The 230,686-nt window shown below is 72.2% G+C and carries 175 protein-coding genes, 1 pseudogene and 2 riboswitches (1 of these 178 cut by a window edge); of the genes and pseudogenes, 103 read left to right on the top strand and 73 right to left on the bottom strand.

Going from position 1 to position 230,686, the window contains the following annotated elements; translation table 11 throughout:
* From ACWD38_RS02525 to ACWD38_RS02500, 6 genes are all read left to right on the top strand, one after another.
* Window positions 1–14,939: the 3' portion of an SDR family NAD(P)-dependent oxidoreductase gene (locus ACWD38_RS02525; protein ID WP_450123183.1), read on the top strand. The gene continues 9,076 nt to the left of window position 1, outside the view; only the last 14,939 of its 24,015 coding nucleotides appear in the window; the start codon falls outside the window, past its left edge; the stop codon is at window positions 14,937–14,939.
* Window positions 14,936–20,797, top strand: coding sequence for an SDR family NAD(P)-dependent oxidoreductase (locus ACWD38_RS02520; RefSeq protein ID WP_450123182.1), 5,862 nt, complete (start codon window positions 14,936–14,938; stop codon window positions 20,795–20,797). Before ACWD38_RS02525 ends, ACWD38_RS02520 begins: the two co-directional genes overlap by 4 nt.
* Before the next feature lies 1 nt (window position 20,798).
* The gene (gene fabD, locus ACWD38_RS02515) at window positions 20,799–23,225 is read left to right on the top strand and encodes an ACP S-malonyltransferase (RefSeq protein WP_184478800.1); all 2,427 of its coding nucleotides are present in this window, start codon (window positions 20,799–20,801) and stop codon (window positions 23,223–23,225) included.
* A 36-nt stretch (window positions 23,226–23,261) separates the two neighbouring features.
* Window positions 23,262–24,278 (top strand): NADP-dependent oxidoreductase, encoded by a 1,017-nt coding sequence (locus ACWD38_RS02510; protein WP_184478801.1) that lies wholly within the window; start codon window positions 23,262–23,264, stop codon window positions 24,276–24,278.
* A 272-nt stretch (window positions 24,279–24,550) separates the two neighbouring features.
* Window positions 24,551–25,372 (top strand): methyltransferase domain-containing protein, encoded by an 822-nt coding sequence (locus ACWD38_RS02505; protein ID WP_184478802.1) that lies wholly within the window; start codon window positions 24,551–24,553, stop codon window positions 25,370–25,372.
* Between the two features lie 341 nt (window positions 25,373–25,713).
* Window positions 25,714–26,925, top strand: coding sequence for a cytochrome P450 (locus tag ACWD38_RS02500; protein ID WP_184478803.1), 1,212 nt, complete (start codon window positions 25,714–25,716; stop codon window positions 26,923–26,925).
* Window positions 26,926–27,049: 124 nt separating this feature from the next.
* Here ACWD38_RS02500 and ACWD38_RS02495 read toward each other — a convergent pair whose 3' ends face one another.
* The 4 genes from ACWD38_RS02495 to ACWD38_RS02480 all read right to left on the bottom strand — a co-directional run bounded on the left by ACWD38_RS02495 (window position 27,050) and on the right by ACWD38_RS02480 (window position 32,311).
* Window positions 27,050–27,916 (bottom strand): hypothetical protein, encoded by an 867-nt coding sequence (locus tag ACWD38_RS02495; RefSeq protein ID WP_450123181.1) that lies wholly within the window; start codon window positions 27,914–27,916, stop codon window positions 27,050–27,052.
* Between the two features lie 220 nt (window positions 27,917–28,136).
* Window positions 28,137–29,201, bottom strand: coding sequence for a hypothetical protein (locus tag ACWD38_RS02490; protein ID WP_184478805.1), 1,065 nt, complete (start codon window positions 29,199–29,201; stop codon window positions 28,137–28,139).
* A 170-nt stretch (window positions 29,202–29,371) separates the two neighbouring features.
* On the bottom strand, window positions 29,372–31,576 hold the full coding sequence (locus tag ACWD38_RS02485; RefSeq protein WP_184478806.1) for a DEAD/DEAH box helicase: 2,205 nt from the start codon (window positions 31,574–31,576) through the stop codon (window positions 29,372–29,374).
* 213 nt (window positions 31,577–31,789) lie between these two features.
* Complete coding sequence (locus ACWD38_RS02480; protein WP_450123180.1) at window positions 31,790–32,311, bottom strand: MarR family winged helix-turn-helix transcriptional regulator; 522 nt, start codon at window positions 32,309–32,311, stop codon at window positions 31,790–31,792.
* Window positions 32,312–32,456: 145 nt separating this feature from the next.
* Here ACWD38_RS02480 and ACWD38_RS02475 point away from each other — a divergent pair, with 145 nt between their 5' ends.
* From ACWD38_RS02475 to ACWD38_RS02435, 9 genes are all read left to right on the top strand, one after another.
* A complete protein-coding gene (locus tag ACWD38_RS02475; protein WP_450123179.1) occupies window positions 32,457–33,386 on the top strand; it encodes an NAD(P)/FAD-dependent oxidoreductase in 930 nt (309 codons plus the stop codon).
* 218 nt (window positions 33,387–33,604) lie between these two features.
* The gene (locus ACWD38_RS02470; RefSeq protein WP_450123178.1) at window positions 33,605–34,546 is read left to right on the top strand and encodes a hypothetical protein; all 942 of its coding nucleotides are present in this window, start codon (window positions 33,605–33,607) and stop codon (window positions 34,544–34,546) included.
* Window positions 34,547–34,688: 142 nt separating this feature from the next.
* The gene (locus ACWD38_RS02465; RefSeq protein ID WP_450123177.1) at window positions 34,689–35,879 is read left to right on the top strand and encodes a cytochrome P450; all 1,191 of its coding nucleotides are present in this window, start codon (window positions 34,689–34,691) and stop codon (window positions 35,877–35,879) included.
* Window positions 35,880–36,154: 275 nt separating this feature from the next.
* Window positions 36,155–36,285: riboswitch (cobalamin riboswitch) on the top strand.
* 83 nt (window positions 36,286–36,368) lie between these two features.
* The gene (locus tag ACWD38_RS02460) at window positions 36,369–37,385 is read left to right on the top strand and encodes an ABC transporter substrate-binding protein (RefSeq protein ID WP_450123176.1); all 1,017 of its coding nucleotides are present in this window, start codon (window positions 36,369–36,371) and stop codon (window positions 37,383–37,385) included.
* Entirely contained in the window at window positions 37,382–38,416 is a 1,035-nt protein-coding gene (locus ACWD38_RS02455) for a FecCD family ABC transporter permease (RefSeq protein ID WP_450123175.1), read from the top strand. Before ACWD38_RS02460 ends, ACWD38_RS02455 begins: the two co-directional genes overlap by 4 nt.
* Window positions 38,413–39,171, top strand: a complete 759-nt coding sequence (locus ACWD38_RS02450) for an ABC transporter ATP-binding protein (RefSeq protein WP_450123174.1) — start codon at window positions 38,413–38,415, stop codon at window positions 39,169–39,171. Before ACWD38_RS02455 ends, ACWD38_RS02450 begins: the two co-directional genes overlap by 4 nt.
* Before the next feature lie 236 nt (window positions 39,172–39,407).
* Window positions 39,408–39,803 (top strand): effector-associated constant component EACC1, encoded by a 396-nt coding sequence (locus ACWD38_RS02445; RefSeq protein ID WP_184478813.1) that lies wholly within the window; start codon window positions 39,408–39,410, stop codon window positions 39,801–39,803.
* Window positions 39,804–39,810: 7 nt separating this feature from the next.
* Window positions 39,811–41,769, top strand: coding sequence for a caspase, EACC1-associated type (locus ACWD38_RS02440; protein WP_184478814.1), 1,959 nt, complete (start codon window positions 39,811–39,813; stop codon window positions 41,767–41,769).
* Between the two features lie 461 nt (window positions 41,770–42,230).
* A complete protein-coding gene (locus ACWD38_RS02435) occupies window positions 42,231–44,261 on the top strand; it encodes a caspase, EACC1-associated type (protein WP_450123173.1) in 2,031 nt (676 codons plus the stop codon).
* Between the two features lie 149 nt (window positions 44,262–44,410).
* Here ACWD38_RS02435 and ACWD38_RS02430 read toward each other — a convergent pair whose 3' ends face one another.
* A complete protein-coding gene (locus ACWD38_RS02430) occupies window positions 44,411–45,307 on the bottom strand; it encodes an SDR family oxidoreductase (protein WP_450123172.1) in 897 nt (298 codons plus the stop codon).
* Window positions 45,308–45,392: 85 nt separating this feature from the next.
* Here ACWD38_RS02430 and ACWD38_RS02425 point away from each other — a divergent pair, with 85 nt between their 5' ends.
* Window positions 45,393–45,947, top strand: coding sequence for a TetR family transcriptional regulator (locus tag ACWD38_RS02425; RefSeq protein WP_450123171.1), 555 nt, complete (start codon window positions 45,393–45,395; stop codon window positions 45,945–45,947).
* Between the two features lie 59 nt (window positions 45,948–46,006).
* Complete coding sequence (locus ACWD38_RS02420) at window positions 46,007–46,807, top strand: SDR family oxidoreductase (RefSeq protein ID WP_450123170.1); 801 nt, start codon at window positions 46,007–46,009, stop codon at window positions 46,805–46,807.
* Between the two features lie 178 nt (window positions 46,808–46,985).
* On the opposite strand, the gene ACWD38_RS02415 is transcribed toward ACWD38_RS02420, so the two are convergent.
* The 4 genes and pseudogenes from ACWD38_RS02415 to ACWD38_RS02400 all read right to left on the bottom strand — a co-directional run bounded on the left by ACWD38_RS02415 (window position 46,986) and on the right by ACWD38_RS02400 (window position 49,722).
* A complete protein-coding gene (locus ACWD38_RS02415) occupies window positions 46,986–47,423 on the bottom strand; it encodes a nitroreductase/quinone reductase family protein (protein ID WP_184478819.1) in 438 nt (145 codons plus the stop codon).
* A 70-nt stretch (window positions 47,424–47,493) separates the two neighbouring features.
* The gene (locus ACWD38_RS02410) at window positions 47,494–48,531 is read right to left on the bottom strand and encodes an MFS transporter (RefSeq protein ID WP_450123169.1); all 1,038 of its coding nucleotides are present in this window, start codon (window positions 48,529–48,531) and stop codon (window positions 47,494–47,496) included.
* Window positions 48,512–48,781, bottom strand: a pseudogene (locus ACWD38_RS02405) (MFS transporter); the annotation flags it as partial. The pseudogene ACWD38_RS02405 and the gene ACWD38_RS02410, both read right to left, overlap by 20 nt.
* A gap of 68 nt (window positions 48,782–48,849) precedes the next feature.
* On the bottom strand, window positions 48,850–49,722 hold the full coding sequence (locus tag ACWD38_RS02400) for an alpha/beta hydrolase (protein ID WP_184478820.1): 873 nt from the start codon (window positions 49,720–49,722) through the stop codon (window positions 48,850–48,852).
* 142 nt (window positions 49,723–49,864) lie between these two features.
* On the opposite strand from ACWD38_RS02400, the gene ACWD38_RS02395 reads away from it, so the two are divergent.
* From ACWD38_RS02395 to ACWD38_RS02380, 4 genes are all read left to right on the top strand, one after another.
* Window positions 49,865–50,773: a LysR substrate-binding domain-containing protein gene (locus ACWD38_RS02395; protein WP_184478821.1), complete on the top strand. Its 909-nt coding sequence runs from the start codon at window positions 49,865–49,867 to the stop codon at window positions 50,771–50,773.
* A gap of 182 nt (window positions 50,774–50,955) precedes the next feature.
* Window positions 50,956–51,105, top strand: a complete 150-nt coding sequence (locus ACWD38_RS02390) for a hypothetical protein (protein WP_184486149.1) — start codon at window positions 50,956–50,958, stop codon at window positions 51,103–51,105.
* 105 nt (window positions 51,106–51,210) lie between these two features.
* Window positions 51,211–52,998: a gamma-glutamyltransferase family protein gene (locus ACWD38_RS02385; protein ID WP_184478822.1), complete on the top strand. Its 1,788-nt coding sequence runs from the start codon at window positions 51,211–51,213 to the stop codon at window positions 52,996–52,998.
* A gap of 129 nt (window positions 52,999–53,127) precedes the next feature.
* On the top strand, window positions 53,128–53,802 hold the full coding sequence (locus tag ACWD38_RS02380; protein WP_450123168.1) for a VOC family protein: 675 nt from the start codon (window positions 53,128–53,130) through the stop codon (window positions 53,800–53,802).
* Window positions 53,803–53,874: 72 nt separating this feature from the next.
* Here ACWD38_RS02380 and ACWD38_RS02375 read toward each other — a convergent pair whose 3' ends face one another.
* Together ACWD38_RS02375 and ACWD38_RS02370 are read right to left on the bottom strand one after the other, a co-directional pair.
* On the bottom strand, window positions 53,875–54,864 hold the full coding sequence (locus ACWD38_RS02375) for a tyrosine-type recombinase/integrase (RefSeq protein WP_425503543.1): 990 nt from the start codon (window positions 54,862–54,864) through the stop codon (window positions 53,875–53,877).
* 234 nt (window positions 54,865–55,098) lie between these two features.
* A complete protein-coding gene (locus tag ACWD38_RS02370; protein ID WP_450123167.1) occupies window positions 55,099–55,452 on the bottom strand; it encodes a beta/gamma crystallin domain-containing protein in 354 nt (117 codons plus the stop codon).
* Window positions 55,453–55,966: 514 nt separating this feature from the next.
* Between ACWD38_RS02370 and ACWD38_RS02365 the strand changes: the two genes are divergently transcribed.
* From ACWD38_RS02365 to ACWD38_RS02330, 8 genes are all read left to right on the top strand, one after another.
* A complete protein-coding gene (locus ACWD38_RS02365; RefSeq protein WP_450123166.1) occupies window positions 55,967–57,091 on the top strand; it encodes an AI-2E family transporter in 1,125 nt (374 codons plus the stop codon).
* A gap of 98 nt (window positions 57,092–57,189) precedes the next feature.
* Complete coding sequence (locus ACWD38_RS02360) at window positions 57,190–58,173, top strand: DUF4185 domain-containing protein (protein WP_343071336.1); 984 nt, start codon at window positions 57,190–57,192, stop codon at window positions 58,171–58,173.
* Between the two features lie 140 nt (window positions 58,174–58,313).
* The gene (locus ACWD38_RS02355) at window positions 58,314–59,183 is read left to right on the top strand and encodes an LLM class F420-dependent oxidoreductase (RefSeq protein ID WP_450123165.1); all 870 of its coding nucleotides are present in this window, start codon (window positions 58,314–58,316) and stop codon (window positions 59,181–59,183) included.
* A 74-nt stretch (window positions 59,184–59,257) separates the two neighbouring features.
* On the top strand, window positions 59,258–59,629 hold the full coding sequence (locus ACWD38_RS02350) for a nucleotide pyrophosphohydrolase (RefSeq protein WP_184478827.1): 372 nt from the start codon (window positions 59,258–59,260) through the stop codon (window positions 59,627–59,629).
* Between the two features lie 67 nt (window positions 59,630–59,696).
* Window positions 59,697–60,359: a trimeric intracellular cation channel family protein gene (locus ACWD38_RS02345; protein ID WP_450123164.1), complete on the top strand. Its 663-nt coding sequence runs from the start codon at window positions 59,697–59,699 to the stop codon at window positions 60,357–60,359.
* An 81-nt stretch (window positions 60,360–60,440) separates the two neighbouring features.
* Complete coding sequence (locus ACWD38_RS02340) at window positions 60,441–61,751, top strand: amidohydrolase (protein ID WP_450123163.1); 1,311 nt, start codon at window positions 60,441–60,443, stop codon at window positions 61,749–61,751.
* Window positions 61,748–62,932: a TerC family protein gene (locus tag ACWD38_RS02335; RefSeq protein ID WP_450123162.1), complete on the top strand. Its 1,185-nt coding sequence runs from the start codon at window positions 61,748–61,750 to the stop codon at window positions 62,930–62,932. The genes ACWD38_RS02340 and ACWD38_RS02335 overlap by 4 nt, the downstream gene beginning before the upstream one ends.
* 485 nt (window positions 62,933–63,417) lie before the next feature.
* Window positions 63,418–64,275 (top strand): 3-hydroxyacyl-CoA dehydrogenase family protein, encoded by an 858-nt coding sequence (locus ACWD38_RS02330; protein WP_184478831.1) that lies wholly within the window; start codon window positions 63,418–63,420, stop codon window positions 64,273–64,275.
* Between the two features lie 57 nt (window positions 64,276–64,332).
* On the opposite strand, the gene ACWD38_RS02325 is transcribed toward ACWD38_RS02330, so the two are convergent.
* The 3 genes from ACWD38_RS02325 to ACWD38_RS02315 are packed head-to-tail and all read right to left on the bottom strand — an operon-like array spanning window position 64,333 to window position 67,364.
* Window positions 64,333–65,235 carry a sensor histidine kinase gene (locus ACWD38_RS02325; RefSeq protein ID WP_450123161.1) on the bottom strand — a complete coding sequence of 301 codons (903 nt, stop codon included), beginning with the start codon at window positions 65,233–65,235 and terminating at the stop codon, window positions 64,333–64,335.
* Window positions 65,235–65,981 (bottom strand): response regulator transcription factor, encoded by a 747-nt coding sequence (locus ACWD38_RS02320; RefSeq protein ID WP_343071337.1) that lies wholly within the window; start codon window positions 65,979–65,981, stop codon window positions 65,235–65,237. The genes ACWD38_RS02325 and ACWD38_RS02320 overlap by 1 nt, the downstream gene beginning before the upstream one ends.
* A gap of 36 nt (window positions 65,982–66,017) precedes the next feature.
* On the bottom strand, window positions 66,018–67,364 hold the full coding sequence (locus tag ACWD38_RS02315; protein WP_450123160.1) for a helix-turn-helix transcriptional regulator: 1,347 nt from the start codon (window positions 67,362–67,364) through the stop codon (window positions 66,018–66,020).
* 216 nt (window positions 67,365–67,580) lie between these two features.
* Between ACWD38_RS02315 and ACWD38_RS02310 the strand changes: the two genes are divergently transcribed.
* Window positions 67,581–70,211, top strand: a complete 2,631-nt coding sequence (locus ACWD38_RS02310; protein ID WP_184478834.1) for an AAA family ATPase — start codon at window positions 67,581–67,583, stop codon at window positions 70,209–70,211.
* Window positions 70,212–70,284: 73 nt separating this feature from the next.
* On the opposite strand, the gene ACWD38_RS02305 is transcribed toward ACWD38_RS02310, so the two are convergent.
* Complete coding sequence (locus ACWD38_RS02305; RefSeq protein WP_246456740.1) at window positions 70,285–70,968, bottom strand: helix-turn-helix transcriptional regulator; 684 nt, start codon at window positions 70,966–70,968, stop codon at window positions 70,285–70,287.
* A 470-nt stretch (window positions 70,969–71,438) separates the two neighbouring features.
* Here ACWD38_RS02305 and ACWD38_RS02300 point away from each other — a divergent pair, with 470 nt between their 5' ends.
* The 4 genes from ACWD38_RS02300 to ACWD38_RS02285 all read left to right on the top strand — a co-directional run bounded on the left by ACWD38_RS02300 (window position 71,439) and on the right by ACWD38_RS02285 (window position 77,139).
* The gene (locus ACWD38_RS02300; RefSeq protein WP_184478835.1) at window positions 71,439–72,377 is read left to right on the top strand and encodes a metallophosphoesterase; all 939 of its coding nucleotides are present in this window, start codon (window positions 71,439–71,441) and stop codon (window positions 72,375–72,377) included.
* Between the two features lie 806 nt (window positions 72,378–73,183).
* Window positions 73,184–73,666, top strand: coding sequence for a (2Fe-2S)-binding protein (locus ACWD38_RS02295; RefSeq protein ID WP_184478836.1), 483 nt, complete (start codon window positions 73,184–73,186; stop codon window positions 73,664–73,666).
* Window positions 73,659–74,639 carry an FAD binding domain-containing protein gene (locus tag ACWD38_RS02290; protein WP_184478837.1) on the top strand — a complete coding sequence of 327 codons (981 nt, stop codon included), beginning with the start codon at window positions 73,659–73,661 and terminating at the stop codon, window positions 74,637–74,639. Before ACWD38_RS02295 ends, ACWD38_RS02290 begins: the two co-directional genes overlap by 8 nt.
* 217 nt (window positions 74,640–74,856) lie before the next feature.
* On the top strand, window positions 74,857–77,139 hold the full coding sequence (locus ACWD38_RS02285; protein WP_450123159.1) for a xanthine dehydrogenase family protein molybdopterin-binding subunit: 2,283 nt from the start codon (window positions 74,857–74,859) through the stop codon (window positions 77,137–77,139).
* Between the two features lie 97 nt (window positions 77,140–77,236).
* Here ACWD38_RS02285 and ACWD38_RS02280 read toward each other — a convergent pair whose 3' ends face one another.
* Window positions 77,237–78,358 (bottom strand): oxidoreductase, encoded by a 1,122-nt coding sequence (locus ACWD38_RS02280; RefSeq protein ID WP_184478839.1) that lies wholly within the window; start codon window positions 78,356–78,358, stop codon window positions 77,237–77,239.
* Between the two features lie 108 nt (window positions 78,359–78,466).
* Here ACWD38_RS02280 and ACWD38_RS02275 point away from each other — a divergent pair, with 108 nt between their 5' ends.
* The 3 genes from ACWD38_RS02275 to ACWD38_RS02265 all read left to right on the top strand — a co-directional run bounded on the left by ACWD38_RS02275 (window position 78,467) and on the right by ACWD38_RS02265 (window position 80,530).
* Window positions 78,467–78,832, top strand: a complete 366-nt coding sequence (locus ACWD38_RS02275) for a MerR family transcriptional regulator (protein ID WP_184478840.1) — start codon at window positions 78,467–78,469, stop codon at window positions 78,830–78,832.
* A 52-nt stretch (window positions 78,833–78,884) separates the two neighbouring features.
* Window positions 78,885–79,724, top strand: coding sequence for an SDR family NAD(P)-dependent oxidoreductase (locus ACWD38_RS02270; RefSeq protein WP_221315776.1), 840 nt, complete (start codon window positions 78,885–78,887; stop codon window positions 79,722–79,724).
* A gap of 299 nt (window positions 79,725–80,023) precedes the next feature.
* On the top strand, window positions 80,024–80,530 hold the full coding sequence (locus tag ACWD38_RS02265) for a hemerythrin domain-containing protein (RefSeq protein WP_450123158.1): 507 nt from the start codon (window positions 80,024–80,026) through the stop codon (window positions 80,528–80,530).
* Window positions 80,531–80,685: 155 nt separating this feature from the next.
* On the opposite strand, the gene ACWD38_RS02260 is transcribed toward ACWD38_RS02265, so the two are convergent.
* The 5 genes from ACWD38_RS02260 to ACWD38_RS02240 form a co-directional block, all read right to left on the bottom strand.
* A complete protein-coding gene (locus tag ACWD38_RS02260; RefSeq protein ID WP_450123157.1) occupies window positions 80,686–82,050 on the bottom strand; it encodes an NtaA/DmoA family FMN-dependent monooxygenase in 1,365 nt (454 codons plus the stop codon).
* Complete coding sequence (locus ACWD38_RS02255; RefSeq protein WP_450123156.1) at window positions 82,047–83,270, bottom strand: LLM class flavin-dependent oxidoreductase; 1,224 nt, start codon at window positions 83,268–83,270, stop codon at window positions 82,047–82,049. The genes ACWD38_RS02260 and ACWD38_RS02255 overlap by 4 nt, the downstream gene beginning before the upstream one ends.
* Window positions 83,271–83,363: 93 nt before the next feature.
* Window positions 83,364–83,456 carry a putative leader peptide gene (locus ACWD38_RS02250; RefSeq protein ID WP_343071338.1) on the bottom strand — a complete coding sequence of 31 codons (93 nt, stop codon included), beginning with the start codon at window positions 83,454–83,456 and terminating at the stop codon, window positions 83,364–83,366.
* Between the two features lie 542 nt (window positions 83,457–83,998).
* The gene (locus ACWD38_RS02245; protein WP_184478844.1) at window positions 83,999–85,618 is read right to left on the bottom strand and encodes an APC family permease; all 1,620 of its coding nucleotides are present in this window, start codon (window positions 85,616–85,618) and stop codon (window positions 83,999–84,001) included.
* Between the two features lie 350 nt (window positions 85,619–85,968).
* Window positions 85,969–86,736 (bottom strand): class II glutamine amidotransferase, encoded by a 768-nt coding sequence (locus ACWD38_RS02240; RefSeq protein ID WP_450123155.1) that lies wholly within the window; start codon window positions 86,734–86,736, stop codon window positions 85,969–85,971.
* 267 nt (window positions 86,737–87,003) lie between these two features.
* On the opposite strand from ACWD38_RS02240, the gene ACWD38_RS02235 reads away from it, so the two are divergent.
* Both ACWD38_RS02235 and ACWD38_RS02230 read left to right on the top strand, forming a co-directional pair.
* Window positions 87,004–87,600, top strand: coding sequence for a DUF3887 domain-containing protein (locus ACWD38_RS02235; RefSeq protein WP_184478846.1), 597 nt, complete (start codon window positions 87,004–87,006; stop codon window positions 87,598–87,600).
* Window positions 87,597–88,562 carry a CPBP family glutamic-type intramembrane protease gene (locus ACWD38_RS02230; RefSeq protein WP_221315777.1) on the top strand — a complete coding sequence of 322 codons (966 nt, stop codon included), beginning with the start codon at window positions 87,597–87,599 and terminating at the stop codon, window positions 88,560–88,562. The genes ACWD38_RS02235 and ACWD38_RS02230 overlap by 4 nt, the downstream gene beginning before the upstream one ends.
* 50 nt (window positions 88,563–88,612) lie before the next feature.
* Here the strand turns inward: ACWD38_RS02230 and ACWD38_RS02225 are convergent, their stop codons facing one another.
* Together ACWD38_RS02225 and ACWD38_RS02220 are read right to left on the bottom strand one after the other, a co-directional pair.
* Window positions 88,613–90,838 (bottom strand): terpene synthase family protein, encoded by a 2,226-nt coding sequence (locus ACWD38_RS02225; protein WP_450123154.1) that lies wholly within the window; start codon window positions 90,836–90,838, stop codon window positions 88,613–88,615.
* A gap of 280 nt (window positions 90,839–91,118) precedes the next feature.
* A complete protein-coding gene (locus ACWD38_RS02220; RefSeq protein WP_221315779.1) occupies window positions 91,119–91,415 on the bottom strand; it encodes a hypothetical protein in 297 nt (98 codons plus the stop codon).
* Window positions 91,416–92,200: 785 nt separating this feature from the next.
* On the opposite strand from ACWD38_RS02220, the gene ACWD38_RS02215 reads away from it, so the two are divergent.
* The 8 genes from ACWD38_RS02215 to ACWD38_RS02180 all read left to right on the top strand — a co-directional run bounded on the left by ACWD38_RS02215 (window position 92,201) and on the right by ACWD38_RS02180 (window position 101,656).
* Window positions 92,201–93,607: a class I SAM-dependent methyltransferase gene (locus ACWD38_RS02215; RefSeq protein WP_450123153.1), complete on the top strand. Its 1,407-nt coding sequence runs from the start codon at window positions 92,201–92,203 to the stop codon at window positions 93,605–93,607.
* A 306-nt stretch (window positions 93,608–93,913) separates the two neighbouring features.
* Window positions 93,914–94,082: riboswitch (cobalamin riboswitch) on the top strand.
* A 150-nt stretch (window positions 94,083–94,232) separates the two neighbouring features.
* On the top strand, window positions 94,233–95,075 hold the full coding sequence (locus ACWD38_RS02210; protein WP_450123152.1) for a Rossmann-like domain-containing protein: 843 nt from the start codon (window positions 94,233–94,235) through the stop codon (window positions 95,073–95,075).
* Window positions 95,072–96,175, top strand: coding sequence for a PLP-dependent cysteine synthase family protein (locus ACWD38_RS02205; RefSeq protein ID WP_450123151.1), 1,104 nt, complete (start codon window positions 95,072–95,074; stop codon window positions 96,173–96,175). Before ACWD38_RS02210 ends, ACWD38_RS02205 begins: the two co-directional genes overlap by 4 nt.
* The gene (locus ACWD38_RS02200; protein ID WP_184478850.1) at window positions 96,172–97,437 is read left to right on the top strand and encodes an MFS transporter; all 1,266 of its coding nucleotides are present in this window, start codon (window positions 96,172–96,174) and stop codon (window positions 97,435–97,437) included. Before ACWD38_RS02205 ends, ACWD38_RS02200 begins: the two co-directional genes overlap by 4 nt.
* Before the next feature lie 66 nt (window positions 97,438–97,503).
* Window positions 97,504–98,898, top strand: a complete 1,395-nt coding sequence (locus ACWD38_RS02195) for a selenium-binding protein SBP56-related protein (RefSeq protein WP_450123150.1) — start codon at window positions 97,504–97,506, stop codon at window positions 98,896–98,898.
* Between the two features lie 175 nt (window positions 98,899–99,073).
* Window positions 99,074–99,718: a GOLPH3/VPS74 family protein gene (locus ACWD38_RS02190; RefSeq protein ID WP_184478852.1), complete on the top strand. Its 645-nt coding sequence runs from the start codon at window positions 99,074–99,076 to the stop codon at window positions 99,716–99,718.
* A 97-nt stretch (window positions 99,719–99,815) separates the two neighbouring features.
* Window positions 99,816–100,745, top strand: a complete 930-nt coding sequence (locus ACWD38_RS02185; protein WP_450123149.1) for a hypothetical protein — start codon at window positions 99,816–99,818, stop codon at window positions 100,743–100,745.
* Window positions 100,742–101,656, top strand: a complete 915-nt coding sequence (locus ACWD38_RS02180) for a hypothetical protein (RefSeq protein WP_450123148.1) — start codon at window positions 100,742–100,744, stop codon at window positions 101,654–101,656. Before ACWD38_RS02185 ends, ACWD38_RS02180 begins: the two co-directional genes overlap by 4 nt.
* 334 nt (window positions 101,657–101,990) lie before the next feature.
* On the opposite strand, the gene ACWD38_RS02175 is transcribed toward ACWD38_RS02180, so the two are convergent.
* From ACWD38_RS02175 to ACWD38_RS02160, 4 genes are all read right to left on the bottom strand, one after another.
* The gene (locus ACWD38_RS02175; RefSeq protein WP_450123147.1) at window positions 101,991–102,758 is read right to left on the bottom strand and encodes a WXG100 family type VII secretion target; all 768 of its coding nucleotides are present in this window, start codon (window positions 102,756–102,758) and stop codon (window positions 101,991–101,993) included.
* 4 nt (window positions 102,759–102,762) lie between these two features.
* Window positions 102,763–103,095, bottom strand: coding sequence for a hypothetical protein (locus ACWD38_RS02170; protein ID WP_450123146.1), 333 nt, complete (start codon window positions 103,093–103,095; stop codon window positions 102,763–102,765).
* Window positions 103,092–103,403, bottom strand: coding sequence for a YbaB/EbfC family nucleoid-associated protein (locus ACWD38_RS02165; RefSeq protein WP_450123145.1), 312 nt, complete (start codon window positions 103,401–103,403; stop codon window positions 103,092–103,094). The genes ACWD38_RS02170 and ACWD38_RS02165 overlap by 4 nt, the downstream gene beginning before the upstream one ends.
* 95 nt (window positions 103,404–103,498) lie before the next feature.
* Window positions 103,499–103,861, bottom strand: coding sequence for a hypothetical protein (locus ACWD38_RS02160; RefSeq protein ID WP_450123144.1), 363 nt, complete (start codon window positions 103,859–103,861; stop codon window positions 103,499–103,501).
* 325 nt (window positions 103,862–104,186) lie between these two features.
* On the opposite strand from ACWD38_RS02160, the gene ACWD38_RS02155 reads away from it, so the two are divergent.
* Window positions 104,187–105,026, top strand: a complete 840-nt coding sequence (locus ACWD38_RS02155) for a patatin-like phospholipase family protein (RefSeq protein WP_184478853.1) — start codon at window positions 104,187–104,189, stop codon at window positions 105,024–105,026.
* Window positions 105,027–105,256: 230 nt separating this feature from the next.
* A complete protein-coding gene (gene asnB, locus ACWD38_RS02150) occupies window positions 105,257–107,086 on the top strand; it encodes an asparagine synthase (glutamine-hydrolyzing) (RefSeq protein WP_450123143.1) in 1,830 nt (609 codons plus the stop codon).
* A gap of 56 nt (window positions 107,087–107,142) precedes the next feature.
* Here the strand turns inward: asnB and ACWD38_RS02145 are convergent, their stop codons facing one another.
* The 9 genes from ACWD38_RS02145 to ACWD38_RS02105 form a co-directional block, all read right to left on the bottom strand.
* Window positions 107,143–107,772, bottom strand: a complete 630-nt coding sequence (locus ACWD38_RS02145) for a hypothetical protein (protein ID WP_450123142.1) — start codon at window positions 107,770–107,772, stop codon at window positions 107,143–107,145.
* Window positions 107,751–108,860: a polymorphic toxin type 44 domain-containing protein gene (locus ACWD38_RS02140; protein ID WP_450123141.1), complete on the bottom strand. Its 1,110-nt coding sequence runs from the start codon at window positions 108,858–108,860 to the stop codon at window positions 107,751–107,753. The genes ACWD38_RS02145 and ACWD38_RS02140 overlap by 22 nt, the downstream gene beginning before the upstream one ends.
* Before the next feature lie 10 nt (window positions 108,861–108,870).
* Complete coding sequence (locus tag ACWD38_RS02135; RefSeq protein ID WP_450123140.1) at window positions 108,871–109,242, bottom strand: hypothetical protein; 372 nt, start codon at window positions 109,240–109,242, stop codon at window positions 108,871–108,873.
* 192 nt (window positions 109,243–109,434) lie between these two features.
* Window positions 109,435–110,886 carry a flavin-containing monooxygenase gene (locus ACWD38_RS02130; protein ID WP_450123139.1) on the bottom strand — a complete coding sequence of 484 codons (1,452 nt, stop codon included), beginning with the start codon at window positions 110,884–110,886 and terminating at the stop codon, window positions 109,435–109,437.
* A 152-nt stretch (window positions 110,887–111,038) separates the two neighbouring features.
* Complete coding sequence (locus ACWD38_RS02125; RefSeq protein WP_450123138.1) at window positions 111,039–112,520, bottom strand: CoA transferase; 1,482 nt, start codon at window positions 112,518–112,520, stop codon at window positions 111,039–111,041.
* Complete coding sequence (locus tag ACWD38_RS02120) at window positions 112,507–114,303, bottom strand: acyclic terpene utilization AtuA family protein (protein ID WP_450123137.1); 1,797 nt, start codon at window positions 114,301–114,303, stop codon at window positions 112,507–112,509. The genes ACWD38_RS02125 and ACWD38_RS02120 overlap by 14 nt, the downstream gene beginning before the upstream one ends.
* Before the next feature lie 94 nt (window positions 114,304–114,397).
* Complete coding sequence (locus ACWD38_RS02115; protein ID WP_184478861.1) at window positions 114,398–115,318, bottom strand: SMP-30/gluconolactonase/LRE family protein; 921 nt, start codon at window positions 115,316–115,318, stop codon at window positions 114,398–114,400.
* A 41-nt stretch (window positions 115,319–115,359) separates the two neighbouring features.
* Window positions 115,360–116,700, bottom strand: a complete 1,341-nt coding sequence (locus ACWD38_RS02110; RefSeq protein WP_450123136.1) for a phosphotransferase family protein — start codon at window positions 116,698–116,700, stop codon at window positions 115,360–115,362.
* Between the two features lie 39 nt (window positions 116,701–116,739).
* Window positions 116,740–117,993: an acyl-CoA dehydrogenase family protein gene (locus tag ACWD38_RS02105; RefSeq protein WP_450123135.1), complete on the bottom strand. Its 1,254-nt coding sequence runs from the start codon at window positions 117,991–117,993 to the stop codon at window positions 116,740–116,742.
* A gap of 270 nt (window positions 117,994–118,263) precedes the next feature.
* Between ACWD38_RS02105 and ACWD38_RS02100 the strand changes: the two genes are divergently transcribed.
* The 4 genes from ACWD38_RS02100 (at window position 118,264) to ACWD38_RS02085 (ending at window position 122,577) form a co-directional block, all read left to right on the top strand.
* Window positions 118,264–119,094, top strand: coding sequence for a crotonase/enoyl-CoA hydratase family protein (locus ACWD38_RS02100; protein WP_184478864.1), 831 nt, complete (start codon window positions 118,264–118,266; stop codon window positions 119,092–119,094).
* Window positions 119,087–119,860, top strand: a complete 774-nt coding sequence (locus tag ACWD38_RS02095) for an SDR family NAD(P)-dependent oxidoreductase (RefSeq protein ID WP_450123134.1) — start codon at window positions 119,087–119,089, stop codon at window positions 119,858–119,860. Before ACWD38_RS02100 ends, ACWD38_RS02095 begins: the two co-directional genes overlap by 8 nt.
* 205 nt (window positions 119,861–120,065) lie before the next feature.
* The gene (locus ACWD38_RS02090; protein WP_450123133.1) at window positions 120,066–121,277 is read left to right on the top strand and encodes an AGE family epimerase/isomerase; all 1,212 of its coding nucleotides are present in this window, start codon (window positions 120,066–120,068) and stop codon (window positions 121,275–121,277) included.
* A 274-nt stretch (window positions 121,278–121,551) separates the two neighbouring features.
* Window positions 121,552–122,577: an NAD-dependent formate dehydrogenase gene (locus ACWD38_RS02085; protein WP_221315780.1), complete on the top strand. Its 1,026-nt coding sequence runs from the start codon at window positions 121,552–121,554 to the stop codon at window positions 122,575–122,577.
* 552 nt (window positions 122,578–123,129) lie between these two features.
* Here the strand turns inward: ACWD38_RS02085 and ACWD38_RS02080 are convergent.
* The 3 genes from ACWD38_RS02080 to ACWD38_RS02070 all read right to left on the bottom strand — a co-directional run bounded on the left by ACWD38_RS02080 (window position 123,130) and on the right by ACWD38_RS02070 (window position 127,262).
* Entirely contained in the window at window positions 123,130–124,626 is a 1,497-nt protein-coding gene (locus ACWD38_RS02080) for an aldehyde dehydrogenase family protein (RefSeq protein ID WP_450123132.1), read from the bottom strand.
* Between the two features lie 15 nt (window positions 124,627–124,641).
* Window positions 124,642–125,784 carry an acyl-CoA dehydrogenase family protein gene (locus tag ACWD38_RS02075; RefSeq protein ID WP_450123131.1) on the bottom strand — a complete coding sequence of 381 codons (1,143 nt, stop codon included), beginning with the start codon at window positions 125,782–125,784 and terminating at the stop codon, window positions 124,642–124,644.
* A 260-nt stretch (window positions 125,785–126,044) separates the two neighbouring features.
* The gene (locus ACWD38_RS02070; protein WP_450123130.1) at window positions 126,045–127,262 is read right to left on the bottom strand and encodes a TetR/AcrR family transcriptional regulator; all 1,218 of its coding nucleotides are present in this window, start codon (window positions 127,260–127,262) and stop codon (window positions 126,045–126,047) included.
* Between the two features lie 221 nt (window positions 127,263–127,483).
* Here ACWD38_RS02070 and ACWD38_RS02065 point away from each other — a divergent pair, with 221 nt between their 5' ends.
* Window positions 127,484–128,437 (top strand): oxygenase MpaB family protein, encoded by a 954-nt coding sequence (locus tag ACWD38_RS02065; protein WP_450123129.1) that lies wholly within the window; start codon window positions 127,484–127,486, stop codon window positions 128,435–128,437.
* On the top strand, window positions 128,434–129,030 hold the full coding sequence (locus ACWD38_RS02060) for a sigma-70 family RNA polymerase sigma factor (RefSeq protein WP_184478872.1): 597 nt from the start codon (window positions 128,434–128,436) through the stop codon (window positions 129,028–129,030). The genes ACWD38_RS02065 and ACWD38_RS02060 overlap by 4 nt, the downstream gene beginning before the upstream one ends.
* 72 nt (window positions 129,031–129,102) lie before the next feature.
* On the opposite strand, the gene ACWD38_RS02055 is transcribed toward ACWD38_RS02060, so the two are convergent.
* On the bottom strand, window positions 129,103–130,143 hold the full coding sequence (locus tag ACWD38_RS02055; RefSeq protein ID WP_184478873.1) for an aldo/keto reductase: 1,041 nt from the start codon (window positions 130,141–130,143) through the stop codon (window positions 129,103–129,105).
* 530 nt (window positions 130,144–130,673) lie between these two features.
* Here ACWD38_RS02055 and hpnC point away from each other — a divergent pair.
* The 8 genes from hpnC (at window position 130,674) to ACWD38_RS02015 (ending at window position 139,110) form a co-directional block, all read left to right on the top strand.
* Entirely contained in the window at window positions 130,674–131,486 is an 813-nt protein-coding gene (gene hpnC, locus ACWD38_RS02050) for a squalene synthase HpnC (protein WP_343071339.1), read from the top strand.
* On the top strand, window positions 131,480–132,346 hold the full coding sequence (locus ACWD38_RS02045; RefSeq protein WP_221316388.1) for a phytoene/squalene synthase family protein: 867 nt from the start codon (window positions 131,480–131,482) through the stop codon (window positions 132,344–132,346). Before hpnC ends, ACWD38_RS02045 begins: the two co-directional genes overlap by 7 nt.
* A complete protein-coding gene (gene hpnE / locus ACWD38_RS02040) occupies window positions 132,343–133,707 on the top strand; it encodes a hydroxysqualene dehydroxylase HpnE (protein ID WP_450123128.1) in 1,365 nt (454 codons plus the stop codon). Before ACWD38_RS02045 ends, hpnE begins: the two co-directional genes overlap by 4 nt.
* Window positions 133,704–134,717: a polyprenyl synthetase family protein gene (locus ACWD38_RS02035; protein ID WP_450123127.1), complete on the top strand. Its 1,014-nt coding sequence runs from the start codon at window positions 133,704–133,706 to the stop codon at window positions 134,715–134,717. The genes hpnE and ACWD38_RS02035 overlap by 4 nt, the downstream gene beginning before the upstream one ends.
* Before the next feature lie 53 nt (window positions 134,718–134,770).
* The gene (shc, locus tag ACWD38_RS02030) at window positions 134,771–136,645 is read left to right on the top strand and encodes a squalene--hopene cyclase (RefSeq protein WP_450123195.1); all 1,875 of its coding nucleotides are present in this window, start codon (window positions 134,771–134,773) and stop codon (window positions 136,643–136,645) included.
* Between the two features lie 4 nt (window positions 136,646–136,649).
* On the top strand, window positions 136,650–137,309 hold the full coding sequence (locus tag ACWD38_RS02025) for a hypothetical protein (RefSeq protein WP_450123126.1): 660 nt from the start codon (window positions 136,650–136,652) through the stop codon (window positions 137,307–137,309).
* Window positions 137,310–137,369: 60 nt separating this feature from the next.
* Window positions 137,370–138,371, top strand: a complete 1,002-nt coding sequence (gene hpnH / locus ACWD38_RS02020) for an adenosyl-hopene transferase HpnH (protein WP_450123125.1) — start codon at window positions 137,370–137,372, stop codon at window positions 138,369–138,371.
* 82 nt (window positions 138,372–138,453) lie between these two features.
* Window positions 138,454–139,110, top strand: a complete 657-nt coding sequence (locus ACWD38_RS02015; RefSeq protein WP_221315781.1) for a VC0807 family protein — start codon at window positions 138,454–138,456, stop codon at window positions 139,108–139,110.
* A 6-nt stretch (window positions 139,111–139,116) separates the two neighbouring features.
* On the opposite strand, the gene ACWD38_RS02010 is transcribed toward ACWD38_RS02015, so the two are convergent.
* The 3 genes from ACWD38_RS02010 to ACWD38_RS02000 are packed head-to-tail and all read right to left on the bottom strand — an operon-like array spanning window position 139,117 to window position 143,127.
* Window positions 139,117–139,830: an SDR family NAD(P)-dependent oxidoreductase gene (locus ACWD38_RS02010; protein WP_184478879.1), complete on the bottom strand. Its 714-nt coding sequence runs from the start codon at window positions 139,828–139,830 to the stop codon at window positions 139,117–139,119.
* Between the two features lie 10 nt (window positions 139,831–139,840).
* Window positions 139,841–140,740 carry a DMT family transporter gene (locus tag ACWD38_RS02005; RefSeq protein WP_184478880.1) on the bottom strand — a complete coding sequence of 300 codons (900 nt, stop codon included), beginning with the start codon at window positions 140,738–140,740 and terminating at the stop codon, window positions 139,841–139,843.
* Window positions 140,737–143,127, bottom strand: coding sequence for an MGDG synthase family glycosyltransferase (locus ACWD38_RS02000; protein WP_450123124.1), 2,391 nt, complete (start codon window positions 143,125–143,127; stop codon window positions 140,737–140,739). The genes ACWD38_RS02005 and ACWD38_RS02000 overlap by 4 nt, the downstream gene beginning before the upstream one ends.
* A 201-nt stretch (window positions 143,128–143,328) precedes the next feature.
* Between ACWD38_RS02000 and cynS the strand changes: the two genes are divergently transcribed.
* On the top strand, window positions 143,329–143,772 hold the full coding sequence (gene cynS / locus ACWD38_RS01995) for a cyanase (protein ID WP_184478882.1): 444 nt from the start codon (window positions 143,329–143,331) through the stop codon (window positions 143,770–143,772).
* A 1-nt stretch (window position 143,773) separates the two neighbouring features.
* Here cynS and ACWD38_RS01990 read toward each other — a convergent pair whose 3' ends face one another.
* The 4 genes from ACWD38_RS01990 to aroQ form a co-directional block, all read right to left on the bottom strand.
* Window positions 143,774–144,649: a LysR substrate-binding domain-containing protein gene (locus tag ACWD38_RS01990; RefSeq protein WP_184478883.1), complete on the bottom strand. Its 876-nt coding sequence runs from the start codon at window positions 144,647–144,649 to the stop codon at window positions 143,774–143,776.
* Between the two features lies 1 nt (window position 144,650).
* Window positions 144,651–145,838, bottom strand: a complete 1,188-nt coding sequence (locus ACWD38_RS01985) for a low temperature requirement protein A (protein ID WP_343071341.1) — start codon at window positions 145,836–145,838, stop codon at window positions 144,651–144,653.
* A 106-nt stretch (window positions 145,839–145,944) separates the two neighbouring features.
* The gene (locus tag ACWD38_RS01980; RefSeq protein WP_184478884.1) at window positions 145,945–146,700 is read right to left on the bottom strand and encodes an SDR family oxidoreductase; all 756 of its coding nucleotides are present in this window, start codon (window positions 146,698–146,700) and stop codon (window positions 145,945–145,947) included.
* Between the two features lie 160 nt (window positions 146,701–146,860).
* On the bottom strand, window positions 146,861–147,448 hold the full coding sequence (aroQ, locus tag ACWD38_RS01975; RefSeq protein WP_450123123.1) for a gamma subclass chorismate mutase AroQ: 588 nt from the start codon (window positions 147,446–147,448) through the stop codon (window positions 146,861–146,863).
* 480 nt (window positions 147,449–147,928) lie between these two features.
* Here aroQ and ACWD38_RS01970 point away from each other — a divergent pair, with 480 nt between their 5' ends.
* The 5 genes from ACWD38_RS01970 to ACWD38_RS01950 all read left to right on the top strand — a co-directional run bounded on the left by ACWD38_RS01970 (window position 147,929) and on the right by ACWD38_RS01950 (window position 154,414).
* Entirely contained in the window at window positions 147,929–149,512 is a 1,584-nt protein-coding gene (locus ACWD38_RS01970) for an AMP-binding protein (RefSeq protein WP_450123122.1), read from the top strand.
* A 118-nt stretch (window positions 149,513–149,630) separates the two neighbouring features.
* Window positions 149,631–151,103 carry a flavin-containing monooxygenase gene (locus ACWD38_RS01965; RefSeq protein ID WP_184478887.1) on the top strand — a complete coding sequence of 491 codons (1,473 nt, stop codon included), beginning with the start codon at window positions 149,631–149,633 and terminating at the stop codon, window positions 151,101–151,103.
* Window positions 151,104–151,248: 145 nt separating this feature from the next.
* Window positions 151,249–152,937 carry a GMC family oxidoreductase N-terminal domain-containing protein gene (locus ACWD38_RS01960; RefSeq protein ID WP_184478888.1) on the top strand — a complete coding sequence of 563 codons (1,689 nt, stop codon included), beginning with the start codon at window positions 151,249–151,251 and terminating at the stop codon, window positions 152,935–152,937.
* Between the two features lie 51 nt (window positions 152,938–152,988).
* The gene (locus ACWD38_RS01955; RefSeq protein WP_184478889.1) at window positions 152,989–153,615 is read left to right on the top strand and encodes an acetoacetate decarboxylase family protein; all 627 of its coding nucleotides are present in this window, start codon (window positions 152,989–152,991) and stop codon (window positions 153,613–153,615) included.
* A 139-nt stretch (window positions 153,616–153,754) separates the two neighbouring features.
* The gene (locus ACWD38_RS01950; protein ID WP_184478890.1) at window positions 153,755–154,414 is read left to right on the top strand and encodes a thiaminase II/PqqC family protein; all 660 of its coding nucleotides are present in this window, start codon (window positions 153,755–153,757) and stop codon (window positions 154,412–154,414) included.
* A gap of 264 nt (window positions 154,415–154,678) precedes the next feature.
* Here the strand turns inward: ACWD38_RS01950 and ACWD38_RS01945 are convergent, their stop codons facing one another.
* The 8 genes from ACWD38_RS01945 to ACWD38_RS01910 form a co-directional block, all read right to left on the bottom strand.
* Window positions 154,679–156,763 carry a diguanylate cyclase gene (locus ACWD38_RS01945; RefSeq protein WP_450123121.1) on the bottom strand — a complete coding sequence of 695 codons (2,085 nt, stop codon included), beginning with the start codon at window positions 156,761–156,763 and terminating at the stop codon, window positions 154,679–154,681.
* Between the two features lie 478 nt (window positions 156,764–157,241).
* Complete coding sequence (locus ACWD38_RS01940) at window positions 157,242–157,856, bottom strand: TetR/AcrR family transcriptional regulator (RefSeq protein WP_184478892.1); 615 nt, start codon at window positions 157,854–157,856, stop codon at window positions 157,242–157,244.
* Window positions 157,857–157,948: 92 nt separating this feature from the next.
* On the bottom strand, window positions 157,949–159,184 hold the full coding sequence (gene mycP, locus ACWD38_RS01935) for a type VII secretion-associated serine protease mycosin (RefSeq protein ID WP_450123120.1): 1,236 nt from the start codon (window positions 159,182–159,184) through the stop codon (window positions 157,949–157,951).
* Window positions 159,185–159,211: 27 nt separating this feature from the next.
* Window positions 159,212–161,920 carry a hypothetical protein gene (locus ACWD38_RS01930; RefSeq protein ID WP_450123119.1) on the bottom strand — a complete coding sequence of 903 codons (2,709 nt, stop codon included), beginning with the start codon at window positions 161,918–161,920 and terminating at the stop codon, window positions 159,212–159,214.
* Between the two features lie 341 nt (window positions 161,921–162,261).
* Window positions 162,262–162,654: a DUF2237 family protein gene (locus ACWD38_RS01925; protein WP_184478895.1), complete on the bottom strand. Its 393-nt coding sequence runs from the start codon at window positions 162,652–162,654 to the stop codon at window positions 162,262–162,264.
* Between the two features lie 189 nt (window positions 162,655–162,843).
* Window positions 162,844–163,587 (bottom strand): SDR family NAD(P)-dependent oxidoreductase, encoded by a 744-nt coding sequence (locus ACWD38_RS01920; RefSeq protein ID WP_450123118.1) that lies wholly within the window; start codon window positions 163,585–163,587, stop codon window positions 162,844–162,846.
* 25 nt (window positions 163,588–163,612) lie between these two features.
* Window positions 163,613–165,337, bottom strand: coding sequence for an alpha/beta hydrolase family protein (locus ACWD38_RS01915; RefSeq protein WP_450123117.1), 1,725 nt, complete (start codon window positions 165,335–165,337; stop codon window positions 163,613–163,615).
* 110 nt (window positions 165,338–165,447) lie between these two features.
* Window positions 165,448–168,588: a tetratricopeptide repeat protein gene (locus ACWD38_RS01910; RefSeq protein WP_184478898.1), complete on the bottom strand. Its 3,141-nt coding sequence runs from the start codon at window positions 168,586–168,588 to the stop codon at window positions 165,448–165,450.
* A 484-nt stretch (window positions 168,589–169,072) separates the two neighbouring features.
* Between ACWD38_RS01910 and ACWD38_RS01905 the strand changes: the two genes are divergently transcribed.
* Together ACWD38_RS01905 and ACWD38_RS01900 are read left to right on the top strand one after the other, a co-directional pair.
* Complete coding sequence (locus ACWD38_RS01905) at window positions 169,073–173,047, top strand: Pls/PosA family non-ribosomal peptide synthetase (RefSeq protein WP_450123194.1); 3,975 nt, start codon at window positions 169,073–169,075, stop codon at window positions 173,045–173,047.
* On the top strand, window positions 173,044–174,366 hold the full coding sequence (locus ACWD38_RS01900; RefSeq protein ID WP_184478899.1) for a M1 family metallopeptidase: 1,323 nt from the start codon (window positions 173,044–173,046) through the stop codon (window positions 174,364–174,366). Before ACWD38_RS01905 ends, ACWD38_RS01900 begins: the two co-directional genes overlap by 4 nt.
* On the opposite strand, the gene ACWD38_RS01895 is transcribed toward ACWD38_RS01900, so the two are convergent.
* Window positions 174,355–174,819: a MarR family transcriptional regulator gene (locus ACWD38_RS01895; RefSeq protein ID WP_184478900.1), complete on the bottom strand. Its 465-nt coding sequence runs from the start codon at window positions 174,817–174,819 to the stop codon at window positions 174,355–174,357. The genes ACWD38_RS01900 and ACWD38_RS01895 overlap by 12 nt on opposite strands.
* 161 nt (window positions 174,820–174,980) lie before the next feature.
* On the opposite strand from ACWD38_RS01895, the gene ACWD38_RS01890 reads away from it, so the two are divergent.
* The gene (locus ACWD38_RS01890; protein ID WP_450123116.1) at window positions 174,981–176,165 is read left to right on the top strand and encodes a 4-hydroxybenzoate 3-monooxygenase; all 1,185 of its coding nucleotides are present in this window, start codon (window positions 174,981–174,983) and stop codon (window positions 176,163–176,165) included.
* Between the two features lie 10 nt (window positions 176,166–176,175).
* Here ACWD38_RS01890 and ACWD38_RS01885 read toward each other — a convergent pair whose 3' ends face one another.
* From ACWD38_RS01885 to ACWD38_RS01865, 5 genes are all read right to left on the bottom strand, one after another.
* Window positions 176,176–177,834, bottom strand: a complete 1,659-nt coding sequence (locus tag ACWD38_RS01885) for an AMP-binding protein (RefSeq protein WP_450123115.1) — start codon at window positions 177,832–177,834, stop codon at window positions 176,176–176,178.
* A gap of 32 nt (window positions 177,835–177,866) precedes the next feature.
* Window positions 177,867–178,994: a homoserine O-acetyltransferase MetX gene (metX, locus tag ACWD38_RS01880; protein WP_184478903.1), complete on the bottom strand. Its 1,128-nt coding sequence runs from the start codon at window positions 178,992–178,994 to the stop codon at window positions 177,867–177,869.
* 4 nt (window positions 178,995–178,998) lie between these two features.
* Window positions 178,999–180,336 (bottom strand): bifunctional o-acetylhomoserine/o-acetylserine sulfhydrylase, encoded by a 1,338-nt coding sequence (locus ACWD38_RS01875; RefSeq protein WP_450123114.1) that lies wholly within the window; start codon window positions 180,334–180,336, stop codon window positions 178,999–179,001.
* A 256-nt stretch (window positions 180,337–180,592) separates the two neighbouring features.
* The gene (locus tag ACWD38_RS01870) at window positions 180,593–181,567 is read right to left on the bottom strand and encodes a formylglycine-generating enzyme family protein (RefSeq protein ID WP_450123113.1); all 975 of its coding nucleotides are present in this window, start codon (window positions 181,565–181,567) and stop codon (window positions 180,593–180,595) included.
* Window positions 181,568–181,697: 130 nt separating this feature from the next.
* On the bottom strand, window positions 181,698–181,835 hold the full coding sequence (locus tag ACWD38_RS01865) for a hypothetical protein (RefSeq protein ID WP_184478905.1): 138 nt from the start codon (window positions 181,833–181,835) through the stop codon (window positions 181,698–181,700).
* Between the two features lie 126 nt (window positions 181,836–181,961).
* Here ACWD38_RS01865 and ACWD38_RS01860 point away from each other — a divergent pair, with 126 nt between their 5' ends.
* The 8 genes from ACWD38_RS01860 (at window position 181,962) to ACWD38_RS01825 (ending at window position 191,524) form a co-directional block, all read left to right on the top strand.
* Window positions 181,962–182,375: a DUF5313 family protein gene (locus tag ACWD38_RS01860; protein ID WP_184478906.1), complete on the top strand. Its 414-nt coding sequence runs from the start codon at window positions 181,962–181,964 to the stop codon at window positions 182,373–182,375.
* A complete protein-coding gene (locus ACWD38_RS01855) occupies window positions 182,363–183,772 on the top strand; it encodes an NAD(P)/FAD-dependent oxidoreductase (RefSeq protein ID WP_450123112.1) in 1,410 nt (469 codons plus the stop codon). The genes ACWD38_RS01860 and ACWD38_RS01855 overlap by 13 nt, the downstream gene beginning before the upstream one ends.
* 229 nt (window positions 183,773–184,001) lie before the next feature.
* Window positions 184,002–184,844 carry a nitrilase-related carbon-nitrogen hydrolase gene (locus ACWD38_RS01850; RefSeq protein ID WP_184478907.1) on the top strand — a complete coding sequence of 281 codons (843 nt, stop codon included), beginning with the start codon at window positions 184,002–184,004 and terminating at the stop codon, window positions 184,842–184,844.
* Between the two features lie 254 nt (window positions 184,845–185,098).
* Entirely contained in the window at window positions 185,099–186,409 is a 1,311-nt protein-coding gene (locus tag ACWD38_RS01845; protein WP_184478908.1) for an aspartate aminotransferase family protein, read from the top strand.
* On the top strand, window positions 186,406–187,806 hold the full coding sequence (gene hydA / locus ACWD38_RS01840; RefSeq protein ID WP_184478909.1) for a dihydropyrimidinase: 1,401 nt from the start codon (window positions 186,406–186,408) through the stop codon (window positions 187,804–187,806). Before ACWD38_RS01845 ends, hydA begins: the two co-directional genes overlap by 4 nt.
* Before the next feature lie 18 nt (window positions 187,807–187,824).
* Window positions 187,825–188,823, top strand: a complete 999-nt coding sequence (locus ACWD38_RS01835; RefSeq protein WP_184478910.1) for a TIGR03842 family LLM class F420-dependent oxidoreductase — start codon at window positions 187,825–187,827, stop codon at window positions 188,821–188,823.
* An 83-nt stretch (window positions 188,824–188,906) separates the two neighbouring features.
* Window positions 188,907–190,049 carry an alkaline phosphatase PhoX gene (locus ACWD38_RS01830; protein ID WP_184478911.1) on the top strand — a complete coding sequence of 381 codons (1,143 nt, stop codon included), beginning with the start codon at window positions 188,907–188,909 and terminating at the stop codon, window positions 190,047–190,049.
* 143 nt (window positions 190,050–190,192) lie between these two features.
* Complete coding sequence (locus ACWD38_RS01825) at window positions 190,193–191,524, top strand: uracil-xanthine permease family protein (RefSeq protein ID WP_184478912.1); 1,332 nt, start codon at window positions 190,193–190,195, stop codon at window positions 191,522–191,524.
* 7 nt (window positions 191,525–191,531) lie between these two features.
* Here ACWD38_RS01825 and ACWD38_RS01820 read toward each other — a convergent pair whose 3' ends face one another.
* Window positions 191,532–192,608 carry an NAD(P)-binding domain-containing protein gene (locus ACWD38_RS01820; protein ID WP_184478913.1) on the bottom strand — a complete coding sequence of 359 codons (1,077 nt, stop codon included), beginning with the start codon at window positions 192,606–192,608 and terminating at the stop codon, window positions 191,532–191,534.
* 272 nt (window positions 192,609–192,880) lie between these two features.
* Between ACWD38_RS01820 and ACWD38_RS01815 the strand changes: the two genes are divergently transcribed.
* From ACWD38_RS01815 to ACWD38_RS01805, 3 genes are all read left to right on the top strand, one after another.
* Window positions 192,881–193,033 carry a hypothetical protein gene (locus tag ACWD38_RS01815; protein ID WP_450123196.1) on the top strand — a complete coding sequence of 51 codons (153 nt, stop codon included), beginning with the start codon at window positions 192,881–192,883 and terminating at the stop codon, window positions 193,031–193,033.
* 285 nt (window positions 193,034–193,318) lie between these two features.
* The gene (locus ACWD38_RS01810; protein ID WP_450123111.1) at window positions 193,319–193,975 is read left to right on the top strand and encodes a class I SAM-dependent methyltransferase; all 657 of its coding nucleotides are present in this window, start codon (window positions 193,319–193,321) and stop codon (window positions 193,973–193,975) included.
* A gap of 91 nt (window positions 193,976–194,066) precedes the next feature.
* The gene (locus ACWD38_RS01805) at window positions 194,067–194,597 is read left to right on the top strand and encodes a GNAT family N-acetyltransferase (RefSeq protein ID WP_343071346.1); all 531 of its coding nucleotides are present in this window, start codon (window positions 194,067–194,069) and stop codon (window positions 194,595–194,597) included.
* Here the strand turns inward: ACWD38_RS01805 and ACWD38_RS01800 are convergent, their stop codons facing one another.
* Genes ACWD38_RS01800 through ACWD38_RS01785 form a run of 4 tightly spaced genes read right to left on the bottom strand, consistent with a single transcriptional unit; the run spans window position 194,598 to window position 198,099 of the window.
* Window positions 194,598–195,941, bottom strand: a complete 1,344-nt coding sequence (locus ACWD38_RS01800; protein WP_184478914.1) for an acetyl-CoA carboxylase biotin carboxylase subunit — start codon at window positions 195,939–195,941, stop codon at window positions 194,598–194,600.
* Window positions 195,938–196,177 carry an acetyl-CoA carboxylase gene (locus ACWD38_RS01795; protein WP_184478915.1) on the bottom strand — a complete coding sequence of 80 codons (240 nt, stop codon included), beginning with the start codon at window positions 196,175–196,177 and terminating at the stop codon, window positions 195,938–195,940. The genes ACWD38_RS01800 and ACWD38_RS01795 overlap by 4 nt, the downstream gene beginning before the upstream one ends.
* A gap of 48 nt (window positions 196,178–196,225) precedes the next feature.
* A complete protein-coding gene (locus ACWD38_RS01790; RefSeq protein ID WP_184478916.1) occupies window positions 196,226–197,203 on the bottom strand; it encodes a 5-oxoprolinase subunit C family protein in 978 nt (325 codons plus the stop codon).
* Entirely contained in the window at window positions 197,203–198,099 is an 897-nt protein-coding gene (locus tag ACWD38_RS01785; protein WP_184478917.1) for a 5-oxoprolinase subunit B family protein, read from the bottom strand. The genes ACWD38_RS01790 and ACWD38_RS01785 overlap by 1 nt, the downstream gene beginning before the upstream one ends.
* Window positions 198,100–198,452: 353 nt before the next feature.
* Here ACWD38_RS01785 and ACWD38_RS01780 point away from each other — a divergent pair, with 353 nt between their 5' ends.
* A complete protein-coding gene (locus tag ACWD38_RS01780) occupies window positions 198,453–199,268 on the top strand; it encodes a 5-oxoprolinase subunit PxpA (protein WP_184478918.1) in 816 nt (271 codons plus the stop codon).
* Between the two features lie 45 nt (window positions 199,269–199,313).
* On the opposite strand, the gene ACWD38_RS01775 is transcribed toward ACWD38_RS01780, so the two are convergent.
* A complete protein-coding gene (locus ACWD38_RS01775; RefSeq protein ID WP_450123110.1) occupies window positions 199,314–200,282 on the bottom strand; it encodes a nitrilase-related carbon-nitrogen hydrolase in 969 nt (322 codons plus the stop codon).
* Window positions 200,279–201,589: a glutamate decarboxylase gene (locus ACWD38_RS01770; protein WP_184478919.1), complete on the bottom strand. Its 1,311-nt coding sequence runs from the start codon at window positions 201,587–201,589 to the stop codon at window positions 200,279–200,281. Before ACWD38_RS01770 ends, ACWD38_RS01775 begins: the two co-directional genes overlap by 4 nt.
* Before the next feature lie 487 nt (window positions 201,590–202,076).
* Between ACWD38_RS01770 and ACWD38_RS01765 the strand changes: the two genes are divergently transcribed.
* Together ACWD38_RS01765 and ACWD38_RS01760 are read left to right on the top strand one after the other, a co-directional pair.
* Window positions 202,077–202,577, top strand: coding sequence for a helix-turn-helix transcriptional regulator (locus ACWD38_RS01765; RefSeq protein WP_184478920.1), 501 nt, complete (start codon window positions 202,077–202,079; stop codon window positions 202,575–202,577).
* A gap of 66 nt (window positions 202,578–202,643) precedes the next feature.
* Window positions 202,644–204,206, top strand: coding sequence for a PrsW family intramembrane metalloprotease (locus ACWD38_RS01760; protein ID WP_184478921.1), 1,563 nt, complete (start codon window positions 202,644–202,646; stop codon window positions 204,204–204,206).
* A gap of 9 nt (window positions 204,207–204,215) precedes the next feature.
* On the opposite strand, the gene ACWD38_RS01755 is transcribed toward ACWD38_RS01760, so the two are convergent.
* From ACWD38_RS01755 to ACWD38_RS01745, 3 genes are all read right to left on the bottom strand, one after another.
* Window positions 204,216–205,745 carry a glycosyltransferase family 39 protein gene (locus ACWD38_RS01755; RefSeq protein ID WP_343071347.1) on the bottom strand — a complete coding sequence of 510 codons (1,530 nt, stop codon included), beginning with the start codon at window positions 205,743–205,745 and terminating at the stop codon, window positions 204,216–204,218.
* Between the two features lie 268 nt (window positions 205,746–206,013).
* Window positions 206,014–206,601 carry a flavoprotein gene (locus ACWD38_RS01750; protein WP_184478922.1) on the bottom strand — a complete coding sequence of 196 codons (588 nt, stop codon included), beginning with the start codon at window positions 206,599–206,601 and terminating at the stop codon, window positions 206,014–206,016.
* A 22-nt stretch (window positions 206,602–206,623) separates the two neighbouring features.
* The gene (locus tag ACWD38_RS01745; RefSeq protein WP_184478923.1) at window positions 206,624–207,877 is read right to left on the bottom strand and encodes a helix-turn-helix domain-containing protein; all 1,254 of its coding nucleotides are present in this window, start codon (window positions 207,875–207,877) and stop codon (window positions 206,624–206,626) included.
* 219 nt (window positions 207,878–208,096) lie between these two features.
* Between ACWD38_RS01745 and ACWD38_RS01740 the strand changes: the two genes are divergently transcribed.
* The 3 genes from ACWD38_RS01740 to ACWD38_RS01730 all read left to right on the top strand — a co-directional run bounded on the left by ACWD38_RS01740 (window position 208,097) and on the right by ACWD38_RS01730 (window position 212,452).
* Window positions 208,097–208,372, top strand: a complete 276-nt coding sequence (locus ACWD38_RS01740) for a hypothetical protein (protein ID WP_184478924.1) — start codon at window positions 208,097–208,099, stop codon at window positions 208,370–208,372.
* Window positions 208,373–209,564: 1,192 nt separating this feature from the next.
* Window positions 209,565–211,391: a 2-oxoacid:acceptor oxidoreductase subunit alpha gene (locus ACWD38_RS01735; RefSeq protein WP_450123193.1), complete on the top strand. Its 1,827-nt coding sequence runs from the start codon at window positions 209,565–209,567 to the stop codon at window positions 211,389–211,391.
* Window positions 211,388–212,452, top strand: coding sequence for a 2-oxoacid:ferredoxin oxidoreductase subunit beta (locus ACWD38_RS01730; RefSeq protein ID WP_450123109.1), 1,065 nt, complete (start codon window positions 211,388–211,390; stop codon window positions 212,450–212,452). Before ACWD38_RS01735 ends, ACWD38_RS01730 begins: the two co-directional genes overlap by 4 nt.
* Before the next feature lie 33 nt (window positions 212,453–212,485).
* Here the strand turns inward: ACWD38_RS01730 and ACWD38_RS01725 are convergent, their stop codons facing one another.
* The gene (locus ACWD38_RS01725) at window positions 212,486–213,346 is read right to left on the bottom strand and encodes a phosphatase PAP2 family protein (protein ID WP_184478927.1); all 861 of its coding nucleotides are present in this window, start codon (window positions 213,344–213,346) and stop codon (window positions 212,486–212,488) included.
* Window positions 213,347–213,545: 199 nt separating this feature from the next.
* Between ACWD38_RS01725 and ACWD38_RS01720 the strand changes: the two genes are divergently transcribed.
* The 13 genes from ACWD38_RS01720 to ACWD38_RS01660 all read left to right on the top strand — a co-directional run bounded on the left by ACWD38_RS01720 (window position 213,546) and on the right by ACWD38_RS01660 (window position 228,079).
* Complete coding sequence (locus ACWD38_RS01720) at window positions 213,546–214,325, top strand: polysaccharide deacetylase family protein (RefSeq protein ID WP_450123108.1); 780 nt, start codon at window positions 213,546–213,548, stop codon at window positions 214,323–214,325.
* A gap of 193 nt (window positions 214,326–214,518) precedes the next feature.
* Window positions 214,519–215,913 carry a nucleotide sugar dehydrogenase gene (locus ACWD38_RS01715; RefSeq protein WP_450123107.1) on the top strand — a complete coding sequence of 465 codons (1,395 nt, stop codon included), beginning with the start codon at window positions 214,519–214,521 and terminating at the stop codon, window positions 215,911–215,913.
* A gap of 7 nt (window positions 215,914–215,920) precedes the next feature.
* Window positions 215,921–217,255 carry a carboxylate--amine ligase gene (locus ACWD38_RS01710; protein WP_184478929.1) on the top strand — a complete coding sequence of 445 codons (1,335 nt, stop codon included), beginning with the start codon at window positions 215,921–215,923 and terminating at the stop codon, window positions 217,253–217,255.
* Window positions 217,255–218,484, top strand: a complete 1,230-nt coding sequence (locus ACWD38_RS01705; protein ID WP_450123106.1) for an NAD(P)-binding domain-containing protein — start codon at window positions 217,255–217,257, stop codon at window positions 218,482–218,484. The genes ACWD38_RS01710 and ACWD38_RS01705 overlap by 1 nt, the downstream gene beginning before the upstream one ends.
* Window positions 218,481–219,845 carry a sugar transferase gene (locus ACWD38_RS01700; protein WP_450123105.1) on the top strand — a complete coding sequence of 455 codons (1,365 nt, stop codon included), beginning with the start codon at window positions 218,481–218,483 and terminating at the stop codon, window positions 219,843–219,845. Before ACWD38_RS01705 ends, ACWD38_RS01700 begins: the two co-directional genes overlap by 4 nt.
* On the top strand, window positions 219,842–220,984 hold the full coding sequence (locus ACWD38_RS01695) for a glycosyltransferase (RefSeq protein WP_450123104.1): 1,143 nt from the start codon (window positions 219,842–219,844) through the stop codon (window positions 220,982–220,984). Before ACWD38_RS01700 ends, ACWD38_RS01695 begins: the two co-directional genes overlap by 4 nt.
* Window positions 220,981–221,955, top strand: coding sequence for an NAD-dependent epimerase/dehydratase family protein (locus tag ACWD38_RS01690; protein WP_450123103.1), 975 nt, complete (start codon window positions 220,981–220,983; stop codon window positions 221,953–221,955). Before ACWD38_RS01695 ends, ACWD38_RS01690 begins: the two co-directional genes overlap by 4 nt.
* 10 nt (window positions 221,956–221,965) lie before the next feature.
* Window positions 221,966–223,243 carry a glycosyl hydrolase family 18 protein gene (locus ACWD38_RS01685; protein ID WP_450123102.1) on the top strand — a complete coding sequence of 426 codons (1,278 nt, stop codon included), beginning with the start codon at window positions 221,966–221,968 and terminating at the stop codon, window positions 223,241–223,243.
* 13 nt (window positions 223,244–223,256) lie between these two features.
* Window positions 223,257–224,633, top strand: coding sequence for a glycosyltransferase (locus ACWD38_RS01680; protein WP_184478934.1), 1,377 nt, complete (start codon window positions 223,257–223,259; stop codon window positions 224,631–224,633).
* Between the two features lie 53 nt (window positions 224,634–224,686).
* Window positions 224,687–225,433: a LuxR C-terminal-related transcriptional regulator gene (locus ACWD38_RS01675; protein ID WP_450123101.1), complete on the top strand. Its 747-nt coding sequence runs from the start codon at window positions 224,687–224,689 to the stop codon at window positions 225,431–225,433.
* Window positions 225,430–226,617, top strand: a complete 1,188-nt coding sequence (locus tag ACWD38_RS01670) for a glycosyltransferase (RefSeq protein WP_450123100.1) — start codon at window positions 225,430–225,432, stop codon at window positions 226,615–226,617. The genes ACWD38_RS01675 and ACWD38_RS01670 overlap by 4 nt, the downstream gene beginning before the upstream one ends.
* A 115-nt stretch (window positions 226,618–226,732) precedes the next feature.
* A complete protein-coding gene (locus tag ACWD38_RS01665; RefSeq protein ID WP_450123099.1) occupies window positions 226,733–227,368 on the top strand; it encodes a sensor histidine kinase in 636 nt (211 codons plus the stop codon).
* A gap of 42 nt (window positions 227,369–227,410) precedes the next feature.
* Window positions 227,411–228,079, top strand: a complete 669-nt coding sequence (locus ACWD38_RS01660; RefSeq protein WP_184478937.1) for a LuxR C-terminal-related transcriptional regulator — start codon at window positions 227,411–227,413, stop codon at window positions 228,077–228,079.
* Between the two features lie 101 nt (window positions 228,080–228,180).
* On the opposite strand, the gene ACWD38_RS01655 is transcribed toward ACWD38_RS01660, so the two are convergent.
* Window positions 228,181–229,725, bottom strand: coding sequence for an acetolactate synthase large subunit (locus ACWD38_RS01655; protein ID WP_450123192.1), 1,545 nt, complete (start codon window positions 229,723–229,725; stop codon window positions 228,181–228,183).
* A gap of 117 nt (window positions 229,726–229,842) precedes the next feature.
* Here ACWD38_RS01655 and ACWD38_RS01650 point away from each other — a divergent pair.
* Window positions 229,843–230,686: alpha/beta hydrolase-fold protein (locus tag ACWD38_RS01650; protein ID WP_450123098.1), on the top strand; the 844-nt coding region annotated here is incomplete at its 3' end.

The raw sequence follows: 230,686 nt of genomic DNA, 5'->3' as shown, positions 1-230,686 counted from the left end.
ACACGCTGCAACTGCCGGTGTCCGACATCCGCGGCGACGTGTCCTTCGACCGCTACGGCATCGACTCCATCCTGGTCGTGCAGCTGACCGACGCGGTCCGCAAGGTGCTCGACAACGTCGGCAGCACCCTGTTCTTCGAGGTGCGCACCATCGACGGCCTGGTCGGCCACTTCCTGCGCACCCAGCCCGACGCGCTCGCCGAACTCGTCGGCCTCACCGACGAACCGGCCGCACCGGCTCCGGCGGCGCCCGCTCCTGTCGTGCCCGCCGCGACGCGGCCGGTCGAGGTGTCCGCCCCGGCTCCCGAGCCGAAGTCCGCCGAGGGCACCGCCATCGCCGTCGTCGGCATGGCCGGGCGCTACCCCGGCGCCCGCGACCTCGACGAGTTCTGGTCCAACCTGCTCGCGGGCCGCGACAGCATCACCGAGGTCCCAGTGCAGCGCTGGGACCACGACCGCTACTTCGACGCGCGCCGCGGCGTGCCCGGCAAGACCTACACCAAGTGGGGCGGGTTCCTCGACGGCGTCGACGAGTTCGACCCGCTGTTCTTCGGGATCTCGCCGAAGGCGGCGTCCACGATGGACCCGCAGGAGCGGCTGTTCCTGCAGACCGCCTACTCGACGCTGGAGGACGCCGGCTACACCCGCGACGCGCTGCGCGCCGCCGCCCGCGCCCGCGTGGGGGCCGACGCCGGGGACGTGGGCGTGTTCGTCGGCGCCATGTACTCCGAGTACCAGCTCTACGGCGCGGAGCGCAGCGCCCTCGGCGACCCGGTAGTGGTGCCCGGCAGCCTCGCCTCCATCGCGAACCACGTGTCGTACTTCTTCGACGCGGGCGGCCCCAGCGTCGCCGTCGACACCATGTGCGCCTCGGCGCTGACCGCGATCCACCTGGCCATCGCCGCCATCGAGCGCGGCGAGTGCGGCGCGGCGCTGGCCGGGGGCGTGAACCTGTCGCTGCACCCGAGCAAGTACCTCATGATCGGGGAGAGCCAGTTCGCCGCGAGCGACGGCCGCTGCCGCAGCTTCGGCGAGGGCGGTGACGGCTACGTGCCCGGTGAGGGCGTCGGCGCGGTGCTGCTGCGCCCGCTGGCCGACGCGCTCGCCGACGGGGACCGGGTGCTCGGCGTGATCCGGGGCAGCGCCGTCAACCACGGCGGCCACACCCACGGCTTCACCGTGCCCAACCCGAACGCGCAGGCCGCCGTCATCCGCAACGCCTGGCGCCGGTCCGCCGTGGACCCGCGCGACATCGGCTACATCGAGGCCCACGGCACCGGCACCTCGCTGGGCGACCCCATCGAGGTCGCCGGTCTGTCGGCCGCGTTCGGCGAGTTCACCGCCGACCGCGAGTTCTGCGCCCTCGGCTCGGCGAAGTCCAACGTGGGGCACCTGGAGTCGGCGGCGGGCATCGCGGGCCTGAGCAAGCTGCTGCTGCAGCTGCGCCACGGCACCCTCGTCCCGTCGCTGCACGCGGAGCGCACCAACCCGAACATCGACTTCGCGCAGAGCCCGTTCGTGCTCCAGCGCGAAGCCGCGCCGTGGCGGCGCGACGGGGACAAGCCGCGCCTGGCAGGGCTGTCCTCGTTCGGCGCGGGCGGTGCGAACGCGCACCTGCTCGTCGAGGAGCACCGCGCGCCCGAGCCGTCGCCGCGCGCGGCGGAACCGGTCGTGGTGGTGCTCTCGGCCGCCGACGCCGACCGGTTGCGCGCGTCGGCCGGCCGGTTGCGCGACGCGCTGCGCGCGGGCGACTGGTCGGACGCGGACCTCACCGACATCGCCTACACGCTGCAGGTGGGCCGGGAGGCGATGAGCGCCCGGTTCGCCGTGGTGGTGCGCGACCTGGCGGGGCTGATCGACGCGCTGGACACCTGCGCGGGCGGCGGCACGCCCGACGGCGGCCACGTCGAGACCGGCAGTCGCGGCGCGGCAAAGGGGTTCATCGCCGACGACGACTTCCAGGAGACCGTGGTGCGCTGGGCGCGGCGCGGCAAGCTCGCCCCGCTCGCGGAGGCCTGGGCCAGCGGACTGCACGTGGACTGGGCGCGGGTGCACGCCGACGGACCCCGGCCGCGCAAGGTCGGGCTGCCGGGCTACCCGTTCGCCCGGGAGAAGTACTGGTACACCGACGGCCTCGCGGAACTCCCGCAGCGCCCGGAAACCCCGGTGGCGCACCAGGTTTCGAGCACGCCGGTCACTGCTGAGCGAGCCGGCGCGCAGGTCACCGGTGCCACCGCTCCGATCGCCGCCCAGCGCGTCGGCTCCCAGGTCACCGCACCTGCCGGACCGGTCGCGGGGGCGCACGAGATCCCCGCGGGCGACCTCACGCTGCACCCGGTGTGGGAGCCGACGCGGCTGCTGCGCGGCAAGCCCTTCCCGAGCGACCGCTCCCGGCTGATCGCCATCGGCCTGGACGCCGAGCAGCTGGCCGCGCTGCGCGACCGGTACTCGCAGGTCGTGGAGCTCGGCGCCGACGACGCGGCGGCCCTGGCCACCGCGGGTCCCGTCGACCACGTGATCATGCGGTTCCCCACCCGCGTCCTGACCGGCGCCGACGCGCAGATCGCCGAGCAGCGCGCCGCCACCCGCCGCATGTTCCGGGTGCTGCGCGCGATCACCGCGCTCGGCCTTGCGGACGAGCCGCTCGGGCTGACGCTGATCACGCACGGCGCGTTCGACCCGAGCGGCACCGAGACGGCCGACCCGGCGCAGGCCGGGCTGCACGGCCTGCTCGGCGGGCTCGCGAAGGAGCAGCCGCACTGGCGGCTGCGCGCGGTCGACCTCGCCGACGGCGAACCGTTCGTCCCGGCCGAGGTCTTCGCGCTGCCCGCGGACCGGCGCGCGCACCCGTTCGCGCGCCGTGGCGGCCAGTACCTGCGCAGGCAGCTGCTGCCCGTGGAACCCACCCCGGAACCGGCGAACCCGGTGGTGCGCCGCGGCGGCGTGTACGTGCTCGTCGGCGGCGCCGGTGACCTCGGCGTCATGCTCACCGAGTACCTGCTGCGCGCCCACGACGCCCGCGTGGTGTGGGTGGGCCGCCGCGCCGAGGACGACGGCATCCGGGAGAAGGCGGCGCGGGTCGCCGCCGGCGGCCGCGCTCCCGAGTACCTGCCCGCCGATGCCGCCGACCCGGCGGCGCTGGCCGCGCTGCGCGACGAGGTGCTGCGCCGCCACGGCCGCATCGACGGCCTGGTGCACCTGGCCATGGTGTTCAGCCACACCCCGCTCGCCGAGATGAGCGAGGCCGAGCTGGACGCCACGCTGGGCGCGAAGGTCGATCCGTGCGTGCACTTCGCGGACGTGTTCGCGGGGCACCGGCTGGACTTCATCCTGCTGATCTCGTCGCTGGTGAGCTTCATCCGCAACGCCAACCAGGCGCACTACTCGGCGGCTTGCGCGTTCGAGGACGCGCGGGCCGCGGAGCTGCGCAAGAGCCTCGGTTTCCCGGTGAAGGTCGTGAACTGGGGCTACTGGGGCAACGTCCCCGACGAGCTGCTGCGCGACGTGACCGCGATGGGCCTGGCTCCGATCGACGTGGCCACCGCGATGGGCGCGATCGAACGGCTGCTGGCCGGGCCGCTGGACCAGATCGGGTTCATGCGCCTCGGCAGGCCGCTGCCGGTCGAGGGCGCGCTGACCGGCGAAACCCTGAGCCTGCACCCGCACGGCCCGGCCGCGCCGGTCGAGCCGGCGCCGGTGGTGCTGCCCGCCGGGCTCGCCGAGTACCACGCGGGTCCGGTGCCCGCGGAGATCGACGCGGCGCTGCACCGCTGCCTGGCGGCGGAACTGCGCGGCACGGGGCTGGATCCGGCGGGCGACGTCGAGCAGTGGAAGGCGCGCAACGGCGTCGCCGCCCGCTTCGACGGCTGGCTGACCGCGACGCTGCGCACCCTCACCGAGCACGGCCTGATCGACGCCGCGGGCCGCTGGAGCCCCGGCACCGAGGACGCCGCGGCGTGCCGCGCGGAGTGGCTGCGCGGCGCCGAGCGCTGGGCGGAGCTGAACTCCGACCTGCGCGCCCCGCTGCGGCTGCTGGAGCGCACCCTGCCCGCGCTGGCCGACATCCTGCGCGGCACCACCACCGCGACCGACGTGCTGTTCCCGCAGGGCTCGTTCGACCTGGTGTCCGGGGTGTACCGGGACAACCGGGTCGCCGAGCACTTCAACGCGGTGCTCGCCGAACAGGTCGTCGCCTTCCTGCGCGCCCGCCGCGCGGCCGACCCGGCCGCGACGCTGCGGGTGCTGGAGGTCGGCGCCGGTACCGGCGGCACCACCGGGCCGGTGCTGGAAGCCTTGGCGCGCAACGGGATCGACGTGGCGGAGTACTGCTACACCGACCTGTCGCAGGCGTTCCTGCACAACGCGCAGGACACCTTCGGGCCCGGCCGGGACTTCCTGACCTACCGCCTGTTCGACGCGGCGCAGCCGCCGCACGGCCAGGGTCTCGCCACCGGCGCGTTCGACGTGGTGATCGCCGCGAACGTGCTGCACGCGACCGAGAACATCCGGCCCGCGCTGCGGCACTCGAAGGCGCTGCTGCGCGGCGGCGGGATGCTGGCGCTCAACGAGATCAGCGGCTTCTACCTGGTCAACCACCTGACGTTCGGGCTGCTCGACGGCTGGTGGCTCTACGACGACGCCGAACTGCGCGCTCCCGGCAGTCCCGCGCTCTCGCCGCACAGCTGGCGCCGGGTGCTGCACCAGGAGGGCTTCGCCGAGATCGGGCACCCGGCGGCGGACTCGCTGTCGCTGGGGCAGCAGATCGTCGTCGCCCGCAGCGACGGCAAGGCCCGCGGCCCGCGCGGCGGAAACCCCGACGCGGCGGCGGAATCCGCCCCGCAGGCTCCGGCACCCGTCGTCGAGCAGGCGCCGGTCGCCGACGTGTCGGTGGCGGACGTGGTGCTGGCGGCGCTCGCCGAAGCACTGCGGATGCCCGCCGAGCGGATCGGGCTGGAGCAGGCCTTCGCCGACTACGGGCTGGACTCCATCGTCGGCGCGAAGTTCGTGCAGCGGCTCAACGAGGAACTCGGCGTCGACCTGCTGACCACGGTCATCTTCGATTACCGCAGCGTCACGCAGCTCGCCGAGCACATCGCCGAGAGCCACGACCCGCGACTGCCCGCCCCGGTGGCACCGGCCGCCCCGGTGGCTCCCGCCGCACCGGTCGCGCCGCCGCAGGTCGCGCCGCCCGCCCCCGCGCCGCAGACCGTGACCTCCGCCCCGGCACCCGCCGGTGGCGGGCAGCGGGAGCCGATCGCCATCGTCGGCATCAGCGGCCGGTTCGCCGGATCTCCGGACCTGGACGCCCTGTGGGCGCACCTGGCCGCGGGCGACGACCTCGTCGGCCCCATCGAGCGCTGGGACCTGTCCGATGTGGACGACCTGACCTGCCGAGCGGGCAGCTTCCTCGACGGCATCGACGAGTTCGACGCGAACTTCTTCAACCTCACCGGCATCGAGGCCACCTACACCGACCCGCAGCAGCGCCTGTTCCTGGAGCAGGCCTGGACGGCGCTGGAGAACTCCGGGCACGCGAGCGCCGAGCTCAGCGGGCGCCGCTGCGGGGTGTACGCCGGGTGCACCGGCGGCGACTACGCCGAGTGGTTCGAGCAGGCGCCGCCCGCGCAGGCCGCGTGGGGCAACGCCCCGTCGGTGGTGCCGGGCCGCGTCGCCTACCACCTGAACCTGCACGGACCCGCCATCGCGGTGGACACGGCGTGCTCCAGCTCGCTGGTCGCCGTGCACCTCGCCTGCCAGGGCCTGTGGGCGGGGGAGACCGAACTCGCCATCGCGGGCGGGGTCAGCGTCACCACCACCCCGGACACCCAGCTGGCCGCGGGCCGCGGCGGCATGCTCTCGCCGACCGGGCGCTGCCACACCTTTGACGCCGCCGCCGACGGCTTCGTGCCCGGTGAGGGCGTGGGAGTCGTGGTGCTGCGCCGGTTGTCCGACGCGCTCGCCGACGGCGACCACGTGCACGCCGTGATCCGCGGTTCGGCGGTGAACCAGGACGGCGCCACCAACGGCATCACCGCGCCCAGCGCGCTGTCCCAGGAGCGGCTGATCCGCCAGGTGCACGCCGACTTCGGCATCGACCCGGCGGAGATCGGCGTCATCGAGGCGCACGGCACCGGCACCCAGCTCGGCGACCCGCTCGAATGCCAGGCGTTGAGCGCGGCGTTCTCCGGTGCGCCGGGGCCGATCGCGCTCGGGTCCATCAAGACGAACCTCGGGCACACCACCTCGGCGGCGGGCGTCGCCGGGCTGCTCAAGCTGGTGCTCGCGCTGCGGCACGGCCAGATCCCGGCCTCGCTGCACTACCGGGAGCAGAACCCGGCGATCCGGCTCGACGGCGGTCCGCTGCACGTGAACACCGCGTTGCGACCGTGGGAACCGAACGCGCGCGGTGGACGTGCGGCGGGGCTCAGCGGCTTCGGGTTCAGCGGCACCAACGGGCACCTCGTCGTCGGCGACGCCCCGGTTCCCGCGCGCGGCGACACCGGTGGCACCCACCTGTTCGTGCTCTCCGCGCCGAAGCAGGACGTGCTGCGGCAGCGCGCCGAGGACCTGCTGGCGCACCTGCGCCGCACCCCGGACGCGGTGCTCGGCGACGTCGCCCGCACCCTCGCGCTCGGGCGGGACCACTACGCGCAGCGGGCCGCGTTCGTCGCGGCGGGACGGGATTCGCTGCTGCGGCAGCTGGAGACCTGGCTCGCGGGCGGCGCCGTCGAGGGCGACCGCGGCGACGCGCACGAACTCGCCCGCACCAGGTACCTGGAGGGCACGCCCGCGGACCTGGCGGGCCTGTTCACCGGACTCGACGTGCGGCGGACCCCGCTGCCGACGTACCCCTTCCAGCGCAAGAGCTACTGGGTCACCTCGGAGCTGCCCGCGCGCGGTTCCGCGCAACCCCGCGCGGAGGTCCCGGTGGCGCCGGAGGACCCGGTCCCGGCGGCGCTGGACGACACGGCGGTGCGCTACCTCGTCGGCGAGCGCGTGCTGGGCGAGCTGTCCCGCGTGCTCATGATGGAACCCGACGAGATCGACCCGCAGGCGTCGTTCTCCGATTTCGGCGTCGACTCCATCCTCAGCGTGAAGCTGGTGCGGGCGGTGAACGAGGCGCTCGGCGTGGACCTGGCGAGCACGGCGCTGTTCGAGCACAGCTCGCTGGAGCGGCTCGTCGAGCACCTGCTGGCGCGCTACGGCGCCGAACTCCGCACGTCCGGCACGCTCGGCGGCGCGGCGGAGCAGGCCCTGGCGGAAGCGCCGCTGGAGGCGCTGCCCGCGACGGGCTTCGACGTCACCGGCGCGCAGAAGTCCAGCGGTGCCAACGGAGCCGCCGCGAACGGGTCGCTCGCGAACGGGAACGGATCGCAGGTCGCGAACGGTGCGAACGGCCACGGCTCGGCGAACGGCCACGGATCGGCGAATGGCCACGGATCGGCGAATGGCCACGCCTCGGCGAACGGACACGGCGCCCCCGGCGAATCGCCGCACGGCGCCTCCTCCGGCGGAGCCCACCTGCCCGACGAGGGCATCGCCGTGGTGGGCCTGGCCGCGCGGTTCGCGCAGTCCCCGGACGCCGAGGCGCTGTGGAGCCACCTCGCCGCCGGTGACGACCTCGTCGGCGACGTCACGCGCTGGGACCTGCGCGCCGAGCTCGGCGCGGACGTGCCGCGCCAGCAGGGCAGCTTCGTCGAGGACATCGACCGCTTCGACGCCTGGTTCTTCCGGATGTCCGGCAAGGAGGCCACCTACACCGACCCGCAGCAGCGCATCTTCCTGGAGGAGTGCTGGCACGCCCTGGAGGACGCCGGCTACGCCGGGGAACGCCTCGACGGCAGCGGGTGCGGCGTCTACGTCGGCGGGCCGCCCAGCGACTACCAGCAGCTCATCGGCGAGGACGCGCCCCCGCAGACCTTGTGGGGCAACATCTCCTCGGTCATCGCCTCGCGGATCTCGTACTTCCTGGACCTGCAGGGCCCGGCGATCTCGGTGGACACGGCGTGCTCCAGCTCGCTGGTCGCCATCCACCAGGCCTGCCAGGACCTCCGCCAGGGCGCCACGTCGATGGCGCTGGCCGGTGGCGTGTTCATCCAGTCCACGCCGATCTTCTACCGGTCCGCGGTGCGGGCGAACATGCTCTCCACCCGGGGCCGCTGCCACACCTTCGACTCCCGCGCCGACGGCTTCGTGCCCGGTGAGGGAGCCGGGGTGATCGTGCTCAAGCGGCTGTCCGACGCGCTCGCCGACGGCGACCACGTGTACGGCGTGATCCGCGGTTCCGGGGTGAACCAGGACGGCACCACCAACGGGCTCACCGCGCCCAGCGCCGGATCGCAGGAGCGGCTGCTGCGCGGCGTGTACGAGCGCACCGGGGTGGACCCGGCGAGCGTGCAGCTCGTCGAGGCGCACGGCACCGGCACCCCGCTGGGCGATCCGATCGAGTTCTCCGCGCTGCGCGGCGCTTTCGGTGACGCGCCGGCCGGGGGCACCGCGCTCGGCTCGATCAAGACGAACGTGGGCCACACCCAGTTCGCGGCGGGCGTGGCCGGGGTGCTCAAGGTGCTGCTGGCGCTGGAGCACGAGCAGCTGCCGCCGACGCTGCACTTCCAGGAGCTCAACCCGGAGATCTCCCTCGACGGCAGCCCGTTCCACGTGAACACCGAGCTGCGCCCGTGGCCCGCTCCGGCGAGCGGCCCGCGCCGCGCGGCGGTGAGCTCGTTCGGCGCGGCGGGCACCAACGTGCACGCCGTCATCGAGCAGGCCCCGGCCGCCTCCGGCGGGCACGCCGACCGCGCCGGGTGGCTCGTGGTGCTGTCCGGGCAGGACGAGGACGTGCGCCGGGAGCAGGTGCGGCGGCTGCTCGCGCACGCCGAGGCGCACGAGGACCTCGACGTGGGCCAGGTGTCCTACACGGCGGCGACCGGGCGCAGGCACTGCGCCCACCGCTGGGCGGCCGTCGTCGCCGACCGGGGCGAGCTGATCACCGCGCTGCGGACCTGGCTGCGCGACGGCCGCGCCGAGCGGGTCGTCACCGGCACCGCCGCCGACGGCCACCGCCGTCAGGACCCGGCCGAGCTGAGCCGGATCCAGCGGTTGCTGACTGCTGGCGACGACCCGGCGGCGCTGCGGGAACTGGCCGGTGCCTTCGCGCGGGGCGCGGACATCCGCTTCGCGCCGCTGTTCGCCGACGGCGGGTTCCGGATCACCTCGCTGCCGCCCTACCCGTTCGCGGGGGAGCGGTACTGGGTCGGTTCCCGCGAGCAGGCTCCGGCGGGGTCCCCGCTGGCGGGGCGCGAGGTCGACGGCGGCTACGCGGTGGAGCTGACCGGGCGCGAGTTCTTCCTCGAAGACCACCGGGTGCGGACGGTGCCGGTGCTGCCCGGCGTGGCGTACCTGGAACTGGCCTGCGCGGCAGCGCGAGCGGAAGGCGTCGAACCGGTGGAGACCCGGCTGCGCAACGTCGTCTGGTCCCGGCCGTTGGAGGTCACCGGACCGGTCACCGCCGAGATCGCCCTGCACGAGCAGGGAGACGGCTTCGGCTTCGAGATCACCACGCCCGCCGGAGCGCACGGCCAAGGACGCGTCGAACGGTGCGCGGCCGAGTCGGCCGCACCGCTGGACGTCGAGGCCCTGCGCGAGCGCTGCGCTCGCCGGGTGTCGCACGAGGAGTTCTACGCGCACTTCGACCGGATGGGCATCGGCTACGGCCCCGCCTTCCGCGGGGTGCGGGAGCTGCACGTGGGCGACGGGCTGGCCGTGGCCCGGCTGCGGCTGCCGGAGGCGGCCGGCACGGCGGGCTGGACGCTGAACCCGGCGATGCTCGACGCCGCCGTGCAGGCCACCCTCGGGCTGTCGTTGTCCGGCTCCGCCGAGGTCGCGGCGGCGCTGCCGTTCGTGCTCGAAGAGGTGCGGGTGCTCGCGCCGAGCCCCGCCGCCGGGTGGGCCGTGGTGCGGCCCGCCGCGCACGACCGCGGCGGTGCGGTGCGGCGGATGGACGTCGATCTCTGCGATGAGCAGGGCGCGGTGTGCGTGCGGCTGCTCGGCTTCACCGCCCGGCTGCTCGCCGCCGAACCGGAAGCATCCGGACAGGACGGTTCCGAGCTGGTGCTGATGACCACCGGCTGGCGCGCCGCCGCACCCGCGGACGTCGCGGAAGCGCCCGCGCGGCACGAGGTTCTGCTGGCCGTGCCCGGCGCCGACCCGCGCGCGATCCAGGACGAGCTCCAGGTCCCGTGCACGGAGCTGCCGCAGCACGCCGACCTCGCGGAAGGTTTCGCCCGGCAGGTCGAGGCGGTGCTGGCGCGACTGCGCCCCGCGATCCGCGCGACCCGCGAAGGCCGGGTGCTGCTGCAGGTGGCGGTGCCCGCGCACGGGATCTCGGCCGCGCTGGCGGGCCTGCTGCGCACCGCTCGCCTGGAGCACCCGAAGCTCGCGGCCCAGCTCGTCGAGGTGGACGCGACGATCAGCGCCACCGAGCTGGCCGCGCACCTGCGGGCCGAGGCCCGCACGGACGCGGTGGTGGTCCGCCGTACCGGCGGGAACCGCGCAGTGCCGCAGTGGACCGAACTCTCGGGTGCGCCGGAAACCCCGCCGTGGCGGGCGGGCGGCACCTACCTGCTCACCGGTGGTGCGGGCGGTCTCGGCGCGGTGTTCGCCCGCGAGATCGCGGCCCGAGCTCCCGGCGCGCACCTGGTGCTGGCCGGCCGCTCGCCGGAAGGCCCCGCGCAGCGCGCCCTGCTGGACGAGCTCGTCGGCGCGGGTGCTCGGGCGAGCTACCGCGCGCTCGACGTCACCGACCGCGCGGCGGTCGAGCGCCACGTGCGCGAGGTCGTCGCCGAGCACGGCGGACTGCACGGCGTGCTGCACCTCGCCGGGGTGCTGCGGGACGGCTACCTGGCGCAGAAGGACGACGCCGAGGTCCGCGAGGTGCTGGCCGCGAAGGCGGCCGGGTTCGCGCACCTCGACGAGGCGACCGCGGACCTGGACCTGGACTGCTTCATCGGGTTCTCCTCGCTGTCCGCGTTCGGCAACACCGGGCAGGGCGACTACGCGGCGGCCAACGCCTTCCTGGACGCCTACGCCGCGCACCGCCACGACCTGGTCGCCCGCGGGCAGCGGCGCGGCCGGACCCTCGTGGTCGGCTGGCCGCTGTGGGACGGCGGCGGCATGCACGTCGACGCCGCCACCGCCGACCGGATGCGCGGCGAGACCGGCATGGTCGCGATGCGGCCGGAGCACGGCGTCGAAGCGCTGCACCGCGCCTGCGGCAGCGGCGAGCCGCACGTGCTCGCCGTCTACGGCGACCGCGCCCGCATCGGCGCCACGCTGCTCGCCGCCCCGGCCGAAGCCCCGGCCTCGGCGGAATCCCGCGCCACCGGCGAATCCCCTGTGACGGAGTCGATTTCCGGAACCGCACCCGACCGGGCGGCGGTCCGCGCGGTCGTGCTCGACCGGCTCACCGCCCACACCGCCGACGTGCTGGGCGTGCGGGCCGAGGAGATCGACCCGGCCGTGGAACTCGGCGACTACGGCTTCGACCGGGTGTCGCTGACCGCGCTCGCCGGGAAGGTCGAAGCCGAGCACGGCATCGCCATCGCCCCGAAGTCGCTCATCGAACATCCAACCCTGGGAGAGGTCGTGGATCACCTCCTCGATGACCACCCCGCCGAATTCGGGCTGCCGACCACGGAACCCGCCGCGCGTCCCGCGGAGCCGGAGGACCGGCGCAAGGCGCTGATCAAGAAGCTGATCCAGCGGGTGGCGGTGCTGCTGGACGTGCCCGCGAAGCGGATCACCGCGACCGCCGAGCTCACCCGCTTCGGCTTCGACTCGCTGTCGCTGACCGGGTTCGCCAACGAGCTCAACGCCGAGTACGGGCTCTCGCTCGCGCCGACGCTGTTCTTCGAGTACCCGACGCTGGGCGAGGTCGCCGACCACCTGCTGACCGAGCACGCCGACGCGGTCGCCGCCGCCCCGGAATCGGCTCCAGCCGAACAGGAAACGGCTCCCACCGCACCGGCACCGCCCCCCGCCGCACCGGCCCGGCCCGCCGAACCCGAGCGCCCCGTGAACGAGCCGATCGCCGTGATCGGCATGAGCGGGCGCTTCCCGATGGCCGACGACATCGCCCAGTACTGGGAGAACCTGCGCGCCGGCCGCGACTGCACCCAGGAGGTCCCCGCGGACCGCTGGGACTGGCGGGAGCACTACGGCGACCCGATCAAGGACCCGAACAGCACCAACGTCACCGCAGGCGGCTTCATGAACGGCGTCGGCGACTTCGACCCGTTCTTCTTCGACCTCTCGCCGAAGGAGGCCGAGCTGATGGACCCGCAGCAGCGGCTCCTGATGCTGCACGTGTGGAAGGCGCTGGAGGACGCGGGCTACTCGGCGCAGGACGTCGCGGGCACCAACACCGCGCTGATCGCGGGGACCACCAGCACCGGCTACAGCACGCTGGTCACCCGCTACCAGCCGATGATCGAGGGCTACGACATCACCGGCGCCGCCCCGTCGATGGGGCCGAACCGGATGAGCTACTTCCTCGACCTCAACGGGCCGAGCGAACCGGTCGACACCGCCTGCTCCAGCGCGCTGGTCGCGATGCACCGGGCGATCCAGGCCCTGCACGGCGGCCAATCGGACCTGGCGATCGCCGGGGGCGTGAACACGATGGTCAGCGTCGACGGGCACATCAGCATCTCCAAGGCGGGGATGCTCAGCCCGGAGGGCAAGTGCAAGACCTTCGGCGCCGACGCCGACGGCTACGCCCGCGGTGAGGGCGTCGGATTCCTGGTGCTCAAGCGGCTTTCCGCCGCCGAGCGCGACGGCGACCACATCTACGGCCTGATCCGCGCCACCGCCGAGAACCACGGCGGGCGCGGCAACTCGCTGACCGCGCCGAACCCGAAGGCGCAGGCCGCGCTGCTGCGCGAGGCCTACACCAAGGCGGGCGTCGACCCGCGCACCGTCGGCTACGTGGAGGCCCACGGCACCGGCACCAAGCTCGGCGACCCGGTGGAGATCAACGGGCTCAAGGCCGCGTTCCGCGAGCTGTACGCGGACGCGGGCGCCGAGGTGACCGAGGCGCACTGCGGAGTCGGCTCGGTGAAGACCAACATCGGGCACCTCGAACTCGCCGCCGGCGCCGCCGGGGTGATCAAGGTGCTGCTGCAGCTGCGGAACCGGACCTTGGTGCAGGGCGTGCGGTTCGACGCGATCAACCCCTACGTCGACCTGGAGGGCAGCCCGTTCTACCTGGTCCGGGAGAGCCAGGACTGGGTCGCCCAGCGCGACGCGGACGGCCGGGAGCTGCCGCGCCGCGCCGGGGTGAGCTCGTTCGGGTTCGGCGGCGTCAACACGCACGTGGTCCTGGAGGAGTACGTGCCGGAGCCCGTGCGGGAGCGCCCGGTGACCGCGCCGGTGCCGGTGGTGCTCTCCGCGAGCCACCCGGAGGTGCTGCGCGAGCTCGCCGCCGACTGGCTGGCGGCGTTGCACGGCGGCGAGTTCACCGACGCGGACCTGGCCGCGATCGCCCGCACCTCGCAGACCGGCCGCACCCCGATGCGGGAGCGCGTCGCCGTGTCGGCGCGGACCTTGCGGGAACTGCGCGACGGACTGGAATCGTGGCTGCGCGGCGAAAACCACGTCAGCGTCCACAGTGGACGAGTGGAGCGCGGTGCCGAGCCTCCGGAGGTCCCGGCGGACCTGGCCGCGCGTACCGGCTTCGATCAGCTCACCGGTACCGACCTGGCGCGGCTGGTGGAACTGTGGGTGCGGGGCGCCGAGGTCGACTGGGAGCGGCTGCACACCGGGCACCGCCCGCGGCGGCTCCCGCTGCCGACCTACCCGTTCCGGCTGCGGCGCTACTGGGTCGACACCACCCGTCCCGCCAACGGCGGGGCACCGGCCCGGCTGCACCCGCTGGTGCACGCCAACACCTCGGAGCTCGCCGAGCACCGCTACACCTCGCACTTCACCGGCCGCGAGTTCTTCCTCGACGACCACCGCGTGCGCGACCAGGTGATGTCGGTGGTCTCCGGCTGGCGGCCCGGCACCGACACCGCCGGTGGCGGGGATGCCGCGACTCCGGTGCTGCCCGCCGTGGCGCACCTGGAGATGGCCCGAGCCGCCGTCGTCCGGGCCGCCGGTGGTGACGAGCGGACCTGGTCGGTGCGGCTGGCGTCCTGGCTGCGACCGCTGACCGTCCGGGACGGCACCGACGTGCACGTGGCGCTGGCGGCCCGCGCCGACGACGGCGCGGACTACGAGGTGTACGCCGCGAACGAGGCGGGGGAGCGCACCGTGTTCGCCCGCGGTCAGCTCCGCCGCCGCGAGGTGGCCCCGGCGCATCGGCTCGACCTGGTCGCCGAACGCGCGGCCTGCGACGGGGCGGTGCTCGACGCCGCCGCCTGCTACGAGCGCTACGCCGGGTTCGGCATGGACTACGGGCCCGCGCTGCGCGCCATCACGACCCTGCACGCCGGATCGCGGCAGGCGGTGGCGCGGTTGGAGCTGCCCGCCGCCGCCCGCGACGAGGCGTTCGTGCTCAACCCGAGCATGCTCGACTGCGCGCTGCAGGCCACGGCCGGACTGTTCCTGGACCAGGGCGACGCCGCCGGTGCCGCGCTGCCCTACGCGCTGCGGGAGCTGGAGGTGCTGCGGGCCACGCCGGACACCGGCTGGGTCGTGGCCCGGTTCGCCGAGGACGACCACGGCGGTGAGGTCCGCCGCATCGACCTCGACGTGTGCGACGACGACGGCGAGATCTGCGTGCGGCTGCGGGGATTCAGCGTGCGCAGGGTCGGCGGCGCCGCCCAGCAGGAGCCGGCGGACGCGGCGGACTCCGACGACGACGCCCACCTGCTGGACCTGATCGAAGCCATCGGCAGGCGTTCCCTGAGCGCCGACGAGTTCAAGAGGAGCCTCGCATGAGCACCCCGATCGAATCCCTGGACGACCTGCACCGGCTGATCAGCGAAGGCCGGGTCGGGCAGGACGAGGCGCTCCGCTTGCTCCGCGCCTGGAAGCGGGGCGAGCGGCCCCAGCCCGCCGATGTTCAGCCCACCTCGGCTCAGCCCACCTCGGCTCAGCCCGCCTCGGCTTCGGGCGGACCGGACGCCGACGACCTCGCGGAGCGGGTGTGCGAGGTCGTGGTGGAGAAGGTCTGCGGGCTGCTGAAGGTGGACCCCACGGACCTCGACGTCGACGTGGAGCTGTCCGAGTACGGCCTCGACTCGCTGATCATCAGCCAGCTGGTGAACATGGTGAACGAGTCCCTCGGCCTGGACTTGGTGCCGACGGTGCTGTTCGAGCACCCGACGCTGCGCGCGTTCAGCGCCTTCGTCGCCGCCGAGCACGCACCGGAGCTCGCGACCGCGTTCGGCGTGGCGCCCGCCGCTGCGGCGGAGCCGGTGAATCCCGTTGCGGCGCAACCGGTTCCGCGCGCTGAGCCCGTGGCCGCCCAGCCCGCCGCTCCCACCCCGGTTCCGGCCGCACCCGCACCCGCTCCGAACGACGACCCGATCGCCATCGTCGGCATCAGCGGCAAGTTCCCGATGGCCGACGACCTCGACGAGTACTGGGCCAACCTCCGCGACGGCCGCGACTGCATCGGCGAGGTCCCCGCCGACCGCTGGGACTGGCGCGAGTACTACGGCGACCCGCTCGCCGAACCGGGCCGCACCAACGTCAAGCACGGCGGCTTCATGGACGGCGTCGCCGACTTCGACCCGCTGTTCTTCGGCATCGCCCCGAAGGACGCGGTGCACATGGACCCGCAGCAGCGGCTGCTGATGCTGTACGTGTGGAAGGCCCTCGAAGACGCCGGGTACTCCGCCGACGACCTCGCCGGGTCGGACCTCGGGCTGTTCGTCGGCACCAACGACACCGGCTACGGCCTGCTCTCCGACCGCAGCGCCGCCCGCGGCCGGAGCGTCACCCCCACGGGCAGCGTCCCCTCCGTCGGCCCGAACCGGATGAGCTACTTCCTCGACGTGCACGGCCCGAGCGAGCCGGTGGAGACGGCGTGCTCCAGCTCGCTGGTGGCGATCCACCGGGGCGTGGCGGCGATCGAGCGCGGCGAGGCCGACATGGCCGTCGTCGGCGGCATCAACACCATCGTCGTGCCGGATGGGCACGTCAGCTTCAGCCGCTCCGGGATGCTCAGCGCGGACGGGCGCTGCAAGACGTTCGCCGCCGACGCCGACGGCTACAGCCGCGGCGAGGGCGTCGGGATGCTGGTGCTCAAGCCCCTGTCGGCCGCCGAACGCGACGGCGACCACGTGCACGGGCTGGTGCGCTCCACCGCGGAGAACCACGGCGGCCGGGCCAACTCGCTGACCGCGCCGAACCCGAAGGCGCAGGCCGCGGTGATCCGCCGCGCCTACGCCAAGGCCGGCATCGACCCGCGCACCGTCGGCTACATCGAGGCGCACGGCACCGGCACCAAGCTCGGCGACCCCATCGAGATCAACGGGCTCAAGGACGCGTTCGCGGAGCTCTACGCCGGTGCGCCGGTCACCGACGCCCACGTCGGCATCGGCTCGGTGAAGACGAACATCGGCCACCTGGAGCTCGCCGCGGGCGTGGCGGGCGTGCTCAAGGTGCTGCTGCAGCTGCGGCACCGGACGTTGGCGCGCAGCCTGCACTCCGAGCAGGTCAACCCGTTCATCGACCTCGAAGGCAGCCCGTTCCGCCTGGTGCGGGAGAGCCAGGAGTGGGTGGCACCGCGCGACGCCGACGGTCGCGAGTTGCCGCGCCGCGCCGGGGTGAGCTCGTTCGGCTTCGGCGGTGTCAACGCGCACGTCGTGCTGGAGGAGTACGTGCCGCGCGCCGAAACCCCGGCGCCCGCCGCCGGGCCGGTCGCGGTGGTGCTCTCCGCCGCCGGACCGGAGACCTTGCAGGCCCGCGCCCGCCAGCTCGTGGAGCGCATCGACTCCGGCGCGCTCGCCGAGACCGACCTGCCGAACCTCGCCTACACCCTCCAGGTGGGCCGGGCGGCGCTGCCGGAACGCCTCGCGTTCCTCGCGCACTCGCTGGCCGAGGTGCGCCAGCGGCTCACCGCCCACCTCGACGGCACCAAGACCCACGGCCTGCACCAGGCCCGCGCCGAACGGCAAGGCCCGTGGGGCGAGCTGGTCGGCGACGACGACATCGCCGTGGCCATCGACAACTGGATCGCCAAGGGCAAGCTCGGCCGGTTGCTGAAGCTGTGGGTCACCGGCTTCGACTTCGACTGGCGGCGCCTGTACGCGGACCGGCCGATGCGGCGGCTGCCGCTGCCGACCTACCCGTTCCGGTTGCAGCGCTACTGGATCGCCGACGGCACGGCCGCGCAGGTGCGGCCCCGCGCGCCGCACGTGCGCGAGCTCAGCGGGCAGGACTTCTTCCTGCGCGACCACCGCGTGCAGGACGCGCCCACCCTGCCCGGCGCCGCCTACCTCGAATTCGTCCGCGAAGCCCTCGCCACCACCACGGGCGTGCGGCTGCGCGACGTGACGTGGCTGCGCCCGCTGGCGATCGCCGACACCGCAGCGCTGCACGTCGAGGTGGACGCCGCGCACGCGTTCCGGGCCTACGTCGAGGAATCCGGCACCCGCGTCGTGCACGCCAGCGGCACCGCGCACGTCGATCCCGACCTGACCGCCGACACCGAAGTGCACGACATCGAGGCGCTGCGGGCGATCTGCTCGGCCCGCCACGACGGCGCCGAGATCTACGAGCTGTTCGCCCGCATCGGCATGGGCTACGGGCCCGCGTTCCAGGCGATCGAGGAACTGCACCACGGCGACGACATCGCGGTGTCCCGGCTGCGGCTGCCCGCGTCGGCCGCCGGTTCCTTCGCGCTGAACCCGAGCATGCTCGACGCGGCGCTGCAGACCACGCTCGGCCTGGTCCTCGGCGAGCAGGGCGGCGACCTCTCCGAGGCGGCGCTGCCGTTCGCGGTCCGCGAGGTGCAGGTGCTGGCGCCGACCCCGAGCCAGGGCTTCGCGCTGGTCCGCCGCGCCGCCGACGACCGCCGCGACTCCGGGGTGCGGCGGCTCGACGTCGACCTGTGCGACGACACCGGCGCGGTGTGCGTGCGCATCCTGGGCTTCAGCACCCGCGCCCGGAAGCGGCGCGCCACGACCCCGGAGGTCACCGCGCCGGAGGCGCCCGCGCTGCTGATCGAACCGGCCTGGAGCCGCGCCGCGGCGCCCGAAGCGGCCGCCGAGCAGGTCAACCACCACGTGGTGCTCTGCGAACTGCCCGCGATCGACGCCGGGGAACTCGGCGGACTGCTCGGCGGCGGCGGTGAGCACTGGCAGGGCACCGGCGAGGTCGAGGACCGCTACGCCGGTTACGCCGAACGCCTCCTGGAGCTGGTGCGCGATCAAGCGCGCCAGCCCGCGCCGCGCCTCGTCCAGGTCGTCACGCCCGCGGGCTCGCCGTGGCTGGGCGGGCTCAGCGGCATGCTGCGCACCGCGCGGCTGGAACACCCGAAGCTGCTGACCCAGTGGATCGAGATCGACGACGCGCCCTCGGCCGTGGCGCTCGCCGACCGGCTGCGCCGCGACGCCGCCGACTCCGAACAGGAAGTGGTGCGCCACGCCGGCGGCGCGCGGCAGGTCTCGCGCTGGCGCGAGATCCCCGCGCCCGCGCCGGAACTGCCGTGGCGCGACGGCGGTGTCTACCTGCTCACCGGCGGTGCCGGTGGCCTCGGCGCGCTGGTCGCCGAGGAGATCGCCCGGCGCGTCCAGTCGCCCGCGCTGGTGCTGTGCGGGCGCAGCCCCGCCGGACCGGAGCAGGAAGAGCTGCTGCTGCGGCTGCGCGCGGCCGGGGCCAAGGCCGACTACCGCGTGCTCGACGTCGCCGACCGGGACGCGGTGTTCCAGGCGGTGCGCGAGGTCGAGGCCCGGCACGGCGCGCTGCACGGCATCGTGCACGCCGCCGGCGTGCTGCGCGACGGCTTCCTCGCCCGCAAGAGCGCGGCCGACGTCCGCGACGTGTTCGCCGCGAAGGTCACCGGGCTGCGCCACCTCGACGAGGCCAGCGCGCACTCGGCGCTGGAGTGCTTCATCGGGTTCTCCTCGATGGCCGCGTTCGGCAACGTCGGCCAAGCCGACTACGCCGCCGGGAACGCCTTCATGGACGGCTACGCCGCGCACCGCGAAGCCCTGGTGGCACGCGGGGAACGGTCCGGCCGGACGCTGGTGGTGAACTGGCCGCTGTGGGACAAGGGCGGCATGGGCGGCGCCGCCTCCACGGTGGACCTGCTCGAATCCGTGGGCATGCGCCCGATGCGCGCGGACGTCGGCATCGACGCGCTGCACCGGGCGTGGGCGGCCCGGCTGCCGCAGGTCATCGCGCTCGACGGGGACCACGCGCGGATGCGCGAGCAGTTCGTGCCCGCCCCGGTCGCCGAGCCGGAACCGGTGCTGCCCGCGGTCTCCGCGCCCGCACCGGTCGCTCAGGCACCAGCCGCTCCGGCACCGGTCGCTCCCGCACCGGCGGCTCCCGCACCGGTCGCCGCCGCACCGGCGGCGAGCGACGTGCTGCCGGTCGTCGCGGACCTGATGGCCTCGCTGCTGGAGATCGACCCGGCGGAGCTGCCGCACGACGCGCCGCTGATCGACTACGGCTTCGACTCGATCTTCATGATGCAGTTCCTCACCCAGGCGCAGACGCATGTCGACGCGAACCTCACGCTCGACGTGATCGCCGACTGCGACACCCTCCAGGAGATCGCCGCCGCGATCGCCGGTGCCTCCGCGCCGGAATCCGCGCCCGCGCCCCGCGAACCCGTCGCGGCCGTCCCGGAACCGGTGGTGATCCCGGAACCGCGCCGCGAACCGGTCTCGGCGAACGAGTTCCCCGAACTGGTCCGGATGAACGGCGTCACCGAGGGCCGCCCGGTGTTCTGGGTGCACCACGGCAACGGCGGCGTCGAGTCCTACGCGCCCGTCGCGGCACGCACCGCGCGGCCGTTCTACGGCATCCAGCCCAAGGGGTGGATCGACGACACCGAGATCCTCACCGGGCAGGTCGCGATGGCCGAGTTCTACGCGTCGCTGATCCTCGCCGTGCAACCCGAAGGCCCCTACGACATCGGCGGGTTCTCCCTCGGCGGCCTGTTCGCCTACGAGGTCGTGCGGCAGCTGCAGCTGCGCGGCGCGGAGGTGAACACGCTGGTCATGCTCGACACGCTCGACGCGGCGGCGACGAACAAGGCCAACGACATCATCGTCGGCGGTGACTTCAGCCCCGAGGTGGTCTCGAAGGTCAGCGACTACCGCGCGGTGAACCTGATCCTCGGCAACAACAGCTTCGAATCGCACGGCGGCAACACGCCGATCCTGACCCGCGAGGAGGTCGACACCACCCTCGACGGCCCGGCGTTCCTGGACTCGCTGATCGAGGCGGCCCTGGAGCGGGGCATCAAGAAGACCGAGTCGCAGCTGCGTTCGCGGGTGCGGCAGCTGTCGCGCTACCTGGAGGCCACCCAGCTGGAGCGCTACGAGCTGCGCCCGCTGCCGAAGCCGGACGGGTTGCGCTGCTACTACCTGCGCAACGCCAGCGGCGAGTTCTTCGGCGCGTTCCGCGAGTTCATGGTGCTGTTCCCGAACCCGGAGCTGCCCGAGGTCGACGGCAGCGGTTACTGGCAGGGCTGGCCGGAGCACATCGACGACTTCTTCACCATCGACGTCGACACCGCGATGCACTCCGAGGTGATGACGGCCCCGGCGTCGCTGGAGAAGCTGATGCGCCTGGTCGACCGGCTCTACGCGCCCGAGACCGAAGGTGGTCGCTGACATGCGCGCGGTGATCTTCCCCGGCCAGGGCGCCCAGCGGCGCGGCATGGGACGGGAGCTGTTCGACACCTACCCGCAGGCGGAGCGGGAAGCCTCCGAGGTGCTCGGCTACTCGATCCGGCAGCTGTGCCTGGAGGATCCGGACAAGCGGCTCGGCGACACCCGCTACACCCAGCCCGCGCTGTACGTCGTCGGGACCCTCGCCTACCGCAAGTGGCGCGAGGACGGCGCCGCCGAACCGGACCGGTTCGCCGGGCACAGCCTCGGCGAGTACTGCGCGCTGCACGCGGCGGGCGCCTTCGACTTCGCCACCGGGTTGCGCCTGGTCCAGCGGCGCGGCGAGCTGATGTCGCAGGCCCGCGGCGGTGGCATGGTCGCGGTGCTCGGGCTCGATCCGGCGCGGCTGCGCGGATTGCTGGACGAGGGCGGGTTCGGATCGCTGGCCGTGGCCAACGACAACGCGCCCGCCCAGCAGGTCGTCTCCGGCGAGGTCGACACCATCGCGGAACTGGTGCCGCACCTGGAATCCCGCGAGATCCGGTGCGCCCGGCTCAACGTCTCGGGCGCCTTCCACTCGCCGCTGATGCTGGAGGCCAAGGATGAATTCGCCTGCTACCTCGGCGAATTCCGGCTCGGCGACCCGCGCGTCCCGGTGATCGCGAACGCCACCGCCGCGCCGTACCGGGCGGGGGAGACGGCGCGGGTGCTCGCCGAGCAGATCGTGCGGCCGGTGCGCTGGACGGAGAGCGTGCACCACCTGCTCGACGCGGGCGTGGCGGAGTTCGTCGAGCTCGGCGGGAAGGTGGTGGGCAAGCTCGTCGAGCAGATCCGCTCGGCACCGCGCCCGGCACCGGCGGCGGTCGAGGGGACGCCGGATCGTGTCGCCGCACCGAATCCGGTCGTCGCGCCGCGCGCGTCCGTCGTGCCACCCGCGCCGGTGGTGTCGCCGCCCGCGCTCCCGACCGTTCCGGCCGCACCCGCTCCGGCGGTGTCGGGCGCACCGCCGGGCCCGGTCGCCGCGACTCCGGCGAACTCCTTGGGAAGCCAGGTGTTCCGCGACCGGCTCGGCCTGCGCTACGCCTACGCGGGCGGTGGCCTGTACCGCGGCATCGCCTCCCCCGAGATGGTCGTGCGGTTCGGCCGTGCCGGGATGCTCGGCGTCCTCGGCACCGGCGGGCTCCCGCACGCCGAGGTCGAACGCGGCGTGCGGGAGATCCAGCGCGGCCTGCCCGACGGGCAGGCCTACGGCGTGAACCTGCTGGCCGACCACGACGATCCGGCGGCCGAACGCGACGTGGTGGAGCTGCTGCTGCGGCTCGGCGTGCGCATCGTCGAGGCGTCGGCGTTCATCCGGATGACCCCGGCGCTGGTGCTGTTCCGCGCCAGCGGACTGCGGCGCGGACCGGACGGGAATCCGGTGTGCGACCACCGCATCGTCGCGAAGGTGTCCCGGCCGGAGATCGCCGAGGAGTTCCTGGCTCCGCCACCGCCGCGGATTCTGGCGAAGCTGCGCGCGGAAGGCGCCCTCACCGACGAGCAGGTCCGGCTGGCCGCGCAGGTGCCGATGAGCCACGACCTCACCGTGGAGGCCGACTCCGGCGGGCACACCGACGGCGGCATCGCCTCGGTCCTGATGCCCGCCATGCTCGAACTCCGGCAGCGCGCCGCGCGGCGCCACGGCTACGCCGAACCGATCTGCGTGGGCCTCGCCGGTGGCATCGGCACCCCGTCGGCGGTGGCCGCGGCGTTCGTGCTCGGCGCCGACTACGTGGTCACCGGCTCGGTGAACCAGTGCACCGCGGAGTCGGCGATGAGCGGCACCGTCAAGGACGACCTGCAGGGCATCGGCGTCGACGACACCGGCTACGCCCCGGCGGGCGACATGTTCGAAATGGGCTCCCAGGTGCAGGTGCTGCGCAAGGGCGTCTTCTTCCCCACCCGCGCGAACAAGCTGTTCGCGCTGTACTCGCACTACGACGGCTGGGAGGAGATCCCGGCGAAGACCCGCGCGCTGCTGGAACGCACCTACTTCCACCGCAGCGCCGAGCAGGTGTGGGACGAGGTGTGCGCCTACCTGCGCTCGCGCGGCCGCGCGGAGCAGATCGTCCGTCTCGAAGCGGAACCGAAGCTGAAGCTGGCGCAGCTGTTCCGCTGGTACTTCCACTACAGCACGCGCCTGGCCATGACCGGCGACGAGCAGGACAAGGTCAACCGCCAGGTGCACACCGGCCCCGCGCTGGGCGCGTTCAACGAGTGGGTGCGCGGCACCGAGCTGGAGTCGTGGCGCAACCGCCACGTCGACGAGATCGGGCTGCTGCTGCTCGACGGCGCCGTCGAGGCCATCGGCGCCGCGGTCCGGACCTGGCAGCGCACGCTCGGCCTCGAACCGCTCGCCGCCCCCGCCCGCGAACCCGCCGCCGCCGGTTGAAAGCCGCGCCGCACCAACGCTTCCGAGGAGATCGTGATGACCGTCCCGACCACGGGCACCGAAGTCCGGCTGGCCGCCCGGCCCGACGGGTGGCCGACGCCGGAGAACTTCGCCGTCGTGCGAGCCGAAGTGCCCGCCGTCGGACCCGGCCAGGTGCTGGTGCGCAACCTGGTGATGAGCGTCGACCCGTACATGCGCGGTCGGATGAACAACGTGCGCACCTACGTGCCGCCGTTCCAGATCGGCAAACCCCTCGAAGGCGGCGCGGTCGGCGAGGTCGTCGAGTCGCGCTCGCCGCAGCTCGCCGCCGGTGACGTGGTGCTGCACGGCCTCGGCTGGCGCGAGTTCTCCGTCGTCGGCGCCGCCGGCGCCACCAAGATCGACACCGGGGTGGCGCCGCCGGCCGCCTACCTCGGCGCGCTGGGCATGCCCGGTCACGCCGCCTACGCCGGACTGCTGGAAGCAGCGGAGTTCCGGCCGGGCGACGTCGTGTTCGTCTCCGGCGCGGCGGGCACCGTCGGCTCGCTGGTCGGCCAGATCGCCCGGTTGCGCGGCGCGTCGAAGGTGATCGGTTCGGCGGGCAGTCCGGAGAAGGTCCGCTACCTGACCGAGGAGCTCGGTTTCGACCGCGCGTTCAACTACCGCGACGGCCCGATCTGGCAGCAACTGGTGAAGGCGTCGCCGGAAGGCTTCGACGTCTACTTCGACAACGTGGGCGGCGACCACCTGGACGCGGCTTTGCTGCTGGCGAAGATGGGCGCCCGCTTCGCGCTGTGCGGAGCGATTTCCCAGTACAACGAAAAGGGCGAGGTGATAGGCCCGCGGAACCTGATGCAGGCCATCGGCAAAGGAATCACGATGCGCGGATTCCTGGTGGGCCACTACGAGAACGTGAAGGACCGGTTCCTCACCGAGATGGGCGGCTGGCTCGCCCGCGGCGAAGTGTCCTGCCGGGAGACCGTGGTCAAGGGCGTCGAGCAGGCCCCGCGGGCCTTCCTGGACATGCTGAGCGGCGCGAACACCGGGAAAACCCTCATCAAGATCGCCGACTGAGCCGACGCGGAAAAGCAAAGACCAATGATTTCCCCAGTGCCTGTTTCCGCATTCGCGGAAGTGTTCACCGCCGGACCGCGAACGTGTACTTTGCGGGCAGGGGACACGCGCACCCGACTCCCGTATTCGCCCTTTCGGTGAGAATCCACCGCGATTCCGCCGAAAGCGGCCAGCTGATCGCGCAGAAAACCGGCGCCGCGCGATCCCGCGATACCGGCCAGGCCGGTGCTCGCCGACATCCCCGTCAAGCAGCGAACAGAAGGAAGGCCCCCATGTCCGCCCAGAACGCCACCCTGTCCGTTCCCGAAGAGGTCGGTCTGCTCTACGACCGCCTCACCGCCCTCGACACCGAAGGCACCGGCGGCAGCCTGCACCTCGGATTCTGGGACCTCGACAACACCGAGGTGCCGCTCGTGGAGGCCGCCGACCGCCTCACCGACATGATGACCGACCGGTTGCGCCTGGAGGCCGGGCACAAGGTGCTCGACGTGGGCTGCGGCCTCGGCCAGCCCGCCGGCCGCATCGCCCGACGCACCGGCGCGCACGTCACCGGCATCGCCATCAGCCGCGACCAGATCACCCGCGCCACCGAGCTCGCCGAAGCCGAGGGCCTGGCGGGCCAGGTGGAGTTCCAGCACGGCGACGCGATGAACCTGCCGTTCCCCGACGCGTCCTTCGACGCCGTCATCGCCATCGAGTCGATCTTCCACATGCCCGACCGCGAGCAGGTCCTCAGCGAGATCCAGCGGGTGCTCAAGCCCGGTGGGCGCCTCACGCTGACCGACTTCTTCGCCCGCGGCCCGATTCCCGCCGACAAGCAGGAGCACGTCGACCGCTGCCTGCGGGACTTCATCATGACGCTGGCCGACGGCGACGACTACCTGCCGATGCTGCGCCGCGCCGGCCTGCGCATCGCCGAGTTCTTCGACATCACCGAGCAGAGCGTGCGCCCCACGTTCCAGCAGATGAGCCAGGCCAACGACCAGCTCGACCCGGTCTTCGAGGAAGAATCCGACAAGAAGTTCAGCCCCGCCGACATGGTGGACGTCGACGAGTTCGGCTCCGTCCTGCTGACGGCGGAAAAGCCTCGGTGAGGTCGCTGTGATGGTCGGGTAGCGGAACCTCAGCGGATTCCTCGCCGCGGGATCTTTACCCCGAGTGGCTCAGCCACGAGGGGAAAATGCCGTCCTCGCGGGGAATCCGCTGAGCACCCGCCGGTTGTCGGCCCGGTGACGTGGGCTGTGCGCTTCGCGCATCCAGGCACGGCCGCAGGGCGGGTTTCGCTTCGCTCGCCCCGACCGCCTGCACGACCGACAGATCTCGCGCACGCGCTGCGGCGGTCTTCTCACGGCGGGATCGACTTCGCCGGTTTCCTTCCGCACACCCGATCCCGCCCCGGCGCTGCCGCGCCTCGTACTGAACAGGAACGATTTTCGTGGCCGAACTCGTCGAAGAAGACACCGCACTGTCCTTCCCGCCGCCGCGCAAGTGCCCGTACCGGTTGCCCGAGCAATACCCGGACCTGCGGGAGAACGCGCCGGTGCGGCGGGTGCTGCTGCCCACCGGGCGGCACGCGTGGATCGTCACCCGCTACGAGGACGTCCGCAAAGCGCTCATCGACCCCCGGCTGAGCTCCGACCGCGGTGACCCGGACTTCCCGCACATGGTCGAGCTAGCCAAGAGCGACAACGACTCCACGCTGTCGCTGGCGGGCATGGACCCGCCGGTGCACACCCGTGCCCGCCGCGCCGTCGTCGGCGAGTTCACGGTGCGCAAGACCGAGGCGCTGCGCCCCCGCATCCAGCAGATCGTCGACGAGGCCGTCGACGCGATGCTGGCGGGCCCGAAACCGGCCGACCTGGTCAAGGCGCTGTCGTTCCCGGTGCCGTCGCTGGTGATCTGCGAACTGCTCGGGGTCTCCTACGACGACCACGAGTTCTTCGAGGACCGCACCTCGACGATGCTCAACACCACCGAACCGCCGCTGGCCCGCCAACAGGCGTTCTTCGACCTGCAGTCCTACTTGGACGAACTGGTGACGAGCAAGGAGAAGGAACCCGGCGACGACCTGCTCAGCCGTCAGGCCGCCAAATCCCCCGAGGAACGCTCCTACGACCACGCCGAACTGGTCGACCTGGCGTTCCTGCTGCTCACCGCCGGGCACGACACCACCGGCAACATGATCTCGCTGGGATCGCTGGCGCTGATGCAGAATTCGCAGCTGCGCGACCGGATCGTCGGCGACACGAGCAGCACCCTCGACGTGGTCGACGAACTGCTGCGCTACTTCAGCATCACCGACCTGATCACCGTGCGGATCGCCAAGGAGGACTTGGAGATCGGCGGCCAGCCGATCAAGGCGGGGGAGGGCGTGTTCGCCCTCGGCGGCGCCGCCAACCGCGACCCGGCGGCGTTCGACAACCCCGAGGAGATCGACGTCGAACGCGGCGCCCGCCAGCACGTCGCCTTCGGCTACGGCCCGCACCAGTGCCTCGGCCAGAACCTCGCCCGGATGGAACTGGAGATCGTCTACGAGACCCTGTTCCGCAAGGTCCCCGACCTGCGCCCGGCGTCGTCCCTCGACGAGATCCCGCTGAAGAACGACGCCGCCATCTTCGGCCTCCACGCCCTGCCCGTGACCTGGTAGGCCGGTGCCCCCGGCCCATCGTCATAGGCGACGGTGGGCCGGGGAGCGCGGTGGCACCAGTGCAGCGCTTCTCCGTTGTCGGTTCTGCGGGTGTCCTGTTCGTGCCTCTGTTGTGTGCATGCCATCAGGTGTCCCAGCTCAATGCGGTGATGTCCAAGTGCACTCCGAACGGCCGGTTCTCGGACTCCCGGGTGATCTCCTCTGCGTCATCGGCGAGACCCGTTGTGAAACTCGGGACCACGTGGAAGGCGTTCTCACTGGGAGCCAACGTGACGAGCTGCCCGTAGTCGCCCGCTTCTGCGGCGGCTTGCATCATCTCCAGCACGTAGCCGTACGAGAAGAGCTCGTGCTTCGATGTGAAGTATTTCTGCGGAACTCTGATCAGCTGTGGCCAGTCTCGGTATCCGCACCGTTCCAGCACCGTCCAGAACTTCCGCCACGGTACGGGATTCGGTTTCGGGGTCGCCGCGACATGCCACCGTGGCGTGGGGTCGTTCGGCGCGAAGCTGACGAGCGTGCGGGTTGCGTCGCGGCGGGTTCGAGCGTAATCACGAAGCTCCGGCCGGAACACGTTGGCCACCTGGGCGGCGGTGAGTACCACCATCCACTCGGCGAACCACCACCGGCGACCGCTGCGGGAGAATCCCAGCTCGGTGACCTTGCGATGTGCGGCGGAGGCTGCCTTGTGCAGTTCACCTTCCCAGAAGGGGCAAGGGAAAACGTAGAAGGGCTGATGCCCTTGTGGAAGCTGCTGATACTTCCAGAGTTGGCGAATATCGATCTTCACGGCGTGCGAGCCCGATGGGCTGAGCGTCGTCGTCTTCAGTTCCAGCCGTACGCTTTTTCCCGGTTTCGGGGGTAACCATCCCAGTTCGAGATCTTCGCCGGTGGTGGGCCACCACAGTGCTGCTTTGGACGCGTACCGGTAGGTGACGTACTGGCTCGCCCAATGTTCAAGCGTCTTTTCGGGAACTGATACCGACGATGACATGGGTTCATCATAAGGTCAACGCGGTGATCCGTGTGAAAGTTGGATCTCTTGTTCTTCAGCCTAATTCGAACAGAATCCTTTGTGGACGAATTCGCGCAAGAGGGCGCGAGAACCGGCGATCGCTCCACTGCGGTGTGCGGGAAGTACGCGGGGAGGTCGGTTCGAGACGCACCACCGGTCCAGCGTTCCGGGCGGAACGCTGGACCGGAACGGGCGGGTGTCACTCGTGGTAGGTCGCGGTGTACGGATTCAGCGCGTCGCCGGAGCCGGTGTAGCCGACGCCGAGCACGGCACCGTCGTCCTGCACGGCCGCGCCTTCGACGCGGACCATCGGCGGTGCGAGCCGGCCCAGCCACTCGCCGTCGGTCCACGCGTACCAGATCGGTTCGAGGTTCGGGCCGATCGCGAAGAGCTGTACCTCGTCGCCGACCTGGATCAGGTCGGTGACGTGGCCCGATTCGGGGAGCTCGAACACCTCCCAGCCGGTGCCGTCCCAGTGCGCGGTGTACGGGATCTGGTGCTGCGACTCGCCGGTGTGGCCGCCGACCCACACGTCGTCCGCCGCGAGGGCGAGCACGTTGGTGAGCGCCTCCGGAACCTCGGGGTTCGGATCGAAGTCCGGGGCGGGCACCTCGGTCCACGCCGCGCCGTCCCAGTGCAAGGCGACGCCGCGCGAGGTCGACGGGACGCTGCCGACCGACCACAGGTCGTTCGTCGCCGCGCCGTCCACGTCCACCAGGGAGTAGCCGCCGCTCTCCAGCACCGGGACCGGGACGTCGGTCCACTTCGCGCCGTCCCAGTGCTGCGCCAAGCCGCGCGTGGAATAGGCGTGGCCGACCGTCCACACGTCGTCCGGGGCGAACGCCTTCAGCGCCAGCGGCCGCACGTACTTGCCGGGCAGGGGATCGAGCTCGATCGGAGTCCACTCCTGGCCGTTCCAGTGCGCCGAGCTGCCGGACCCGGTGCCGGGCGACGTTCCGATCGTCCAGGCATCGCCCGGTGCGAGGACCGCGCCGTCCGTCAGCGGCCCGATGTCGTCGAGCGGCACCGCCTGCCAGCCCTGCTCGTCCTTCCGGTACACCGCGCTGGTCTGGAACTTGGGGTTCGCGCCGTCGTAGCCGAAGGCCCAGGATTCGCCCTGGGCGCTGCCCGCGGCGGTCAACGTGGCGCTCTCGGCCGTCGTCGGCACCGGTTCCTCCGTCCAGCTGCCGACCGCCGCGGCCTGCCCGACCGAACCCGCGAGGAGGCCGGTGGTCGCGATCAAGATCGCTGCTGTTCGTCTCATCTGCTGTGGCTCCCAGCTCGTTCAACGGGTCAGCCGGTCGACGTGATCAGTGCGCTCGCGGTTGTCCGGCAGGCGCCGAGCCGGGACGGGAGGGCACGAAGCGGTGCGCCAAGGACTCCTGTTCGGCCGAACGGGTAACGCGGCCTTCCGGGCCCGCGAGCCGTTCGGGCTCAGCCGAGGCCGAGGCGGTGGCGTTCGGCCGCGACGATGCGCCGTTCGGCGGCCGTGCCGTCGTGCTGCGCTTCGGCGAGCGGTGCGGTGTTCAGCGCCTCAGGATCGGCGAGCTTCGCGGTGCTCTCGCGGGCGTAGGCGTCGAAGATCTCGGACTTCGCCACCAAGGTCTCGGTGAGGCGTTCGTCCACGCTGTCCTTGGCGAGGATGCGGTGCACGTGGACCTTCCGCGTCTGGCCCATGCGGTGGCACCTGGCGATGGCCTGGTCCTCCGTGCTGGGTTTGAGCTGCGGCTCGGCGAGGATCACGACGTTCGCCGCCTGGATGTTGAGCCCCGTGCCACCGGCGAGGATCTGGGCGAGCAGCACGGCGTGACCTTCGCGTTCGGTGAACTCGTCGATCAGGTCCTGCTTGCCGCGGGCGGACAGCGCACCGGTCAACGCCAGCGGCATCACGGCCGGTCCGAGGGCGGCGCGCACGGTGTCGATGACGTCGAGGAAGTTCGTGAACACCACGACCTTCCACTGCTCGGCGGCGGCGTCCTCGACGATCTCGCGCAACCGCTCCAGCTTCGCGGAACGCGAGGACGCGTAGGCGGCGCGGCGCATCGCCATCATGTTCCCGTCGCGCACCCCGGCCAGGTAGGCGCGGGATTCGGCGGTGCCGCCGAGCTCCACCCAGTCCTCCAGCTCGATCAGCTCGGGTAGTTCGGTGAGCACGTCCTGCTGGTTGCGCCGCAGGTACGCCGGTGCCACCGCTCTGCGGAAACGGTTGGGGGACAACGCATCCCGCGCGTCCAGCTGCCGCGCCACCTCCGGTTGCAGGTAGCCGACCAGGGTGCGGAACTCCTCCACCCGGTTCTCCATCGGCGTGCCGGTGAGCAGCAGCGCGCGGCCGGCTCCGGCCACGACCGAGACGACCGCCTGGGACCGCTTCGCCTGCGGGTTCTTGATGTAGTGCGCTTCGTCCACGACGACCATCGCCAGCGGCGCCGAGTCCAGCCGCAGCCGCTGCAGGGTGTCGAACGTGGTCACCGCGACACCGCCGTCGCGCAGCCACTCGCGCGCGTCCGCGTCCCGGGTGGGGCCGTGCAGCGGGTGCGGGACGAGCGCGCTGTGCCGGGCCGTCTCCTCCACCCAGTTGATCAGCACGCTGGCCGGGCACACCACGAGGAAGTGCCGCGCGCCGCCGGCCGCGAGGTGGGCCATCGCGGCGAGCGCCTCCACGGTCTTGCCCAGCCCCATCTCGTCGCCGAGGATGCAGCGCCGCCGGGCGAGCGCGAACTTCGCCCCGAACGCCTGGTAGCCGCGCAGCGCGACCCGCATCAGCCGGGTGTCCAGCGAGGTCGAGGTGACCTGCCGTTCCTGCTCCGGCGGCAGGTGACCGGTCGCCGACCGCGCGTCGGTGCTCGCGTGGCCGGTCAGCTCGCTGAGCAGCGTGTTGTACGTGGCGGCACGCCGCTGGTAGTCCCGCCACAGCTCGTCGGGAACCTGCCGCGCCTCGGCGCCGACGGCTTCGTCCGCGGCCGCGCGCACCCGGTCGGCGCTCGGGTCGGCGAGCAGGTCTTCCAGGCGCCCCAACGCTTCCCGCGCGGTCGCCTTGCCGCGACGGCCGGTCAGCAGCATCCGGAACCTGCTGCCGGTGCGGTGCGCGACCGGTTCCAGCTCGTCCAGCTCGCCGACCCCGCGGCGCGCCGCGTCCCGCTGGGCCGACGCCTGCTCCCCGGCGACCTCCCACGCCCGCAGCGTCGCGAGCAGCCCGGTGTGCGCCGAGTCGCGCCGATCCGGGTCGAGGCGCACCACGGTGTCCTGCGCCGTCACCTGCGAGATCCGTTCGGCGGCGGCCACGGCGTCGCGCGCGGTGGCGGGGCCGACGCCCGGCACGGCCCGCAGCCGGTCCGGCCCGGCATCGGCCACGTCCGCGACGGTCCGGAACCCGGACCGCTCCAGTTCGCCGAGCCGCAACCGGCCGGTAGCGGCCTCGCGGAGCCTGCTCACCGGCATTTCCCGCAGCCGCCCGCGGACCTCGTGGCGCCGCGCGGCCTCGTACTGCTCCCGCGCCGAGTCGCGCAGCCGGTCCGGCTCCGCCAGCAGCGCCGTCGCCGCCGCGCGCCACGACCGCGCGGCCCGCAGCACCGCTGCCGCCGCCCGCGCCGTCCTCGGCTCGATCGGCACGGCACGCTCGTCGGAGCCCGTCGGTCCCATGCGTCGCCTCCCCAGAACGTCGGCGCCCGTCACCGATACCGGCCTCGGCACCCGCGAACATCCGCCGGACGGGTGGTCATCTCGGGGTGCTGCTCGCGCGATCGTCCAGGACAGCTTGCCGGACGATCGACGATCACCGGTACGGGGCTCGGCGCTGCGTGTCGGACGGCGGAAGGTCGTAAGGCTCGCCGATCCGCACGGGCGCATCGCTGATCAGGTCGACGTCGCTCGTCGGGGTGCGTCGGAGGCGTGGGATTCCATCGTGTCGGCGAGGCGGTGCAGGGCGGTGAGCACCGCGTCGCGTTCCTGGCCGAGGTCGGCGAGCAACCGCGCGTGGGCGTCGAGCTCGCGGGGGAAGACGTCGTCGATGGTGCGCTCGGCTTCCGGCGTGATGCTGATGTGGGTGGCACGGCGGTCGGCCGGTTTCGCGGTGCGCGTGATGAATCCGCGCCTGTCCAGCTTGGCCAGGGTTTTGCTCACGCCCGCGCGCGACATGCCGAGTTGCGCCGCCAGGTACGCCGCGGTGACGGGTTCTTCGAGGTGGCGCAGCGGTACGAGCAGTTTGACCTCGGCCGGGGTGAGCGCGGCGCTGTCGTAGAGCTGTTCCGTGGCCTGTTCCAGCACGGCGGCGATGCGGTTGATCAGCGCGACGACCGCCATGGGGGAGGTGTCGAGGTCCGGGTTCCCGGCGCTCCACGACTCCTGCGCGCGCTCTTGGAGGAAGGACAAGGCCATCCCATTTCGTTAACCGGTGAACTACTTGTTACGTTTCGAGTGTAACCGCCTCCGGACGGTGAACATCAGGGCGGCCCGCTCCGGAGCGGGCCGCTGACCGCGTGTTCGCCCGGGGCGACGGCGATGGAGATCCGGGAGGGCGAACATGCTGGACGAGGACGTTGTGATCATCGGCGGCGGGGCCGCGGGCCTGGCCGCCGCGATGATGCTGGGCCGATCCCGGCGGCAGGTCGTGCTGCTCGACGCGGGGGAGCCGCGCAACGCGCCTTCCCGCCACCTGCACGGTTTTCCGTCCAGGGACGGTGCGGACCCGGCCGAGCTGGTCGCGGCCGGGCGGGAGGAGGTCCGCCACTACGGCGGCGAGATCCGCGACGCGCGGGTCTCCGGTCTCGAACGCGCCGACGGCGGATTCGCGATCCGCCTCGACGGCGACGACGTGCTCACCGCCCGCGCGGTGCTGGTGGCCACCGGGTTGCGCGACGAACTGCCGGAGATCGCCGGACTGCGCGAGCGCTGGGGCCGCGACGTGCTGCACTGCCCGTACTGCCACGGTTTCGAGGTGCGCGACACCCCGCTGGCCGTGGTCGGCGGCGACAACCGGCCGTTCTCGCTGCACCAGGCGCAGCTGATCCGGCAGTGGTCCGACGACGTCGTGTTCTTCCCGAACCGGATCGCGCTGACCGACGACGAACGCCACCGCCTGCTGGCCCGCGGAGTGCGGATCGTCGACGGGGAGGTGGTGCGCGTCGTGACCGAGGCGGACGCGGTGTCCGCCGTGGAACTCGCCGACGGCCGGATCGTCGCTCGCAGCACCGTTTTCGTCGGCCCGAGGTTCGTACCGCGCGACGAGCTGCTGACGTCGCTGGGCTGCGAGGCCGGCGACGACGACTGGGTCCGCGTCGACCCCTCCGGCCAGACCAGCGTCGCGGGAGTGTGGGCGGCGGGCAACGTCTCGGACAGCCCCGCCCAGCTCGTCAACGCGGCAGCCGCCGGTTCGAAGGCCGCCATCGCCCTCAACCACCACCTCCTCGCCGACGACATCGACCGAGCGATCGCCGCCCACGACGCGAGATGAGGGGTCGCGCTCCGCCTGCGCACGCTCGTGCGGTGGGCAGGTGCGCGCACTGCGAGCGGCATCGGCGGTCCTGGATCTCCGCCGCCGGAATCAGAGAACCCCTACGTGATCGGTGCAAGCCGGGAGAGTGCGTCTGAGAGATCCGGTCTCGAGCAAGCGGCCGCATCAGGGGCTTTTCCGAATCGGCTCTGCTTTCGGCGTGGGCCGAGCCGCGGAACGTGATCGCGGGGAAGGTCGACATCGCCGGTACGTACATCATGACCTCGACCACGGCCACCTCGGTGTCGCACGCGCCCGCGGGGCAGCGGCACACGGCGTTCACCGGCGCGATGCTGGAGGCGCTGGGCACGTCCGGCCCCGTGAGCCTCGACGAACTGTTCCGCCACGTCGACCGCCGACTCTCCTCGCACGGACTGCCGCGCCCGCAGCGTCGCGCGGTGAACGCGGCAGGAGATCTGGCGCTGTGCAGGAGTTCGCCGTCGGACGCGCGTGCCGAACTCGCCGGGCGCTCGGAGCCGGAATCTCCAGCAGTGGCGACGGTCAAGCCATCGACGCGGCGGAGCGCCGCGGTGGACGTCGCCCGCCATGAGCACGCTGCCCGGGATGGTGCGGCCACGATCGGTTCGAGGACGCACGATGGGCACAAGAGCTACAAGATCCCCAAGACGTACCGCATCGCGAGGCCGCAGCGCAAAGCGGTTCGAACACCCTGGCAGCGGGTAGGGATCTTCGTGATCCTGGTGCTCGTCCTGATCTTGGCTGCCATCGGTCTGAGGTGGGGCGACATCCCCGCGGAGTGGGATCCCGTCGGGCGAGCGATCCGCTCCGATCCCGATTCCATCGAAACGGGTGTCCAAGGATTCATCCTCCTCCCGTCGGTGTCCGCCGCCATGATGGCTTCGATCGCCTACTTCTTCGTGGGACGAGATGTACTGCTGTCGCGTGCTGGTGCGACTGTTTCCGCGCTGGGGGGAGTCGTCGGGCTCCTAGTTGGTCCGGGTGCTGTCCTGTTCGCGCTCTCCGGAGGAGTGGTCGTGCTAGGTCAGTGGATGTCGCCGCTCATCGCGTTGTGGACTTCCGCGCTGGTGAACTTCGTCTTCATGCTGCTCGTGTTCGGGTGGGATCATGAAAGCGGTCATCACTTCACGTTTCGGCGGTGACCGTCCGGTCCGGATCGAGTGCGGCGTCCGCTGCCGGCGCCGAGGGCCGACCCGCTCCCGCGGTGTGGTCTTTTCCCCAGCGAATGGGGCCTAACGTCGGCGGCACGCCCATGATCGCTGCCCCGCCGCGGAGGACACATCCATGACCGTCGACGAGCTGCCGCTGCTGAAGTCCGAAGGGTCCGTGGTCGGCAGGCTGAGCCCGCTGATGCGGCAGCTGCGCGAACGCGGCCCCGTCGTCAAGGTGCGCACCCGCGCCGGTGATGAGGCGTGGCTGGTGACCCGGCTCGCCGAGCTCAAGCAACTGCTCAAGGACCGCCGCATCGGCCGCTCCCACCCCGACCCGGAGAACCGGCCCCGCTACCTCGACAGCCCGCTGCTGGACACCCTGGTGCGCAGCGACGATCCGGAGGTGGCGCGCGAGATCCACGTGAAGACCCGCGCCGCGCTCACCCCCCACTTCTCCGCGAAGCGGATGGTCGCGCTGCGGGAGCGGGTCGCCGCGCGCGTCGCCGCGCACCTGGACCGGATCACGGCGTCCGCGCCGCCGGTGGACCTGCACGCGGAGCTGTCGCTGCCGCTGTCGTTCGAAGTGCTCTGCGACCTGCTCGGCGTGGCTGAGCACGACCGGTTCATGGCGATGCTGGCCGGGGCCGGACGGCTCGACGAGTCGGAGAAGGTGGCCGTCGGAGCCCAAGAGCTGTTCGCCTACCTGCAGGAACTGGTCGCGGAGAAGCGCCGCGAACCGGACGAGCACCTCATCTCCGCGCTGTGCGAGGCGGAGATCGACGACGGCACGGTGTGCGAACTGATCTCCACGATCAGCTTCTCGTACCTGGTGACGCCGACGAACCTCAGCGCGGGCATCGCCCTGTTCGCCTCGCACCCCGAGCAGCGCGAACGCGTCGTGCGCGACCCCGGCCTGCTGGAGACCGCCGTCGAGGAGGTGCTGCGGCTGAGCAAGGTCGACGAGTCCTTCCAGCCCCGCTACGCCGGCGAGGACATCGAGATCGGCGGTGTCGTCATCAAGGCCGGTGACCTGGTGCTGTGCGACCACTACTCGCCGTCGTTCGACGACCGCGTCTTCGACGACCCGGAGACCTTCGACGTCGGCCGCAGCCCCAACCCGCACTTGGCGTTCAGCCACGGCCTGTCGCACTGCATCGGTGCCCCCCTCGCGCGCATCGAACTCCAAGAGGTCTACGGAGCGCTCCTGCGCCGCCTGCCCGAGCTCACCCTCGCCGTCCCGATCGAAAAGGTCGGCATGCCCACCGATTCCGAAGACGACGAACAAATGGGCAACGGAATCGCAAGACTCCCCGTCACCTGGTGACGTCTGCGTCTTGTCAGCGACGAAGTCGCTGAGCAGCGACCACGCACGCAGCTCGACCACCCGCGGGTTCTCAGTGGGTTTCTCGCGAGGACAGCTTTTTCCCTCGTGGCGGAGCCACTCGGGAAAAAGATCCCGCAGCGAGGAAGCGACTGAGGTTCCGCCACCCGACCACCTATGCAGGCCGCTCACCCCTACTCACGGCGAGGAACATCACCTTGATGGGGTAGTGGGATGTCCGGTTAGGGTGCTCGGGAGCCTGTCGCGCCCGTGAGGGCAGGGAATCCGGTCGGAAGCCGGAGCTGACGCGCAGCGGTAGGGGCGATGGGCGAGGACGGCCACGGCCGGAACCACTGGACCTCCCGGTCCGGGAAGGGATCTCGCCCGCTGAGCCCGAGCCCGAAGACCTGGCCGGCTCCCCGGACCGCAGGCGGTTCCGGGTCGCAGCCTGCCGGACTCCGCGCCTGGGTCCGGGGTGAGGAACCTCGTGCCATGCCGTTCTCGCACGCCCGCTCGTTACGCCTCGGGCTGGTGGCGCTGGCCGCCGCCGTGCTGGTCTCGTGCGCCGCGCCCGCCGACGACACCATCCGCGGCGAGGCCGCGACGACGGTGCGCAACTGCGACACCGACGTCACCGTCGAAGCGCCGCCGCGGCGCGCGGTGTCGCTGAACCAGTCCACGACCGAGATCATGCTGGCCTTGGGGCTGGCGGATCGGATGGTGGGCACCGCGACCTGGACCGACCCGGTCGATCCGGCGCTGGCGGAGGCGAACTCGCGGGTGCCGCGGCTGGCCGACAACAACCCGTCGTTCGAGTCGGTGCTGGGCACCGAACCGGACTTCGTGCTCGGCGCCTACAAGGCCGTGTTCACCGATGAGGGGGTCGCCGACCGCGAGCGGTTCGGTGAGCTGGGCGTGCCGACGTACCTGTCGCCGAGCAACTGCTTCCCGGAGGAGGCGCCGCTGCCGAAACCGGTGGAGCTCGACGACATCTACCGCGAGGTGCAGGAGATCGCCGACCTGTTCGGCGTCCCCGAACGTGGTCACGCGCTCACCGAGCAGCTGCGCGGCCGGGTCGCGGCGGCGCAGCGGAAGGTCGCCGGGCTCGACTCCCGCGCCGAGACCTCGGTGCTGTTCTGGTTCGCCCGCACCGAATCGCCGTACATGGCGGGTTCCACCGGATCACCCGCGGTCATGACCCGCGCGCTGGGCGTGCGCAACGCCTACGCGGACATCAGCTCGATGTGGCCGCAGGTGTCCTGGGAGGACGTCCTCGCGCGCGACCCGGACCTGCTGGTGCTCGGCGACCTCACCCGCGACGGCGAAGGCGACGGGCTGGCGGCGAAGACCCGGTTCCTGCACGAGGATCCGGCGGTGTCCCGGCTCGCGGCGGTGCGCGACGGGCACCTGATGGGCATGACGGGTACCGAGCTCAACGTCAGCATGCGCACCGTGCGGGGCATCGAACGGCTCGCGGACCGGCTCGTCGAGATGGACCGCCAGCGGTGACGGCAGTGCCGTCCGCGGGGAGACTGCCGCCGGTCGCGATCGTGCTCGCCGGGATTCCGGCGCTGCTGCTGTCGATCGCGGTCGCGGTCACGCTCGGGCCGGCGCACCTCACCGTCGGCGACGTCGGCAGCGTGGTCGCCGATCGGCTGGGCCTGCTCGACACCGACGTCTCCCGCATCGGTCAGGGCATCGTGTGGCAGCTGCGGCTGCCGCGGGCGCTGCTGGCCGCGATCTGCGGAGCCGGGCTCGGCGTGTGCGGGGCGGTGCTGCAATCGCTGCTGCGCAACCCGCTCGCCGATCCGTTCCTGCTCGGCGTGTCCGCCGGAGCGTCCACCGGCGCGGTGTCGGTCGTGGTGCTCGGGCTCGGCGCGGGTGCGATCGGGCTCACCGCGGGCGCGTTCGCCGGGGCGCTGGTGGCGTTCGCACTGGTGATGCTGCTCGCCTCGGTCGCGGGCGGAGCGGCCGGGCACACGGTGCTCGCCGGGGTCGCGGGAACCCAGCTGTTCTCCGCGCTCACCTCCTACATCGTGATCACCTCGGCGGACGCGGAGCAGACCCGCGGGGTGCTGTTCTGGTTGCTGGGGTCGTTGTCCGGCGCGCGGTGGAACGACGTCGCGATCTCCGCGGCGGTGTGCGCGGTGTGCCTGGTGCTGTGCCTGTCGCGGGCGGGGGCGCTGGACGCGTTCGCGTTCGGGCAGGACGCCGCGGCCTCCCTCGGCGTCCGGGTGGCACGGTTGCGGGCGGTGCTGCTGGTGGCGACCGCGCTGCTGGCCGCGACGCTGGTGGCCGCCGCCGGTGCGATCGGTTTCGTCGGGCTGGTGCTGCCGCAGGCCGCGCGGCTGCTCGTGGGTCCGCGCCACCGCGCGCTGCTGCCGGTGACCGCCGTGCTCGGCGCGGTGCTGCTGGTGTGGGTGGACGTGCTGGCCACGACCATCGCCGCCCCGCAGGAAGTGCCCGTCGGCGTCGTCACCGCGCTCGTCGGCGTGCCCGCGTTCGCCGTGCTGCTGGCCAAGCGGGGGAGGGTGTCGTGAGCTTGTCCGCGCACGACGTGTCCTGGTCCGCCGGAGGCGCGCTGATCCTCGACGGGGTGGGCCTGCGCGTCGACGAGGGCCGCACGGTGGGCCTGCTCGGGCCGAACGGGTCCGGGAAGTCCTCGCTGCTGCGGCTGCTGGCCGGACTGCGGCGACCGAGCTCCGGGGCCGTCGAGATCGGCGGGCGCGCGGTGCCGCAGTGGCCCCGGCGCGACCTGGCTCGCCGGGTGGCGGTGGTGGAGCAGCAGGTGGGCACCGACGTCGATCTCACCGTGACCGAGGTGGTCGCCCTCGGCCGCACCCCGCACCGCAACGGCTGGGGCGGCGCGAACCCGGCCGACGCGGAGATCATCCGGCGGGTGCTGGCGCAGACCGGGCTCGACGGGCTGGCGGACCGGCGCTGGCACAGCCTCTCCGGTGGGGAACGGCAACGCGCGCAGATCGCGCGGGCCTTGGCGCAGGAACCGGCGGAACTGATCCTCGATGAGCCGACGAACCACCTCGACATCGCCCACCAGCTGGAACTGCTCGCGCTGGTGCGGCGACTGCCGGTGACCAGCGTGATCGCCCTGCACGACCTGAACTTGGCGGGGATGTTCTGCGACGAACTCGCGGTGCTCTCCGGCGGTCGGGTGGTGGCCACCGGAACCCCGGCGGAGGTGCTGACCGAGCAGCTCGTGGCCGACGTGTACGGCGTGCGGTGCTCGGTGTCCATTGTGGATGGAAATCCGCACGTGCGATTCCGTGCCGGGTGAAAATCGGCGTCCTGTCGGGTTCGAGCTCGAATTGATCACCGTGCGTGTCGTCGAGCTCGATTCCGTTGGTTCGATCGGACGACCCGAACGTGCGCCCGTGCGGGTTTTTCGTGAATGTGCGGCGAAAAGGACCCACCGCCTTCGCGCGCGTCGTGACTCGCGCTAACGTGGCTCCGCGGAATTCGCTGACTTCCGGACGCGTTTCGCCGTTTCGAACTCGACAACAGGGGGTCGACGTGGACCTGGAGATCTCGCTGACCGGGGACGATGCGGCGGACGACTTGCGCGCACTGCGGACGTGGCTGGCCGAGGAGCCGGAGCTGCGAGGGCGCGTGCAGCTCGTCGAACGTCCTCCCGAACCAGGTCATCTCGGCACCGTTCCGACGTTGATCCTGGTGGCGCTGGGAACCGGGGCGACGACGTCCGGAGTCGTCACCGCCGTGAGCACGTGGTTGCAGCACCGGGCCGCCGAGGTCGCCTGCACCGTCACCAGGACCGCCGACGGCACCGGTGGCACGTTGTCCGCCGGGCAGCTGCGAGCAGCGGACCTGACCGCTCGCGGGCGGCTCGCGAACGAACTGTCCACGGCGCTCGCCGCGACCACGTCCGATGCGTCGCGCCTGGAGGGATGATCCGGCGATGGCCGAGTTGCGCTCGCCGGGTAGCAGGGTGGTCCTGGTCGGCACGCAGAGCTGCGCGAACGACGTCGCGGCGCCGCCGGTTCCCGCTGTCGAGTCCACTATGGACGATCTGGCGGGCGTGCTGGCGAAGCGGTGCGGGGTGCGTTCGGAGCAGATCATTCGGATCTTGGATTCGGCCGATCCGATGCGGATGGGGCTCGCGGTGGCGGAAGCGGCGGATCAGGCGACGGATGTGCTGCTCGTGCACTACGTGGGGCACGGGTTCGTCAGCGCCGACGGTGAGCTGTACTTGGCGACGAAGGCGACGGACCCCGAGTCGTACCGGCTGGAGCACAGTTCCGTCGCGTACTCCTCGATCCGGCGGAGCCTGCTCAACAGCCGGGCCCGCGCGATCGTCGTGGTGCTGGACTGCTGCTTCTCCGGCCGCGCGATCGGCACGCTCAGCTCGCAGGACCCGATCGATCTCGCAGATGTGCACGGTGGGTACGTGCTGACTTCGGCGGCGCGTGATCAGGTCGCGCTGGCGCCTCCCGGGGCCCGGCACACCGCGTTCACCGGTGAGCTGATCCGGCTGCTCGACCGCGGCGATCCCACCGGTCCGGCGCTGCTGAGCATGCGCGACGTCTTCCGGAGTTTGGACCGGGAGCTGCACCGGCGCGGACTGCCCCGGCCCCGCCAGCGCGGCAGCGAACGCATCGACGACCTGGTGCTGGCCGCGAATGCCGCGCACTCCGCGACCACCGTCCCGCCGCGAACGGCTCCACTGCCTCCTGCGCCGCCGAAGCGGAGTGCTTCCAGGAAGCGGGGTGCTCTCGGGAAGCGGGGTGCTCTCAGGTGGCCTGCCGTGCCTGGAAGACGATTGCTCGTTGCTCTCCTGGCGACTGGAGCGGCGCTTGCGGTGGCGGTGCAGTTCGGGTCCTCCGATCCGGTCTCGCCCACGCCACCGCCGAGCGGATGCGCGAGCCGGTCCGCTCCGGCCGACTGCGACGCCCCCGCGCCGTCGACCGCTCTTGACAGCCAGGGCAGGTTCGTGACGCTGCACCAGGATGCGGCGGGCGTCGTCCGGTACCAGCAGCGGCCTGACGGTTCGCTGGCTCAACCGGAGGAGCTCGGGGACGCGGTCGCCCACGGTGCCGTCATCCTGCCGGATTCCAACGAAAAACTGATCGCGTTCGGGGTCGACGAGAGCGGCAAGCTGGAGTACAACCTGGCGATCGGCGGTGATGTCCGTGCCGCGAAGGGCAACTGGCGGCAGTTGGCGCACGTCGGCGATGCGCGCGGAAGACCTGCGGCGGCCAAGGACGGCACGGGGAAGATCACGGTGTTCTTCCGGGACGCCGGCGACGAGCTCTGGAGCATCAGTCAACTCGAAGCCGGGGAGGACAAGTGGGGCGGCGCCGTCCTGATGGGCGACAAGAACTCGGCCGCGCCGATCTTCGGGGACCCCGAGGTGCACATCGACCGCAACGGCACGCTGCGGGTCTTCGCGTTGGACAAGGAGACCAGGACTCTTCGCGCCTGGGCGCAGAAGCCCGGCCAGAGCTTCAAGGAGAATCCGCAGAACCCGTTCCGCGACAGGCCGCTCAAGGCGGCGCCGACGGTGGCTCTGCAAGGGGACGGGCGGATGCACTTGTTCGCCCTGGACGAATCCGGAGCGCTGTGGCAGACCATAGAGGGCGCCCCCAACAGCTGGCCGGCGAGCTCGAACCCCGTTCCAGGGCTCGAAGGCGTCCACACGGGCTCGCCGGTGGCGGCGACGAACGCCGACGGCGGCGTGACGGTGTTCGCCCAGCTCGCGGAGAAGCCCGGCCGCGTGGTCTACGCCTCCGGCGGCGGCCCGGTGCCGGGAACGCTGGAACGACCCATGGACGTCCTGTGGTCCGTCACGCCGGACGAGTCGGGCCGGTTGACGGTGCACGGGGAGAAGGACGGCGCCATGGTCGCGGACGTGCTGTGATCACGTGAACGCGCGTCCGCGGCGGCTGCGGTGCACCGCCCGTGGCCGGACCCGTGTCCACTGTGGATGAACATCGGAGCGTGCGGCTCCGAGCCTGGCAGTCGGGGTCGGTCGACCGTTGATTTCGAAATGCGCGGAGATACCGTATCTCCGGTGTTGAGGTATCTCAACCGGATTCGCAATGCTCGATCGTCCGAATCAATCCGCATTCTTGCGGAGTGCTCGCGAAATGATGGCAGAATGAGCCACGTCGCCCTCGTGGGGATCGCGTCGCGCGCTAACGTGTCGCCGTAGCTTTCGAAATGCGCCACGAGTCTCGTCGCATCGAACTCGAAAATAGGGGGTTCCTGTGAATTTGGAAATTTCCATCACCGGTGTCGATGCGTCGGGGAAATTACGTGCACTGCGGACGTTTGCCGGCACGGTGAATCCCGGTACTCCACGGCTGGAGGGGCGCGTCGATGACTGAGTTGAAATCACCGGGTAGCAGGGTGGTCCTGGTCGGCACGCAGGCCTGCGCGAACGACGCCGCCGCGCCGCCGGTTCCCGCCGTCGAATCCACCATGGAAGATCTGGCTCACGTCCTGCGGAACCGGTGCGGGGTGCGTTCGGAGCAGATCATTCGGATCTTGGATTCGGCCGATCCGATGCGGATGGGGCTCGCGGTGGCGGAAGCGGCGGATCAGGCGACGGATGTGCTGCTCGTGCACTACGTGGGGCACGGGTTCGTCAGCGCCGACGGTGAGCTGTACTTGGCGACCAGGGCGACCGACCCGAACGCCAACCGGCTGGAGCACAGCTCCGTGCCCTTCACGACGATCCGGCGGAGCCTGCTCAAGAGCCGGGCCCGCGCGATCGTCGTGGTGCTGGACTGCTGCTTCTCCGGCCGCGCGATCGGCACGCTCAGCTCGCAGGACCCGATCGACCTGGCCGACGTGCACGGCGGGTACATCCTGACCTCCGCCGCTCGTGATCAGGTCGCCCTCGCGCCTCCTGGAGCGCCGCACACCGCGTTCACCGGTGAGCTGATCCGGCTGCTCGACCGCGGCGATCCCACCGGCCCGGCGCAGCTGAGCATGCGCGACGTCTACCGCGGTCTGGACCGCGAGCTGCACCGGCGCGGACTGCCCCGGCCCCGCCAGCGCGGCAGCGAACGCATCGACGACCTGGTGCTCGCCCCCAACGCCGCGCACACCTCGGCTCCCGCGCTGCTGCCCGCGAGTCCGGCGGAGCGGGCCGTGATCCGTCAGCGGAAGCGGATGTTCGCCGTCCTGGCGGCGACCGCAGCCGTGCTGGTGGCGGCCGTCGCGACTCCGGCGCTGTGGTCCGGGAACGGGCCTGAATCGCAAGGTCGACCGGATCCGCCGTCTGCTTCGGGCCTTTCCTTGCCCGTGCCCACGAACCCGACGGGCACGGAGGCGTCCGCCTCGCCCGAACCTCCGTCGTCGAGCCCGATGCCTTGCGTGGAGCGCGCCGACGAAGCCGGATGTGATTTTCCAGCCGGCTCCACGGCCCGGGGCGCCGACGGAAGCCTGGTCACAGTGCAGCGAGCCGGGACCGACGTCCACCGATACCGGCAGCAGGCGAACGGCTCGTGGGCCGGGCCGGAGAACATCGGCGGCGGGGTCAGCGAGGTCCCCGTCATCGTGCCGGATGCCAACGGAAGGATGGTGGCGTTCGCGGTCAACAAGGATGGCAAGTTGCGGTACAACCTGTCGGCCGGTGGTGCCGTGCGAGCCGCGAAGAGCGCCTGGAGAACAATGGGGAAGGTCGACAACGTGCAAGGGCGGCCGGCGGCGATCCAGAACTCGGACGGAAAGCTCGAAGTGTTCTTCCGCGGCAAAGCGAACACGCTGTGGCACATCACCCAGCGGAATCCCGGCGAGGACCGGTGGGTCGGTCCGGAACCGATGCACGGCGCGGGGGATGAGATTCCGTCGATCTTCGGAGACCCGAAGGTCCACATCGACCAATACGGATACCTGCGGGTCTTCGCGTTGGACCTGGAGACGAAGCGACTTCGCACCTGGGCGCAGCACGGAAGCGAAAAGGACCAGTGGGGCGAGCATTCGGATCAGCCGTTCGGCGACAAGCCGCTGGCGGCTCCGCCTACGGTGACGCTGGGAGGTGACGGGCTGCTGCATCTGTTCGCATTGGACGAACTCGGCGTGTTGTGGCAGGTCAGCGAGAAGTCCGAGGCTCCCAATACCTGGCCTGGGCGCTGGCTCCCCGTCCCCGGTTTCAGCGGTGTCTACACTGGACAGCCGATGTCGGCGACGAACGAAGCCGGTGAGGTCTTCGTGTTCGTCCGGCCGAAGGAGCCGGCGGACCGGGTGGCCTACGCGTCCCTCGATCGCGCAGAGCCGGACGGGCGGAATCCCCTCATGCTGAATCGGCACATGAACGTGCTGTGGTCGGTCACGCCCGACCGGAACGACCGTCTGGTGGTGCAAGGAGAGCTCAACGGCGAGCCGGTCGCCGACTCGCCGTGATGGTTCGGGAAGCGAATCCCGTGCTGTTCCGAGTTGCGGGTCCTTCCGGAATGACCTGTGTAGCTGGTCGCTCAGCGGCTCCGCCACTGACAAGGCAACGATCAAAAGATCATTCCGAAAGGACCCCTCGGAACGGAGCAACGGGGGTGTCACTCCGGTAGTGCGTAGGCCCCGGCGGCGATGTCCTCCAGGAGGGTCGGGCCCGTGGGCGTCCAGTCCAGGAGCTCCCGGGTGCGTTCGTTCGTCGCGTCGGCGTCCATGCCGAAGAAGCCGCCGATCCAGCCGAAGTGGGCCTCGGCGTCCTCAGGAGCGACCGAGATCGCGGGCACGCCGAGCTGTTCGCCGATCGCGCCCGCGATGTCGCGGGAGGGGATTCCGCCTTCGGCGACCGCGTGCAGCCGCGAGCCCGCCGGGGCCTTCTCCAGGCCGAGCCGGACCATGCGCGCGGCGTCGGCGCGGTGCACCGCGGGCCAGCGGGTCGAGCCGTCGCCGATGTAGCCGGCCGCGCCGCGCTCCTTCGCGATCTTCGTCAGCACGGAGGTGAAGCCGGGGTCGCCCATGCCGTGCACGGTCGCGGAGAACCGCAGCGCGACGGCGCGGACACCGCGGCCGGCGTAGGACAGCGCGAGGTTCTCGCTGCCACCGCGAGCCGCGTCGGCGCCGTGCTGCGGCAGGACGTCGTCCTCGGTCAACGGCCGGTCCAGGTCGCCTTTCATGAGGCCGGAGGCGAGCAGGAACGGCCGGTCCCCGCCCATCGCCTCCAGCATCCGCTGGACGGCGGTGCGCTCGCTGCGGCCAGCCCCGGCGTAGTCGGAGAAGTCGTGCTTGAAGGCGAGGTGGATGACGCCGTCGGCCTTCGCGGCGGCCGCGGCCAAGCCGTCCGGGTCGTCGAGATCGCCGCGGTGGGTGGCGGCGCCCTTGGCTTCCAGGGCCGCGGCCGAGGCGTCGGAGCGGGCCAGGCCGGTGACCTCGTAGCCGTGGGCGAGCAGCTCGTCGGTGACGGCCGAGCCGATCCAGCCGGAGGCGCCGGTGATGAAGACGCGCAACGCGATCTCCCTTGTTCGTTATGTCAGTTGCTGACATCAACGGTAGCAGCTGATGGCAGTGGCTGTCATCGCTACTCTTCTGGGCATGGCTCGATGGGAACCGGACGCGCAAGGGCGGATGATCCGCGCCGCCTTGGAGCTCTTCGCCGAGCGCGGCTTCGAGCAGACCACCGCTGGCGATATCGCCGCCCGCGCCGGCGTCACCGAGCGGACCTTCTTCCGGCACTTCGCCGACAAGCGCGAAGTCCTCTTCGACGGCTCCGGGACCATGCAGCGGACCGCCCACGACGCGATCCTCGCCGCGCCGGAGGAGCTGTCCCCGCTGGACGCGGCGTTGGCCGGCGTGGTCGCGGGCGGCGAGCTGCTGCGGGACCGCCGGGACCGCACCGTGCGGCGCTCCGCGATCATCGCGGCGAACCCGAGCCTGCAGGAACGCGAACTGCTCAAGCTCGCCTCGATGACGGACGCGACGATCCGGGCGCTGCACGAGCGCGGGGTCGACGAACCCACCGCGAGCCTCGCCGCGCACAGCGCGGTGACGGTCTTCCAGGTCGCGTTCGCGCGCTGGATCTCCGACGACCGGCCCGGTTTCGCCGACTGCGTCGCCGACGCGGCGGCGGCGCTGCGCGCTCTGGAGTGACCGCGCCGCCACGGCTCGCGTAGGTTCGACGATGATCGACCAGCGCTAGGAGGACGACCGTGGAGACGTTGCGGGACAAGGTCGCGGTGATCACCGGAGCGGCGAGCGGGATCGGCCGGGCCACCGCGTGGTCCCTGGTCGACCGGGGCGCGCGGGTCGTGATCGCCGACATCGACGCGGCGGGCGCGGAACGGGTGGCCGGTGAGATCGCGGCGACCGGCGGGTCCGCGCTCGCGGTGCCTTGTGACGTGGCGGCGGAGGGCGCGTTCGAGGCGCTGCGGGACTCCACTGCGGACGCGTTCGGCCGGGTCGACGTGGTGATGAACAACGCCGGAGTGCTGACCAGGGGGCTTCCCGAGCACATCCCGGTCGCGGAGTGGCAGCGGGTGCTCGACGTCAACCTGATGTCGGTGGTGCGCAGCAATTCCGCGTTCCTGCCGCTGCTGGTGGAGCAGGGCTCGGGGCACCTGGTGAACACCGCGTCGTTCGCCGGGCTGTTCACCTACTCCTACGACCGGTTGCCCTACGCGGCCTCGAAGGCGGCGCTGATCCAGCTCTCCGAAGGGCTCGCGCTGTACCTGCGACCGCAGGGCATCGGCGTCACCGTGCTGTGCCCCGGACCGGTGGTGACCGGTATCGCCGGGTCGATCCGCTCGTTCGGTCCGGAGACCACGACGCGCGGGCCCGGCCCGGAATTCGAGGCGCTGCAACCGGAACAGGTCGGCGAGCAGGTGGCGGAGGCGATCCTCGCGAACCGCTTCATGCTGCAGACCGACGACAACGTCCGCCCCCACCTGCGCAACCGAGCCGACAACTGGGACGCCTACCTCAACGACCGCATCACCGCCCTGGACGGATGAGGATCGTTGGTCTTGGCCTGCGCAGGAGTCGGGTGGCGGAACCTCAGCGGTTTCCTCGCTGCGGGATCATTTTTCCCAATGGCTCCGCCACGAGGGAAAAGCCGTCCTCGCGAGGAAACCGCTGAGGTTCCGCACCCGGACTCCTGCGCAGGCCGTTCCGAACGGGGCCTGCGTCAGGTCACTTGGGGTCGAGCACGAAGACCGGGATGTGGCGGTCGGTCTTCTCCTGGTACTCGGCGTAGGACGGGAAGGCGGCTACCGCGCGCTCCCACCACTCGGCGCGCTCGGCACCCTCGACCTCGCGGGCGACGTAGTCCTTGGTCGTGGCGCCGTCCTGGAGCGGGAACTCGGGGTGGGCCTTGATGTTGTAGTACCAGGTGGGGTGCTCCGGCGCACCGCCCTTGGAGGCGACGACCGCGTAGCTGCCGTTGTGCTCGACCCGCATCACGGGGGTGTGGCGCAGCTTCCCGGTCCGGGCGCCGCGCAACGTGAGCAGCACGATCGGTGAGCCCTTGATGTCCAAGCCCTCGGTGGTCCCGGTCTCGCGGATCTTCTTCGTCTGGTCCTGAACCCAGTCGGTCGGGCTCAATTCCACTGCTTCGTCGCTGTTGCCCACTCGCTGCTCCTTGTGCGGTCGGTTCGAGAACCTCGATCGCGATGCCGGCGCACGACCGAGGCTGAAACGTTCAACGTCGCACGCGCAGTGCTATTCCCGCGGTGCACAGGAACACTGCCGCCTCGTAGGCCATGGCGTGCCCGAAGGACTGCCCGGCCGTGAAGTACGTCGCACCGGCCAGCGCCACGCCGAGCGAACCGCCGAGCTGCTGGGCTGTCGGCAGCAATCCTGCGGCCGAGCCCGCCGCCGCGGGCTCCACTCCGGACAGCACCAGGGTGAATGCCGAGGCGGTGAACACCCCGAACGCGGCCCCGGCAGGCACCAGCAGCGCGAGGGTCGCCCAGGTCGAGGAGATTCCGAGGATGAGCGCTGAGGCCGCCGCGGCGAACAACGCCGCCGCCACGGCGAGCAACCGGGGACCGAAGCGGGCGGCGAGCCGGGGAGCGACCCGGCTGCCCGCGATCGCCGCGATCGGATAGGGCGCGTTGAGCAGCCCGGCCGCCAGTGCGCTGTGGCCAGCGGAGATTTGCAAGTGCATCAGCAGCAGGTAGTTGAACGAGGGGAGGCCTGCGTTGAACATCAGCACCAGCAGGATCCCGGTGCGGGTAGTGGGGTCGCGCAGCACGCTCGGGTGCAGCAGGGGATCGCGGGCGCGGCGCTGAGTCAGGGCGAACGCGCCGAGGACCGTCCCGGAAACCGCGAAGCAGGCCCACGTCGACCAGGGCGCGAGATCCCGGCCGAGCGCGACCGGCAGGATCAGCGACCCGAGTCCCGTCGTGGCCAGTACGGCGCCCAGCCAGTCGACGGTGACTCCTGCGGCGGTCCGGCCACGAGGCAGCAGGCGGCTTCCGGCCAGCGCTAGCAGGCCGACCGGGACGTTCACCAGGAAGACGAGCCGCCACCCGAACTCGTGCGGGGCGGCGGCGAGCAGCACGCCGCCCAGCGCCGGACCGATGAGCGAGGCGATGCCCATCGTCGCGGTGAGCAGGCCCAGCGCGTGCGGACGGCGCGCGACGGGCACCTCGGATTGGAGGATCGACAGGACTTGCGGCCCCATCAGCCCGCTGCCCCACGCCTTGCACGAGCCGCGCGAGCACCAGCAGCTCACCGGTGGGGGCGGCCGCGCAGGTCGCCGACGCGAGGACGAACAGCACTACACCGGTGGTGAACAGGCGCCGATATCCGTATCGGTCGCCCAGCCGCCCCGCCGGGACCAGCGTGCAAGCGTAGGTGAGCGTGTACCCGGCCAGCACCAGTTGCGCGGCTCCCGGCCCGATTCGCAGGTCGCGTTGGATGGCGGGGAGTCCGACCTGAGCGATCGTGACGTCGAGCAGCTGCATGAACGTCGCGGTGAGCACGATCGGCAGCACCAGCCGGTTCGCGAGCCCTGGCCGGGCCGCGGTGGCTTCGCCGCTACCTGTGGAGATCACTCGGCGGCCCGCGGGCGGCGCAGCACCGACATCAGCGCGGCGGCCAGGTCGTCCGGACGGGCGGCGAACGGGGTGTGCCCGCCCGGCAGCGTGCTGACCGCGAAGGGGTGCTCGGGCATGGCCGCGTCGGCTTCGGCGATCATCAGGTCCTGCGTGGCGGGAGCGAGGGCCCGGTCCGATGCGCAGCGCACGAAGGCGCGCGGCACGGCTCCCCAGCGGTCGGCGGTCACGGTGACCGCGGTGGTCGGAATCGCGATCGGCAGGTCCGGGCTCAACGCGTGCCGCCAGCGGGTGAACGCGGCCGCCGGGGTGTCGCTGTAGTGGGTGCGGCGCAGTTCCTCGACGTAGTCGGGGTCGGTGGACAGCGGGTTGATCCGCATCGCGCCGAGGGCCTCGGAATCGCCGATGTACAGGCTCGCGCCGAGCGCGTCGGCGTTCTCCGGTGCGGTGATGTAGTCGGCGAACCGGGGCCGACCGGCCGGGACGAACGCCGACAAGTAGACCTGCAGGTCCACCAGTTCCGGCGCGAGTTCCGCCGCGAGCGAGGCCGGGCCGCCACCCGCGCTGTGCGAGACGAGCACCACCTGCGAATGCCGGCGCGCACCGCGCAGCACCGCGACGATCGCGGCCGCGGCCTCGTCCATCGTCATGCCGGCCAGCGCGGACTTCTCGGTGTCCAGTCCGGGCTGGCCGGGTTCGGCGTAACCGCTCGGCAGCGGCGCGTCGAAGCCGTGTCCGGGCAGGTCGACGGCGACGCTCGCGGCGCCGCGAGCGGTGAGGGCGCGCTGCGCGGCCGCCCATTGCGCGGACGAGTGCCAAGCTCCGTGCACGAGCACGAACACGGCGTCCACTGTGGATGAATCAGTCATGGTGCTGCTCTTCCTGCTGGGCGTGCGCCCGTGATCCCGAGCGCACGCCCAGTCCAGCCGCCGATCACGCGCCGATCCACCGGGATATCTCGCAAGCGCGTTCGTGATATCTCACCGGAATGAAGGGGCGTAGGCTCGCCAGGTGGAAGCCCGGCACCTGCGCTATGCGCTCGCCCTCGCCGAACACCAGCACTTCGGCCGCGCGGCCACCGCCATCGGCATCGCGCAACCCCCGCTGTCCAAGCAGATCGCCGCCCTGGAACGGGAAGTCGGCGCCCCGCTGTTCGACCGCACGCCGCACGGCGTGTTCCCGACCGCGGCGGGGGAGGCGTTCCTGGACCGGGCGCGGCGGGCGCTGGCGGAGATGACGGCCGCAGCAGGAGACGCCGGACGGGCCGCGCGCGGCGAAACGGGTCGGCTGCGGCTGGGGTTCATCGGCTCGGCGCTGCTGGAACTGCTGCCGCGGCTGCTGGGCCGCTTCGGTCGCGAGCACCCCGACGTGCGGATGCAGGTGCAGGAACTGTCGACCGCGCACAGCGCCGCCGCGCTGCTGGCCGGGGACCTCGACCTCGCCATCGGGCGCGGCGCCCCTCGCGGCGCGGGAGCCGAGAACCTCACCTCGGTCACCGTCGGCACCGACCGGCTCGTCGCCGTCGTCGGCTCCGCCCACCCCTACGCGGGGCAGGCCGCGGTGCGCGCGGAACAACTGCGCGAGCAGGCCCTGATCATCACCCCGGCCGACGAGGAGCCCTACGTCCGCGCCGGCCTGCGCCAGCTGCTCGGCGAGGACGCGCCCGCGCTCCGCCGCGCCACCGAGGCCCGCGACGTGCACACCATCGTCGGGCTCGCCGCGTGCGGCCTCGGCGTGGGCCTCGTCCCGGCCTGCGTGCGCGCCGCCCCCCGCCCGGACACCTGGATCAGCGAAGTGCGCCCGCGCATCGACCTGCCGGAACTGGTGATGTCGTTCCGGACGCGGGACCGCTCCCCGGTGCTCGCCGCGTTCCTGGACACGACCCGCGAACAGTGCCCCGAAGTCGGCGGGAGGATCTGATCTCGTCCGGCGCAGCGGGTCGGGTGGCGGAACCGCAGCGAGAAGAACGCTGAGAACCCGCGGCGGTGCTGGTGGGCATGGTGGTCACTGCTCAGCGGCTTCGCCGCTGACAGGACAAGGATCAACGACGCCGTCCACCTGGAAGGACAGGATCAAAGGTAGGAGGTCAGCGGATTCAGGTCATGGCGGCACTCCGTGAGGAGGCGGTTGCGGAGCACCGAAGTGGACCGAGCCGGTGGCTGACCGCGGCGCTCGTGCTCAGCAGTGCAGCGATCACGGTGCTCGGCGTCTACACCGTGCTGGAGGTCTTCGGCATCTCGCCGGGAGGTTGACCGGCGCGGAGGTCGTGACGGGCGGGGATGCCGGTGCATCCGTGCTTGGATCTCCGACCGGTCGTGGTGTTGACTGTCCCGGACCCGACCGGCGGAAGGACCAGGTTGTTCACCACCCGACCGACCCTGCAGGGCACGCACGGCATGGTGTCCTCGACGCACTGGCTGGCGTCCTCGGCCGCGATGGCGGTGCTGGAGGACGACGGCAACGCCTTCGACGCGGCGGTGGCGGCCGGGTTCGTCCTGCACGTCGTGGAACCGCACCTGAACGGTCCGGCCGGTGAGGTCCCGATCATCTTCGCCCCCGCCGGGGGTGCGCCGACCGTGCTGTGCGGGCAGGGCCCGGCGCCCGCCGGGGCGACCATCGAGCACTACCGCGACCTGGGGCTGGAACTGGTTCCCGGCACCGGGCCGCTGGCCGCGGCCGTGCCCGGCGCGTTCGACGCGTGGCTGCTGCTGTTGCGCGACCACGGCACGAAAACCCTCGCCGACGTGCTCAAGTACGCCATCGGCTACGCCGAGAACGGGCACCCGGCGGTGGAGCGCATCGGGCAGACCGTGCGCACGGTGCGCGAGCTGTTCACCTCGGAGTGGGCCGCCTCCGCCGAGCTCTACCTGCCCGGCGGTGAGCCGCCCGCGCCCGGTGCGCTGCTGCGCAACCCGGCGCTGGCGCGGACGTGGCGCCGCGTGCTCGCCGAGGCCGAGGCCGCCGGGGCGTCCCGCGAGGCGCAGCTCGACGCGGCCCGGCGGGTGTGGCGCGAGGGGTTCATCGCCGAAGCTCTCGCCGACGCCGCCGCTCAGTCCACGATGGACAGTTCAGGGGGGCGGCACGCCGGCACCCTCACCGGTGATGACCTCGCCGGATTCACCGCCACCTACGAGGAACCCGCCACCTACGACTGGAACGGCTGGACCGTCTGCAAGGCCGGGCTGTGGAGCCAAGGTCCGGTGCTGCTGCAGCAGCTCGCGCTGCTGCCCGACGCGCTCGACCTCGACACCCCGGAATACCTGCACACCCTCATCGAAGGCACCAAGCTCGCGATGGCCGACCGGGAGGCCTGGTACGGCGACAGCACCGACGTCACCGTCGACGACCTGCTCGACCCCGCCTACAACGACCAGCGCCGCGCCCTCATCGGCGAGCGGGCCTCGACCGAGCTCCGCCCCGGCAGCCCCGGCGGACGCGTCCCCAAGCTCAGCGCGCACGCCCAGCGGGTGCAGCACGGGCCGCTGGACCTGATCGCGCCAGCGGGCGCGGGCGAACCCACGGTGGCGCGCAGCGGTGAGACCCGCGGCGACACCTGCCACCTGGACATCGTGGACCGGTGGGGCAACATGATCGCCGCGACGCCCAGCGGCGGCTGGCTGCACTCCAACCCGGTGATCGGCGAACTCGGCTTCCCGCTGGGCACCCGCTTGCAGATGGCGTGGCTCGACCCGGACCTGCCGAACTCGCTGGCCCCCGGCAAGCGGCCGCGCACCACCCTGACCCCGTCGCTGGCGTTGCGCGGCGACGAACCCGTGCTCGCGTTCGGCACTCCCGGCGGCGACCAGCAGGACCAGTGGAGCACGCACTTCTTCCTCTCCGTCGCCCTGCGCGAGCAGGTGCGCGGCGGCTACGACCTGCAAGGCGCCATCGACGCGCCGAACTGGCACTCCGAGAGCTTCCCCGGCTCGTTCTACCCGCGCGCCATGCGTCCCGGCGCCGTCACCGTGGAGTCCCGCATCGGCTACTCGGCGATCGCCGAGCTGCGGCGCCGCGGGCACGACGTGGCCGTGGGGGAGCCGTGGTCGGAGGGCAGGCTCAGCGCGGTCGCGCGCGACCCGGAGACCGGCATCCTCTCCGCGGCGGCGAATCCGCGCGGCATGCAGGGGTACGCGGTAGGCCGTTGACGCCGGAGTGTGATCGAAAAGTCCGATCACGCCGAACCATAGGGCCGAATGGAGCATTGTCCGTTCCACGTTCGGAGGACAGGATGGAGCCTCAACGGCTCTTGCCCGACCTCGAAGGACGACCCCGCTGTGCCCCAGCCCACCGCCGTGCGCGGTCTGCGTCGCGTTGAACTGATCACCACCGACCTGGATGGTGCGGCGCTGTTCCACCAGAACCTGCTGGGCTGGCGGGTGTGGGACTCGGCGGCGGGCGGTTTCGAGTGCTGGGTCGGCGAGCGGCACTGCGCCTCGATGCGTCCCGCCACGCACGGTGTGCGCCCCGGCTGGTACGTGGTGTTCGCCGGCGCGCGCCACGACGGTGATCTCGTCGGACCCGACGAGGTCACCGCGCGGATGGTGACCGGCCGCGCCCAGCACGGCCCGTGGGCGCCGGGGCCGCGCCGCGGCGAGCCCTGCTGGTTGGACCTGTGCACGGGTGCCCCGGAACGGGCGGACGCGTTCTGGGCGCCGACGCTGGGCTGGGCGGTGCAGGACGGGCGCTACCTCACCGGTGGCCGCCTGCTCTCCGCGCGTTCCGGGCGGTGCGTCGACGGCCGCTGGGACTGGCTGTGCCACTTCGCCACCGAGGACGTGGACTTCGCGGCGAACCGCGCGGTCCAAGGCGGCGGCCGGGTCGTGGACGGCCTGCACCACCCCGTGCTCGGCGAGGTCGTCGTCATCGCCGACCCGCAGGGCGCGGTCTACGGCCTCGCCACCGACACCGGCCGCTGGGGCGGCTCCCCGGCCGAAGGCTCCGGCCGTTGAGGGCGCTCGCGGACTGATCGTTCGATCCGCTTCGCGCCCGCGGAGGAACCACGGGCACCTGTTCGGGCCGCCTCACCCCTCGCGGGGTGCGAGTTCGCCCAGGACTCGGTGGGTGCGGTTGGCGCGGACCGAGAGGCGTTGCTCCCGGGCCGTGACGTCGATGTAGGTCTGGCTGGAGTTGATCGACGCGTGGCCCAGCAGCTTCGCGATCTCCGCCGCGTTCGCGCCGTCCTCGGCCAGCCGGGTCGCGAAGGTGTGCCGCAGCGCGTGCACCATCGCGCCCCGCTGCACCCGGTCGGAGATTCCGGCGGCGCGCAACGACTGGCGCACCAGGTACTGGAGCCCGCCGCGGCGCAGCGGTTCGCCCCGGTGGTCGACGAACAGCGGCTCGGCACCGGGCAGCCGCTCGCCGAACCGCACGCGCCGCGAACTCAGGTAGGCGCCGACGACCTCGTCGAGCGCGCCTTCGATGGGGATGGAGCGGTTCTTGCCGCCCTTGCCGTGCACGTGCAGCCGCCGGTCGCCGGGCCGCCCGGCCAGGGACGCGACGGTGAGGTCGAGCAGCTCCGCCGAGCGGACTCCCGTGCACAGCAGCACGGCCAGCACCGCCAGGTCCCGTTCCGGCCACGGGTTCCGGGCGCGGCGCCCGCCTTCGGCGACGAGCCGCAGCAATCGCTCTGGGGTGTCCTCGCCCTGCAGCGGTTTCGGCGTCGACGGCGCGCTGCGGGGTTTCGGCACCACCTGCATCGGATTGCCCCCGACGGCGCCTTCGACGACGAGGAAGCCGAAGAACCCGTTCCACGTCGACCAGGCCCGCGTCACCGACGACGCCGAGCGGGCGGCGGCGTGCCGCGCGAACGCGGACCGCAGCTGCGACGCCGTCACCGCCGCCATCGCCAGCTCGCCGACGCGCGCGCCGGTGACCTCCGCGAGCGCCCCGCCCACCGAGTCGAGATCGAGCCGGTAGGCCCGCAACGAGTTCGCGGCGAGCTTCCTGGCCTGCAGGTGTTCCAGGTACACCTCCATCCAGCGCGCCACCGAACCCCCGGTCGCCTCCCGCACGTCCGCACCTCCACCCGAGCAGAATGATCATCCGCCCCCGATGGAACCAGACACCACCGACAACCACGCCCCGGCAGGGTCCCCGAGCGGAGCGCGGCATCGACGATGCCGGCCACGTCCCGGAAGACGTGGCCGGCGAACGCGGGCGGTGCGGGAATCCGGTTCCCCCGCGAACCGGAGCGGCCGCGATCGGTCAGCCGCAGCGACCGTGCCGCCCGCCGACCCGCCGATCCGTCACCGGATCTCGATCGCGTTGACCTTCGGCTCGTTGTTGAACTTGACGTTGTTCCACTTGTCGATCTTCAGGACGTCGCCGTTGTCGTCGTAGTAGACGAAGGTGTTGTTCCCCGTGGAGACCTTGCTGATCCACCGGCCGCCGAAGTCCATCTTCCCGCCGTTCGCGTAGCAGGTGACCTTCTCGGGACCGTTGCTCGCGTGCGACCAGATCTTCAGGAAGTTCTCGCCCGGAGCGCAGGCGACCTGGTTGATGGCGAACGCGGTTCCGACCGGCCCGACCATGGTGAAGGCGGCGGCCGCGATGATTGCGGCGGCCGCGCCGCGGGCGGTCTTCTTCGTCTTGGTGATCACGATTTCCCCTTGGGTCGAATGATGGATCCGCTCCGCTGACCCCTCGTTGCGGCGCGTTCCGGAATCATCGCGATCGGCGCTGTTGTTCGGCAATTGTTCTGGTGCTCGCGAGTACGTTGGGGCACACAACAATGCCCGCTCCGAGCTCGGGCGATTTGACGCGATTACATCGGTCACCTGCTGCGTCACCTGCGCGTTCTTCGCGGAGTATGCGGCTGAGGGGAGTTCTGATCGATTTCGTCGAGAGGTTTTCACGGGTCCTGAACGGTCGCGGGAAGTCCGCATTCCCCGCCTGCTGGGGCATTCGGTGCGATGAGGACGTCTCGATGAGGAATATTCAACTTGGGCGGTGGTGATCGTAATTCACGGAGAAGGAATATGACGAGCGCTGTTGGAATTGGGAAACTGCTCCGTCGTGCTTCGTTCGCGCGGGTGGAGCGTTCGCGCGGCACTCGTCACCCCGATCGAGCGGCCGGATGTTTAAACGCGGCACCGTTCGGCCGATCACGTGCTGGTGGAAGAAGTGGGGAAGGAACGGGACGGACCGGCCGTGCCGCGAGGGCTGCGCGTCGCCGGGGCCGTGAGCTGGCGGCTGCTGGCGGTGGCGGCGGTGCTCGTGGTGCTCGGCCGGATCGCGCTGGTGCTGTCCGAGCTGGTGATCTCGCTCGGCATCGCGATGCTGCTCGCGGCGTTGCTCGCGCCCCTGGTGGACCGGATGGACCACGTCGGGGTACCGCGGACCCTCGCGACGGTGCTGGCGCTGCTGCTGGGGCTCGTCGTGGTGGGCGGGGTGCTGACGCTCGTCGTGCTCACCGTGATCAACGGACTGCCCGGGTTGCAGGAGCAGGCCGCGCACACCGTGGAGAGCGTCCACCAGTGGCTCCGGACCGGGCCGCTGCGGCTCAGCCAGGGACAGCTCGACCAAGGGGTGCAGCGCGTCACCGACTACCTGCGCGGCAGCCAGAACAGCCTCACCGCGGGGGCGTTGAACACCGCGAGCACCGTGCTCAGCGTCGGCAGCGGGTTGCTGATCGCCCTGTTCACGCTGATCTTCTTCCTGCGCGACGGCCGGTCGATCTGGCGGTTCGTCCTCGATCTCACCGTGCCCGCGCACGTCCGGGACCGCGTCGACGTGGCCGGGCGGCACGCGTTCGAGTCGCTGGTCGCTTACGTCCGGGCGAGCGCGGCGGTCGCGTTGATGGACGCGGTGGGCGTCGGCGTCGGCTGCGCCATCGTCGGCGTGCCGCTGGCCGCGGCGCTGGCGGCGCTGGTGTTCATCGGCGCGTTCGTGCCCTACGTCGGAGCGATGATCGCGGGCTCGATCGCGGTGCTGATGGCGCTGGTCACCACCGGCCCGCTGCCCGCGCTCATCGTGCTCGCCATCGTCGTCGGCGTGATGCAGCTGGAGGGGCACGTGCTGCAGCCGCTGATCCTCGGGCACGCCGTGCGGCTGCACCCGCTGGCCGTCGTCCTCGGCATCACCGCCGGTTTCCTCGGTGCCGGGGTGGCGGGCGCGGTGTTCGCGGTGCCCGCGATCGCCCTGCTCAACGCCGGAATCCGGGCGCTCATCGACCCCCCGGCGGAGCTCGGCGAAACCGAGGACGCGGGCGAGGAGACCGTCGCCGACGAGCACGCGTGAGCCCGGCTCCCGGCGTGCGATCACTGGGGCGGGCGCACTTACAGTCGGACCCGTGGCGCCGGAACGGCCGGTGCGAACGCGAGAGGACCGTGACGCTGGTGCGCAAGGTGAAGGACCTGACCGGCCCCGGAGTGACCGACCGGTTCGGCATCGGAGGTACCGACCTCGGCGTGATGGCCACCGCGCCGGACGGGCGGATCGTGTCGGTGTTCGGCGACACGTTCGAACGGGCCGGCGTCGGCGGGCCGGGCTGGCGGTCACCCGTCGTGCTGTTCGCGGACCCGTCCACCGCCACCGCGGGCCTCGGGTGGACCGGGTCGATCGGCCCTGATTCCTACGCGGGCCAGGCGCTGCCGTACGAGCACGACACCGTGATCCACGGGCGCCACGTCAGCACCGTCATCCCGACGGACCTGATCACCGTCGGGGACACGATGTACCTGCACGTCATGGTGTGCCAGGGCATCGGCAACGTGCACTGGACCGAGGTGCACAGCTCCACCGACAACGGCGAGAGCTGGCAGCACACCGGCACCACCTGGCCCGGAGACCTGCACGGCGGCCTGTTCCAGATGCTGACCTGGGGACTCGGCGACGACGGTTACGTGTACGCGTTCACCACGGGTTTCCGCCGCGACCAGGGGCTGCTGCTGCACCGGGTGCCCGCGGACCGGCTCACCGATCCCCGTGCGTGGGAGGGCTGGGGGTTCCGCGACGGCGCGTGGGCGTGGGGCAATCCGCCGACGATCGCGCTCACCGGTGCCTACGGGGAGCTGTGCCTGCGCCCGGTCGGCGGCCGGTGGCTGTTATCTCTGTTCAACGCCGGGGACTACCGGATCGACGTGCTGAACATGGACGTGCCCACCGCGAACCTGTACGAGACGCCGCGGGCGACCGCGGTGCAGGGCTCCGCCTGGAACGGCGAGGACCACGCCCGCGGTCACGTGGCGCAGCTCTACGGCGGCTACATCGTGCCCGGCTCCACGCTCGACGACCTGCACCTGGTGGTCAGCCAGTGGAACACCGAGCACAACTGGCCGTACAAGGCGATGCAGTTCGCCGGAGCAGCACCCGGCGCGTGACGGGTCGGTGGACCGCTGATCCTCGGATCGGCGGGGCCACTTCGAACGGCGACGCTCCCGCCCGGGTGGTGTTCTGAACTCGGTGGCCGTCCGCGGACGGCCACCGAGCCGCTCACCCGAGATCCGTGAGGAGTTCCGCCGTGCAGCTCGGCATCCACTTCGCGAACTTCACCCTCCCCGGCGAGCCCGACTCGCTCGCGGAGGCGCTGTCCGCCACCGCGGTCGCCGCCGAAGGAGCCGGGTGCACCCGGTTCAGCCTGATGGACCACTGGTTCCAGATGGAGCACTTCGCGACGTCCCAGGACCCGATGCTGGAGGGCTACACCTCGCTCGGGTTCCTCGCGGGCAGGACCAGCCGGATGGACCTGGGCCTGCTGGTGACGGGCGTGACCTACCGGCATCCCGGGCTGCTGGCGAAGATCGTCACCACGCTGGACGTGCTGTCCGGGGGTCGCGCGCTGCTCGGCATCGGCGCGGCCTGGTACGAGCGCGAGCACCGCGGGCTCGGCGTCCCGTTCCCGCCGCTGGCGGAACGGTTCGAGCGGCTGGAGGAGACGCTGCAGATCTGCCGCCGGATGTGGAGCGACGAAGAAGGTCCCTACACCGGCAGGCACTACGAGCTGGCGGAGACGATCTGCCGCCCGCGCCCCGTCCAGCATCCCGGCCCGCGGGTGCTCGTCGGCGGCGGCGGTGAGCGCAAGACGCTGCGCCTGGTGGCGCGCTACGCCGACGCCTGCAACCTGTTCGCCACCGGCCCGGACGAGGTCCGGCACAAGCTGGAGGTCCTCGCCCGGCACTGCGAGTCGGAGGGCCGCGACCCGGTGGAGATCCAGAAGACCATCATCGCCGCGGGCGATCTCGGCACCCCGGACGAATTCCTGGCCCGGATGGACGACTACGCCCGCCTCGGCGTCGAACTCGTCGAGATCGTGCCCACCGGCCCGGACCCGGCGGCGATGGTCGGCGAGTTCGCGGGCGCGGTCGTCCCCCGCCTCGCCGAGCTCGGCTGAGCGGTGGACCGGCCGTCCGGCTCCGGCCGCCCAGGGGGAAGGCGTCCGCGCCTCCGCCGCTACCGTGACCGGCCATGGACAGCATCGCCGAGCTCCGGTCCCGGTTGCGCGCCTTCGCGCAGGAGCGCGACTGGGGGCGGTTCCACAGCCCGAAGAACCTCGCGATGGCGCTCAGCGGTGAAGCGGGCGAACTGATCGCGGAGTTGCAGTGGCTCGACGACGCCTCCGTCGCCGACGGCCTGGAACAGGGCGCGCTGAAGGAGCGGCTGGCCGACGAGGCCGCCGACGTCCTGCTCTACCTGGTCCAGTTCACCGAAGCCGCGGGCATCGACCTGGTCGACGCCGCCCACGCCAAGATCGACCGCAACGAATCCCGCTACCCGGTCCACCTCGCCCACGGCACCGCCACCAAGCAGACCGAGCTGCACCGACCGCACCAGGACTGACGCCCGCGCAGGGAGGTGCCGCCCAGGTTCGGCCGCTGCGCAGACCATTCGGAAGGACACCGCTGGCATGCCGGAGCCGTCGTCGTTGTTCCTCGTGCTGGACCTGGTCGGGACGTTCGCGTTCGGGCTCAACGGCGCGCTGACCGCGGTGCGGGCCGTGCGGGTCGACCTGGTCGGGGTGCTGATGCTGGGCATGACGACGGCGCTCGGTGGCGGCATCATCCGCGACGTGCTGATCGGCTCGCTGCCGCCCGCGACGTTCAGCGACCTCAAATACCTGGGGGCCGCCGCCGCGGGAGCGCTGGTGGCGTTCTTCCTGAGCATGCCGCTGGAGCGGTTCACCACGATCATCGTCGTGTTCGACGCGGTGGGGCTGAGCGTGTTCTGCGTGACCGGCGCGACGAAGGCGCTGGAGTTCGGGCTCGGCGGGGTGCAGGCGGTGCTGCTGGGCGCCGTCACCGCCGTGGGCGGCGGCACCTTGCGCGACGTGCTCATCCGGCGGGTGCCCGCGGTGCTGGTCAGCGACCTGTACGCGGTGCCGGCGCTGGTGGGCGCCGCGATCGTCGTGGTCGCCTCCTACGCCGGGCTCGGCTCGCTGCTGGGCGTGCTGCTGGCGTCGGTGACGTGCTTCGCGATCCGGATGCTGGGCGTGGTGTTCGAACTCCAGGTGCCCTCCGCGCTGGGCCGGCGGGGCACCGAGGACGACGGTCCGGAGCCGGGCGGGCGGTGACGGGGCGGCTCCTCGACCGAGCGAGCGGGCGCCGGACTCAGCACAATTCCGGTACCGACCGCCGACCCGAGAGGAGCGCACGTGGCGACTGAGTCACCTGCCCAAGCGGTGCTGGACGGCGGAGGCACCGGCTGGCTGGAGGAGTTCTACCAGGACCTGCACCGCCACCCGGAGCTGTCCCACCAGGAGCACCGCACCGCCTCGAAGGTCGCCGAACGCCTCGGCGAATGGGGTTTCGAGAAGCACACCGGCGTCGGCGGCACCGGGGTGATCGGCGTGCTGCGCAACGGTTCGGGGCCCACGGTGCTGCTGCGCGCCGACATGGACGCGCTGCCGGTGCGGGAGGCGACCGGCCTGCCGTACGCCAGCACCGCCACCACCGACGGGGACCCGCCGACGCCGGTGATGCACGCCTGCGGGCACGACGTGCACGTGACCTGCCTGCTCGGCGCGGCGCAGCTGCTCGCGGCGGGCGCCGGGCACTGGAGCGGCACGGTGATCGCGCTGTTCCAGCCCGCCGAGGAGACCGCGGACGGCGCGCGCGGCATGGTCGAGGACGGGCTGAGCTCGCTGATCCCCGCGCCGGACGTGGCGCTGGCGCAGCACGTGCTGCCGCTGCCCGCCGGGCGGCTCGCCACCGGCAGCGGTCCGGTGCTCGCCGCCGCCGACAGCATGCGGATCACCGTGCACGGCTCCGGTGGGCACGGGTCGATGCCGCACACCACGATCGACCCCGTCGTGGTCGCCGCGATGATCGTCGTCCGGTTGCAGACGGTGGTGGCCCGCGAAGTCCCGCCCGGTGAGCAGGTGGTGCTGACGGTGGGGAGCGTGCAGGCGGGGACGAAGAGCAACGTCATCCCGGACAGCGCCGTCATCGAGCTCAACATCCGCACCTACGGCGAGCAGATCCGCACCCAGGTGCTGGACGCGATCGACCGGATCGTCCGCGCGGAGTGCGCGGCCTCGCGCTGCCCGCAGGAACCCGAGTTCGAGATGTTCGCGCGCTTCCCGCTGACCGAGAACGACCACGACGTGACCGAGCGGGTCACCGCCGCGCTGCGGGAGCAGTTCGGGGCGGACCAGGTGGGCGAGATGGGCCGGTGGTCGGCGAGCGAGGACTTCGGCGATCTGCCCGCCGCGTTCGACGCCCCCCAGCACGTTCTGGGCGCTCGGCGGGATCGACCAGGAACTGTTCGAGCGCGCGGCCCGCGAGGGGCGGGTCGCGCAGGACGTTCCCGGCAACCACTCGTCGAAGTTCGCGCCGGTGCCGCAACCCACGCTCGACGCGGGCACCCGGGCCATGGTGGTGGCCGCGCTGGCCTGCCTGAGCGCGGGGGCGGACCGCTGAGGAGCCTTTCGGAACTCGTCGTCGGCCGGGCGGAGCGATCATGAACGTACCGGGGTTCGTGTGGGTCCTGACGATCATCGCGGTCGTCGGGTTGCTGCTGTTCGACTACGTGTTCCACGTGCGCAAGGCGCACACGCCGAGCATCAGGGAAGCCGCGGTCTGGTCGGCCGGGTACGTCGGCGTCGCCGTCCTGTTCGGACTCGGAGTGTGGTTGTTCGGCGGCACCACGATGGGCACGGAGTACTTCGCCGGGTACGTGACGGAGAAGGCCCTGTCGGTGGACAACCTGTTCGTCTTCCTGATCATCATTTCGAGCTTCAAGGTGCCGCACGCCGATCAGCAGAAGGTGCTGCTGTTCGGCATCGTCTTCTCGCTCATCGCCCGGACCGGGTTCATCTTCCTCGGCGCCGCGCTGATCAACTCGCTGGCGTGGGTGTTCTACATCTTCGGGTTCATCCTGCTGGTGACCGCGGGGAACCTGCTGCGGCCCGCCGGTTCCGAGGACCGCACCGCCGACAACGTCATCATCCGGATCGCCGAACGCCTCTTCCACACCACCGACGAGTACGACGGGGACAAGCTCACCACCTGGGTCGACGGCAAGCGGGTGCTGACCCCGATGCTGCTGGTGATGGTGGCCATCGGCGGGACCGACGTGCTGTTCGCGCTGGACTCGATCCCGGCCATCTTCGGGTTGACGCAGAACGTGTACCTGGTGATCACCGCGACCGCGTTCTCGTTGCTGGGCCTGCGGCAGCTGTACTTCCTCATCGACGGGCTGCTGGACCGGTTGATCTTCCTGTCCTACGGGCTCGCGGTCATCCTCGGGTTCATCGGCGTGAAGCTGGTGCTGCACGCGCTGCACGAGAACAACGTGCCGTTCATCAACGACGGCAAGCCGCTGCACATCGTCGAGATCAGCACCGGGCTCTCGCTCAGCGTGATCATCGGCGTGCTGGTGATCACGGTGATCGCGTCGCTGCTGAGCCCGAAGGGGCGGGCGCAGAACGCGGTCTCCGGTGCGCGCAGGCACGCCACGGCCTACCTGGACGAGGGCTACGAGACCGATCCGGCGGTCCGGGAGCAGACCTACCGGAAACTGCTCTCGGAGGAGGAGCAGATCAAGAAACTCCCGAGCCGGTATCGCGCCGCGATCCGCGACGAGTGGCAACTGATGGACCTGTTGCGCCGCGCCCACGACAAGCACCGCGAGTCCTCCGGCTGAACCGCGGATCGGCGTGTGGAATCCGCCCTCCGAAGTCGGCCGTTCCGCTTCGAATCGGAACGCGTCGGTGGTGCGCGCGGAGACGGCGGCGGAATCGGCGTGTGGCAAGACGAACCGGGCGTTTCACCGATCGGTTCGGGGGCGGAGCTCAATGGGGGATCTCCGGCGGTTCCTTCGGGTGAGCCGGTCTCGGGAGTTCTGCGCAACGGGGTTGGGCCGTCCAGTCGTCGCAGATCACCGCTTCGCGATGCGTCCATTGCTCTTTTCGGGTCATGTGCGCGAGGTGCATTCAGGGGTACCTGCTTGATCGCCGACCGAATGGACGGTTAAAAATGGGTGCCTGCCGACGCGAGTGGGCGAGCCGGGCAAGAGGGCCTCCGGATCGCGAGTGCGATCCGGAGAACCGCGACGCCCTCGGTCCGCGGCGGCTGTTCGACGATGCCGATGCCGGGAGCGGACTCCCGGTTCTGGAAGCGGAGGAAGTCATGACCACGTCAGCAATCCCGGCGAAGGTCGCCGTGATCGGTGGTGGCCGAATGGGCTCGGGAATCGCGCAGACCTTCGCCATCGGCGGCGCAGAAGTGTCCATTGTGGAAAGCAGCGAGAGCGCTGCGGGCGCCGCGAGGGAGAAGATCTCGGCCGCCGTCGCCAGGGCCGCCCAGCGGGGCAAGCTGGCCGACCCGGACGAACTGCTCGGCCGCGTGGCGGTGCTGACCGGAATCGCGGCGCTGCCCGGTGATGCGGAGCTGGTCGTGGAGGCGGTGCCCGAGCTGGCCGAGACCAAGGTCGAAGTGCTCTCCGGCGCCGAGCGGGTCGTCGGCCCCGACGCCGTGCTGGCCAGCAACACGAGTTCGCTGTCCATCGCCGGTCTCTCCGCGGCGCTGCAGCGCCCCGAGCGGTTCCTCGGGATGCACTACTTCAACCCGGTTCCCGCTTCGAAGCTGGTGGAACTGGTCGCCGGGCCGGACACCACCGACGCCGTGCTCGGCCGGGCCCGCGACTGGGTGCGGGGGCTCGGCAAGGCGGAGGTGATGGTGCGGGACTCGCCCGGTTTCGCCACCAGCCGCCTCGGCGTGCTGCTGGGGCTGGAGGCGATCCGGATGCTGGAGGAGGGCGTCGCCGACGCGGCGTCCGTGGACAGCGCGATGGAGCTCGGGTACCGGCACCCGATGGGCCCGCTGCGCTCCACCGACCTGGTCGGCCTCGACGTCCGCTTGGCGATCGCCGAACACCTGCACGCGACGCTGGGCGAGCGCTTCGCCCCTCCCCAGCTGCTGCGCGACAAGGTCGCGCGCGGCGAACTGGGCCGCAAGACCGGCCGCGGCTTCCACGACTGGGAATGAGCGGCGGAACTCCGAATTCCACGCGGTGGCGGCGTTTCCGGCTCCACGCCGGTGCCGTCAGGTCCGGGGGAGGCGGATGTGGGAGTGGTGGCCGCGCGGGAGCCGGCGGGTGGTGAGCGCACCGCCGTGGGCGCGCACGATCTCCTCGGCGAGGGCGAACCGGATGCCGTCGCGCCTGCCGGGCGGCTCGGTGTCGTCGGCGGCGGGGCGTTCGGCGTCCACGGACGCGGTCGCCCAGGCCGCGTCGCCGCCGAGGGTGATCGTGACGGAGCCGCCGGGACCGCAGTGGTGCACGGCGTCGGTGACGAGCGTGGTGAGGACTTCCGCCAGCAGCGGCCGGTCGGCGCGCACCACGACGGGCTCGGCGTCGACCCGCACCGTCGCGGTGCAGGATCCGAACCCGGCGGCGACGTCGCGGGCGAGGCCGGCCAGCTCCACCTGGTCGGGGCGCGGGTGCAGCCCGCCGGACTGGAACCTGGACAGCCGCAGCAGCTCGTCGAGCCGGTCGCCGAGCCGGTCCAGGTCGGCGCTGATCCGACCGAGGTGGTCCCGCTGATCGAGGGGTGCGTCGGCCTGGGCGGACTCGACGGTCGCGCGCAGCCTCGCCAGCGGCGCCCGCAGGTCGTGCGAGGCGTGGGCCACGATGTCGCGCCGCGGGAGGTCGTGGCCGGGCCCGCCGCCGGTGACGCGCGGCCCGTCGGCGCCGTGGATCCCGACGTTGAGCGAGACCAGCGCCGCCACGCAGGCCGCGGACAGCTCTACGGCGGCCTGCGCGGGGGAGAACCCGAACAGCACGACCACCACGCCGGTGCTGGTGATCATCGCGACGAGCGTGATCAGCACGACCCCGAGCAGCGGCTGGGCCAGCGGGAAGCGCCGCAGCAGCACCGAACCGAGCAGTCCGATGCCGGTCGCTTCGCACATCGCGACCAGGATGATCAGCAGCGGGTTCGCGTCCATCACCGCGCGGCGCCCGGCGGGTCGAAGCGGTAGCCGACGCCCCACACCGTCATCAGCATCGCCGGATCCGAAGGATCGTCCTCGATCTTCTCCCGCAACCGGCGCATGTGCACCGTGACGGTGGAGGCGCCGCCGAAGTCGTAGTCCCACACCTCACGCATCAGCTCGTCCCTCCGGAGCACCCGGCCCGGGTTCCGCAGCAGGAACACGAGCAGGTCGAACTCCCGGTTGGTCAAGGTGAGCGGCCGTCCGCCCTTGGTCACGACCCGCGAGGACTCGTTGACGACCAGGTCGCCCGCGGTGAGCTCCGGCGCCGCCGGCGCGGGTGCCGAGGCCGCCTCGGTGCGCCGCAGCACGGCCCGGATGCGCAGCACCAGTTCGCGCCCGCTGAACGGTTTGGTCAGGTAGTCGTCGGCGCCCGCGATGAGGCCGCGCAGCCGGTCCTCCTCCTCGGCCCGGCCGGTCAGCATGATCACCGGGGTGCTGGTCTCCGCGCGGACCCGCTCGCAGAACCGGATCCCGTCCAGGCCGGGCAATCCGACGTCCAGCACGATCAGGTCCGGCCGGGCCCGGTGGAACAGCTCCATGCCCGTCGGCCCGTCGGAGGCGACGATCGAGGTGTAGTCCGCGCGGTGCAGGTACCCCGTGATCACCTCGACGACGTCGGGATCGTCGTCCACCAGCAGGATGCACCGGCGCGCCGCCGTCGGGTCGTCGTGGACGGATGGCAGGTCCGGCGGTGTCACCGGGCCAGCCTATCGACGACCCGATCGCGGCTGCGGTCATGAGGCGCGTCCCAGCCTTTCCTCCGGTGCGGCCCCGCGCAGCCGCGTCGTCACCAGCTCGACGCGGGATCGGCAGCCCGATTTGGTGAACAGCCGGGTCAGGTGCTTCTCCACGGTCTTCTCGCTCACCCCGAGTGCGGTGGCGATCTGGCGGTTGGTGCGCCCGCCGCCGATGAGGTCGACGATGCGGTGCTCGGTGCGGGTCCACGGCCGCGCCCCGGACTTCGGGGGCGCCGCCGCGACCGGGCGCAGCGGCGCGACGGGCGCGGCGGTGCCGAGCGCGCGGATCCCGCGCACCGCGTCCGGGTGGGCCGCCGCCGCGGAGTCGGCGAGCGCCGCGCACAGGCACGACAGCCGCCCGTCGACGTCGGCCACGAGCAGTTCGGCGTCGACGAGCCGGTCCAAGGTCCGGCCGCAGGTGGCGAGCTCGGTGCCGAGGACGTCGGCCACGGCGGACAGGTCGTCCATGTCGAGCGCGACCACCGCGGCGACGGCCGCCAGCAGCCGCGGCGCCACGTCTCCCAGTTCGCGGGCGCGGTTCACCAGGTCGTGGTCCTCGGGCAGCGGCACGGGAGAACCGGGGTCGCGCAGCCGCGTCCGGCCGGGGCTCGTGGTGAGCCGCCGGTCCCGGTGCAACCGTTCCAAGGTGCCGAGCACCGTGCCCGGGTTCCCGTACAGCGGCCCCAGCGCGGTGCGCAACGAGCGCAGCAGGTCCGGGTGCACCCCGTCGCCGGCGGTGGCGGCGACGGCGTGCTCGTCGAGCGGGCCGAGGTCGATCACCTCGTCGGCCAGCGCCGCCAGCTCCGCGCCCGCCGGGGTGGCGGGGTCGCGCACGGCGGCGACCACCAGGCAACCGGGGCGGCGCGCGGTGATCAGCAGCAGCGCCGGGTCGACGATGCGGTCGACGTCGTCGAACAGCAGCGCCGTCGGCCCGAGCCTGCCGAGCCGGTCGAACACCTCGGTCAGCTCGGCCACCACGGCCGGTCCTTCCGCGGGGTCCTCGGCCGCGCGGGCGCGCAGCCGCGACAGCTTGCTGATCCGATCGATCAGTCCGGGGTCGGCGAAGCGGTCGAAGTGCGCGCGCAGCGTGTGCAGCACCGCGTCGAACCCGTCGATGAGGGTGCCGCTGACCGGCCGCACCGGCGCCGCCCGCACGCCTTCGGCGATCCAGCGCCGCGCCGTGGTGCGCAGCAGGGTGCTGCGCCCGCTGCCGGCTGCTCCTCGCACGACGACCAGCCGCCCGCGCGGCGCGGACTCCCGCAACGCGCCGCGCAGGACGGCCAGCGCGCCCTCCCTGCCTTCGAAGCCCTCCCCGGCTTCGAAGGCCATGTCCTCCCGAATCACGTCCGCTCCCTCGCGTCGCATCCCCCGATGACCAGCTGTTGATCTTCTGTTTAGCACCGATCGCGGGCCTCGTGAGGGCCGGGAAGAATGCCGAACGGATGATTTAAGGAATGCGTAATCAATCGCATAATCCCTGGTGATGGCCTTCACGGATCAATGGGTGATCTCCCCGTGAAATCCGGGAGTGCGACGGGGGCCACCCGCGATAATGGGGGCATGAGCAGTCCTCGATCGCTGTCCGCGTGCTGTCCGGAGCCGCCCCTGCCCACGGGGGCGGACGGCAGGATTCACGGCCGGGCCGAGGTCGTCGCCCGGATCGTCGAGTCCTGCGCGGGGCCCGGCGCGGTGCCGCTGGTCCTGGTCACCGGACCCGCCGGGATCGGGCGCAGCGCCGTGCTCGCCCAGGCGCGCGCCCGCGCCGACGACCTCGGGATGTCCACCGCGGACGTTCCGGTGGTGTTCGCGGGACTGGACGTGCGGGAGGTCGCGGGAGGCATCCCCGGCGCGCTCGGCGCCGAACCGGAATCCGGCGAATCGCCGTGGGCGACCTTGCAGCGCGTGCTGTCGGGCCGGCGGACCCGCGCGGTCGTCTTCCTCGACGACGCGCAGCGGCTCGACGCCCGCTCGACGAGCAGGCTGCTGGGCGCGGTGCGGGGACTGGCCAACGTTCCGATCACCTTCGTCTGCGCGGTGCGCACCCCGGCGGACACCACCGGTCCGCTGGCCGAGCTCGTGGCGGCCGGGCTGGCGCGGGTGGAGCGGCTGCGCCCGCTGCCGGTCGCGGCGGTGCGGGGGATTCTCGTGGACCGGTTGGGCGCGAAACCCGCCGGGGGACTGGCCGAGTCGCTGCGCGACCGGTGCCGCGGCACGCCCGCGCTGGTGCACGCCGCCGTGGACGGCTACCTGCGCGGCGGCGTGCTGCGCGTGGTCGACCAGCACGCGCACCTGGTGGGCGACCGGTTCCCGGCGCGGCCGAGCGGTGAACCCGCGCCCGCGCTGCCGGGCGGCGGTGCCGACGCGGACGGGTCCGCACCGGAAGTGCTGCGCGCGCTGGCGGTGCTGCACCCGCTGCGGGAGGCGGCACCGGGGCTGATCGCGCGCAGCCTCGGGCGCGGCGAGGGGCGGATTCGGCGGCTGCTGCGCGAGTGGTGCGCGCGCGGAGTGCTGCTGCCCGATCGGCGCGGCGGATTCCGGTTCCGCGTTCCGATGCTGGCGGCGGTGCTGGCCGGGCGGCTCGGGCTGTTCGAACGCCGGCGCATCGCGCAGCTCGCGGTCGCCGCGCTGATCGAGGGGACAGCCACCGCGCCGGACGAGCACTACCTCGCCGACCGGATGGCGGAAGCGGGCAACCTCGTCGACCGGGACCGCGCCGTCGCCGAACTGCACCGCCGGGTCGACGAGGTCGCCGCCGTCGACGGCGACCGCGCCGAGCGGTGGTCGCGGGCCGCCGCGAAGTTGTGCGCGGACCCGGCGGCGGGTGCGGTGTTGCTGCACCGCCGAGCGGTGATCTGCGCGCGCCATCGGCGTTTCCGCCGCGCCGTGGAACTCGCCGACGCCGCACTGGGCGCTGAATCGCTGCCCGCCGCGTCGGCGCAGGAGCTGCGGATCATCCGGGGGCTGGGTTGGGCGGGCGCGGGGGAGCTGGCCGCGCTGCGCGAGCTCGCCGACGACGGCGCGGCCGGGGTCGTCGTGCGCGCCGCCGCGCGGTGCCTGCTCGGGCGCTGGAGCGACGCGCACGACCTGCTCGTCGGCAACGCCCCGGAGTGGGAGCGCGATTCCGCGACCATCCATTTAGGACGCTTGTTGCGCGGGACGTCCGGCGCGCTGCTCGGCCGCGCCGACGAGGAACCGCCCCGGCCCGAAGACGAGGTCGCCGAGCTGCTGGTGGACGCGCTCACCTTGCACACCGGAGCGCACCGGACGCCGGCCACGAGCGCGCCCCGGCGGGCGATCAGCTCCGCGCGGGCCGGGAACTGGGACGAGGCGCTCGACCGGTGCCGCGCCACGCTCGCCGCGGAACCGGTGCACGGCGCGGTGCCCGGCCTGACGGTGCTGTTCCGGGACATGGCCACGATGCTCAGCGCCCGCGGCCGGTTGAGCCGCGCCGACGCGGTGCTCGCCGAAGCACGTGCCAGGAACGCGCCGATGCCGCACCTGCTGCTGCTCGCGGAGGCCGAACTCGCCGGGCTGTTCGGCGAGCGCGACCGGGCCCGCGCCTTGCTGGAGGAGGCGTTGCGCAGCGCCGCCGACCTCGGCGTCCTCGGCGCCACCGCGCCGGTGTGGCGCCGGTTGGCCTGCTGGGAAGCGCGCCACGGCAGCCCGGCCACCGCGTCGCGCTGCGCCGACCGGGCCGCGGACGGCGATCCGGTGCCGGTGTCGGCGCGCGGGGAGCGGGAGCTGGCGCGGGCCGTCGCCGACGAGGATCGGGACGCGGCCACCGCGGCGATCACGATCGCCGCGGACCTCGGCGACCCGTTCGGCTACGCCGGCACGGTGCTCGCCGTCGCGGAACACGGCCTGGCGGACCGGGAATCGGCGAGCGCGGCGTACCGGATCTTCGGTGAGCTCGACGCGTTGGTCCCGCGAGCCCGGATGCGCGCGCTGCTGCCCGCGAAGGAGCTCGGAGAGCAGGGGCAGGCGGCGACGGTCGAGGAGAACGAACGGCTGCTGGCCCGGCTGGTCGCGGAGGGGCTGAGCAACCAGCAGCTGGCGGCGGTGCTGGCCACCACCGAGAAGAGCGTGGAGGGACGGCTGTCCCGGTGCTTCAAGCGCGCCGGGTACCGGTCGCGAGCCGAGTTCGCCACCGCCACCGTCAACGCCGAGTTCTTCGGCGCCGGCGCGATGTGAGGCGCCGCTCGGCTCCCGGCGCCGGGCCGATCCCGCACGGCACCTGATCCCGCCGGGCGCCGGCGCCTGCCCGTCAGATGACCCCGGAACGGACCGCGTAGGCGACGAGGTGCGGGCGGTTCCGCATCCGCAGCCGGTTCGTCATGGTGTAGATGATGTTCTTGACGGTGCGCTCCGAGTAGCACAGCCGGTTGCCGATCTCCTCGGTGTCGCAGCCGTCCGCGATCAGCCGCACCACGTCGATCTCGCGCGGGGTGAGCCCGGAGGAGTTCAGGCCGCGCGGGGTCAGCACGTCCTGCTGCAGGGTCTGCACCTGCCGCAGCAGCTCCCCGAGCAGCTTCGACGGGAGCGCGGCGCCCCCGTCGGCGGCGGAGAGGATGGTCTCCTGCAGCCGAGCCGCGGTGGCGACGTTGCGGTGCAGGATCGCCACGACCTGGCACTCCGTCACGCTCAGCAGCTGGGAGCTGTCGAACTCCCCGGTGACGAGCACGATGGGCACGCCGAACTCGCCGGCGGCGCGGCGGAGTCCGGCCGCGGTCGTGGCGGTCACCGCGTCGGCGGCGTAGACGAGCACGTCCACGTCCGCGGCCTGCGACGTCGAGTCCACCTGGAGCTGCGGCCGTCCCATCAGCGTGCAGGTCAACCCGGTGAGGGTGATGGGGTCGGCCGCGCGGACCGCGATCCGCACCGGTTTCCGGGAGGGCCGGCTCGCCTGGTCGTCGACCGGCGGTGCTTCCCGTTCCATCTGTGTGGTCATCGCGCATCCTCCGAACCTGAACTGCGAGTGGTGGACGGGATCCGCGCGGCTGGACGCGGCACCGGATCCGTACGTGCACCACCGAGTCTCCGATGAGGTCGGCGTGGAAGTGGCTCGCGGCGGGGAGGCGGCGGGGTTTCCCTCACAGCTGTTCGGGCAGAGGGGTCAGGCGACAGTGCACCGGTCGCGCGGTGCCCCCGGCAAGGAACCCGCGCCGGTGCGGCCCTTCTGGTCCGGTGGTGTGCCCGTTCGGTCATCCGTCCGAGCCGATGGCGGTTGATCGCGAGGCTCGGCCGCCTGGACGATCCGATCGAGGCCCGGAGCCCGTCCGCATTCCCGGTGGGGCCGCGGAAATCCGGCAATTCACCCGAGTTCAACGGCAGTTCACCGGCCGGACGGTGGGGTGTCGGGTCGACTCCACGCCGCGCGGAAACGATGTCGCCGGTCGAACGTCGAATCGAGGAGCCGTAGTGAAGCCTGACCGTCGCCTGCTGTTCGCACTGGCCGCCACCAGCCTGACCGCCGCGACCGCGATCGCGGCGCCGAGCGCGCTCGCCGGACCGTCGGCCCGTGCGAACGAGCTGCCCGACCCCGCCACCTACGATGCCGCGATCGCTTGGCTGCCGGACACCCAGTACTACTCCGAGAGCCACCCGGAGCACTTCGACGCCCAGACGCGGTGGCTGGTCGACAACGCCGCCGAGCGCAAGATCGGGTACGCGACGCACACCGGTGACATCGTCGACGACTCCGACGACGAGGACCAGTGGAACAACGCCGACGCCAGCATGAAGACGCTGGACGACGCGAAGTTCCCGTACGGCGTCGTCGAGGGAAACCACGACGTCGAGGGCCTCTACGGCGACTACTTCGGCGACGAGCGGTTCGCCGGCTCCCCGGTGCGCGGCGAGTCCTACGAGAACAACCGCCAGCACTACGACCTCGTCGACGTCGCCGGCAAGCAGGTCATGATGCTGTCGCTGACCTGGGACATGCAGGAGGAGGACTTCGCCTGGGCGGAGAAGGTCCTCGCCGAGCACCCGGACACCCCGGTGATCATCAGCGTGCACGCGTACCTGAACACCGACGGCTCCTACAGCGAGCAGGGCCAGGACATCTTCGACCGCGTCGTGGAGCCGCACCGCAACGTGAAGGCCGTGCTGTGCGGGCACAACCACGGCGCCACGCACAACGTGCAGGAGACCGCCGACGGCCGGAAGGTGCCGGAGATCCTCGCCGACTACCAGAGCGCGCCGGAAGGCGGGCTCGGTTACCTGCGGCTGCTGCAGTTCGACATCGACGCGGGCAAGATGATCGTCGACACCTACTCGCCGTCGAAGGACGACTCGGACTACTTCGACGGCGAGGACGACTTCACCGTCGACGTCGACCTGAACACCACGAAATGACCCGCTGATCCGGCAACCCGGATTCCGCCGTCCCCAGGGGCGTCCGCCGTTCGGCGGGCGCCCCTGGCCGTGTTCCGGACACATATCGTGCGCAGGTCCAACGGCCGTGTTCCGCGCGTTCGCCGAGCTCCTAATGTGGAAAGCAATCGCACTGGGCGTGGCCCGACGGCGACCACCCGGCGCGTACGGGGCCGGACATCACGACTCCCTCGAACTCCGCAGAAACGATCGTCGAATCGACCGGTGGACGGAGCGATTTCGCCTGCCGGGTTCATGGGAAGAAGGTGCAGATCATGCGCATCAAGAGCATTTTCGTCTACTCCGGCGGCGGCTGGGGCTGGGGCCACGGCTGGGGCCACGGCTGGGGCTCCGGTTGGGGCTGGGGCAATGGCTGGGGCTGGGGTTGGGGCCACTGGGGCGGTTGGGGCTGGGGCAGGTAACCGGCACCCGTCCGCCACGGCTCCTCCCGGGCACGCGCCACGGCGTGCCGGGAGAACTCCGGCCATGACGGCCCGAAGGTGAACGCATTGTCGAGGTGGCTCCCACCTGTTCGGCGTTTTTTCGTCGCAACGGTGGGAGCCACTGGTGCGCGCACCGGGAAAGGGACTACGGAAACAAGAACGGGAAAATTGACCCGCGAACGGGCTCTGGTGCCGTCGAAGATCACCGATGTATAACGGGGGCGTCGCGACATTTCGGCCCCGGGGCCGCGAACCGGGGTTTCGTTCGCGCTGGAACGCGGGTCGCGGTGGCCCGGCCCGTCGTGCGGGAGCCGCCGGTGATCGCACCGACGAGGATGGAGCCACATGGCAACCACGGCCGACGACCGGGTTTCGGTCTCGCTCACCGTCAACGGCACCGACCACGAACTGGATCTCGATTCACGGGTCACGCTGCTCGACGCGCTGCGCGACGAACTCGGCCTCACCGGCACCAAGAAGGGCTGCGACCAGGGCGCGTGCGGAGCATGCACGGTGGCGCTGGACGGGACGCGCAGGCTGTCCTGCCTGACGCTGGCCGCGCAGTGCGACGACCGCGAGGTCACGACCGTCGAAGGTCTCGGCACCGACGGCGAGCCGCACCCGGTGCAGGAGGCCTTCGTGCGCCACGACGCCTTCCAGTGCGGCTACTGCACGCCAGGTCAGATCATGTCCGCGGTGTGCCTGCTCGACGAGGGGCGCACCGGTTCGGACGAAGAGATCCGGGAGCAGATGAGCGGGAACCTGTGCCGCTGCGGCGCGTACTCGAACATCGTGGCCGCCATCCGGGAGGTCGCGGAGAATGCGTGAGTTCCGGTACCTGCGCCCCGGTGACGTCGCCGAAGCGGTCGCCGCGGTCGGGGCCGACCCGGAGGCGTCCTACCTCGCGGGCGGCACCACCCAGCTGGACCTGATGAAGGACGGGGTGCTCGCCCCGCGGACCCTCGTCGACGTGACCCGGCTGCCGCTGCGCGGGATCAGCCGGGACGGCGAGGTGCTGCGCGTCGGCGCGATGACCACCATGGCCGAGCTCGCCGCCGACCCGCTGGTCGTCGAACGGGCTCCGGTGGTGTCAGAGGCGCTGCTGGCCAGCGCCTCCCCGCAGCTGCGGACCATGGCGACCATCGGCGGGAACCTGTTGCAGCGCACCAGGTGCCGCTACTTCCGGGACCCGTCGGTGGCGGCCTGCAACAAGCGGGCGCCCGGCAGCGGCTGTGCCGCGGTGACCGGTGGTGCGCGGATGCACGCGATCCTCGGCGCGAGCGCGGACTGCATCGCGGTGCACGGCTCGGACCTGGCGGTGGCGCTGACCGCGCTGGACGCCGTGGTGCGGGTGCAGGGCGCGGCGGGGCCGCGTTCGGTGCCGCTCGCCGAGTTCTACCGGGTCCCGGGGGCGACTCCGGACGTGGAGAACGTGCTCGGCCACGACGAGCTGATCACCGGTGTGGACGTGCCGCTGCCCGCTCCCGGCGTGCGCTCCGGCTACCTGAAGGTGCGCGACCGCGCTTCCTACGAGTTCGCGCTGAGCTCCGCCGCGGTGGCCGTGCGGGTGGCGGACGGCGTCGTGCGGGAGGCGCGCATCGCGCTCGGCGGCGTCGGTACCGTGCCCTGGCGCGCGAGCGAGGCGGAACGGGCGCTGCTCGACCAGCCGTCCACAGTGGAGTCCTTCGCGGCGGCGGCGGAACTCGCCGTCCAGGACCCGTTCACCGTGGAGGGCACCGAGTTCAAGGTGGAACTCGCCCGCCGCACCCTGATCCGCGCGCTGCGCGACGCGACGAGCTAGGAGCCTTCGCCATGGTCTGCCCGGCGCAATCCCGGCGGCCGTCGTCGAACCCGGCCGGCGCGGCGGAACAACCGTGGCCCGCTCGCCGCGGGTTCGATGCCTCCCGCCCGTCTTCCCCCTCGGCGTCGCGCAGCGGTGCCGGTCGCTCGAACCGGCCGCCGCTGGGCGGCTGCCCGGTCCACGATCGTTCCGCACGGATTCGTTAGAGAGGCGCTCGATGGAGATCTCCCGCCGTTCCGCGCTGCGCGCGGGCGTGCTCGTCGCCGGAGCCGGACTGCTGCCCGCGACCGCACCCGCTCGCACCGCCACCGCCGCCCCGGCTCCCGCCGCACCCGCGCTGGCCGGCGCCGGGATGAACCGGGTCGACGGGTGGCGCAAGGTCAGCGGTACCGCCGACTACCCGAACGACGTGGCCGAACCCGGCATGGCGCACGCCGCGCTCGCGTGCAGCACCATCGCCTCCGGGCGCATCACCGGCATCGACACGAGCGGGGCCGAGTCGGCGCCCGGCGTGCTCGCGGTGCTCACCCACCTCAACGCGCCGAAGGTGCAACGGCCGCCCGGTGAACCGCCCGCGCCGCTGCAGGGCGACGTCGTCGACCACCACGGGCACTACCTCGCCGTGGTCGTCGCGCGGACCCCGCAGCAGGCGGCGGAGGCGGCCTCGTTGATCGAGGTCGACTACGAGGTGCGCTCGCCGGTGGTGGCGATCGACGATCCGCGGGCGCCGCGCGCTCCGGCGGGCACCGGCACCACCCGCGGCGACGTGCCCGGCGCGCTGGCGGACTCCGCGGTGCGCTACGACGCCACCTTCACCACCCCGGCGAACACGCACAACCCGATGGGCCTGTTCAGCGCGGTCGCCGGCTGGGACGGGCCGCGGCTCACCGTGCACAGCAACAGCCAAGGCCCCAGCGCGATGCAGGAGTCCCTCGCGGCGGCGTTCGAGCTGCCCGCGGCCGACGTCACGGTGGTCGCGCCCTTCGTCGGCGGCGGCTTCGGCTCGGCGCTGCGGACCTGGCCGCACGTGCAGCTGGCCGCGCTCGCGGCGCGCGAGGTGGGGCTGCCGGTGCGGCTGGTGCTGACCCGCCCGCAGATGTTCACCGGGGTCGGGCACCGCACCGGCACGGTGCAGCGGCTGCGCATCGGCATGGACCGGGACGGGACGCTGCGCGCGATCGAGCACCGCTCGACGCAGACCGCGGCCGTGGACGACGACAACGTCGACCCCGTCACCAGCGGCACGGCCGTCCGCTACGCGTGCGCCAACGTCGCCACCCACGACGAACAGGTGCGGCTGACCATCCCCGGCCCGTGCTCGATGCGCGCGCCGGGGGAGGCGCAGGGCAACTTCGCGCTGGAATCGGCCATCGACGAGCTGTCGTACCAGGTCGGCATCGACCCGATCGAGCTGCGGCTGCGGAACTTCGCCGCGACGGACCAGGAATCCGGGCTGCCGTGGTCGAGCAACGCGCTGCGCGAGTGCTACCGGCGCGGCGCGGAGCTGTTCGGCTGGAGCCGCCGACCCGCGCAGCCGCGTTCGCTGCGGGAGGGCGACGAACTCGTCGGCTACGGCGTCGCCACCGCGTCCTTCCCGTTCTTCGGGTTGCCGTGCGAGGCGTCGGTGGCGGTGCTCGCCGACGGCACCGCCGTGGTGCGCAGCTCCACCGCCGAGATCGGCACGGGTTCCCGCACGGTCATCACCCAGCTCGCCGCGCAGCGCCTCGGCCTGGAGGTCGGATCGGTCGGGTTCGAGATCGGCGACTCGCGGCTCCCGACGGCGCCGCTGGCCGGTGGCTCCGGGCTCACCGGGTCGCTCGGAGCGGCCGTGGACGCGGCGGTTCTCCGGCTGTGGCAGGGATTCCTGGACCTCGTCGCCGACGACCCGGCCGCGCCGCTGCGGGGCGCGCGGGTGGATCAGCTCGCCGCCACCGGCGGCAGGCTGCACCTCGTCGACGATCCGGCCACGGGGGAGACCTACGCGGCGATGCTGGCCCGGCACGGGCGCGGCGACCTCGCCGCCGACGGTGCCTTCGACCCGTCGTCGCACGACGTGAACGGCCTCTCCCGCGCGGGGGCGTTCGGGGCGCAGTTCGTGGAAGTCCGGGTCGACGCCGACCTCGGCGCGGTCCGGGTGGCGCGGATCGTCTCGGCCATCGACGGCGGACGGATCCTCAACGAGAAGACCGCGCGCAGCCAGATCATCGGCGGCGCCGTCGGCGGCATCGGCATGGCGCTGTTCGAGGACACCGCCACCGACCCCGGCACCGGTCGCATCACGAACGCCACGTTCGCCGACTACCTGATCCCCGTCAACGGCGACGTCCCCGACCACCAGGTCGCCTTCGTCGGCACCCCGGACCGCTTCAACCCGGTCGGGGTGAAGGGCGTCGGCGAAGTGGGCCTCACCGGGCTGCCACCGGCCATCGCCAACGCGATCCACCACGCCACGGGCAAGCGGCTCCGGTCGCTGCCGATGACGCTGGACCAGCTGCTGTAACCGCACGCGGGCCGTGCGGCGGCCCACCGCGCGGACCCGGGCGAACGCCCCCTCCCGGTCCGCGGTGCGGGATGGAGGAGGCGTCCGGCGGGAGTCCTCAGCGCAGGGTGGTGAGCTGCTCGGAGGTGAACGGGACCAGTTCGTCGTGGCGGCCGTGGAGGACCTTCTCGGCCCATTCCGGGTCGGCCAGCAGCGCGCGGCCCACGGCGACCACGTCGAACTCGTCGCGCTCCAGCCGGTCCAGCAGGTCGTCGATGCCGGTCACCGCGGAGGTCTGGCCGCTGAAGGACTTGAGGAACTCCTGGTCGAGCCCCACCGAGCCGACCGTGATGGTGGGCTTGCCGGTGATCTTCTTCGTCCACCCGGCGAGGTTGAGGTCGGAACCGTCGAACTCGGGCTGCCAGTAGCGCCGGGTGGAGGAGTGGAAGGCGTCGACGCCGGCCTCCACGAGCGGGCTCAGGACCGCTTCGAGCTCCTGCGGGGTGGCGGCGAGCTTCGCCTTGTAGTGGTTCATCTTCCACTGCGAGGTGCGGAACACGACGGGGAAGTCCGCGGCGACCTTCCGGCGCACCGCGGCGACGATCTCGGCGGCGAACCGCACGCGGGACACCGCGTCGCCGCCGTAGCCGTCGGTGCGGTGGTTGGTGCCCTCCCAGAGGAACTGGTCGATCAGGTAGCCGTGCGCGCCGTGCAGTTCCACGCCGTCGAACCCGAGGCGTTCGGCGTCGGCGGCGGCCTCGGCGAACGCCTCGACGACCGCGTCGAGGTCGGCCTGGGTCATGGCGTGCCCGGTCGCGTCGCCCTCCAGGGCGAGCCCGGAGGGGCCCATCGGCGGGGCGTCCGGGAACGGCGGGGCTCCGGCGGTGCGGGCCATGCCGACGTGCCAGATCTGCGGCATGATCTTGCCGCCCGCGCGGTGCACCTCGGTGACGACGTTCTTCCAGCCCGCGAGCGCGTCCTCGCCGTGGAAGCGCGGCACCCGGTCGCTGAGCCCGGCGGAGGCGTGGTCGACGTAGGTCCCCTCGGTGATGATCAGGCCGGTGCCCGCCGCCGCGCGGCGCGAGTAGTAGGCGGCGACGTCGGCGCCGGGAACACCGCCGGGCGAGAACTCGCGCGTCATCGGGGCCATCGCGATGCGGTTCGGCAACGTCGCTCCGCCCAGCGCGAACGGGCGGGACAGGACCTCGGCGGCGCGGGCGGCGGGGTGGGGGCTGGACACGGGGGACTCCTAGCGGCCTGGTGGCGTGCGATGTACTTGCGCTAGGCTAAAACCTGACGTTGACGTCAGAGGCAAGAAATGTGTTCCGGATTACTCGCGGGAGGCGCGATGCGGATCGGGGAGCTCGCCGCGAACACCGGCGTGAGCGTGCGGGCGTTGCGGTACTACGAGGAGCAGCACCTGCTGCGCGCCGAGCGCAGCGCCGGTGGGCAGCGCACCTACCCGGACTCCGCCGTCGACCGGGTCCGCCTGATCCAGCAGCTCTACGGCGCGGGACTGTCCAGCAAGACGATCCTGAGCCTGCTGCCGTGCGTGGAGACGGGCGAGGTCACCCCGGACCTGCTGGGGCGGCTCACCGCCGAGCGCGACCGCATCGACGGGCAGATCGACGAGCTCGTCGCGACCCGCGACCGACTCGACGCGGTCATCTGCCACGCGGCGAAGGCCGAGTCGTCCGGATGTCCCGCCGCCTGATTTCGACGCCCCGCTGACAGGATGCGGGTCGACGCGGGTTCGAGGAGGAGCGGTGTCCGAAGATCTGACCGGCAAGACCGTGGTGATCACCGGGGCGAGCGCCGGGATCGGTGCCGCCGCCGCGCGGGAGCTCGCGGCGCGCGGAGCGACCGTCGTGCCGGTGGGTCGGTCCGCGGACAAGACCCGTGCGGTGGCGGCGGAACTCGGCGTGGAGCCGCTGATCGCGGACTTCGCCTCGCTGCGGCAGGTGCGGTCGCTGGCGGACCGGCTGCTGCGGCGGTGCCCGGTGATCGACGTGCTGGCGCACAACGCGGGCGGCGTCGTTCCGCGGCGCGAGGTCACCGAGGACGGTTTCGAGCTGACCTTGCAGAGCAATTACCTGGCCCCGTTCCTGCTGCAGGCGTTGCTGCACGAGCGGCTCAGCGCTTCGCGGGCCCAGGTGATCGTGACCAGCAGCATGGGGCACCGGTTCGGCCGGATCTCGTTGGCGGACTTGAACTTCGCGCGCCGCCGGTTCTCCTCGCTGCGGGTGTACGGCTCGGCGAAGCTCGCCGACCTGATCTTCGCGCGGGAGCTCGCCCGGCGCGCCCCGGAGACGGGGATCAGCGCCGTCGCCTTCCACCCCGGAACGGTCGGTTCCAGCTTCGGACGCGACAGCAGGGGACCCGTGTCGCTGGTGTACGGCACCGCGGCGGGACGCACCCTGCTGCTCGGCAACGAGCAGGGCGCCGCTCCCCTGGTGCACCTGGCTTCGCTGGCGGATCCGCGCAGCGTCAACGGCCAGTACTTCCACCGCATGCGGGCGAACGCCCCCACCTCGAAGCAGGCGCGCGATCCAGCGCTGGCGCGGAACCTGTGGGACACCACCGAAGCGATGCTCGGATTGACCTGAACCGGGCGGTGATTGCCGGGCGATGCGGCGGCGTTGTAGTCTTTCGCCGCGCCCCGGATGGGCCCGACGCTGGAGGTAGTGGCTTCCGCCATTTCTTGAGTTCGACGCGGTTCTGAGAGTTGCGCGCACGCACGCGCGATCCTCCGTGCTCTCCGGGTCTTCTCGTCACATCGATCGTGGTCGCCCCGTGTGCCGGGGTGCGATCGGCGTGCTCCTCCGCGCGTTCGACCCGGCCTCCGCGCGCCCTCCTCCGGCGGAATCCGCCCCTCCGGTCCGATGGATCGAATGGGAAGGAATCCATGACTCCCGAGAGCGAATCCCCTGCAGACGTGCCCGATTTCCGGCACTCACCCGCCACCGGCGGTGGGACCCGCGGCCTGGGTGATTTCCTGGTCGAGGCGCACGACTGGCTGCGCGCGGAACTCACCGCGCTGCGCGACCGCCTCGACCACGACGCCACCGAGGACCTGGGGGCGCAGCTGCGCGCGCATTGCCGGACGTTCTGCTCCGCGCTCACCGAGCACCACACCGGCGAGGACGGCGGCGCTTTTCCCCTGCTGGCGCAGCGGTTCCCCGCACTCGCTACGACGCTCACCGAGCTCGGGGAGCAGCACCGGGAAGTGGACCGGATGCAGGCGGAGCTCGGCGAACTGGTCCGCGCACACCGACCGGGGCGGTCCGACTCGGAGGCGCTGCGCGACGAACTGGACCGGCTGGCGGCGGAGCTGGAAGAGCACTTCCGGTACGAGGAGCGGACGATCGTCGCCGCGCTGAACTCGCTGGGACCGGCCCCGGACTTCGGGTGACCCCGGCGCGCGCACCGCGGTCGGCGACGAGCCGAGCTCGCGCTGACCGACGGCTCCGCACCCGGTCGCAGGGACGGTAGGGCTGGTTCCGATTTCACGGGTGACGTGCACGGCCTCTTCGCCCGACCCGCTCGGACGAAGAGGCCGTTGCGCCGTCAGGCCGAGGCCGGTTCGCCGAAGCGCTCGGCGGGCTCCAGGCCGAGGTTGTCGCGCAGCGTCGTGCCGGTGTACTCGGTGCGGAACACGCCGCGGTCCTGCAGCAGCGGCACCACCCGGTCCACGACTTCGTCGAGCCCGGACGGGCTGACGTGCGAACCGAGGATGAACCCGTCCACCGCCTCCTGCTCGACGTACCGCTCGATCTCGGCGGCCACCTTGCCCGGAGTGCCGACGAAGACGTTGCGGTCGAAGACCTTCGTCACGACCTGCCGCAACGACAGTCCTTCGGTGCGGCCGAGTTCCCGCCAGGCTTCGGCCGTGGCGTGCGCGTCCTGGGTGAGCGGTGCCCGCCCCTTGATCCACTTCGGCGCGTCCGGCGTGGGCTCGAGGTCCGGGACCGGGCCGTCCGGGTCCACATCGGACAGATCCCGGTTCCACACCATCTCGGCGAGCACGATCGAGGTCAGCGGGTCCACCTGGCGGCTGCGGACGTCGGCGTGCCGGTCGTGCGCCTCCGCCTCGGTGTCGCCGAGGATGACCGCGGCCGACGGCAGGATCTTCACCTCGTCCGGGTTCCGCCCGGCCTTGGCGACCCGGGCCTTGACGTCGGTGTAGAACGCCCGCGCCTCGTCGAACTGCTGGTACCGGGAGAAGATCGCGTCCGAGTGCTTCGCGGCGAAATCGCGCCCGGCCGGGGATTCACCGGCCTGGAGCACGACCGGATGCCCCTGCGGGGAGCGCGGTGTGGAGAACCTGCCCGCGATGTCGAACTGGTTGCCCCGCACGGCGAAGTCGCCGACGTGCTCGTCGCGCAGGAACCGCCCGCTCTCCCGGTCGGCCACCACCGCGTCCGAGCCCCACGAGTCCCACAGCCGGCGGACCGCCTCCAGCGTCTCCCCGGCCCGCTCGTAGCGCTGCGAAGGAGCCAGGAACCCGCCGCGCCGGAAGTTCTCCCCGGTCGGCGCGTCGAAGCTGGTCACCACGTTCCACGCGGCCCGCCCGCCGGAGAGCAGGTCCAGCGACGCGAACTTGCGCGCCAGCTCGTAGGGCTCGTTGAACGTCGAGTTGATCGTGCCCGCCAGCCCGATGTGCTCGGTGATCGCCGCCAGCGAGGCCAGCACGGTGAACGTGTCGGGCCGCCCCACCACGTCCTGGTCGAAGATCGCGTCCCCGCGGGTGCGCAGCCGCAGCCCCTCGGCGAGGAACAGCAGGTCCAGCTTGCCGCGTTCCGCCGTGCGCGCCCAGTGCTCGAAGGACGCGAAGTCGATGTGGCTGCCCGAGGCCGGGTCGCTCCACACCGTGTCGTGGTTGACGCCGGGGAAGTAGGCGCCCAGGATCACCTGCTTGCGGTCCGCGCTCATCGGGCCACCTCCTCGTTCGTCGCGTACCGGCTGGCCGGGCGGGGCAGCCCGAACCGCTCGCGCAGGCTGTCGGTGTCGTAGGCGGAGCGGAACGCGCCGCGCCGCTGGAGTTCCGGCACCAGGCCGTCGGCGATGGCGTCCAGGTCGGTGGGCAGCACCGCGGGCCGCAGCCGGAAGCCGTCGAGCTCCGGCGAGGCCGCCCGCCACTCCTGCACCAGGTCGGCGAGTTCGGTCGCGGAACCGGCGACCACCGCCGCGTCCGAACGCAGCGGCTGCTCGGCGAGCTCGTCGAGGCGCCGCACCCGGTCCCGCGCTTCCTGCCCGTCGTCGTCGACCGACACCACGAGGTCGGCCAGCACGCGCAGCGGCGCGCCCGTGCGGCCCACGGCCTGCTCCGCGGCCCGCACCTCGGCCACGATCCCCGGAACCTCGGCGGCGTTGCGCGGCGTCGTGAACACCACGTCCGCCGACCTGGCGGCGAGCTCGTAGGCGGCCCGCGCATGCGCCAGCGCCACGACCAGCGGCTGCCCCTGCGGCGGACGCGGCACGATGCTCGGCCCGCGGACAGAGAAGAAGCGCCCGCTGAAGTCGACGTGGTGCAGCTTGTCGCGGTCCAGGAACCGGTTCGTCGCGGCATCGCGGATCTCGGTGCCGTCCTCCCAGCTGTCCCACAACCGCCGCACCACCTCGACGGCGTCGGCGGCCTCCTCGAACAGGTCGGCGACCGCCGCGTCCACCTCCGGAGTGCCGAGGGCCTCGCGCCGGATCTCCGGCAGCGCGCGCCGGCCGAAGTGCGCGGCCTCGTCGGTCCGGACGGAGGTCTGCACCCGCCACCCGGCCCGGCCCAGGCTGTTGTGGTCCAGGGTGGCGAGGGCGGAGGCGATGTGGAACGGCTCGGTGTGCGTGGTCGTGACCGTCGGAACCAGGCCGATCCGGCTGGTCAGCGGCGCGGTGAAGGCGGCGATCAGCTCGGCGTCGAGCCGCCCGCGCACCCGGTCGGTGCGGCGGTCGGTGCGACTGAGGTGGTCGTCGGACTGCAGGCCCAGCGCGTCTTCGATCGTGGCGAAGTCGAGCAGGCCCCGCTCGGCCGCCTGGACCAGCGCGGTCCAGTAACCGGGGGTGAACAGGGCTTCCGGAGTGGCGTTCGGATCGCGCCAGGCGGCGGGATGCCAGCCTGCGCCGTCGAGCGCGACGGCCAGGTGCAGCGGGTTCTCGGACATGCGAGGGCAGACCTCTCCTGCGGTGGGAACGCGCCGGACGGGCCGGGACGAGCGGCCCTCCGGCTGCGCGGCGGTGGACGCGGGGTCTTCCGTTCAGCGCGGACAGCTCGCGCTGCTCACGCGCTGCAGGTCGACGTGGCGCCGCCTGGCACCGCGGAATCCGGGGCCGTGCACCGGTGCCCGCATCGATCCCTCCTCGCCGCCGCGCGGGGAGCCACCGCCACCGGCGTTCGCCGAGGAGGCGGGATTTCTCGCCCACCGCACAGAGAACTCTACGTTCGCGCGGCCATCCCAGGTCAAGCTCGCGCCCCGATGGCCACGATGCGGGACGACGAACGCGAGCCGGGAATTCTCCCGGCCGGCTTCTTGTTCGTCACGTCCCGCGCTCGCGTGCGGGAAGCACCAGGTCGCGAAGCCGGCCACCGGCGAGTGCGCAGCGGCTTCCTCACGGGGACGGCGATTCGTCGTGTATCCCGGAGCTACCTGAGAAATCGATCCCGCGGCGAGGAAGCCGCTGACCGCCTGTCTTTGATCTTGTCGTTCGAGGTGAGCGGCGTTCGTGGTCGCTGTCCTGTCAGCGGCGGAGCCGCTGAGCGGTGACCAGCCAGAGCACAACGACACCGGCGGGTTCTCAGCGGCTCCCTCGCGAGGACACGCTGCTGCACGAGGAATCGATCCCGCAGCGAGGAAGCCGCTGAGGTTCCGCGGCTCGATGATCTACGCGGGCATCAGTCGGTGATCTCGCGCTCGTCGGAGTCGGCCTCGGAGTTCGCCAGATGCCGGACGCCGGAACGGGCTCCCCAGAAGAAGATCAGCAGCGCGACGACCGCGACCAGCGCGGTGTCCACCGGAGCCGGAATCAGCCCGGCGCCGCCGAAGCCGCCCAGCGCCGAGATCGCGAACAGCACCACCAGGTAGGTGATCAGCCACGCGCTCTGGCGCAGCTGACCGAGGTAGGCCCCGCGCTGCTTGGTGACCAGTGCGAACAGCGGCACGGCCAGCACCGCCAGCGGCAGCACCACGCTCAGCTTCTCCCACTCCGACCAGTAGATGATCTCGGCGGAGACCACGAAGCTCAGCGGCGTGATCCAGCGCATCCCCGGCACCCAGCCGGACACGGCGTCGGGGCGAGCCCGGCGGAACGCCGCCGCGGACACCGCCGCCACCGAGTAGTTCAGCAGGAACAGGCTGCCCGCCACGCCGATGATGTCCTGCCAGCCGTCGAACGGCGCCAGCAGCACCAGCGCCAGCAGGAAGTTCACCAGCAGCGCGGCGCGCGGCACCCCGGAACCGGAGTGCACCCGGGTGACCGACTGCGGCAGCACTCCGTTGCGCGCCATCGCGTAGGTGACGCGGCTGTTGCCCGCGATGCCCACCAGCAGCGCGCCTCCGGGCGAGACCACGGCGTCGGCGTAGAGCAGCGCGGCCAGCCAGCCCAGGTTCAGCAGCAGAGCGAGCTCGCCGAACGGGGAGCTGAAGTCGATGCCGTGCCAGCCGCCCGCGGCCAGCGTGCTCTCCGGGACCGCGAACAGGAACGCGAGCTGCAACCCGAGGTAGAGCAGCACCGCCAGGCCGATCGCGGTCAGCACCGCGCGCGGGATGTCCCGGCGCGGGTCCTTGGCCTCGGCGGCCAGGTCGATCGTCGGCGCGAAGCCGTTGATGGTGTAGACGATCCCGGCGGTGGCCACGGCGCTCAGCGCCGCCGACCAGCCGTACGGCGCGAAGCCGCCGCCCGCGTTCACGGTGTCGTTGCCGTCGCTGAACCCGGAGATCAGCAGCGCCACCAGGGTGATCACCGGCACGCTGAACTTGATGGCGGTGAGCGCGAAGTTGATCCGGGCGAACAGCCGCACGCCGAACCAGTTCAGCACCATCACCAGCGCCAGCAGCGCCGCCGAGAGCAGCACGCCGGGCGCGGTCAGCGCGTCGTCCTCGTACAGCCACGGCAGGTAGTGGCTGGCGTACTGGGTGATCGCGGAGGCCTCGGCCGCGGTCGCGCTGCTGGTGGCCAGCAGCACCGACCACCCGACGATCGCCGCGGTGAGCGGGCCGTTGGACAGGAACGGCCACCGCACGATCCCGCCGGCGACGGGGCGGGACGCGCCCAGTTCGATGAGCACCAGCGCGATGAGCGTGAACGCGCCGCCGCCGACGAGCCAGGACAGCACGGACGCGGGCCCGGCGGCCTGCGCGGCGTACTGCGCGCCGAACAGCCAGCCGGAGCCCATGATGCCGCTGAACCCGATCGCGGTCAGGCTCCAGAAGCCGAGATCCTTGCGCAGGCGTGGTTCCGGGGCGGGTGCCTCCGATGTGGATGGTGGGGGTGCTGCGGGCGCGGGGCTGTTCATGTTTCGGCTTCCCGGAAGAGGTGGAGACGCGCGGGGGCACCGCGCTGAGGCGGGGAGGTGCCCGCGGCGTCACGAGCGAGAATCGGTCCACCACAACGATGTTGGCGGGCGCGAGCACTTGCTGATCAAGTGCGTGATCGTTTCTACCGCAGCGCACGATTCGACGGCAAAATCCGCCCAGGACAGTCCGCGCACATGTCCGAATCGTGTCGAATAGTCGGTATTTTCGTATCGCATCGTGAGAACGGGCGAGTTCGCCGGTGCGCGAGCGGAGCGTCCACTCCGGTCAGGACGATGGCGAATCGCCTTGTGGCGCAAGGCAGTGTGCGCCATCCGGCCCATTCCGATGACTACGAGGCGGCGGCGACCGGGGGAAGGGGCGGGTGCGCGGAGACCCGGAGGTCGCCGCGCCGGATCTCCAGGACGTGGCGCTCGGGCAGCTCCGTCCACGACCGCTGCGCGCGCGGCATGCCGCTGGATCCGACTACCACCCGGTCCTCGGTGATCTGGTAGTGCAGCCGGAAGAACTCCGGTCCGCGACGCCGGGCGACCTCCGAGTCCGGGTTCTGCTCGGAGTAGGCGTAGAGGGCGTCGTCGGTCAGCAGCAGGCAGTTCAGGCTCGCGAACGCGGTGGCGCGCAGGCGGATCCGCTCGGCGGCCAGCGCGAGCGCCGCCGCCGGTTCGTGCTCCCGCAGCAGGCCGCGCAGCAGCAGGAAGTACCGCTCCGAATCGGTGTCGCCGGTCGCGGTCGCCAGCAGATCGGCCGGGATCAGCTCGTCCAGCGCGTCGCGGGGGCTGAAGAAACCGTTGTGCGCGAAGGCCATTCGCCGGCCGGTGAACGGGTGCGTGTTCTGCACGGTCAGCGGTGATCCCGCGCTGGCCATCCGGATGTGCAGCAGGCCCGCGTCGGTCGTGGTGCGCCGGACCATGCCGAACCGCGCGGAACGGTGCGCGGCCTCCACATCGCGCGCCACCGCCGGGGCGGTGCCCGACCACGACGCCACGCCCCAGCCGTCGCCGTGCTCGCGGGAGAGTGCGACGAATTCGGGGATTTCCTCCGCGAGCAGCTCGCCCAGCGGCTCCGGGCGCCGAGCGACGACACCGAGCAAACGACACATGAGGACTCCTGATCCGGCCCGAGAACGACGAGGTGCCGGGAATCCTGCTCGGAACTCCCGCTCCGGGAACGAAACTACTGCACACCCCGGTCGTGCGGCGTCTTCGGAGCGCCGCCTGCGTGCCACGTCCTGGGATTCATGGTGAAGATCACGGGAGCGGGAGGGGTGGCGCGAAGTCGTGATCGACGCGGCTCGGGCCGGTGGTCTTGTGCCACCGCCTGGCGTGCGCCGTGCGTGTCAAGGTAAGGTTTACATGTGCAGGAAAACTTGACAGCTGCGCTGCGGGAGTTGGCGGCGCGCACGGAGGCGCTGCTCGCGTCGCGCGTCCTGACGGCTCCCGACGGCGGGGCCGACTCGATCGAACGCGCCGTGCGCATCCAGGCGGCCGCCGACGACGTGGTGCGCGCCGTCGTGCAGCAGGCTCGGCGCGACGGAGCCACGTGGCAGGTCGTCGGCGACGCACTGGGCGTGAGCCGGCAAGCGGCGTTCCAGCGCTACGGCAAGCCGACCGATCCGAGAACAGGGGAACCCATGAACACCACGCCACTGCAGGGCGCCGCCGAACTGGCCGTCGCGGTGATCGACGATCTCGCGGCCGGGAAGTGGTCGCACGTCACCGAGCAGTTCGATCCGACCATGCGAGAGGGCCTGCCGGAGGAGGCGCTCGCCGCCGCGTGGGCGCAGCTCGTCGGACTGTCGGGCGAGTTCGAAGGGCACGGCGAACCGGAGGTCGCCAGGGCGAGCGACGTGACGATCACGAACACGCCGCTCTCGCTGGAGGCGGGCGACTACACGGCGCGGATCACCTTCCGCGACGACCGGACCATCGCGGGCCTGCACATCGTCGAGGGGCGGACGCCGTGAACGTCGAACCTCCCGCCGTGGCCGAGAAGTCCGCGCCCCGAGGACGGGTGAGCAGCAGCGACCTGCGGGCCATCGGCGCGTTCGTCGCCCTCGCCGTCGTGTCGGCCTGGTTGGTCGCGCTCCCGCTCTGGTTCGGCGACGGGCTCGCCGACCCCTGGTTCCCGCTCGTGTCCGTGGCGATGATGACGACCCCGGCGATCGCCGCGCTCGTCGTCGTGCGCTTCGTGGAACGGCGGCAGCGCCCGGCCTGGGCGCTCGGGTTGTGGCCGTTGCGCCCCGTCCGGAGGGTGCTCGGCTTCGCGGCGCTGGGGATCGTCACGTCCATCGCGCTCGTGCTGGCGGCGCTCCCGGTCGGTGCGCTGCTCGGCGTCTACCCGGCCGACTTCGCGAACTTCTCCGCGTTCCGGCAGGTCCTCGGCGAGCAGACCGGAGGGGCTGAGCTTCCGGTGCCGGTCGGTGCGCTCATCGCCGTCCAGCTCGCCGCGCTCCCCTTGGGAGCGTTCGTCAACCTCCTCCCCGCGCTCGGCGAAGAACTCGGCTGGCGCGGATGGCTGCTGCCGAAGCTGATGCCGCTAGGTCCGCTGGCGGCCGTGCTGATCTCCGGCGTGATCTGGGGCGCTTGGCACGCTCCGCTGATCCTGCTCGGGTACAACTACCCGGACGCGCCGGGCCTGCTCGGCGTGGCCGCGATGGTCGGCATGTGCGTCCTCGTCGGCGCGGTCTTCGGCTGGCTGCGGCTGCGCTCGGGATCGGTGTGGCCCGCCGCCCTCGCGCACGGCGCGTTCAACGCCGCGGGCGGCACCTACCTGCTGTTCGCGCAGGCGGGGGAGAACGTCGACACCACGCAGGCGACGATCCTCGGCTGGAGCGGGTGGATCGTGCCGCTCGTGCTCGTCGTCGTCCTCGTCGCCACCGGGCAGTTCGCCGCCGCGAAGCACCCGTCCGGCCCGCCGGAACGCTGAACCTCAGGCCGGGCGCGGCGACCAGCACCGCGCCCGGTCGAACAGGGTTCCTACGCCCGGCTCAGCGTCGTGGCGATGCGCGCCGCCGAGGTGCCCAGGCCGGTCGGTCCGCCGAGCACCGCCGCCGCCACGATCGGAGCCGCCGCGGGCTGGTGGCGCAGCACGGACTCCTCGTAGCGGTGGCAGCCGTCGTGCCACACGAGGATGCCGGAGAGCCAGTTCCGCAGTTCCTCCACGTAGCCGAGCAGCACCTCGCGGGCACCGGCGTCGAGGTCGAACTGCTCGAACAGGGCGGGCAGCTCCTCGGCGACGACGTGCTGGAACTGGCTCATCCGCGCGTTCATCAGGTCCACCACGACGGCGACGGCGCGGTCCTTGTCGCAGTCCAGGAAGTTCTGCACCACGAGGATGCAGTTGTGCAGCTCGCCTTCGAACTCGATCTCCTTCTGGTACGAGAACACGTCGTTGAGCAGGCAGGCGTAGTCGGCGGCCGAGTTCTCGATGGAGCGCAGCGTGCGAGTCCGGTAGATCTCCGGCGGAACCGCGTTGCCGTGCGAGAGGCGGCACAGGCTCATCGTCAGGTCCGAACCGAAGGTGCGCCGCCGCATCTCGATGTAGTCCACCGGGTCCGGGATCCGGTTCTGCACCTGGTTGCCGAGCTCCCACAACCAGCTGTCGATCATCACTTCGATGGTGCGGCGGAAGGTGCGGCGCGCGTCGACGCCCATCGGCGCGGTGGTGCGCTGCCACAGGTCGGCCAACGACACCTCCAGCGCGTTCGCCGGCGCCGGTGTCGGCTCGTCCTCGACCGGCATGAACAGCGGCAGCCGTTCCGTGCACACCTTGGCGGCCGCGACATCACCGGTGCGGCCGAACATCACCGGGTAGAAGTCGTCCCCGTAAGTGCCCCACGCCAACCAGCCCGTGCTCAAGTCCAGCTGCTCGGCGGCGGCGTCCGGGTGGATGCCCGCGGCGCACAGCGCCAAGTCGAAGTCGCGGATCAGCCGCTCGTTCCAGACGACACCGTCGAGAATCCCCACGCGGTGCGCCCATTCCACGACGTTCTCGCGGGCCCGCTCCAGGTGCGGGCTGGACTTCGCGGTGAACGGCATGTGCATGTCCTGGCGGGGCACCGGGCCGACCCGCCGGTACGGCTCGTGGCGGAACGAGCGGGCCCGCTGCGGTGCGGTGCGCAGCACCGACGTCGCGATCTGCGCGGCGGAGGTGCCCAGGCCCGTCGGTCCGCTCAAGCCGTTCGCGGGCACGGGTTCGTCGCGCGTCCCGCCGTTCATGTACCTGCTGGACCGCATGTGCCACTCGTGCCCGCCGGACTGCCAGTCCTGCAGGCCCTTGACGTAGGCGAACACCCCGGCGCGCGAAAGCGGGTCCACCTGGTGCTCCTCGAACAGCGCGGGCACCTCGGTGAGCGCGGTGTGCTCGAACTGGTGCAGGCGGGAGGTCAGCAGGTCGTTGACGGCTTCGGCGGCCTCCTGCGTGGTGCAGTCGAGGAACCGCTCGAAGACCAGCACCCCGTTGGAGAGCTCACCTTCGTCGAGCACTTCGCGCTCGTAGGAGAACAGGTCGTTGCGCAGGTGCACCGCGTCGGAGAAGGTGTCGCGCAGCACCTCCATCGGCCGGGACGCGGCGATGCCCGCGGGCACTTCGGCGTTCACCGCGTGCTCCACCAGGTTCGCCGACCACGGCGCTCCGCCGACCTTGCGGCGCATCTCCACGTATTCGATCGGGTTGGACAGCCGGTTGCGGTTGATGTTGTGCAGTTCCCACAGCGACTCGTCGAGCAGGTGGCGGGTGTTCTCGGCGAACCGCCGCCGCCAGTCCTCGGAGCGCGCGGGCACGGTGCGGTTCCACAGGTCGGCGAGCCCGCCTTCGACCGGGTTGCGCGGGGTTTCGGTGATCTCGCCGTCGATCGGCATGAACAGCGTCAGCCGGTCCAGGTGCTCCTGTGCGGCGGCCATGTCGTGGCTGCGCTTGTAGAGCTCCAGGAAGTGGTCGTCGAAGTAGAAGACCCACACGTACCAGTCGGTCACCAGGTCCAGTTCGGGGCCGGGCGCGTCCGGGTGGGTGTAGGCGCACAGCAGCGCGTAGTCGTGCGAGTCGAAGTCCTGCTCGTCCCAGATCGGGACGCCCTGCTGCGGGACGTCGATCATGTCCTGCTCGTAGGCCCATTCCTTGGTGTGTCGACGGGCGCGTTGCAGGTGCTGGTTCAGCCTCGCCGGATGAGCCACGTAGAACTCGGGCAGCTGGAACGGTTGCACGTGCGCACCTGTCCTAACTCCGCCGGTCCGGCGGGGATCGTTCCGCTCGGGCCCGCGATCCGCGGCGGATCGTCCTGACGGCCCAGCGGGGGATGGTCTCGATGGAGCAGGCAACCAGAGTTCGCGGCGGCGGCCAAGATCGCGAACACAGGTGCACTCGATCGAGAGGCACGGCTGCTCGCCCGGCCCAGCGCTCCCTTCGGAGCGTGTCCTGAACCGGACCACCGCTGGGCCGATCGGGTGGCACCGCACGCCTGCGTCGCTGTTTCGAGGTGTCGTGTCAGCGGTCGAGGTTCTGGGGGCCGCCGGACTCGGGGGAGGCGGCGCGGGCGAGGAGGACGGCGAGCTCGCTCAAGGTGTGGTCGTAGACGCCCCACAGGTCGAGGTCGATGCGGTGGCGGCTGCGCAGTTCCAGTTCGAGCTCGGTGATCTCGGCGGGGTCCAGTTCGAGGTGGTCGCGGATGCGGTCCTCCGGGTGGCGCGCCGTCGAGCCGAAGCAGAGGTCGCCGAGGATCGCCTGGGCGCGTTGGATCTCGCTGCTCAGGTCCGCGCCGTCCCCGCGGCCGGCGCCGGTCATCGGACGGCCGCCCGTCGCGCGTTCCGCGTCGACGGCTCGGGTAACCGTTCGCGCATCGTGATCGCTCCCAATCTGTCCACAGTGGAATTGCGGGGAAGTGCTCCGGAGCGACGACGGGCGAGCCTGCCCGCGCAGGAGGCCGCTGAGGTGGATTCCGGAGCGGATGTCGCGCGGTGGCGGCGAATGCCGGCCGCGTCCCGTTGATCGGCTCGGATCCGGGAGAGCACCTGCCGGGAGATCGGGCGTCGGAGGTGCGCGGCCGAGCGTGTCAGCGACGGTCCGCTCCTGACAAGGAAGATCCGGCACCACAACCCGTTGGTGGCGGGCACGTCCCGCCGGTCTCGCGTGGACTCCGATCCGAGTTCGACCGTCCGTGATCGAGTCCGCGCTCGCGATCACTCAACGCGGGGACGCAGGAAAACGCTTTCGGTGGTCGTCGTGGCGGGACCCGCTCGTCCATGATGGATTCATCGCGGTCTTCCCGGACCGGCGTCCGCTGCGGATCGCCGGGCACCGGGTGCTTCCCGTTCGGACGAGGAAGTCCGGGCGTCCCACCGGCGCTGTGCGAATCTCCGCCGGCCGCGATTCGGCGCAACGACGCGCCTGCCGCCGCGATCCCGTCTCGGACTCCGCGGACCTGCCAGTGCCCCGCGCTCGCCGACGTCCTCCAGCGGGACCTGCTTCTCCAGCGGGACCGAGTTCCCCGGTCACCCCGAATTCGACTGCGCCGAGCCGGATTCGCCCGGCACGGCCGGTCCCGGTGCAACAGCGAAGGAGTCGAGCAGATGCGTGCTCAAGAGCAACCGGGCCTCCCGCGGGTCACAGCCCAGCCGGACCCGGCGCCGGATACGGCGAGGTGGGGAGGACTGCGCGCCGCGCTCGTGCACCACGACCCGCAGGTGTCCGACGTCGCCTTCGCCCGGCTCGCCCGCGAGCTGCTCGACCCGGCGGCGGCCGGCCCGGCCGACCTGGTCGGCCCGGTCGAGGTCCTCACCGGCTCCCCGCACCCCAACCGGGCGCGGGTGGCGCTGCTGCTGGGCGTGCTGCTCGGCGACGACGAGAGCAGTTCGTACCTGCCGGGACAGATCAAGGGCGTGCTCGGCGACCGGCTCAACGCGTCGCTGCGGCTGCTGGAGCGGGCCGACACCGAGCCGTGCCTGCGCACCGCGCTGCTGCACCTGCTGATGCACCTGCCGGAGCAGCGCGACCGGATCTCGCCGGTGCTGCCGGCGGATCTGGACGAGCACGACGCCGCCCGGCTCCGCCGTTGCTTGACCGTCCCCGACTTCACCGATCCGAGCTGTGCGGCGGGAATCGGCCGGGCCTGGCCGTCCCCGGCGCACTGGGGGAGCCTCGCGCCGATCACCGGTCCGGTCCGAGCCGGTGCGGAGCTCGCCGAGCTGTGGGACGCCGAGACCGCCGCGCTGCGCGCCTACCAGGGCGCGCGCGCCGAGCACGAGATCCACCACGCGTTCGGCTGGCCGGAGCTGCCGGAACCGCCGGAACCCGTCACGCCCGCGTCCGGCGCCTACCGGCGGCTGCTGGAGCAGGAGTCGACGGCGGGCCAGCGCATCGAATTGCTGCGCGCGGAGTCGGGCGCGGTACCGGGCGGGAACTGGGACCGGTCGGTCACGGCGTGGGACGAGGACGCCTACCTGCGGCGGAACCTGCGCCCGGCGCCGGGGCCGGTGCTGGACGTGGCCTGCGGCACCGGGCGCTGGACGCGGGTGCTGGCCGAGCAGGTCGGCCCGGACCGGGTGCTCGGCCTGGACTCGGCGGCGCCGTTGCTGGAGGTGGCGCGCGCGGCGGTCCCGGGCGTGCTGTTCACCGAGGGCGACGCGCGGGCGCTGCCGTTCCCGGACGCCTTCCTCGGCGCGGTGAACTGCTCCGACGCGCTGCACCTGCTGCCCGAGCCGCAGCGGGTGATCGCGGAAGTGGCGCGCTGCCTGCATCCGGCGGGCACCTTCACGGCGACCACCTACCGGCCGGGGACGCGCGCGTTCCAGCGCTACTTCCAGCGCTGCCACGAGCGGGTGTTCGGGCTGCGGTCGTTCGAACCGGAGACGATCGCCGAGGCGTTCGGGTCGGTCGGATTGGACGTGGTGGATTCCAGCGGGCCCGGCTCCTTCCTGTACCTCACCGCCCGCCGCCGGGCCGTCGGACGCGGCGGAATGGGAGCGGTGGCGGTCTGATCCGCGCTCCGGCGGAATTTCGCCCGGTTTTTTCCAGAATTGCCGGGAACCAATCCGGCCGACTATCCGACGGTCTCGGGCGCCTCGTTCCGCGGAGGCTCGGCCGAACGTCGCGCACGGCCCTTGCCGGAACACCGCGCGAGCATCCGCTCCGATGTTCCGGCAAGGGTCATCGACGTCATAGTTCTTTCGGCGGCGCCGGTTTTCCGGCGCTCATACCTGCGCGGACGCAGTTTCCGCGTGTCGTCGCTGCTGCGTTCCGACGTCCGGCGCACTTGACATTCCTCAGCGGGACTGCGAACTTTTCACCCGTTCAAGCGACGGTGTTCAGGAAGCCGGTGTGACTCCGGCGCGGTCCCGCCACTGTGAGTGGGGAGCCCGCCTCCACCCGTGCCACTGCCCGACAGGGTGGGAAGGCCGGAGGCCAGGGTTCTGATCCACGAGCCAGGACACTGGCATCGTCGTACCGATTCGTACGGGGTCGCGGAGCTCCGGAGGAGGTACGTGGTGCTGCGCATCGACGCATCGCGCCCGACGGGCGCAACTTTCCCCTCGGACCCTTGTGGTCTCCCCCGGGCGTAGCCCGCCTTCGATCGTCGCTGACCGGACCGGCTTCGGGAGACACGTGCGTCCTGTTCCTGCCACCACTGATCAGTCCTATTCGGACTCGTTGATCGAGTCCGCTCTGGCCGGCGCGTTCTGCGGCGCCGACGGGGGAACACCGCAGCAGACCACGGCCGCGGTGGCGTTCCTGACCGTGCAGGCCGCCCGGCACACCGGTCGCGGCACCGGCTACGTCAACACCGTGCTCAGCGTGCGGGTCGGCCCGGCCGTCGGTTCCTGCGCCGTGGAACCCGGCGCGCTCGACGAGCACGCGGTGCGCGACACCGTCGGGCGCAGCGTCGCCGAACTGCTGGCGCACCCGCTGCGCCCGGTCCGGGTGGCCGCGCTGGACGCCTACCTCACCGCGACCACTCCGCACGGCGCGCACCCGCTGGCCCGCCAGGTACGGGTCCCGGCGGGGGATTCGCTGGCGAAGTCGATGGCGCGGGCCCGCGCGGTGGCCGCGATCACCCGGGCCCCCGAGGGCGGCCGGGTGGCGGTGATCGGCGTGGTGAACTCGCTGCTCGCCGCGTTGCGGGAGCGCGGGCTGACCTGCGTTCCGTGCGACCTCAAGGGTGGCCGGACCGAGTGGGACGAGCCGATCCTGACCGACCACGCGGCCGCGATCGAGGGCGCCGACGCGGTGCTGGCCTCGGGAATGGTGCTCGGCAACGGCACGTTCGACGAGATCGCCGCGGCCTGCGCGGCGCGCGACCTGCCGCTGACCCTGTTCGCCCAGACCGGGGCCGCGGTGCTGCGGGAACTGCTCGGCGGCCCGGTGCAGGCGCTATCGGCGGAGCCGTACCCGTTCTTCTGGCTCTCCGGCGAGGAGACCACGATCCACACCTACGAGGCGCCGCGATGACCGGTCGGGCACCGGCCCGGTCCGAGTCGCCGCTGGACCTGATAGGCAACACCCCGCTGCTGCGCGTCACCACCCCGATCGCCTTCGAGCACCCGGGTTTCTGGGCGAAGCTGGAGGGCGTGGCGCCCGGCGGGATGAAGGCCAGGGCGGCGCACGCGATGCTGGCGGGCGCGCGCGAGCGCGGCGAGCTGCGCCCCGGCGGCACGGTCGTCGAATCCACCAGCGGCACCTTGGGGATCGGGCTGGCGTGCGTCGGGGCGGCCTGGGGGCATCCGGTGGTCGTCGTCGCCGACGACGAGCTCGACGACATGACCCGCGCCCTGCTCACCGCGTACGGCGTGCGGGTGGAGCTGGTGCGGTCGCCGCACCCGGTGGGCGGTTGGCAGCGCGCCCGGCTGGAGCGGGTGCGGGAGCTGATGGCGACGCTGCCCGACCCGTACTGGCCGGACCAGTACAACAACCCGGACAACGTCACCGGGTACCACGGGCTGGGCCGCGAACTGCTCGACCAGCTCGACGACGTCGAGGTCGTGGTGTGCAGCGTCGGCACCGGCGGTCACAGCGCCGGGATCGCGCAGGTGCTGCGCGAGCACCGTCCGGAGGCCCGCCTGGTCGGGGTCGACGCGGCGGGCTCCACGGTGTTCGGCGATCCGGCGGTGAAGCGCCTGATGCGCGGTCTGGGCAGCAGCATCCACCCGGGCAACGTGGACTACGCGGCGTTCGACGAAGTGCACTGGGTCGGGGCGGCGGAGGCCGTCGCGGGCTGCCGGCGGCTGGCTGCGGGGTCGTTCGCCACCGGTGGGTGGAGCACCGGCGCGGTCGCGCTGGTCGCGTCCTGGTGCGCGCGCGGACTGGGCTCCGACCGGGTGGCCGCCGTGTTCCCCGACGGGCCGCACCGGTACTGGCGGACGATCTACGACGCGGACTTCCACACCGCCCAGAACCTGCCCGATCCGGTCACCGAACCATCCGAAACGGACGGAATTCCGTCCGAAGTGGACAGCAAGACGAGTTGGAGGAGGTCGCGCAAGGTGGTCGATCCCTGCGCCCATCGCACCGCCGGTTCGGCGGGCTGCCCGGTCTGCGAGGTGCGGGAATGAACCGCGCCGCGTTCGCCAGGCTGTCCCCGGCCGCGAAGCTGCTGGTGATCAACCAGTTCGGCATCAACGTCGGCTTCTACATGCTGATGCCGTTCCTGGCCGCGTACATGAGCGGGAACCTCGGCTACGGCGCCGCCGTGGTCGGCCTGGTGCTCGGTGTCCGGAACCTGAGCCAGCAGGGCATGTTCCTGCTCGGCGGGACCGCCGCGGACCGGCTCGGCTGCCGCCCGATGATCATCGCGGGCTGCGCGTTGCGGGTGGTGTCGTTCGGCTTGTTCGCCGTGTTCACCTCGCTGCCGGGCCTGTTCGCCGCGGCGATCCTCACCGGGCTGGCCGGTGCGCTGTTCAACCCGGCGGTGCGCACCTACCTGATGCACGAGGCGGGGGAGCGGCGAGCCGAGGTGTTCGCCGTGTTCAACGTCTTCCAGCACGCGGGCACGCTGGTCGGGCCGCTGCTCGGCGCGGCCCTGCTGGCGGTGGACTTCCGCGTCATCGCGCTGGTGGCGTGCGTGGCGTTCGCGGTGCTCACCGCCGCGCAGCTGCTGGTGCTGCCGCACCGGGAGGTCGAGCCGCAGCAGCAGAGCGTGCTGGGCAGCTGGCGGGAAGTGGTGCTCAACCGCCGCTTCCTCGGCTTCACGCTGTCGTTGTCGGCGTACTTCGCGCTCTACAACCAGCTCTACCTGACGTTGCCGCTGGAGGCGCAGCGCGTGTCCGGCGCGGCGTGGTCGATCGCGGTGGTGTTCGGGGTGTCCACCGCGATCGGCGTGTTCGGCCAGGTCCGCATCACCGAGTGGTGCCGCCGGCGGTGGAGCTCCGGGCGGTCGATCGTGCTGGGCCTGTGCTGCATGGGCGGTTCGTTCGTGCCGCTGATGCTGGCGGCCCCGGTGCTGCCGGAGCGCCTCCCGGTGGCGGGCGCGCTCGGCACGGCGCTGGCGTTCGTGCCCGTGGTGATCGCGATCGTGCTGTTCACCGTCGGGCAGGCCATGACGAACCCGTTCGCGATGGAGCTGTTGCCCGAGATCGGCAGCGAACGGCTCGCGGGCACCTACTACGGCTTCTACTACCTGGTCTCCAGCCTGGTGGCGGCCGGGGTGAGCTGGCTGGCGGGTGCCCTGCTGGACGCGTTCGCCGAGCCGGGCGTGCGGTGGTTGCCGTGGCTGGCGCTGCTGCTGGTCGGCTTGGCGGGAGCCGGGGGCACCGCGCTCATGGAACGGCGCGGAGCGCTCGGCCGGGCGCGCCAGGAGCAGCCCACGACCGCGTGACGCGCTGGCGACCTCCCGTGCGGCGGTGTATCCCGTGGGCACCAGCCGACCACGGGAGGTCCCGGCATGACCGATCCGACGTTCTACCGCAGCCCCGCCGACGCGATCGCGGCGCCGCGCGAGGAAGTGGCCTACGTGGCGGCTTTCGACCGTTCCGCGAGCCGCCCGGACGCGATGGCGGTGCTCGACGTGAACCCGTCCTCGCCCGAGTACGGCCGGGTCGTGGGCTGGACCGAGATGCCCGGCACCGGTGACGAGTTGCACCACTTCGGGTGGAACGCGTGCAGCAGCGCGCTCCAGCACGAGGGCCACGACATGGCGGGGCTGGCGCGCCGCTACCTGATCGTGCCGGGCCTGCGCTCCTCGCGGTTGCACGTGCTCGACACCGTCCCGGACCCGAGGGCGCCGCGCCTGGTCAAGACGATCACGGCGGCGGAGCTCTCCGCGAAGGCCGGGTACTCCCGCCCGCACACGCTGCACTGCGGTCCGGACGGCGTGTTCCTCACCTGCCTCGGCGGCCGGGACGGCGCCGACGGGCCGGGCGGCATCGCGCTGCTGGACCACGACTCGTTCGACGTGCTGCGGGCGTGGGAGACCGATCGGGGTCCGCAGCGCCTCGCCTACGACGCCTGGTGGCACCTCAACCGCAACACCCTGATCAGCAGCGAGTGGGCAGCGCCGTCGCTCATCGAGGACGGTCTGGTGCCGGAGCGGCTGCTGGCCCACGAGTACGGCCACGCCCTGCACTTCTGGGACCTCGCGGCCGGCGCGCACCGGCAGCGCGTGGACCTGGGCGAGCAGCACCAGATGGTGCTGGAGCTGCGCCCGTCGCACGACCCGGAAGCGACCTGGGGCTTCGCCGGAGTGGTGGTCTCCACCGAGGACCTGTCGGCGTCGGTGTGGCGCTGGCACCTCGACGGCGAGAAGTGGCGGGCGGACAAGGTGATCACGGTGCCCGCCGCGCCCGCCGACCCGGACGCGCTGCCCCCGGCGTTGCGCCCGTTCGGCGCGGTACCACCGCTGATCACCGACATCGACCTGTCCGTCGACGACCGGTTCCTGTACGTGTCCTGCTGGGGGACCGGCGAGCTCAAGCAGTTCGACGTCACCGATCCCGCGTCCCCGCGCGAAACCGGTTCCGTCCGGCTCGGTGGCATCACCGCCCACCACGAGCACCCGGCCGCGCCCGGCGAACCGCTCTCCGGCGGACCGCAGATGGTGGAGGTCAGCCGCGACGGCCGCCGGGTGTACGTGACGAACTCCCTCTACGGCGCCTGGGACGACCAGTTCTACCCGGACGGCGTGGGCGCCTGGATGGCCAAGCTCGACGCCGACCCGGCGGGCGGGCTCGCCGTCGACGCCGGTTTCTTCCCGCACGGCGCGGATTTCCGCGGTCTCCGCACCCACCAGGTCCGCCTCCAAGGCGGCGACGCCTCGTCGGACTCCTACTGCTACCGGTGAGCGCCGCCGGGCACGGGGCGACGCGGGGACGGCGACCTCCCCAGCGTCGGCGCATGACTTGAGCCACTTCCGCGGATCTTGTTCCGGATCGGATTTGACCATGCCGCGTCGGCACGGTTTTGACTGACCTCGTCCACGCCGGGGAACCGCCCCGGCCGAGTCGCGAGGGAACGCCATGAACCTGCCGCTGCCGCACGAGATGTACCTGCTCTGCTACGACGTGGAGAAGGGCCGGATCGAATCCAGCAGCGCCCTGGTGCGCGGTCAGCTCGTGCGCGCCGCCGCTGTGGCCGACCTGGCCCTCGCCGGATGGTTCCGGGACGAGGCGGGCAAAGCCGCCCGTACCAGCACCGAAACCCCGGATGATCCGTTCCTCGCGGAGGTCCTGGACCACGTGTCCCCGGATCGGCCGCGCCGGTGGTTCACCGTCGTGGACCACAGCTGGCACACGGCGGAAGCGACCATGCGAGACCTGCTCGCCGCCACCGGCGTCATCACTGCCGACCGCCGCCGGGCGCTGGGCCTGTTCCCGGTCCACGACATCGCCCTGCCCGACCCCGAGCGGGTCCGCCTCCTGCAAGGGCGGGTGCGCGACGCGGTGCTGGGCGGCCACGACCCGGCCGGGATCGCGATCGAGGACGCGGTGCTCGCCACGTTCGCCCTGCAAGGAGACGTGCGCACCGCGTTCAGTCCGAAGGAGCGCCGCGCGCACCGCGACGTGGTCCGGTCCCTGGCCGATCGCGTCGACTCCGACCTCCCCGGCCTGCGCAAGGCGCTTGACTACTCCATCGCGGCCCGCCGCGCGGGCGCGACGAGCTGAGCGAGTATCGACCACCGCCGAGTACCTGCGTGCGGGACGCCGCGGTCGCTAGCATTCCGGTTGCGGGCAGGCTCCGATCAAGGCGGAAGGATCCCGGTTGGTCACGAACACCGATGCCGAGGGGGAACCGCCGCGCGCCACCACGGCCGCCGAATTCGTGCACGCGCTCCGGGTGTTGCGCTCGTCGTCGGGCCTGACCTACCGGCAGCTGGAGGCGCGGGCGCGCGCGAACGGCGACGTGCTGCCCTACAGCACGCTGGCCTCCGCGCTGCGCCGGGACACCTTGCCGCGCCGGGACGTCACCGCCATGTTCGTCCGCGCGTGCGGCGCGTCGGTCCAGGAGGTCGAACGGTGGCTGGCCGACCAGGACCGGTTGGCCGCCGACCCGTCGCCCGCGGCGCGATCCGACGTCGTTTCCCCGCCGCGGATCGAAGTCGCTCCAGCCCGCGTCGAGCCGCCCGCAACGGCGACCGCCGATCCCGTTCCGTTCGCCAGGCCGGAACGGCTCCGCCGATTCCGGCCGATCAACGCGGTCGCGATGGCGGCGGGTTGCGCGGGACTGGCGGGTTTCGCGATCTTCGGCCCGGACCTCGTGCGACCGCCCAACGTGCACTGGTACTCGATCCGCACGACTTGGGGGACCTGCCTGGACTTCACGGCCAAGGACCAGCGGGGCAATCCGCTGGTCGCCGAACGTCCCTGCAAGTCCGACCCGCGCCCTGACCAGCGCTTCGCCTGGGAGCAACTGGGACCGGAAACCTACCGGATCAAGATCTACAACCCGGAGACCAACGGCAGCACCTGGTGCATCGACATCGGTGAACGGGAACAGCTGCGCCCGCAGGCCTGCACCGACAGCAGCCGGACCCAGCTGTTCCGGCTGGAAGCCGCGGACGGCCGGTGGCGCATCAGGCCGCAGACAGGCGGATGCTTCACCGTGCTGGCGGCGAACGGCGCGCAGCGCGAGGTCAGGGAAGCCGAGTGCGCCGAATCCGTCGAGCAGACCTTCAGCCTGGTTCCGGCATGATCAGCGGGCGTCCGGCGAAGCGCCGTCGAACGGTGAGCGCCCGCGCGGCGCCGTGGCCGCAGCAGTGGGCGGGGTTTCCGGATTGGAGACCGTGGTTGCTCGTCTCGGCTTCGGCGGTGCTCGCCCTGGTGTCCTTCGCGGTGGCGCTGCACCACGCCGTCGAGGGCTGGCCCGCGGGCACCCGGTACGTCGCGATGTTCGGACTGCTGTTCACCGAGCTGGCGGGAATGGGCGTGCTCGCGCGATTGCGGATGCGGAAGTCCGGGGGCGGCGCGCTGCGGTTGACGGCGACCGACGAGGCTGCGATGGCCGTCGAGTTGCCCTATTCCAGGGTCCAGTTCGCCGGGTTCGTGCTGGTGGCGCTGACCGCGGCGGCGCCGACGGTGTTCGGGTTCGTCGGAGCGTTGGAGAAGGACCGCCCGCTGATCGGCAGAGCCGTCGTGCTCGCCGTCGCCGCCGTGGTCCTGCTGTCGTTGCCCGCCAGCATGCTCCGGGGGAGCTTCGCGGCGGGCACCGTGCGACTGACTCCGTCGGGCGTGCACCACCGCGGTTGGACCCACGATGGCTTCCTCCCGTGGACGAGCATCGCCGAAGTCCGGGCCGTGCCCGGCGACGGACCGGAGATCTGGGTGCTCGCGACCGCCGACGCGCGCTGGTCCCGGCGCCAGATCGCCCGGCTGTGGAAGGAGGACCGACTGCCGCGTTCCCCGATGCTGCGCATCCCCGGGCGCGACCTGGCGGGTGATCCCGCGCTGCTCTACGCGCTGCTGCGGCACTACCACCGGAATCCGGCGGCACGAGCCGAGATCGGCACCGAGCGGAGCCTCCGCGACGCGCGGACCGGAGCATTCCTCGCCGGAACCGGCAGCGCCGACGAGGAAGCCGGGGAGGGGCCGGTGCGCTCCCCCTGACGCGCCCCGGCCCCGCCCCCTTGTCCGGCGCCGGGGTGCTAGCCGGGACGCCAGCCCTGCCACCTCTTGTTCCGGGCCCCGGTACCGGAATCTTCCAGCCACGACGAGGTCTCGTAGTCGTCGTCCGGTGCGGCACGACCCGACGCGCGAGCGCGTCGGCGTTGCTCGTTCGGCGCGGACGGCTCCGGACGCCGCTGGTCCTGCGGCGCGGCCGAAGCAGCGGCAGGTGTGCTGCGCGCACGCACCCAGCGGGGCGGTGCCGCGGGTGCTCGACGTACCGGGCCGGGGTCCGCTTCGGGCCGGATCCGGAGCCATCCTCCCCGGACGGGGCCCGTCATCGCTGCACCCACTGGTCCGGGCGGGCCACGGTGTCCTCCTCGAAGCCGGAGACGACCGGCTCCTCGGGAGTGCCGTCAGCAACGACGATGCCGAATTCCTTCTCCTCGTCGAGGCCGAGCGGGCTGATCTTCGACCCGTCCGGTGCCGTCAACTCGGCCAGGCTCCCGAGGTCCTCCTCGGCGTTGTCGACCTTCGCGATCGTGTTGGCCACCTGGACCAACCCCGCGTTGACCCCGCCGACCAAGAGGCTCATCCAATCCGTGATGGCGTTGAACGAGGCCATCTCGCCTTCCCGCCACAATGCCTGGACGGCGACCCCGCCGGTTCCCGGTAGCGGAATCGGAGAAGCCATCATGATGTTGGAGATCCCCACGGCCGCTTCCATGACCTGCTCGTGGACATCACCGATGATGGTCTTCAGGTGAGCGGCGACCTCGGACACGACCGAAGCCTGCGAGTCGATCCGGGTCAGCACGTCGTCCATACCGCTCGACACCAGGTCGTGGTAGGTCGCGAAGCTGTCGGCCGCCGCCCCTTCCCAGTCCCGCCGCACGCCCGTGAGGATCTTCGCGAACGACTCCTCGACGTCCGCCAGCTCGGCGTGCGCTTCGGTGAAGGCCTCGTCGGTGCCCTGGATCGCCGCGTAGTCGATGTCGAAGGCTTCGAGGTCCTCGTTCGGGTCGCTCAGCCCGCACAACGCGAAGTACGGCTTGAGCTCGTCGATGACCAGCGTCATCTCGGCCACCTCGATGTTCCTGGCCATCTGATCATCCCCCTTCGAGGCTGCCGAGCCGGCCGGCGTTGTCGTTGTCGACTCCCGCTTCGGTGTCGGCGACGTCCGCCAGCCCGTCACCGATCTCCTTCAGCGCAGCGCGCAGCTGGCCGACCTCGTCCTTCCGCAACTCGACCTGCTTCAGCAGTGCGGTGCGGACCTTGCCGGCTTCCGCCGACTCTCCCCACGGACCCGCGGACGTGCCCGCCAGGTCGGTTGCCACGGAATCGAGGCGGCCGTTCACCGAAGCCAACGAGTCGCGCAGATCGGTCGCCTTCTTGGCGAAACCGCGCAACGCCTCCACGTTCGACTTCTTCCCGCCGGTCATGTTCCCGTTCCTCCTCGGATGTGCCGGATCAACTCCGCCCGGCGCTGGGCGCCCTCGCTCGTGGCGTTGCGCTGGGCGTCATTGGTCGCGCGCACGAACGCGTGCGCGAGCGTCCCCAGGTCGGCGTGATCGGCCGCGCTCTGGTTGATCGCGACCTCGACGATGACCCCGTCCGCGTCGACGGTGACCTCCACCAGCGCGCCGCCGTCGCGCCCGGCGAAGGTGCGACCGGCGAGCTCTTCCCGAAGCCGGTCACCGGCCGATCGTGCGCGCTTGAGCGTGTTGAGCTGCTGCGGTGTCAGTTCCACGTGAACCTGCTCCCATCTCGTTCGAGCTCCGGCCGTCGCCGGGCACCCCCATGCCCGGCGCCGACCGCGTGGCGCACCACGTCGGGTGCGGTGGACTAGGCGGTGGTCGTTTCCGTCGGGGAGCAGTCGAACGTGGTGTTGTACCTGTCCAGCAGGCACACCTCGAATTCGATCTTCGAACCTTCGCGCAGGTTCATGTCGTGATCGACCCTCGTCCGCGCTCCCTTGCGGTTGGTGAACTCGCCCGCCGTGCCGATGTCGTAGCGGTAGTAGTGCACGTACACGCCGAACCCGTCCGCGAAGGTGTCCTCGGCGTACAGGTGGTCGCCGTTCTTGGCGAATTCGGCGTGGCCATGGCAATTGCCGTCGGACGTGCACGCCATGTTCAGCGCCTGCGCGGGCGGCACCAGCAGCAGGCCGGCCGCGAGCGCGATGACCGGAACGAGCAGTTTTCGCATGCGATCCTCCTCGGAAATGTCGTGCTGGGAAAAGGCGCGGGTCGTCCGCGGCGTCGATCGGTGGATGCGGTCGCGGACGTTCTCCGCCGCTGCCACGACCATGCAAGCGCAGCTTCTCCAGGTGTTCCAGATCCAGCGCTGTTCGGGACTGTGCCGCACGGCTCGAACAACGCTGAACAGGCGAAACGGTGCCCCAGTTTGGGAAACTCGCACGCGCGGAACTCCGATGCCCGCCCGGCGCCCGGCGGTATTCGCCTCGCCGGGCTCGTTTTCCGGACCACGACGTCGTTCCGACCGATCCCGAGCGGCCGGTTAGATTCGGGGGATGGACGATGGTGGACGAGGTCTTGTTCTCGGTGGTGGCGGGGTCACGGGCATCGCGTGGGAGACGGGTCTGCTGCGGGGGCTCGCCGAGCTCGGCGTGGACCTGTCCGCGGCCGGTCTCGTCGTCGGCACCTCGGCGGGTTCCGTCGTCGCGGCGCAGATCACCAGCGGTATCGGACTCGACGAACTCTTCCAGGACCAGCTGCGCGAGGCCTCCGGCGAGATCGCGGCCCGGATGAGTCCGGCGGCGCTGGCGCGCTTCGCGGCCGCCGCCGCGTGGCCCGGTGATCGCCGGCGCGCTCGGGCCTGGCTCGGGCGAGCGGCGCTGCGCGCCGAGACCGTGCCCGAATCCGAACGCCGAGCCGTCATCGAGCAGCGGCTGCCGCACCACGACTGGCCGCGGCAGCGGTTGTGCATCCCGGCCGTCGACGCGGAAACGGGACGCGTCCGGGTCTTCGAGAACGACGGCGGCGTGGCACTGGTCGACGCCGTCGCCGCCAGCTGCGCGGTGCCGCTGGTGTGGCCGCCGGTGACCATCGACGGGCGCCGCTACGTCGACGGCGGGGTGCGCTCGGTGACCAACGCGGATCTCGCGGCGCACTGCGAGCGGGTCGTGGTCATCGCCCCCACCACAGCGGCCGGGCGCCGCGCGGATCGGCCCGCGGCGCAGGTGGCGGCGCTCGGTGGCGCGGTGCGGTCGGTGGTCGTGAGCCCCGGCCCGGCGGCGAAGCAGGCCATGGGCCGCAACCCCCTCGACCCCGCACGACGACGGGCCGCCGCGCTCGCCGGGCGAGCTCAGGCTCCCGAGGTCGCCGACCAGGTGCGCGCCGCGTGGACGTGACGGCGACAGGGAAGGTCACTTGTCGTAATCGCGGCTTTGATGTGCGAAGTGGCCGCGCCGTCCCGTTCATCCAGTTCACGGGGTTGCGCAACACGCGCTCAATACCCGCAATCTGTGCGTGACGTCACACTGCGTCACGCTATCGCTCTATCGTTGATCAACAACCCGGGGAATAGCGTGCTGGTGCCTAGTTAGTTTGGGTAGCTATCTACATGGGTTGAGGTGGTCGTATGTGTGGCATCACCGGTTGGGTCTCCTACGCACGTGATCTCGGCACGCGGGACGGCGTGCTGCGGGACATGACGGAGATGATGGCCTGCCGCGGACCGGACGCCGCCGGTACGTGGATCGCTCCGCACGCCGCGCTGGGGCACCGGCGGCTCGCCGTCATCGACCTTCCCGGCGGCGCCCAGCCGATGAAGGTCGACACCCCGGACGGCGCGGTCGCGATGGTGTACTCGGGGGAGGTGTACAACTTCACCGAACTGCGCGACGAACTGCGCAGGCGCGGGCACCGGTTCGACACCGACTCCGACACCGAGGTCGTGCTGCGCGGCTACCTGGAATGGGGCGAGCGCCTCGCCGACGAGCTCAACGGCATGTACGCCTTCGCGATCTGGGACGAGCGCACCGAGAAGCTCGTCATGATCCGCGACCGCATGGGCATCAAGCCCTTCTACTACTACGAGACCGACGACGGCGTGCTGTTCGGCTCCGAGCCGAAGGCGATCCTGGCGAACCCGGCCGTCGAGCCCGTGATCGGCCTCGACGGGATGCGCGAGATCTTCTCGTTCGCCAAGACGCCCGGTTTCGCCGCGTGGGAGGGGATGCGGGAGCTCAAGCCCGGTCACCTGGCGATCGTGGACCGCAACGGGCTGCGCGAACGCTGCTACTGGCAGCTGGAGGTCGGCGAGCACACCGATGATCGCGCGACCACCGTCGGGCGCGTCCGCGAACTGCTCGACGACATCATCGCCCGCCAGCTGGTCGCCGACGTGCCGCGCTGCACGCTGCTGTCCGGCGGGCTCGACTCCTCGGCCATGACCGCCATCGCGGCGCTGCAACTGGCCGAGCAGGGCGAGAACGTGCGCAGCTTCGCCGTGGACTTCCCCAACCAGGCGGAGAACTTCCGGGCCATTGACGTGGCCCCCACCCAGGACACTCCGTTCGTGAAGGCCGTCGCGGAGCACGTCAAGAGCGACCACGAGAACATCGTGCTCGACGGTGCCGCGTTGTCCGACCCGGCGGTGCGCGGTGCGGCCGTCGGCGCGCGGGACCTCCCGATCGGCCTCGGCGACCGGGACAACTCGCTGTACCTGCTGTTCAAGGCCATCCGCGAGCAGTCCACGGTGGCGCTCTCCGGCGAGTCCGCCGACGAGATCTTCGGCGGCTACCCGTGGTTCCACGACGAGCGGCAGCGCACGGCCGACACGTTCCCGTGGCTCGTCGACTCCCCGCTGAACCCCGGCGGGCTGCTCGACGACGGGCTGACCCGGCAGCTCGACCTGGGCGCCTACATCGGTGACAACTACTCGGCCGCGTTGAACGCGGCTCCCCTCAAGGACGGGGAGACCGGGCTGGAGAAGCGGATGCGCCAGGTCAGCTACATGCACCTGACCCGCATGGTGCAGACGCTCCTGGACCGCAAGGACCGGATGAGCATGGCCGTCGGGTTGGAGGTCCGGGTGCCGTTCTGCGATCACCGGCTGGTGCAGTACGTGTTCAACACGCCGTGGTCGCTCAAGACCTACGACGGCAGGGAGAAGAGCCTCCTGCGCGGCGCCACCCGCGACACCTTGCCCGACGAGGTGGCGGACCGGAAGAAGAGCGGCTACCCGGGCAGCTTCGACCCGAACTACCTCGCGGCCATCCAGTCCCAGGCCGCCGAGCTGATCTCGTCGAACCACCGGGTGCTCGACTTCTACGACAAGGGCCAGCTCAGGGCCGCCACCGAGGCCGACGGGAAGACGATCGCCAACGAGCAGCGCAACGCCATCGAGCGGGTGCTCGACATCGCCACCTGGCTCGACCAGCGCAACCCGACGATCAAGCTCGCCTGACGGGCCTCAGCGGTTTTCTCCGCTCTGGCGGGGAAAACCGCTGCGGAACGCCGTCGTCACCGGCCGGCGGTCGTCGTGGTGAACGTCCGGTCCGCCTCGGCGAGGATTCGCTCCAGCCGCGCTCCGGTGCGGTTCGGCGTGGTTCCGTCGTCGAGCGGGTCGGCCGTCACCGACACGATGTACTGGCCGTACCGGATCCACGCGTACCAGCGCGTGCATTCCTCAGGACGCCCGTCGAAGCGGGCGCAGTAGAACCGCGCCTCGTCCGCTTCCGGCGGCACCGGTGCCGGGACCTCGGTGATGCGGTCGTACTTCTCCGCGTACCGGTCGCTCGGATCCCCGAGCCGGAACGTCAGCCACGCCCAGGTGGGGGAGGCGAAGCGGTGCGCGGTCTCGTCGAACCCCGGCTCGTGGCCGTCGGCCGCCGAGTCCTTCCAGACGCGGGTCCAGCGGTCCCGCAATCCCGTCATCGACGGTGCGGCGGGCGCGAAGTCGGCGGATCGCCGCCACTGGCCGGGAGCGCCGGGTTCGGCGGGCAGCAGTTCCGCCGCGGCGCGGGTCTCCCGCCACTGCCCGGCGAACGGCAGATGCCAGCCCGCGACCGCGATCAGGAGCAGCACCACCACCGCGCCCGCGACCAGGGCGAAACGGCGGCGCCGCGCCGTCAGTACTCCCGAGGTTTCCATTCCTGCACCTGTTCGACGTTCTGCGCTTCCATCTCGTCGATGGTCTTCATGACCTCGGTGTGGAACTGCTCCGGCGTGAGGTCGTCGCCGTACTTCTCGTAGATCTCGATCCCGGCGCGCATGGTGAGCTGATCGCCTTGGTCGTCTTCGCCGACGCCCTCACCGATCGACGCGCCCTCGATCAAGGTCTCCGCGTCGATCCCAGCGGCTCGGCCGACGTAACCGTAGTGGATGTTGGACCAGATGTCGTAGCTCGCGGAGCGGTCCTCACCGGGGACCTTGAACTGGAACTCCTCCTTCGCGTCGAGCCCGAACTTGTCCTCCAGCAGGGGTTTGTGGTCCCACTCGGCGCCGGGGCGGACCTGGTTCGCCCACATGGCCAGGGCGGCGATGGTCTCCCCGGCGGGGTCGCGGCCGAACTCCCACCACTCCTTCGGCCGGAGCAGGTCCTTGATCATCGCGACGGTGTCCGAGCCGCTGTTGCGCATCATCTCGTCGTAGATGTACTTCTCCGATTCGCGGAACCGCGCTTCGCTCTCCGCCGCTTCCGCTGCGGCCAGCGTCGATTGCTCCGGGGCGTTGAAGTCGTGCTTCTCGTCGACGTTGGACTTCAAGGCGAACGCCGCGTTCTCGTCGGCCTCGGTGGCCGAGACCAGGGCGCGTTCGATCTCCTTTTCGACCTCATCGATCTGGTCGCGATACGCGACATCCGCACCGGGTCCTGCCGATTTCGGGCGGACTTCGCCCTTGTCGTTGACGACGAGGTCCTTCGCGGGTGCGTCGACGTCGGCGATCTCGACGAGTCGGTCGCGCGCCTTCGCGATCGCTTCGTGCGCTTCGCGGAGGATGTCGCGGATGCCGGTCGCCTCGGCGGTCGCGTCGCCGAACTCCCTCGCCGTCTCGTCGGCGAACCCGATCGCCACCCGTGCGTCGTCACCCTGCCACCCGGCGGTCTGCACCGGCTTCAGCACCGTTTCGTGAATGTCGTCGTCGAGGGTCTTGAGCTTGCCGATCAGGTCGGTCCAGTCGGACACGCAGCCCGCGAGCGCGTCGAGCGGGGCGTGGCGGACGTCGTCGTAGCTGAGCAACTGCCGCTCCTCACTCGAAGTGCTTCGCGATCTCGGCCATCGTCATCTCGTTCTCGGCTTCGACGGCCTCGTGACCCCGCGCCGTCGCGTGCAGTTCGGCGTCGAGCTTGTCGCAGGCGAGCACCAGCGTGTCGACCTGGGAACGCCAGGTCTCCGTCGCGTTCGTCAGCGCCCGGCCGAGCACGAAGTTCTCCCGGGACAGCGCCGCGCCCGCCGAGGCCCCGCTCGTCTCGACGCCCTCGCGCGCGCCGTCGAGCCGGTCCCGGATGTCGGCCGCCGCGTCACCGCAGGCCTTGAGCACGGCGGTGTTCACCTGCAGCACGTCGCCGTCGTCATCCGGCGAGTCGTCGCCGGGATTGAGCTGTTGCCTGATGCCGCCCACCGCATCCGTCCCCTCCACCGCGTCCGCGCTTCCGCGCCGTCCGACCGGACGGGGAGCGGGGCGGATCTGCTAGGACGCTAGACAGTGGCGGGGAAGTCGCGGAGCGGTTCGGTGCGAATGTGCCCGATCGGATCAATGGGACATCCGATCCGAATCGCGATCCGGTTCGACGGCATCGGCTCCCGAACCGGCTCAGCCGACGGGTTCGTAGTCGGACGGCCGGAAATCGGCCGTGCGCCTGCGGTATTCGACGCCGGTGCCGGGCCAGTTGGTGCTGATCCGGCCGCTGGCGTCGCAGTACCAGCTGGCGCACTTCGTCCAGACGCCGTCGACGAGCCGGCCCTGCACCTCGGCGTCGAACGCCGCCGCCACCTCCGGGCGGACGGCGATCGGACTTCCCACCCGGGCGCTGTGCAGGATCGCGCTCGTGAGGTGCTTCGCCTGCTGCTCCAGCATGAAGACGATGGAACCCGCGCCCACGTTGGTGTTCGGCCCGTACATCACGTAGAGGTTCGGGAAGTGGGGAACCGAGATGCCGAGGTAGGCGCGGGACCCGGTTCTGGACCACTCCTCGCGCAGATCGCGACCGCCGGCACCGGCGACCCGCAGCGGTGCGAGGAAGTCCGACGCGGTGAAGCCGGTGCCGTAGATGATGACGTCGACCTCGTGGAACTCGCCGGAGCCGTCCCGGACGCCTCCGGCGTGGATCGACTCGATGCCGGTGTCGACCACCGCGACGTTGGATTCTCCCAATGCCGGCAGGTAATCGTTGGAGAACAGGATGCGCTTGCACCCGACGGGATACTGCGGCCACACCTTCTCGAACAGGGCCGGGTCGGGGACCTGCTTGCGCATGTGGCGGCGGCTGAACGCGGTGAGGATGCGGGACAGGACCCGGGAGTAGAGGAAGGAGACGGCGATCGTTTCGCCGACGGCCCACCACGCGGCACGTCTGACGCGCAGCAGGCCGGGCAGCGCGCCGAGCACCCGGCGACGCCAGGAGCCGAACTCGGTGTCCGGGCGCGGCACGATGTAGGGCGGACTGCGCTGGAACAGCGTGAGGTGCGCGACTTCGGGCTGTATCTCGGGGATGAACTGGACCGCGCTGGCGCCGGAACCGATGACGGCCACCCGCTTGCCGTCGAGGTCGACGTCGTGGTCCCACTGCGCGGAGTGGAACGAGGCGCCCTGGAACGTCTCGCGTCCGGGGATGTCCGGCCACGAGGGGCGCGACAGGAGTCCGACCGCCGATACGAGGGCGTCGACCTCCACCACTCCGCCCTGGCCGGTGCTGATGCGCCACTTGCGGGTGGCTTCGTCGTATTCGGCGGCCGTCACCTCCGTCCCGAAGCGGATGTACCGGTGCAGGTCGTACTTGTCCGCGACCTCCCGCAGGTACTGGAGGATCGCCGGTTGGCGGGAGTACCGCCGCGGCCAGTTCGGGTTGAGCTCGAACGAGTAGGAGTAGAAGGGCGACGGCACGTCGCAGGCCGCGCCCGGATACGTGTTCTCCCGCCACACGCCCCCGACGTCCTGGCCGCGTTCGAAGATCACCAGGTCGTCGATCCCCGCGCGGGTGAGTTCGATCGCCGCGCCGAGGCCACCGAACCCGGTTCCGATCACGGCGACTGACGGTTGCCTCATCGCAACTCCTCAGTTCGTCGGGGCACCCCGAGTTCCGCGGTTCCGCCCCTGGGGCCGATGTCGACTGTGGGCGAGCGGTCGTGCCGTTCACAACCGGCCGCACGGGTGGAAATCCTCGATCAGACGCGGTCGACGAGCGTCCGCAGGCCGTGCTAGCGCTCCAGCCACTCCGGCCGCGACGAGCCGCGCGGCACCAGCACCGTGCGGTAGTGGCCCGGTGTCGCCGACATCCGGACCTGGTCGGTGACGCCCTGGTAGTGGCCCAGCGGGGTGTCGGCGGTGAAGATCTCCGGGTCGAGGTAGGCGTGCCGGGCGTCGCTGCCCGCGGTGGCCTGGGCGTAGCGCTTGTCGAACACGCCCATGCTGAGGATCCACAGCGCGGCGCGGGTCAGCGAGACGTGCACCCGGTAGCTGCCGCCCTCGGTGGCGCGGCGGGCCAGCGCCTCGGCGACGCCGGTGGTCAGCAGCCAGGACACGATGTAGTCGTTGACCACGAGGATCGGTGGCAGCGCGGGGGTGTCGCCGTCGCCTTCGAGGTGCATCATGCCGGTGAGGCTGCCCGCGGTCTGGTCGAATCCGACGCGTCCCGCCCACGGGCCGTGCTCGCCGTTGAGCGTCGCCGTGGCGTGGATGATGCCGGGGCGGGTCTCGGCGGCCTGCTCCGGGGACAGGCCGATGGAGTCGAGGTAGCCGGGGCGGCGGTTGGCGAAGAACACGTCCGCGTCGGCGAGCAGCCCGCGGATCCGTTGCGCGCCTTCCGGCTTGTACGGGTCGATGGTGGCGGAGCGGGTGCCGACGTTCGCGGTGACGTAGGTGGTGTCGTGCTCCAGTTCGTTGGGGCGCCACAGGTTCAGCACGTCCGCGCCGTGCAGCGCGAGCGCCCGGCCGACGCCCGCCCCGGCGATCACGTGCCCCATGCCCAGGGCGCGGATGCCGTCGAGCGGGGAGGTGCCGCCGGACAGCGGCTCCGGCTCGCTCTCGCCGATCTTGGTGATCTCCACCAGCGGCATGTCGGCGAGCGCGTCGCGGTAGTGCGGTTCGGCGAGCAGTTCCTCGGTGCTGCGCAGCATCGGCAGCACGGTGCCCGCCGCCACGGCGGCGTTCTCCAGGTCGAGGCCGTTCCAGCCGGAGATCGCCTTCGCGACGGCCTCGGCGTCGTCGGGCACGCCGAGCAGCTTCTGCGCCGCGATCTTGATCTTCGGGTAGGGGTTGAGCGGCATCATCCACCGGTCGTCGGCGGTGCGGTAGAAGGCGAAGCCGAGCGCGTTGGAGGGGTTCGCCGCCGTCGCGGGCGGATAGCCGTTGAGCAGTTCCCACTTGCGGTCGTAGAACGGGCACAGCCGGTGCGGCGCGGACCGCAGGTCCACCTCGATGTCCTGGCCGGCACCGCCGCGCGACCGCCACAGCTTGGCGATCGCCGCCGACTTCGCGGCGAGCGCGATCGCCGACCCGCCGCCGAGCCGCAGCGTGCTGGGCACCACCGGGTCCGCGCCGTGGAAGGTGATGGAACCGCCGGTGTCGCCGGAACTCATCCCGACACCGGCGAGCACCTCGTCGAGCTCGGCGTGCGGGTCGAACGCGTCCGAGGTGGCCGGTTCGGCCACGGCCGCCGCGACGCGGTCAGTCAGCGACATGGTTGCCTCCTTCGTCCGGTAGCAGTTCCACCGGGATGGTCACGTGCTTCGCCCGCAGGTACTCGCCCACGGCTTTGCCGACCTGGTCGACGCGCAGGTTCGACGAACCACCGGTGCCCAGCAGGCCGCGCAGCACGAAGTGCACCGCGCGCAGGTTCGGGAATTCGTGGCGCACGACGGCCAGGTCCGCGCACTCGGGCACGAGTGCGCGCAACGCTTCGGTGGAGAGGGTGTCGCGCAGCCACGGCCAGGCGCGGTCGTCGCTCACCCAGACTCCGACGTTGCTGTTGCCGCCCTTGTCCCCGCTGCGCGCGTGCGCCAGCAGGCCCAGCGGTGCCGAGCGGGTTTCCCCGGTGGCGACGGGCTTTCCGGGCTCCGCGTGCACGGGTTGCGGTGCCACCGGCTCGGTGTGCACCGGCGGCTTCACGTCCACGGTGGACCCGTCGGGCAGCGCGACCCGGTGCGGGACCTCGGACATCGGCAGCAGCGCGGGCCAGTAGTCGATGCGCGGGCGCGGCGTGGACGTGAGCCCGGCGCCGCCGTCGTGGAAGTAGCCGGGAATGCTCTGCAGGTACAGCGATCCGAGCCGCGCCGCCGCGTCGAACCGCTCCAGCGGAGCCTTCTCCGCGGCGGTGGCCATCACCCGCAGGCCCACCGTGGCGTCCCACTGCGTGCCCGGGTTCGCCGCGGCGGTGCCGATCCGGGTGATGTCGAGCTCGGTGACGCCCTCGGGCACGTCGCGGCCGATCTGCGCGCGCAGCAGGTCCACCTTCGCGTCGACGTCCAGCCCGGTCACGAACACGGTGTTGACGACCTGGTGGCCGAGCTGCCCGAACACCGCGACCTTCGTCGTCGGCGGCGGGGGAGAACCGGTGGTGCCGGTGACCCGCACGCGGTCCGGGCCGTCGAGTTCCAGCGCGACCTCGTCGAGGTGCACGGTGACGTCCGGGTTCAGGTAGGCCGGGCCTTGGATCTCGTAGACGATCTGCGCGGTGACCGTGTCGGTGGTGACGGTGCCGCCGTCGTGGTCGTGCTTGGTGATGACGCTGCTGCCCGCGGCGTCGATCTCGGCGATCGGGAAGCCGGGCACGAGCATGCCCGGAACGCGGGTGAACCCGGAGAAGTTGCCGCCGGTGGCGTGCGGACCGCACTCGATGATGTGCCCGGCCAGCACCGCCCCGGCCAGCGCGTCCCAGTCCTCGCGCCCCCAGCCGTGCCACCACGCCGCGGGCCCGGAGGTCAGCGAAGCGTCGGTGACCCGCCCGCACACCACGATGTCGGCGCCGCTCGCGAGCGCCTCCGCGATGCCCCAGCCGCCGAGGTAGGCGTTCGCGGCCATCGGCTCGGCGTCCCACTCGGCGAGCGCCGCACCGGAATCGAGGTTCTCCAAGCGGTGCCCGGCCCGCTGGTAGGCGGGCAGCCGGTCGAGGACGTTGTCGCCTTCGACGTGGGCCACGCGCAGCGCGACGCCTTCGGCGGCGATGAGCTCCCGCAGCGCGGACGCGAGAGCGGCGGCGTGGAAACCGCCCGCGTTGGTGACGACCTTGACGCGTCGTTCGGCCAGCGTCGCCAGGTGCGGGCGCAGCTGGTCGACGAAGTACTCCACGTAGCCGCGCGCCGGATCCCGCCGGTAGCGCACCGACAGCGCCGCGAGGGTGATCTCCGCGAGGTAGTCGCCGATCAGCACGTCCACCGGATCACCGGCCAGCACTTCGTCCACGGCGCTGAACCGGTCGCCCAGGTAGCCGGAGAAATCGCCGATGCGGATGGCTCGTTCACGCACTGTCGAACACCTCGCTGTTTGTCATGTTCCACGCTACGGCCGGGACGGGATCCGGGGCACGACCGTTCGGCGAAGGCCGGCGTGATCGTGCTGGTCACGCGGTGAACCGCGGCGCGAGACCGGGGCGCGGCCACTCGGTGCGGTAGAGCACGCCGCGGCCCGAGGACGTGATGTGGGCCGTGCGCAGCTCGGGGCCGCCGAAGCAGATGTTGGTGACCAGCGGGTCCGGAACCGGGACTCCGACGACGTCCACGATCTCGCCGTCCGGGCTGAGCACCGTGATCGCGCCGGTGTTCAAGGTCGCCACGCACACGTTGCCCGCCGAGTCCACCGCGAGCGAGTCGAGCATCTGCGCCCCGGCGAAACCGTGCAGCAGCTGCGCGCCGCGCGCCCCGGAACCGCGCCCGCGCAGCCGGCCGGGGCCGGTGACGTCCCAGCACCACACCCGGCCCGGCCCCGTTTCGGCGACGTAGAGCCGGTCGCCGTCGGGGGACAGCCCGACCCCGTTGGGTTGCTGCAGCGGGTGCACGATCTCCTCGACGCGGGAACCGTCGGGCAGCGCGTAGTACAGCCCGCCCAGGTCCATGTCCCGCTCGCGGGTCTTGCCGAGGTCGGTGAAGTAGAACCCGCCGTCGGCGTCGAACACGATGTCGTTGGGGCCGCGCAGCGGATGGCCGTCGACCTCGGTGTAGAGGTCGGTCACGGTCCCGTCGAAGGTGACGCGCTGGATGCGGCCACCGGAGTAGTCGTCGGGCTGGCGGCCGGGCAGCACGAGCCCTTCGCGGTCGTGCCAGGCGAAGCCGCCGTTGTTGCACACGTACACGGCGCCGTCCGGCCCGATGGCGGCACCGTTCGGGCCGCCCCCGCAGCCGGCGAGGACGGAGACCGCGCCGTCCGGCGTCACCCGGGACAGGGTGCCACGCCGGATCTCCACCACCAGCACGGAACCGTCGTCGAGCGCGATCGGTCCTTCGGGGAAGCTCAGCCCCTCGGCCACAGCGGTGAGTTCGGGCATGGTCGGAACTCCTTTCACGGTGTCGTGCACATCGGCGGGTCTCACGGATTCCCGAGGTAGCGGGGGTTGGCGACGAGCAGGCGGTCGGTGACGCCCTCGCGGACGGCGGCGAGCACGTCGTCGCCGTCGGCTCCGGCGCGGATCGCGGCGGCGAGCTCGGCCTCGTCCCGGTGGCCGAGCGCGGCCAGCCGGTCCGCACGGCGCCGCTGTTGCCCGGGGCCGAGGCGCAGTTCGCGCTCCACCGCGCCGAGCACGTTCTCGGCCACCAGCGCGTGGAACCGGGTGCGCCCCTCCAGCGCGGGCCGCGCGTCGGCGCGCAGGAATTCCGCCACCGCCTCCACCAGTTCGGCGGCAGTGGGGCGTCCGTGCAGATCGGGGTCGGGCGCGTCCGGTTCCGATGGATCTTCCGATGACGGTGGAATTCCCAGCGCCAGCAGCAGATCGTGCTCCTGCTCGCACACCCGCCTGCCGATGGCGGCGAGCTCCACCGAGCGGTCCGCGCCGGTCAGGTGCCGCCGGGCCATGTCCCGGCAGCCGACCGCCCACTTCGCCGTCCCGTACACCTCCCACCAGTGCACCGCCGCCGGATCCGGCGCCCAGCCCGCGACCTCCGCGTACCCGGCGAACAGGTCCGCGCGCCGCCCGAAGCCGCCCACCGGTGGCGCGGCGGCGAACCGCCACGCCTTGACGCACAGCCACCCCAGGTCCTCCAGCGGATCACCGCGGTGCACCAGTTCCCAGTCGAGCACCGCGCGCAACCCGTCGGGGCCGACGATGAGGTTGCCGTTGCGGAAGTCGCCGTGCACCACCACGTCCCCGGCGGGCGGCGGCCGGTTCTCCCGCAGCCACCGGAGTCCGAGCTCCAGCGCAGGCAGCGGTTCGTCGTGCCGCGCGTGATCGGCCTCCAGCGCCGCCAGCGGATCGGGGTGCGCCAGACCGGGCACGTCTCCGACCGGGATGCGGTGGATGCGGGCGAGCACCCTGCCGAGCTCCGCGGCCAGCGTCGGGCGCACCTCGTCGAACTCCGGTTCCCGCAGCAGGCGCCGGGGAATCGTCTCGCCGTCGACGTGTTCGCTGATCAGGTACGGCGCGCCGAGCACCGCCGGGTCGGCGTCGTGGTCCAGCAACGCGGGCACGGGCACCGCGCAGCGAGCGGCGGCTGCGATCACGGACGCTTCCACGCCCATCGACTCCGGCCGGTCGTAGCCGGGCGGGTCGCGGCGCAGGACCAGCCGCCGCGCGTCCGTCGCGGTCGTGGCGCGGAACGTCCAGGTCTCGCGGCTGGCTCCGCCGGTGAGCCGCTGCGGAGCGGAGACCTCGACGGCCTCACCGCGCAGGCCGGTGAGGCGGGCGGCGAGCCGCGCGCGGAGCTCCTCGCTCATCGGCACCACTCCGGACCTTCGATGACCAGCAGCAACGCCTCACCTCTTCCGCGGGCCGGCGTAGCCGAACAGGTACCCGGCGATCTTGCGCAGCTGGATCTCCTCGGCCCCCTCGGTGATCCGGTAGCGCCGGTGGTGGCGGTAGATGTGCTCGAACGGTTCGTGCCGCGTGTAGCCGAGCCCGCCGTGCACCTGCATCGCCCGGTCGGCGGCGTCGCACACCAGCCGGTTCGCGCGGTAGTTGCACATCGAGACGCGGTCGCTGATCTCGTGGTGCGGCACGCGGTCGAGCTCCCACGCGGTGCGCCGCACCAGGTTGCGCACCAGTTCCGCTTCGGTGTGCAGCTCCACCAGCGGCCACTGCACGGCTTGGCGCTGCGCGAGGGGCTGCCCGAAGGTGACGCGGTCGCGGGCGTAGGCGACGCTGCGGTCGAGGCAGAACTGCGCGGCCCCCACCCCGGAGGCGGCCTGGCGGATCCGGTTCTCGTGCACGAAGTGCTGGGCCAGCGCGAGCCCGCCGCCGACCTCGCCGAACACCGCGGTCCCGGGGACTCGCACGTCCCGCAAGGTCACCTCGGCGTGATCGGTGGGCATGTTGAACGTCCACCAGTGGAAGTCCACGGAGAATCCCGGCGCATCCGTGGGCACGATGAACGCGGTGATGCCCCGCGCGTCGCCGCCGTCGCCGGAGGTGCGGGCGAAGATCACGTCGTGGGTCGCGGAGTGCAGCCCGGAGTTGAACCGCTTGCCGCCGTTGATGATCCAGTCGTCGCCGTCGCGCACGGCCGTGGTCTCCAGCCAGGTCGCGTCGCTGCCGTGGCCGGGTTCGGTGAGCCCGAACGCGACCCGCTTGCGGTGCGTGATCATGCCTTCGACGAACTCCTGGCGCTGCGCTTCGGTGCCGAACTCCAGGAACATGTGCACGAACGGGAAGTTGCCGACCACTGAGGACTCGTTCTGCAGGTCGTTGTGCAGCCCGAGCCCCTTCGCGGCCAGGTGTTCGCGGATCACGGCCATGGCGAGGTTGCCGCCGCCGCTGCCGCCGACGGACTCCGGCAGTCCGTAGCGCAACCAGCCGGCGGCGTCCGCGCGGCGGAACATCTCCGCCAGCAGCGCCTCCCACTCGGGGTGCGGAGTGCCGCCCGCTTCGACGTCGGTGCGGGCGAATTCCCTGCGGTGGTCGAAGAAGCGCGTGTTGTCGTCCTGGTCTTGCAGCGGCCGGATCTCGGCGTCGACGAAGGCGTCGAGCTCGCCGAGCACTCGCACCAGCTCGTCGGGCAGGGTGAAGTCCATCGCTCTCCTCGGTGCTCGGTCAAGCAGGCGGCCGACCGTGGCCGCGGTGGCGGAGGACGGCGGCGGGGACCGTCCCTGGAGCGAACGGGCACTGACGATACGACTACCGCACGCCGCCGACAAGGACGCCACCGCGACCGTCCGATGTGGACTGAAAAGCTCTAGCAGTCAGTCTTGACTGCCCGTGTGGAGTGGGCTTACGGTGGCGCGGAGCCGTGCGCAGCCGCAGGTGGTGGCCGTGCTGGGTGGCCCCGCACGCGAGGAGGAGCCTTGACCGATCCCGCGCAGCAGCGCGTCTCCTGCGCCATCGCCGACGGGGTGGCGCAGGTGCGGCTGAATCGGCCGGACAAGCTCAACGCCCTCGACCCGGAGATGTTCAGCGCCCTGGCCGAGACCGGGCTGCGGCTCCGCGAGGAACCGCGAGTGCGAGCCGTGGTGCTGAGCGGCGAAGGCCGGTCGTTCTGCGCGGGCCTGGACTTCGAATCGTTCCGCGCCATGGCGGGCGGCGACGGTCTGAGCGGCCACGCCCCGCACCCGCCGATCGGACCGGCGAAAGCGCTCGGCCAGCAGGCCGTGCACGTCTGGCGCCACCTGCCGGTACCGGTGATCGCCGCCGTGCACGGCGTGGCCTACGGCGGTGGGCTGCAACTCGCGCTGGGCGCTGACATCAGAGTGGTCGCGCCCGACTCGCGGCTGTCCGTGCTGGAGATCAAGTGGGGCCTGGTGCCGGACATGACCGGCACCCAGGTGCTGCCCGAGCTCGTCGGGCGCGACGTGGCCAAAGAGCTGACCTTCACCGGGCGCGTGGTCGGGGGAGCGGAGGCCGTGTCGCTCGGCCTGGCCACCAAGCTCGCCGACGACCCGGCCGCGGCCGCCCGCGAGCTGGCGGCGGAGATCGCGGGCAAGAACCCGCACGCGGTGCGGCACGCGAAGCACCTGCTCGACGCGGCGGGCCAGGTCGATCTGGCGGAGGGCTTCGCCGCCGAGCAGCGGGCGCTGGCCGCGCTGCTCGGCACTCCCAACCAGGTCGAAGCCGTGCAAGCCGCCTTCGGCGACCGCGTCCCCGAGTTCAGCGACCCGGACGGAGCCGTCGATGCCTGAGCCCGCCCCGTTCGACCTCAGCGGTCACGTCGCCCTCGTCACCGGCGGCAACTCCGGGATCGGCCTGGCGATGGGCGACGCCCTCGCCGCGGCCGGCGCGGGCGTGTGCCTGTGGGGGACCAACGAGCAGCGCAACGCCGAGGCCGCCGAGCACCTGGGCCGCCACGGCACCGAGGTGCTGGCGCTGCGCTGCGACGTCGCCGACGAGGACCAGGTCGAGCAGTCGATGAGCAGGCTCATCGGCCACTTCGGGCGGCTGGACTCGTGCTTCGCCAACGCGGGCGTGGGCGGTGCGGGAACCCGCTTCATCGAGACCGATCTGACCGAGTTCCACCGCGTCACCAGGGTCAACCTGGACGGCGCGTTCCTCACGCTGCGCGCCGCCGCCGCGCGGATGGTCCAGCAGGGCGAGGGCGGCAGCCTCGTCGGCACGGCCAGCCTGGCCGCGGTGCAGGGTCAGCCGCGCGGGCAGGCGTACTCGGCCAGCAAGGGCGCCCTGATCGCGATGATCAAATCCATCGCGATCGAACTGTCCCGGCACCGGATCCGCGCGAACGCGGTGCTGCCCGGCTGGGTGAGCACGCCGATGGCCGACCCCGCGCTGAACTCGGAGCCGTTCCAGCGGCGCGTGCTGCCCCGGATGCCCGTCGGCCGGTGGGGCGAACCCGACGACTTCGGCGCCGTCGCGGTCTACCTCGCCAGCTCGGCCAGCGCCTTCCACACCGCCGACACGATCACCCTGGACGGCGGCTACTCGGCCTTCTGACCTCCGCCGGGTGCGCCCCTCACCCACGATCGTCGCTGCTGCGCGGACAGTGGCGTCCACTGTGGACTCGATCGCGCCTGCTCCGGGGGTGCGAGGCACGTGGTGCCGCGGCGATTCCCTGTGCAAAGCTGGTCGACCGGACCGCCGGCCGCCCTGGCCGGACGGAGGGCGGGCAGCGCGCCCGAATCGTCGGAAGGTAGACGTCGTGACTAAGCAATCGCAGGCGTTCGTGCCGCAGTGGGTGCGTGCCGAGCCGGACCGGGTACTCGCGTTCGCCGGGGACGCGGCGCACCCGGACGGTGGTTTCGCCTGGCTGGACTCCGCCGGTGCGCCGGTGCCGGAGCGGCCGGTGGAAACGTGGATCACCTGCCGGACCACGCACGTCCTCGCGCTCGCCGTCGCGCAGGGGCGGGACGAGCTGCGCCCGGGGGTCGAACACGGCGTCACCGCGCTGCGCGGCCTGCTGCACGACGACGACAACGGCGGCTGGTTCGCCTCGGCCACCGCGGCCGGGCCGGTCGCGGACCACAAGGGCGCCTACGAGCACGCCTTCGTCCTGCTCGCCGCCGCCAGCGCCGCCGCGATCGGCGCCGACGGCGGACGCGCCCTGCTCGACGAAGCGCTGGAGGTGTTCGATTCCCGCTTCTGGCAGGAGGAATTCGGCCTCGTCGCCGACTCCTGGGACCGCACCTGGAGCGAGCTGGAGCCCTACCGGGGCGTCAACGCCAACATGCACACCGTGGAGGCCCTGCTGGCCGCCGCCGACGTGACCGGCGACCGCCGCTGGTCCGACCGCGCCGCCCGCATCGTGGCGAACGTGGTGCACGGCTTCGCCCGCGAGCACGACTGGCGGCTGCCCGAGCACTTCGACCCGGGCTGGAACGTGCTGCTCGACTACAACCTGGACAAGCCCGCCGACCAGTTCCGCCCGTACGGGGTGACCATCGGGCACCTGCTGGAGTGGTCCCGGCTGGCGCTGCACGTCCGGCACGCGCTGGGCGACGAGGCTCCTGGCTGGCTGCTCGACGACGCGCGGGAGCTGTTCGCCACCGCGGTGCGCGACGGCTGGAACGTGGACGGCGCGGAAGGCTTCGTCTACACGACTGACTTCGACGGCGCCCCCGTCGTGCGCAACCGCCTGCACTGGGTCATCGCCGAATCCCTGGCCACCGCGTGGGCGTTACACCAGGCGACCGGTGATGAGCAGTACGCCCGCTGGTTCGCCACCTGGGCCGAGCACGCCGAGAGCCACTTCGTGGACCGCGAACTCGGCTCCTGGCGCCACGAGCTGGACGAGCGCAACCGTCCCGCCGCGACGGTCTGGGAGGGCAAGCCCGACCTGTACCACGCCTACCAGGCCACCCTGCTCCCGCAGCTCCCGCCCGCGGCGTCGTTCATCGGAGCCGTCACCGGCTGAGCCCCTGACCGGTGAGCCGCGGAACCTCAGCGGCTTCCTCGCGACGAGATCGACGCGAGTGAGCCACCCGTCCCCGCGGAGGGCCCGCTGAGGTTCCGCTCCGACCGGTGAGGTGCTGCGCGCTCCGAGTGGTCGGTTCTCCAAATTGCTTCAGTGTCGAGTGAAATCAATCCTGGCGCGCACGACGAAGACCCGCTGCGGAGCGGGCCGGTGTCGATCGGCGAGGTGCGGGTAGCCGGGGGAGGCGATGGCATCGACTCCGAAGGAGGCGGCCGTGAAATTCGTTGCCGTGCTCTACCCCGGACCTGCTGAACAGCACGTCGACCACTCCGGCCTGGAGCTGCTCGGCAGCACCGAGGGAGCGCTGGGCCTGGCGAAGCTGCTGGAGTCCGAGGGGCACGAACTCGTCGTCCTCAGCGACCGCGACCGCGCGCTGCGCGACCACCTCGCCGACGCGCACGTGTTCATCACGACCCCGTTCTGGCCGACGTACCTGACCGCGGACGACCTGCGCCGCGCGGAACGCCTCGAACTGGTCCTGACCGCCGGGGTCGGCTCCGACCACGTCGACGCCGAGGCGGCAGCCGAACTCGGCATCACCGTCGCCGAGGTCACCGGCAGCAACGTGGTCAGCGTGGCCGAGCACGCCGTGATGCAGCTGCTCGCCCTGGTGCGCAACTACCTCCCGGCGTACCAGCAGGTGGTGGACGGCAGGTGGGACATCGCCGACATCGCGGCGCGCTCCCACGACATCGAGGACAAGACGATCGGCATCGTCGGCATGGGCCAGATCGGGCAGCGCATCGCGCTGCGGCTCCGGGGATTCGACGTGAAGGTCCTCTACAACACCAGGCATCGACGCGGCAGCACCGACGAGGCCGTGTTCGGCGCCCGGTTCAAGCACCTCGACGATCTGGTCGCGCAGTCCGACGCGATCGTGCTGTCCTGCCCGCTGACTGCGGAGACGAAGGGACTGTTCGACGAGCGGCGGTTGCGGGCCATGCGGCCCGGCTCGTGGCTGGTGAACATCGCCCGCGGTCAGATCGTGGACACCGATGCGCTGGTGGAAGTGCTCGAAAGCGGCCACCTCGGCGGCTACGCCGGCGACGTCTGGTACCCGCAGCCCGCGCCGCCGGACCACCCCTGGCGGACCATGCCCGGCCACGCGCTCACACCGCACGTCTCCGGCACCACCCTGGAAGCCCAGCAGCGCTACGCCGCGGGAATCCAGGACTCCGTCCGCCGCTACCTCGACGGCGACCCCCTCCAAGAGGACTACGTGGTGGCCCGACCGACCTGACCCCACCAAGTGAACGGACCGTTCGCCCAATCCCGTTGGACGAACGGTCCGTTCACCCCGTCCCGCCCCGCGCGGTCGCACTCCTGGCGAGGCGGCTTCGTCGAGTGAACGGACCGTTTACCCAATCCCGTTGGACGAAGGGTCCGTTCACTCACGTTGCTTCGCCCGAATCCGACCGTGCGGTGAGCGGGTTCGGATGGAGTGAACGGACCGCTTGTCCAATCCCGTTGGACGAACGGTCCGTTCACTGCGTGGCCGAAGCCGACACGCCCGGCCTTGAGGAGCGATTCGGTTGGGGTGAACGGACCGCTTGTCCAATCCGGTTGGACGAAGGGTCCGTTCACCCCGTCCAGATCGGCGCGGTCGTGCTCCTGGTGAGGAGGCTTCGTCGAGTGAGCGGACCGTTCGCCCAATCTCGTTGGTCGAACGGTCCGTTCACTCGCTTCGCGGCGGTGCGACTCGACCGGCGGTGGTAGGTCGGATGGAGTGAACGGACCGTCTGCCCAATCCCCTTGGTCGAACGGTCCGTTCACTTCGGGAGGTGGCGCCGGGCTACTTGGCGCGGCCGTGGCGGTAGGTGACGATGCGCTTGATCGTGCGCATCGTCGAGGCGGTGCGGTCGAAGCTCATCAGCGCCATGCCGGGCAGCGCGAAGCGCTGCCGGGTCAGCGAATGCGAGCGGCTGAACTCCAACATCCCCTCCGCGCCGTGGATGCGGCCGAAGCCGGAGTCGCCGACGCCGCCGAACGGCAGCGCCGATACGCCCGCGAACCCGAGCACCGAGTTGATCGAGGTCGCCCCGGCCCGGATGCGCCGCGCGATGTCCGTGCCGTGCTTGCGGGAGAACACCGTGGCCGCCAAGCCGTACTCGGTGGCGTTGGTCAGCCGCACCGCCTCGTCCGCGGACTCCACGGTGCGCACCGTCATCGTCGGCCCGAACGTTTCTTCGCGCACTGCCGCGGAATCCTCGTCCACGTCGACGAGCAGCACCGGGTCCACGTACGGCGCGCGCACCGACTCGGCGCCGCCGACGACGGCCGTGGCGCCGTGCGCCAGCGCGTCCTCGACGTGCCCGCGCACGATGTCGACCTGGGACGGCACGGTCATCGGCCCGTAGTCGGTGCCCGCGCGCACCCGGCGGAGCCTGCGCTCCACCTCCGCCAGGAACTGCTCCCGCACGGAGCGGACCACGTAGATCCGCTCCACCCCGACGCAGGTCTGCCCGCTGTTGGACATCGCGCCCCACACCGCGGCGTCGGCGGCGGCGCGCACGTCGGCGTCCGCGGCGACGATCAGCGCGTCCTTGCCGCCGCACTCCACCAGCACCGGAGTCAGCGACTCGGCGCACGAGGCCATGATCTTCTTGCCGGTGGCGGTGGAGCCGGTGAACGCGAGCTTGTCCACCCCGGACCGGCACAGCGCGGCGCCGGTCGCGCCGTCGCCCTGGATCACGCCGAGCACTCCCGGCGGTGCCTCGGGGTTCGCCGCGGCGAACGCGTCGGCGTAGAACTTCCCCACAGCGGGGGTGTGCTCGCTGGGCTTGAACACCACGGTGTTGCCCGCGGCCAGCGCGTAGGCGATGGAGCCGTTGGGCGTGAACAGCGGGTAGTTCCACGGCCCGATCACGCCGACCACGCCCAGCGGGCGTTGCTCGATCCGCGCCGACTGGTTGGCCATCAGCAGTCCCGGCGACACCGAGCGGGACCGGAGCACGGAGCGAGCGTTCTTCGCGGCCCACCGGATGTGCTCCAAGGTGAGCGTCAGCTCCAGGTAGGCGTCGTCGTTCGGCTTGCCGTTCTCGGAGCGGGTGAGCTCCGAGAGCTCTTCGGCGTGCCGGGTCAGGTGCGCCGCCCACCGCAGCAGGTGCCGCTCGCGGTCCCGGAAGCTCAGCCCGCTCCACCAGGTGGCGGCCTCACGTGCCCGGCCGACGGCCGCGGCCACCTGCTGCGGGCCGTCCACGTCGAACTCGGCGACGAGGGTGCCGTCGGCGGGGTTGGTGGAGCGCAGCCGCTCCGAGGTCGTGGCCGTGGACGTCGTCGTCTCGGTCATGGTCGAGCCCTTCCTTCACAGCCCGTAGGTCTTGCCGATGATGTCGCGCTGGATCTCGCTGGTGCCGCCGTACACGGTGGACACCACCGTTTCCCGCAGCAGCGCTTCCATGCCGTACTCGGTGGCGTAGCCGTATCCGCCGAGCATCTGCATGCCTTCCAGCGACACGTGCTTGGCGAGCTCCGTGCACTTGAGCTTCGCCATCGACGCCTCGCGCGGGAAGGTGCGTTCCGGGTCGGCGTCGATCTGCCGGGCCACGTCGTCGAGCAGCAGCCGGGCGCACTCCAGTTCCGTTGCCATGTCGGCGATCCGGTGCCGCAGCGCCTGGAAGCTGCCGATGGGCCTGCCGAACTGCTCGCGTTCCTTCACGTAGGCGACGGTGTCGTCGAAGGCGCGGCGCGCGGTGCCCAGCATCAGTGCGGCGAGGATCATCCGCTCCAGGTTGAGCCCCGCCATGAGCTGCTTCCAGCCCTGGTCGACGGTGCCGACGACGGCGTCCTCGGGCAGGAAGCAGTCGGTGAAGTACAGGTCGTTGACCTCGCGCCCGCCCATCGTGTCGATGCCGCGGATCTCCAGGCCGGGGGTGCCGGTCGGCACCATGAACTGGGTGAGCCCTTCGTGCTTGGTGCCGCCGGGCGTGGTGCGCGCGGTGAGCAGGATGTGGTCGGAGATGTGCGCGTTGGAACACCACGTCTTCTGCCCGTTGATCACCCAGCCGCCGTCGCGCCGCTCGGCCTTGCAGGTGAGCGCGCCGACGTCGGAGCCCGCTCCCGGCTCGGACATGGACACCGCTTCGAGGCGGCCGGCGACGACTCCTTCGAGCACGGTGCGCTTCTGCTCCGGTGAGCCGAACTTCGCGTAGGCCGCGGCGGAGATGATGGTGGTCGCGAAGCCGCCGATCGGCGCGCGGCCGTAGGCGGTCTCCTCCAGGAACAGGCACAGCTCGGTCATGCCGAGGCCCGCGCCGCCGTACTCCTCCGGGATGTACGCGCCGAGCCAGCCCAGCTCGGCCATCTTGCCGTAGAGCTCCTGGTTGTGCGGGTGCTCACCGCCGCCGGTGAGCTCGTCGCGCTGCTGCTTGGTTCCGCACTCGCGGCGGCAGAACTCGGCGATCGCCTGGACGAAGTCGCGTCGCTCGTCGCTGAGGACTCGAGGCATGGATGTCGTTTCCTTCCGGGATGGCCTGCGCGGGGCCGGACGTAGTCCCTCGGGGAGTGGTCGGCGGCGACCGTCCGCTGGACGGCCGCCGCCTGCGAGAACTGTAAATCGCGATTAACTTAGTGGCAAGCAGTGAACCCTTGACCAGCCTAAAAGTGCCGATTCAACCGGGTTTCAGTGCGTTCGCCGGAGCCGAATCAGGCGATTATCGCTTCACAACGATTCGGCGTCAGAGGTGCCGAGCAGGGCGGGGCGGAAGATCAGGCGAAGTGCAGGACGTCCAAGGCCAGGTGGGTGGCTTGCCCGGGAGCGGCCAGCGGAGTGCTCGGCATCGCCAGGTCGTTGATCACGTTCAGCGCGGCCTGCACGGTCACCTGCGGGTGGCGCGCGTCCGGGCGCACCTGGCCGGTCAGCGTCACCCACTGCCGGATGTGGTCGCGCTGCGCTCGTCGCAGCGCGTGCCGGTCGTCGGTGGGCAGGTTCCGGTACTCCGAAAGGTAGATCGCGAGCAGATCCCGGTTGCCGAAGGCGAAATCGACGTAGGCGCCGACCAGTCCGCGCAGTGCGGTCACCGCATCGCCCGCGTCGTCCACGGCCCGGCCGGTGGCCACCGCCAGCCGGTCGGCGGCCCGGTAGTACACGGCGGCCAGCAGGTCGGCCTTGCCGGTGAAGTGCCGGTAGACGCTGGAGGCGTTGATCCCGGCCGCGGTCCCGATCTCCTCCATGCTGACCGCGTGGAAGCCCTGCTTGCGGAACAGGGGCACGGAGGCGGCGAGCAGCTTCTCCCGGCGAGCCGCCAGTGCGGACACGGGCGGGCTGCCCGGGGCGGCCGTGGTGTCCGGTGCCGGCGGCGGATCCGCCGCCAGCACGACCGATGCCGCGGAGCGCAACGTCTCCTCCGCCGCCCGGTCGCTGAGCGCGACCCGGTGCGTGGACCAGCTGGCGATGCCGCTGAGCGCGGCGGAGGCCAGCAGTCCCGCCGTCGCCTCCGGCAGTTCCGGGCGCACCGCCCCGAGCCGGTGGGCGACCACCGCGATCAGCGTGCGCAGCGAACTCGTCAGCTGAGCGCGGTCCTCGTCGTCGAGGTGCCGGGCTTCCCACTGGTAGAGCCGGATGCTGCCGCGGCGGCGCACGACGAGCGCGGCGACCGCGCGCACGGCGGAGTCGAGCTTGGCCTCGTCGCTGCCGGGTTCGGCGTCGGCCTCCTGCGCGCAGGAGCTGAGCGCGGCGGCGAATTCGCGGGCCGCGTGCGCCAGAATCCCCTGCTTGTTGGGGAAGTGCCGGTAGATCGCGGGCCCGGTGATCCCGGCGGCCGAGGCGATCTCGCCGAGTCCGACGCCGTGGTAGCCGCGTTCGCTGAACAGCTCGGCGGCGATGGCCGAGATCTGCGCCCGGCGGTCGTCGGTGCGCAGTCGTGACGAACCGGCTCCCGTCCTGCTGTTCCCGGACCTGCCGCTGCGGGTGCCCGGAGATGCCATGAGTGATACCTCCGTTGCTCGCGGCGCGGTCGCGGGGGCGACTTTACACGCGTGCGCTTTGCCTGCCAGTGCGGGCGCTAACGTTCTTGACGGTCTTCGCCAGGGGTGCTTATGTTAATCGTAATTCGCATCGCATCGGGCGGATGAACCTGACGTCGGATTGCTCGGATGCCCGGTGCGCCGACCCTTCCCCGGATCACCGTCGATCGTGGAGGCGCGCAATGAACGACGTCTACAACCGACGACCACTCGGAGCGGACTCGGTGACGTGGCGCAGGTTCGGCCATCTCTCCGGCTTGTTCCTGGCGGGCACGGGACTTCTGCTGCAAGTGGCGCATCCCGTGGTGGGCGCGGGCGTTCTGCAGCACTCCGAGTTCAAGGCCAGGCCCTGGCGCCGCGCGGTGCGCACCCACCTCTCGACCATGCGGTTCATCTACGGCATGCGGCCCGGCCCGGCGCACGCGGGCGACCGGTTGCGGGAGCTGCACAAGGACATCAAGGGCGTCGACGGTCAAGGGCGCCGCTACCACGCCCTCAACCCCGAGGCCTACGCGTGGGTGCACTTCACGCTCGCCCGGTTCATGGTCGACACGGCGCGCGTCTTCGGCGACCCCATGACCGCCGATGAGACCGAGCGGATGTGGCAGGAGTTCCGCGAGATCGGGCGCGTGCTGCACATCAAGGACCACCACATGCCCGCCGATTGGGCCGCCGCGCAGGGCTGGTTCGACCGGATCGTCCGCGACCGCCTGGAAGCGACGGAATCGACCGGGGACGTGCTGGCCGAACTGGCCGGACCGGCCCCGCCGTCGCGGTGGATTCCGCTGCCGCTGTGGGGGCTTTTCGCGCGTCCGGCAGGGAAGCTCATGCGGCTGACCACCGTCGGCGGGCTGCCGCTTGAACTGCGGGACCGGCTGGGAATCCGCTGGAGCGCGGTCGAGGAACGCAGGCTCCGCCGCTTCGGGCGGATCGTCGGCGGCGCGATCCGGGTGCTGCCGTGGCCGCTGCAGTACACACCGCTCGCGGTGGCCGCCATCCTCCGCGACCGGTGGCGCACCGGGGCGCGGTTGTCACCGGCGCCGACCGGAATTCCGGCCGCGGAGATCCGGTCGGCGGCACCGAACCGGGCACCGGCGCCGCCGGTGGCCGACCAGCTCGCCGGGAGGGCGACATGACCGCCACGATGCGCGAACCGGAGGCGCTCTCCGGCGACGCGGCGTGGGAGCTGGTCGAGGACGCCCAGCGCGGCGACACCGTGGCGTTCGGCAGGCTCTACGAGCGGTACCGGCACCTGGTCGGGAACTTCCTGTGCGCCCGGATCACCGACTTCTCCACCGTCGAGGACCTGGTGCACGAGACCTTCGCCCGCGCGCTGCACAGCATCGCCACCGTGCGCCGCGGCAGCAACGACCCCGGCGCCTGGTTCGTCACCATCGCCCGGCACCTGCTGCTGGACCACGTGAAATCGGCGCGGCATCGGCGCGAGGTCGTGACCGGTGACTTCGACCCGAACCGGTGCGGCACCGACACGCTGGAGGACCGGGTGCTGGACCGGCTGATGGCCGACCGGTTGTGGTCGCGGGCCGGCGACCTCAGCGACGATCAGCACCGCTGCCTGGTGCTGCGCTTCGCGCTCGGGCTGAGCGTCGAGCAGACGGCGGCGCGGATGGGACGCGACGGTCCGGCGGTGCGGGCGCTGCAGTACCGCGCGGTCCGCAGGCTCGGCGCCCTGCTCAAGGCGGATTCCTGGGAGCACACGCCCGCCTGACCACCCCGAACGCGCCCGGGACCGGACCCCGTCGGCCGTGCCCGCAGCGCGGGTCGGCCGACGGGGCGGCAGTCAGCCGTGCAGCGCCCGATCGGCCTGGCTGAGCCGGTCGGTCGCCGCCGCCGACTGGTGCCAGTGCGGGTAGATCAGCCACGGCGCGCTGATCTTCTCCAGCTGCTCGAACTCCTCGTCGCTGAGCTGCACCTCGGCCGCGGCGAGGTTGTCCCGCAGCTGCTCGTCCTTGCGCGCGCCCACCACCAGCGAGGTCACCCCCGGCTTGCGCAGCAGGTACGCCAGCGAGATCTGGGCGGCCGAGACGCCGTGCGACGCCGCGATGTCCACCACGGCCTCGATGGTGTCGTAGAGCTTGTCCACGTCGCGGACCGGCGGCTCGTTCCACTCCTCGGCGGTGTGCCTGCCCTCGGTGGCCTGCTGGCCGCGGCGGTACTTGCCGGACAGCAGCCCGCCCGCGAGCGGGCTCCACACCAGCACGCCCAAGCCCTGGTCGATCGAAGCGGGGATCAGCTCGTACTCGGCGTCGCGGCTCTCCAGCGAGTAGTAGATCTGGTTTGCCACGAACCGCTGGTAGCCGTGCCGATCGGCGACGCCGAGCGCCTTGACCAGCTGCCAGCCCGCGTAGTTCGACACCCCGAGGTAGCGCACCTTGCCGGACCGCACCAGCGTGTCCAGCGCTTCGAGCGTCTCCTCCAGCGGAGTCTGGCCGTCCCACTCGTGGACGTGGTAGAGGTCGATGTGGTCGGTGTCGAGCCGGCGCAGGCTCGCCTCGGCCTGGTTGATGATGTGGTGGCGCGAGAGCCCGGCGTCGTTGGGCCCGTCGCCCATCGGGAACCGCACCTTCGTGGACAGCAGCACGTCGTCGCGCTTGCCCGCGATCGCCTGGCCGACGATCTCCTCCGCGAGCCCGGTCGAGTACATGTTCGCCGTGTCGATCAGGTTCACCCCGGCGTCCAGGCACATGTCGATCTGCCGCTTGGCGCCGTCGACGTCGGTGTTGCCCAGGTCGCCGAACCTCCCCTCGCCGCCGAAGGTCATCGTCCCCAGGGTCAGCGTCGAGATTCGCAGTCCGGATCGTCCCAGCTGGCGGTACTCCACTGTTGCTCCTCCTGTCGGCGCTGCGGGCCGGTCACGGCCCCCGGGGGACAACGATCAACGCGCTCTCGTTTGTTCCCGCACGAAGTCTCCCGGCCACCGGGTTCATCCGTCTTGGTGCGGGACCGGTCGCTCGTGGTGAGGGGACGCCGTCCCGGATGCCCCGGTGGCGGTGAATCCACCGTCTGCGCCACGTCCGAAGTGACTCCCGGTCACGACACCACCGGCGCGGCCCGCGGGCATCGGCCGCGGCGGGATGCGCCCGGCGGCGCGAAACCCGGTTGCGAGACTCCTGCATTCCATATTCAGTCCACAGTGGACTCCGTCGTCGGACGTGAATTCCCCTCACCACTCGAAGGGGTTGCTTCGGCCTGCGTCCGGCTCAGCAGCGGTCCTACGCTGGCCGGACCATCCCTGGTCGTAGGCGGGAGAGGGCCACAGTGGACATTTCTCGGGCTCGCGGGCGCCCTGCCCGCGAGCGCACGACCGCGCGGGGTGCGGACTTCACCGCACAGCTCCCCGACACCGCGGCCGTGCTCGCTCGAGCGGGAAGCGAGAACTTCCCCGTCGCGGCGCGCGTGCTGCCCAGCGGGCCGCGCACGCACCTGATGGCGCTCTACGGGTACTTCCGCCTGGTCGACTACGCGGGCGACGAAGCACCCGGCAACCGCGAGATCCTCCTGGACCACCTCGAAGCCGACCTCCGCCACGCCTACCGGGGCACCCCGCGACTGCCGCTGCTGCGGGCGCTGGCCATCACCGTCCACGAGTGCGGAATCCCGCAGGACGTCCTGGTACGGCTGATCGACGCCAACCGCCGCGACCAGCACGTGCGCCGGTACCGCACGTTCACCGAACTCGTCGACTACTGCGCGCTGTCGGCCAATCCCGTCGGCGAGTCCGTCCTGCACGTCTTCGGCTGCGCGCGGCCCGAACTGGTAGCGCTCTCGGACCGCATCTGCACGGCCCTGCAGATCCTGGAGCACTGCCAGGACGTCCTCGAAGACCACCGCCAAGGCCGCGCCTACCTGCCGGAAGCGGACCTGCGCCACTACGGGTGCCGGCTCGACGAGCTCGAAACCGGCCGCGCGCCCGAGCACTGGCGAGCGCTGCTGCGCTTCCAGGTCACCCGAGCCCGCCGGTTGCTCGACTCCGGCGCGCTGCTGGTGGGGCGGTTGCCGTTGTTCGCGCGGCTCGCCGTCGCCGGGTACGTGGCAGGCGGACGAGCCACCGCCCGCGCGCTGGCCGCCGCCCGGTTCGACCCGGTCAGCGGTGACGTCACCCCTGCTCGCGCGCGCACCGCCGCCGAAGGCGCGCGCCTGCTGCTGTCAGGAGGCTCCTGGTGAACACCTCGGTGCAGGAGGCCTACCGGGAATGCGAGCGCATCACCCGCACCCGCGCCCGCAACTTCTCCTACGGGATCCGGCTGCTGCCGGGACCGAAGCGCCGAGCGCTGTCCGCGGTGTACGCGTTCGCCCGCCGCGTCGACGACATCGGCGACGGGGAACTGCCCGCTCCGGAGAAGCTGCGCCTGCTCGCCGAAGCCCGCGCCGCGCTGCACGACGCGAGCCCGCGCTCCGCGGACCCGGTCCTCGTGGCGCTGGCCGACGCCGAGTCGCGGCTCGCGCTGCCGATGCCCGCGTTCGACGAACTGATCGACGGCTGCGAGGCGGACGTGCGCGGCGCCGAGTACACGACGTTCGCCGACCTGCTGCACTACTGCCGCTGCGTCGCCGGATCGATCGGCAGGCTCTCGCTCGGCGTGTTCGGCACCGGTGACCGGGCGCTCGCGGAACGCCGCGCCGACTCCCTCGGGGTGGCGCTGCAGTTGACCAACATCCTGCGCGACGTCCGCGAGGACCACGACAACGGGCGCGTCTACCTGCCCACCGACGACCTGCGGCGCTTCGGCGTGCACCTCGTCCCCGGCGAACCCGGACCGGCCGCGCGCGACGCGGACGGGCTCGCCCGGCTCGTGCGGTTCGAAGTGCACCGGGCCGAGCAGTGGTACCGGGAGGGCTTCGCGCTGCTGCCGATGCTCGACCGGCGCAGCCGCGCCTGCTGCGCGTCGATGTCCGGGATCTACCTCGAAGTGCTGCACGCCATCGCCGTCGCGCCCGCGCGCGCCATGCGCTCGCGCACCTCGCTGTCGCCGTGGCGGAAAGCGGGCGTCGCGGCACGATCGCTGGCGGGGATGGCGCCGTGAGCCGCGACGTGCTCGTCGTCGGCGGCGGCCTTGCCGGGGTCACCGCGGCGTTGCGCTGCGCCGACGACGGGCTCGACGTGACGCTGCTGGAGAACCGCGCCCGCCTCGGTGGCGCGGCGGGTTCGTTCCAGCGCGGTGAGCTGGCCGTCGACACCGGGCAGCACGTGATCCTGCGCTGCTACACGGCCTACCGCGCGCTGCTGCGCAGGATCGGCGCGGCCGACGGGGTCCGCATCCAGCCGAGGCTGCGGATCCCGGTGCTCGGCCCCGGCGGGCGGAGGAGCGTGCTGCTGCGGCGGCGGCTGCCCGCCCCGGCGCACCTCGCGCCCGCGCTGCTCGGCTACGGCGAGCTCGGGCCCGGCGAGCGCCTCCGCGCCGCGCGCACCGCGATCGCGCTGCGCGCGCTGGACCCGGCGGACCCGGCGCTCGACGAGATCAGCTTCGGCGCCTGGCTGCGGTCCCGCGGCGAAACGGGGAGAGCGGTCGACGCGCTGTGGGGACTGCTGTCGGTGGCGGCGCTCAACGCCCCACCGGACCGGGCATCGCTGGCGCTGGCGGTGAAGGTGTTCCGCACGGGCCTGCTCGACACCCCGGACGCCGCCGACATCGGCATTCCGCGCCGCCCGCTGGGCGAGCTGCACGGCACCGTCGCGCACCGGGCGCTGGAAGCCGCCGGAGTCCGGGTCCTGCTGCGCACCAAGGCGGTCGTGCTGCGCCAGGACGAACTGGGCTGGCGGGTCCCGGTCCGCGGTCGCGGCGGGCAGGACGGGCTCAACGCCGACTCCGTCGTGCTCGCCGTGCCGCACTCGCACGCCACCGCGCTGCTGGCCGAACAGCCGCTGCCCGCCGCGCGGCGGTGGGGCGGGCTGTCGGCCGCGCCGATCGTCAACGTGCACGTCCGCTACGACCGGCCGGTGCTCGCCGAGCCGATGGCCGCCGTCCTCGACTCACCGGTGCAATGGCTGTTCGACCGGACCTCGATCGCCGGGGCTCGCCACGGCCAGTACCTCGCCATCTCGCTGTCGGCCGCGCACGAGCACCTGGACCGGCGGACCGATGAGCTGCGCGCCGTGTTCCTGCCCGCGCTGCAGGAAGTGCTGCCCAGGGCGCGGCGGGCTCGGGTCGAGGACTTCTTCGTCACCCGCGAACCGCGGGCGACCTTCGGCCAGGCCCCCGGCACCGGCGCGCTGCGCCCCGCGGCGGGCTGCGGGCCGACCGGCCTCGCGCTGGCGGGGGCGTGGACCGCCACCGGCTGGCCGGACACCCTCGAAGGCGCTGTGCGCAGCGGAGAACTGGCCGCGCACGTCGTGCGGGCGGCCGTCGGACAGGCTCGGCGAGCGGGCGTGGAGGTACCCCGATGACCATTGCAGTGCCCACCGTGCTGACCACCTCCCGCAAGCAGGTGGAGCCGGCGCTGCGCGCCGCGGTCGGCGAGCTCGACGACCACACCCGGCGCGTCTGCGAGTACCACTTCGGCTGGGTGCACGCCGACGGCACCCCGGACGGGCGCACCGGCAAAGCGCTGCGCCCCGCACTGGTGTTCCTCGCCGCGCGAGCGATCGCCGAGGACGGGCCGGGCACGGTGCGCGCAGCGGCGGCGGTCGAGCTGGTGCACAACTTCTCGCTGCTGCACGACGACCTGATGGACGACGACACCTCCCGGCGGCACCGGCCCACCGCGTGGACCGTGTTCGGCAGGCCCGCCGCGCTGCTCGCCGGGGACGCGCTGCTCGCGCTCGGCACGAACGTGCTGGTGGACGAGCCGATCGCGCACACCGCCGAGTCGGTGCGGATTCTGAGCTCGGCGACCGGTGGCCTCATCGTCGGGCAGGCCGCCGACCTCGGGTTCGAGCGGCGCCACGACGTCGGCCTCGCCGAATGCCTGCGGATGGTCGAAGGCAAGACCGCCGCGCTGCTCGGCTGCGCCTGCGCGCTCGGCGCGCTGACCGCCGGGGGCGACGCGGCGACGGTCTCGCGGCTGCACGCCTTCGGCCGCGAACTGGGCATGGCCTTCCAGCTCGTCGACGATGTGCTGGGCCTGTGGGGCGATCCGGCGACCACGGGCAAACCGGTGCTCTCCGACCTGCGGGCGCGCAAGAAGACCGCGCCCGTCGTGCATGCCCTCACCTCCGGAACCGCGGCGGGTGAACGGCTGCGCGGGCTCTACCAGGATCCCGAGCCGCTGACCGGGCCTCGGGCCGAACTGGCCGCCGACCTGGTGCGGCAGGCCGGCTCGCGGGACTGGGCCGAGACCGAATGCGAACGCAGGCTCACCGCCGCGTACGCGCACCTGCACACCGGCGGCCGAACAGGTCCCGCGGTGGACGCCCTGACCGAACTCGCGGAATTCATCGTGCGGAGGCAATGGTGACCGAACAACTGACCCGATCCGGGGTCGAGCAGCAGACCCTTCCCGACCTGCCCGTGGGCGGCGGCGTCCGCGCGCACGCGGCGCTGCTGGCGGCCCGCGAACACCTGCTGTCGCTGCAGGACGACGCCGGTTGGTGGAAGGGGGAGTTGCAGACCAACGTCACGATGGACGTCGAAGACCTGCTGATGCGGCAGTTCCTCGGCATCCGGACTCCCGGTGAGACCGAGCGCGCGGCGCGCTGGATCCGCTCCCAGCAGCGGGAGGACGGCACGTGGGCGAACTTCCACGGCGGTCCCGGGGAGCTGTCGACGACCGTGGAGGCGTACACGGCGCTCAAACTCGCCGGTGACGCCTCCGACGCCGAGCACATGATCACCGCGCGGTCGTGGATCCTCGCCCACGGCGGAATCGAGGGCACGCGGGTGTTCACCCGGATCTGGCTGGCCCTGTTCGGCGAGTGGTCCTGGGACGACCTGCCTGCGATGCCGCCGGAAGTGGTGCTGCTGGGCAAATCGGTGCCGCTGAACCTGGCCGACTGGGCGTGCTGGGCGCGCCAGACCGTCGTCCCGCTGACCGTGGTCTGCACCCTGCGCCCCAGCCGCGAACTGGGCGTGAGCGTCTCGGAACTGCGCACCGGGCGCAGCGCGCCGCGACCGGCGGGGGCGTGGGACCGCGCCTTCCACGCGCTCGACGCCGTGCTGCACCGCTACCAGCGGCGGCCGGTGAAGGACCTGCGGGAATTGTCGATGCGCCGGGCCGCGGAGTGGATCGTGGCCCGCCAGGAGGCCGACGGTTCCTGGGGCGGCATCCAGCCGCCGTGGGTGTACTCGCTGCTGGCGCTGCACCTGCTCGGCTACCCGCTGGAGCACCCGGTGCTGCGCGAAGGGCTCGCGGGCCTCGACGGATTCCTCATCCACGAGCTGACGCCGGACGGGCCGGTGCGGCGGATGGAGGCCTGCCAGTCCCCGGTGTGGGACACGGTGCTGAGCGTGCAGGCGTTGCGCGACGCGGGGCTGGCCGCCGACCACCCGGCGCTGCGCTGCGCCGCGGACTACCTGCTCGCCGAGGAGGTCCGGGTCACCGGGGACTGGGCGGTGCGCAGGCCGAACCTCGCTCCGGGCGGGTGGGCGTTCGAGTTCGAGAACGACGGCTACCCGGACACCGACGACACCGCCGTCGCGCTGCTGGCGCTGAACCGGGTCGAGCACACCAAACCCGTCGCGGTGCGCCGGGCCCTCGATCGCGGCGTGCACTGGCTCCGCGGCATGCAGTCCCGCGACGGCGGCTGGGGCGCGTTCGACGCCGACAACACCGGCACGCTCGTCACGCGGCTGCCGTTCTGCGACTTCGGCGAGGTCATCGACCCGCCGTCGGCCGACGTCACCGCGCACGTCGTGGAGGCGCTGGCGGCGCTGGGGCATCGCGACGACCCGGTGGTCCGGGCGGGGGTGCGCTGGCTGCTGGAGAACCAGGAGGCGGACGGCTCGTGGTTCGGCCGCTGGGGCGCGAACCACCTGTACGGAACGGGTGCGGCGGTGCCCGCGTTGGTCGAAGCCGGGTTGCCCGCCAGCCACCCGGCGCTGCGGCGTGCGGCGCGTTGGCTCGAACAGCACCAGAACTCCGACGGCGGCTGGGGCGAGGACATGCGCTCCTACACCGACGCGCGCTGGATCGGCGTCGGTACCTCCACGGCCTCCCAGACCGGGTGGGCGCTGATGGCGTTGCTGGCGGTGGGCGCGCACACCGGGGAGGCCGTGCGCAACGGCGTGGAGTTCCTGGCCACCAGGCAGCGCCCGGACGGCACGTGGGACGAGCCGCACTACACCGGCACCGGATTCCCCGGCGACTTCTTGATCAACTACCACCTGTACCGGCTGATCTTCCCGCTCACCGCGCTCGGCCGCTACGAGCGCGCGGTGGCGCGGTGAGCAGGTGAACGCAATGGCCCGGCCCGGTTCGGCGGCACTCGGCGGCGGTGAAAGCGCCACCGCCCGAGTGCGGTTGTGCGCGCCGCTGCGGTGCGAGGCGCTCGCGCTGCGCGGCGCGTCGAGCGCGCGCGTGCTGCGCACCGGGTTCGGGCCGCGGCGCAGCGCCCTCGCCGCAGCGCGACTCGACGGGCACGGGCCGCTGGCCGTCGCCGGGCTGGCCGGCGGGGTCGGTGCCACGGCGTGCGGAGTGGTCGTGGTCGCCGACGAGGTGCGCGACGAGTCGGGCGCGATGCGGTTGCCGGGGGCGAGAGTGCTGGCAGATCGGCTGCGCGCTGCCGGGTTCGCCGTGCTCGTCGGGCCGATCAGCAGCGCCGACCACGTGGTGAGCGGGCCGGAGAGAGCGGCTCTGGCCACCACGGGTGTGGTGGCCGTCGACATGGAGTCCGCCGCGCTGGCGCGCGCGGCGGACCGGCGGCTGCGCGCGGTGGTCCGGGTGGTGGTCGACACCGCCGTGACCCCGCTGGTGCACGTCCGCACGCCCGACCGAGCGGTGCGCGCGCTGCTGCGCTTGCGGCGGCTCGCCCCGGTGCTCGCCGATTGGGTCGCCGAAAGCGGTTCCGCGGACCGCCGATGTCGGCCGGGCCCCCGCGATCCATCCCAGTGAGACGCCGCCGGGCGGCGCTCGCACAACGTCAATCCACCGATCCGTGCTGGAGGTACGGCCATGGGCATTCCGATGCGGCAGGCCATTCGCGTCGGCTCCTACCTCGTGCGGCAGAAGCTCGCACGACGGGAGAAGTTCGCACTCACCCTGGAACTGGAACCGCTGTTCGCCTGCAACCTGGCCTGCGCGGGGTGCGGCAAGATCCAGCATCCGGCCGGCGTGCTCAAGCAGCGGATGCCGGTCGACCGCGCGCTGGCAGCCGTCGAGGAGTGCGGCGCGCCGGTGGTATCCATCGCCGGGGGAGAACCGCTGATGCACCCCGAGATCGAGGTGCTCGTCGCCGAACTCGTACGCCGCAAGAAGTTCGTGTACCTGTGCACGAACGCGCTGCTGATGCCGCGCAAGATCGACAAGTTTCGCCCGTCGCCCTACTTCTCCTGGGCCGTGCACATCGACGGCCTGCAGGAACGCCACGACGCCTCGGTGTGCAAGGAGGGCGTGTTCGCGCAGGCCGTGGACAACGTGAAGGACGCGCAGCGCCGCGGGTTCCGGATCACCACCAACAGCACGTTCTTCAGCACCGACACCCCGGCGTCCGTGATCGAGGTGCTCGACTACCTCAACGACGAGCTCGACGTGGACCAGATGATGCTCTCGCCCGCGTACGCCTACGACAAGGCTCCGGACCAGGAGCACTTCTTGGGGGTCACCGAGACGCGGGAGCTGTTCGCGAAGGTGTTCGCCGACGGCAGGCGCAAGAAGTGGCGGTTCAACCACTCGCCGAAGTTCTTGGACTTCCTGGAGGGCAAGGTCGACTTCGGCTGCACCGCGTGGGCGATCCCGTCGTACTCGCTCTACGGCTGGCAGCGCCCCTGCTACCTGATGGGCGACGGGTATGCCGAGACGTACCGGGAGCTGCTGGAGGACACCGACTGGGAGTCCTACGGGCGGGGCAGGGACCCGCGGTGCGCCAACTGCATGGCCCATTGCGGTTACGAGCCGACCGCGGTACTGGCCACGATGGGTTCATTGCGCGAGTCAATTCGTGCCCTGAACGGGTGAAAGCGTTCACTCGCACCCCTGGTTTTCGGCAACAGAACGGTTACGATTGGGTTCCCGCCCCCGACGACGGACACCGATACGAATGCAGAAGCCATCGCAGGTCGTGCACCTCGACGCGCTCCCATCGCACCTGTGGCACGCCGCCAAGCACCTGGGCGAGACGGTCATCGCACCGCTCGTGCTGTTCTACGTCCTGTTCACCTTCACCGGCCTGACCGGCGGTCTCATCGCCGCGCTGGTCTGGGGGCTGGGGGCCGTCGCGGTCCGGTTGGCGCTGCGCGTGCAGGTGCCGTTGGTGCTGATGTTGACCACCGGGGTGCTGGTGGTCCGCACCGTCGTGGGGTTCGTGACGAACAGCTCGTTCCTGTACTTCCTTGAACCCAGCCTGCAGAACTTCCTGGTAGCGCTGCTGTTCCTCGGGTCGCTGCTGTTCGAGCGGACGCTCATCGCGAAGCTCGCCGACGACTTCTGCATCCTGCCGCCGTCGCTGATCGGCAACGCCAGGGTGCAGCTCTTCTTCCGCCGGGTGTCGCTGCTGTGGGCCCTGGTGTTCACGATCAACGGGTTCACCACGCTGTGGGCCCTGGCGCAGGCGACCATCGGGCACTTCCTGCTGGCCAGCACCGCGGGCTCGTTCAGCCTGGTCGCGGTCGCGGCGGTCGCCTCCATCTGGTGGCTGCGCCGGGAACTGCACGGTGAGGGCATCACGCTGCGGTTCGCCCGCCGCGCGACCGCCTGACCCGCCTCAGCCGAAGCGGCGCGCGAGCCGGTGGAACGTCGCCGGCAGCGCGCCCTGAGCGCGGGCGGCGAGGCCCAGCCAGCTCGGCACGAACACCTCCGCGGTCCCCTCCGCCAGCGCGCGCAGCAGCACGTGCGCGACCCGCTCCGGCGGCACCGGACGCGGGCGGCGGCGGGTGTAGGCACCGCGCCGGTCGAAGAACCGGGTGTCCACCACGCCGGGGAACACGGTCGTGACCGGCACGCCTTCGTGGGCGACGCTCGCGGCGAAGGCGCGCAACCCCGCCTTCGTCGCCGCGTACACCGCCTCCTGCCGCACGCCCACCACGGCGATGGACGAGACGAAACCGACCTGACCGCCGCGCCGCGCCAACCCGGGCAGCGCCGCGCGAGTCAGCTGCAACGGCGCGGTGAGGTTGAGCGCGACCAGCTCGTCCACCAGCCCGTCCGGCATCGCCGAGAGCGGCGCCGCGCAACCCAGCCCGGCGTTGTTGATCAACAGGTCGGTTTCGGCGGCGGCCGCGGCCACCCGGTCCAGCCCGGCCGGATCGGTCAGATCGGCCACCAGCGCCCGGCCGCTACTGCGCCGTGCCACGGCGGCGAGCCGTCCGGCGTCCCGCCCCACCAGCACCGGCTCGCACCCCATCGAGCCCAGCTCCAGCGCGAGCGCGGCACCGATGCCGGAGGAACCGCCGGTCACCAGGGCGCTGCGCCACGTCATCGGGGCCACCTCATCCGGCGCGCATCTCCGCGACCCGCCGCAGGTGCTCGCCGCGGTGGGTCAGCACCCAGATCCCCGCCATCAGCGCGACCGCGGCGAGGGCTTGGCCCGCCAGCGCGGGCGGGGAGGTCTCGACGCGCTCGCCGAGCCAGCTCACCCCGATCGCCATGCCCACCAGCGGATCGACCGCGGTGATCACCGCCAAGGCGGGGGAGATGAACTTGCCCTGCTGGAAGGTGTTCTGGCTCAGCAGGAACCCCACCGGCCCCAGCGCGCACACGACGTAGAGGGTGGGGTGCACGAACGGTTCGGCGATGCCGCCGTGGCGGAGCTGCTCGGCGACCACCTTGATCAGCCCCGCGGTGACGCCGTAGAGCACTCCTGTGGCCAGCGCCAGCGCCAGCACCCGCACCTCGCCGGGGAACCGGTGCGCGGTCAGCACGCATGCCAGCACGACTACCGCGAGCAGCACGGCCAGCGGTCGCACGTCGGTCGTCGCCGTGAACCCGGTGCCCTCCCCGGCGGGCCGTGCCAGCAGCAGGAACAGCGCCAACCCCGCCATCACCGCCAACGCGCCCAGCACCAGCACCCGGTCGAGCCTGCGGTGCGCCATGCCGGCCGCGAACACCGCCCCGAACAGCACCGAGGTCACCAGCAGCGGCTGGACCAGCACGAGCGGGCCGAACGCGAGCGCCACCATCTGCAGCGCCAAGCCCGCCAGGACGGTCCCGATGCTCAGCAACCAGATCGGCTTGCGGACCAGGTCCCACAGCAGCCGGGGGTCCAGTGTGCGGCTGGTGGGCACCTGCTTGGTCGCCCGCTGCTGCACCGCGCTGGCCAGGCCGAACCCGGCCGCGCCGAGCACCGCGGCGGGCACCGCCACGACCAGCGTCGTGCCCGTCGAACTCACGAGTCGACGCCTGCCGGCTCGGCTTCGCGCAACGCGGTGAACGCGTCGCGCAGGTGGTCGGCGAGCTTGTCCACGCCGGCGAACAGGCCCGGATCGGTGGTGATGCCGATGCCGGTGCGCCCCGCCCAGTGCAGCATCCCGACGGCCAGGCCCACGCCGTCGGCCAGCGGCAGCACCGGGTACGCCGTGTGCAGCGTGGCCCCGGCGATCGACGCCGGTTCGACCCGGCCAGGCATGATCGAGACGAGGACCTGGAAGAAGCGCGCGCGGTACATGGCCCGCACCGCGCGGGCGTGCAACGGCGCGGGCAGCGCGGCGAGCGCGCGCAGCACGGCCGCGGCGGCCTGCGGACGGCCGTGCCCTTGGGCGCGGGCGAGCCGGGCCGCGACCTCGTTGAGGCGGCGCCGCGGTGCCATCGGGCCCAGCGGCAGATCGACGGCCACCCCGGCCGCGTGGTTGCCGAAGTCGTCGCTCTCGCCGGTGCTGCGCGGCACCATCGCGCGCAACGACCGCTGCACCGCGTTGTTCTCGTCGAGCCGGTGCAGCGCCTCCGCCAGCACCGCCAGCAGCAGCGCGCTGCGGGTGACCCGGTGGGCGCTCGCGCAGTCGCGCACTTCGTCGGCGGGCAGCTCCAGCCACGCGAACCGGCGCGCGGAAGTGCTGTTCCTCGGCGCGGTCGCGGCGGGCGCGGCACTCGTGGCGGCGAGGCTGAGCAGGCCGCGCAGCACGATCGCGGCCCTGCGCGGCCCCGACGGGACCGGTGCCGCGGGAGCGGGCGGCTCCGGTGGGACGTCGGAGACGAGGCGGAGCAGCGAAGAGGTCATCGCCAGTCCGTCGCCCAGCGCGTGGTGCATCTTGATCAGGATCGTCACCCGTTCCGTGCCGGGTTCGCGGACGAGCTTCGCCGACCAGGGCGGCCGGTCCCGGCGCAGCGGGGTCGTGAAGAAGTCGCGCTCGACCTCGTCGCGTTCGCGGGGGTCGCCGGTGCGCAGCTCGTGGTGGCTCAGGTGGTCGGGCACGGAGATCTCCCGGACCGGCACCCAGCACGGGCGGTGGCCGTGGGGCGTGCTCAGCCGGTGGTGCAGCATCGGCAGGTCCGGTGCTCTGCTGCTGATCAGGCCGCCGAGGTGGTCGATCCAGTCGGCGGTCGTCATGGCCCGGTCCGTGGAGCTCAGCGACAGGACGGCACCGGTCTGCTGGGGCACTTCGGCCGAGTCGGCGTGCACGAAGAACGCGTCCTGGGCGCGCAACCGCCGGGGCTGGGACGGCACTCGCAGGTGCGCGAGTTCGGCTACCTGGTCGGCGAACCGGCCGGTGGCGGCGAGGTGGTCGAGCACGCGCTGCTCGGCGGCGCGCAACTCGGCCGGTTCGGCGAGCAGCCGGTGCACGGTCTTGGTCAGCGCGCCCGCGTCCTCGCACAGCTCGGCCAGTCCCGCTTCGGCCATCAGCAGCGCGTTGGCGCGGCCGTGCCCGGCGATGGGTTCCACCATCAGCACCGGGCGACCGCACGCGAGCGCTTCCAGCGCGGTCGCGCCGCCCGCATTCGTCACCACGACGTCGGCGGCGGCCGTGTACGCGGGCACGTCGCGCACCCAGCTCAGCGGAACCAGGCGAGCGTCCTGGTCGGTGCGGTGGCGCAGCCGCCGCAGCAGCGCGTCGTTGTGCCCGCACAGCACCACGACGCGGTCGATCCCGGTGCGCAGCGCGGCCTCGGCGGCGCGCTCGACGGAACCGAAACCCAGCGACCCGCAGGAGATCAGCAGCACCCGGCCCTCGGCGGGCAGCCCGCAGTCGCGGCGCGCGGCGGCCTTGTCGCGGGGGTGGAACCGGGTCTCGACCGGAGGGGCGCTGACGGCGTGCACCGAGCGGGGTTGCGCGCGGTGCGCGGCGCGCAGCCCGTTCTCGCTCATCACGTAGTGCAGGTCGATCCGGGAGTACACCCAGAACGGGTGCGGGGCGAAATCGGAGATCACCGCCGCGATCGGCACGTCGAGCTGACCTCGCCCGCGCAGCCAGTCCAGACCGGCGGTGCCCAGCGGGTACGTCGAGACGATCAGGTCCGGGCGGCGCGCCGCCAGCAGCGGGCGCAGCCGCCGTCCGCACCAGGACCCGACGAAGCGGCGGCAGCCGTCGGCGAACCACCGCTGCCGCCACAGCGCGGCGTAGAAGAAGTCGTAGAGCCACGGGGTGGATTCGACGTTGGTCACGTAGATCCGCTGGAAGGTCCGCGGCACCCAGGAACCCATCAGCTCCAGCGCGTCCACCCAGGTCACCGAGCACTCCGGCCAGCGGGCGCGGGCGGCCTCCTCCACGGCTCGCGCGGTGGCGTTGTGCCCTTCGCCGATGGTGGCGCTGACCAGCAGGAGGCGGCGTGGCGGCTGAGTCACGAGGCGAGCTCCTTCCGAGGACGGCTCGTCGTTCCGGAGGCTAACCGCGCCGCCGGGGCTCGGCTTGATGAGCGGATGCGGCTGGTGAGCTCGTCTCGGGAAGGGGCGGTGTCCGCCGGATTGCCCGGCGCTGTGCCGCGGTCACGATGGTGGGCGGACTGGTCGACGGCCCGGTCGACCGGACGGGACGGAGGAGCGCGCATGACCGGCAAGCAGGAAGCGGCGGCCAAGGTCCGGGAGAAGAAGACCGAGCTGGGGGTGACGTGGGCGCAGCTGGCGGAGGCGGTGGGCAGGCCGGTGGCGTGGACGACCTCGGCGCTGCTGGGCCAGCACCCGATGCCGGAGCGGGAGGCGCGGGCGGCGGTGGAGCTGCTGGAGCTCGGCCCGGACGTGCTGCACGCGCTGCGGCTGCAACCCACCAGGGGAGCGCTGGACGCGGCGGTGCCCACCGATCCCACGACGTACCGGTTCTACGAGGTGCTGCAGGTGTACGGGCCGACGCTCAAGGAGCTGATCCACGAGGAGTTCGGCGACGGCATCATGAGCGCGATCAACTTCCGGCTCGACGTGCGCCGCGCGCCGGATCCGAAGGGTGACCGCGTGGTCGTGACGCTGGACGGGAAGTTCCTGCCCTACGAGTGGTGAGCTAGCCGCCGGTGGCGGCGAGGAACGCGTCGCGGACCTCGCCGGTGGTGTGCGCGGGCCACAGCGCGTGCAGCGGGGCGAACACCGCGGGGCGCAGCTCGACGACCTGGGTGCGCCCGCCCGCGGCCGGTCCGGGCGGTGCGGTGACCAGCGCGACGTGGTTCGTGGCGATGACGGCGGTGACCGGCGGAGTGCCCTGGATCGGGTTGCGCACGTAGTCCGGTTCGAACCCGGCCTGGCGGCAGTGCGCCAGCAGCAGATCGGTGTAGCCGGACCGGCCGGGGTCGCCCCAGACGACGAGCCGTTCCCCGGCCAGCTCGGCCAGCCGCACGTGGTCGCGCCCGGCGAGGTGGTGGTCGGCGGCCACGGCGACGGCCAGCCGGTCCTGGGTGAGGGTGGTGCGCGTCAGCCCGCGCTCGGGCCGCATGCCCCGGCACAGGCCGAGGTCGATGTCGCCGCCGATCAGGTCTTCGGCCAGCCGCGGCGGGTAGTGCTGGTGCACGTCGGTGTGCAGACCGGGCAGGTCGGCCAGCGCCGTGTGCACGAGCGCGGTGACCTCGTCGCTGGTCACCGCCGGGGTGTGGCCGATGCGCAGGACTTCGGTGCCACCCCGCCCGATGCGGCGCGCCCGCTGCAGCGCCGAGCGGGCGACGCCGTGCAGGACACGGGCGTCGTCGATGAGCGCCTGCCCCGCGGGCAGTGCCGTGACGCCGCCGGCGTCCCGGCGCAGCAGGGGGACGCCGACCTCGCGTTCGAGGCTGCGCACGGAGGTGCTCAGCGCCTGCTGCGAGAGGTGCAGCCTGGCCGCCGCGCGGGTGAACCCGCCCTCTTCGGCGACGGCGACCAGGTGCTCCAGCTTGCGCAGGTCCAGGCCCACGTCAGGACCTCGACGCCGAGCGCGCGGTGCTCACGAGTTCCGCCGCGAGCGTGGCTGTGGTGGCCAGCCCGATCGCCAGCACGGCGGGACCGATGCCGAGGGCGTCGCTGGTTGCGGCCAGCACGAGGACCAGCACGGCACCGGCGGCGATGATGATCGGCCTGCCGACGGCGCCGGTGCCGGTCATCCGGTGCAGCAACAGCAGGACCAGCAGGAACAGCCCGACCGGGACGGCGAGGGCGAACGCGTCCGCGTGGACCGAGGTGTGCGCGGTGTGCTCGGCGATGTTGAGCGCGGTGTGCAGCCCGGACCCGACCGCGGCGATCGAGGCGAAGATCAAGTAATGGCCGTATCCCCAGATCAGCGCGGTCCGCAACGACGCGAAGGTGGTCTCGGCGCCGGTGAAGTAGATCCACCACAGGGAGAACACGAGGACGAGCCCGCCGAGGATCACCATCAGGACGGACGGGGACAGGCCGTGCTCGGAGATCGCGTCCTGCACGCCGGCCAGCGTGGCGAGGATGACTTCGCCGAGCACGATGATGGTCAGCAGGCCGTACCGCTCGGCGATGTGCTCCGGGTGCCAGCTGGTGGCCTCGCCGCGGTACTCCGCCCAGATGGGCACGAGCATCTCGGCGACCGCCAGCGCGACGAATCCGATGAGCCCCCAGGGCTGCGGGAGCGCGAGCCGGGCGATCCAGCCGAGCTGGACCACGGCGATCCCGGTGGCGTAGCGCAGCGCGGTGCGGCGTCCCTGCGCGTGCTCGGCCGCCGCGCGCAACCACTGCCCGATCATCGCCACCCGCATCACGACGTAGCCGATCGTGATCACGGTGAAGTCGTACTCGGTGAACGCGGCCGGAACGCCCGCGGCGAGCACCAGCACTCCGGCCATCTGCAGCAGCGTCAGCAGCCGGTACGGGACGTCGTCGGTGTCGTAGGCCGAGGCGAACCAGGTGAAGTTCATCCACGCCCACCAGATCGCGAAGAACACCATCAGGTAGCCGGCCAGCCCGGCCCCCGCGTGCCCTTCGCTGAGGGCGTGGTGCCACTGGGTGGCGGCCTGCGACACGGCCACCACGAAGCACAGGTCGAACAGCAGCTCCAGCGGCGTCGCCGCACGGTGCCCCTCGCGCGGGTCCCGCGCGCGCATGACCGTGTGCCAGTCGGCGATTCCTCGTTCAGTCACGTTCCCTCTCCTGGCGTGTCCGGAGCACGCTCTCCGTGCCCGTGGGGCGGCCGACCCCCCGCTCCGGCCGCCCCACGATCCTGCGTCACCCTCTCGGGTGGTCCGATCAGCGGGTGGTGTAGCCGCCGTTCGCGAAGATCGTCTGCCCGGTGATCCACCAGCCCTCGGTAGCGAGGAAGCGCACCAGCGGCTCGATGTCCTCGATCTTGGTGAGCTGGTTGCCGAGGCCCTGGGACTTGTGGAACTCCACCCGCTCGGGGGTCTCCTGCGGGTAGAAGAACGGGGTGTCCATCGGGCCCGGCGCGATGTTGTTCACCGAGATGCCGCGGTCGGCGAACTCCTTGGAGGCGGCGCGGGTGAAGTGCTCCAGCGGCGCCTTGCCGCCCGCGTAGGTGGAGTAGCCGTCGGTGAACGCCGCCAGCAGCGCCGTCACCAGGTTGATGATCTTGCCGTTGTCGTTGATCCGGCGACCGGCCTCCTGCAGGAAGAAGTACGCGGCCTTCGCGTTGATCGCGAACATCCGGTCGTACTCCTCCTCGGAGGTCTCGACGATCGGCTTGCGCAGCACCATGCCGGTGGTGTTGACCGCGACGTCGACCCCGCCGAACTCGTCGACCGCCACGTCGAACAGCCGCCGCACGTCGTCGACCTGGGTCAGGTCGCCCTGCACCGTGACCGCGGCGGAACCCGCGGCCCGGATCGCCTCGGCGGTCTGCTCGGCGTCGGCCTTGGAGGTGTCGGAGTGGTGGTGGACCACGACCTTGGCACCCGCCTCGGCGAGTTTGGTGCTGATCAGGCCGCCGAGGTTCTTGCCGCCTCCGGCGACCACCGCGACCTTGCCGTCGAGCGTGTGCGCTGCCATCTCGCCCTCCTGTTGATCGGTCGGCCGGCGATACCCCGTTCGCAGCACGGGTTCGCCCCTGTGCCGACGACGTTAGGCAGGATGGGCGAACAGGGGAAACGCGAACGTCGGGTAGCCCGACAAGGTCGGTTGATAAGTCCAGGTCGCCGCGCGTGCGGGGTCAGCTGCAGACGCTGCTCAGCGCGTCCCCGAGCTCCTCGCCGTGCAGGTCGTCGAGGCGGTGTTCGACGACGGTTCCGAGCACGGCGACGGCCAGGTCCGCCCGGCAGTGGGTCGTGGGGGAGCGCACGGGTTCTGTCGCGCGCAGTTCGCGCACCGCCTCGGCGCTGATCCGATCGAACCGCGGACGCACCTGCGCACCGAGGTCGGGCCGGTGCGCCGGACGCAGTTCCGGGTGCTCGTCCCAGCGCTCGTGCAGTCCGCGCTGGACGTCCTTGCCCGCCTCGATCTGGTCCCGGAAGAACCGGATTCCGACGGCCGGGTCCAGTCCGGACGCGGAGGACAGGTCGGCGACGGTGTCGAGGACCTCCTGCTCGCGCCGCGGATCCTCGATGGGGGTGCCGGTGCCGTACTTGGCGGCGGCGACCTCGTCGGCGAGCAGCAGCCGTTGCGCGGCGAGGTCGACCAGCGGGGCGAGCCGGGCCCGCGATTCCGCGGCGGGCTCGGGGGCGCTGAGCGCGGCCGGGGCGGTGATCGCGCTCAGCGCGCTCAGCACGGCGGCGGTGATCGTGGTCGATCGCAGGTTCATGTCCGCTCCTCGTGGTCGGGTGCGGAGGAGTCTGCCGTGCCGAAGGCGGAGGTCAGAAGCGGACACGCCCCGGCGTGTCGGACGCACGACCGGTCGTGGCACGGATTCCGCGCCGCGCGATCCACTGTGTATCCGATGTGGACGAAAGCGCACGAGCGCGAACGCGGACCGACGTCGGGTCCGACGTGCAGGAAGGCGATGCGATCACCGTCGTTGATCCGAAATGGACAGTCGAGGTGCGGCGCAACGGAGTGCGCCACTGCTCCTGTCGGCGTAACCGGAGGGCGGATCTTTATCACCCGCGTGACAAAGAAATCCGGCCGCGGCTCAGCTCGCTTGACGTGCTCGGCGCCGACGTCGAAAAGTGGTCGGATCAGTCCGGCGGAGATCCGCAGAACCGGCGAGGGAGCGTTCATGGCGAAGGAAGGCCGAAGCGACCGTGCGGGAGCGGTGCGCAGAACCGTCCACGGCGCGCGCGGAATGCGAGTGTTGGCGCGAGCAGGCATGGCCTCGCCCGCCGCGCCGGGCCAGGCGCTGCGCGGACTCGCCGACGTGCGCGCGTGGGGGCCGCTGGTGGGCGCCCTGCGGCACGTGTCCCGCACCCGGCCGGACGCCGTCGGGCTCATCGACGAGCGCGGCGGCATGACCTACGCCGAGCTGGACCGCGCATCGGACCGGCTGGCGATCTCGTTTCGGGACAGGGGATTCGAGGCCGAGCACACGATCGCCGTGCTGTGCCGGGATCACCGCTGGCTGGTGCTGAGCCTGCTGGCCTGCGGCAAGCTCGGCGCGCACGCGGTGCTGGTCAACACCGGGTTCGCCGCGCCGGAACTGACCGAAGTGCTCGCCCACGAGCGGGCCGCGGCGCTGGTGGTCGACGCCGAGTTCCAGCCGCTGGTGGCCGAGGCGCGGCTGCGGCTGCCGTGCTTCCAGGCCTGGCCCGCCGCCGGCGCGCGGCGCGGCACGACGCTGGAGGACCTGCTCGAGGAGGCCCGGCGGGCGCTGGAACCCGACCCGGTGGTGCCGCAGCCGCGCCGTCCGGGCGGTGTGGTGCTGCTGACCAGCGGCACCACCGGCCGCCCGAAAGGCGCTCGCCGCGAGGTGCGGTCGGCGTTGAGCGCCGCCGAGTTCCTGGACCGGATCCCGCTGCGCTCCGGCGAAGCCACCTTCATCGCGTCCCCGCTGTTCCACGCCATCGGCTACTCGCAGCTGACGCTGGCGTTCGGACTCGGCAGCACCGTCGTGGTGCGGCGCAGGTTCGACGCCGAGCAGGTGGCCCGCGCGGTGCACGAGCACGGGTGCACCGCGCTGGTGCTGGTGCCGACGGTGCTGCAGCGGCTGCTCGACCTGGACGAGGACTTCCTGCGCGCGACCACGTCGACGTTGCGCGTGGTGGTGGTGTCGGGTTCGGTGCTGGCGCCGGAACTGGTGCAGGACGCCGCCGAGCTGATCGGTGAGGTGCTCTACAACCTGTACGGCTCCACGGAGGCGGCGGTCGCCGCGGTCGCGACGCCGCGAGAGCTGCGCCGGGCCCCAGGAACGGTGGGGCGCAGCCCGCGCGGGTGCGCCGTGCGGCTCTACGACGCGGAGAACCGGCGCATCACCCGGCCCGGCGCGGTGGGGCGGATCTTCGCGGGCGGGCCGCTGATGTTCACCGGGTACACCAGCAGCGCCGGCCGGCCGCAGATCGACGGGCTCGTCGACACCGGGGACCTCGGCCACCTCGACGACTCCGGCCTGCTGTTCGTGGACGGCCGAGCCGACGACATGATCATCTCGGGTGGGGAGAACGTGTTCCCCGCCGAAGTCGAGCACGTGATCGCCACCCACCACGCCGTCAAGGACGTCGCGGTGCTCGGCATCGCCGACGCGGAGTTCGGCCAACGCCTGCACGCCTACGTGGTGCCCATTCCCGGAGCCGAGCTGCACCCGCAGGAGATCGTCGAGTTCGTCCGCGCCCGGATGGCGCGGCACAAGGTCCCCCGCGAGGTCGAACTGGTGCGCTCGGTGCCGCGCAACCCCACCGGCAAGATCCTGCGCCGCGCCCTCGCCGAACCGCGCTGAACCCGCAGCGCACCGCAGTGTCCGAAACTGTCAATGATCTGACCGTCGGCGTCAGACCGGACGAGCGAACCCGGCTTAACGTGATCGTGTCCGCAGCGCACGAACACGAGGAGCATCCATGTCGCCGATCCGCCAACCGCATGTCGCCATCATCGGCAGCGGGTTCGCGGGCATCGCGGTGGCCGCTCAGCTCAAGCGCGCCGGGCACACCTCCTTCACGATCTTCGAGCGCGCTCCCGGCGTCGGCGGGGTGTGGCGCGACAACACCTACCCGGGCGCGGCCTGCGACGTTCCCTCGCACCTGTACTCCTACTCGTTCGTGCCGGAACCCACGTGGCGGCGCCGGTTCGCCGAGCAGCCGGAGATCCTGCAATACCTGCGCCGCTGCGTCGAACAGCACCGGCTGACCCGGCACCTGCGGTTGAACACGGCCATCGAGGCGGCCGACTACGACGAGAGATCCCGGCGCTGGCGGCTGCGCACCGGTTCGGGCGAGGTCGTCGAGGCCGACGTGCTGGTGCCCGCGGTGGGCCAGCTCAGCGAACCGCTCATCCCGGAGCTGCCGGGCATGGGCGACTTCGCGGGCCCGATGTTCCACTCGGCCCGCTGGGACCACCAGGTGGACCTGCGCGACAAGCGGGTCGCGGTGATCGGAACCGGGGCGAGCGCGGTGCAGTTCGTGCCCGCCATCGCGGGCCGGGTGCGGGAGCTGACGGTGTTCCAGCGTTCCGCGCCGCACGTCGTGCCGCGGCCCGACCGCGCCTACCGGCCCTGGCACCGGTTCGTGTTCCGCAACGTGCCCGGCGCGCAGTCGCTGGCGCGGTTCGGCCTGTGGAGCTTCTTCGAGGCCGCCGGTCGCGGCCTGACGACGGCGCAGCCCATCGGCAAGGTGTTCTCGCTCGTCGCGGGCTGGCACCGGTCCACCCAGCTGCGGGCCGAGCAGGTGAGCGACGACCTCGCCCCGGACCATCCGATCGGGTGCAAGCGGGTGCTGTTCTCCAGCGAGTACTACCCGGCGTTCAACCGGCCGGGCGTGCGGGCGGAGACCAGCCGCATCGAGCGGGTCACGCCGCAGGGCCTGCGCACCGCGGACGGCACCGAGCACCCGGCCGACGTGGTGATCTTCGGAACGGGGTTCGACGCGAGCAACTTCCTGTCCTCGATGGCGGTGCGCGGTGTCGGCGGCACCCGGCTCGACGAGGTGTGGGAGCAGGGCGCCCGCGCCTACCTGGGCATGGCGGTGCCGCGGTTCCCGAACATGTTCGTGATGTACGGCCCGAACACCAACCTCGGTTCCGGTTCCGTCGTGCACATGCTGGAGAGCCAGGCCAAGTACGTGGTGCGCCTGGTGCGCAGGCTCGCGCGGCGTCCCGGCGCCGCGCTGGAGGTGCGCCCGGAGGCGGCGGAGCGCTTCGACCGCGAGATCCAGCAGCGGCTGCGCGACAGCGTGTTCACCTCCTGCCAGAGCTGGTACCGCGACGAGAGCGGCCGGATCAGCACGAACTGGCCGGGTTCGATGACCGAGTACCGCCGCCGCACCCGCTGCCCCGACCTGTCCGACTACCAGGTGCTCGCGCCGTCCACGACATGATCGCCCGACGCGGCGCGGCCGCGGTGATCACCCGCCGTCGCGGCGATTCCCGCTCCCGGTACGGTCACGCGACTCGTCCTGCAAGATCATCAAGAGCTGACAATTCGAGCGGGCCGACGCCGGCCCGGATCCCTGCGAGGTGTGCATGCCCGGCCACGATTACGACGTGCTCGTCATCGGCTCCGGTTTCGGCGGCGGAGTCTCCGCGCTGCGGCTCACGGAGAAGGGCTACCGCGTCGGAGTGCTGGAAGCGGGCAAGCGGTTCACCGACGCGGACTTCCCGAAGACGTCGTGGCGGCTGCGGGACTACCTCTACATCCCGGCGCTGGGCTGCTACGGGATCTTCCGGTTCAGCCTGCTCAAGGACGTGCTGATCCTCAGCGGAGCGGGGGTCGGCGGCGGATCGCTGGTCTACGCGAACACGCTCTACGAGCCGCCCGCGGAGTTCTACGCCCACCAGCAGTGGGCCGGGATCACCGACTGGAAGGACGAGCTCGCCCCGTACTACGACCAGGCCAAGCGGATGCTGGGCGTGACGGAGAACCCGCGCGACACGCCCTCGGACCGCGCGATGCGCGAGGTCGCCGAAGACCTGGGCATCGCCGGGACCTACCACCGCGCCCAGGTCGGCGTGTACTTCGGCGAGCCGGGGGAGACGGTGCCCGACCCGTTCTTCGGCGGCGCCGGACCGGAGCGCAAGGGCTGCCTGCACTGCGGTGAATGCATGACCGGCTGCCGGCACAACGCGAAGAACACGGTGGCGAAGAACTACCTTCACCTGGCGGAGAGCGCGGGCGCGGCGGTGCACCCGATGACCACGGTGACCGCGGTGCGCCCGCTGCCCGACGGCGGCTACGCCGTCGACACCGTGCGCACCGGGCGGCGGATCCGCAAGCAGCGCCGCACGTTCACCGCCGCCGAGGTGGTGTTCTCCGCTTCCGCGCTGGGAACCCAGAAGTTGCTGCACAAGATGCGCGACGAGTCGGTACTGCCGCGGATCTCGCCCCGGCTCGGGGTGCTCAGCCGCACCAACTCCGAGCAGATCCTCGCCGCCCGCGCCCGCGGCGACGAGCAGGACTACAGCGAGGGCGTCACCATCACGTCCTCCATCCACCCGGATTCGACGACCCACATCGAGCCGGTGCGCTACGGCAAGGGCAGCAACCTGCTGGCACTGCTGGAGGCGACGCTGGTCGACCCGAAGCCGGGCCGGAACCGGTTGCTGCTGGGGCTGCGGCGCATGTTGCGCAACTGGCGGGACCTGCCGACGCTGCACAACCCGCGCCGCTGGTCGCAGCAGACGATCGTGCTGCTGGTCATGCAAGCGGTGGACAACTCCCTGACGCTGCGGACCAAGCGCGGGTTGTTCGGCCGCAAGCTCAGCAGCGAGCAAGGCGCGGGGGAGCCGAACCCGACGTGGATCCCCTCCGGGCACGCGGCGGCGCGCTCGCTGGCGGACAAGATCGACGGGGTGCCCGCGGGCAGCTGGGCGGACCTGGCGAACGTGCCGATCACGGGGCACTTCATCGGTGGCTGCGCGATCGGTTCGGACGCCGAGCACGGCGTGGTCGACGCCTACCACCGGCTCTACGGCCACCCCGGGCTGCACGTCGTGGACGGTTCGACGATCTCGGCGAACCTCGGGGTGAACCCGTCGCTGACCATCACCGCGCAGGCCGAGCGCGCGATGGCGCTGTGGCCGAACAAGGGCGAACCGGACCGCCGCCCCGAACTCGGCGAGCCCTACCAGCGGATCACCCCGAGCCGGCCGGTCGGCCCCGTCGTCCCCGAGGCGGCACCCGGCGCGCTGCGGCTGCCGGTGACACCGGTCTGACAGCCTGTTCCGGTGGGGACCGGACCAGGACACCCATGAAGAGGAGCACCGATGCCCTATCCGCCCGAACCCTGGGAGCTGCGCGGCAGCCTGCATCTGTCGCTGTGGCGGCTGCCCGACGCGGAGCTGCCGGGCACTCCGGTGGAGACGCCGCCGATCCTCGTCGGCGGGTCCGGGTTCGTCGGCACCGCCTGGGTGGTCTACGGCCAGGGCAGCGTCATGGAGTACAACGAGCTGCTCACCGCGGTGCTGGTGCACGACCGGTTGACGCCGCGGGTGCACATCAGCCACATCTGGGTCGACAGCGCCGATTCCGAGCAGGGCGGCCGGGAGCTGTGGGGCATTCCCAAGCGGCAGGCCGAGTTCCAGCTGCGCTCCAGCACCGGTGAGTCCCGCTTCTCGCGGGTGACGTCGTTCGCGGCCGGTGGCATCGCCTCCGCCGGGTTCAGCCGCGTCGCGTCGCTGCCCGGGGCCTGGCCGTTCGCCTACCGCATCGCCCAGGACCTCAACGGGTTCCAGCAGACGCCGGTCAGCGGATCGTCCAGCGTCGTCTGGTGCACCTCGTCGTGGCGATTCGAGCCGGACGGTCCGTTGGGCTGGCTGGGCGGACGGCGGCCGGTGGCGAGCCTGGCGCTCAACGACTTCGCGATGCGGTTCGGCTCCGAAGGCGCCCGGTAGGGTCCCGCGACGGCGCCGGCACCAGCAGCTCCGGGCGCCGGAAAAATCCCGTTTTCCGTTGGTGTGAGCCGGAATCGGGCGTTGTGGCGAACTCGGCCACGACGCCCGTTCCGGGCCCGGTCGTGCGACCATCTAGGTCATGACTGGTTCCGCACGCGCACTGCTCGACTCGATTCATCACGAACTCGCCCCCCGCGAAGGGGAGAATCGACTGGTGCCGCTCGTGCAGGAGGGCACCGCCCCCCGGTCGGTGCTGGGCGCGCTGGCCGCCGAGGAATCCCGCATCGTGCCGTGCGACTGGCGCAGCTTCCTGACCCTGTCCGCGCGCGCCGCCGACCGCCCCACCCGCGAGTTCTTCGCGGGTCTCGCCCAGGGCGAGGGGGCCGCGCTCGAAGCGCTGCCGAAGCTCTCCGCCGCGCTGGGCTGGAGCGAGCAGGACGTCGCCGACTACCGCCCGAAGGCCGGGTGCCAGGCGTATCCGGCGTACATGTCGTGGCTGGCGCTGCACGCCGACCCCGGCGACGCGGCGGTGGCGATCGTGTCCAACTTCGCCGCGTTCGGCGCGTATTGCGCCGAGGTCGCCCGAGCGCTGCGCACCCGGTACGGACTGTCCGATTCGGACTGCGAGTTCTTCGACCTGTTCGGCACTCCCGTGCCCGGCGCCGACGAGCAGGCCGAGGCCGCGGTGCAGGCGGGGCTCGACGCGGGTACCACCACCGAGGCGCTCGCCCGCCAGTACGCGGGCCTGTTCCAGGACTACGAGCTCATGTTCTGGAACACGCTTCCTGACGAGATGTAGCGATGGGGCTCGATCTTTGATCTTGGCCTGCGTAGGGGTCGGGTGGCGGAACCTCAGCGTTCTTCTCGCTGCGGGATCTTATTCCCGAGTGGCTCCGCCACGAGGGAAGAAGCTGTCCTCGTGAGGAAACCGTTGAGAACCCGCGGGTGGTCGTTGTGCTCTGGCTGGTCACTGCTCAGCTGCTTCGCCGCTGACAAGACAACGACCGACAGCGCCGCTCACCTGGGAAGTCGATGTCAAGACAGGTGGTCGGCGGCTGGTTCGTCAGCTCTTGGCCGGGAGCAGCGGTGGTAGCCGGTGGATCTCGCCGTCGGAGTGCAGGCGCAGGAAGGCGTCCACGACGGCCGGGTCGAACTGCGTACCGCGGCCGTCGCGCAGTTCCTGCAGCGCCTCGTCGACGGTGAGGGTGCGCCGGTAGGGCCGGTCGGCGAGCATCGTCGCCCACGCGTCGCAGACCGAGATGATCCGCGCCTCGAACCGGATCGAAGCCGCGGCCAGTCCCAACGGGTAGCCCTTGCCGTCCCAGCGCTCGTGGTGCTGGCGCACGATCTCGGCGATCTCGTGCAGGTCCGGCACCGACCGCAGCAGGTGGTAGCCGTGATCGGGGTGCTGGCGCAGCAACGCCCACTCCGCCTCGTCGAGCGCGGCGGGTTTGCTCAGCACCGACTCCGGGATGACGATCTTGCCGACGTCGTGCAGGCGCCCGGCGAGTTCGGTGTTGTGCACGGTCGCGGCGTCGCCGCCCATCGCCCGGCACACGACCCGCGCGTAGGACCCGACGGCGCGACCGTGCGAGTGCGAGGACAAGTAGTGGTCGACCTGGTCGCTGACCGAGTGCAGGTAGCCGAGCGCCGCGGTGTGGTCCACCGCGGTCACGGCGACCGGGCGCTCGCCCACCGAGATCCGGTCGCGGCCTTCGGCCTTCGCCGCGTACAGCGCGCGGTCGGCGGCGGCCACGATCTGCATCGGATCGTCCTCCTGACCGGTCGCCCGCGCCGCCCCGACCGAGGTGGTGACCGCGATCCACTCCGCGCGCTCGACGACGACCGGTTCCCGCGCGACCGCCAGCCGGAGCCGTTCGGCGATCGCCGGCACGTCCTCGTCGGCCACGTCCGTGCTCAGCAGCGCGAATTCCTCGCCGCCGTAGCGGGCCAGCACGTCGCCTTCGCGCACGACCTCGCGCAGCCGGTTCGAGATCTCCACGAGCACGCGGTCGCCCACCGGGTGCCCGTAGCGGTCGTTGATGGACTTGAAGTGGTCGACGTCCACGATGAACACCGCGAGCCGCGTGCGGGCCCGGCTCGCGCGCGCCAGGGCCTTCGGCAGTTCCATCTCGAAGTACCGCCGCGTGTGCAGCCCGGTCAGCGAGTCCGTCACCGCGAGCCTGCGCTGCTCGGAGACCATCACCACCAGCCTGCCCAGGGTGAGCAGGAACAGCACCGCGCAGGCCACCGCGATCGCGTTCACGTAGCCGTCGGAGACCCGGGCGTTCTCCAGCACCAGGATGCCGGGCGCGATGAGCGAGGCGGCGGCCAGCATCGTCACCCGCAGCGGGCTCAGGTTCAGCTCCCGGCCCGGCCCCGTCTGGGTCAGCGCGGCCATCGTCGGGTGCAGTCCGGCGGTGCCGAGGGCGATGTTGCCCGCGAGCCACAGCGCGTCCAGAAAGTTCCCGGCGAAGTAGCTGCCGTCGATCCGCTGCAGCACGTAGATCGAATCGGCGCCGAGGAACGCCAGCAGGTTGCCCACCAGCAGGAAGAACGACGGCGGGCGCGGACCGGGGTCGAGCAGCAGCCGCAACCCCACCGCCAGCAGCGCCAGGTCCAGCACCGGGTAGGCCACGTAGGCCGCCGTGGTCAGTCCGGACTCGGTCCCGCTGGTCAACGGCTTGATCAGGTACAGCCAGGACAGCAGGGCCGCCGCCACGCCCAGCACCGTCGCGTCGATGAGGCTCAGCAGGTCGCGCCGCGGCGAACGCGCTCTGATCAGCAGCAGCACCCCGGTGACGATCAGCGGGTAGTGCGCCAGGTAGAGGACGTCGGCGACGAACGGGAACGTGGTGATGCCCAGCAGGTAGTGCGCCGTGTAGAAGCTGGTGTCGGCGAGGAAGTACACGGCTTGGCTGCTGGCGATCAGCAGCCACGGCAGGCGCCAGCGCGGCCGGTGAACGCGCAGTCCGTACAGCAGGGCGGGCACCGCGGAGGCGCTGATGCCGCAGTAGAGCACGATCCGCAGCGGGTTCGTGGCGTCGTTCTCCGGGATGGCGAAGTAGGCGACGGCCACCAGCGCGCAGACCACTAAGTAGACCGGCCAGACGAGGCCGCCGAACGTCCGCCGAACCGAGCTGATCATCGAAGCCTTTCCACTGGGGACACGACCGTAGCGGTCGAGCGGTGGTCGATGCCATGCGTAAGAGCCCGATCCGCCGAAGATCGGCATCCACCCTAGTGGTTCTTTCAGAACGACCTTCGTAGCTGGTTGCTCAGCGGAACCTCAGCGGCTTCCTCGCTGCGGGATCGTTTTCTGATGTAGCAGCCCTACACGGCGAAATCGCTGTCCTCGCGAGGAAGCCGCTGAGAACCCGCCGGCGGTCGGATTGCTCTGGCTGGTCACTGCTCAGCGGCTCCGCCGCTGACAAGGCAAAGTTCAAAAGATCGTTCTGCACGGCCTCCTAGTGGCCGAGGTCCGCTCGCCCGATGATGTGGATCACTGCGGATGCGCTCGCGGATCAGGGGAATCGGGCCGACGGCGCGAATCCGGGCGCGGACCGGCGAGGAGCCGGGGCCAATGCCATCCACAGTGGAGCAAGAACGAGCGGCGAGCGCGCCGCTCAGCGCAGCAGTGAGGTGATCAGGTCGTCCAGCCCCGCGCGGATCCGTTCCAGCGACATGCCCGCGACCTCCTGCTGGTAGGTGATCAGCACCGAGGCGAACGGCGCCAGCAACGCGTCGGCCCACACCTGCGCGTCCCCCTCCGGCCGGGCCGAACGCAGCAGTTCCGCCAAGTGCGCGCGATGCGCCCCGTAAGCGCCGCTGAGGTGGCGGGCATGCGCGCTGTTGGTCTCGGCGACCAGCAGCAGCGCCGACTGCTCGTCGACCCGGTCGAGCAGCGCGTCCAGGAACGCCCGGATCCGCTCGGCGGGCGCCGCACCCGGACCTAACGGCGCGGGCCCGCTGAGGAACGCCTCCTGGAACTCCCGCTCCCGCTCGTCGAGCAGCGCGTAGGCCAGCCCCGCGCGGTCCCCGAACCGCCGGTAGACGGTGCCGACGCCGACCCCCGCGGACTGGGCCACGTCCTCCATCGACAAGGACTCCACGCCGTGCCTGCGCACCATGCCCTGCGCGGCGTCCATGATCCGCCTGCGGTTGCGCGCGGCGTCGGCGCGTTCGACGTGCGCCGCGCGCTCGGTGCACGGCGGGTCGCAGGCCGGCTGGTCGGCTCGCATCGGAATCCCTCCCTCGATCCGCTACGTCCGCACAGTGTGCCGATCCGGCGCGGCGAGCCCAACGGCGCCGTGCCCTGCGACCCGGTGAACGGTCACTCCGGCGCGGACTCCTGCGGTCCGTCGACCACCTTCACCACCCGGCGCCTGCGCCACCGCCGCTGATGTCCGACCGGGCCGAGCCGGGTGCCGATCACGGCGGCGATCACCACCAGCACCAGCCCGGCGATGCTCAACGTCACCACCCGCATCGGCACCGGGTTGTCCACCGGGATGTCCGGGTGCGCCGCGCGTCCGGCGGGAGTGCCTCCCGCGGCGGCGCCGCCCTCCTCGGGCAGCACCGCGGTCACCGCCGAGTACGGGTTCACCGTGCCCCAGCCCATCTGCGGGTCCGGGACCGTGACGCCCGGCCGGGTCGCCGTCGCCTGCAACCGGTACTTGACCTGCTCCGCGGTCAGTTCCGGGTGGTAGGAGCGGACCAGCGCCGCGGTCCCGGTGACGAACGGCGTCGCGAAGCTCGTGCCGCTGTCCTGCCAATGCCCCGGGCCGCCCGGCCCGAGGCTCATCACGTCCACGCCGGGGGCGACGAGGGCGACGAAGTCACCGGTCTGTGAGAAGTTCGCCCGCGCGCCGCTGGAATCCACCGCGCCGACCGCCAGCACGCCCGGGTACGAAGCCGGGTACGGGATCGGGTTGCCCTCCTGGGCGCCGTTGGCGACCGCGGCCACGACCAGCACGTCCCGCGACTGCGCGAATTCGATCGCGCCGCGCAGCTCCTGGTCGTCGTAGTAGGTGCTCTCGGAGATGTTGATGACCTTCACGCCCGAGTTCACCGCCGTGCGGATGCCTTCGGCCATGGTGTGCGCGGAACCGCCGTCGGTGGACTGGGTGTCCCGGATCGGCAGCACCTGCGCGTCCGGGGCGACCCCGGCGAACCCGACGCCGGGCTGCTGGCGCGCCGCGATGATCCCGGCCACGAACGTGCCGTGCCCGAGGCAGTCGGTGTTCGCGGGCCCACCGCCGGAGGAGTAGACGTCGTGCCCGACGAGGACGCCGCCGGCCAGCTGCGGGATCGACGCGTCCACCCCGGAGTCGATGACGCCGACGAGCACGCCCTGCCCGCGGGTCAGCTCCCACGCGCGTTCGGGCGCGATCAGCTGCTGCGCCCACGGCCGCGCCACCTCGGTCCGCACCGGCGGCGGGCGGCAGTCGGTGCCGGTGGCCTGGGTGCGGGGGAGCTGCGGGCCGGGCACGGCGGCGGCGGGCGCGGCCGCGGTCAGCAGCATCCCTGCCACCCCCAGCGCGGCGAGGACGGGTCGGCTTGCTCGCATGGTCCTGTTCTGCCTCATCGATCGATGTCAGTGCGCGGCCGCCGAAACCGGTTGCGGCGCAACCGGATCCGCGCCCGCGCCGGTGGGCGCGCGGGAGGCCGCGGGGGCGCCGCGCACCTCGCCCAGTACGAGGCCGACCGGTTCGCCGAACCGCTCGACGTGGTCGGCGTCGGTGAGCACCCGCAGCGGATTCGCGTGCCTGCGGTGCAGCGCGCGGCGCAACCTCGGTAGCACCGCCTCGTCGGCCTCGGTGAGCTCACCGGGAGCCGGGGCCTCGCCGGGACGCAGCTCGCGCAGCAGCACCGCGGGCGGCGCGGCCGATCCGCTCCCGTCCTGCTCGGTGTCCTGGCGATCCACCGCGAGCACCTTGAACCGGGTCGCCGCGCTGAACACCACCTCGTCCGGCGCGCCCTGGCCGATCGCGGCGACGCGGCGCGCCGACAGCGACCAGATCACCACGTCCACGTGCGGATCCTCCACGGTCACGTCGCTCGCGGAGGTCCCGCTCAGGAACGCGGGCTCGTCGAGCAACGTGCCCGGTTCGTAGCCCGGCAGCGGAGAGTGCCCGTCGCGCACCCGAGCGGTGCGGAACGAGGCGCCGCGGTGCACCGGCAACCTGCGCAACCCGGAGGTCAGGCAGGCCGCGTAGTCCCGGACCGCCGCGGCGTCCGGACCGCGCAACGCCCGGTTGATCGCGTTCCCGCCCGACGGCCCGCCCCCGATGTAGAGGTGCACGGCCACGAAGTCCGCCTTGGAGTCCGGCTCGCCCGCCGATTCGCGCAATGCCGGGAAGGTCGCGAGCGCGGTGTTCACGGACGGCAGCGAATCGTCGAACGCCTCGCCCGCCCACTGGGAGAAGCGGGTGCGTTCCTCCGCGGTGCTCTGGTGGTCGGCGGGCAGCGGGTCGTCCGGCAGCGGCGCCGGGACGAGTCGCAGCACCGGCGCGGGCGGCTGCTCGGCCGATGCCTCGGGCGTCACGTCGCGGACCTGGTCTCCGTCGATGCGCAGCATGACGGTGTCCTGCGTCGCGGCGGGCTCCGGAGGCGCGCTGCCCTCGTCCTGCGGGGAGGTGCTCGGCACCACCGGCATCCGCATGGTCGTGGCGTTGGCCGGCTGCTCCGGAGCGTCCGGTGCGGGCCGGTCCGGCGGGGCGAGCACCGGCGCGCGCACCGTCTCCTGATCGACCGGGCGGGGCCGGAGCAGGTTCGGCGCCGGGCCTTGCGACTCGGTGCGCGGGCGCGTCGCGGGGAGCGGGGGAGCGGTGATCGGTTCCGGTGCCGCCGCGTCCGCTGCCGGGGTGCTCGCGTCGGGCGTCGTCGTGCCGCCGTCGGAGGGTGGCTGCTGCGGAGCGTTCTCGGCGGGCGCGGCCCCGGGCGGCGCGGCGGCGACGGCGCCACCGGCGGCGGACAGCGTCGGGAACTCCAGCCGCTGCGCGAGCTCGCCCGCGGCCGTCCGCAGCTGGGCACGCAGCGGCTCGTCGGTCAGACCCAGCACCAGCAGCCGCAACCTGCCCCGCTGCTGCGGGCTCAACCCGCCCAGCAGCGCGTGCAGCACCTGCGGAACCTGCTGCGGCAGTCCGACGTGCGGGCGGCCCAGCGTCAGGGTCATGCGGTCGGGTTCGAAGGCCAGCCGATCAGCGGGGTCGGGCGCACCGGCCTGCATCCCCTCGACCAGGGCCAGGCCGGAAGGCACCACCTTCGCCTGCAGCTCACCCGGCACCGGCCGTCCGGGACTGGCCTGCGCCATGCCGCCCCACCGGTACAGCGCCGGACCTGCGGGCACCCAGCCGCGCGGCGCGGCGGCGGCCGAGACGACCTGCGCACCGCTGGCCGAATACCGCAGCAGCAGCGGGAACGGCTGCCACTGCGCACCGTCGGCCGCGCGGGCGACGGCGCGTTCGACCCCGTCCTCGCCGCGGCGCACCGTGCCCGTCGCGGCGAACACGTCGTGCCCGAGCAGCCGGGCCAGCTGCTGCATCCACTCCGCCGCGGCGGTGTCCGCCGAGGTCGGGATCAGTTCCATGCTGCCGCGCACCGCGGGCGGCAGCGGCCCGACCGCGGCGGCGACCTGCGCGGGAGTGACCGACGGCGCCAGCAGCACCCGAGGACGCTGGCCGGACTGCGGGACGACGACGCCAGCGTCGGGCGCGCGCGGGCTCTCCGCGGGCCGCAGCAGCAGGCCCGCGGGCACCGGCTCGGCCAGCAGGCCGGAGACCGAATTGGCCGCGCGCGGCAACGCCGACTCCCAGCGCGGCGTCGGCAGCCGCAGCGCGAAGGGCTGCGCGACGGTGCCGGTGCGGAACAACCGCCATGCGTGCTCACCGGTACCGGCGAAGATCGCCCCGCCCGGAACCAGCGCCAGCGGCCCGTCCGGAGCGAGCACGTCCACGCGGAACTCATCGGCCAGCCGCTGCGCGGGCGACCACCCCTGCGGACCCGCCTGGTGCAGACCGGACACCGCGACCCACACCTGCGGCGGCTGCGGCCCGCGGTTCACGCCGCCGAGCACACCGCGGAAGGCCTCGTGCAGCGAACCGAGGAAGGACGGATCGGTGACCGCGGCCGCCGAGGCCAGCACCACACCGGAACCGGGCGGTTGCGCGACCGTGTCGAAGAACCGCTGTTCGCGTTCGTCCTGATCGTCGACCTTGCGGATCACCGCTTTGCCCGCCTGGGCCTGGACGTACAGGCTCGGCGAGCCGGGGGACCCGGTCGTGCTGGAGTCCGGTGCTGACATCAACCGCTCTCGTTCCGCGCGCAGTCCGCCCCTCCGGTGCGGGCTTCGGTGCCCGCGCGAAGGCGCGGCCGTACCGGCCCCAGTCTGATCGACCGGCGACAGGAGCGGAACGCGTTCCGCTGCCACCGGCGATGTTCGCAGGGGTTTCCCTCACCCGGCGGTGTCGGCGTCGGGCGACCGGCCCAACGAGGGTGGGCGGCGAGATCCGGATCATCGCACGCGTACGCGCGGACCTCGCCGGTACCCGGGCGGAGCTACGTGAGAAATCGATCCCGCAGCGAGGAAGTCGCTGAGGTTGCGCTACCCGGCCCGCTGCTCAAGCCGAGATCGAAGACAGGCGATCAGGTCAGCGTGCTCGGATCTGCGGGCACGTCCACGGCGTGCTCCTGCAGTGCGCTCAGCGGGACCACCTCGATCGCCTTCGCGTGGGTGGCGGCCAGCAGCACCGGCGGAGCCGCCCCCGCCGAATAGGCCTCCAGCCAGCGAGAAGCGCACACGCACCAGCGATCACCGGGCTGCAGGCCCGCGAAGCCGTACTCCGGGCGGGGCGTCACCAGATCGTTGCCCGTCTCCTGTTGCTGCACGAGGAATTCGGTGGAGACCACGGCGCACACCGTGTGCTCGCCGACGTCCTCCGGTCCGGTCGAGCAGCAGCCGTCGCGGTAGAAACCGGTGAGCGGTTCGGTGCCGCAAGGCTCCAGTTCGCCACCGAGAACGTTGCGATCGGTCGTCATGAGGGCACCTTCACTCCAACACCTGGACGCCGGTAGGGGGCGGGCCCGAGCCGGGTCGAACTCCCCGGAGGGCGACCGCCCTCGGAGGTTGGACGCCCTGCGACCTCAGGCCCCGAAACCTGAGCTCCCAGTGTGGCGAGAACGGCGGTATCCGTCCAGTGGCGCGTTTTCGCCCCCGGTGCCCGATTCCTAGCGCGGCATCCGGCGCCAGATCGGGCGCGGCACGTACCGCAGCACCCCGAACAGCACCCGCAGCGCGAACGGCACCCACACCTCGACGCGGCCCCGGCGCAGCGCCCGCACCGCGGCATCGGCGACCTGACCGGGGGTGCTGGAGAACGGGGCGGGGGACATGCCCTCGGTCATCCGTCCGACGACGAAGCCCGGCCGCACCACCAGCAGGCTCACCCCGCTGCCGGCGAGCGCGTCCGCGAGCCCCGCCGCGAACCCGTCGAGCCCGGCCTTCGCCGACCCGTAGACGTAGTTCGCCCGCCGCACCCGCACCCCGGCCACCGAGGAGAACACCACCAGCCGCCCGGCGCCTTGCGCGCGCAGCACGGTCGCGAGGTGCGTGAGCACCGAGACGTGCGCGACGTAGTCGGTGTGCACGATCGACACCGCGTGCTCGGCGTCGTGCTCGGCGCGTTCCTGATCACCGAGGATGCCGAAGGAGACGATCACGTCGTCCAACGTCCCGTGCCGGGCGGTGAGGTCGTCGAGCAGCGTCCGGTGCGTGCCGAGGTCGTCGGCGTCGAACTCCACCCGCTCGACCTCGGCGGCTCCGGCTTCGCGCAGCAGTGCTTCCTGCTGGTCGAGGTCGTTGCTGCGCCGGGCGGCCAGGACCACCGTGCGGGCGCCGTCGCCGACCAGGCGGGCGGCCAGTTCGACACCGATCTCGCTGCGGCCGCCGAGGACCAGAACCGTTGAGCTCATCGCGGATCAGTGTGCCCGACGACGATCAGCGCACTCCGGGTGAGGGTGCCAGTCCGCTGCGGCAGAACGCGACGACCTTCTCCCGCAGCGTTCCCCGGTCCACCGCGGCCACGGCGTCGTGCCCGGCGTCGACCTCGAAGTACCGGAAGGCGGGGCCCGCGACGGACGGCCCGGCGAGCCGCCGGCGCAACGTCCGCGCCCGGCCGACCGGCACCGTCTCGTCGCCGGTGCCGTGCACCAGCAGCACCGGCGCGGTGTTCGCCTCCATGCCCCGCGCCAGTTCGTCGTCGTCGGTGAGCAGCGGCGCCAGCGCGACGCACGCCGACCACAGCCCCGGCGTGCTGCCCGCGGCCTGCAGCGCGAGCCGGCCGCCGTGGCCGCCGCCGAGCAGGATCGGACCGGGCAGTCCGGGCCGCTGCGAACGCAGGTGGTGCCCGAGCGAGATCACCCCGGCCAGGTCCGGCCCGCCCCACTTGCCGTCCTCGGCGCGGTGGTTCGGCGCGATGACGGCCACGCCCACCGCCGCCAGGTCCTGGAACAGCGGGTGGAACTCCCAGCGCCACAGCGCACCTTCGGTGTGGTGCAGCGCGAGCACCACGTGCTCGCAGGAACGCCACTTCGCGCCGCCGTAGACGATGGCCTCGATGCCGCCGCCGAGCCGCAGCAGGTCCGCCGACGCCCACGGCGGCTGCTCCGGGCCCGGTTCCTCCGGGATCGCGGAGCAGGATCCGCTCGGCGAGACCGTCACCAGCGTCGACGGCCGGGCGGGCGAGGAGAACGGCACCCGCACCGTGCGTCCGTTCAAGTGCGCCTGATCTCCGGTGCGGCCGGGCGGCAGGGTGAGCGCGGTGAGCTTGTCATCGCGCGGGGAGTAGAGGTCCAGCGCCGACAACGCGCCCGATTCCCGCCGCAGCAGCACCCGCTGGCCGCCGTCGTCCACGGTCAGCGGGATGTGCGTCGGGCACAGCCGGTCCGGGAACCGCACGCTGCCCGCCCCGTCCAGCAGCACCCACCCGACCCGGTCCGCGCCGGTGGAGGTGGAGCGCACCAGCAGCAGCTTGGAGCGCTGGTGGTGCAGCAGGATCCGGTCGTCGCTGCCGGGCGACAGCGAGAACAGCGGCTGCCACGATCCGCGCCGCAGGTCGGCGAGCACCCCTTCGACCGCGTGCCCGGGCCGCGACAGGTTCAGCGCGAGCAGATCCGCGTCGGTGTCGAGCCACACACCCCCAGAGGCGGCTCCTGGCAGCCGCACGAGTGGCTCGACACCGGGCGGGCCGTCGGTGAGTCGCCAGACGGCCGTCTGTTCCGGGTCTTCGCGGGCGACCAGGAAGCCCAGCTGCGCCGCCGACGGGCTCGGCAGCAAGTAGCCGTCCGCCGCGCGCACTTGGCCCAGGATGTGGGTGCGCGGCACCGGCGGGGCGATCAGTTCCAGCTCGGCGAGGTCGCCGCGCTCGGTCAGCAGCAGCACCCGCCCGTCGCCTAGCGGCAGCACCTGCGCGTAGGGATCGACGGCCTTGCTGTGGTGGATCAGTTCAGGCCCGGAGGGGCGGATCTTGCCGGGGATCTGGCCGAAGCGACGGCTGCGCAGCACGTGCGGCCGGGCGCCGCGAGCCGCGAAGGACCACAGCTCCAAGGTGGACGCCTCGGCGCTGGTGCGGACGCAGGCGATCTCCCGGCCGTCGGGGGAGAAGCCGAAGTTCGACCTGGCCACGGCCAAGGTGGCGGGCCGGATCGGGGCGGGTGCGCTCATGCGCGCCTCGGGCAAGCGGAATGCACTCCGCGACAGTAGAAAACCGCTGTTCAGGGCGGTTTAGGGTTTGCTTAAGGGTGGGCCTGCGTCACCCGTAACGGGCAGGATCGTCACTCGGAGGTGTCAGTGCGGCGCCGATTTCCGGGGATGCCGGGGAACGGGCGCGGATCGACGGAGATCTCGCGCATCCGCTTGCTGTAGAGCTCGTAGCGGCGGCGGGCCTCGCCGAAGCGCTCCGCGCGCAGCAACGTGCTCACCAGGTCGAGGTGCGCTTCTTCGTCGTAGCAGTCGTCGCGCAACAGCCGCAGGGCGAACCGGGCGACCCGGTCGGTGTCGCCTTCGGCGCGCAGCCGCCGGGTCAGCGCCCGCAGCACGGCGACGTGCGTGGTGCGCAGCTCGTCGGCCAGCGCGTCCGCCCAGGCCTGGTACGGATCGTCCTCCAGGAAGTCGCCGGTGTAGGCGGCCTCCGCGTCCAGCAGCTGCGCGGTCGCCGAGGGCAGCTCGTCGCGATGCGCCTGCAACGCCCGGTCGGCCTGGGCGAGGAACGCTTCGACGTCCACGCGGACGTAGCGCGGATCGAGGCCGACGGTGCCGGTCTCGCTGGTCAGCAGGACCGAACCGGTCATCGGCCCGGGCCCTGAGAGCACGTCGCGCACGGTCGAGAGCAGCACCGAGAGCCGGTTGCCCGCCCGCACCGGGTCCACTTCGGGCCACAGCAGTTCCATCAGCTCTTCGCGGCGCAGCGGGCGCCGCTTCGCGACGAGGATCTTCAGCAGCTCGCGGGCTTTGCGGGACTGCCACGCCGCGCGCGGCACCGGCAGCCCGGCGTGTTCGATCCGGAACACGCCCAGCGCGCGCAGCGCCACCGGCGGGGCCAGTCGCGCCACCGCGGCGAGCGGGCCGGCGGCCGTCCGGGAGTCGGGTGTCGCGCCGTGCTCGCGCAGGGTGCGTTCGGCGAGGTCCGCGACCGCTCCGGCACCGTCGCGCACGGGGCCCAGCCGGTGGCGCAGCAGCACGGCCTGCGCCTCTTCGACGGCGAAACCGCCTTCGCGCCAGATCTGCACGGCCTCGTCCAGCGCCGGTCCGTGCTCCAGCGGGTCGGGGGAGGTGACGGCGGTGAGCGCCAGCGCTTCCGCCAAGCCGGGTTCGTCGCCGCGGGAGCGGGCCTGTTCGGCGGCGAGCGCGGCGTCGGCGATCGCCGGTTCGAGGTCCCCGGCCTCCCACGCGATCCAGCCGCGGGTGAGCAGGGCGCGCACCTCGTGCAGGTGCTCGCCGAGGTCGACCGCGCGCTGGGCCAGCGCGCGCGCCTGCTCCGGGTCGTCGACCGCGCGGATCCGGGCGAGCCCGATCAGCGCGGCGCTCGTGCCGAGCACGTCCCGCGCGGGTTCCGCCAGTGCCAGCGCCTCCTCGTAGGCGGAGCGGGCCCGTTCGAGCCTGCCGCGCTGGCGGTGCACGTCGCCGCGCACGCACAGCGGCCAGGCGAGGTAGCCGGTGCCGAACCGGCCGAATCCGTCGCAGGCGGCGTCGATCGCGACGGTCGCCTCGTCGAACCGGCCGAGCCGGGCGAGGGCGGTGCCGCGCTGGGTCAGCGCGTGCGCCCGCAGCAGCGGGTCCCCGTGCTTCTCCGCGATCCGCAGCGCCGCGTCGGCGTGCGCCAGGGCCGGGGCGGGTTCGCCCGCTTCGGTGCAGTGCAGCGCGCGCAGCGCGTGCAGCCTGCCGAGCGGTACCGCCGGGGCGTTCTCCGCGGCGTCGAACCAGGCGGTGCGCGCCTCGCGCTGGTCGCCGCGGGCGGCGGCGAGCACGGCGCGGGCGATGCGGGCGGCGGTGGACGCCGCTGATCCGGGTGTGCAGCGTGCGGCGATCTCCTCGGCCCGGGTGGCGGCCTCCCGGCCGCGTGCGACGTCGCCGGTGAGGCGGTGGGCCAGCGCGGCGATCGCGGACAGCCGGGCCTCGTCGGACGTGGTTCCGGTGCCGTGCGCGGCGGAGCAGGCGTCGAGCGCTTCGGCGGGTTCGGCCCTGGCCAGCGCGGCGGCGGCGATCCGCCACGCCAGCGCGGGATCGGCCGGTGAGCCCGCCCGCCGCCAGCTCGCGGCGGCCTCCGGCCAGCGGCCCCGCAGCCGGTGCGCCTGGCCGACGAGGAGCGCGATCGCCTCTCCTGCCGAGTCGCCGAGCAACGCCGCGGCGTCGAGGACCACGTCCACGTGCCCGTCGTCGAGCAGCCTGCCGCCGACGTCGGTGAGCAGCGCGGCGCAGCGCTCGGTGTCGCGCGCGGCGACGAGGTGGCGCAGCGCGCGCTCGTGCCGACCGGCCCGGTGGTCCTCCTCGGCGGCCTGGCGGTGCAGCGAAGTGCGGATCTCGGGGGTCACCGTGCGCGGTTCCGCGAGGAACTCGGCCAGCGGGGGCACCAGCGCCCACCGCCCGGTTCCGGAGGGCCGCAGCAGGCCGCGCCGGGCGAGGTCGGTGAACACGCCGCCGGGTTCTTCGGAGGTGACGTCGCCGAGCACGGCCAGCCGGTGCAGCGCGTGCCGCGCGCGCTCCGGCTCGCGGTCGAGGACTTCCTCGGCGAGGTACGGGTGGAACCGGTCGGCGGTCGGCATCCCGGAGCGGCGGGGTTCGGGCACGGTCCGCAGCGATTCGATGGCGCGGCAGACCGCGGCGGGCCAGCCACCGGTGCGTTCGCTGAGCTCGTGGGCGAGCGCGACGTCGCCGTCTCCGAGGGCGCCGTCGAGCAGTTCGGCGATCTCGTCGGTGTCGAAGGCGAGCAGTCCGGCGTCGATCTCGCCGACCTTGCCCTGCCCCCGCAGCCGTTCCAGGGAGAACGGAGGTTCGTGGCGCGACAGCAGCACCAGCCGCAGGCGGGGCGGCGCGGTGCGGCACAGGTCGGCGATGAGCGAGACCGCGTGCTCACCGGCCTCGTGCAGATCGTCGATCACCAGGTGCAGATCCGCGGGCAGGTCGCGCAGCCAGTCGCAGATCGCCCCGCGCTCGGTGGCCGGGGCGGGGCCGGGCAGGTGCGGGAGAGCGGCGTCGACGAGGTGGGTGAGCAGCCGTCCGGCGTCGTCACCGGAGCTCTCGGGCGACCACCAGGCGGTGGTGACGCCCGTGGCGGCCCATTCCTTGACGGCCGTCGTCTTGCCCCATCCGGCCGCCGCGATCACCAGGCACACCCGGTTCCGGGCGGCCGTGTCGAGCGCGTCGTCCAGCACCGGGCGCGCAACGGTGCCCGTGCCGAGCTGGTCGCGACGTCCCATCACACCTCCCCACCTGCGTTGATCCGCTCCATGGTGAGATCGGTCCGGGTGCGCCGCCGAGTGCGGGAACGATTCGCGCGCGGTGGCGGGGACGCTGGGTGCTGAACCGGTTCGGAGGTTCGCCTTAACGTGCGGGCGCGTCGTCGAGCCGGGCGGTTTCCGCCGAGGACTTCGGGCGGTGCGTGGTCGGCGTTCGGCCGAGTCCCCGCGCATCGGGTGAAGTCCCGGGCTCGTGGTCACCTGCACGGGTAGGACCGGGCGTGAGGTCTTGACCGGAGCCCGTTGGAGGCTCGGTGAGGCCGGACACGAATCCCCGGTCGAATGCCGGCCATCCCGTTCACCAGGGGTAATGTGATCGTTCTGTCTCTCGCGGATGGGTCGGATCCGCGGGCATCGACTGGAAAAGGTGCGGCATGAGCGTCAGCGGTGATCGACTTCCGGATTCCGGTGTTCCCGGCGGAAGGGCCGTCCGGTGACGCTGTCGATGAACCGGGGCGGCACCGAGTCGCCCGGCTCCGCCTTCCCCGTCTTCGACCTGCTGGCACAACCGCACTCGCCCGGTTCGACCGCGGCCGCCGCCGCGCTCGCGCGCACCGCGCTGGCCGTGCCGGAGCCGCCCGCGACCGCGCTGTTCGACGCGGGCCCGGCCGCCCCGGAGCGCACCCTGCTGGACGTGCTCGCGGCCACCGTTCGTGTGCACCCGGACGCGCCCGCCCTGGACACCGGCGTCGAGACGTTCACCTACCGGGAGCTGGCCGATCGCGTCGAGTCCGATGCGCGGCGGTTCACCACGGCGGGCATCGGCCGCGGCGACCGGGTCGGGATCAGGGTCGAGTCCGGCACGTCCGAGCTGTACCTGGGCATCCTCGCGGTGCTGGCGGCGGGCGCGGCCTACGTGCCCGTCGACGCCGACGATCCGCCGGAGCGCGCGGAGCTGGTGTTCGGCGAGGCCGAGGTGTGCGCGGTGCTCACCGGCGGCGAACCGGTCGAGCGCGGTGCCCCGACGGGCCGGACCGGTGCACCGGAGCCGGACGACGACGCGTGGATCATCTTCACCTCCGGATCCACCGGCACCCCGAAGGGCGTGGCGGTGCGGCACCGCTCGGCCGCGGCGTTCGTGGACGCCGAGGCGCGGCTGTTCCTGCCGGACGCGCCGATCGGGCCCGGCGACCGGGTGCTCGCGGGCCTGTCGGTCGCGTTCGACGCGTCGTGCGAGGAGATGTGGCTGGCCTGGCGGCACGGCGCCTGCCTGGTGCCCGCGCCGCGTTCCCTGGTGCGGGCGGGCGCGGACCTGGGGCCGTGGCTGGTGCGACGGTCGATCAGCGTGGTCTCCACGGTGCCGACGCTGGCCGCGCTGTGGCCGGCGGAGGCGCTGGCCGGGGTGCGGCTGCTCATCTTCGGCGGCGAGGCCTGCCCTCCGGAGCTGGCGGAGCGGCTCGTCGGCGACGGTCGCGAGGTGTGGAACACCTACGGCCCGACCGAGGCGACGGTGGTGGCCTGCGCGGCACGGCTGGACGGGCGGGGTCCGGTGCGGATCGGGCTGCCGCTGGCGGGCTGGCGGCTCGCGGTGGTCGACGAGCGCGGGATGCCGGTGGCGCCGGGCGCGCAGGGCGAGCTGGTGATCGGCGGTGCCGGGTTGGCCCGCTACCTCGATCCGGCCAAGGACGCGGAGAAGTTCGCGCCGTCGCCGTCGCTGGGCTGGCCGCGGGCCTACCGCAGCGGGGACCTGGTGCGGGCCGACCCGGAGGGACTCGTGTTCGTCGGTCGCGCCGACGAGCAGATCAAGCTCGGCGGCAGGCGCATCGAGCTCGGTGAGGTCGACGCCGCGCTGCAGGCACTGCCGGGCGTGTCGGGCGCGGCGGCGGCGGTGCGCCGCACGAAGGCGGGCGGTGAGCTGCTCGTCGGCTACCTCGTCGCCGAGGACGCCGCGGAGTTCGACACCGACGACGCCGTGCGCAGGTTGCGGGAGGTGCTGCCCGCGTCGCTGGTCCCGCTGCCCGCGGTGGTGGACGCGTTGCCGACGCGCACCTCGGGGAAGGTGGACCGCGCGGCGCTTCCCTGGCCGCTGCCGCAGCGGGAGCAGCCGCCGGTCGACGGGCTCTCGGAGACCGAGTCGTGGCTGGTCGAGGAATGGGCGGAGATCCTCGGCATGCGCCCGGACGGGCCGGACGCCGACTTCTTCCGGCTCGGCGGCGGCAGCCTCGCCGCGGCGCAGCTGGTGACGCGGTTGCGCACCCGGCACCCGCAGGTCTCGGTCGCCGACCTCTACCAGCACCCGCGGCTCGGTGAGCTCGCCGCGGAGCTGGACGAGTTGGACGCGGTGACCACCGCCCGCGCCGACGTCGCCCCGGTCCCGCGGCGGACGGGCTGGTGCCAGCTGCTGCTGATGGTCCCGCTGTGCACGCTCACCGGGCTGCGGTGGACGGCGGTGCTGGCGGCGATCGGCACCGTCCTGTCGGCGACGGGCCTCGCGTGGGCTCCGTCGACGTCCTGGTGGGCGCTGGTCGCGGCGTGGGTGGTGCTGTTCAGCCCGCTGGGGCGGATCGCGCTCGCCGCGGGCGGCATCAGGATGCTGCTGCACCGGGTCCGGCCGGGCCGCTACCCCCGGGGCGGGGGCGTGCACCTGCGGTTGTGGGCGGCCCAGCAGTGGGACCAGCGGTGCGGCGCGAGCTCGGTCTCCGGGGCGTTCTGGACGACGCACTACGCGAAGGCGCTGGGCGCGAAGATCGGCGAGGACGTCGACCTGCATTCGCCGCCGCCGGTGACGGGGCTGCTCAAGGTGGGTCGTGGCGCGGCGATCGAGCCCGAAGTGGACCTGTCCGGGCACTGGGTGGACGGCGAAACCGTCCACATCGGACGAATCCGGATCGGGGCGGGCGCCCGGGTGGGCGCGCGGAGCATGCTGCTGCCGGACTCGCGGGTGGGCAAGGGCGCGGAGGCCGCGGCGGGCTCCACCGTCCACGGCGTGATCCCGGCGCACCAGCGCTGGGCGGGCTCGCCCGCGGCGCGTTCCGCGAGCGGCCCGGCGGAGTGGCCCGCGCACCGCCCGCCGCGCTCCCGCACGTGGAGCGCGGTGTACGGCGTCACCTCGGCGCTGTTCGCGGCGGTACCGGTGGTGGCGGCGGTGCCCGCGCTGCTGATCGTCGCCGCCGCGCTGGCGGGCACGCCGACGCCGCGAGCCGCGCTGGGAGCGGCGCTCGCGGCGGTTCCCGCGGCGACGGCCGCGTACTTCGGCGCCTACGCGCTGCTGGTGCTGATCGCGGTGCGGGCGCTGGGAATCGGTCTGCGCGAAGGCCACCACCCGGTGCACGGGCGCATCGCCTGGCAGGTGTGGACGACGGAACGCCTGATGGGCATGGCCCGCACCGCGCTGTTCCCGCTGTACGCCAGCGTGTTCACGCCGATGTGGTTGCGGCTGCTGGGCGCGAAGGTCGGCCGGGGCGCGGAGATCTCCACGGTGCTGGCGCTGCCGAAGATGACGAAGGTCGCCGACGGGGCGTTCCTCGCCGACGACACCATGGTGGCGACCTACGAGCTGGGCAACGGCTGGTTGCACGTGGCCCCGGCCCGCATCGGCAAGGAGGCGTTCCTCGGCAACTCCGGGATGACCGCGCCGGGCCGTTCGGTGCCCAAGCGCGGCCTGGTCGGGGTGCTCTCGTCCACGCCGCGCAAGGCGAAGAAGGGCTCGTCGTACCTGGGCATGCCGCCGATGCCGCTGCGGCGCGCGAAGGTGCGTTCGGACGCGGAGCGCACCTTCGACCCGCCGCTGCGGCTGGTGTTCGCGCGGGCGCTGGTGGAGCTGTGCCGGATCGTGCCGGTGATGGCCTCGGCGGCGCTGGCGGTGCTCGCGCTCGGCGCGCTCGCGTGGCTGTGGGCCGCGGCCGGGCCGTGGGTCGCGGCGGCGCTGTCCGGGATCGTGCTGCTGGCGGCGGGCGTGCTGGCGTGCGCGGTGACGACGCTGGCGAAGTGGGTGCTGGTGGGCCGGTTCCGGGTGCGCCAGCAGCCGCTGTGGAGTTCCTTCGTGTGGCGCGGCGAACTGGCCGACACCTTCGTCGAGGTGCTGGCGGTGCCGTGGCTGGCGGGTGCCGCGACGGGCACGCCGCTGCTGACGACGTGGCTGCGCACGATGGGCGCGCGCATCGGCCGCGGCGCGTGGGTCGAGACCTACTGGCTGCCGGAGTCGGACCTGGTGCGCCTCGGCGCCGGGGCGACGGTGAACCGGGGTTGCGTGGTGCAGACCCACCTGTTCCATGATCGGATCATGAGCATGGACGAGGTGGTGCTGGACGAGGGTGCGACGCTCGGCCCGCACGGGATCGTGCTGCCCGGCGCGAGCATCGGCGCGCGCACGACGGTCGGCCCCGGCTCGCTGATCACCCGCGGGGACGCGGTGCCCGCGGACTCCCGCTGGCGCGGCAACCCGATCTCCGCCTGGCGTGGCGGGAAGCGGCGCTCATGACGGCCGCTGCGGGAGCGGACCGCTCCACCGACTCGTACCTGCCCGCGCACGGCAACGGCGGCTACCGCGTCGAGCACTACGACCTGGACCTGGACTACCGCGTCGGCCCGAACCGGCTGTCCGGGGACGTGACGGTCTCGGCGGTGGCGACCCAGGCGTTGTCGGCGCTGAGCCTGGACTTCGCGGACCTGCGGGTGCGCCGGGTGCTCGTCGACGGCGAGCCCGCGAAGTTCGGCCACCGCGCGGGCAAGCTGCGCGTCCGGCCCCGGCGGGCGATCGCCGACGGCGCCCGGTTCGAGGTGCGGGTCCGGTACGCGGGCAATCCGCGCCCGGTGCGCGGGCAGTGGGGCGACATCGGCTGGGACGAGCTGACCGAGGGCTCTCTGGTGGCGAGCCAGCCGATCGGCGCCCCGTCCTGGTTCCCCTGCAACGACCACCCGTCGGACAAGGCGGCCTACCGGGTGTCGGTGACCGCGGACGCGGGGTTCACCGTGCTGGTCACGGGTGATCTGCTGTCGCGGCGCACCAGCGGCGCGGGCTCCACCCGGTGGGTCTACGAGCGGGCCGAGCCCACGCCGACGTACCTGATGGGCGTGCACACCGGGCGCTACGAGGAGGTCGAGCTCGCGGCCGGTCCGGTGCCGCAGCGGGCGGCGGTGCCCGCGCACCTGCTGCCGGTGTTCCGGGAGACGTTCGGACGCCACGGCGAGATCATGCGGGTGCTCGGCGAGCTGTTCGGCCCGTACCCGTTCGCGGAGTACGTCGTCGTGATCACCGACGATGACCTGGAGGAGCCGATCGAGGCCCAAGGCCTGTCGGTGTTCGGCCGCAACCTGCTCGACGGGCACCGCACCCACGAGCGGCTGGTGGTGCACGAGCTGGCCCACCAGTGGTTCGGCAACAGTCTGACCCTCGGCGACTGGCGCGACATCTGGCTCAACGAGGGGTTCGCGACCTACGCGGAGTGGTTGTGGTCGGAGGCCGTCGGCGAGGGCACCGCGGCCGAGCACGCCCGCGAGTGGCACGCGCGGATGCGCGCCGCCGAGCCCGGTCTGCGGGTCGCCGATCCGGGGGTGGCGCGGATGTTCGACGAGGGCGTGTACAAGCGCGGGGCGTTGGTGTTGCACGCGTTGCGCGGCGAACTCGGCGACGACGCGTTCTTCGGCCTGCTGCGGCGCTGGGTGGCCGAGCACCGGCATGCCACGGTGTCCACCGCCGAGTTCACCGCGCTGGCCGAGCAGTGCGCGGCGCGGCCGCTGGAGGGCTTGTTCGAGACCTGGTTGCACGGCACCGAAACGCCCGCGGACTCAGGTTTCTGAGGCGACCTCGGACCGGGGGTCGCGAATCCGCTCCCCGGCTCGCGCGACCCGTCCGAGCAGGCCGAGCAGCTGTTCGCGTTCCGCGCCGTCCAGCGGCGTCAGCAGGATTTCGATCATCCGCTCGGTGCGCCGCACCAGACCGGTGTGCGCGGTGCGCCCGGATTCGGTCAGCCGCAGCACGTTGCGCCTGCCGTCGGCGCTGTCCCTGGCTCGTTCGACGAGTCCGCGGCGGACCAGCCGGGCGATGACGTCGGCGGCGGTGGAGCGGTCCAGCGCGATGCGTTCGGCGAGCGTGCGCTGATCGAGCCCTCCTTCGTCGGCGAGCCCGTTGAGCACCGCGAACTGCGGCGGGGTGACGTCGTCGGAGACGGCGGCCGCCCACAGCATCGTGTGCACCTGCTGGACGCGCCGGAACAGGTGGCCGGGATGCGTGCTGAGATCGATGGAGCCCACCCGCCCATTGTGCGCCACCGCTGATCCGATCCGTGTACGGATCATGTCTGCATCGAGCAAGGAGTGGTTGATTCGTTGACAACGCGGTCTTCGCGGTGGACGGTGTAGTCAATTCATCCGTACACGGATCAATTCCGGTGCGAGGCCGAAGGAGACGTTCGATGCGGACCAGCGTGGCCATCATCGGAGCGGGGCCGGCGGGCCTGCTGCTGGCGCGGTTGCTGCAACGCCAGGGGATCGAGTCGGTCGTGCTGGAATCCCGCTCCCGCGAGCACGTCGAGCACCGCCAGCGCGCCGGCATCCTCGAACAGGGGACCGTCGACGTGCTGCGGGACTGCGGCGCGGGCGAGCGGATGGACCGCGAAGGCCTGGTGCACGACGGGATCGAGCTGCGCTTCGGCGGCGCCGGGCACCGCATCGACATGGCCGCGCTCACCGGCGGGCGCCGGGTGATGGTGTACGCGCAGACCGAGGTGGTGCGCGACCTGGTGGTGCTGCGGATCGACTCCGGGGCGCCGCTGCTGTTCGACGCCGAGGTCTCCGAAGTGCGCGGGGCCGACACCGACCAGCCGCGGGTCCACTACCGCCACGACGGCGCCGAGCACGTGCTCGACTCCGACTACGTGGTCGGCGCGGACGGCTTCCACGGAGTCGCGCGCAAGGCGATCCCCGCGGAGCGCGTCCGCACCTACGAGCGGACCTATCCCTTCGCGTGGCTAGGAATCCTCGCCGACGTCGCACCGTCCACCGACGAACTGATCTACGCGAGCCACGAGCGCGGATTCGCCCTGCACAGCATGCGCAACCCGCAGGTCAGCAGGCTCTACCTGCAGGTGCCGCCGGATACCGACGTGCGGGACTGGCCGGACGAGCGGATCTGGGACGAGTTGGACCTGCGCTTCGCGGTCGACGGGGACTGGCGGCTGGAACGCGGGCCGATCACCGACAAGTCGATCACCCCGATGCGCAGCTTCGTCGCGGAACCGTTGCGGTACGGGCGGTTGCTGCTGGCCGGGGATGCCGCGCACATCGTGCCGCCCACCGGCGCGAAGGGGCTCAACCTCGCCGTGGCCGACGTGACGCTGCTGGCGCAGGCGCTCACCGCGGCGCTCGGCCACGGCGACGACAGCCAGCTGGGGTCCTATTCGGACACCGCGTTGCGCCGGGTGTGGCGCGCCGAGCACTTCTCGTACTTCATGACCACCCTGCTGCACTCCGACCCGGCGTCCGACGACTTCGCCCGCCGCCTGCAGCGCTCCCACCTCGACCACGTCGTCGCTTCGGCGGCGGCGGCCACCTCGCTGGCGGAGAACTACGTCGGTTTCCCGCTCGGCGCGCGGCTGTGAAAGCCGGGCCTCAGTCCGCGTGCCGGGCGCGGAGCTCCCGGCGCAGGAGCTTCCCGGTGGTCGTCTTGGGGAGTTCGGTTAGGACTTCGACCTGCCTGGGGTACTTGTAGGCGGCCAGCCGCGCGCGGCAGAACTCGACCAGTTCCTCCGGCGCCGCCTCGTGATCGGGTCGCAGGCTCACGTACGCCCGCACGGTTTCGCCCCGGTAGGCGTCGGGCACGCCGATCACGGCGGCCTCGCGGACGGCGGGGTGCTCGTAGAGCACGTCCTCCACTTCGCGTGGCCACACCTTGAACCCGCCCGCGTTGATCTGGTCCTTCTTGCGGTCCACCAGGTAGAACCAGCCGTCCGCGTCCATCCGGGCGACGTCGCCGGTGCGCAGCTCGCCGCCGGGCAGCGCGGACTCGGTCTCCTCCGGTTTGCCCCAGTAGCCGGCGACCACCTGCGGGCCGGAGATCACCAGCTCGCCGACCTCGCCCGGCGGCAGCTCCCGGCCGTCCTCGCCGATGATCCGCGCGCGAGTGGAGTACACCGGCACGCCCACCGACAGCGCACCCGAGCTCTCGTCCACCGGCGCTTCCACCGCCCACGGCTGGGCGAACGCGGCCGATGTCGTCTCGGTGAGCCCGTAGACGTTGTGGATCCGCTGCCCGAAGCGCCGCTCGAAGGCCAGCACCGTGCTCGGCGGGATCGGCGCACCGCCCGAGTAGATCCGGCGCAGGCTCGTCAGGTCGTCGCGCGTCGCACCGGTGTTGAGCAGCGCGATGAACACGGTGATCGCCCCGACGGTGAACGTGGGCCGGTGCTCGCGCACGGCGTCGACGACGGCACCGGGATCGAAGCGGTGGGTGAGCACCAGCGCCGCCGGGGTCAGCAGTGCCAGCGCCAGATGCCCCACCAGGCCGGTGATGTGGAACAGCGGAGCCACCCCGAGGATCACGTCGTCCGGCCCGAGGCCGACCCAGTCCCGCCACACCCGCGCGTCGAACACGACGTTGCGGTGGGTGTTCATCGCGCCCTTGGGCGGCCCGGTGGTGCCGGAGGTGTAGGTGAGCACCGCGACGTCCTCGGGCGCGAGCGGCACCGGAACGGGCCGCCTGCCCCGGTGCTCGTCGAGCAGCGCGGCGAGGTCGGTGGTGCCCGCGGGCACGGCCACGTCCGGTTCCGGCAGGACACGCGGGTCGTCGCGGGTCTGGTGGGCGCGCTCGGCGGTGGTGATCGTCCAGGTCACGGCGGTCTCCGCCAGCGCCCCGGCGGCGACCGACTCGTGCAGCCCGCGCAACGCCACCAGCACCGCCGCCCCGGAATCCGCCAGCAGCAGCGCGAGTTCGCGGCGCTTGTTCATCGGGTTGATCGGCACCGCGACGCAGCCCGCCTTCCACGCCCCGAGCAGCGCGATGGCGAACTGCGGCACGTTCTGCAGGTACAGCGCCACCCGCTCGCCCGCCGCCACGCCCCGGTCCTGCAGCGCGACGGCGAACGCGTCGCTGAGCCCGTCGAGCTCGGCGGCGGTGAGCGCCGCGTCGAAGTAGTGGATCAGCGGTCGATCCGGGAACCGCCGCACGGCGTCCTGGAACATGGCCACGGCGTGCGGGTGCTCGGCGTCGAAGTCGGTCGGCTGCGCCGCGTCGTACCGGGCCGGCCGAGGACGCTCGTGGTAGGCGGACATGCGTTCACCGTTGGCCGCGCGGGACGTGCTCGTCAAGTGCCCTTGAGCAGTTCGCGCACCAACTCGGAGACCTGCTCGGTCTCGATGAGGAACCCGTCGTGGCCGTAAGACGAGCCGATGATCCGGGCCGAGGTGCCGAGCCCGCGGGCGAGGGCGTGCTGATCGGCGGGCGGGAAGAGCCGGTCGCTGTCCACCCCGGCGACCAGCGTCCGGGCGCCGACCCGGCGCAACGCCGCGCCCACTCCGCCGCGGTCCCGGCCCACGTCGTGCGCGGACATGGCTTCGGTGAGCCGCACGTAGCTGGCGGCGTCGAACCGGCGGACCAGCTTCTCCGCGTGGTGGTCGAGGTAGGACTCCACCGCGTAGCGCCCGCCCGCCGCCGGGTCCTCGCCGTCCTGGGCCGCCGAGCCGAACCGGGCCTGCAGCTCCTGCGGGCTGCGGTAGGTGATGTGCGCGATCCGGCGGGCCAGCCCGAGCCCCGCGTGCGGGCCGCGCCCGGCGGGCAGCTCGTGGTAGTCGCCGCCCAGCCAGTCCGGATCGGCTCGGATCGCGTGCAGCTGCGCCGAGGACCAGGCGATCTGCTCGGCGGTGGCGACCGCGGAGCAGCACAGCAGCAGTGCCGAGCGCACCCGGTCCGACTGGTCCACGGCCCACTCCAGCGCGCGCATCCCGCCGAGCGAGCCACCGATCACCGCCGCCCAGCCGTCCACGCCGAGCGCGTCGGCGAGCGCCACCTCGGCTCGCACCAGGTCCCGCACGGTCAGCGCGGGGAACCGGCTTCCCCAAGCCCGGCCGTCCGCAGCGGTGGTGGCCGGGCCGGTGCTGCCCTGACAACCGCCGAGCGCGTTCGGCGCCACCACGAACCACCGGTCGGTGTCCAGCGCGAGGCCCGGTCCGACGACGCCTTCCCACCAGCCGGCGCTCGGATGCCCCGGCTCCGCCGGTCCGCGCAGGTGGGCGTCCCCGGTGAGGGCGTGCAGCACCAGCACGGCGTTGCCGCCGTCCGGGGCGAGAGTTCCCCACGTCTCGTACGCGAGCCGCGCGCCGGTGAGCCGGGAACCCGACTCCAGGTCCAGCGGATCGAGCCCGAGCCAGCGCCGCCGGCCGGGCGGGTGCCCTTCCCGCCAGGCACCGGTGGCGGGAAGGGGCCGCGACGTCATCTGCTCAGCTCTCCAGCTCGGCCTTCGCCGCGCGGAACGCCGACTCCAGGTCGGCCTTGAGATCGTCGACGTTCTCGATGCCGACCGACAGGCGCACCAGGCCAGGCGTCACCCCCGCGTCGAGCTGCTCCTGCTCGGTCAGCTGGCTGTGCGTGGTGCTCGCCGGGTGCGCGATGAGGCTGCGCACGTCGCCGATGTTGACGAGGTGGCTGAACAGCGAGACGCCCTCGACGAACTCGCGGCCCGCCGAGACACCGCCGCGCAGCTCGAAGGACACGATGGCGCCGAACCCGTTGCTCAGGTAGCGGTTGCCGAGCTCGTGCCACGGGCTCGACGGCAGGCCCGCGAAGTGCACCTTCGCCACTTCGTCCTGCCCTTCCAGCCATTCGGCGAGCTCCAGGGCGTTGCGGTTGTGCCGCTCGATGCGCAGCGACAACGTCTCCAGGCCCTGCAGCACGAGGAACGCGTTGAACGGCGAGATCGCCGGGCCGAGGTCGCGCAGCCCCTGCACCCGCAGCTTCGCGGCGAAGGCTCCGTGGCCGAGCGCGGGCCAGTAGCGCAGGCCGTGGTAGCTCGGGTCGGGCTCGTTGAAACCGGGGAAGCGCTCCGGGTTCGCGCCGAAGTCGAAGGTGCCGCCGTCCACGACGATGCCGCCGACGGCGGTGCCGTGGCCGCCGAGGTACTTCGTCGCCGAGTGCACGACGATGTCCGCGCCGTGCTCCAGCGGGCGCAGCACGTAGGGGGTGGTGACGGTGTTGTCCACGACCAGCGGCACACCCGCCTCGTGCGCGACGTCGGCGATGGTGCGCACGTCGAGCACGTTGCTGCGCGGGTTGCCCAGCGACTCGGCGAACACCAGCTTGGTGTTCGGCCGGATCGCGGCGCGCCACGCGTCGGGGTTGTCGAAGTCGTCGACGAACGTGGTCTCGATGCCCAGCTTCGGCAGCGTGTGGTGGAACAGGTTGTAGGTGCCTCCGTAGAGCGAGGAGCTCGCGACCAGGTGGTCACCGGCCTGCGCCAAGGTCAGCACCGCGAGCGTCTCCGCGGCCTGCCCGGAGGCGACGGCGACCGCGCCGACACCGCCTTCCAACCGCGCGACGCGCTGCTCCAGCACGTCCTGGGTGGGGTTGTTGATGCGGGTGTAGATGTTGCCGGGCTCGGCGAGGCTGAACAGGTCCTGCGCGTGCTGGGTGTCGCGGAAGACGTACGAGGTGGTCTGGTAGATCGGCGTGGCGCGGGCGCCGGTCGCCGGATCGGGCTGCGCCCCGGCGTGGACCTGGAGCGTGTCGAACGACCAGCCGGCTTCGGCGTCGTCGTTCGGGGCGGGGACGTCAGCGGACATGGGGACTCCACAGTGGACGGTGGCGCGACGGGGCGCCACGAAGGGAAGGGCGATGGCGAGATGCCCGCCGCGCAGCTGCGACGGGTGAGGTGGTGCGGCGGCTCAGCGTCCGCGGCGCGAGAAGATCAGCGGGCGCGACAAGCGGACGTGGTCACGCGCACGAGATCAACGTGTCGGCGTTCCACCAGGCGGATCATGTGGCGGAGCTTAACCGCTGCGGCACCCGGAGCAACAGGTCGTTCACCATTCGGGAGGATCACCGCGGCCGAACGCACCGGAAACCGAGGTTGCCGACGGAACTGTCCGGGGTGTTGGCGGTGCGCGCGGCCACCCGGTAGCGGTTGCAGTACGACTCGTGGCACAGGTAGGAGCCGCCCCGCATCACCCGGCTGTCGCCGTCCGGCGGGCCCTGCGGATCGGTCGAGCCCGCCGCGACGTGCTCGGTGCCCCAGCGGTCCGCGCACCACTCCCACACGTTGCCCGCCACGTTGTGCAGGCCGAAACCGTTGGCGGGGAAGGAATCCGCGGGCGCGGTTCCCCGGAACCCGTCCTCGACGGTGTTCTTCGCGGGGAACATGCCCTGCCAGATGTTGCAGCGGTGCTCGCCGTCCGGGGTGAGCTCGTCGCCCCACGGGTAGCGGCGCTGCTCCAGGCCGCCGCGCGCGGCGAACTCCCACTCGGCCTCGGTGGGCAGCCGCCCGCCGGCCCACCGGCAGTAGGCGTCGGCGTCGTTCCACGACACGTGCACCACGGGATGGTCGGCGCGGTCGCCCACGTCCGAACCGGGCCCTTCCGGGCTGCGCCAGGTGGCGCCTTCCACTCCGCACCACCACGGGGTCTGCTCCGGTCGGGGCGCTGATCGGCGCAGCGCTGCGGGCAGGAACGCGGCGAAGACGTAGGACCAGCCGAAGCGCTCCGCGTCGGTGACGAATCCGGTGTCGGCCGCGAACTCGGCGAACTCGGCGTTGGTGACTGCCAGCGGGCCGATGTCGAACGGGCTCACCCGGATCTCGCGCACCGGGCCCTCGCCGTCCTGCGGGAAGCCGTCGGCGTCGGTGGTGCCCATCAGGAACGCGCCGCCGTCGAGTGCGATCCAGCGGCGGTCGGGAGCCGTGGCGGCGGGAGCGGGAACGTCGGGCGGGGCGTCCGCCTCGCTCCGGGTGCGCCCAGGGGCGCAGCAACCGTCGTGCTCGTCCGCCGTGCTCCGGTCCGCGTCGTTCACGGCGCTCACTCTAGGAGCGTTTTCGCCGCGCGCACCCGGGTGGGGTGGTGGCGTGCGTCTCCACGCGGAGGTGCCGGAGTGCGGGGACCGATCCGGCCGGTAGCACGACCGGATCAGTCCACAAGAGACGGACGGGTGATCAGGAATGGGTGCGCGACTCGCGCACCAGCTGGGCCACCGCGGCCCCGGCTCCCCGGAACCCGTCGTCGAGCAGATCGGTGAACATCACCGCGCCCACCACGAGCACGAACAACATCACCACAACGAGAATGAACATGACGCAACCCCTTTCACCAGGAACATCGTCTTCCGGGGGAGATCGTTACCGGGCGTCGGAGTGACGCGCGTGACGCGCGTTCCGCGTTCCTGCCGGAGCTTCGGCGCCGGCCACTAATCTAGGGGAGTGCGAACACCTCGGCCCGATTCACCGCGGCCGGTCTCCGGTCGGCCGAACCCGGCGCTGTGGGTCTGGTACGCGTTCGGCGGCCGGTTGCCGGACCGGTGCGCCGAGTGGGTGCTGCACGACGTGACCTGCCGGACGTGGGTGCTGCGCCACGTGGCGCGGGCGCTGACCCAGCTCTCGCCGTTCTGCCTGCTGGTGCTGCTGCCGGGCCCGTGGTCGATCAGGTTGACGGCGGTCGGGATGGGGTTGTTCGTGGGCTTGTTCTACTCGCTGTGCCTGATGGGGGAGGCGTGCGAGCACCGGGTGATCAAGCACGGCTACCCGCCGGGGATCGGCCGGGAGACGCGGGAGCTGCGCAAGGACGTGGATCGGGCCGGCAAGCACGGGACCGGGTTCCGCCGGTGGTGGCAGTGACCGGCCCGCCCGTCGGGGACGCGCTGGCCGACGCCGAGCCCGCGGCCTTCTGGCCGGACCGCACCCCCGTCGCGCCGCGCGCACCGCTGCCCGGCTCGGAGTCCGCCGACCTCGTCGTGGTCGGTGCCGGGCTGACCGGGCTGTGGACCGCCGTCCTGGCCAAGCAGCGCGATCCCGAGCTGGACGTGCTCGTCCTGGAGGCCGGGCGGGTCGGCTCCGGCGGTAGCGCGCGCAGCGGTGGCTTCCTGTCCGAGTCGCTCACCCACGGCCTCGCCCACGGCGCTCAGCTGTGGCCGGCGGAGATCGGCGCGCTCGTCGAACTGGGCAGGCGCAACCTCCGCGAGATCGGCGAGTTCGTCGAGTCCGAGGGGATCGACGCGGACCTGCGGTGGTGCGGGAAGACCGCCGTGGCCACCGAACCGCACCAGGTCGGGGAGCTGCGCGACGAGGCCGACCTCTACCGCGAGCACGGCTTCCCGGCGGTGTTCCAGGGCGCGGGCGGGGTGCGCGCCGATCTGCGCTCGGACTCGTTCCGCGCGGGCCTGCGATTACCGGACGCCGGGGGACTGGTCGACCCGGCGAAGCTGGTGGGCGGGCTCGTCGCGGCGGCCGAACGGCTCGGCGTGCGGGTCCACGAGCGCAGCCCGGTCGGCTCCGTGCGCTCCCGCGGCGGTGGGCTGCGACTTCGGTGTCCACAAGGGACGGTGCGGGCGAGGCGGGCGGTGCTCGCGACGAACGCCTTCCCGGCCCCGTTGCGGAGGCTGCGCCGCCGCCTGCTGCCGATCTGGGACTACGTGCTGGTCACCGAACCGCTCTCCGCGGCGGCGTGGGACTCGCTGGGCTGGCACGACCGGCAGGGGGTGACGGACTCGCACAACCTGTTCCACTACTTCCGGCCGACTCCGGACGGCCGGATCCTGTGGGGTGGCGGTGCCGCCGAGTACTACTTCGGCGGTCGCACGGCCCCGGCGCTCGCCGCGCGGCCCGAACCGCACCGGCGGCTCGCCACGACGTTCTTCGCGACGTTCCCGCAGTTGGAGGGCACTCGGTTCAGCCATCGCTGGGGCGGCCCGATCGACGCGACCACCCGTTCCACCCCGGTGTTCGGCACCGCGCTCGCGGGCCGGGTCGCCTACGCCGCCGGGTTCACCGGCCTCGGCGTCGCCGCCTCCCGGTTCGGCGGGCAGGTCGCGCTGGACCTGCTCGCGGGCGCGGCCACCGAGCTGACCCGCTGCGCGCTGGTGCGCACCCGGCCGCTGCCGTACCCGCCGGAGCCGTTGCGCTGGCCGCTGGTGCGGGTCACCCACCGGGCGCTGGAACGCGCCGACGCCGCCGCGGGGGAGCGGGGGCGGTGGCTGCGCCTGCTCGACCGGTACGGGCTCGGGCTCGGGAGCTGATCGGCGGCGGCGCCGGTCCGGTCCGACACACCGGCGCTTCCTCCTTCTGAGCGAACCCGCCGGGAGGCCGCTCCCGGCCGGCGCCCGCGTTCCCGCAGCGAGAGCCCGTCTCGGAAGACTTGGCGGTGCTCAGTGGAAACGATCGTCGGCGGCGCGGTCATTGCAGGGCCCTGAACCGGGTCATATGTTCGGGACGTCCCTGCCCGTTCCGTGCACGAGGGGTGTCGCCATGCCGAACAGAGTTCGCGCCGCACTGGTCCAGGCGAAGTGGACCGGCGACGCCCAGTCCATGATCGACGCGCACGAGCAGCACACCCGCGCCGCCGCCGCGCAGGGCGCCCAGGTGATCGGCTTCCAGGAGGTGTTCAACGCCCCCTACTTCTGCCAGGTGCAGGAGGCCGAGCACTACCGCTGGGCGGAGGCGGTCCCGGACGGCCCCACCACCACCCGGATGCGGGCGCTGGCCCGCGAACTGCGGATGGTGATCGTCGTGCCGATCTTCGAGCTCGACGGGCCCGGGTTCTACTACAACACCGCCGCCGTGATCGACGCCGACGGCGAGTACCTCGGCAAGTACCGCAAGCACCACCTGCCGCACCTGCCCGGGTTCTGGGAGAAGTTCTACTTCCGGCCCGGCAACCTCGGCTGGCCGGTGTTCGACACCGCGGTCGGCCGGGTCGGCGTCTACATCTGCTACGACCGGCACTTCCCGGAAGGCTGGCGGGCGCTGGGGCTCGCCGGGGCGCAACTGGTCTACAACCCGTCGGCGACCAGCCGCGGGCTGTCGTCCTACCTGTGGAAGCTGGAACAACCCGCCGCCGCCGTCGCCAACGAGTACTTCGTCGCCGCGATCAACCGGGTCGGTGTGGAGGAGTACGGCGACAACGACTTCTACGGCAGCAGCTACTTCGTCGACCCCTACGGCCGCTTCGTCGGCGACGTCGCCAGCGACGGCGAGGAGGAACTCGTGGTGCGCGACCTCGACTTCGACCTGATCGACGAGGTGCGCACCCAGTGGGCCTTCTACCGCGACCGCCGCCCCGACGCCTACGGCCTGCTCACCGAACCCTGAGCGCCTGCCTTTGATCTTGACCTGCGTAGGTGTCCGGGTGGCGGAACCTCAGCGGCTTCCTCGCCGCCCCTGTGCCGGTGTGATCGCGATTTCTGATGTAGGCCCCTGCACAGCGCAATCGTTGTCCTCGCGAGGAAGCAGCTGAGAACCTCCGGTGGTCGGCTTGCTCAAGCCGGTCACTGCTCAGCGGCTCCGCCGCTGACAAGACACAGACCAAGACCACCGGACCCTCCGGGCCGAGAGGAAGGAACGCGATGACCGACACGGGCACGCACACCGAGCTGGCGAAGCGGCGCAAGGCGGTGCTGCCGGACTGGGTCGCGACCTACTACCAGGACCCGATCGACATCGAACGCGGCGAAGGGCGCCACGTCTGGGACGCCGAGGGCAACCGGTACCTGGACTTCTTCGGCGGCATCCTCACCACCATGACCGCGCACGCGCTGCCCGAGGTGACCGCCGCGGTCAGCGAGCAGGCCGGGCGCATCCTGCACTCCTCGACGCTGTACCTGAACCGGCTGATGGTGGAACTCGCCGAACGCGTCGCGGAGCTCTCCGGCATCGAGGACCCGCGGGTGTTCTTCACCTCCAGCGGCACCGAGGCCAACGACACCGCCCTGCTGCTGGCCACCGGTCACCGCGCCTCGAACCAGGTGCTGGCGCTGCGCAACAGCTACCACGGCCGGTCCTTCTCGGCGCTGGCCATCACCGGCAACCGGGCCTGGTCGCCGACGAGCCTGTCGCCGGTGCAGACGACCTACGTGCACGGCAGCAGGCGCCGCGGCACGGCGCTCGCCGAGCTCTCCGACGCCGACTTCACGGCGGCCTGCGTGGACGACCTGGAGGACGTGCTCGGCCAGCTGCACGGCAACGTGGCCTGCCTGATCGCCGAACCCATCCAGGGCGTCGGTGGTTTCGCCGTGCCACCGGACGGGCTGTTCGCCCGGTTCAAGGAGGTGCTCGACCGGCACGGCATCCTGTGGATCAGCGACGAGGTGCAGACCGGTTGGGGCCGCACCGGCGAGCACTTCTGGGGCTGGCAGGCGCACGGCGACAGCGGCCCGCCGGACATCGTCACGTTCGCCAAGGGCCTCGGCAACGGGCTCTCCATCGGCGGCGTGATCGCGAGCGCTGAGGTCATGAACAGCGTCAAGGCGAGCTCGCTGTCAACCTTCGGCGGCAGCCCGATCACCACCGCGGGGGCGCTCGCGAACCTGAACCACCTGCTGGCCCACGACCTGCAGGGCAACGCCCAGCGGGTCGGCGCCGTGCTGCGCGCGGAACTCGACGACGCCCGGCTGCGCCTGCCGCACGTGTCCGACGTGCGGGGCAAGGGGCTCATGATCGGGGTCGAGCTGGTGCGTCCCGGCACCGGGGAACCGGACGCCGCCGCTGCCACGGCGGTGCTGGAGCACACCAAGAGCGCCGGGCTGCTCATCGGCAAGGGCGGTCTCGACGGCAACGTGCTGCGCATCGCGCCGCCGCTGAGCCTCACCGAGCCCGAAGCCCGCGAGGGCGCCGCGATCCTCGTCGACGCGCTCACCAGAGCGGGGGAGCGGTCATGACGAGAACGGTGATCCGCGGCGGGCTCGTGATCACGGCGACCGAGGAGGTCGAAGCCGACGTCCTCGTCATCGACGAGCAGGTCGCCGCGCTGGCCACCCCCGAACTCGGCGAGCAGTGGCTCACCGACGCCGACGCGGTGCTCGACGCGAGCGGGCAGTACGTGATCCCCGGCGGGGTCGACGGGCACACCCACATGGAGATGCCCTTCGGCGGCACCTTCTCCTCCGACACGTTCGAGACCGGCACCCGCGCCGCCGCGTGGGGCGGCACCACGACGATCATCGACTTCGCCATCCAGTCCATCGGCCGGTCCGCGCGGGAAGGCCTCGACACCTGGCACGCCAAGGCCGACGGGCGCTGCGCGGTGGACTACGGGTTCCACCTGATCCTCTCCGACGTGCACGACGCGTCGCTGCGAGAACTGGACGGCCTGGTCGCGGAGGGCGTGACCAGCTTCAAGATGTTCATGGCCTACCCCGGCGTGTTCTACAGCGACGACGGCCGGATCCTGCGCGCCATGCAGCAGGCCGCGGGCAACGGGGCGCTGACCATGCTGCACGCCGAGAACGGCATCGCCATCGACGTGCTCGTGCAGCAGGCCCTGGCGGCGGGCCGCACCGACCCCCGCCAGCACGGCGCCGTGCGGCATCCGCTGCTGGAGGCGGAGGCGACCCACCGCGCCATCCAGCTCGCCAGGGTCGCCGACGCCCCGATCTACGTCGTGCACGTCTCCGCCACCGAAGCGCTCGCCGAGATCGCCCGCGCCCGCGACGCCGGGCTCAACGTGTTCGGCGAAACCTGCCCGCAGTACCTGTTCCTCACCGTCGACGAACTGGCCCGTCCGGACTTCGAAGGCGCCAAGTTCGTCTGCTCCACCCCGCTGCGTCCCGAGGAGCACCAGCGGGAGCTGTGGCGGGGTCTGCGCACCAACGACCTCTCCGTCGTGTCCACCGACCACTGCCCGTTCTGCTTCACCCCGCAGAAGGAGCTGGGGCTGGGGGACTTCTCGAAGATCCCGAACGGGATGCCCGGTGTGGAGCACCGGGTGGACCTGCTGCACCAAGGCGTCGTCGACGGCCGCATCGGCCGCCGGCGCTGGGTGGAGCTGGCCAGCACCACCCCGGCGCGGATGTTCGGCCTGCACCCGCGCAAGGGCACCATCGCGCCCGGCTCCGACGCCGACATCGTGATCTACGACCCGCACGCCGAACAGGTCCTCTCCGCCGAGACCCACCACATGAACGTCGACTACAGCGCTTACGAGGGCAAGACCATCACCGGACGGGTCCGCACCGTGCTCTCCCGCGGTCAGGTCATCGTCGACGACGGCCACTACCGGGGCCGAGCCGGACACGGGCGGTTCCTCCCCCGCGACACCTGCCAATACCTGACCTAGCCACCACGGAGGCGCGCCATGCGGTTCGGGCTCGTGCTGCAAACCGACCCACCGGCCTGGTCGGTGGTGGACCTGATGAGGCGGGCCGAGTCACTCGGCTTCACCCACGGGTGGACCTTCGATTCCTGCGTGCTGTGGCAGGAACCGTTCGTCATCCACAGCCAGATCCTCGCCGCGACCGACCGGATGGTCGTCGGGCCGATGGTGACCAACCCGTCCACCCGCGACTGGACGGTCACCGCGTCCACCTTCGCCACGCTCAACGAGATGTTCGGCAACCGCACGGTGTGCGGGATCGGCCGCGGCGACTCGGCGCTGCGCGTCACCGGCGGCAAGCCGAACACGCTGGCCACCCTGGAAAGCGCCATCGGCGTGATCCGGGACCTGGCCGAAGGCCGGGAAGCCGACGTCGACGGCACCCCCGTCCGGTTGCCGTGGGTGCGCGACGGCGCGCTCCCGGTCTGGATGGGCGCCTACGGCCCGAGAGCGCTGGACCTCGCCGGCCGGGTCGCCGACGGCGTGATCATCCAGCTCGCCGACCCGGTGCTGACCAGGTGGATGGTCGACCACGTCCGGGACGCCGCGCGGAACGCGGGCCGCGACCCCGACGCGATCACCGTGTGCGCGGCCGCGCCCGCCTACGTCGGGACGGACCTCGACCACGCGCGCAACCAGTGCCGGTGGTTCGGCGGCATGGTCGGCAACCACGTCGCCGACCTGGTGCGCCGCTACGGCACCGACTCCGCGGCGGTTCCGGCGGCGTTGACGGACTACATCCGCGGGCGCGACGGCTACGACTACTCCCACCACGGGCGCGCGGACAACGCCAGCACCGACTTCGTGCCCGACGAGATCGTCGACCGGTTCTGCCTGCTCGGTCCGCCGCAGGCGCACCGGGACAAGCTCGCCGAACTGCGCGACGCCGGAGTCCACCAGTTCGCCGCCTATGCCATGCACGACGCCGTCGAGTCCACAGTGGAGGAATACGGGCGATCGATCATCCCCGAACCGGCGTGAAGAGTTCATCCCCGCGCCGGTGATCCGACACCGGGGCCGCACCTACCGTCGTGCTGTTCCCACCACGAACGAACGGAGCAGCCGTGCAACGACGTCACTTCCTGCGCGCAGCGGTCCTGGGAGCCGGCACCTCGGTCGCCTTCGGCTTCAGCGTCACCCGCCAGGCCATCGCCTTCCCCGCGTTGCCCGGCCCGAGCCCCTACGGCGACCTGCTCGCCGCCGACGCCAACGGCATCAGGTTGCCCGACGGGTTCACCAGCCGAGTCCTGGCGCGCGCCACGGAGACCGTCACCGGTACCGGCCACACCTGGCACAGCGCTCCCGACGGCGGTGCCTGCTTCGCGGACGGCGACGGCTGGATCTACGTGTCGAACTCGGAAGTGCCGCTGACCGGGGGCGCCAGCGCGCTCAAGTTCAACGGCGCCGCCGAGATCACCGACGCCTACCCGATCCTGAGCGGTACCACGCAGAACTGCTCCGGCGGCGCGACGCCGTGGAACACCTGGCTGTCCTGCGAGGAGACCGACCGCGGCGCCGTGCACGAAACCGACCCGTGGGGCGGGCGGGCGGCCGTGCGGCACCCGGCGATGGGCCTGTTCAAGCACGAAGCCGCCGCGGTGGACCCGGACCGGAAGGTCGTCTACCTGACCGAGGACGAATCGGACGGGTGCTTCTACCGCTTCGTGCCCACCACCTGGGAGGACATGTCCGCGGGCACCCTGCAGGTGCTCACCGAGGACGGTTCCGGGCTCGCGTGGGCGGACGTGCCCGACCCGGCGGCCACCACCGCGCGCACCCGCGAGCAGGTCGCCGCCGCCAAGCACTTCGACGGTGGTGAAGGCGCCTACTACCGCGCGGGCACCTGCTACTTCACCACCAAGGGCGACAACCGCGTGTGGGCCTACGACGCGGAGCGGGACGCCCTCGCCGTGGCCTACGACGACGACATTCCCGACCCGCCGCTGACCGGGGTGGACAACATCACCGGCACCGCCGCCGGTGACCTCTACGTCGCCGAGGACGGCGGCAACATGGAGATCTGCCTGATCACCCCCGACGACGTCGTCGCGCCGTTCCTGCGGGTCGAGGGGCAGGACGGCTCGGAGCTCTGCGGCGTCGCGTTCAGCCCCGCCGGCGACCGGCTCTACTTCTCCTCGCAGCGCGGCACCAGCGGGGTCAGCAGCGGCGGCATCACCTACGAGGTCACCGGCCCGTTCCGCGGTTGAGGTCCGGCCGACGGGAACCGCACCGGCTCCACCGCCGGACCGACGACGCCGAAAATCCGCCGTGCGATCACGGTCCGTGGCGCCTCGGTCACCAGTTCGACCGTGATCGGCGTCCGACATGACGCCGGGAGAGACTGTTCGCCATGCGAGGGCGAACGGGTTTCGGATGGACACTCCACGGCGACGGCACCACACCGCGCCCAGGTGAGTCGGTGGCCCCCGGCGAACGGCTCACCTGGGGCCGCACCATCGGCTTCGGCGCGCAGCACGTGGTGGCCATGTTCGGCGCGACGTTCGTGTTCCCCGTCCTGATGGGACTCGACCCGAACCTCGCGATCATGGTCTCGGGCGGGGCGACGATCCTGTTCCTGCTCGTCGTGCAGGGCAAGATCCCCAGCTACCTGGGCAGCAGCGCCTCGTTCGTCGGCGCGGTCACCGCGATCCGCGCCGGCGGGGGCGACACGGCCACCGTCACCGGAGCCATCCTGGTGTCGGGCGCGGTGCTCGCCGCGGTCGGCGCGGTGGTGCACTTCGCCGGGCCCGCTGTCGTGCACCGGTTGCTGCCGCCGGTGCTGTCCGGGGCGGTCGTGCTGCTGATCGGGTTCAACCTGGCGCCGGTGGTGGCCGAGACCTACTGGCCGCAGGACCAGTGGATCGCGCTCATCACGATGATCATCGTGGTGGCGGGCAGCGTGCTGCTGCCCGGATTCCTGGGTCGTATCGCGGTGTTCCTCGGGCTCGCCGGCGGCTACCTGCTGTCCTGGGCGTTCGACGTGCTCTTCGGCCCGATCACCGCGCCGAACGCGGACGGGGTCGTCGGCACCCACCCGCGGGTGGACCTCAGCGGGGTCGCGGACGCGCCGTGGTTCGGACTTCCCGAAGTGCACGCCCCGTCCTTCTCCGCCTCGGCGATCATCGTCGTGCTGCCAGCCGTGATCGCGCTGCTCGCCGAGAACACCGGGCACGTCAAGGCCGTGGAGGAGATGACCGGCACCGACCTGCAGGGCAGCCTCGGGCGGGCCGTGTTCGCCGACGGCTTCGCCACGACCCTCTCCAGCGCGCTCGGCGGCCCGCCGACCACCACCTACGCCGAGAACATCGGCGTCATGGCCGCCACCCGCGTGTACTCGACCGCCGCCTACTGGGTGGCGGCGCTGGTGGCCGTCGGCTTCGGCCTGTGCCCGAAGTTCGGCGCCGTCGTGGCCGCCATCCCGGGCGGCGTGCTGGGCGGCATCACCGTGGTGCTCTACGGCATGGTCGGACTGCTCGGCGTGAAGATCTGGGTGCAGAACCGCGTGGACTTCGCCGACCCGGTGAACCTGCTGCCGGTGGCCGCCGGGGTCATCGCGGGCATCGGCGACGTCTCGCTCACCTTCACCCCGAGCCTGAGCCTCAGCGGCATCGCGCTCGGCACCGTGATCACCCTGCTCGGCTACCACCTGCTGCGCGCCTTCCGGCCCGCTCGGCACGAGTGACGGCGGATCAGCGGGCGGTGAGCGCCGGGGCGAGCAGCCGGCGAACCTCGCGGGCCGCGCTCCGGCCGGCCCGGTTGGTCCCGATGGTGCTGGCCGACGGGCCGTAACCCACCAGGTGCAGCCGGGGTTCGGCCACCACCCGAGTCCCGTCCATCCGGATGCCGCCGCCCGGTTCGCGCAGGCCCAGCGGGGCCAGATGGTCCAAGGCGGCCCGGAAACCGGTCGCCCAGAGGATCACGTCGACGGGCAGCTCCCCGCCGTCCGCCCACCGCAGCCCGCTCGGGGTGATGCGTTCGAACATCGGGTTCCGGTCCAGCACGCCGCGTTCCCGCGCCCGCTCGACGGCGGCCGTGGGCGGCAGCCCGGTCACGCTCACGACGCTGCCCGGCGGCAGTCCTGCCCGAACCCGGCGATCGACCTCCGCGACGGCCCGGCGCCCGCGGTCGGGGGTGAACTCGTCGTCGCCGAACACCGGCGGGCGGCGCGTCACCCACGTCGTCTCGGCCACCTCGGAGATCTCCGCCAGCAGTTCCACCGCGGAGATCCCGCCGCCGACGACCGCCACCCGCAGCCCGCGGAACTCCGCCGCGTCGTGGTAGTCCGCGACGTGCAGCTGCCTGCCGGTGAACGTCCGCTGACCCGGGTAGTGCGGCAGGAACGGCTTCGTCCACGTCCCGGTCGCGTTGATCACCGCGCGAGCCGCCCAGGTGTCGGAGCCGGACTCCACCAGCAGGCGATCGCCGGGGCCGCGCCGCACCGCCCGCACCGCGACCGGCCGCCGCACCGGCAGCTCGAACTCGCGCTCGTAGCGGGCGAAGTACTCCGAGACCACTTCCGAAGCGGGCCGCGCCCCGTCGGTCTCCTCCAGAGCGAGTCCCGGCAGGTCGTGGATCCCGTGCACGCCACCGATCCGCAGCGACGGCCAGCGGTGCCGCCACGCGCCGCCCGCGCCGGTGTCCGCGTCGAGCACCACGAACTCGCGGTCCGGCTCGAACCCGGACCGCGACAGGTGGTGCGCGCTGCTGAGCCCGGCCTGCCCGGCTCCGATGACGACGACCTCGACCTCGACCTCGTGCTCCGCCACACCCGGCGCAACGCCGGAACCAGGCGCGAACGTCCCTCACCCGCTGTGGTGTCCGCCACGCGAAAGCTCACCCGGAGGGGTGCGACGCACGCCACTGCGACCCCTCTTTAACGCACCCGAAACAAAGCCCTAGTATCGGGGTGCAAGTGGGTGTTCGGCCCCGAACCTCTTTCGATCGCAAGACCCGTGCGGGCACGCGTGTGCGCCCGTGCGCGCGCTCGGAAGACGGGGAGGTCAGCAGAAAGGAGGCAAGGAAAGTGGCAATGGTGTGGGTGGCTCTCGCAGTTGAGGCGATCGTGCTGCTGGCGGTGGCAGGCGTGGCGGTCAGGTGGGTGAACAAACCCGCGCTGAACACTCCCGCTCAGCCCGCTGAGCAGGTCCCGGCGGTGGAGCCGGTGGGTGCGCTGATCGAGCAGCCCGCCTGAGTACGGCGCAACGGGCTTGTCCGGTCCGGACAAGCCCCACGCCCACGGCGAACCTCTATCGTGTGACTTTCTTTCCGCGTTACACGCTATTCGAGTGAATTGCGCCGCGCATTCTTGCCGCGACGCCCGAAACGCGTTCCAGACCGCCGCGAATCGCGGCGGTCCGCTTATCCGAATTCCATTCATGTGCACCGGTTCCACGTGGCGGAACTCGGGCGGCGACGGCTGCCGGTCCGCGACCGATAGGGTGACCAGGACCTCGTCCGACGACCGCGGAAGGCAGCCGTGACCACATCCCAGCAACGGCCTCAGACCGGCAAGGCCGGATCGGTGTTCGCGGACTACCGGAAGTTCGCCGCCCGCGCGGCGCGCAAGCCCGGCCTGGTGGGCGCGGTGGCGCCCAGTTCGCCGTACCTCGCCCGCGAGATGGCCGCGGTCGTCCCGCGCTCGCGACCTGCCGCCGCGGAGCGGACCGGGCCGGTCGTAGTGGAACTCGGCCCCGGCACCGGCGCGCTCAGCAGAGCCGTGCGCGACCGCCTGCCCGAAGGCGGGCGGCACCTCGCGATCGAACTCGACGGCGGCATGGTCGAGCACCTGCGCGCCGACCTGCCCTGGCTGGAGGTCGTGCAGGGCGACGCGGCGAAGCTGCGCACGCTGTTGGCCGAGGCGGGCATCGACGAGGTGGACGCCGTGATCAGCGGCCTCCCGTGGTCGATCTTCTCCGCCGAGCTGCAGCGCGACATCCTCAGCGAGGTCGGCAAAGTGCTCGCCCCCGGCGGCGCGTTCACCACGTTCGCCTACGTGCACGCCCTGGGCATGGCCGGGGCCCGCGGGTTTCGGCGCCGGTTAAACGGCGCCTTCGACGAGGTGCTCACCAGCCGCACCGTGTGGCGCAACGTCCCGCCCGCGCGGATCTACACCTGCCGGCGCCCCGGCGACTGACCGGCCTCGGGACCGATCAGGACGGTTCGGCCGCATTCGACCACCGGAACAGAGCATGTCCAGCGGAGCGTGATCGGTCTACGGTCGCGATGTGGGGTCCATTGTGCTGCTGCGACCGGTGTTCGAAGGCGACCTGACCGATCTCGATCGGATGCTCAACACCCGCGAGGCCTCCCACCCCTACAACTGGTTCGGCTACCAGGGGGCGGGGCACTTCCAGCGGCGCTGGGCGGAGACCGGGCTGATCTCGGACGCCGAGGGCGTGCTGCTGGTGGTCACCGAGCAGGATCCGCAGCGTCGGCTGGGGTTCGTGTCGTGGGCCAAGAACCCGACCGGCCAGACCTCGTACTGCTGGAACATCGGCATCACCTTGCTGCCGGAGGCCCGCGGGCGCGGCCACGGCACCGAAGCCCAGCGCCAGCTGGTGGCGTACCTGTTCGCCCACACCCAGGTGAACCGGGTCGAGGCGGGCACCGAGGTGGACAACCTCGCCGAGCAGCGCGCCCTCGCCAAAGCGGGTTTCACCAGGGAGGGCGTGCTGCGCGGCTGGTTGTTCCGCGACGGCCGGTGGCGGGACTGCGTGCGCTACAGCGTGCTGCGCGACGAGGTCGTCCCGCGCTGATCACTCCAGCTGCTCCTCCAGCCAGGTGGTGTGCACCGGGCCGCTGCGCAGCTTGTCGTTGCCGACGAGCCGGGAGTGCAACGGGATCGTGTTCGCCACGCCCTCGATGCGGAACTCCCGCAAGGCCTGCTCGGCTCGGGAGTACGCCTGGTCGCGGTCGGCACCCCAGCAGATCAGCTTCGCGATCATCGAGTCGTAGAACGGACTGATCCGGTCGCCGCGGGCCAGGCCGGTATCGACGCGGACGCCGGGCCCGCCCGGCAGGTCGAACGCGGTGACCTCGCCGGGTGACGGGGCGAAGCCGTTGTCCGGGTCCTCGGCGTTGATCCGCAGCTCGATCGCCGCGCCGGTGCGCACCAGCTCGTCCTGGGTGAACGAGATCGGCTTGCCCGCGGCGATCCGCAGTTGCTCGGCCACCAGGTCGACGCCGCTGATCGCCTCGCTGACGGGGTGTTCGACCTGGATTCGGGTGTTCATCTCCATGAAGTAGAAGCACTGGTCCTCGTCGACGAGGAACTCCACGGTGCCCGCGTTGCGGTAACCGACGTGCCGGGCGAGGCGGACCGCGGCCTCACCGATGCGCTGCCGGGTCTCCTCGTGCAGTCCCGGTGCCGGTGCCTCCTCCAGGAGCTTCTGCCTGCGGCGCTGCACCGAGCAGTCCCGCTCGAACAGGTGCACCACGTTGCCGTGGTCGTCGGCGAGCAGCTGCACCTCGATGTGCCGGGGGCGGGGCAGCGCCCGCTCCAGGTACGAGGTGCCGTCGCCGAACGCCGACCGCGCCTCCGCCTGCGCCGCCGGCAGCACGTCGGCGAGCTCCGCGGCCGAGGACACCGGCCGGATGCCGCGTCCGCCACCACCCGCGGCGGCCTTGACCAGCACCGGGTAGCCGAGTTCGTCGGCTGCGGCCTGCGCGGCGGCGAGGTCGGTCACCGGTGCGCTGCCCGGCACCACCGGCACGCCCGCCGCTTGCGCGGTGGCGCGCGCGGTGGCCTTGTCGCCCATCAGCTCGATCGCCGAGGCGGGCGGCCCGATCAGCACCAGGCCCGCGTCCTGCACGGCGCGCGCGAAGCGCGAGTTCTCCGACAGGAATCCGTACCCGGGGTGCACGGCGTCGGCGTGGGTGCTGCTCGCCGCCTCCAGCAGCGCGTCCACGTCGAGGTAGGACTTGGACGCGGGGGAGGCGCCGATGTGCACCGCGTGCTCGGCCAGCTGCACCCACCGGGAGTTCTTGTCGGCGTCGGAGTACACCGCCACCGCTTCGACTCCCGCGGCGTGGCAGGCGCGGATGATGCGCACCGCGATCTCGCCCCGGTTGGCCACGAGGACTCGTCCCGGCCCGGTCATGGCGACACGACCTCGACGACACCTTGACCGGCCTCCACCTCGTCCCCCTCTTCGAGCAGGAAGCGGCCGATGGTGCCCGCCTGCTCGGCTTTGATCTCGCTGAAGGTCTTCATCACTTCGATGAGCGCGATCGTCTGCCCTTGCTGGACCACGGCGCCTTCTTCGACGAACGGGTCCTGCTCGGGCGAGGGGCGACGGTAGAAGACGCCGGGAAGCGTGGCGTTCACAGTCGACATGGTGGCCTCCTCCATAACTATCGGGTGCGCTGCTCGCGGGGTGGGGGACTAGCTGACTGCGGCCCGGACCTTCTCCAACCGGATGCCGCGATCTCTGCGGGCGCTGATCGCGGCGTCGACGTCGACCGGTGTGAACGACACCCGGTCGCCGGTGCGGGCCTGCGCGATCCGGTCGCGGTCCACGGAGATCACGGTGCCCACGGTGGCGTAGCCGCCGCCGGTCACCGCGTCGCCGAGCAGCACGATCGGTTCGTTGCCCCCGGGTACCTGCACCGAGCCGATGGGGTAGCCCAGGTCGACCACGTTCGCCGGGTCGCTGCCCGCGCCGAACGGCGGATCGCGGTCGATGAAGTCGATGGTGCCGCCGCGCAGCCGGTAGCCGACGCGGTCGGCGTCCTTGGTGACCTTCCACTCGGTGTCCACGAAGGACTCCAGCGCGGCCTCGGTCAGCCGGTAGGAGCACAGGCCGATGACCAGGCGCAGTTCCGCCACCCCGCCGAGCGCGAGGCGCAGTCCCGCGGGCACCGAGCTGCCCGGGGCCGGTCCGGACACCGGCGGTGATCCCAGTGGTAGCCGGTCGTCGGTGCGCAGCGCGCGGCCCTGGAACCCGCCGATCCCGGTGAGCGTGTAGGTCGAGCGCGAGCCCAGGTACTCGGGGACCGCGATCCCGCCGCTGACGGCCACGTAGGGCCGGGCGCCGGAGGTGATCATCTCGAACGAGAGCACGTCGCCGGCGCGCACCGACAGCGTCTCCCACGGGGCGACCTGTTCGCCGTTGACGCGGGCCGGGGCCTCGGCGCCGGTGACGGCGATCAGCCGGTCGTCGGTGAACTCCAGCTCCGGGCCGATGTAGGTGGCCTCCAGCGCGGCGGCGCCGTCGGGGTTGCCCACGAGCAGGTTCGCGACGCGGTAGGAGTACTGGTCGAGGGCGCCGGACGGCGGCATGCCGATGGCGTACTGCCCGTCGCGGCCGGCGTCCTGGACCGTCGTGTAGAGGCCTCCGGAGCGCACGATGATCTCGCTCATCACAGCACCTCCAGCAGGGTGCGGTTGAAACCGTCCGGGTCGGCGAGGAACGCGCTCGGGGAGAACTCGACCTCGGCGGTGCGGTAGCGGAAGGTGCCCGCCTCCACCTCCCCGCGGATCCGGTCGTACTCGGCGCGATCGATGGCGCGGTAGTGCAGGATGTCGCTCGGTTTCGGGAAAGCGATGTGGTCGGCGAAGTCCGGCAAGGTCTGCGCGGCGTCGAAGACCGGCGCGGGCGCGATGCCGAACAGCTGATATCCGCCGGCTCCGCGAACCGGATAGACCACCGAGAACGCGCCGCCGTAACCGAAGGCGCGTTCCGGCGTATCGGTGCGCGGGCGGACGTACTTGGGCACTTCGATCTGCCGCTCGCGGGGGACCATCTGATAGCAGAACGGCAATCCGGGGACGAATCCGAGCATCGTGACGATGAACGGGGATCCCGTGATCGAATCGATCAGCTCGGGCACTCCGCGAAATCCGTTGATCCGCGCCGCGTATTCAAGATCGGTTCCGGTGGGATCCTGGTGATTGTCGCGGAAGCGCATGAGCGTCTCCCGCGTCCACGGGTCGTCGAACAGGATCGGCACGTCGACGATCCGCGTCGGAACCGTGTGATCGTCGGGCAGGTCGCCCGCGGTGATCTCCAGTCCGCGCAGCTCATCGACCAGTTCCGCCGGGTGCACCCGGTCGGGGTCGAGCCTGATCATGTACGAGGCGTTGGACGGACAGATGTCGATGACGCCGTCGATGCCTTGCTCCCGGAGGGCCCCGGTGATCGCCATCGCCTTGAAATTGGCTTCCAGGCTCATTTCCTGATCGAGCTCGACGAAGATGAATTCATCGCCACCGAACTCGTACCGAGCGGGAGGCAGGTGCGTCGTAGTCGCTGCCATGTCGACCTCCTCAACCGGTTACGGAGGTGATCTGCCGTGTGCTTGAGCATGCGCCGAAGCCATTCCCGGCGCAGAACCTGAGATGCGAACTCGTTGGACGAATCGAAAAAAATCGCACGTTCGGGTCACCATAGCCCGAGTGCAACAGTGATCGGTACGCGCGAACGCACGCACTCGAATCGGCCGAAAGGACGCCCCAAGATCGGGAAAGGCATCGCGAAGACAACCGAACGGAGCACTGCGCGCGACGGGGGCGTGCGGGAACATGGCTCGTACCATCGGTTCGCGGCCGGGGATCATCGCAGTACAAGCCCCTGACGGGTCGCGTTCGGCAGCTGCGGGAGGTGGATCCGGTGCAGGGACTCGTGGATCTCAATGCGGACGCGGGCGAGAGCTTCGGCCGGTGGAAGCTGGGTGACGACGAACGGGTGATCCCGTTGGTCACTTCGGTGAACATCGCCTGCGGCTGGCACGCCGGTGATCCCGCGACCATGCGCGCCGCCCTGCGCATCGCCCGCGACGCGGGCGTGGCGGCGGGCGCGCACCCGGGATTCCCGGACCTGGCCGGATTCGGGCGCCGGGCGCTGACGATGAGCCCGCGGGAGGCGGCGGACGCCTGCCTCTACCAGTTCGGTGCCCTCCGGGCGCTCGCCGACGAGATGGGCGTCGCGATCACCCACGTCAAGCCGCACGGCGCGCTCTACGGGCTCACCGTGCGCGATCCGGCGGTGGCCGAGGCCGTCGGCACGGCCGTCGCCGCGGCGGCCCCCGGCGTGCCGGTGGTGCTGCTGGCGGGTCCGACCGCCGATCGGGTGGCCGAGCTCGGCGTGCCGGTGGTGCGGGAGGCGTTCGCGGACCTCGACTACGACGACGCCGGGCACATCATCATCGAACCGGACCCGGTCGCGAAGGACCCGCAGGCGTGCGCGCAGCAGGCGCTGTCGGTGCTGCGCGGCAAGGTCCACTCCGTCAGCGGTACCGCGGTGCCGGTGCGCGCGGACTCGATCTGCCTGCACGGGGATCGTCCGAACGCGGTGGAGGTGGCCAGGGCTGTGCGGGACGCGTTCGCCGCCGAAGGCGTGGAACTGGCGGCGATGCGCGCGGTGCTGGCGGATCGGGACTCCGGTGCGGCCTCCGCGGCGGGGACGGCGGAGACCGCACCGGCGTGACCGGATCGGGCCGGGCCGGTGGCGCGGCCCGACCCGATCATCCGATCACGTCGTCGGCAGCAGCTTCTCCTGCAGCGCCACCCGGTTGTCCGAGAAGTGATCGCCTTCCGGGCTGAACGGGGCGACCTCGTCCGGCACGCAGTCGGTGACGAGCAGCGTGTCGTCGCTGCGCTCCTCCGGGCCCGCCGCGATCATCGGCGTGCCGTCCGGCGCCCACACCCCGGAGTTGCCGCGGTACTGCCACTGCCCGCGTTCCGAGGTCTCCCAGCCGCGCCGGTTCACGTACGCGACGAACACCCGCCACACCGAGGCCATCGCCGGGATGATGTGCTCGGTCGCGTCCGGGTAGGGCACCTGGGTGGGGTTGCCGTCGTGCAGCGTGAAGTGGTGATCGGCGGCCGTCGGCCCCACCACGAGCCGCGCGCCACGACCCACCAGGCTCTGGTAGAGCGGCGGGAACTCGCACTCGTAGCAGTTGAGCAGGCCGACCGGGAACTGGTTGACCTTCACCACCGGCGGCAGCTCGGTGCCCGCGGTGAAGTTGATCCGCTCCGCCGCCCCGTACAGGTGGGTCTTGCGGTAGTTCGCGGCCAGCTCGCCGCCGAGGACCAGGGCGATGGAGTCGTGCACGGTGTCGGCCGCGCGGTCGAGCTCCACGTACGGCACCACGATCCCGATGTCGTGGGTGGCCGAGACGGCCTGCGCGGCCTGGATCGCCGCGCCGTCCTTCGGCTGGGCCAGCGCCCGCGCCTCCTGCGCGCCGAGCGAGTAGCCGGTGGTGTAGCACTCGGGGAAGGCGCACAGCTGAGCCTGGTAGCGGGCGGCGACTTCGACGACCTCCTGCATCCGGTTCAGGTTCGCCGTCACCGCCTCCGGGGTGCCCACCGGGTTCTCACCCTGGAAGAGCGCGAGCCGGACCCCGGTGCCCGGTTGCGGCGGTTCGGGGCGGGTGAGCTTGCTGGCGATGCGGATGGGGCGCAATGGTTCGTCCTCTCTGCGGGGAGTGCTGGTCATGCGGGGGTGGCGATGGCGCCGGACAGGTAGCCGCGGACCGCGCTGAGCAGGTCCTCGGCGTGCCCGGTGGTGAGTTCGTTGCGCACGACGATCCGGATCACGTCGGTCTGCTGGCGGTCCGGTGGCAGCGCGTACACCGGGACCGACCACCCGTGCGTGCCCAGGTGGTCGGCGAGTTCCCGCAACGTCCAGCGGTGCCTGCCGTCCCGTTGGGACAGCACCACGACGGGCAGGTCGCTGCCGTCGCCGAGGATCCGGAACGGCCCCATCTCGTCGAGCGACGCCGCCAGCGAGGTCGCGGTGGCACGGCTGCGCGCGTGCAGGTCGCGGAAGCCGTCGAAGCCGAGCCGCAGGAAGTTGTAGTACTGCAGCACCACCGGAGCGGCCGACCGGGAGAAGCTCAGCTCGTGGTTGGCCCGCGTGCTGCCCAGGTAGTTCGTGTCGAAGCTGAGCCAGTTCGTGCGGGCCTCCGGGTCGCGCCACAGGATCCAGCCGAGCCCGGCGGGGACCATGCCGTACTTGTGCCCCGAGGCGTTGATCGAGTGCACCCGGGGCAGCCGGAAGTCCCAGTTCAGCTCCGGATCGAGGAACGGTGCGACGAAACCGCCGGAGGCGGCGTCGACGTGGATCGGCACGTCCACCCCGGTCTCGGCGGCGAGCTCGTCGAGGGCGGCGGCGATCCCCGCGACCGGCTCGTAGCTGCCGTCGATCGTCGAGCCGAGCACGCTGACCACGCCGATGGTGTCCTCGTCGCACCGCTCCCTGGCCTGCTGCGCGCTCAGGTGCAGCAGGTCCTGCTGGGCGGGGGCGATGCGCGGTTCCACCTCCCAGTACCGGCAGAACTTGTGCCAGCACACGTGCGCGTTCGCGCCTAAGACCAGGTTCGGCTTGCGGCCGGCGGTGTCACCGCGGTGCCGCCACCGCCGCAGCAGCGACGTGCCCGCCAGCAGCGCGGCTTCGCTGGATCCGGTGGTGGCGGTGCCGACGGCGGTCGAGAGGTCGGCGTTCCACAGGCCCGCGAGGGTCTGCACGCAGTGGCGTTCGAGTTCGGTGGCTCCCGGATATTGATCTCTGTCGATGAGGTTGTACGGCAGGTAGTCGCTGAACAGCCGTTCGGCTTCCGGCTCGACGGTGCTGGTCAGAAAGGTGGCCAGGTTCGCGGCCGGGCTGATGTCCTCCCGGAGCTTGATCCGGACCGCGTTCGCGGCCGCCGAGGCGGTCCAGCCCTTGCTGGGCAGCGCTCCCGGCGCACGCGCGGTCGTCGTGGGTGGTGCGCTCGCCCGGCTTGCCGCCTGCGGACACGACATGGCGAAGACCTCCTTGATGAAGACTGCGACGTGATTCACGGGGGGCTGCGATCTCAGAAGGCATCGCAGCCGAGTGCAGCGGGAGGGATTGGGACGTGCGACGTCTCGAAACCTAAGCGCCGTGCGGCGGGGGCCGACATGGTCACAAAGACCTGCTGCGCCCGGCCTGGTCCTCCGAATGGCACCGAAGGACTGCCCCATTCGTGTCCTTGATTGCCGCATCCGGGGGAAATCGGTGGCCGGTCGGTCACTTCCGGAGGGGCTGCTGACGACATAGCCAGTGGAGGCAGCGACCGGTCCGGTGCAGGTGGGAAGGCCTTGCCCGGTGGTGAAGCGTCGGCCTGCGAACGGTGCTCGATCGACCTGGTCACGGCGGAGGTGCGCCGTGGTGCCCAGGTTCTGTGCCGGAACAACCATGCGTCGCGCGGGGGACCCGTGCGTCCGGACGCGGCGCGGTCGATGTCACCGAACCTGTGGGAGTCACCTGATGGCCAGTTCGTACCGGCGAGCCCTGGACACCGCGATCACCGCGATGATGCGGGAAGCGATCGAGCATTCCGCGGCGCTGGAGCAGGTGCTCGGGCAGGTGAACCAACTCGTGACCCTGCGGGTGCGCCTCGGGCACACCGGGCTGGTCGCAGGCGAGGTCTACCGGGACGCCCTGCAGCGGGCGGCGGGGGCCACCGGCGGCACGCCCGGGGCCCAGGTGGCGCCGCTGCTGCAGCGGCTCACCCCCCGGGAGCACGAAGTACTGGGACATCTGGTCCGCGGTAGTTCCAACCGGCAGATCGCGCGGTCGCTGGGGATCTCCGAGCGGACCGTGAAGAACCACCTGCGGGCGGTGTTCACCAAGCTGGAGGTCGCCGACCGCACCTCGGCCGCGGTCAAGGCGCTCACCGCGGGCCGGGGCCCCGGCGAGCCCGGCCCGGTGGTCGCGGCGGGCGCGTCGCTCGACGTGCGCGGCCCCGGCGCCCCCGAGCGGAACTGATCGGTCGACGGGGTCGGTCGGCGGGATCCGGCACCGCCGAAAGGAGTGATCTTCTACGCTCGGCGCATGCCCGCGCTCAGCCCTCGTTCGGTCCTCGAAGGCCGCAGCAGCAACCGGACACCGATCCCGTTCATCATCGGATTGATCGTGTGCGGCATCTGCATGCTGCTCGCCGTGACCTACTACCTGCTCTCCGGTGGGGTGCTCAGCACCGTGGTGGGCGGTCTGCTGGCGCTGCCGACGGTGGTGGTGCTGGTCGCGCTGGTGCTCCTGATGGACCGGCTGGAGCCCGAACCGCGGGTGAACCTGGTCCTGGCGTTCGCCTGGGGCGCGGGGGTGGCGATCGTCGGGTCGTTCATCGTGAACACGCTCGGCGGGGCGCTGCTGCAACCGGTGTACGGGGCGGAGCTCGGCAAGGTGCTCACCGCCTCGGTCGTGGCCCCGGTGGTGGAGGAGAGCTTCAAGGGCTTCTTCCTGCTGCTGATGCTGTGGTTCCGCCGGTTCGAGATCGACGGCCCGACCGACGGGCTGGTGTACGCGGGGCTGTGCGCGCTCGGCTTCGCGTTCGTGGAGAACGTCCTCTACTACCAGACCGGCCTGCTCGAAAGCGGGACCGGCGTCGCCGGAACCGTGCTGGTCCGCGGCGTGATCGCGCCGCTGGGACATCCGATCTACACGGCGATGACCGGTCTCGGCGTCGCGTACGCGGCGCGCAGCCGCAGCGCCGGGCGCGGTGTCGCGGTGATCGCAGGCTGGGTCGCGGCGGTGCTGCTGCACGCGCTGTGGAACTTCTCCACCGTGTTCGGCTTCGGCGGGCTGGCGCTGGCGTACCTGGTGCAGCTGGGCGTCCTGATCACGCTGGTGGTGATCGTGGTGCGGGACCGCAGGCGGCTCATCGGGCTGATCGGCACGCACCTGCCGCCGTACATCCCGAGCGGTCTGGTGCACGACAACGACGTGCGGATGCTCGCCACGATGCGGGGGCGCAGGCAGGCCCGGACCTGGGCGCGGGCGCAGGCCGGGTTGCCGGGCGTGCGCGCGATGTCGGACTACCAGCTGGCGGCGACGGAGCTGGCGCTGCTGCACGACCACGCGACGCGGGCGACGATCCCGGTGGCGCTGTTCCACTCGCGGCGCGATTCGATCCTCGGGCTGATGCGGGTGGCGCGCGACGCGTTCTTCCAGCGACGTCCGCAGCCGCAGGTGGCGCCGCCGCCGTGGTCGCGCACGGAGCAGTCCGGCTTCTTCCGCACCTCGCAGCTGCAGACGACGCGGATGCCGGTGTACCGCCCGCTCCCGCCGCCGCCCGGCCGCCCGTCCGCTCCGCGCGGTCCCGGAGGACCGTCCGAGCAGGCGACGGCGAAGTTCGGGACGGCGAAGCCGGAAGCGCCGGGACAGGGCGAGCAGGCCACCGCGCGGTTCGGGACGGCGAAGCCGGGTGCGCCGCAGCCTGGGCCGTCTCAGGCTGGACCGCCGCAGCCCGGACCGCCGCAGCCCGGGGCGTCACCGGCTGGTGGGAACCAGCCGGGACCGGGGCGGCAACGGCCTCCGCAGCAGCGTCCGATGCCGCCCGGCCGGCCGCCGAATCCGCCGCAGCCGCCACCGCCGTCCGGGCCTCCGTGGCAGTAACGCCGCCCGCTACTGGGTGCGGATGCGCGGCCACAGCCGGGACCACGGCAGCGCCGGCCCGTCGTAGCGGATCACCGAGACGCCCTGCGCGAGGTTCACCAGGTCCAGTTCGGTCCGGACCGTCGCGAGCCGCCTGCTCGTGGCGAAGTACGGCTCCAGCGGCTCGGCCGCGCCCACGTACAGCAGCACCGTGGCGCTTTCCGGTGGAGCACCGAAGAACCAGTACCCGCGGTGCGGACTGCGCACGGCGGGCAGGCCGAACTCCGGTCCGAGCACGTCGAGCGCCGCCGCGAGGTGGTAGCTCTCGCCGACGATCGCGGTGCGCGCGCGGTCCTGGGGCGGCAGCGAGCGGTACGCGCGGGCGACGGTCTCGGCCAGTTCCGGCCAGCCCGTCTCGTAGAACTTGCTGTAGGACGCGAGCGGCGGGTGCGGTGCCGCGGCGGGCAGCGGGACGAGCGGGAGCAGGGCCAGCGGCAGGACCGCGGACAGCGCGCACGCGGGCCACGCCACCCACGACCAGCGGGTGCTCCCGGCCTCGCGGCGGTGCTGGAACCCGACCGCGCCCGCGGCGAACAGCATCCCGCACAGCCCCGACAGGTAGTTCGGGCGGCCACCGGCGAGCAGGTAGAACACGAGCAGGAGCAGCGTCGTCCCTGCGAGGAACCGCACGGGACGAAGTCGCTCGTCGCGCAGCAGGCACCAGAGCCCGAAGCAGCACAGCACCGCGCCCGCGACGGGTCCCGCGTAGAGCAGTGCCGTCGGCAGCAGCAGGAGCCTGCTGCTCTCCGCGCTGACCACCTCGCCCATGTCGCGCGCGGGCCAGCCGTGCCCGGCCTGCCAGACCAGCGCCGGAATCGACGCCACGGCCGCGAGCGCCACCCCCGCCCACAGCGCCGGGCGCCGCAGCATCGGACGCGGTCCGGCGACGAGCACGCTCAGGAACAGCGCCGCGCACAGCAGCACGATCTGGAACTTCGTCTGCACCCCGACGGCGGCGACCGCTCCGGCCGCGAGCAGCAGCCGGTCCCGCCGGACCCCCGCCTCGCGCAGCCGGACCCACCGCGCCACCAGCCACAGCAGCAGCACCCACTGCGCAGGTTCCACCGTGGCCGCCGCGAGCCAGTGCCCGCTCAGCAGCAGCCACGGCGACAGCGCGCACGCGGCGGCGGCGAGCACCTGGGCGCGCCGGTCGCCGCCGAACTCGCGGGCCAGCAGCGCGGTGCAGCAGATCCCGAACGCGGTGAGCAGCGCCGCGGGCAGCCGCAGCGCGAGCAGCGAGCCGGGCAGCACGGCGTCGATCCCGGCGGCCAGCAGCGGCACCAGCGGCTGCTGGTCCATGTACCCCCAGGCCAGGTGGTACTTGCCGGCGGCGAGGAAGTACAGCTCGTCGGAGAGGTAGCCGTACCGGCCGCTGATCAGCACCAGCAGCAGGCCGGTGAGCGCGGCGATCGCCGACACCGGACCCCGCGCGAACGGCGGTGGTGCGGCAGCGGGAGGCGCGGACGGCTCGCACGTCGGCTGCTCGGTCGGCGCTGGCACCCGATTCCCCTCGTCCGTTCCGGCCGGAGCGTGTCCCGGCGACGCGGCGCGAGTCTAGGGGGCCGTTCCGAAGGACCTGCGTAGTTGGTCGTTCAGCGGGTTCTCAGCGGTTTCCTCGCTGCGGGATCTTTTTCCCGAGCGGCTCCGCCACGAGGAAAAAGCTGTCCTCGCGAGGAAACCGCTGAGAACCCGCCGGTGGTCCAGCTGCGTGCGTGGTCACTGCTCAGCGGCTCCGCCACTGACAGGGCGAAGATCAAAAGATCACGCCCTACGAACCGGTCGGGCGGGGTGGACGGTCAGCGAGGGAGTGCCAGGGGTGGTCCAGGAAGGTCCGCCATGCGAGTTCCCAGGGGAAGCGGTGCAGGTGCTCTGCGCCCGTGCCGGGCTCGTGCTGCTCGTACACGTCCGGGCCGGCCAGCACCTCGACTCCCCAGCCGGAGAGCCGCCGCATCGCCTCCTGCACGGGCGGGAAGGAGATCTGCGCGCGGTTGGAGAACGGCATAGCCACCACCGGCTGCCGCTTGCCTACCGCCTCCACCAGCATCCCCAGCGGGAGCGTGTCGGAGATGCCCGCCGCCCACTTCGCGAGGCTGTTGCAGGTGATCGGCGCCGCGATCATGCCGTCGGCCGGGGGCAGCGCGTCGGCCGCGGCCGGGTCCTTGTACTCGCTGCGCACCGGATGGCCAGTCTTCGCGGCCAGCGACTCCACGTCGAGGAACCGCCTGCCGTCGGGGGAGGCGACCACGCACACCGCCCAGCCGTCGGCCTGGGCGAGCTCCACCAACCTGCCGATGTCCCGCGCCGCGGGTGAACCCATCCCGATCGCGTACAGCACGGGCTGTCCGTTGTCGTCCATCACGCCGCTCCCGAGCCGGACTTCAACGCCGGATGCCGCACCAGGCGGCGAAGTGGGACAGGCTGTTGGTCGACCGGGCGTCGCTGGCGGCCAGCGACTGCACCGTCTCGTGCACCTGCGGGTGGTAGCGGGTGAGCTGCGGCGCGATGCGCCGGGCCGTTTGCAGGCACTCCAGCGAGCGGCGGCGGTCGCCGTGCAGCAGCCAGCCGCGGGACAGGTCGATCCAGTAGTGCCCGCTGCGGCTCGGCGCGGTGTGCTCGGGCAGCTGCACGGTGGCGGCCCGGGTCACGGCGGTGGTGCCGTCGGCGAGTTCCACGGGGACCGCCACGCCGTGGATGTCGACGTTGGTGGCGCCGAACTTGGTGCCGTAGTGGTTGGCCTCGTCCTGCCCGTCGACGACCATCGCGCGGGCCTCCCGCAGGTGGGTGTCGGCGAGGTCGGCGTCGGCGGTGCGCGCCGCGAGGATGGCCGCGCGCAAGTGCACGGCTCCGCGCACGGCGGAGGTCGCCGGGGTCTCGGGCACCGGTTCCAGCAGGCCGAGCGAGCGGTCCAGCGACCGCAAACCGGCGTTGTAGGAGCCGTCGAACAGCAGCACCAGGGCGTGGTTCCACTCCGCGACGGAACCGCGCACCGGGTCGGCGCCGCGGGCCGCGGCGGCGCGGGCGCGCTCGTCGGCCAAGTGGCACAGGTCGAGGTGGCCCAGCCGGTAGAGCGCGATCATGGTGTAGGAGTACGCGGTCGCCAGCAGCTCGTGCACCGCCGGATCCTCGGGGTGCGCCCTGGCCGCGTGGTGCAGGTGCCGCAGCAGGTCCGGCAGCGCCTGGACGGCCTCCGCGTGCCGGGTGCGCCGGTCCCATTCCTTGATGCGGGCGACGTCGGCGCGCAGGTCCTCGACGGCGCGCGGGTCGGTGTCCAGCTGCGGGTCGTCGCCCTCGACGAGCGCCTGGCGCAGCGCGGGCACGCCCGCCTGCTCGGAGGACGGGTTCGCCGGCCGGGTGTGGTGCGGTTGTTCGGTGAGGTCGGTGATGTTGACCGACATCGCGCGGGCCACGGCCGCGACGAAGGAATGGCTGGCCGCCCGCTCGCCGCGTTCCACCTTGCGCAGCAAGGAATAGGAAACGGCCGCGCGCACCGACAGCGCGCGTTGCGTCACGCCGTGGATCTTGCGCAGTTCGGCGATGCGGGAACCGATCCTGGTTGGATTGTCCGCGTCGCCTCCGTCTCCGGGACCCACCGGGACGAGGCCGTCGGTTTCCGTGCCGTTTTCGTGCGTCATGCTGTCTTCCCCCTCGTGCGCCTGGCCCACGAAACCTGATCGGCTGCGGCCGGGCAATCGGAAGTCGTCGGCTGTGGCGATTGTGTGGCACTCCGATATCCGATTTCGGTCCACTGTCAGCTTATGCGATCAGCAGCTGAGAATCGGCGCGCATTCCTCGATTCCCGCCAGGACGGCGTGGGAGAGGAGACGACGAAGGGGGGTGACGCGGAGTCCGCGGTGCGGGCTTACCCGGAGCTGGCGGGTCTGAACGACCTGCGCTCGGCGGGGTGGTCCTTCCGGGCCTTCGCGGACGACGAGGGGGAGATCGGCGGCCTGGTCGGCTGGCGGGACGCCGCGACGTGCATGGACGTCCTGTGGATCTTCGACCAGGACGATTGCCGCGCGGCACGGTTCCTGCCGGCCGCGACGGCGGCTCCTGGGGAGATGGTGTGGAACCGGACGGGGGATCTGGCGACCTGCGTGGCGGCCGTGCTGGGGTTGCCCGGGACGTGACCGGCACGAGCTGAATTCCGAGCTGTGCGAGATGACCCGGCCATGGGGGTGGCCGGGTCATCCGTCGTTCGCGGGCACGGGGGTTCGCGGTGCGTTGTCACGGGCGCTGGAGTTCACTCGTCCGGCCTAGCAAGCGCCGGGTGTGAACGGTTTTCCCGGGGCTATGATCGAGCTCACATGATCGAATTAGCGAGGCTTTTTCGTGCGGCTTCGCGCGCATTGTCGTGAGGTCGGTCTACGTGTCGATGACGTCGTTTCGCGTGCGGGGGCGAGTTGGTTTTGCGGTCGATTTCGCGATGAAGTCGAGTGGGGCGATGGTGGAGTCCCGGAAATCCCATCGGACGATGGATGTCTTCCGGGTGGGATGAAATTGAGAAAGAGAATAGGGGATTCGTTCAGGTTTGGATGAAAAAGTCGTGATCCCACCTGTCTGAGAACGCCAAGGTGACCGGCGAGTAACGCATTCGAGTCCCGTCGGCTCCGGGCGGCCCGAGAGGGCGCCCAGGCGATGCGGCCCCGGTGTCGGTCGTCGTCGGCCGGGGCGGTCGCGCGGCAGGTCGGGGGCGGTGCCGCCCGGCCGTTCGGTCGGCGCGACGACGAGGTTCGGCCGTGCGGCCGAACCGCTCTTCGCCCGATGTGCCCGCCTTTCTCGCGAATCCTCGCGCGGAGTGGTCGAAATCCGGCTCGGGCGCCCGCGTTCGTCACTGCCGGTGATGGTGCGGTGACCGGAGCGGGGCGGCCGTCCCGGATTCCCGGGCGGTCCCGCGGAATCGGGGCCGGAGCGTCCGGATGGGCGCCTGGCGGGGTGAGCGGGGAGGGCGGTCGCGGTTCTGACCAGGCTGACGATCCTATTTAACCCGGCAGTAGTGAATCGTCGCCGACAAGGCTCCGAAAAACCCCGAGGAATTCATGTTAGCTCGGCTCAGGAGACCGTCCCGCCCCTTGAGTCCCGCGTGTGGTCGGCGTAAGAACGCCGCACCGAGCTGTATCGTGCGCCACAGGGCGGCGGAGTGGCTTGCGGGCGTGCCCGCGAGCTGGAAAGGGAACGGGTCCATTGGTGACTACGAACGGGCACCAGCCTCCGGAGCAGACGGGGACCGGCGCGAGCGGGCCGGGCGCCAACGGCTCCGCGAACTCCCAGCGCACGAACGAGGACACCCCGAACGGCACGACGACGCGCAAGCTCAACCGCGTGGTGATCCGCTTCGCGGGGGACTCCGGTGACGGCATGCAGCTCACCGGCGATCGCTTCACCTCGGAGGCCGCGGCCTTCGGCAACGACCTCGCGACCCTGCCGAACTTCCCGGCCGAGATCCGCGCTCCCGCCGGGACGCTGCCGGGCGTGTCCAGCTTCCAGCTGCACTTCGCCGACTACGACATCCTCACCCCGGGCGACCGGCCGGACGTGCTGGTGGCGATGAACCCCGCCGCGCTGAAGTCCAACCTGGGCGACCTGCCGCACGGCGGCATCCTCATCGTCAACACCGACGAGTTCACCAAGCGCAACCTCACCAAGGTCGGCTACGAGCACAACCCGCTGGAGTCCGGCGAGCTCGAACCGTACGTGGTGCACCACGTCCCGATGGCGGAGCTGACCCGCGGCGCCGCGGAACCCGCCGGCGTCGGGCGCAAGGACGCCGAACGCGCGAAGAACATGTTCGCGCTCGGCCTGCTGTCGTGGATGTACCACCGGCCGACCGAGGGCACCGAGCGCTTCCTGCGGGAGAAGTTCGCGAAGAAGCCCGACATCGCCGAAGCCAACGTGCTCGCGTTCCGCGCGGGCTGGAACTACGGCGAGACCACCGAGGCGTTCGCGGTGACCTACGAGGTCGCGCCCGCGACGCTGCCGAACGGGACCTACCGCCAGATCACCGGCAACGTGGCGCTGGCCTACGGCCTGGTCGCCGCCGGGCAGCGCAGCGGGCTGCCGATGTTCCTGGGCACCTACCCGATCACCCCGGCCTCCGACGTGCTGCACGAGCTGGCCAAGCACAAGAACTTCGGCATCACGACCTTCCAGGCGGAGGACGAGATCGCCGGGGTCGGCGCGGCCCTGGGTGCCGCGTTCGGCGGATCGCTGGGGGTGACCACGACCTCCGGGCCGGGGCTGGCGCTGAAGTCGGAGACGATCGGGCTGGCGGTCACCCTGGAGCTGCCGCTGCTGATCTGCGACATCCAGCGCGGCGGCCCGTCCACCGGGCTGCCCACCAAGACCGAGCAGGCGGACCTGCTGCAGGCGCTCTACGGCCGCAACGGCGAGTCCCCGGTGCCGGTGCTCGCGCCGCAGTCCCCGGCGGACTGCTTCGACGTGGCGCTGGAGGCGGCGCGGATCGCGCTGCGCTACCGCACCCCGGTGCTGCTGCTGTCCGACGGGGCCATCGCCAACGGCTCCGAGCCGTGGCTGATCCCGGACATCACGAAGCTGCCGGACCTGCGGGTGACCTTCGCGACCGAGCCGAACGCGCCGGACGGTTCCGGTGACTTCTGGCCGTACGTGCGGGACCCGGAGACGCTGGCCCGCGAATGGGCGGTGCCGGGCAACCCCGGCACCGAGCACCGGATCGGCGGGCTGGAGAAGGCCGACGGCTCCGGCGCCATCTCCTACGACCCGGACAACCACGACAAGATGGTGCGGCTGCGCCAGGCGAAGATCGACGGCGTCGAGGTGCCCGACCTCGAAGTGGACGACCCGTCCGGGCGGGCCGAGGTGCTGGTGCTGGGCTGGGGCTCGTCCTACGGCCCGATCGGCGCCGCCTGCCGCCGGGTGCGCGGGCAGGGCGTGCCGATCGCGCAGGCACACCTGCGGTACCTGAACCCGATGCCGGGGAATCTCGGCGAGGTGCTGCGGCGTTACGACAAGGTGATCGTGCCGGAGATGAACCTCGGCCAGCTGGCGATGCTGCTGCGGTCCCGCTTCCTGGTGGACGTGCACAGCCACACGAAGGTCGCGGGTCTCCCGTTCCAAGCGGAGGAACTCCAGAACGTGCTCACCGATGTGGTGCAAGGAGTGTCGGCGTGACGACGACGGACCTCGGACTGCCGGAGGTGGGCGGCCTGCACGGCGTGCCCACCAGCGACGAGAAGCAGACCGCGAAGGATTACAAGTCCGACCAGGAAGTGCGCTGGTGCCCCGGTTGCGGCGACTACATCGTGCTCAACGCGGTGCAGAGCTTCCTCCCGACGCTGGGGCTCAAGCGGGAGAACATCGTGTTCATCTCGGGCATCGGCTGCTCCAGCCGGTTCCCGTACTACATGAACACCTACGGGATGCACTCGATCCACGGGCGCGCCCCGGCGATCGCGACGGGACTGGCCACCCAGCGGCCGGACCTGTCGGTGTGGGTGGTCACCGGGGACGGCGACGCGCTGTCCATCGGCGGCAACCACCTGATCCACGCGTTGCGGCGCAACGTGAACCTGAAGATCCTGCTGTTCAACAACCGGATCTACGGCCTGACGAAGGGCCAGTACTCGCCGACCTCCGAGGTCGGCAAGGTCACCAAGTCGACGCCCGCGGGTTCGCTGGACACGCCGTTCAACCCGGTGTCGCTGGCGCTGGGCGCGGAGGCGAGCTTCGTGGCGCGAACGCTGGACTCGGACCGGGCGCACGTGACGGAGACCTTGCAGGCCGCGGCCGAGCACCGGGGCAGCGCGCTGGTGGAGATCTACCAGAACTGCCCGATCTTCAACGACGGCGCGTTCGACGTGCTCAAGGACAAGGACGAGAAGCAGCGCCGCATCATCCCGCTGAGCCACGGCGAACCCATCGTGTTCGGCCCGGAGGGCGAGCAGTCCGCCGTGGTGCGCAACGCGGCCGGTGAGCTGGCGGTGGCGCCGTTCGCCGAGGTGGCCTCCGGCGACGTGGTCGTGCACGACGCGGAACGCGAGGACAGCTCCTTCGCCTACGCGCTGTCCAGGCTGGGAGGGGTGAACCTGGATCCGACCGTGACCGGCGTGTTCCGCTCGGTGTCGCGCCCCACCTACGACGACGCCGCCCGCCAGCAGACGTCGGCGGCGCGGCAGAGCAACCCGCCGGACCTGCAGGGGCTGCTCATGGGCAACGACACCTGGACGATCTGAGCGGCGCGGGCGGGCCGTCGGTGGGCGGCCCGCTCAGTCCCCGGAGGCCCGCCGCTTGCGGGCCACCAGGGAGTCGATCAGCCGGGGCAGGTGCTCGGCGAACAGCCACAGGCTCAGCAGCAGCACCGTCCAGGACGCGCCGAGCGTCCACCCGGCCAGCACGTCGGTGGGGGAGTGCACGCCGAGCATCACCCGGCTGAACCCGGTGATCACGATCGCGAGCACGGCGGCGGTGAACAGGGCGTTGCGGGCCCACCGGGTGCGCAGCAGCCGCAGCGCGAACGCGCCGAGCATGAGGTAGAGCGCGGCGGCGTGCGCCGAATGCCCCGAGGGGAAGCCGAATCCGTCCTCGACGACGACCGCGTCCACCACGAGCGGTCGCGGCCGGGCGATCATGATCTTGATGAGGTACACGGCGAGCCCAGTGCCGGCTGACGACAGCGCCAGCAGCACCAGCGGCGACCACCGGTGCCGGGTGACGCCGATCAGCACGCCGATCGCGAGGCTCAACGGCAGCACCACCAGCACGTCGCCGAGCCAGGTGAGCACCGCCAGCGCCCCCACCAGCAGCCCGGAGCGCAGGCCCAGCGACACCCGCAGCAGGTGCTCGTCGAGGCGGACCAGCGGACCGCCCTGGTAGACCTGCTCGGTGAGCCCGGTGAAGCACCACACGCCCAGCGCGCTCAGCAGCAGGCCCAGCACCACCGGCAGCCACGGGTAGGCGGCGATCAGATCGCGGATTCCGGCCTGCGGCGGCGCGGAGTCGGAGTCCCGGCGCGCACGCGACTCGGGAACGTGCCCGTTCCGGCTCGCGGCGGTGCCGAGGTCGTCGTCCGGGGCCGGGTCGGCGGGCCCGTCCTGGTGTGCTGGTTCTCGACGGGAGGCCGCGGCCACTGTCAACTCCTCGGCGTGCTCGTGGTCCGGTGCGCTGATTCGCCCGATCCTACCGATCGCCCCGAAACGGGCAGTTGATCACCTCTCCGCGGTGCCGTCTCGTGCAACCGGGTTACCCGGGCTCACCCGCGCGACCGGTCCGCGCCGCAGCCCGCCGTGCGACGGTCCGCCGAGGACGTGACCAGAAGGGCGGCCGGTGATGACCCGGACAGCGCAACAGCCCACCCGGCGACGGGTGCCGCAGTCGTTCCCGTACGTGCTGATGTACCACTCGGTGTCCGAGTACACCGACGACCCGTACCTGGTCACGGTGGAACCGGCGCGGTTCGAACGGCAGCTGCGCTGGCTGCGGGCGCGCGGGTGCACCGGGGTGTCGATGCGGGAACTGCTGGCCGCCCGCCGCGCGGGGCGGGGCCGGGGCCTGGTGGGGCTGACCTTCGACGACGCCTACACCGACTTCGCCGACACGGTCCACCCGCTGCTGCGCCGGTACGGCTGGACGGCGACCGTGTTCGTGATCTCCGGGATGATGGGCGGGCACAACGACTGGGACCCGGCGGGCCCGCGCAAATCGCTGATGACAGAGGACGAGGTCGCCAGGGTCGCGGCCGAGGGCATGGAGATCGGCTCGCACAGCGTCGGGCACCGCCGGTTGACCGAGCTGGACCCGGTCGAGCTGGCCGCCGAGGTCGGCAAGAGCCGCCCGGTGCTGCAAGCGCTGTCCGGCCAGCCGGTCAACGGGTTCTGCTACCCGTACGGCGCCGTGGACGCCGCCGCGGTCGGCGCGGTGCGGGAAGCCGGCTACGGCTACGGCTGCGCGATCTGGCGCTGCGAGTTCTCGGGCGCGCACGCGCTGCCGCGCACCTACGTCGGCGATCGGGACGGCGCGCTGCGGCTCGACGCGAAACGCGTCCGGCACGGGCTCACCGCCACCCGCGCGGCGGAGATCCCCGCGCCGAGATTCCTGCGGTTTCGGTAGGGGCGCTACCGCCGTTGGGGGAGCGGTCCTACCGCTGCGCACTGCGATTCTGAAATCCGCGGACGAACAACGGCGACATCGGGCGGGCGGAACGCGGTGGGGGCCGCGACCGCCCGGCCCGACCACGGGACACCGGAACGAGCCGGCGGCGAGAACCGCGCGGCACGGGACACGCGAAACTGGGGGAGGAAACGTGACCCAGCATCACCTCGCGCTGGCGGTCAACGGCCGGGAGCGGCAGTTGTCCGGTCGGCTGGTCGCCTACCAGGACCGGTCCGAGGAGGACGCGGTCCGCCGCGCCTCCGGACTCGGAACCCGCGTGCCGAAGGCCCGGCAGGAGACGGTGGTGATCCTCGGGCTGGGCTACGTGGGCCTGCCGACCGCGTGCGGGCTGGCCGCCCGGCGTTCCAGCGTCGTCGGCGTCGACATCAGCGAAGCGCGGTTGCGGGCAGTGGCCGACGGCGACGTGGACCTGCCCGACGCGGAACGCGCGGTGCTGCACGACGCGCTCGCCGACGGATCGCTGCGCCTGGTCGACGATCCCGAGGCGCTGGCGGAAGCGGACACGGTCGTGGTGTGCGTGCCCACGCCCGTGGACGAGGACCGGGTGCCGGACCTCGCCGCGCTGCGCGGCGCGTGCGCGACGGCGGTGGCGCACGCCCGGCCCGGCCAGACGATCATCCTCACGTCCACGACGTTCGTCGGGACCACGCGGGAACTGCTGGTGGAACCGTTGCGGCGCCGCGGTTTGGGGGTCGGCACCGAGGTGCACGTGGCGTTCAGCCCGGAACGCATCGACCCCGGCAACCACGACCACGTGCAGCGCGACACCCCGCGCATCGTCGGCGGCGTCACGCCGGAGTGCTCGGCGCGGGCGGCGCGGGTGATCGGCGACCTCACGGACTCGGTGTACCTGGTCGGTTCCCCGGAGTCGGCGGAGCTGACCAAGCTGTACGAGAACATCTTCCGCGCCGTGAACCTGGCGCTGGCCAACGAGATCGCCGACATCTGCGGCGCGTTGTCGCTGGACCCGATCGAGGTGACCATCGCGGCGGGCACCAAGCCCTACGGCTTCCTCGGCAGCTTCCCCGGCCCCGGAGTCGGCGGGCACTGCATCCCGTGCGATCCGCACTACCTGCTGTGGCAGCTGCGGGAGAAGGGCGTCGCGGCACCGGTGATCGACCAGGCGATGCGCTCCATCGACCTGCGACCGGACCAGGTGGTGCGCCGCGCCGAGAGCATGCTGGCCGCCGCCGGGACCGGCGCGATCGGGGCGCGGGTGCTGATGGCGGGGGTGAGCTACAAGGCGGGCGTGCGCGACCTGCGGGAGTCCCCGGCGCTGCCGATCATCGCCGGGCTGACTCGGCTGGGCGTGGACGTGCGCTACCACGACCCGCTGATCGGTGAGGTCGAGCTTCCCGACGGTTCCCGGCTGACCGGTGAGCCGGAACCGCGCGGCGCCGACTGGGACCTGGTCATCGTGCACACGGTGCACCCGGGGTTCGACTACGCGTGGGCGGGCGACTGCCCGCAGGTGCTGGACGCGACGTACCAGTTCGACCTGGCGCCGCACCGCCAGGTCGTGTGAGGCGGGCATGGGACCGGAGCCGGAGGGCATCGACACCGCCACGCCCGCGGTGGTGTTCAAGCTGGACCCGAACGTGCTGCACCACGGCGGGCTCGGGCTGATCCGCAGCCTGGGCCGCGTCGGGGTACCGGTGTACGCGGTGCACGAGGACCCGATGGCGCCCGCCGCGCACTCCCGCTACCTGCGGGGGCGCTGGTGGTGGCGCCCGGAGCTCGCCGACCCGGAGCGGATCAACCTGGGGCTCGCGGCGCTGGCGGAACGGCTCGGCAGGCCCGCGGTGCTGTTCCCGACCGACGACGCCGCCGCGATCCACCTGGCCGAGCACGGCGCCGCGCTGCGGCACTGGTTCCGCTTCCCGGACCCGTCACCGGAGCTGCCCCGGGAGATCGCGGGGAAGTTCACCTTGCAGGACGTGTGCCGGGACCTGGGCGTGCCGACGCCGCGCGCGGAACTCGTGCGCACCAGGGCGGAGGCGGCGGAATTCGCGGCGGAGACGGGTTTTCCGCTGGTGGCGAAGCTCGCGACGCCGTGGACGTCCGGTGGCCGCGCGAAGGTGCGCAGCACGTCGATCCTGCGGTCCCGCGCGGAACTGCTGGAGATCGCCGAGGTCTGCGAATCCCAGGACGCGGGTCTGCTGATGTTGCAGGAGTACGTGCCCGGCGGCAGCGGCAACGACTGGTTCTTCCACGCCTACCGGGGATCCGCCGGGTGCCGCCCCGCGTTCACCGGGGTGAAGCTGCGGTCCTACCCGGCGCACGCCGGGCTCACCACGCTGGGCCGGTGCGCGTCGAACACGGTGCTTCGGGCCCAGGCCTCGGAGTTGTTGCGGCGCTTGGACTTCCGCGGCATCGCGGACCTGGACTTCCGGTTCGACAGCCGCGACGGCACCTACCGGCTGCTGGACTTCAACCCGCGGCTGGGCGCGCAGTTCCGGTTGTTCCGCGACTCCGCGGGCATGGACGTGGCGCTCGCGGCCTATCTGGACCTCACCGGGCAGCCGGTGCCGGAAGGGATTCCCCCTGTGGGGCGCCGATTCCTGGTGGAGAACTACGACCCGATCGGCGCGCTGGGCTACTGGCGCCGCGGCGACCTGGGACTGCTCGGGTGGGCGCGTTCGCTGTGGGGTGTCGACGAGATGGCGTGGTTCGCCCGCGACGACCTCGCGCCCTTCGCGCTGATGTGCGGGTGGATGGGGCGCCGCGCCCTGACGCGGCGGCTCGCTCCGCGCCCGAGCGTGCAAGTGGTGGAACCGCCGCGCTTCCGCGCACGGGCGGAACGGGACGCGAGAACGGGGAATCGGCAGCGGCGACGGTCGCCGTATGCGGTCAAGGAGGGTCACTGATGAACGACACCGTCGACGTCGCCGTCGTGGGCGCCGGTCCGTACGGGCTGTCGCTGGCCGCGCACCTGCGGGCCGGCGGCGTGAGCTACCGGCACTTCGGCATCCCGATGGACCTGTGGCGCAGCAAGATGCCGCGCGGCATGTTCCTGAAATCGCAGGGATTCGCCTCGAACCTGTCCGATCCGGACCGCTCGCACACGCTGCGGAACTTCTGCCAGGAGACCGGCCGCGGCTACGCCGACTACGGCGTGCCGGTGTCCCTGGAGACCTTCACCGCCTACGCCGACTGGTTCCGCGACCAGCGCGGCCTGGACGTGGAGCAGGTGCTGGTCACCGACCTGGACCGGCGGGACGGCGTGTTCGAGCTGGAACTGGCCGACGGGAGCCGGGCCAAGGCCCGCTCCGTGGTGGTCGCCGCGGGCGTCCAGCACTTCGCGCGGACCCCGGAGGTGTTCGCGGACCTGCCGCCGGAGCTGTGCACGCACAGCTCCGAGCACACCGACCTGGCCCGGTTCGACGGCGCCGAGGTGCTGGTGATGGGCGCGGGTCAGTCCGCGTTGGAGTCGGCGGCGCTGCTGCACGAGAACGGCGCCTCGGTGCGGTTGATCGCGCGCGCCAGGGACGTGGCGTGGAACGGCAGGCCGCTGCTGCCGGACCGGCCGCTGCTGCGGCGGATGCGGGAGCCGGAGGCGGGGCTCGGCTCGGGCCTGTCGACCTGGTTCTACTCCGAGCACCCCGACCTGTTCCGGCACCTGCCGGAGGGGCAGCGGGTGTTCCGGGCGCGCACGGCGCTCGGCCCGGCCGGGGCGTGGTGGCTGCGCAGTCGCGTGGAGGGCGTCTTCCCGGTGCACGTCGGGCACACCGTCGACTGGGCGAAGACGGTCGGTGAGCAGGTGAAGCTGGGAGTGCGCACCTTCGGCGGCGGTGGTCGCGAGTTCACCGCCGACCACGTGGTGTGCGCCACGGGGTATCCGCCGGACCTGGAGCGGTTCGGGTTCCTGAACCCGCGGCTGCGGTCCCGGTTGCGGACCTTGGCGCGCACGCCGCGGGTGGACGCCCACTTCGAGTCCTCGGTGCCGGGCCTGTTCTTCGTCGGTGCCTCGGTGGCGCCGAGCCACGGGCCGGTGATGCGGTTCGTCTACGGCTCGGACCACGCGGTGCGGCGGGTCAGCGCGCGGCTGTCGTCCTCGGCGCCGAAGAGCCGGGTGCCCGCCGGAGCCGCCGGATGAGCATCGCCGACCTGCGGCCCGGCCCCGGCCCGATGCCGTGTGCGCTGCGCTCCCCGGTGCGAACCGGGGAGCGCGCGGCGCCGCGGCTGCTGCCGGTGGTGCTGTGGCCGGTGGTCGACGCGGCCGCGCTGACCGCGGTCGCGTTCGCGATGGGTGTGCCGGGGTTGCCCGGCGCGCTGTACGTGGCGGTGGTGCTGGTGGTGCTGGCCGTCGACGGCGGGCAGCGGCTGCGGATCTGCCTGCGCGTCGGGGACCAGGTGCCGCGGCTCGCGGGGGCCGCCGCGGTGCCCGCGGCGCTGCTGGTGCCGTGGACCGAATCCGGGTGGCTGGCACCGGCCGGCGCGGGCGCGCTGGTGCTGGCGCGCGGTGCGGGCGGCGCGGGGATGCGCGCGGCGCACCGCCGGGGCCTGCTCGTCGAGCCGGTGCTGATCGTCGGCGCCGGTCCCGTCGGGACGCGGCTGGCCCGCGCGTTGCGGGAGCACCCGGAGTTCGGCCTGCGACCGGCGTTCCTCGCGGACGGACCGGCCGGGGACGGGACGCCGGTGCTGGGACGCCCGCAGCGCCTCGGTGAGCTGGTGGTCCGCCACCGGGCCACCCGGGTGATCCTCTGCGCCGGGGACACCGACGCGGACCTGGTCTCGATCGTGCGGGACTGCCGGCCGCTGCCCGCTGAGGTCTACCTGGTGCCGAGCCTGCCGGAGCTGGGCGTGGCGGTGCCGCAGCGCTTCCTCGACGAGGTCTGGGGAGTGCCGCTGGTTCCGCTGCGCCGGTTCGCGCACACCGGCGCGGCGGTGCGCGCGAAGCGGGCGTTCGACGTGGTCGTCGCCGGTGCGCTGCTGGTGCTGCTGGCGCCGGTGCTGCTGGTGCTGGCCGCGGCGGTGCGCCTCGGCGGGGGAGGGGCCGCGCTGTTCCGGCAGCGCCGCGTCACCGGCGCCGGCCGGTCGGCCACCGTCGTCAAGCTGCGCACGGTGCCGGTCGGCTCGGAGCAGGGCTGGTCGGTGTGCGCCACCGACACGACGCCGCTGAGCCGCTGGTTGCGCGGCACCCACTTCGACGAGCTGCCGCAGCTGGGCAACGTGCTGCGCGGCGAGATGTCCGTGGTGGGGCCGCGCCCGGAGCGGCCCTGCTACGCCGAACGGTTCGCCCGCGAAATCCCGCGCTACCGCGACCGGCACCGGGTGCGCGGCGGCATGACGGGGTGGGCGCAGGTGCACGGCCTGCACGGGGACACCTCGATCCCGGAACGGGCCGAGTTCGACAACCGCTACATCGAGAACTGGACGCCGTGGCTGGACGTGGTGGTCGTGGCCAGGACGGTCGGCATCGTGCTGACCACCGCTATGGGGGGAGGACAGCGATGAAGGTTCTGCACGTGATCACCGGTCTGGGGGTCGGCGGCGCCGAGCTGCAGCTGAGGTCGATCCTGCAGCACACCAGGCACGAATCGGAGGTGCTCGCGCTCTACAACCCGGGTGACGTCGCAGGGATGATCACCGGGGACGGGGTCCGGGTCCGCGACCTGGGCATGACCAGCAACACGCAGCTGGGCGCGGTGCTGCGGATGCGGGCGCTGATCCGCGAGGGCGGCTACGACGTGGTGCACACCCACCTGTACCGGGCGTGCGTCTACGGCAAGCTCGCCGCGCGCCTGGCCGGAACGCCCGTGGTGGTCGGCACCGAGCACTCGATCGGCGAGACGCACCTGGAGCGCAGGCGGATGACCGCCGGGGTCCGCGGCCTCTACCTCGGCACCGACGTGTTCGCGCAGCGGACGATCGCGGTGTCGCAGACGGTCGCCGACCGGCTCGCGAAGTGGGGGATGCGCGGGGACAAGATCAGCGTGATCCCGAACGGGGTGGACTTCGGCCGCGTCAGCTTCGACCCGGCCGCCCGCGCGCGGGTCCGCGCGGAGCACGGCATCGACGAGCGGGCCCACGTGATCGGCGTGCTCGGCAGGCTCGACCCGAACAAGCGCTTCGACATGGTGATCGAGGCCGCGGCCCCGCTGCTGGGCGAGGGCGGGAAGCTGCTCGTCGTCGGCGGCGGCGCCGAACGGGAGAAGCTGGAGGCGCTGGCCGCGGAGCTCGGCGTGGCCGAGCACGTGGTGTTCGCCGGTGAGCGCCACGACGTCTCCGCGATGCTCTCCGCGTTCGACCTGTTCGTGGCGTCCTCGGCGCAGGAGACCTTCGGGTTGTCGGTGCTGGAGGCGCTGGCCAACGGGATGCCGGTGCTCTACACGACGTGCCCGGCGCTGGACGGCGTGCGGACCGACCGGGCCCGGCAGGTCCCGGGCGACGTCGAAGGCATGCGCAAGGAGATCACCGCCGAGGTCACCGACCGGCGCCCGCGCGGCGACGTGCCGGTGATCCGCGACCTGTACGGCATCGAGGCCGTCACCGGCCGCATCGACGACCTCTACGAACGGCTGCACTCCACGACCCGGCGCGGGGCGGGGCTGAACCGGCCGCTGGCCGCGGAGCAGGGCGGGGGTGCGCGATGAGGGCGCTGGTCACCGGAGCCGCCGGTTTCATCGGCTCGCACCTGGTCGAACACCTGCTTGCCGAGGGGCACACCGTGCTCGGCGTGGACGACCTCAGCACCGGCAGCACGGCGAACCTGCCGCAGGACGCGCCGGCCTTCCGCTTCGTGCAGGGCACCATCCTCGACGGTTCCCTCATCGACGACCTCGTGTCCGAAGTGGACGTCGTGTTCCACCTGGCGGCGGCGGTGGGGGCGTTCGTCATCCAGGAGCGCACGCTGCGCAGCCTGCTCACCAACGTGCACGGCACCGAGAACGTGCTCGATTCCGCGCACCGCAACGGAGCGCGGGTGCTGGTGGCCTCCACCAGCGAGATCTACGGCAAGAACACCAAACCGGGGCTGTCCGAGACCGACGACAGGCTGATCGGCTCACCGCTCAAGACCCGCTGGACCTACTCCGAGGCCAAGGCGATCGACGAGAGCCTGACCTGCTCCTACGTCCGGGAACTCGGGTTGGACGCGGTGATCGTGCGGTTGTTCAACACCGTCGGCCCCCGGCAGACCGGTCGCTACGGCATGGTCATCCCGCGGCTGGTCGGGCAGGCGCTCGACGACCGGCCGCTGACCGTGTTCGGCACCGGGCACCAGGTCCGCTGCTTCTGCCACGTGCTCGACGTGGTGCCCGCGCTGGTGCGGCTGGTGGACGTCCCGGAGGCGAACGGGACCGCGATCAACCTCGGCAGCACCGAGCAGGTGTCCATCATGGAGCTCGCGACGAAGGTGCTGGAGCTGACCGGCTCGAACGCCGGGGTCGTGAAGATGTCCTACGAGGACGCCTACGGGCCCGGTTACGAGGACCTGCAACGCCGGGTGCCGGACTGCGCGAAGGCGCGGGCGCTGATCGGCTTCCAGCCCACCCGCACGCTCGATGACATCGTTCGCGCCGTCATCGACGAGCAGACGCGCGCGGCGCAGGTCGTGTCGGCGTAGCGGAGGGGACATGCACGACGACGGGGTGCGGGAGGGCGAACGGGATGAAGTGGCGACGGGTGCGGGGGCCGCTGCGAGCGGTGGGCTCGGCGCGAAGCTCGCGACGTGGTGGCGGCGGGTGCGGACCGGAACCGGGGAACCCGAACCGGAACGGGACGGACCGCCGCCGTGGGACCTGGACCGGGCGCGGAGCCCCCGCGCCCGGCGCGTGCGCCACTTCGGCGGGTCGATCTGGTTCATCGCGCTCATCGCGATCGCCGCGCTGCTGGTGGTCGTGATGGCCGCGCCGCGCATGATGTCGCCCGCGAAGCCCGGCACGCTCGTGGTGGCTTCGCTGCCGTTCTGGAACCTGGGCAACGGGACGGCGACCGTGGTCGCCAACCGGGACTCGGTGAACGAGGTGTCGCCGTGGATCTACGGGCTCGGCGACGACGGCACCATCACCCACCAGTTCCCGCCGGAGCGGACCGCCGAGGTCTCCGAGCAGGTCGACAAGCTGCGCGACGCGGGCGTGCCGGTGGTGGCGTCGCTGGCCAACATCACCGACGGCCGCTGGGCGTACGGACCGGTCGCGAAGGTGCTGCACGATCCGCGGCTGCGGAACCGGCACGTGCGGGAGATCGTCGCGCTGGTCGAGCGGGAGGACTACGCGGGTATCGACATCGACTACGAGAACCTGCGCGCGGGCGACCGGGAGGTGTTCAGCGCGTTCGTCACCGAACTCGGCGCCGCGCTGCACGCGGAGCGCAGAACGCTGTCGGTGGCGGTGTTCGCGAAGGACAGCGACGCCGGCTACGACGAGCGCAACGTGGCGCAGGACTTCGCCGCCATCGGCCGCGCCGCCGACCAGGTCCGGCTGATGGGCTACGACTTCCACTGGGGGACCTCACCGCCTGGACCGGTCGCGCCGATCGGCTGGGTGCGCGAGGTCGTGCAGTACGCCAAGACGCAGATCCCGCCCGAGCGGATCGTGCTGGGCATCCCGCTCTACGGCTACGACTGGGTCGGAAACCAGGGCGCCAACGTCACCTGGCTGCAGGCGTTCCAGCTCGCCACCAAGCACCGCGCGGAGACGCACTACGACCCGGTGAGCCAGACCCCCTGGTTCCGCTACACCGACGAGGGCGGCCGGGAGCACGAGGTGTGGTTCGAGAATTCGGTCAGCTCCAAGGCGAAGTTCGAGGTGGCCCGCGGATCCGGGATCCGCGGCGTCTACCTGTGGATGTACGGCTACGAGGACACCGCCACCTGGAACCGGGTCGCGGAAAGCCTGCCGGTGGACGAATGAGGGGGACGGTGTCGTGATCCCGTGGTGGGTGCTGGCGATCGCGGTCTTCGGCGCGAACTTCACGCTGTGGGGCCTGATCGGGTTGTTGCGGGTGCTCGACGGTTGGCACGGTTCGCTGCGCACGCGGATGCGCCCGCGCAAGGCCGTGGTCACCGATCTGCAGGCGCACCGCGAGAAGAAGGCGGAACCCGGCAGGCACCGCCTGCGGCGGGCGACGAACCTGAAGCTCACCGACGTCGCGGTGCTCATCGCCGCGCACGACGAGGAGCTCGTCATCCGGGAGAGCCTGCGGGCGATCACCGCCCTGATCCCGCCGAAGCAGGTGCACGTCGTTTCCGACGGCTCTTCGGACCGCACCGTGGAATTCGCCCGCCGCGCCGGGGTGAACGTGATCAGCACCGAGGAGAACGTCGGCAAGGCGGGCGCGTTGCAGGTCGGCATCCGCCGGTTCCGGCTGGTCCGCCGGTTCCGCCTGGTGATGCTGCTGGACGCCGACACGCGCGTCGAACCGGGCTACTTCGGCGCCGCGCTGCCGCTGTTCGACGATCCGGACGTGGTCGCCGTGGCCGGGTGCGTGCGCACCTCGTGGCGGGACCGGTCGTTGTCCTTCTCGGGCAGGCTGGTGGCGTTCCACCGGCAGCGGATCTACTCGATGACGCAGTACCTGCTGAAGTTCGGCCAGACCTGGCGCCACGTCAACGCCACGCACATCGTGCCGGGCTTCGCCAGCCTCTACCGCACCGACGTGCTGCCGAACATCGAGGTGAACCCGCCGGGACTGGTCATCGAGGACTTCAACATGACCTTCGAGGTCTACCAGAAGCGGCTCGGCAAGGTCGGGTTCACGCCCACGGCGGTGGCCGAGACCCAAGACCCGGGCACGATGCGCGACTACGTGCGCCAGTCGAAGCGGTGGTCGCTCGGGCTGTGGCAGACGGTGCGCAGGCACCCGCCGAAGCCGAACCTGTTCACCGCGATGCTCTCGCTGCTGCTGCTGGAACTGCTCACCAGCAGCATCATGCTGGTGCTGCTGCCCCTGGTGCTGCTGGTGCTGCTCGTCCCGGAGCTGGCGGGCGGCGCGCTGGCGGTGCCGTGGTTCGCCGGGACCTACGAGGCGGTGTCCGGCTACTTGACGATTCCCGCGCTGCTGCTGGGAATCGTGCTGCCGGACCTGCTGCTGACGTGCGTGGTGACGCTGATCCAGCGGCAACCCCGGTTCCTGCTCTACGCGTGGCTGTTCCTGCCGCTGCGGGTGCTGGACTCGGCGATCGCGCTGTCGTCGCTGCCGCTGGCGTGGTGGTCGAGCTCCAACGGCCGGTGGAGCAGCCCGCGCCGCCACAGCATCGACCCGGCAGCCGACACCCCCGGCGTGGACGCGCGCGTCGGGTGAGGCCGTCGGGATTCACCCGGTTCTCCCGGTCTCGTCGGGTGCCGCTCCCGCAGGTGGATGAGGACTTCCGGGCGGCCGGGCGCGACGGTGAGGGGGTGAACGTGCTGCGGCTGCTGATGGTGGACGACCACCTCATGCTCACGGAGGCGTTGAGCGCCAGGCTCTCCGACGTCGGCGACATCTGGGTGGTCGGCCGCTGCGCCACCGACGATCCGAGGCTGCCCGCGACGGTCGACCGGTTGCGCCCCGACGTCGTGACCCTCGACGTGGACCCGGTGACCTCCACCGGGGACCTGGTGGAGGCGGTGCTGCTGCGGCGTCCGGCGACGCGGGTCGTGGTGCTCACCGGTGGGCTCGACCGGCAGCGCGCGGTCGACGCGGCGCGGGCCGGTGCGGCCGGGTGGGTGCCGAAGGAGTGCGGGGTGGAGGAGCTGACGACCGTGCTGCGCGGCGTGTGCGCGGGCCACGCCTGGTTCCCGCCGGAAGTGCTCGGCGAGATCCTGCTGCGGCTGCGGGAGGACGTGGCGCGCGCCGGTCGCCGGGACGGGCCGCTGGACGTGCTCAGCGACCGGGAGCGCGACGTGCTGCGCGGCATGGTCGACGGCAAGCGCGGCAGCCGCATCGCGGAGGAGCTGCGGATCTCCGTGGAGACCGTCCGCACCCACACCCGCAGCATCCTCGCGAAGCTGCGGGTGCACTCCCAGCTGGAGGCGGTGAGCGTGGCCGCCGCCGCGGGCCTGCGCACGAACCCGGCCGCGCCCGGCGCCGCCGGGGAGCTCTCCCCGCCGGATCCCCGATGAGCCGCAGGAGGCGCGTCGCCACGATCATCACCAGGCTCGAAGGCGGCGCGGGGGTGATGGCGCTGCGCGGGGCGCTGGGGCTGGATCCGCGCGAGTTCGACGTCACCGTGATCACCGGAAGCGGCGGCCGGTTGCTGCGCGAAGCGGCCGAAGCGGGGCTGCCGACGGTGCTCGAACCGGCGTTGCGCGCGCCGATCTCCCCGGGCCACGACCTGCGCGCGCTGCGGCGGCTCACCGCGCTGCTGCGGCGCGGGGATTTCGACGTCGTGCACACCCACTGCGCGAAAGCCGGGGCGCTCGGCCGGATCGCGGCCCGCCGCACCGGGGCGGGCCGGATCGTGCACTCCTACCACGGCTTCCCGTTCCACGAGTTCCAGCGCGCACCGCGCAGGCGGGCGTACCTGGCGGTGGAGCGGGCGCTGGGCGAGGTCACCGACGTCGCGTTGTGCGTCGGCACCGGGGTGGCGGTGGAGGCGGTGCGGCGCGGCCTCGTCGCACCGGAACGGGTCCGCACCACCGGCGTCGCGGTGCGCCCGGTGGAGATCCGCCCCGGTCGCGCCCGCCGCGCGCTGGGGCTGCCGCCGTCGGCGACGGTCATCGGCGCGGTGGGCAGGCTCGTTTACCAGAAGGCACCGGAGGACTGGGTCCGCGCGCTGGCGGCGCTGCGCCGACGGGACGTGATCGGCGTGTGGATCGGCGACGGGGAGCGCGCCGCGCGGGTGCGCACGGCGGCGACGCGGCTCGGCGTGCGCGTCGAACTGGCCGGGGAACGCCCGGACGCGGCGGAACTGGTGCCGGCGTTCGACGTGTTCGTGCAGTCCAGTCGCTACGAAGGCCTGCCGCTGGCGGTGGTGGAGGCGATGAGCGCCGAGGTGCCCGTGGTGGCGACCGCGGTGAACGCGATCGGCGACGTGGTCGTGCCGGGCGTGACGGGCCTGCTGGTGCCCCCGGCTCGCCCGGACCTGCTGGGCTCGGCCGTCGAAAGCCTGCTGGCCGAGCCGGGTTGGGCGGCCGGGCTCGCCGCCGCGGCCCGCGCTCGGGTGGCGGGCGTGCACACCGAGGTCGCGCTCGCGGCGGACCTCGCCGCCGCGTACCGGCCGGACCCGGTGACTCCGGCCGCTAGCGGGTCACGGCCCTCCGGTGCCGTGGTGGACCTCCCGGCGTACATCCGTGACCTGCGGTGACCGTCATCCCCTGAAGGAATGAGACTGCAACGTGCGGGCCCCGGATCCGCGACGACCCGGTTAGCACGGCCGGCGCGGATCCGGCCACGTCATCTCGGAGCGGAGGGGAGCGGTGGTGCGAACCGAATCCTTGCCCGCGCCTGCACCGCCGGCAGCGGAACGGTGCCTGCGCGGCTTGCTGCACGACCTGGGGCACGGCTTGGCCGCCGTCTCGTACCTGGCCGAAGGGATGCGCGCCGACGGTGCGCTGCCGCCCGCGGCGACGGACCGCCTGGAGGTGATGAGCCAGGAGTTGGCGAGGCTGCTGGACCTGGTCGCCTCCGGCGCGGCGCCCGCGGAGCCGGTCCCGGTGGAGCTGCACGGCCTGCTCGGTCGGCTCGCGACCGCCCGCGCCCGAGCGGGGGCGCCGACGCTGCTGGTGCGGCCGGGCGCGCCGGTGCCGGTGCGGGCCGACGCGACCGCGGTGTGGCGGATGCTGTCGAACCTGCTGGACAACGCGATGCGGGCGGCGGGCCCGCACGGCGTCGTCGAACTGGGCATCACCCGCTCACCGGCGGCGGAGCCGGACGGCGGAACCGCGACCGTGGAGATCTCCGACGACGGGCCCGGTTTCGGCCGCGGACCGGACGGTGCCGCGGGTCTCGGACTGGGCATCGTGACGGGTTTGGCGCAGGAATGCGGGGCGCGGCTGCACCTGGATCCGGCTCCGCTGCGGGGAACGCGGGCGCGGCTGGTGTTCCCGGTGGCCTGACACCGCCCGGCTGGCGACGTACGGCGACGATGGGGGAGTTCGATGGGGGACGGTTCAACGCGGGTGCTGCTCGGCGACGACCACACGATCTTCGTGGACGCGCTCGTCGCGGCGTTGTCCGCGCGCGGCTTCCCGGTGGTCGGCACGGCGGGCTCGCTGGCGGGCACGGTCGCCGCGGTGCGCAGGTTCGCACCGGACATCTGCCTGCTCGACCGGTTCTTCGGCGACGGCGACGGCGTGGCGCGGTTGGGGGAGGTCCGCGCCGCCGGTCCTGGCACGAAGATCGTGGTGCTCACCGCCGACGGCGACGCGCACGGGGTCCGCGGCGCCTTGTCGGCGGGGGCGGCCGGATACGTGAACAAGATGTGCGGCCTGGAGATCCTGCTCGACGCGCTCGACGCGGTCGCGGCCGGGGAGACCGTCGTCTCGCTCGCCGCGACCAGGGTCCCGTCGCAGCAGCAGCGCGGCGACGCCCTCGACGCCCGCAAGCTCGCCTCCTACTTGACCGCCCGGGAACGCGAATGCCTCGGCCTGCTCACGGAAGGGGCGCAGACGGCGACGATGGCCAAGTCCCTCGGCGTCTCCCCGACGACGGTCCGCACACACGTGCAGGCGGTGCTCACCAAGCTCGGCGTCCACTCCCGCCTCGAAGCGGCCTCCCTCGCCCTCCGCCACGACCTCCTCGAAACCCGCACGCTCGCCGGCCGGTGAGAGGGCGACCGCAGCGCCCCGCTCACCGCCGCAACGGCGTATCAGCCGCGGGAAGCCCGCGGCGCTCGCAAGCGGAGCGCTCAGCGCCTGCGGCGGGGCCGTCAGGGCAGGACTGCCTCGACGAGGTGCGGACCCGGTTCCGCGTAGGCGTTCTCCAGGGCGGCGGTCAGTTCCTCGCCGGTGGTGGCGCGCACCGCGGGGACGCCGAAGCCGGTGGCCAGCGCAACCCAGTCGACGGCGGGGGCGCCGAGGTCGGTCATGCCGGTCGCCGCCGGGCCGGGTTCGCGGACGCCGGCCCGGCCCAGCTCGGCCTCCAGGATGCGGTACCGGGAGTTCGCGCAGATCACCGTCGTCACGTCGAGCCGTTCGCGCGCCTGCGTCCAGAGCCCCTGGACGGTGTAGGCGGCGCTGCCGTCGGCCTGCAGGTTGATCACCGGGCGGTCCGGGCAGGCGAGCGCTGCCCCGGTGGCGACCGGGATGCCCATGCCGATCGCGCCGCCGGTCAGCCCCAACTCGGTGTGCGCGGGCGCGGCGGACGCCACCGCCGGGTAGGCCGCCGCCGCGGTGACGCCCTCGTTCACGATGATCGACCGGTCGGGCTGGCTGAGCGCGATGGCGGTGGCGACGGCCTTCGCGTGCAGCTCGCCGCGCGGCGAGCGCAGCGCGGGCCGTTCCCGCACCGGCGGTTCGACGCTGGTCGCGCCGGTGGCGTCGGCGACGGCGCCGAGCGCGTCGACGGCGTCCTCGTCGAGGTCGGCGAGCGTGTGCACTTGGACGTGCTCCGGCACCGGAACGCTGGGCTGTCCCCGATATCCGAAGAACGCCACCGGAATGCCGGTGCCGACCAGCACCAGGTGCGTGTAGTCCTGCAGCGCGGTGAGGGTGTCCTCCGGGAAGTACGGCAGCGACCGCACCGCGGGCACGTCCGGGCCGCGCTCGATGCGCGCCGGGTTGCGCTCGGCGAACACGTCACCGCCGGTCACCGCGGCGATCCGGGCGCCCAGCCGGATCCCGTCCGCGCCGAGCGCCGCCCCGCCGAGCAGCAGCGCGGGACGACCAGGCCCGGCCAGCAGCTTCGCGATGCCCGCGACCCGGTGCCGGTCAACGGCGGCCGGTGCCGGTTCCGGTGGTACGGCGGCGGTTTCGCCCCCGTCGTCCCACATGTGGTCCGCGGCGGCGATCAGCGTCGCCGGCATCCGATCCCGCAGCGCGGCCTGGCGGGCGTCGAGGAACTCCGACGCCGCGGCGGCGGCACCGCTGGTGCGGCCCACCCATCCCGACACCGGGCGGGCCAGCGAGTCGATGTCGGCGGCCAGCGGCGGATCCGCGGCCTGGTGCCAGGTGGCGTGCTCGCCGATCACGTTGATGACGGGGGTGCGGGCGCGCCGCGCGTTGTGCAGGTTCGCTATGCCGTTGGCGAATCCCGGACCGAGGTGCAGCAGCGTCATCGCGGGACGTCCGGCCATCCGGGCGTACCCGTCGGCGGCGCCGGTCACGACGCCCTCCGCGAGACCGAGCACGGTGCGGATCCCGCCGACCGAGTCGAACGCCTCCACCAGCGGCAGCTCCGTCGTGCCGGGATTCGCGAAGCACACCGCCACACCCGCGTCCCGCGCCGCCGCGAGCAGGCTCTCCGCACCGTTCACGCCATCCCCTTCCACCGACGTCTCCTCGGGTCATGCTGAACGTGGTCGGCCTCGCGGACAAGCATCAGGGGCCTCGGTAAGGTGTCGGGGGGACCTTGACGACGTGGTGGCAGGCGGATGCGGAACGTGAAACTGGGGCGGCGGAGCCTGCTCTCCTTGATGGGTGCGGCGGCGACCGGTGCCGCCGTGGGCGCGTGCGGGCGATCGGAACCCGGGCAGGCCACGGCGGAGGCACCGCTGCGCAGACCGATGCCGAGGACTCCGGCGGCGACCGGGCCGGTGCTGAGCGTGGACACCGAGCGCTCGCACTACCGGGACGGGGACGTGCAGCTCATGTTCGCGTTCCCGACCGGCCTGGAGCGCACCGAGAACCTGCCGATCGTGCTGTACCTGCACGGCAGGGACGGGATGAGCCCGACGCCGATCCCGTACGAGACGCTGAGCAAGCTGGAGACGGAGTACGCCAACGGGGCGCTGCCGCCGTTCGGCCTGCTCGCGGTGGACGGCGGGTTCAACTCGTACTGGAACGACGGCTCCGCAAACGGCGACCTCATGAGCATGCTGCTCGAAGAGGTCCCGGCGTGGCTGCGCGCCCGGCGGCTCGGCGACCGCGACGGCCTGCCCTTCGCCGTCGCCGGAATATCGACCGGTGGTTTCGGCGCGTTGAACTACGCCGCCGAGCGCACCGAGGTGGGGCTGCCCGTCGAAGCAGCCGCGCTGCTGGCGCCCGCGCTGCCGGTGACCTGGGAGCACATGCAGGAGAAGGGCGTGTTCGCCACCGAGCAGGACTGGATCGAGACGGACCCGCTGCACCACACCGAGCAGCTGGGCGACGTCCCGGTCGGCGTCTGGATCGGTGACGCCGACGTGTACCTGGAAGGCGCGGAACGCCTCGCGCAGGAGTACCCGAACACCCCGGTCCTGTCGGTGCTGCCCGGCAACCACGACGCGACCGTGTTCG

It is taken from the genome of Saccharopolyspora sp. NPDC002578 (genome assembly GCF_053592695.1).
This window is presented reverse-complemented; position numbering and strand designations above follow the sequence as displayed.

What these genes read in the sequence shown, in the direction of transcription:
- ACWD38_RS02520 (WP_450123182.1), top strand. Translation starts at nt 14,936, where the DNA reads ATGAGCACCCCGATCGAATCCCTGGACGACCTGCACCGGCTGATCAGC.
- fabD (WP_184478800.1), top strand. Translation starts at nt 20,799, where the DNA reads ATGCGCGCGGTGATCTTCCCCGGCCAGGGCGCCCAGCGGCGCGGCATG.
- ACWD38_RS02510 (WP_184478801.1), top strand. Translation starts at nt 23,262, where the DNA reads ATGACCGTCCCGACCACGGGCACCGAAGTCCGGCTGGCCGCCCGGCCC.
- ACWD38_RS02505 (WP_184478802.1), top strand. Translation starts at nt 24,551, where the DNA reads ATGTCCGCCCAGAACGCCACCCTGTCCGTTCCCGAAGAGGTCGGTCTG.
- ACWD38_RS02495 (WP_450123181.1), bottom strand. Translation starts at nt 27,916, where the DNA reads ATGTCATCGTCGGTATCAGTTCCCGAAAAGACGCTTGAACATTGGGCG.
- ACWD38_RS02490 (WP_184478805.1), bottom strand. Translation starts at nt 29,201, where the DNA reads ATGAGACGAACAGCAGCGATCTTGATCGCGACCACCGGCCTCCTCGCG.
- ACWD38_RS02485 (WP_184478806.1), bottom strand. Translation starts at nt 31,576, where the DNA reads ATGGGACCGACGGGCTCCGACGAGCGTGCCGTGCCGATCGAGCCGAGG.
- ACWD38_RS02480 (WP_450123180.1), bottom strand. Translation starts at nt 32,311, where the DNA reads ATGGCCTTGTCCTTCCTCCAAGAGCGCGCGCAGGAGTCGTGGAGCGCC.
- ACWD38_RS02475 (WP_450123179.1), top strand. Translation starts at nt 32,457, where the DNA reads ATGCTGGACGAGGACGTTGTGATCATCGGCGGCGGGGCCGCGGGCCTG.
- ACWD38_RS02465 (WP_450123177.1), top strand. Translation starts at nt 34,689, where the DNA reads ATGACCGTCGACGAGCTGCCGCTGCTGAAGTCCGAAGGGTCCGTGGTC.
- ACWD38_RS02460 (WP_450123176.1), top strand. Translation starts at nt 36,369, where the DNA reads ATGCCGTTCTCGCACGCCCGCTCGTTACGCCTCGGGCTGGTGGCGCTG.
- ACWD38_RS02440 (WP_184478814.1), top strand. Translation starts at nt 39,811, where the DNA reads ATGGCCGAGTTGCGCTCGCCGGGTAGCAGGGTGGTCCTGGTCGGCACG.
- ACWD38_RS02435 (WP_450123173.1), top strand. Translation starts at nt 42,231, where the DNA reads ATGACTGAGTTGAAATCACCGGGTAGCAGGGTGGTCCTGGTCGGCACG.
- ACWD38_RS02425 (WP_450123171.1), top strand. Translation starts at nt 45,393, where the DNA reads ATGGCTCGATGGGAACCGGACGCGCAAGGGCGGATGATCCGCGCCGCC.
- ACWD38_RS02400 (WP_184478820.1), bottom strand. Translation starts at nt 49,722, where the DNA reads ATGACTGATTCATCCACAGTGGACGCCGTGTTCGTGCTCGTGCACGGA.
- ACWD38_RS02390 (WP_184486149.1), top strand. Translation starts at nt 50,956, where the DNA reads ATGGCGGCACTCCGTGAGGAGGCGGTTGCGGAGCACCGAAGTGGACCG.
- ACWD38_RS02350 (WP_184478827.1), top strand. Translation starts at nt 59,258, where the DNA reads ATGGACAGCATCGCCGAGCTCCGGTCCCGGTTGCGCGCCTTCGCGCAG.
- ACWD38_RS02345 (WP_450123164.1), top strand. Translation starts at nt 59,697, where the DNA reads ATGCCGGAGCCGTCGTCGTTGTTCCTCGTGCTGGACCTGGTCGGGACG.
- ACWD38_RS02335 (WP_450123162.1), top strand. Translation starts at nt 61,748, where the DNA reads ATGAACGTACCGGGGTTCGTGTGGGTCCTGACGATCATCGCGGTCGTC.
- ACWD38_RS02330 (WP_184478831.1), top strand. Translation starts at nt 63,418, where the DNA reads ATGACCACGTCAGCAATCCCGGCGAAGGTCGCCGTGATCGGTGGTGGC.
- ACWD38_RS02325 (WP_450123161.1), bottom strand. Translation starts at nt 65,235, where the DNA reads ATGGACGCGAACCCGCTGCTGATCATCCTGGTCGCGATGTGCGAAGCG.
- ACWD38_RS02310 (WP_184478834.1), top strand. Translation starts at nt 67,581, where the DNA reads ATGAGCAGTCCTCGATCGCTGTCCGCGTGCTGTCCGGAGCCGCCCCTG.
- ACWD38_RS02305 (WP_246456740.1), bottom strand. Translation starts at nt 70,968, where the DNA reads ATGACCACACAGATGGAACGGGAAGCACCGCCGGTCGACGACCAGGCG.
- ACWD38_RS02295 (WP_184478836.1), top strand. Translation starts at nt 73,184, where the DNA reads ATGGCAACCACGGCCGACGACCGGGTTTCGGTCTCGCTCACCGTCAAC.
- ACWD38_RS02290 (WP_184478837.1), top strand. Translation starts at nt 73,659, where the DNA reads ATGCGTGAGTTCCGGTACCTGCGCCCCGGTGACGTCGCCGAAGCGGTC.
- ACWD38_RS02285 (WP_450123159.1), top strand. Translation starts at nt 74,857, where the DNA reads ATGGAGATCTCCCGCCGTTCCGCGCTGCGCGCGGGCGTGCTCGTCGCC.
- ACWD38_RS02275 (WP_184478840.1), top strand. Translation starts at nt 78,467, where the DNA reads ATGCGGATCGGGGAGCTCGCCGCGAACACCGGCGTGAGCGTGCGGGCG.
- ACWD38_RS02265 (WP_450123158.1), top strand. Translation starts at nt 80,024, where the DNA reads ATGACTCCCGAGAGCGAATCCCCTGCAGACGTGCCCGATTTCCGGCAC.
- ACWD38_RS02260 (WP_450123157.1), bottom strand. Translation starts at nt 82,050, where the DNA reads ATGAGCGCGGACCGCAAGCAGGTGATCCTGGGCGCCTACTTCCCCGGC.
- ACWD38_RS02255 (WP_450123156.1), bottom strand. Translation starts at nt 83,270, where the DNA reads ATGTCCGAGAACCCGCTGCACCTGGCCGTCGCGCTCGACGGCGCAGGC.
- ACWD38_RS02250 (WP_343071338.1), bottom strand. Translation starts at nt 83,456, where the DNA reads ATGCGGGCACCGGTGCACGGCCCCGGATTCCGCGGTGCCAGGCGGCGC.
- ACWD38_RS02245 (WP_184478844.1), bottom strand. Translation starts at nt 85,618, where the DNA reads ATGAACAGCCCCGCGCCCGCAGCACCCCCACCATCCACATCGGAGGCA.
- ACWD38_RS02240 (WP_450123155.1), bottom strand. Translation starts at nt 86,736, where the DNA reads ATGTGTCGTTTGCTCGGTGTCGTCGCTCGGCGCCCGGAGCCGCTGGGC.
- ACWD38_RS02220 (WP_221315779.1), bottom strand. Translation starts at nt 91,415, where the DNA reads ATGACCGGCGCCGGCCGCGGGGACGGCGCGGACCTGAGCAGCGAGATC.
- ACWD38_RS02215 (WP_450123153.1), top strand. Translation starts at nt 92,201, where the DNA reads ATGCGTGCTCAAGAGCAACCGGGCCTCCCGCGGGTCACAGCCCAGCCG.
- ACWD38_RS02205 (WP_450123151.1), top strand. Translation starts at nt 95,072, where the DNA reads ATGACCGGTCGGGCACCGGCCCGGTCCGAGTCGCCGCTGGACCTGATA.
- ACWD38_RS02200 (WP_184478850.1), top strand. Translation starts at nt 96,172, where the DNA reads ATGAACCGCGCCGCGTTCGCCAGGCTGTCCCCGGCCGCGAAGCTGCTG.
- ACWD38_RS02195 (WP_450123150.1), top strand. Translation starts at nt 97,504, where the DNA reads ATGACCGATCCGACGTTCTACCGCAGCCCCGCCGACGCGATCGCGGCG.
- ACWD38_RS02190 (WP_184478852.1), top strand. Translation starts at nt 99,074, where the DNA reads ATGAACCTGCCGCTGCCGCACGAGATGTACCTGCTCTGCTACGACGTG.
- ACWD38_RS02180 (WP_450123148.1), top strand. Translation starts at nt 100,742, where the DNA reads ATGATCAGCGGGCGTCCGGCGAAGCGCCGTCGAACGGTGAGCGCCCGC.
- ACWD38_RS02175 (WP_450123147.1), bottom strand. Translation starts at nt 102,758, where the DNA reads ATGGCCAGGAACATCGAGGTGGCCGAGATGACGCTGGTCATCGACGAG.
- ACWD38_RS02170 (WP_450123146.1), bottom strand. Translation starts at nt 103,095, where the DNA reads ATGACCGGCGGGAAGAAGTCGAACGTGGAGGCGTTGCGCGGTTTCGCC.
- ACWD38_RS02160 (WP_450123144.1), bottom strand. Translation starts at nt 103,861, where the DNA reads ATGCGAAAACTGCTCGTTCCGGTCATCGCGCTCGCGGCCGGCCTGCTG.
- ACWD38_RS02155 (WP_184478853.1), top strand. Translation starts at nt 104,187, where the DNA reads ATGGACGATGGTGGACGAGGTCTTGTTCTCGGTGGTGGCGGGGTCACG.
- asnB (WP_450123143.1), top strand. Translation starts at nt 105,257, where the DNA reads ATGTGTGGCATCACCGGTTGGGTCTCCTACGCACGTGATCTCGGCACG.
- ACWD38_RS02145 (WP_450123142.1), bottom strand. Translation starts at nt 107,772, where the DNA reads ATGGAAACCTCGGGAGTACTGACGGCGCGGCGCCGCCGTTTCGCCCTG.
- ACWD38_RS02130 (WP_450123139.1), bottom strand. Translation starts at nt 110,886, where the DNA reads ATGAGGCAACCGTCAGTCGCCGTGATCGGAACCGGGTTCGGTGGCCTC.
- ACWD38_RS02125 (WP_450123138.1), bottom strand. Translation starts at nt 112,520, where the DNA reads ATGTCGCTGACTGACCGCGTCGCGGCGGCCGTGGCCGAACCGGCCACC.
- ACWD38_RS02115 (WP_184478861.1), bottom strand. Translation starts at nt 115,318, where the DNA reads ATGCCCGAACTCACCGCTGTGGCCGAGGGGCTGAGCTTCCCCGAAGGA.
- ACWD38_RS02110 (WP_450123136.1), bottom strand. Translation starts at nt 116,700, where the DNA reads ATGAGCGAGGAGCTCCGCGCGCGGCTCGCCGCCCGCCTCACCGGCCTG.
- ACWD38_RS02105 (WP_450123135.1), bottom strand. Translation starts at nt 117,993, where the DNA reads ATGGACTTCACCCTGCCCGACGAGCTGGTGCGAGTGCTCGGCGAGCTC.
- ACWD38_RS02095 (WP_450123134.1), top strand. Translation starts at nt 119,087, where the DNA reads ATGCCTGAGCCCGCCCCGTTCGACCTCAGCGGTCACGTCGCCCTCGTC.
- ACWD38_RS02080 (WP_450123132.1), bottom strand. Translation starts at nt 124,626, where the DNA reads ATGACCGAGACGACGACGTCCACGGCCACGACCTCGGAGCGGCTGCGC.
- ACWD38_RS02075 (WP_450123131.1), bottom strand. Translation starts at nt 125,784, where the DNA reads ATGCCTCGAGTCCTCAGCGACGAGCGACGCGACTTCGTCCAGGCGATC.
- ACWD38_RS02070 (WP_450123130.1), bottom strand. Translation starts at nt 127,262, where the DNA reads ATGGCATCTCCGGGCACCCGCAGCGGCAGGTCCGGGAACAGCAGGACG.
- ACWD38_RS02065 (WP_450123129.1), top strand. Translation starts at nt 127,484, where the DNA reads ATGAACGACGTCTACAACCGACGACCACTCGGAGCGGACTCGGTGACG.
- ACWD38_RS02060 (WP_184478872.1), top strand. Translation starts at nt 128,434, where the DNA reads ATGACCGCCACGATGCGCGAACCGGAGGCGCTCTCCGGCGACGCGGCG.
- ACWD38_RS02035 (WP_450123127.1), top strand. Translation starts at nt 133,704, where the DNA reads ATGACCATTGCAGTGCCCACCGTGCTGACCACCTCCCGCAAGCAGGTG.
- hpnH (WP_450123125.1), top strand. Translation starts at nt 137,370, where the DNA reads ATGGGCATTCCGATGCGGCAGGCCATTCGCGTCGGCTCCTACCTCGTG.
- ACWD38_RS02015 (WP_221315781.1), top strand. Translation starts at nt 138,454, where the DNA reads ATGCAGAAGCCATCGCAGGTCGTGCACCTCGACGCGCTCCCATCGCAC.
- ACWD38_RS02010 (WP_184478879.1), bottom strand. Translation starts at nt 139,830, where the DNA reads ATGACGTGGCGCAGCGCCCTGGTGACCGGCGGTTCCTCCGGCATCGGT.
- cynS (WP_184478882.1), top strand. Translation starts at nt 143,329, where the DNA reads ATGACCGGCAAGCAGGAAGCGGCGGCCAAGGTCCGGGAGAAGAAGACC.
- ACWD38_RS01980 (WP_184478884.1), bottom strand. Translation starts at nt 146,700, where the DNA reads ATGGCAGCGCACACGCTCGACGGCAAGGTCGCGGTGGTCGCCGGAGGC.
- aroQ (WP_450123123.1), bottom strand. Translation starts at nt 147,448, where the DNA reads ATGAACCTGCGATCGACCACGATCACCGCCGCCGTGCTGAGCGCGCTG.
- ACWD38_RS01970 (WP_450123122.1), top strand. Translation starts at nt 147,929, where the DNA reads ATGCGAGTGTTGGCGCGAGCAGGCATGGCCTCGCCCGCCGCGCCGGGC.
- ACWD38_RS01965 (WP_184478887.1), top strand. Translation starts at nt 149,631, where the DNA reads ATGTCGCCGATCCGCCAACCGCATGTCGCCATCATCGGCAGCGGGTTC.
- ACWD38_RS01960 (WP_184478888.1), top strand. Translation starts at nt 151,249, where the DNA reads ATGCCCGGCCACGATTACGACGTGCTCGTCATCGGCTCCGGTTTCGGC.
- ACWD38_RS01955 (WP_184478889.1), top strand. Translation starts at nt 152,989, where the DNA reads ATGCCCTATCCGCCCGAACCCTGGGAGCTGCGCGGCAGCCTGCATCTG.
- ACWD38_RS01950 (WP_184478890.1), top strand. Translation starts at nt 153,755, where the DNA reads ATGACTGGTTCCGCACGCGCACTGCTCGACTCGATTCATCACGAACTC.
- ACWD38_RS01945 (WP_450123121.1), bottom strand. Translation starts at nt 156,763, where the DNA reads ATGATCAGCTCGGTTCGGCGGACGTTCGGCGGCCTCGTCTGGCCGGTC.
- ACWD38_RS01940 (WP_184478892.1), bottom strand. Translation starts at nt 157,856, where the DNA reads ATGCGAGCCGACCAGCCGGCCTGCGACCCGCCGTGCACCGAGCGCGCG.
- mycP (WP_450123120.1), bottom strand. Translation starts at nt 159,184, where the DNA reads ATGCGAGCAAGCCGACCCGTCCTCGCCGCGCTGGGGGTGGCAGGGATG.
- ACWD38_RS01930 (WP_450123119.1), bottom strand. Translation starts at nt 161,920, where the DNA reads ATGTCAGCACCGGACTCCAGCACGACCGGGTCCCCCGGCTCGCCGAGC.
- ACWD38_RS01925 (WP_184478895.1), bottom strand. Translation starts at nt 162,654, where the DNA reads ATGACGACCGATCGCAACGTTCTCGGTGGCGAACTGGAGCCTTGCGGC.
- ACWD38_RS01920 (WP_450123118.1), bottom strand. Translation starts at nt 163,587, where the DNA reads ATGAGCTCAACGGTTCTGGTCCTCGGCGGCCGCAGCGAGATCGGTGTC.
- ACWD38_RS01915 (WP_450123117.1), bottom strand. Translation starts at nt 165,337, where the DNA reads ATGAGCGCACCCGCCCCGATCCGGCCCGCCACCTTGGCCGTGGCCAGG.
- ACWD38_RS01910 (WP_184478898.1), bottom strand. Translation starts at nt 168,588, where the DNA reads ATGGGACGTCGCGACCAGCTCGGCACGGGCACCGTTGCGCGCCCGGTG.
- ACWD38_RS01905 (WP_450123194.1), top strand. Translation starts at nt 169,073, where the DNA reads ATGAACCGGGGCGGCACCGAGTCGCCCGGCTCCGCCTTCCCCGTCTTC.
- ACWD38_RS01900 (WP_184478899.1), top strand. Translation starts at nt 173,044, where the DNA reads ATGACGGCCGCTGCGGGAGCGGACCGCTCCACCGACTCGTACCTGCCC.
- ACWD38_RS01890 (WP_450123116.1), top strand. Translation starts at nt 174,981, where the DNA reads ATGCGGACCAGCGTGGCCATCATCGGAGCGGGGCCGGCGGGCCTGCTG.
- ACWD38_RS01885 (WP_450123115.1), bottom strand. Translation starts at nt 177,834, where the DNA reads ATGTCCGCCTACCACGAGCGTCCTCGGCCGGCCCGGTACGACGCGGCG.
- metX (WP_184478903.1), bottom strand. Translation starts at nt 178,994, where the DNA reads ATGACGTCGCGGCCCCTTCCCGCCACCGGTGCCTGGCGGGAAGGGCAC.
- ACWD38_RS01875 (WP_450123114.1), bottom strand. Translation starts at nt 180,336, where the DNA reads ATGTCCGCTGACGTCCCCGCCCCGAACGACGACGCCGAAGCCGGCTGG.
- ACWD38_RS01865 (WP_184478905.1), bottom strand. Translation starts at nt 181,835, where the DNA reads ATGTTCATTCTCGTTGTGGTGATGTTGTTCGTGCTCGTGGTGGGCGCG.
- ACWD38_RS01850 (WP_184478907.1), top strand. Translation starts at nt 184,002, where the DNA reads ATGCCGAACAGAGTTCGCGCCGCACTGGTCCAGGCGAAGTGGACCGGC.
- ACWD38_RS01845 (WP_184478908.1), top strand. Translation starts at nt 185,099, where the DNA reads ATGACCGACACGGGCACGCACACCGAGCTGGCGAAGCGGCGCAAGGCG.
- hydA (WP_184478909.1), top strand. Translation starts at nt 186,406, where the DNA reads ATGACGAGAACGGTGATCCGCGGCGGGCTCGTGATCACGGCGACCGAG.
- ACWD38_RS01835 (WP_184478910.1), top strand. Translation starts at nt 187,825, where the DNA reads ATGCGGTTCGGGCTCGTGCTGCAAACCGACCCACCGGCCTGGTCGGTG.
- ACWD38_RS01825 (WP_184478912.1), top strand. Translation starts at nt 190,193, where the DNA reads ATGCGAGGGCGAACGGGTTTCGGATGGACACTCCACGGCGACGGCACC.
- ACWD38_RS01800 (WP_184478914.1), bottom strand. Translation starts at nt 195,941, where the DNA reads ATGACCGGGCCGGGACGAGTCCTCGTGGCCAACCGGGGCGAGATCGCG.
- ACWD38_RS01795 (WP_184478915.1), bottom strand. Translation starts at nt 196,177, where the DNA reads ATGTCGACTGTGAACGCCACGCTTCCCGGCGTCTTCTACCGTCGCCCC.
- ACWD38_RS01790 (WP_184478916.1), bottom strand. Translation starts at nt 197,203, where the DNA reads ATGAGCGAGATCATCGTGCGCTCCGGAGGCCTCTACACGACGGTCCAG.
- ACWD38_RS01785 (WP_184478917.1), bottom strand. Translation starts at nt 198,099, where the DNA reads ATGGCAGCGACTACGACGCACCTGCCTCCCGCTCGGTACGAGTTCGGT.
- ACWD38_RS01775 (WP_450123110.1), bottom strand. Translation starts at nt 200,282, where the DNA reads ATGACCAGCACTCCCCGCAGAGAGGACGAACCATTGCGCCCCATCCGC.
- ACWD38_RS01770 (WP_184478919.1), bottom strand. Translation starts at nt 201,589, where the DNA reads ATGTCGTGTCCGCAGGCGGCAAGCCGGGCGAGCGCACCACCCACGACG.
- ACWD38_RS01765 (WP_184478920.1), top strand. Translation starts at nt 202,077, where the DNA reads ATGGCCAGTTCGTACCGGCGAGCCCTGGACACCGCGATCACCGCGATG.
- ACWD38_RS01760 (WP_184478921.1), top strand. Translation starts at nt 202,644, where the DNA reads ATGCCCGCGCTCAGCCCTCGTTCGGTCCTCGAAGGCCGCAGCAGCAAC.
- ACWD38_RS01750 (WP_184478922.1), bottom strand. Translation starts at nt 206,601, where the DNA reads ATGGACGACAACGGACAGCCCGTGCTGTACGCGATCGGGATGGGTTCA.
- ACWD38_RS01745 (WP_184478923.1), bottom strand. Translation starts at nt 207,877, where the DNA reads ATGACGCACGAAAACGGCACGGAAACCGACGGCCTCGTCCCGGTGGGT.
- ACWD38_RS01720 (WP_450123108.1), top strand. Translation starts at nt 213,546, where the DNA reads ATGACCCGGACAGCGCAACAGCCCACCCGGCGACGGGTGCCGCAGTCG.
- ACWD38_RS01710 (WP_184478929.1), top strand. Translation starts at nt 215,921, where the DNA reads ATGGGACCGGAGCCGGAGGGCATCGACACCGCCACGCCCGCGGTGGTG.
- ACWD38_RS01705 (WP_450123106.1), top strand. Translation starts at nt 217,255, where the DNA reads ATGAACGACACCGTCGACGTCGCCGTCGTGGGCGCCGGTCCGTACGGG.
- ACWD38_RS01700 (WP_450123105.1), top strand. Translation starts at nt 218,481, where the DNA reads ATGAGCATCGCCGACCTGCGGCCCGGCCCCGGCCCGATGCCGTGTGCG.
- ACWD38_RS01695 (WP_450123104.1), top strand. Translation starts at nt 219,842, where the DNA reads ATGAAGGTTCTGCACGTGATCACCGGTCTGGGGGTCGGCGGCGCCGAG.
- ACWD38_RS01690 (WP_450123103.1), top strand. Translation starts at nt 220,981, where the DNA reads ATGAGGGCGCTGGTCACCGGAGCCGCCGGTTTCATCGGCTCGCACCTG.
- ACWD38_RS01685 (WP_450123102.1), top strand. Translation starts at nt 221,966, where the DNA reads ATGCACGACGACGGGGTGCGGGAGGGCGAACGGGATGAAGTGGCGACG.
- ACWD38_RS01670 (WP_450123100.1), top strand. Translation starts at nt 225,430, where the DNA reads ATGAGCCGCAGGAGGCGCGTCGCCACGATCATCACCAGGCTCGAAGGC.
- ACWD38_RS01660 (WP_184478937.1), top strand. Translation starts at nt 227,411, where the DNA reads ATGGGGGACGGTTCAACGCGGGTGCTGCTCGGCGACGACCACACGATC.